The sequence below is a fragment of the Allobosea sp. CRIB-10 genome (assembly GCF_900112185.1).
In the GTDB taxonomy this organism is placed as follows: domain Bacteria; phylum Pseudomonadota; class Alphaproteobacteria; order Rhizobiales; family Beijerinckiaceae; genus Allobosea.
Genome location: NZ_FOKP01000003.1, coordinates 1 through 221,594 on the forward strand (window position 1 = coordinate 1; position 221,594 = coordinate 221,594).

A 221,594-nucleotide genomic window follows, 5' to 3' on the forward strand; every position below is an offset into this window, starting at 1 on the left:
GGCGCCGGCTACGCCACGGTCGAGACCGCCGATGTCGTCCAGGACACGGTCCGCGGCGACATCACCGAGCGCGTCTGCACCTTCAACCTCGCCGCCTCGGTCTCCTCCTACAAGCGGCGGATCGAAGGCTCGGCGACGACGGCCAGCAACCTGTTCGTCGACATCAACGCCACCGACGTCGCGGAGTAAGCGCCCATGGCAGCCAAGACCCCCAAGGCTCCGGCTTTCGAGCCGGACACCCTCTACGCCGTGCAGCTCCTGCGCGTCGTCACCCTGTCGACCGGGGAGAAGCTCTCGCCGGGCAAGCGCACCTTTCTCAAGGGCAAGGTGCTGAACGAGCTCGCGCCGGACGATTTCAGCGATGCCGAGCCGGTTTGATCAGCTCTATCGCTGGGGCAAGCGCGATATCGTCAACGACGACGCGCTGAACCTGCGGTTCCGCGACCTCGACAACCGGATCACGCCGATCGAGGCGCTGAAGATCTCGTATGAGGCGGCGCTGCTCACCCTGCAGGATCGCGTGCTGGAGCGGTCCGAGGCGGTGATCGAGGGGCTGCGCGACCGCCTCATCGAGATCACCGAACTCGCCTGGCTCGTCGGCTCGTCCTCGACCGGCCTCACGCTCGTCGAGGAGGCCGAGCAGGCGCTGATCATCGCGCCCGATCGCCGCGCTCTCTTCACGCCTGGCCCGTTCGCCATCGTCGCGACCGGGTCCGACCCCGACGCCTATGCGGTGGTGCAGCATCTCGATTTCGACCGCGCGACCGGCCAGTGGAACTTCCGGACCAAGGTGGTCTCGGCTGCGCTGACGGGCGCACACGCCGACTGGTCGATCGGCGCGCTCGCGGGCTCGACCCTGGCGCAGATGGCGCTGCTGGAGGAGGGCCAGGCGGCGCGCACCGAGACCCTCGCGGCGCGCGACGAGGCCGTGCCGGCGGCGACTGTCGCCACTGAAGCAGCCGGCGTCGCTGTCGGCGCGGCCGGAACGGCGACCGGCGCCGCCGGCATCGCATCCACCAAGGCCGGCGAAGCCTCGGACGCGGCCACGGCTGCTGCAATCTCGGCCGCGAGTGTCGACGGCCCGGCGATAGCCGCATCGCTCGCTGCGCTCGCTGCGGCCGACACCGCTCTCGACACACGCCTCGACGCTGTCGAACCGGTGGTTTCGGCGCTCCAGGCCAACGCCCTCGTCGACGAGGAAGCCATCGCTCTCGCCATTGCATACGGAGGCTGATCAGCCATGGCCAAGACCTATAAGGCGCCCTTCACTCAGGCAGCCAAGCTCTCGTCCTGCATCTGCACGGCGGCGAAGACGACCTACAATGATGCCGCGAACGCCGTGCTGCTGTTCACGGCCGGCGCGGATGGTGCGCGCGTCTCGCGCGTCTGGGCTATCCCCCGCGCCACAGTGACGGCGACGCAGCTGCAGCTTTATGTCTCCTACGATGCCGGCGTGACGCTGCATCTGATCGAGACCGCGCTGATGGCGGCATATACCATGGCGCAGACGACGCAGGCGCCGGCGACGGACTTCGTGCGGGCGACGGCTGCCAACCCGCTGCGCCTGCCTGCGAATGCCCGGCTCTACGCCGCGATCGGCGTGGCACTGGCGGGCGGCATCGTCTTCTCCGCCGACGCCGAGGACTTCTGATGCGTAGCGCGCCGGTCACCTATGACGCGGGGATGAACCCCGGCCGCACACGGGCGCCGGCTGTTTCGCCTTGGATGCGCGCCCCCGGTAACTGGACCTTCGTCGCGCCAGAAGACGGCACCTACACACTCCGACTTCGTGGGCCGGGGGGCGCAGGTGAGCACGCTAGCTCTACAGAGACCGTCAATGGCGGCTCCGGAGGAGCGTTCTGCCGAAAAACAGCGGTCCTTTCGAAGGGGCAAGCCGTCCCTATTACGGTCGGTCTAGGCGGGCGCGGCAACGGATTCGGCAACTCACCAGTCAACCCAAGCGGCCCGACGACCGCAACCCTGCCTTCAGGCCTGGTCACGGCAGGTGCTGGCGCCAACGGCAACAGCGCCGGTGTCGCTCCAGGTGGTATTGCAGTCGGGGGTGACGTCAATCTCGATGGTGGGGCTGGCGGGTTGGGGAGTACCAGTGGCGCGGGTGGGTCCGTGGCGGGTGCGGCAGGAGGTGCAGGCGCTTCACTTGTTGGCGGTGGCGGCGCATCGCCTGGAGACGAAGTTCTTCTACCAACCGTTGGAACGGCCGGCAGAGTGGGCGACCGAGGGGTCGACGGTATCTGGGGCGCCGGGACCGGCGGCAACCGCCACGGATCGTCGACTAATTATCCGCCCACGGGCAACGGTGGAGATGGGATAGCCTTGATTACCTATGACGGCCCTTAACGAGGCAACCCACCATAATGGTCAAGCTGATCACGAAAACGTCCCGTGACGGCCTGTCTGCCGACATGCGTTATTCGCTGATCGACATTCGCCCAGATGTCGCCGCCCGTCTCGCGCCAGCGCTGGCAAAACGACAGGTCTTCGCTCAGCCACCGACCGTCTTGGCCGCGCAGAGGAGCGAACGCGTCAAGGATTGGTTGCGCCGGCCCTGCCAACCGATGACGCCGGTCAGGTGCCGTCCGAAGTTCGGGAAAATGCCGGCCGATCGCGTCGAAAACGGAGCGATGAATGAGCATGATGCCCGTGCCGATCGCCGACACCTCAACGAACCCCGAGGGGGTAGGATCGAATGTCCCGTTACGGTGGACGATCCGATCCGCAGCGACGTACCGTGCGGCGATTGCCATCGCTTGTTCAGGCTGAACACCGGAGATCGCTGCCTCGGCTACTTTGCTGGCCTGCAGGTTCTTCGACGGGCAGAACGCCGCAACAAGCGGGCGATTTTCGTCGATAAGACTATCAAAGAGACTGGGTTCAAAGCCCATGTCGGCATCAACGAAGAACAGGTGCGTCGCCGAGGCATCTGACAAGAATTTCGCGACAAGGGCGTTTCGGGCGGCATCAACCGTGAGGCCGCTGATCCAGCTTAGCGATATCTGAATGTTTCGGCGGGTGCGAAGAATGTGGTCCTGGAGACGAAAGATGCTCTCAAGACACTCTGCTTCGACCGACCCGCTGTACGTCGGGATCGCCACAACCACATGCATTCGAAAGACCTCTTTCGCCAGTTGAGGATCATCCGACCATGTATCAGCGCGTGAACCTTGCCGCCACGGCCGTCGACGGTCCCACCGGGCCGCTGCCGCCGGAACTCGCCGGCCTCGATGACGCGAGCCTTGCTGACCTCTCATGGGTCGGGGCGCCTCTAGACGCGCTCTACGGCGGCTATGGCTACTGGCCCCTGGAGATCAGCGATCCGGATTTCGACCCGGCGACAGAGACGCTGACCGACGATCTCACGGACGTCACGCCTGTCGCGGGCCGCAAGGTGGCGACGGCAAAGCGATCGAAGCGTGCCTTGACTGCCGAGGAGATCGCGGCGCGGCAGCCGCGCCCGCACGTCCTGAGCAAGATGCAGTTCATCCGCTTGGTCCAGACGGCCGGCGGCGTGACCGATGCCTTGCTGGTCCAGGCCGACGCCGAGCCTTTGCTGAAGCCTTTCTGGGTCAAGTTCACCATGACGACCGAGATGCAGCGCGACGATGTCGACACCCAGGCGGGCCTTGGCGCGCTCGCCGCGTTGGGGCTGCTGCCGAACGGCACTCAAGCCATACTCGACGCCTGGCCTACCGGCTGATCTCGCCGCAGCTAGGCAAAGGGTGACACGCGTCACCCTCTTTAGCTCTCTCCCGCGCCCGTAGGGTCCCGGCTCGCATGACGCCTGTCAAGCGTCTCTCCCGAGCGTCCGGAGCCCCGCACAATGGCCGTAACCGAGTATTTTCATGGCGTTCGCGTCTTCGAGGTCGGCTCGACCCCGCGGCCCATCTCGGTCAACGAATACAATACGGTCGGCGCGATGGTCGTGGCGCCCGCCGCCGATCCCGAGGTTTTCCCCGAAGACGTCGTCGTCGAGGGCTTCACCAACGACACGGCGTTCCGGCAAGCGCTCGGCACGGGCGGCAATGTCGATGCGGTCTTCGACGCGATCGACGATCAGGGCGTCATCGCCGAGATCCAGGTGGTCCGCGTCGCCGAGGGCACCGGCGCCACCGATCAGGCCAAGCTCGAAGCCACGATCGCCAACATGGTCGGCAGCGGCGCCGACAATTCGGGCGTGCACGCCTTCAAACTGGCTTCAAAGCCGCCCAAACTGCTGATCGCGCCCGGCTATGACAGCCAGCGCATCAGCGGCGTCAAGAACCCGGTCGCGGGCGAGCTCGACGGCATCGCCAAGCGCGCGCGGGCGATCAAGATCCTCAACACGCCGATGACCAGCCGGGCCGCGGCCGAGCAGTACCGCGACGATTTCCCCGACGACAAGCGCGCATTCTTGTTCCACCCGGCGGTCCGGGTGATGCGCGGCACCAGCATCGTCAACGAGCCCGCCTCGGGCCGCATCGCAGGGCTTTTCATCGCGCGTGACCGTCAGGTCGGCGGCCCCTGGGAGAGCCCGTCCAACCAGGCGATCGGCGGCGCTCTCGCGCCCAGCCGGCCCATCAGCTACTTCACCGGCGAGCCGGACAGCGAGGCCAACGCGCTCAACGAAAACCGGATCGCGACCGTGCGCAACGGGACCCTGCTTTGGGGTAACGAGACCTGCGCGATGGACCCTCTCGACCGGTTCGTGAACGTCGTCCGCACCAACGACATGATCGACGATGCGGTCGTCAACGCCTTCTATTGGGCAATGGACCGCACCTTGTCGGTCCCGCACGCGACGTCGATCATCCAGTCGCTCGACATGTTCGGCGACGAGCTCGTCGCCGCCGGCGCGGTGCTGGGCTTCAGGGTCTGGTTCGACCGGACCCTCAACAGCAACGGCCAGCTGGCCTCCGGCATCCTGCGGATCGAATACGACCGCGAGCCGGCCGCGCCGCTGCAGGACCTGCAGTTCGGGGCGCGCCGCAACCTCGAATATTATGCGGTGCTGGCCAACGGCATCCTGCAGTCGCTCGACCGGCGCGAAGCCGCCTGAACCGGAGAGATCATCATGGCCAGCCTGTCGCTGCTCCTCGTCCAGGGGCGCAACTGCCATATTCAATACGCCGGCGACACCTCGCTCAACTGCCAGCTGGCGCTCGGCAAGGTCAAGCTGCCGACCAACAAGGAGACCTATGAGGATTTCCAGCCGGGCGCGACCAACGGCTCGATGGAGATCGCGACCGGCGCCGAGGCCTGCGTGCTCGGTTTCGATCTCAAGGGCCTCTCGCCCGAGGTGTTGGCCCTGACGCAGATCCCGCGCGGCGACCGCGTCAAGATCACCGTCTTTGCCGCGCTCGTGAACGAGTATGCCGAGACGGGGGGCAACCGGGAGATCCCGGTCACGGCCACGGCCTATGGCCGGATCAACGCCGAGACGGGCGAGCTGGAGCCGAACATGGGCACCGACTATGAGCTCAAGAGCATCTCGAAATACTCGCTGATCATCGGCAACCGCGAGATCTGTCGATGGAACGTCCAGCTCGGCGGCTGGCAGGCCATCGGCGGCCAGACCACGCGCATCAACCACATGATCGGGGTCGTCTGATGAGCGCGCCGGGCGAAGCGATCCTCTCCGGATTCGAGCGCGACCCGGAGCTCGACCCGATCGTCGCGCCGCCGGCGTCGGCCGCCGCACCCGCGCCGTCTCGTCAGGGCCCGCGGGTCGAGCCAGCCGAGCCCCGGCTCTGGGAGGTCAGCCAGGACCTGCTCTTTCCCCTAAGAGTCGACGGCGAGCGGATCGAGCGGCTGACGATCCGGCGTCTCACCGGCCAGCAGGTCGCCGAGCTCGTCCTGGAAGACGACGACGGCGTCTCGCTCAACGCACGGGCCCGCGCCCGCATGGCCGGGGTGCATCCCGCCGTGATCGCGGCGATGGCGGCCGACGACGCGCTGATCTTCGCGGAACTCTGCCGCCCTTTATTGCCGGCCGCGCTCGCCCGCCTCGAAGAGGCGGTCATGGCGGACGCGGCGGGCGCGATCTGAGGCGCGGCCTGGCGCGGCTGCCGCGGCTCGCGGCGGAGGTCGCCCAGGCGCTGCACACGCCGCTGCCGACGATCCTGGCGATGCCGGTCGACGAGATCCTGTTCTGGCACGAAGAGGCCTGCCTGATCGCGGCCGAGCGGCTCGGAAGGTAAACCCATGGCCGGCGACATGCGCGTCAAGCTGTTCCTCGATCTCGTCAACCGGCTCTCGCCCGGCGCGAAGGTCGCTGCAAAAGACCTGAAAGCGATCAAGCAGGCGGCGGCCGACATCCGCAAGGAACGGGCCGGCGACGGGCTGGCGAAGGGGCTCGACCGCAGCGGCCGGGCGGCGCGTTCGGCCGAACGCGATCTCAAGGGCGTCAAGCGGGCGGCCGCCGAGCTCCGCAACGAGCGCGCCGGCGACCAGCTGGCGGCGGGGCTGGACCGGGCCTCCGCCTCGGCCCGGCGCGCCCGCTCCGAGATCGCCGGCGTCAAGCGCGCCCAGGAGGATCTGGCGCGGACCGCGGCGGGCGCCAATCTGCCAGCGCCGCGCGGCGGCCGTGGTCGCCCGGCCGGGGCGCCCGCAGGCCTCGATGCCGCTGCCGGAGCCGCCGCTGCCGGAGGCCGCGGCGGTTTGATGCCGCTCGTCGGCGCTTATGGCGGCTATCGCGCCGCCAGCGCCGGCGTGCGCGGCACGGTCGGCCAATCCATCTCCTTCGAAAAGGCGATGGCGGAGGTGAAGAAGAAGGTCGACGGGATGGATGACCCCGCCGCCCTCGCCAAGATGGAGCAGGACATCTCCAGATGGGCGATCACCTATGGCCGCGCTCGCGAGGAGGTCGCCAAGCTGGTCGCCGAGGCCGGCGCCGGCGGCGTCTCGAAAGCCGACATGCCGGATTTCGCTCGCATCAACCTGGCGGCCTCGACCGCCTGGGACGTCTCGGCCGACAAGGCCGGCAACGCGTTGGCGAAGATCCGCGCGGCGACGCAGTGGAACAATGCGGAGCTCGAAAACTTCACCGACAAGGTCAACGCTTTGTCCGACGCCGGCGCGGCGAAGGAAATGGACGTCGTCGAGATGTTCCAGCGCTCGGGCGCCGCGGCCAAGGCGGCCGGCGTCGATTTCGATGCGTCGCTGGCCTTCCTGACGGCCATGAATAACGTCGCGATCGCGCCCGAGGTCGCCTCGCGCGGCTTCAATGCGTTCGCCTCGACGCTGCGGACCGCGACCGAGCAGCAGGCCCGCGTCGATGAGGGGCTGAAGATGATCGGTCTCTCAGCCGAGCAGGTCGAGAAGGGCATGAAGACCGAGTCGACCGCCACGATGATCGATGTATTGCAGCGCCTGGAGAAGAGCACCGACAAGGCGAAAGCGGCGATCAAGATTTTCGGAAAGGAGTGGTGGGACGAGATCGCCCGCGCCGGTCAGGCCCTGCCGGAGATCACCAAGAACCTCGGGATCGTCGGCAACGAGGACAAATGGAAGGGCTCGGCGCAGAAGAGCCTGAACATCGAGCTCGCCACCACCGACAACCACCTCAAGCGGCTGTCCGCTCTCGCCTCGGAGGTCGGCGACCGCTTCGGCCGCTGGGCGCTGCCGGCGATCAACGAAGGAATCGAGCGGGTCATCGCCGGCCTGGACGCGATCGACAAGCGCGCCGAGCAGAAGAAGGAAGTCGAGAGCCTGGCGCAGTCCCAGGCCAAGGGCGAGGCGCTGACGCCCGAGCAGCGCGAAAAGCTCGCCGGCGATGCCCAGATGGCTCTGGCCGTGAAGCGCCGTTCAAATCAGATCTCGGCGCAGTCCGATTATGAGGAGACCACCGCCCGTACCGCCCAGGCCGAGCCTGCCGACGTGCTCGACGAGCGTCGCCAGCTCCTGCGGCGCCAGCTGCAGCGCCAGATCGACACGGCGGAATCGGAGCAGCGGCTTTCTCCCGGCGAGTTCGGTCTCGGCAAACAGAAAAAGCTCCAGGCGCTGCGCAACCAGCTCGCCGAGATCCCGGCGCAGGCGCAGGAGCGGCGCGTCGCGGCGCCCGATCCGCGCCGCCCGGCCGACCAGGCCGAGCGCGGCCAGGCCGATCGCGGCGAGGCGGAGGCCCAGCGCGAGCGCGTCCGCCAGATCACCAGCCGCGTCCAGACGCTGGACGATCTCGGGGCGATGGCGAGCAACCCGGCCGATAAGCAGGGTTTTGCCAGCGACGCCGCGGCGCAGCGCGCCCGGCTCGCGGTCGCGGCGCGCGAGCTCGCCGCCCTCGAAAACCCTGCGGCGGGCGACGCGATGGCGGCCCGCCAGGCCGCGCCCAATGCGGCGGCGGCCGGCGCCTTCGGCTTCAACAAGCTCGGCGGGGCTCCGGACAGCGCCGCTCCCAAGGGGCCGGGGCCTGGCCTGCTCTCCTTCGGCATGTCCGGCGCCGGGGGCGGCGACAGCGGCGCGGCCTGGGCCTCGGCCGTCAAGAGCGCGACCGATATCGATCTCGGCCCCGCCGGGATGACCATGATGGAGCGGCTCAATGCCGGGCTGAAATCGGGCGCGGCCGGGGCCGAGAGCACGGCCGCCGGCGTCAAGACCGGTATCGAGGCGGCGCTGCAGGGCGGCGATCTCAGCGGCGCCGGCGCCTCGCTGATGTCGACCTTCGCGGCCGGAATCACCGCCGGCGGCGCCCAGGCCGTCGCCGCGGCGCAAGGGGTCGCCGGGCAGGTCAAGGCCGCGCTCGCCGCTGGCGGTGGTGGCGGCGGCTCACGCGGCCTCTCCGGCTCGCTGCATGACGGGGTGGATTGATGGTTATCCCGATCCTGGCCATCGGCCCGCACATCTTCGCGGCGCTGCCCCTCTCGATCCAGACGATCAAGGAGACGACGAAAGCGAATTGGCCCTCGGTCAACCGCTTCGGCGTGGGCCCCGCCCGCCAGTTCGTCGGCCGCGGCGAGGACAGCTTCGAGGTCGAGGGGCTCTACTTTCATGCCGAATTCGGCGGGCACGCGCAGTATCTGATGCTCAAGGCGACGCAATCGGCCGGCGAGCCGGTCGAGCTGATCGGCTGGAGCGCCGCCGGCGCGGCGGCCGAGGTCTTCGGCACCGTTGTCATCCTCACCGTCAGCGCGACCCACAAAAAGATCACCCGCGCGGGTATCGGCGCGATCACCGAATTCTCGATCGAGCTCGCGCCCTTCGGCGGTGACGGCAGCTTCGGCGGTCTGTTCTGATGGCGCGCGTCACGGTCACGCGCGAGGGCATGACGGTCGACCTGATCGTCTTCCGCCATTTCGGCAACCCCGACACGCGCCTCGTCGAGCTCACCTATGAGCTCAATCGCGGGCTCGCCGATCTGGGGACGATCGTGCCGGTCGGGACGGAAATCGACCTGCCGGAGGCGCCGCCCTCGTCGCCGCCGCGCCGCGAGACCGTGAGGCTCTGGGACTGATGGCCTACGTCCTCGACGATCTCAGCAAGGGCGGCTTCACGCCGATGATCGAGATCAAGATCGACGGCGAGGAGGTCGCGGGTGAATTCTACAGCGTCCTGATCAAGGCGACCGTGCGCGACGAGGCCGGCCAGAAATCCGATCAGCTCACGCTGGAGCTCGACGATCGCCATAATCAGATCGCGCGGCCGCGCGACAAGGCCAAGATCGAGGTCTGGCTCGGCTACAAGGAGACCGGGATCGCCGAAATCGGCACCTATGAGATGCAGACCTTCTCCCGAAAGTGGGACGATGGCGGCGAGACCGTCACGATCCAGGCCAATGCCGCCGACCTGAAGACCGGCTTGAAGGGCGGCGGGCGCGAGCATTTCGAGGATACCAATGTCGGCGACGTCATCAGCCGCATCGCCAAGCGCAACAAGCTGACGCCCGAGATCCATGCCAAGCTCAAATCGATCCCGGTCGAGTATCTCGCCCATGTCGATTCCAGCGACATCGACTTCCTGACCAATTTGGCGGACGCGCTCGACGCGGTGATCAAGCCGATGGGCGACAAGCTCGTCGCCACCCCGCGCGGCGAGGCGAGCTCAGCGAGCGGGAAAAAGCTGATCACGATCGAGATCGCCAAGTCGGACACTGTCGATGGCGAGATCACGCCCAACAGCCGGGCGCAATACGGCAAGGTCGAGACCAGCTATATCGACCAAAAAACCGGCAAGCGCGTGGTCGAGAAATCCGATACGGGCCTCGACGGGCCGACCTTCACGGTGCGCGAGCCACTGCCGAGCAGCGATCTGGCGAAGAAGAAGGGCCAGGCCGAGGCGAAGCGCCTGACCCGCAATACGGCGCAGGGCCATGTCACGCTCGCCCAGGGCCGCCCCGAGGCCAAGGCCGAAGCCGATGTCGTGCTGGGCGACGGCTTCGTCGACGACGTGGCCGGCGAGTACCGGGCGGATTCGGTCGAGCACACCTTCGACAACAACGGGTTCAGGACCAAGATCGAGCTCAAGGCCAAGGAGGATGGATCGACGACGAAGAAGATGGCCAAAGAGAGCAAAAAGAAAGGAGGCAAGCCCGCCTCGAAGCCGTCGACGACCACCAAGAACAACTCTGCGGTCAACAGCTCCGGCGGAGGCGGCGGCTCGGCGGTCGGCTAGCGCCGGCGGGTCGCCCAGGCGCTGCTAGACGGTGGCGTCAGATTTTCAATCTGTTGCCATTTGATCGTTCGCTCATTGCCATTTGAAAGTTCGCGCTACAACGAGCCTGATCAGCGGATTGCTCTACGGGTCCGAGCGTTTCCGCTCCTAACTCCCGCAAACAGCCAGGCGATCTGCTGTGCTGGAGCACCGTCATGGACCACGACAGAATTCTGCAGGCTCAGGTCTTGCGCGTGAAGGCGTTGAAGTGCCGCCGCTGGGCCGACATCGCCTGCGACAGCGAGAGCGCCGCCCGCCTGGCAGCGATGGCGCGCGATTATGACGGGCAGGCGGACGCCCTGGAACGGGATGTCGCCGCGCTCGACCGCGTACAGCTGGGACGATAGGCACAGGCTTCCAAGCGCCTCGCCGCCTCAGCCTATTCGCCGTAGAGCGCCGAGTGCCGCGCCGCAGCGAGCCCGTCGACCTCGCTCTTGCCGACCTTCGCGGGATCGTAGAGCCAGCAGATCTCCTCGCCCCCGTTCAGCATCCGGCCCTGGACGAGCTCGGCGCCGGCATAGCCGGCCTCGCGCAGGTCGCGCCTGAGCCGGCGGGCATCCCATCTGATCGCGGCATAGCCGAAAGCGTCATTGTCGAGGACGAACCCGTCCTCCTTGATCCGCAGGAGGGCGTTGGTGATGTCTTGCGCTGAATATGTCATGGCCTGTTCTGGGCGTTGATCACACTCCCTTAGGCCGCGGCCCATTTGCCGACCGATACGGATTTGGCTCGCATTTTACCAATCGGGGCGATTTTCGATACGGACCGGCCATTGTCGAGCCGAAGCCGGATTTGTCGCGAACAATTCCGCCGCCGTTGCGTTGTTTCAGTACACCGTTCACGAACAGGAGGAGCGTCCGATGGACTGGAACCGCGTCGAAGGGAACTGGAAGCAGCTCAAGGGCAAGGTCAAGGAGCAATGGGGCAAGCTGACCGATGACGATCTCGACGTCATCGCCGGCAAGCGCGACCAGCTCGAGGGCAAGATCCAGGAGCGTTACGGCATCGAGAAGGACAAGGTCCGCAGCGATGTCGACGACTGGTACGGCCGTCAGACCTGGCAGTGACCATTCACGGTCATCGCACGCTGCAAAGCGGCCCTGACCGTTGAAGGAAGGCCCCGCCGGCTCGCACCGGCGGGGCCTTTCGTTTGCCGAACCAGCGTCATCGCAACGTCACCGCCCCGCCCTAGCGTCAACCCGTTGATCTTGGCCCTTGCGGGCGCGACAGGGTGGGTGGACGCATGAAGCTCCTGGTCAAGCTGGCTGTCGCCGGCGCTCTTCTCGGCTCTTTCGCAGCACCTGCCCATGCCGAGCCGATCACCGGCGCCGGATCGAGCTTCGCCTTCCCGATCATCGGCAAATGGGCGCAGAACTACCGCATCGCCAAGTCGGACGGCGCCGAGATGACGCCGCTCGACATCGGCGTCGATTATGAGCCGATCGGTTCGCTCGGCGGCGAGGTCCGGGTCACCCAGCGCGCCGCCGAGTTCGGCGCCTCCGACCGGCCGCTCTCCTCCGAAGAGTTGCAGCGCTCGGCCCTGATCCAGTTCCCGATCGTGATGGGCGGCATCGTCCCGGTGGTGAACATCGACGGCGTCGGGCCCGGCCAGATCCGCTTGACCGGCCCCCTCCTCGCCGACATCTATCTCGGCAAGGTCAAGCTCTGGTCCGATCCGGCGATCAAGGCGGCCAATCCCGAGCTGAAGCTGCCCGACGCCCCGATCAGCGTGATCTACCGCTCCGACGGCTCGGGCACGACCTTCAACTGGACCGACTATCTCGCCAAGGCGAGCCCGGAATGGCGCGACAAGGTCGGCGTCAACACGCAGGTTCCCTGGCCGGTCGGCGCCGGCGCCGAGCGCACGCAGGGCGTCACCGAGGCGGTGAAGCGGACCAAGAACGCGATCGGCTATGTCGAGTTCGGCCAGGTCGTGCGCGCCGGCCTCGCCTACGCCCAGGTGCAGAACAAGGCCGGAAACTTCGTCAAGCCGGATCCGGCGAGCTTCAGCGCCGCGGCTGCCAGCGCCGAATGGGCCAAGGCCAAGGATTTCTCGCTGATGCTGACCGATGCGCCGGGCGCCGAGGCCTATCCGATCGTCGCCACCACCTTCGCTCTGGTGCCGAAGCCGCGCACGCGCCGCACCCAGGAGGTCCTCGACTTCTTCCGGCTGTCCTTCGAGGCCGGCGCCGCCGACGCGACGACGCTCGGCTATGTGCCGCTGCCGGAGACTCTGGTGAAGCAGGTCAAGGACTACTGGGCCGCCAGCATGAAGGCCGGCAGCTGAGCTTGTCGCAAGCATAGCGCCGACCCGCTCATTCTCTTGGCGCTGTGACGCGGTTCCTTCGCTTCGCAGCCAGTCCGGATGTCGCTCAGGCACCGTTCATAGACCGGCCCTTATTCTGGCCTCCAATGGATTCGCACCCGGCCGCGGCCGGGAGACCAGGAGGACAGACATGATCAGGACGCTCGCCCTTGCCGCTCTCGTCGGCGTGGCCATCTCGTCCGCGACCGGCGCGAGCGCCCAGTATTACGATCCCTATCGGCAGGCGCCGCGCTATGACTATGACGACGATCGGCCGCCGCCGCGCTACGATTACGACCGGCCGCGCTATCGCGATGGCGGCCCACGCTATGGCTATGACCGGCCCTCTCGCCAGCGCTACAGCAATATCTGCGTGACCTCGCGCGGCTCGTGCGCCGCCCCGCCGGCGCCGCCGATCTCAGCCTGCCGCTGCTATATCGAAGGCTTCGGCATGAAGCGGGGCGTGACCCAGTGAGGCACGCCGGATGGCCGCGCCCTGCACCGAGCCAGGGCCGGCTATCCCCTTGGCCGCGATCCCGGCCAGCCGGAAACGACGCTGAATACCTGACGATCCACACGACGTGTCGGTAGCGGAAGGACAGCATCCGGCAGAGCCGAACTGGTTAATTTTACCTTGTTTTGCAGTTAACCTTGTCTTCATAGATCAGTTCGGGCTTCCTTACCCCAACGACGCAGCGGCAGCGTTGCGCAACGCAGGGTTGGGGTCAGCTATGACGTTCAGGCTTCTTTCGCTTTCGGCACTCGCCACCACGGCCCTTGTCGGCCTCGCCGCTCCGGCCATGGCCGGCGGCTGCTATGCCTCGTCCTGCTACAAGGCACCCGTCAGCACTTGCGGCGGCGGCTCCTGCTACAAGCTGGTCTCGAAGCCGCCGGTCTACGGCACCGTCGACGAGAGCTATGTCGTGCGCCCCGAGCGCACCTTCTCGCGAGTCGTCCCGGCGCAGTACGACACCGTCACCGAGCAGGTGGTGATCCAGCCGGAGCGCCGCGTCGCCCGCCACATCCCGGCCCAGTACAAGACCGTCTCCGAGAAGGTGCTGATCTCGCCGGCGACCAAGCGCTGGGAAGTCACCCGCGACGCCTACGGCCAGACCACCGGCTGCTGGGTGCATGTCCCGGCGCAATACGGGTATCAGCAGCGCACCGTCGAGGTCTCGCCGGCCTCGGTCGACTACGACGTCATTCCGGCCGTCTATGGCCAGCGCAGCCGCCGCGTCATGGTCAGCGCCTCGCGGGTCGTGCACGAGACCGTGCCGGCGGAATATGCGACGCGTCAGCGCCAGGTCCTGGTCAGCCCCGGCTCGCAGTATTGGGCCAAGAGCGGCTACTGAGTTTTTCAAGTTTTCTTCGTAGTACCTGTCACCACGGACAAACACCTCACGCCCCGGCTCCGGCCGGGGCTTTTTTCTTGTTTGAGGCCAACGCTGAAGAAGCGTGCAGGCTGTCCTCATCGTCATGGTCGGGCTTGTCCCGACCATCCACCTCGTCCTTCGGACGGCGCAGTGTTCAAGACGTGGATGCTCGCCACAAGGGCGAGCATGACGCGAATGGACGATGTCGAGCTTGAAACGTCGCTGCCAGCTCAGGCCAAGCCGCCGGTCAGCAGGATCAGCACGCCGACGCCGAGCGCGAAGGCGAGGATGCGGGCCGGCATGGAGAACAGAGTGCCCGGCGGCTGCTTCGTCGCGAAGCCGGCGACGACCTCGACCACAGCGAGTGCCAGCAGCACGTAGACGAAGGGCGGGAAGGTCCCGCCTCTGGCGATCCAGCCGGTGTTGACCGCGAGCGAGGCGAGCGCGCCGAGCCCGGCGCCAGCCGCGATGAAGAATTGCTCGGGCCGGCTGAAGCGCACCGCTGGGCTCAGCGCCGACGGAAATTCTGCGGCCGCGGCGGCATCGGGCCGGGGCTGGCGGTCTTCTGGCGGAAATTGATGCGGCCGCGATCGAGATCGTAAGGCGACATCTCCACGACCACGCGGTCGCCGGCGATGGTGCGGATGCGGTTCTTCTTCATCTTGCCGGCCGCATAGGCCAGGATGACGTGGTCATTGTCGAGCTTCACCCGGTAATTGCCGTCCGGGAGCACCTCGACCACGGTGCCGTCGAATTCGAGCAGTTCTTCTTTCGCCATTCGCTGATCCTTCGTCTTGTCTGCGGCGCGGGGCCGAGCCTTCCAGGCTCAGCCCCAGCGGTTACGGCGCCTGTCAGTTCGGGCGCCGCCCGCCGCCGCCGGTGCGTCGTTGTCCCGTTCTTTGCTGCAAGAACGCGACGCCGCCAAGCCCTTCCTTGCCGGAAGCTGCGTCTTTTCGTGCACCACCCGCCTCATGGCGCTGGGCCGGGCGCTCATGGCGCTGCTGCTCCGGACGGGCCTGCTGCTGACGCGGCTGGTTCGGGCGGGACTGCTCGCGATGCGGCTGGCCCTGGCGTTCACCCTGCTCCTGACGCTGGCCGCCACGGCCATGGGACGGAGCGCCGCGACCGTCGCGACGCTGCCCCTGCCCGGGCTGCTGCCCGTTCTGCGGGCGACCCTGGCCACGGCCGCCACGGTTCTGCGGCGGCTTCTTCGGCGTGCGGCCATCCCAATACGGCACGTCGCCGATCGGGGTGAGCGCGACCTTGGTCAGCTTCTCGATCGCGGCGAGATCGCCGCGCTCTTCCGGCGTGCAGAAGGCGATGGCGAGGCCCGACGCGCCGGCGCGCGCGGTGCGGCCGATCCGGTGAACATAAGTTTCCGGCACGTTCGGCAGGTCGAAATTGACGACATGGCTGATGCCGTCGACATCGATTCCGCGCGCGGCGATATCGGTCGCCACCAGGATGCGCAATTCGCCGTCACGGAAGGCACCAAGCGCGCGCTCGCGCTGGCTCTGGCTCTTGTTGCCATGGATCGCGGCGGACTTGATGCCGGCCTGCTCGAGCTGGCGCACGACCTTGTCGGCACCGTGCTTGGTGCGGGTGAAGACGATGGCGCGCTCCATCTCGGAAACGCCGAGCGTCTTCGCCAGCAGAGCCGGCTTCTGGCCGGCTTCGGTGAAGATGACGCGCTGGTCGACCTTCTCGGCCGTGGTCGCGACAGGCGCGACCGCGACCTCGACCGGGTCGGTCAGATAGGCCTGGGCGATCTCGCGGATCGCCTTCGGCATGGTCGCCGAGAACAGCAGCGTCTGGCGCTGCTTCGGGATCAGCGTCGCGATCTTGCGCAGCGCATGGATGAAGCCGAGGTCGAGCATCTGGTCGGCTTCGTCGAGCACCAGGAACTCGATCTCGCGCAGCGAGACGGCGCGCTGGTCGACCAGGTCGAGCAGGCGGCCGGGCGTGGCGACGAGGATGTCGACATGCTGGCCGAGCGCGCGGATCTGCTTGCCGACCGGAACGCCGCCGAAGATCACCGTCGACTTCAGCGAGGTGAACTGGGCGTAGGTGCGGATGCTGGCCTCGATCTGGGCCGAGAGCTCGCGCGTCGGCGACAGGATCAGGGCGCGCACCGAACGCGGCTGCATGCGCCGCGGCTGGTTCAGCAGCCGGTGCAGCATGGGCAGCGAGAACGCAGCCGTCTTGCCGGTGCCGGTCTGGGCGGCGCCGAGCAGGTCACGACCGTCGCGAATGGAAGGGATCGCCTGCGCCTGGATCGGCGTCGGCGTCTCATAACCTTCGGCGGCGAGCGCTTTGAGAAGCGGCTCGGCCAGGCCGAGGTCGGTAAATTTGGTCAAATCAGGTCTTTCTGAGCCGGACGACATGGGGCGCACGTGGTGAACGGAAGCGCCTCGGCATGCAGTCTCGGTCTACGCATGGTCTCTTTCCGCCCGGCGAACCGCTAGCCACTGCGCCGGGGGATGTCGTGTATCGCAGGCTCCGGGCCTGCGTCTTGAAACGGGCGGACACGAATGGTCCGCCCGAATTAGCTTCAGCCGGCGACGAGGTTGCCAGCCGAGGACTTGCCGGTCTTGCGATCGGCGATCAGCTCGTAGGAGACGACCTGGCCTTCGCGCAGCTCGCGCAGGCCGGCGCGCTCGACGGCGCTGATGTGGACGAAAACGTCGGGGCCGCCGGCCTCAGGGGTGATGAAGCCGTAGCCCTTGGTGGCGTTGAACCACTTGACGGTGCCCTTGTTCATAGTGGGACTAATCCTTGCACTTCAGATCCGCGTATTCGTGGAACCCATGACCGGACGCGCGGACGCCTCGCCATGGTCTTGTATCGACGTGTGGTGGATCTGAAGTGGCCCGCCGGTCGGAATACCCGCGCGGAGGATTGGCCAGAACCGGCCGCATCTCGTCTTACATCGGTGGACCTAGCATAAATTGCAAGGCGGGTCCAGTTTGCCGGCCGAAGCGCCTGCCTTCAGCCGATCTCGCGCACCAGATCGACCAGCCCACCGAGATCTGGCAGCTTTCGGAAGCGCGCCTCTGCGATCGGCTCCTCGGCGTGCTCCAGCGCCCAGGTCAGCTCATGCGGCACATGCGCGGCCCAGGACCCGGCGGCGAGCGCCGGGACGATGTCGGACTTCAACGAGTTGCCGACCATCAGCGCCCGCCCCGGCCCGTCGCCATGGCGGGCGAAGAGCTTCTCATAGGTCGCAGCGCTCTTGTCGCTGACGATCTCGACCGCGTCGAAGAAGTCGCCGAGGCCGGACTGCGCGAGCTTGCGCTCCTGGTCGAAGAGATCGCCCTTGGTGATCAGCACCAGCCGGTAGCGGCCGGCGAGCGCGCCGAGCGTGTCCTGCGCATGTGGCAGGGTCTCGACCGGATGGGTCAGCATCTCGCGCCCGGCGGCGAGGATCTCGCCGATCACCGCGGGCGGGACCTCCCCGCGCGTGATCTCGAGCGCGGTCTCGATCATCGAAAGCGTGAAGCCCTTGATGCCGAAGCCGTAGAAGGCAAGGTTGCGCTTCTCGGCCTCGAGCAGCTTGCCGGAGATCTCGGCCGCCTCGCCATGCTCGCCGAGCAGCGCGACGAAGCGGTCCTCCGTCAGCCGGAAGAACTGCTCGTTCTGCCAGAGCGTGTCGTCGGCATCGAAGCCGATGGTAGTCAGCGCCTTCACGACTATTCTCCGTCATTGCGAGCGAAGCGAAGCAATCCAGCAGACGTAGAGCTCTGCCGCCCTGGATTGCTTCGTCGCTCTGCTCCTCGCAATGACGAGGAGCGTCTCACGCGTCCTTGGCCTTGATCGCCCCCAAAGCCGCCTGCGCCGCGGCAAGGCGCGCGATCGGCACGCGGAAGGGCGAGCAGGAGACGTAATCCAGCCCAACGCTCTCGCAGAAGCCGATCGAAGCGGGATCGCCGCCATGCTCGCCGCAGATGCCGAGTTTGATGTTCGGCCGCGCCTTGCGGCCACGCTCGACGGCGATCCGGACCAGCTCGCCGACGCCCTCCTGATCGATCGTCACGAAGGGATCGGATTCGAGCAGGCCGCGGGCCGTGTAGGAGCCGAGGAAGGAACCGGCATCGTCGCGGCTGATGCCGAGCGCCGTCTGGGTCAGGTCGTTGGTGCCGAAGGAGAAGAATTCGGCGCTCTGCGCGATCTCCTCTGCCCGCAACGCGGCGCGCGGCAATTCAATCATGGTGCCGACCTGATAGGTCAGCTCGCTGCCGCTCTCCTTGCGGACCGCCTCGGCCATCGCATCGATCCGGCCCTTGACCAGGTCGAGCTCGGGCGCGCCCATGACGAGCGGGACCATGACCTCCGGGATGACCGGGTGCCCGGTCTCCTTGGCGGCAATCACTGCAGCCTCGAAGATGGCCCTGGCCTGCATCTCGGCGATCTCGGGATAGGCGACGGCGAGACGCACGCCGCGGAAACCGAGCATCGGGTTGACCTCATGCAGCTCGGCGGCGCGGCGCTTCAGCTTGTCGGAGGTCGTGCCCATGGCCGCGGCGACCTCGGCGATCTCGTCGTCGGTCTGCGGCAGGAACTCGTGCAGCGGCGGATCGAGCAGGCGGATCGTCACCGGCAGGCCCTGCATGATGGTGAAGAGCTCGACGAAGTCCTGACGCTGCATCGGCAGGAGCTTGGCGAGCGCGGTGCGCCTGCCCTTCTCGTCCTCGGCCAGGATCATCTCGCGCACGGAGAGGATGCGGCCGGCATCGAAGAACATGTGCTCGGTGCGGCTGAGGCCGATGCCCTCCGCGCCGAACTCGCGCGCCATCTTGGCGTCGCGGGGTGTCTCGGCATTGGCGCGGATCTTGAGGCGCCGCACCTTGTCGGCCCAGCCCATCAGCGTGCGGAAGTCGCCGGAGAGCTCGGGCTGCTGCATCTTGACCTCGCCGAGCAGCACCTGGCCGTTGCTGCCGTCGATGGTGACGAAGTCGCCGGCCTTCAGCGTGGTCGGCCCGACGGTCATCGTGCCCTTGGCGTAATCGACGCGGATCTGGCCGGCGCCCGAAACGCAGGGCTTGCCCATGCCGCGCGCCACCACCGCCGCATGCGAGGTCATGCCGCCGCGCGTGGTCAGGATGCCCTCAGCGGCGTGCATGCCGTGAATGTCTTCAGGCGAGGTCTCGACGCGGACGAGAATGACCTTCTTGCCGGCCTTCTTGCCGGCCTCGGCCGCCTCCGAGGTGAAGACGATCTCGCCGGCGGCGGCGCCGGGCGACGCCGGCAGGCCGGCCGTCAGCACGCGCCGCTCGGCCTTGTTGTCGATCGTCGGATGCAGCAGCTGGTCGAGCGCGCCGGGCTCGACGCGGCCGACCGCTTCGTTCTCTGTGATCAGGCCTTCACGCGCGAGCTCGACCGCGATCCTGAGCGCCGCCTTGGCTGTGCGCTTGCCGGACCGGGTCTGCAGCATCCAGAGCTTGCCCTCCTGGATGGTGAATTCCATGTCCTGCATGTCGCGATAGTGCTTCTCGAGGATGCCGTAGATGCGGCAGAGCTCGGCATAGGCCTCCGGCATCGCCTTCTCCATCGAAGGCTTGTCGGATTTGGCGGCGAGCTTGGCCGCCTCGGTGATATCCTGCGGGGTCCGGATGCCGGCGACGACGTCCTCGCCCTGGGCATTGATCAGGAACTCGCCATAGAGCGCGTTCTCGCCGGTCGAGGGATTGCGGGTGAAGGCGACGCCGGTCGCCGAGGTCTCGCCCATATTGCCGAAGACCATCGACTGGACGTTGACCGCCGTGCCCCAGGAGGCCGGGATGCTATTGAGCTCGCGATACTTGATGGCGCGGGCATTCATCCAGGACGAGAAGACGGCGCCGACAGCGCCCCAGAGCTGCTCGTTCGGGTTCTGCGGGAAGTCGGAGCCGAGCTCCTTCTTCACGATCTCCTTGTACTTGCCGACGAGAAGCTTCCAATCGTCGGCCGAGAGGTCGGTGTCGAGGTTGAGGCCCTTGCGCTCCTTGTAGTCCTCGAGCGCCTCTTCGAAATGGCCATGGTCGATGTCGAGCACGACGTTCGAGTACATGGTGATGAAGCGGCGATAGCTGTCATAGGCGAAGCGGGCATCGCCCGAGGCCTTGGCCACCGCCTCGACGGTGACGTCGTTGAGGCCGAGATTGAGGACGGTGTCCATCATGCCCGGCATCGAGGCGCGCGCGCCGGAGCGGACGGAGACCAGCAGCGGATTGGCGGGATCGCCGAAGGTCTTGCCCGTCAGCTTGGCCATGCCGGCCAGCGCGTCCTTGACTTGAGCGTCGAGTTCGGCCGGGAAATTCTTGCCGTTGTCGTAGTACCAGGTGCAGACCTGCGTGGTGATGGTGAAGCCCGGAGGCACCGGAAGTCCCAGATTGCTCATCTCGGCCAGGTTCGCGCCCTTGCCGCCGAGCAGGTTCTTCATGCCTGCCTCGCCTTCGGCCTTGCCGTCGCCGAAGGTGTAGACCCACTTCTGCCCTGCCATAGCCTGCCTTTCCCAAGGTTGTCGCCGGCATCATCAACGCCGGCGCGCCCACATGGTTCGCATTTGCGGTGCCCGCTGCTGCAGCGCACCCGGTGCGGCGTGGTCATGCCGAAAACCGGATGAACAATCAATGATCATGCACAGCGCCGCCGCGCCCCACCAACCCCGGCTGCGCAATGCCGGGCGGCGCAATATGGCCAAGGCCGGAGCTGCGCGATAGGGTGCCGCCCCCGCCTTTCAGCGCGGCATCGCCACCAACCCGATGGTTGCCAGCGTCGCCCGCTTTCAAGAACGACGCCGAAGCCAACGATGCGCCTGAACGACTGCCACAATTTCCACGATTTCCGCACGCTCGCCAGGAAGCGGCTGCCGGGCCCGATCTTCAACTACATCGACGGCGGCGCCGATGACGAGGCCACCCTTCGGCGGAATTCCGAAAGCTTCGACCGGTGCGATCTCGTTCCGAGCGTGCTGCGCGGCGTGAGCAGCGTCGACACCTCCGTCACCGTGATGTGCCAGAGGCTCGCCGTGCCGTTCTATTGCTCGCCGACGGCGCTGCAGCGGCTCTTCCATCATCGGGGCGAGCGGGCGGTCGCGGCCGCTGCGGCGCGCTGCGGCACGATGTTCGGCGTCTCCTCGCTCGGCACCGTCAGCCTCGAGGAGCTCCGCAAGGCCCATAGCGGCCCGCAGGTCTACCAGTTCTACTTCCACAAGGATCGCGGCCTGAACCGGGCGATGATGGAGCGCGCCAAGGGCGCCGGCGTCAACGTGATGATGCTGACCGTCGACAGCATCACCGGCGGCAACCGCGAGCGCGACCTGCGCACCGGCTTCTCGATCCCGTTCCGGCTCAACCTTTCCGGCATCACCCAGTTCGCGATCAGGCCGCAATGGGCGCTGAACTACCTCACCCATGAGAAGTTCAGCCTGCCGCAGCTCGACAGCCATGTCGACATGGGCGGCGGCGCGATGTCGATCAGCCGCTACTTCACCGAGATGCTCGACCCGGCGATGACCTGGGAAGACGTCGCCGAGATGGTGAAGCTGTGGTCAGGACAGTTCTGCCTCAAGGGGATCATGTCGGTCGCCGACGCCAGGCGCGCCGTCGAGATCGGCTGCACCGGCATCATCCTGTCCAATCATGGCGGCCGGCAGCTCGACGGCTCGCGCGCCGCCTTCGACCAGCTCGCCGAGATCGTCGATGCGGTCGGCGACAAGATCGACGTGATCATGGACGGCGGCATCCAGCGCGGCACGCATGTGCTGAAGGCGCTGTCGCTCGGCGCCAAGGCGGTCGGCATCGGGCGCTACTACCTCTACCCGCTCGCGGCCGCCGGGCAGCCGGGCGTCGAGCGCGCCCTCGATCGGCTCAAGACCGAGGTGGAGCGCGGCATGAAGCTGATGGGCGTGACCAAGCTCGACCAGCTGTCGCGGGAGAATCTGCGGTTCCGGTAGCAGCGCGGCTCGCTCTCAGACCGGCCTCTTGCCGCGCGCCGCCTTCGGCCAGCGCAGCGGCCAGGCGACGATGCGCTCGACGATCTCCTCCTCGGCGACCTCGTCCTCATTGGCGTGGACCTTGCCGCGAACGGAGACGCCTGCCGCGATCACCGTCTGAGGGTCGCCCGAGACGAGCGGGTGCCACCAGGGCAGGTCCTTGCCCTCCCCCAGCAGCCGATAGGCGCAGGTCGGCGGCAGCCAGGGCAGCGTGCGCACCGCCTCCGGGGTGAGCGTGACGCAATCCGGGACCGTCTTCGAGCGATTGGCGTAGTCATGACAGCGGCAGGTCGCCGCATCGAACAGGCGGCAGCCGATATCGGTGGCGTGGATCCTGCCGGTGTCGTCATCCTCGAGCTTGACCAGGCAGCAGCGGCCGCAGCCGTCGCAGAGCGATTCCCACTCCGCCTCGGTCATCTCCTCGAGCGTCTTGCTGCGCCAGAAGGGCGTGCTGTCGATCATTGCGTTGGCCATAGCCGCTTATGCCCCGGCTAAGCCGTAGAGGGAAGCGCGCGAGCGGCACAGCGCAGCATCGCGCGACATCATATCTTACATTCGTTCTAATCTTTGTTTAGAGAGATTATAATCTATGAAAATTGACCGAATACTCGGATCGGCCTAACGGGAGGAAGAATTCCCTCGTTCACGAGCCATCCCGATGCTGACCCGCCGACATCTGCTGTGCGCCTTTACCGTCACCGCGGGCCTTGCGATGACCGCCCTCCCCGCGCTGGCCGACAAGGTCACGGTCACCGATATCGTCGGGCGCAAGGTCGAGGTCGAGGCCCCGGTCAAGCGGATCATCCTCGGCGAAGGCCGGCAGATGTATTTCGTCGGCGCGCTCGACAAGGACGAGCCGTTCAAGCGCGTCGTCGGCTGGCGCGACGATCTCGGCAAGGCCGATCCCGAGACCTTCCGCGCTTATGCGAAGCGCTACCCTGAAATCGCCAAGCTGCCGACCTTCGGCGGCATGAAGGAAGGCGCCTTCGACGTCGAGCAGGCGATCTCGCTGAAGCCCGACGTGCTCTTCCTCAACATCGAGGCCAAGATCGCCAGCGACGAGGCCAGGCTGGTCGAGAAGCTCGCCTCGGTCGGCATCCCCGTCGTCTATGTCGACTTCCGCGAGAAGCCGTTCGAGCACACAGAGCCGTCGATGCGCCTGATCGGCAAGCTCTTCGGCAAGGAGCAGGTCGCCGAGAACTTCATCACGTTCCGCGCCGAGCAGATCAAGGTCGTGACCGACCGGCTGGCCAAGGCACCCGATCTCAAGCGCCCGCTGGTCATGATCGAGCGCGCCGGCGGCTATTCCGACGATTGCTGCATGTCCTTCGGCAACGAGAATTTCGGCAAGATGGTCGAGTTCGCCGGCGGCCGGAACCTGGCGGCGTCGCTGATCCCCGGCACCTTCGGCACCGTCAACGCCGAGCAGATCGTCGCTTCCAATCCCGATGTTGTGATCGTCACCGGCAGCAACTGGGACGGCTATGTGCCAGGCGGCAACTGGGTCGGGCTCGGCTATGGCGCCGACATGACCGAGGCGCGCCGCAAGCTGACCAATCTGATGAAGCGCCCGGCCTTCACCCAGACCGCGGCGGTCAAGAACGGCCGCGTCCACGGCATCTGGCACCAGTTCTACAACAGCCCCTACCAGTTCGTGGCGATCCAGGAGATCGCCAAGTGGCTGCATCCCGAGCTGTTCAAGGACGTCGATCCCGGCGCGACCATGAAGGTGCTGCACGAGCGCTTCCTGCCGCTGCCTTACGAGCCAGGGCTTTGGGTCTCGCTCGAGGCCGGCAAGTGAGCCTTGCCCCCGCCAGCGCGGACGAGATCGTGACCCAGCAAGCGGAGGCACTGCGTAGCGCTCAGGGTCGCGACGCCTATCGGGCGCTGGCTCTGCGCCGTAAGCTGATCCTCGCCGGCTTCGCCGCCGTGCTGCTGGCCTGCCTGATCGTCGACCTGATGCTCGGCCCGGCCCGCTACAGCGTGACAGAAGTGGTCAACGCGCTGATCTCGCCCTCGACGGCGCCGGCCGCGGTCCGGGTGGTGATCTGGGACATCCGCCTGCCGGTCGCGCTGATGGCGGTCGTCACCGGCGCCTCGCTCGCCATCGCCGGCGCGCAGATGCAGACGGTGCTGAACAACCCGCTCGCCAGCCCGTTCACGCTCGGCATCTCGGCCGCGGCGAGCTTCGGTGCGGCGCTGGCGCTGGTCTTCGGCGTCGCCATCGTGCCGCTCGCCATCGACTATGTCGTGCCGCTCAACGCCTTCGTGATGGCGATGGGCGCCTCCCTGCTGATCCATCTGCTGAGCCAGCGCCGCGGCGTCACCACCGAGACGGTGGTGCTGCTCGGCATCGCGCTGGTCTTCACCTTCAACGCTTTGCTCTCCCTGCTGCAGTTCTTCGCCTCCGAGCAGGCGCTGGGGGCCGTCGTCTTCTGGATGATGGGCTCGCTGACCAAGGCGAACTGGCACAAGCTCGCCATCACCACGACCATCCTGCTGCTCTGCATCCCGCTATTCGCGCGCCGGGCCTGGGCCCTGACGACCCTGCGGCTCGGCGACGAGAAGGCGGCGAGCTTCGGCATCGACGTCAAGCGTCTGCGGCTCGAGACCATGCTGCTCGTCGCGCTGCTCGCAGCGGTGCCGGTCTCCTTCGTCGGCACGATCGGCTTCATCGGTCTGGTCGGCCCGCATATCGCCCGGATGGTGATCGGCGAGGACCAGCGCTTCTTCCTGCCGGCCTCGGCGCTGGCGGGGGCTGCGATCCTGTCGGCCTCGTCGGTGGTCAGCAAGTCGCTGATCCCCGGCCTGATCTTCCCGATCAGCATCGTCACGGCGCTGGTCGGCGTACCCTTCTTCTTCAGCCTGATCCTGACCAGCCGGAAACGCTCATGGTGAAGCGCCTGACACTGACCGATGTCGGCGTCGCCTATGGCAAGCGCCGGATCCTCGACGGGATCACCACGCCGACCATGGCCGGCGGCGAGGTCGTCGCCGTGATCGGCCCCAACGCCGCCGGCAAGTCGAGCCTGTTCCGCCGCATCGCCGGGCTGCTGGGAGGCTCCGGCACGGTTCAGGTCGAGAGCTCGGCCGGCAAGTCGCCCTGCTATCTGCCGCAGGACACGGCGGTGAACGCGGTGCTGACCGTCTACGAATCGATCCTGCTCGCCCGCAAGCAGGGCGGCTCCTGGGGCGTCGGCGACGACGAGCTCGCTGCGATCGACGAAGCCCTGCACGCCCTCGATATCGCCGATCTCGCCTTCCGCGGCCTCGGCGAGCTCTCGGGCGGCCAGCGCCAGCTCGTCTCGATCGCCCAGACATTGGTGCGCCGGCCCGAGATCATGCTGCTCGACGAGCCGACCAGCGCGCTCGACCTGCACCGCCAGTTCGAGGTGCTCAGCCTCGTCGGCCGGCTGGCGCGCGAGCGGCAGATCTGCGTGCTGATCGCGATCCACGACCTCAACCAGGCATTGCGCATCGCCGACAAGGTGATGGTGCTGTCGCAAGGGCGGCTCGCCGCCTTCGGCGATCCGCGCGAGATCATCACGCCGGCGCTGCTGGAAGAGGTCTACGGCGTGGTCGCCAGGGTCGAAGCGGCAGAGGGCGAGACGCCCTTCGTCGTCGTGCATGGCTCCGCCCGGCGGCGCGGCCAAGGCGAGGTGCAGTTTGCGCCTGCCCGGGCAGCGGAATAATACCCTCGCAAGTCGAGCTTGGCGAACGCCGATGTCAGACAGCAGCATCTCCAACGGTCTTTCAGAACCTGGCGCCAACTACTCCCTCAAGGAGGAGATCCGGACCTATTGGTCCGCTCGAGCGGCCAGCTTCGACGAGCAGGTCGGCCATGCCATCAAGTCGGATGCCGAGCTCGCGGCCTTCCAGTCTCTGCTGCGGCAATCCTTCGGCTCGGCGCCGCGCGAGGTGCTCGACCTCGCCTGCGGCACCGGCGAGATCACGCGCGCCCTGCTGTCGCTCGGCCACAACGTCACGGCACTCGACTTCTCCGAGGAGATGCTGGCCCGCGCCCGCGCCAAGCATGGCGACCGGGCCCGTATCCTCGCCGGCGACGCCGAGCGGCTGCTCGACGACGACGGGACCTATGACGCGCTGGTGACGCGCCATCTGGTCTGGACATTGACCGATCCGGAAGCGGCCTTCGCCGAATGGTTCCGGGTGCTGAAGCCCGGCGGCAGACTGCTCGTCATCGATGGCGACTGGATCAACCGCTCCTGGCTGCAGGGCCTCATCAACCGCGCCGCGACCTTCCTGCGCGAGCGCGCCGGCGCTGCTCCGCACGCAGCCGATCGCGCCGCCTTCGATTCGATCACCAAGCGCTTCTTCTTTCGCGACGGGCTGAGCTTCGAGCGGCTGGGCACGATGCTGCGCCAGGCCGGCTTCGCCCGCATCGAAGCTGCCGACTACGCACAGGTGGTCAGGGCGCAGCAGCGCAACGCCGCCCTGCACGACGCACTCCGGCTGGCCTCCTCGACCCGTTTCGCGGTGCTGGCGACCAAAAGCTGACCCGTCGGCAACACCGCCTTTTTTGTCGGGCAACCACACCTTCGCATACTTCCGTTACAAGCCTGGAGCCCTTACCTTCTGAGATCGGGCTTGGCCTTCGTCGGCCGGTCCGGGACACCGCGGACGCGCGCCCGCGGCAGGCTCAGGATGCCGCACGAACGTGATCGAGTTCCGGAAAGCGAGCTGGACGACCCGTCTCAAGCGCCTCGCGCTGAGCGCCGACTCGTGGATCGACGCCTCGCTCTATGCTGCCGGCCACCGCGCCGGCGAGATCTATGAACGCATCCGCAGCATCACCGACCGTCTGACCGTCAGCGGCCCGAAGCGCCTCGCTGCCGAGTTCGCCAGCGAGGGTCTCAATGTCGGCATCGCTGGCGCGATCGTGATGCTGATGCTCGCGATCCCCGCCTTCCATGAAGGACGCGAAGAGGCGCTGAAGAACCAGGTCTTCGCCGTCACCTTCCTCGACCGCTACGGCTCCGAGATCGGCCATCGCGGCGCCCGCCACGACGATTCGCTGAAGCTCGAGGAATTCCCCGACCACCTGCTCAAGGCCGTTCTGGCGACCGAGGACCGGCGCTTCTACGACCATTTCGGCATCGACGTGATCGGCACCTTCCGGGCGCTCACCGTCAACGCCCGCGCCTCGGGCGTGGTCCAGGGCGGTTCCTCGATCACCCAGCAATTGGCGAAGAACCTCTTCCTCAGCAATGAGCGCTCGCTCGACCGCAAGATCAAGGAAGCCTTCCTCTCGCTCTGGCTGGAATACCGGCTGACCAAGAACGAGATCCTCAAGCTCTATCTCGACCGCGCCTATATGGGCGGCGGCACCTTCGGCGTCGCGGCGGCGGCCGAGTACTATTTCGGCAAGTCGGTGAAGAACGTGACGCTGGCGGAGGCGGCGATGCTCGCCGGCCTGTTCAAGGCGCCGACCAAGTTCGCCCCGCATGTCAACCTGCCGGCGGCGCGAGCGCGCGCCAACGACGTCCTCGGCGCCATGGTCGATGCCGGCTTCATGACCGCCGGCCAGGTCGACTCCGCCCGGCGCAATCCGGCAACACCGATCGACCGCCGGCGCGATTCCAGCCCGGACTACTATCTCGACTGGGCCTTCGACGAGGTCCGCAAGCTCGCCGAGGACGGCAAGCTTGGGCCCGAACGGGTGCTGACGGTCAAGACTCCGCACGATCCGGCGATCCAGAAGCGCGCCGACGAGGCGGTCGAGTCGATCCTGCGCCAGCACGGCCCCGCCTATCGCGCCCGGCAGGCGGCGGCGGTGATCATGGACCCGGACGGGGCGGTGCGTGCCATCGTCGGCGGGCGCGACTACGGCGCGAGCCAGTTCAACCGCGCCACGGCCAGCCTGCGCCAGCCCGGCTCGTCCTTCAAGCCTTACGTCTACGCGGCGGCGATGAGCGCCGGGCTCTACAAGCCCACAACGATCGTCACCGACCGGCCGGTCTGCATCGGCAACTGGTGCCCGAACAATTACGGACGCTCCTATGCCGGCTCTATGCCGCTGACGGTGGCGCTGGCGAAGTCGATCAACACGATCCCGGTGCAGATGTCGATCGCGATCGGCAAAGCGACCGGTGAGACGCACGAGGCCCGCGCCGCCCGTATCGGCCGAATGAAGATCGTCGAGACCTGCCGGGCGATGGGCATGACCACGCCACTGACCGACACCGTCTCGCTGCCGATCGGCGCAGCCGAGGTCACAGTCATCGAGCAGGCCGCCGGCTATGCCGTGTTCGCGAACGGCGGCAAGCGGGCCAAGCCCTATGCCGCCTTCGACATCCGCAATTCGCTCGGTGAAGAGATCTATCGCCACGACCGCGACGAGCGTGCGCCTTCCCAGGTGCTGAGCACGCAGGTCGCCTTCGAGATGAACCAGATGCTCTCGACCGTCCCGACCGCCGGCACCGGCCGGCGCGCGGCGCTCGACGGCGTTGTCAGCGCCGGCAAGACCGGCACGACCAATGGCTACAAGGACGCCTGGTATGTCGGCTACACCGGCAACCTCGTCGGCGCGGTCTGGTTCGGCAACGACGATTCCTCCGAGACCAACAACATGACCGGCGGCTCGCTGCCGGCGATGACCTGGAAGGAGATCATGGCCTTCGCCCATCAGGGCATCGAGATCAAACCGATCCCGGGCGTGGCACCGCAGCCGGGCGACGCCAAGGCAGCAGTGGCGAAGGCTGCGGAGCCCTCGGGCGCGGCCGGCGTCAATGCCGGTCATATGCCGCGCAAATCCTTCGAGGTGCTCTCCGCGGTCGGCGCGATGTTCAAGGCCGTCGAGGTGCCACGGACAGCCCGAGCTTCCGTACAGGCCGGCATCCGGGATGTTCCCGCCGGCCGCGGCGTCATTCGCTGAGCCCCGGCCGATGCGAACCGAAATCCCCCCATGCGCGTCCTCCCGCTGGCTTATGTGATCGCGCTCGGCGCCGGCCTCGGCCTGGCCTCCGCCCGCTACGCGGTGGCGGAGCGGCCCTGGTTCGGCCGTGTCCAGGTCGGCGCCTGGACGAGCTGGCCGAACAGCGGCGCGCGCGACATCGACCCCTATATGCGGGCCTATCTGGCGCGCGGCGTGCACCTGCCGCTCGGCGCCGGCGAAGGGCTGGAGCTGATCGCCAAAGAGGACGACACCGGACAGGCGCTCGATGCGCGCTGCCGCTATCTCGTCACCGGTGTGACGCCGCAGGCGCGCGGCTGGTCGCTCGGTGTCTCCGATCCCCGAGGGCGTTCCCTGCAGTTGCCGATCGCGCGCGAGAGCTTCACCGATACCGAGATCGTCCGCGGCGAGCGCGGCGGCATGCGCATCGTCCTGGCGGCGACGCCCGAATCCGGCAATTGGCTGCCTCTGCCCGCCGGGGGGCGCTTCCAGCTGCGCCTGCGCCTCTACGACACGCCGATATCGAGCCATGCCGGCGAGCTCAGGCCGGATGCGCTGCCCCGTATCGCCAGGATCGACTGCCGGTGAGCGCGACCGAAGACACGCGGCCGGTGGTGGCCATGGGACAACCCGCCTCGGATGCCCGAGGTTTCCCGCGCCGCTTTCTGTCGCGATTGGGGAACGGCCTGCTGCAGCTCGCCTTACTGACCTTGGCAGGATTGCTGCTCGCAGGCATCGTCCACATCGTCACCGTGCTGCGCATCCCAGTGCTGGCCACGCATGACGCGGCCACCGTCTACGCCGCGCTGGGGGCGAACGGCCATGCCGAGCTGGTGACGCCGCCGCCGGCGGGCCTGCCCGCCATCCTCGATGGCGCCCCCAACAGCGTCGCGGCGGTCTGCAGCTACGACCTTACGGCCGGGCCGCTGCGCGTGGTGGCCCGCACCGGCTCCTTGCCGCTCGGCCTCACCGTCCACCGGCGCGGCGGCGGCGTCGCCTATGCGATCACCGACCGGGCCGCGATCCGCGGCGTGCTCGAATTCGTGGTGATGACGCAGGAACAGCTCGACGAGCGGCTGGCCAACGACGAAGAGGGCGAGACCTCGCGGGAGTTGCGCGTGGTCTCACCGTCGCTGCAGGGGCTGGTCGTCGCCAGGGTCGTGGTCCGCCGCGCCTTCGACCGCGGCGAGGCGGAGGCGATGGCGACCGGCGTCGCCTGCGGATTGGCGGACTGAACCAGATCTTTGTTTTATCGCATTTCCTTCGCGCGAACCGATGTCCACTTCGCTCGATAATGCTCTAGAGCCAGCCATTGCGCTTGAAGCGCCAGAACAGCGTCAGGCAGGCGCTGATGATGAAGGCCAGGACGACGTAGTAGCCGTAATACGTCTTGAGCTCCGGCATGTTCTCGAAGTTCATGCCGTAGATGCCGGCGACCGCGGTCGGCACGGCGAGGATGGCCGCCCAGGAGGCCAGCCGCTTGGTGATGGCGTTCTCCTGGCTCTGGCCGACGAGCAGGCTCGCCTCGAAGGCGAAGGCGAGCACCTCGCGCAGGCTGTCGATCTTCTCCTGCACGGTGCGGATATGGTCGGTCACGTCGCGGAACATCGCAGCCAGCGTCGGGCGTACCTGCGGCACGCTGCCATTGGTCAGGCGCTGGCAGACCTCGACCAGCGGTCCGACCGCATTGCGGAGGCGTAAGAGGTCGCGCCTGAGCATGTAGAGCCGCTCGATGTCGGAGCGCGCCATCGGCTTGGCCAGAACCTTGTCCTCGATCTCCTCGACCTCGTCATGGATCGCTTCGAGCACCGGCATGTAGTTGTCGACGATGAAATCGAGGATGGCATAGAGGATGAAGTCCTCGCCCTTGGCCAGCGAGGTCGGGCAGGTCTCCCAATGCTGCCGGACCGAGGTATACGAGGTCGAGGCGCCGTGACGGACGCTGACGATGTAGCCGTGCCCGACGAAGATGTGGGTCTCGCCGAAGGCGATGCGCTTGTCGATCATCTGCGCGGTGCGGGCGACGACGAAGAGAGCGTCGCCATATTGTTCGAGCTTGGGCCGCTGGTGAGCGTTGGTCGCGTCCTCGACCGCCAGGGGATGCAGGTTGAACTGCTCCTGCACGCATTTCAGCAAGGCCGGCTGGGGCTCGAGCAGCCCGATCCAGACGACATGGCCGTCCTTGCGGGACCACTCGCCCGCTTCCTCGATCGGGATGTCGGCGATGCGCACGCCATGGGCGTAGACGCTCGAGGCGACGATGCCGGCCTCATGACGGTGCCCCTGATCGACGTTAAGGTCGGAGGGCGCCTCCGTTGCCGCAGAGGCAGCGAACCTGACGTGCGCGACTGACATGGGTCACTCCACCGTTCGTCAGCTCATCATCGGCAGGCTAGACCTTACAGCTGGGCGATGGAACCCTTTTCCGCAGTAAGCGCAGGCGCTTGGAGGAAGGCCGGCTACCCCTTGTAGACCACTGGGCCGCGCCCTGCCGGCGCGCCTTCGCCCTTGCCGCGGAAGACGCCGATCAGCGGCAGATTGCAGGCGGGGCCGAGCTCGCTCTCCAGCGCCATGATGGCGCGCTCGGCCCGCACCGCCTCCCGCGAGGGCATCTCGACCATCAGATTGTCGAGCGAAAAGCGATAGCTTTTCAGCCGGAAACGGGCCCTCTCGCAGACCCAAAGCATCAGCCCCTCATTCTCGACGACGCGCTGCCAGGCCGGATCGCGCTGCTCCGGCGGCACCTCTTGCGAGGCGTCGAGGGTGCGCAGGCGCGCCCGGTCGGCGTTGATGACCCGCAAGGCATTGGCGCGGAACTGGCCGAGCAACAGCCGGTCGCCATTGGCGTCCTCGCTCAGCCGGTTGTAGCGCGAGGCCTGAGAGGCAAAGGACCCCGAGGTCAGGGCGCGGTGATAGGCGGAGACATCGTTCGACTGGGCTTCGACCGGCAGGATGCGGGCATGGGCGAGCTTGGAGACCTCGCGGTCGAAATCGCTGCGCTCATGCGCGGGCAGGACGAGCCGCCAGGCGCGATCGCGCAGGCGTTCCTCGTCATCGGTCAGATGGAACCAGGACGAGGCCTCGCCGCGAAAGCGGGCGCTCCACTCGCCGATCGTCGGTGCGATCTGGTCGGCGAAGATGTTGGGACGGGGCCGGCCGAGATCGCCGGTGGTCGAGCAGCCGGCGAGCAGAAGGCAGGACAGCGCCGCCATCGCGACCGAGTGGGATGCGAAACAGTGGGAACCGGTTTTTCGCATGAATCCCACTCGAACTCTGAAAGAACGGATCGTGATGTTTCTGGACGGGTCCGGATCATCGCGATCTGGCAGCTCTCACCCTGGACGCCTGCGCCGTGTCTCGCGCTCGCCGCGACCGGCGGGCCGCGGCCGGCGCGGCGGCTTGCTCGCGGCCGGCTCGTGCTGGCGCTCGTAGCGCACGCCGGTGAAGAACAGGATTTGGCCGAACGGCCCCTCGGCCAGAGGAGCCTGGCTGGCGAAGCGCCTGCGCGGCGCGAAAGGAATGACGTCTGCCATGATGCGCCTCCCTTGCTGGCGCCTGCGCCCAATTCGCAAACAACACGGAAGCCCGGACGGCAGCTTGCACAGGTCGCGCCAGCCATCCTCAAGATCATCAAGGCCCATCATGGTTAACGCCGTGCTAACGCATCGCGGATAAGTTTCGCGAAAGTGAAATTCGCCCGACGAGAATCGCCCATGCCGTCCCGCACCGCCACAGACCTCGCCGAGCTCGCCAGGCTGGCCAGCGATGGCGGGCTCGACCTGCGCCAGGTCGCCCTGCGGGTGAAGACCGACCTCATGCTGGCGACGCCCAGCCCGTCGGCCGAGGACATGGAGGCTTTCCGGGCCATGGCCGAGGCTTTGGTCCCGGTCATCGACGAGCCGACGGCAACGATCATCGCCCGCAAGATCGCGAGCTGGCCGCATGCGCCGCGCGAGGTGCTCGCCAGCCTTCGCGCTCGCGGGGGCGAGGTTCTGGCCGCATTGATCAGCCACGGCATGCCACTGACCACGAGCGAGATCGAGGAGATCGCGGCCGATGGAGACGGCGAGGCACGGCTCGCTCTGGCGAGCCGGCCCGACCTCACCGGCAACGCCAGCATCGCGCTCGCCGGCTGGAACAGCGCCGAGATCGATGCGGCGCTGGTGGCGAACGGCGCAGCGAACCTGCCGCATGCAGCCCTCGATCTGCTGCTCCCGCGCGCGGTCGCGACGCCAGCTCTCGGTGCGAGCCTGTTGGCACGGGGCGATCTGCCGATATCGGACCTGACACCGCTCTTCCTGCAGGCGAGCCTGGAAAAGCGCCTCGCCATGATCGATGCCGCGACGGCCCGTGAAGCGCTGTCGCCTTCGCCACGTATGGCGACGCTCGCCGCCGAGCAGATCTCCCGCCTGATCGCGACGGCGCTCTCCGACAGGCGCGGCGCCTTCACGGCGCTCGCGGACGCTTTCGGTGGCGATGCGCGCTTCGCGACGATGCTGGCCAACGATCCGTCGCGCCAGCTCGCAGCGTTGGCGCTGATCGGCTGCGGAGCGAGTCCGGAGGATGCCACGCGCTTCCTGATCGGGCTCGGCGACGACGCGGCCCGCTCGGTCGAGCGCATCTTCGCGCTGGTCGAGCTGATGCGGTCGCTGCAGCCGGCGGTGGCGCGGCGGCTGGCTCAGCAGATCGGCGGGATCGCACCACGCGGCACGAGGCCGGGAGCGCTGCAGCCGGCGATGGATCCGAGCGGAACACCTGCACGCGCCGGGGCCGAGCGGACGCCGTCCCGCAGCATCGTTCAGGAGGTCCGGCGCAGGCTCGGCGGTGGCGAGTAAGGTTCAGCTCTCGACGATGTCGAGACGCGCATCGCCGGCGCGGTTCTCGATCTCGACCAGCCAGAGATCACTATCGAAGCGGAGCTCGCGTTCGACCCTGTCCTCGACGCCAAGCGGATCGGCGTCGAGCAGGAGCTGGAAGCGCCGCTCGCCGGCCTCGTCCGCGAGCGCCTGGGGCGCCGGCCCGTAGAGCGCGGCCGTGCCGTCGAGCCGGTCGAGCTTGACGAAGATCGCGCCGGCTTCGCGCGCGCCGCGCCGACGCAGCACTGCGACGAGACCATCAAAGGCCGCCTGGCGCAAATAGGCCGAGACCCAGAAATCGCTGGTCAGGCGCGGCAAGGCCAGCGCTCCCGCGGCCTGCGCGAAACGGCCGTCAGCGCCGGTGTCCCCGGATATCCGCGGGCGGGCGGATGTCGGCGCCGTTGATCAGATCGGCGATCGGATCACGCGCCGCCGGCTGGGCGGCCGGAGCGGGCCGCGCGGGGGCTGGCGCCGCTTGAGCCTGGCGCGGCTGCGGCGCGGCCGCGACCGGGGCTGGCGGGCGCGGAGCGGCATCACGAGCGGCCGGCGCCAGGGTGCCGGGCCGTGCCGGCGGCATCACCGCCTGCGGGGCCGCTGCCGGGCTCACCGGCTCGGCGACGGCCGGAGCTTCGACCCGGCGCTGCTCGGCCGGCCGGGCCGCCGATTGCGGTGGCGACAGCATCGGCGCGGGGTGGCGCCCCTTCTGGAACAGCACCGCGTTCAGGATGATCAACACCGACACCGCCGCGAAGAGGAGCACGAGAAGGCCACGGCCCGGCCGGCGGCCGAACCAGCGTAGCAGCCGCCCCGGCATGGACGGCGCCGCACGTCGGCCGGCTGGGCGACGGACGGGCATCGACAGCGTCGCATCGGAACGGGCACGGGCGGCGAGCGTGGCAGACATGGGTCTCGAACTCTCGTGTCAGGCGGTCAGGCGAACAGGTTGCTTGGTTTCGAGGCCGCGGCGGGGTGCGCGGGCGAAGGTCGCGATACGGGCCGGCTCGCTCGCTGCGGCGACGCCGCCGATCGGCAAGCGGACGCCGACGCGAGTGCCGACGCCCGGCGCGCTCTCGATTGTGAGGGTGCCGCCATGCAGGCCGACCAGGCCGCGCACCACCGAGAGGCCGAGCCCGGTCCCGTCATGGGCGCGCTCGTAAGAGGACTTGGCCTGGAAGAACGGGTCGCCCAGCCGCGGCAGGTCGGCGGCGGCGATGCCGATGCCTGTATCGGAGACCGAGAGGTCGATCATCCCGCCATCGCGCACCAGAGCGAGCGTGACGCGGCCGCCCGGCGGCGTGAACTTGATCGCATTCGAGAGCAGGTTGAGCATGACCTGCTTCAGGGCACGCCGGTCGCCGAGCAGCTGCGGCAGGTCCGGGCCGACGACGCGTTCGAGCGCGACGCTGCCGCTGCCGGCCTTGAGCGCGACGACGTTGCAGCAGTCCTCGGCGACCTCCGCGATGTCGAGCGCGTCCTGCTCGATCGTCATCGCGCCGCTCTCGATCTTGGAAACGTTGAGCAGCGTGTTGACCACGTCGAGCAGATGCTGTCCGGAATCGTGGATGATCCGGGCATATTCCTGGCGCTGCGCCGGGCTGAAGGAGGCGCCGAGCTCGCCGCTCAGCATCTCCGAGAAGCCGATGATCGCGTTGAGCGGCGTGCGCAGCTCATGGCTGACCGTCGCCAGGAACCGGTCCTTGACATCGCTGGCCTTGAGCGCCTCGGCGCGATCACGCTCGCGCTTCTCGTCGATCGCATGCCGGTCGGTGACGTCGCGGCTGACGCAGACCACGGCCGCCGCACCATGCGCGCCGGATTGCTCGATGCGCCGGGCGCTGAGATCGAGCCAGCGCACGACCGGACTCGCCGAGGCCTGTCCATCGGCGCAGGCCGGGACGAAGAGAACACGAAAGCTGGCGCCGGCCCGGCCGCTGCCATGCGCGGCATCACTCAACGCCTTGAGGAAGAGAGGCCTGTCGGCGATGTGGACGCGCTCGAACAGGCCGCGCCCGAAAAGCTGGGCCGGCTCCGCCCCGGTCAGGCCACGTGCGGCCTCGTTGGCGAAGACGACGGAGCCGGCCGCGTCGTGCCAGGTGACGAGATCGCCGACATGCTCGAGCATCAGCTGTGCCCGCGCATCGGAGGCGCGATGCTCGCGCAGCTCGTCGTCGCGACGATAGAGGAAACCGACCGTGATCAGCGCTGCGTGCAGGATCGCGACGGCGGCGAAGACGGGCATCGCCTGCCAGGTCCAGGACGCCGGCTCCGCGATCGCACCTGCCCCCTGCAGAGCGACGACGGTCCCGAGACCAATCACGGCAAGCGCACTGGCGCGTGCCACATAGGGTCGGGAGCCGAAGAACATCGCTTCGGCCGGAACCGCGGCGAGCCAGAGCAGCAGCGGCGAAGCCGCCCCACCGGTCAGGCAGGCGAGCGTGGTGATCAACAAGGTGAGAGCTGCGCCGGACAAGCAATGCGCCAGGTCGAGCCGCCCCGTCCGCGAGAGCAGGAAGACCGCCACGAGCGGCAGCGCCAGCGCGACCAGCACGACCATTTCGAGGGCGCCGATACGGCCGCGCCAGGCGATGTAGGCCGGCATCAGGCTGAGCGCCGCGATCGACGCGACGAGCCTGCTCAGCATGAAGCGCTCATGACGCATGCGCTCGAGCGAATCGGCCAGCGCCGATGGATGGACCATCGCCGCGACCTGCGCCCTCACCGCCGTCATCAAACTGGAAAACCGCAAACGCGCACCTCTGCCGGCCTCGGCGCTTTCGCCTCGCCTTGTTGCTGCGATCCTCGCGGCCGCCGTTTAAGCGGGGCTTAAAGCGGCCGTGGCCAAAACCGGGAAGCAATTCGATACCGGTCGAAATAGCTCTTGTTTTTCAATAAATTGCTCATGTCGCCGCATGCTGCGCCAGACCAAGCGGTTGTTGGCGGCAAGGTGAACGGAAGCTGAAGACGACGTGCCGTCTTTGATTCAAATCGATGCTGTCGGCGACACCTGATCTTTCGACCCGCTTGCTAAGGTTCACCCATCCGCGGGCTGGGGAGCCTGAAACCGGACGGGGACGACAGATGGCCTATCTTCTGCGCAGCCTGGCGATCGTCGGCGTGATCGCGCTGAACTCGCCCGTGCACGGCACGAAGAGCGAACCCGATACGCTGATGGTCGATGCCAAGGCGGCGATCGCGATCCTCGCCAAGATCGATCCGAAGGCAGCGTTGCAGGGCGCGGCGAGCGTGCGCGAGGCGGCTGAGGTCCTGGCGGGGCTGGAGCCCGAGACCCGCGCCCGGGTCCTCGCCTTGGCGGCGAGCGCCGCGACCCGCGCCAGCGAGGCACAGCCGCGACAGCGCTGAGGCTTGACGTCTCCGCAGGAGAGGCCGAAGACGCTGGCCATCGCCGCCTTCCGTTGACGGCGGATGAGCCGGAGGCCGGGTGCGGAGTCCATGAGCGAGAGCCTCGACGAGATCGTCGCCAATTTCGAGCTACTCGACGAGTGGGACGATCGCTATCGCTACCTGATCGAGCTCGGGCGCACGCTCGCGCCCTTGCCCGAGGAGGCCCATAGCGACGCCAACAAGGTGCGCGGCTGCGCCAGCCAGGTCTGGCTCGAGACCCACAGCGAGGGCGGGCCCGGCGAAACCACGCGCCTTACGTTCCGCGGCGACAGCGACGCGCACATCGTGCGCGGGCTGGTCGCGCTCGCCATCGCCATCCATTCCGGCCGCACGGCGCAGGAGATCCTGGCGACCGACGCCTTTGCGATCTATGAGCGCCTCGGTCTGGCCGCCCATCTGACGCCGCAGCGCTCGAATGGCGTGCGCGCGATGATGGAGCGGATCAAGAACGACGCCCGGGCAGCGCTGGCCTAGAGCAATTCCGCAATTCCTCGAAGCGCGGAAAATGTTCTAGGTCCTTGTTTGATCGCATTTTCTTCACGCGAACCGGTGTCCACTTCGCTCGAAAATGCTCTAGGTCCTGCCGATCGGCGGAACCGGGATCGACGGGCGCGCATCGGGCGCACGCCAGGCATGATTGCCCGAACGCCCCTGCTTTCCACTCAGGCCGTAATGCTCGACCAGCGCCGACAACGCCAGCCGGAGCACGACCTTGGCCGAACGCGCCGGCCATTTGCGCTCGCGTTCGACCTGATCGAGGCCCTTGAGAAAGCCGCAGACGTCGATCGCCAAGCCTGATAATTCGGGCCCGAGGCGCTTGCAGGCAAGGCGTATCCGCTGGCGTGCCGCCAGGCTGGAATCGGAGGCTTCGGCCGGCCCGTGTGCCGGCGCATGGGTGCCGGCGGCCAAGCCCGCATCCCAGTTGACCGTCGTGCGCGGCAACATCTGCGCCAGTGTCAGATCAGCGCGGAAGCGCTCGCCGGCCGCGAACTCGACAGCAGAAATCTGCGGCTGCCCGTCCTTGCCGGGGCGGCGATGAAGCCAGAGCAACGGGCTCTCGCGCTCGTCCAGCACGACCTGCTGCGCCTGGCCAGCGACCATGACGGTCGTCGTCGCGCGCGGCCTTTCCGCCTGCGCATCGACAAGACGCAGGCGGCGCTTCTTCCCGCCATGCGCGGACCAGGCGGCAAAACCGGCTGCGACGAGCGCTTCGGCCTCGGCCGCCGCGACATAGCCGGCTCCCAGCGTGGCTCCGCCGGCGCCGCGGCGATAGAGCGCGATCCGCCCGCAACCCAGCGGCGAGTCGACGGCATAGGCGCCGGCCTCGCTCAGGTGCCGCAGCAGGCGAGACGGCGAAAGGGAGAGGTCGTCGCGGGCGCTCATCGTACGACCTCCGCATAGGAACCGAGTTGCAAACCGAAAGCGAGATGCGCGAGGCCGGCCTCCAGCGCCGAGATGGACAGATCGAACGCCTGTTGATCGCGCCGGTCCTCGACCAGGGCGCAGGCGTGCCGCACTGTCGTCCGGTCGCGCTCGAAGCAGACGCCGACCTCGGTCAGCGTCAACCCAAAAACGACATGGGTCAGATACATCGCAAGCTGCCGCGCGAAGGCGACCCTGCGCGGCCCGCGCCCGGTGCGCAGCGCCCCCGCCGGCAAGCGCATCGCGCCGCAGACGGCGACCTCGACCAGCCGTGCCGGAGCTGCCCACCGAACGGTTTCCAGCCGCTTGGCAATCAGTTTGTTCATGATATGTTCCATTACGGGCATCACCTCCGCGACTTCAATCGCAACGAGATGAAGGTATATATTCCTATATCATCCGACGGCAAGCACGCGGATGGCCATCCCGACAGGCTCCTGACAGTTTTGGGCCTGAGGGCCATCAGCGCCCGGATTGGCGATCCTGGAGCACTCCCGCGCCTCTCCGTCACGGAGGCGCTCTGAGCCTTTGTCTTAGCAAGCCTTCTTCATGCAAACCGGTATTCAATTCGCGCGAAGACGCTCCAGGCCGAGCCATCCTGTGGACTTTCTTCGACCTTCCTCGTTCGACAGCCCTCGCGAGAAGGAAAAGCCCAAAGAAAAAGCCGCCGGACGAACCGGCGGCTTCACTTCATGAGCAATGATCCAATCCGGCCGAGGACCGGATCAGCGGCGCTTGCGGCGCTGCTGGCCGAGACCCATCTTCTTGGCGAGCTGGGAGCGCGCCTCGGCATAGTTCGGCGCGACCATCGGATAGTCGGGCGGCAGGCCCCACTTCTCGCGGTATTGCTCGGGCGACATGTTGTACTGCGTGCGCAGATGACGCTTCAGCGACTTGAACTTCTTTCCGTCCTCCAGGCAGATCAGATAATCGGCCGTAATCGACTTCTTCACCGCGACGGCAGGCTTGGGCGCTTCGACCGGAACAACCGGCGCAACACCGCCGACGACGCGATTGAGAGCGGCGTGAACATCGCTGATCAGCGCGGGCAGGTCGGAAGCCGGAACAGAATTGTTCGACACGTAGGCGGAAACGATATCTGCCGTGAGCTCGATGAAATCGGAACCGTCTTGGTCAGCCATGATGGCGTTGCTCCATTGTTATCTTGACCGGTCGTAGCGTTGACTGCGCCCAGCTCTGTTTCCAGGCGCGAGCGCCCTCCCAGACCTCAGCCGGCGGACGGTCGAATTTCCACCGGAATAGAATCATGCAAAACGGACCAGTCGGCACTCGTCTAAGCCATGCGCTTCAATATCGCAAGTGGCTTGGCAAGGATTCGAATACATTCATCGAGACATATTATTGCTGGTTTTATGGGCGCAGATCGTAACCTGAGCGCTTTGCGCTGCAGCATTTGCGCCAACAGGTTGTCCTTGTCAGTGTCGGCGACGGGCTCTACCTGTCTCATCGGCAAAGATGAAACGCTCCTGATATCGATCGCATGTTTGAAAGCGGTCAAACCCAGCCTGGAGAGCAAGCATGACTAACCCGCGCAGCGCCGCCTCGCCGCCGGTTCCGGCTGTCCGCCGGCAAAGCCGTACTGTCCACGGCGTCGAGTTGACCGATGACTATGCTTGGCTCCGCGCCGAGAACTGGCGCGATGTCCTGCGCGATCCGGATGTCCTGCCGACCGAGATCAAAGCGCATATCGAAGCCGAAAACGCTTGGTGCGACACGCTGATGGCGCCGACGAAGGCGCTGCAGCGCGACCTGATCAAGGAGATGCGCGGGCGGATCAAGGAGGATGACAGCGAGCCGCCGCAGCCGGACGGGCCGTTCCTCTATTACAGCCGTTATCGGCGCGGCGGCGAGCACCCGCTGATCTGCCGCAAGCCGCGGCCGGATCAAGGCGACAGGGCCGGGCGCGAACAGGTCATGCTCGATTGCGATGCCCTCGCCGAGGGCAAGGAGTTCTTCGATCTCGGCGATGCCGAGCACAGCCCCGACCATCGCCTGCTCGCCTGGAGTGCCGACGAGGCCGGCTCGGAGCTGTTCCTGATCCGGATCCGCGACCTCACCACCGGCAAGGACCTGCCGGACGCGATCGCCGACACCTCCGGCGAGATGATCTGGGCCGCCGATTCCAGCGCCTTCGTCTATGTCGCGCTCGACGACGATCATCGCCCGACGCGCGTGCTGCGCCACCGCCTCGGCACGCCGCAGAGCGAGGACGAGCTGCTCTATGAAGAGACCGATCCCGGCCTGTTCGCCGATATCGACCAGACCCAGTCGCGACGCTTCCTGCTGATATCGAGCAGCGATCACGAGACCTCGGAGGTGAGCCTGGTCGACCTTTCCGACGAGGCCGGCAAGCCCAGGCTGATCGCGCCCCGGCTGGCCGGGCGCCAGTATAGCGTCGAGCATCACGGCGACGAATTGTTGATCCTGACCAATGCTGATGGAGCCGAAGACTTCAAGGTCGTGCGCGCCCCGCTCAGCGATCCTTCGCCGTCGAACTGGGTCGATCTCGTGCCGCACAAGCGCGGCCGGCTGATCCTCAGCCATATCTGCCTCGCCGGCCGGCTGATCCGCCTGGAGCGCGAGGAGGGTCTGCCGCGTATCGTCGTCCGCGATATCGAGAGCGGAACGGAGAGCAGCATTGCCTTCGACGAGGAGGCCTATGGGCTCGGCGTCGATGCCGGCTACGAATTCGACACCGACACCTTGCGCTTCATCTACGCCTCGATGGCGCGGCCGGCCGAAACCTATGATTACGACCTCGCCACCGGCGAACGCACCTTGGTGAAGCGCCAGGAGGTGCCCTCCGGCCATGACCCGGAGGCCTATGTCGTGCGCCGCATCTTCGCGACGGCCAAGGATGGCGCCAGAATACCGGTCTCGCTGCTGCACCGGCGCGATTTGACGCTCGACGGTTCGGCGCCCTGCCTGCTCTACGGCTACGGCTCCTATGGCGCGGCGATGTCGGCCTCGTTCCGGACGCGGCCGCTCAGCCTGGTCGACCGCGGTTTCGTCTACGCCATCGCCCATATCCGCGGCGGCACCGACAAGGGCTGGGGCTGGTATCTCGACGGCAAGCGGCAGAACAAGCCCAACAGCTTCACCGACTTCATCGCGGCCGGCGAGATGCTCGCAGCGGAGGGCTTCACCAGCCGCGGCCGCATCGTCGCCGAGGGCGGCAGCGCCGGCGGCATGCTGATGGGCGCGGTCGCCAACCTGGCGCCGGAGCTGTTCGCCGGGATCATCGCCGAGGTGCCGTTCGTCGACGTGCTCAACACCATCCTCGACGACAGCCTGCCGCTGACGCCGATGGAATGGCCGGAATGGGGCGACCCGATCCGCGACGAGGCGGCCTTCCGGACGATCCTGGGCTACTCACCCTATGACAACGTCAAGGCGCAGGCCTATCCGCCGATCCTGGCGACTGGCGGTCTCGCCGATCCCCGCGTGACCTATTGGGAGCCGGCGAAATGGGTGGCGCGTCTGCGCGCGACCATGACCGGCGGCGGGCCGATCATGCTGCACACCAACATGGACGCTGGGCACGCCGGCGCTGCCGGGCGCTTCGATTCACTGAAGGAAACCGCCCTCGCCTACGCCTTCGCCATCACGGCGGCACGCGGAGGCTGGAATACGGAGGGTGAGCCGGTCAGCTCGAGCTAGTCTCGAGCTTGTCCTTCTCACTGGCGAGATAGGCCTTCAGCTCGTCCATCGAGGCGAAGACATAATCGCCGTCCGGCGTGCGGGCATGGATCGAGCCGTCGGCGAACATGGTGAACTGGGTCTCGCCGACCTGATAGGCGCCGATCACGCCCTCGTCGGAGGCTGCGGGCTCGTCGTCCGGCTTGGCCTCGGCCGGCTCAGCTTCGTTCGACTTGGCTTCGTTCGAATTGGCTTCGTTCGAATTGGCCTGGGCCGCTGACGGCTCGGCCTTCTCGGCAGGCGACGCGTCTTCCGCTGCGAGAGCAGGCTCGGCGGCCGGCTCCGGCTCAGACGGCGAAGGCTCGTCCGCCAGAGGAGCGGGCTCGGTCTTCGCCTCCTCCGGCAGCGCCTTATCGGCGGCGCCGGCCTCGACCTCACTCAGAGCGCCGGGATCGCGCGGCTGCGTCACCGGCGGCCAGGGCCGCGGCGCCATCCAGCTCTCCGCTGAACCGAGGACATCGTGATCGCGCCGCGGCGGCTCGACTTCCGGCGCATTGACGACACCGCTGAGCTGGTCGCGCAGCGCGTTGAACTCATCGTCGATCGAGGCCGGCTCCTCCCGGGTCGGGCGGTCGATGCGCGGCCACCATAGCCGATCCTCGGAACTCGTCGCCGGCGCAACGTCCGGCTTCACGGCCTCGTCGCGCTCCTCCTGCGCCTGTTTCGTCTCGGGTTCATCCGCAACGATGGCAGCGGGCTTGGCGATCTCCGGAATTTCCGGATCTGCAGGCTCGTCGGCGTCCGTCGACGCCGGGCCTTCGGATAATTCCCGGGTGTCCTCGGCCTCCTCGGCAACCTCGCCCTCACCGTCCGGCTCATCCGAGCGCACATCCGAGGGGGCGACGTCGAGCACCGGCGAAACCGGAGGCAGCAGCCAGTCATCGATGTCGCCTGTCGCAGCCGGCGGTGCGTGCGACGGCTCTGCGGCGACGGTCTCGACGCGGTCGGAGCGAGTACCGTCGCCCTCCTCCGCCTTGCCAGTTTCATTCGCCCTGTCGGTCGCCTTTGCGTCCGGAGCGTCCTCGCTCTTCGCCAGGCCAGTGAGCGCGCCGGCCACCACGGCAGCGCCTGCACCGGCGGCCAGCGTGGTCGCCATGCCGACATGCCCTGCCGTGGGCTCCGGCGCCTTGTCGAACGCGGGCTCCGGGCGCGCCGGCGCCTCGTTCGGCATCTGGCGCTCGCCGGAGCGCGGTTCGGACAAGGCGACCGCCGCCATGGCGCCGCTGACGAGCCCCTTGAGCCGGCGGAGTTCGGCAAGCACCGCCGCGAGCGCGAGCAGGATCAAGCCGGCGACCACCGACAGTCCTCCCAGGATGACTTCGGTGAAGCCACGTTCCAGAACGCGATATGGCCAGCCATCGACGATGGCATAGGCGCCGCCCGCCAGCAGGGCGAACCCGAGAACCACGAAAAGCCTGACCAACGCTTGCTCCTTTGGGGCGGGACGAGCTGCGACAGCTTGCCGCCTCGGCGGTTAACCTATCGATACCGTCCAGTATTGCCAATCAAACGGCCCGCCAACCCTCTCCCGCAGGAAACGCGGAGCGAGCGTGCCGGATTTCTCGGGCTTCGGCGGTTGCCGCTGCCGGCCGGGGGGCTTAACTAACAGGCGAATGGCGGGGTGTTCCGCCGGGCAATCATTGCCCAAGCGTTGCGTCGTTGCAGCCATTCTCACGTCGCGATTTCGACAGCCCAAGGAGAGGCCCCATGTCCTTTACCCTGCCCGATCTTCCCTATGCGCATGACGCCCTCCAGCCCTACATGTCGAAGGAGACGCTGGAGTACCACCACGACAAGCACCATCTCGCCTACGTCAACAACGGCAACAACGCGATCAAGGGCACGGAATTCGAGGGCAAGTCGCTCGAGGAGATCGTCAAGGGCTCCTACGGCAAGAACCCCGCCGTGTTCAACAATGCCGGCCAGCACTACAACCACCTCCACTTCTGGAAGTGGATGAAGCCGAATGGCGGCGGCAAGCTGCCGGGCGCGCTGGAGAAGGCGATCACCGAATCCTTCGGCTCGGTCGACAAGTTCAAGGAAGACTTCGTCGCCGCCGGCGTCGGCCAGTTCGGCTCGGGCTGGGCCTGGCTCGAGGTCAAGGGCGGCAAGCTCGCCGTCAGCAAGACCCCGAACGGCGAGAGCCCGCTCGTCCATGGCGGCACGCCGATCCTCGGCGTCGACGTCTGGGAGCACTCCTACTACATCGACTACCGCAATCGCCGCCCAGACTATCTCAAGGCCTTCCTGGAGAGCATGGTCAACTGGGAGTACGTCGCCGAGCTCTATGACGGCGCCAAGGCCTGATCCCGCATTCGATCGATGAATACGAACGGGGCCCTGCGGGGCCCCGTTTCATTTTGACTAAGGCTCAGGCCGCGACGCGCTTGAGGAACTGGTCGACGGTCGAGTCGAGCCGCATCGCCTGGGCCGAAACCTCGCCGGCGGCATGGCGGACCTGCTCGGCCGAACGGCCGGTCTCCTCGACGCTGTCGGCGAGCACGCTGAGATCGCTGGAAACCGAGAGCGCCGAGGTGCTCGCCATGGCGACGCCGCTGGCGATCTCGCCGGTGGCGATCGCCTGCTGCTCGATCGAGGTCGCGACCGAGTTGGCGAAGCTCTCGATCGCCCCCATGCGCGTGGCGATGTTCTGGATGGCGCCGACGACCTCGCTCGTCGCGCCCTGAATGGCGCCGACCTGGCTGACGATCCGATCGGTGGCGTCGGCAGTCTGCGAAGCCAGGCTCTTCACCTCGGCCGCGACCACGGCAAAGCCTCGGCCTGCCTCTCCGGCGCGCGCCGCCTCAATGGTGGCGTTGAGCGCGAGCAGGTTGGTCTGCGCCGCGATGTCACGAATGAGGTTCACTACCTCGCCGATCGCGCGTGCGGTCTCGTCCAGCGCCTGGACCGATCCAGCAGTGTGGCGCGAGGCTGAGGCGGCTTCGACGATCTCGGTGCGGACGCGGCGCACCTGGAACTCGACCTCGCGGATCGCCGCCCCCATCTCCTCCGCCGCCTGGGCGGCGTTCTCGACATTCACCGAAGCGCCTTGTGAATTCTCGGCAGCGCGGGCGGCCCGTTCCGACGATTCGGCCGCGACACGCGCCAGACCATCGGAGGCCTCGCCCATGCGATCGGCATTGCTCTTGAAGGCCTCGAGGGCGACGCCGACCTCGCCTCGGAACAGCGCGATCGCCTCCTCGACGTGCTTCTGGTGCCGATGGCGGTCCGCTTCGGTCGTCAGCTGCTGCTGCTGCAGGCTCGCCCGCTCGGCAAGGCGCAGCTTGAGCACGCCTAGCGCCCTGGCAATGGCTCCGATCTCGTCCTGGCGCGCGACCGCGTCGATCGGCGTGTCGAGCTTTCCGTCGGAGATGTTGACAATGGCGCGGGTCATGCTCTTCAGCGGCCGCATGGTCCGTGACAGCGAGATCCACAGCAAAGGTCCGAGGATCACGAGCAAGGCGATGCCGACCCCGATCGTCAGGAATTGTTCCCAGGTCGAGCGCGCGACCAATCGCGTCTTGTCGAAGCGCAGCGCGACATAGCCGATCTGCTTCTTGAAACTACCGACCCTCACCGAGAGCAGTTGCGTCACATAGGTCTTGTCCTCGAGCCGCAGCGTGTCCTGCTCGCCGAGCAGATCCCAGGCCTCCCGCCCGAGCAGGCGGGCGAGCTTGTTCGGAGTAAACGACAACCGTGCTTCGTCATTGCGTCCGGCCGAAGCGAGCGCGACCAAATCGTCGGCGACGAAGCCGGCGTCGAAATCGGGATCGCGCTTCAGCGATTCCAGGATGTAGCTCAAGGTGACGGTGTCGCGCGCCAGGATCAGGGGCGGCGATGCATGGGCGATCATCGCGGTCAGCGACACCATCTTCTGTTCGAGATCGCCGCGCGTCTTGGCCTCGTTGTAGCGGGCGGCCGCGATCACGACGAAAACGATCGCGACGGCGACGATGGCGACTGCAGCTCCCGCGATCCGGCTGCTGAGCGAGTGCGTCACCCGCTCGACCGGCCCGATATGCGGCACAGCCACTTGCGATTGCTGCGCCCGCGACTGAAACCAGGCCATCACGCTCATCTTCCGCGGACTCCAGACACCGACATCCCAAGCTGTCGGGACTGCCACACCGCAGGGTGAACGAACGGAGTAAATTTTCGATTGCGTCCGCGCGATCCTGCACGCAAACCGACGGGTCAGGGCTGGCTGGAGCTGGAAAACCGGCAGATCCGCAGCCCGGGCGGCGCGAAGGCCATCAACGCCACATGTTCGAGTGGGCGCGTCGCGACGACCGGATCGAGCCCGACGAGCTCGTCGTCGACATGGCCGGGATGGCACATCACCAGGTGTGCGGCCCCCGGCTGGATGAGGAATGCCTCGAGATCAGCGGCGAAATCGCGCTGCGGATCGAAAGCCGAGAAACCGGAGAAGCCGCGATTGGTCGGGATGCCGCGCCGGGCGGCGGCGCGGTGCAAGCCGGTCGCAAGCCCGGCCACGGTCAGCGCCTTGCCGACGGCGATGCCGCGCGCCCGGATCGCCGCGATGGAATCGGAGGGATCGCGCAGATAGACCGAGCCAGCCGGGTAACGGGCCGTCAGCGCATCGAGCAGCGCCCGGCGAATACCGGGCAGGACATGGGCATGCTGGTGGCCGTCGACGAAATCGGGCGCCCGGCCGAGATGCTGCTCGAAAGCGTCGAGCTGGCGGCTGATCTCGCCAGCGATCTCAGCGCGCGCGGCGCCCGAGCGCAGCGCCAGCAGCGCGAGCTTGCCGAGCTTCGGCAAGGTGCCGGACGGTGCGACGGTCGGCATGGCTGACAGCGGTGCGGCGCAGGTGAGATTGAGGTGGAGGCCGAGATCGGCGCGGCCAGCAAAGGTTGCGAGCTCGCCTGCGAGCCCCGGCCAGTGCGGCCGGTTGGTCATCGCGCCCGTGGCCGAGAGCCTGCCGGCGGCGAGCAGCTCTAGGATCGAGCGGCTGACGCCCTCGGTCATGGCGAAATCATCGGCGCAAAGCACGAAACTGCGGGTCATTCCGGCCGTTACCCCCTATTCATCAGCGCTGATATATGCAGCCTGCGGCTGGTTCGATGCGTTCAGCCCTAACCGAGCAACGAAGGTCCTGAAAGCCTTGTCCGCGATCGCGCCCAGTTCCGCCCCTGCCACGATACCGGTCGCTGCCCCGCGGCCGCAGCTCTCGATCGTGGTGCCGGTCTACAACGAGGCCGACAATCTCGCGCCGCTGGTCGCCCGGCTCGAGCCGATCCTCGACGGCCATGTCGCCTCCTGGGAGATCATCTGCGTCGACGACGGCAGCCGCGACGGGACGCTGGCGGTGCTACGCGCCCTCAATGCGCAGGACGGCCGGATCCATGCCATCTCCTTCAGCCGCAATTTCGGCAAGGAGGTCGCGATCGCCGCCGGGCTCGACCACGCCAATGGCGACGCCGTGGTGATCATGGATGCCGACCTGCAGCATCCGCCGGAGGTGATCCCCGCCTTCCTTGAAAAATGGCGCGAAGGCTTCCTCAACGTCTACGGCCAGCGCACCGATCGCGAAGGCGAGAGCCCGCTGAAGCGCAATTTCGCCAAGGCGTTCTACAAGCTCTTCGCCAGCTTCGGCGAGACCGAGCTGCCGGAAGGCGCCGGCGATTTCCGCCTGCTCGACCGGCGCGTGGTCGAGGCGCTGCGAGCCCTGCCCGAGCGGGCCCGCTTTTCGAAGGGCCTCTACGCCTGGGTCGGCTTCCCGGCAACGGGCGTGCCCTTCGCGGTCGGCGAGCGCGCCCATGGCGAGAGCAAGTTCCGCTTCCGCAAGCTCTTCAGCTTCGCCTTCGACGGCATCTCCTCGTTCTCGACCGTGCCGCTGAAGATCGCGACCTGGCTCGGCGTCGCGATCGCGATCGTGGCGACTCTGACTGGCCTGTACTTCATGGTCAGGACGCTGCTGTTCGGCACCGACCTGCCCGGCTTCCCCTCGCTGATCGTCTCGATCATGTTCTTTTCCGGCATCCAGCTGATATCGCTCGGCATGATCGGCGAATATGTCGGGCGGATCTTCGCCGAGGTGAAGCGCCGGCCGCTCTATCTGGTCGGCGAACGGGTCGGCTTCGACAGGCAGGACAGCGCCCCGCCACGTAGCGACGTGCTGCCTCACTGATCGGGGTAATTCGGGGACTGCGCGGGCCCCGCGCTGGACCATCTTCCGCGACGCAGCTATGCGGCTAAGTGCAAGCGGCCTGCCGATCGTGGCGGACCAGAGTGGCGCGATGCTGAGAAAGATCCTTTCCGTCAGCGGTTTCACGCTGCTCTCGCGATTGTCCGGCTTCCTCCGCGACATCGTGCTGGCGGCGACGCTCGGCGTGAGCGGGTTGATGGACGCCTTTTCGGTGGCGCTGCGGCTGCCCAATCATTTCCGCGCCATCTTCGGCGAAGGTGCCTTCAACCAGGCCTATATCCCGGCCTATAGCCGCATTCGCGAGCAGTCGGGCGAAGCCGCTGCGGCACAGTTCTCGAACCGCGTCTTCTCGCTCAATCTCGCCGTCCAGCTCGTGCTGCTCGGGCTCGCCATCCCGTTCATGCCGGAGCTGGTACGGCTGCTGGCACCCGGCTTCGTCAATGATCCCGTCCGCTTCGACCTCGCGGTGACGCTGACACGGATCACCTTCCCCTACCTCCTCTTCATCACGCTGGTGACGCTGCTCTCGGCCAATCTCAACGCCGTCGATCGCTTCGCGGCGGCGGCGGCGGCGCCGATCCTTTTGAACATCTGCCTGATCGGCGCGCTCTTCGTCGCCTTCCTGTTCCCAAGCGCCGCCCATGCCGCCGCCTGGGGCGTCGCTGTCGCCGGCGTGCTCGAATGGCTGCTGCTCTGGATCTCGGCACGTCGCGTCGGCGTCTCGGCCGCGATCACGCGGCCGCGCCTCGACGGCGAGGTCAAGAGCTTCTTCAAGGCCTTCGGCCCAGCGGTGATCGGCTCGGCCGGCGTGCAGATCGCCCTCTTCGCCGACACGATCATCGCCTCGCTGCTGCCGGCTGGCGCCTATTCGGCACTGTATTATGCCGAGCGCCTGTATCAGCTGCCGCTCGGCGTGATCGCAATCGGCGTCGGCACGGTGCTGCTGCCGACAATGAGCCGGTCGATCGCCGCCGGCAACGAGGCCAAAGCGGAAGCGGCGCAGAACCGCGCGATCGCGCTGACGCTGGTCGCCGCCGCTCCCTTTGCCGCCGCCTTCCTCGCCATTCCCGAATTGATCGTTTCGGCGCTGTTCGAACGCGGCCGCTTCGACGATGCGGCGACGCAGGCCGCCGGCGCGGTGCTGTTCGCCTATGCGATCGGACTGCCGGCGATTGTGTTGATCCGGGCCCAGGTTTCGAGCTTCCAGGCGCGCGGCGACACGACGACGCCGATGCTGATCTCGCTCGCCGCCATCGCCGCCAATGTCGGGCTGAAGCTGCTGCTCTGGCGCAGCCATGGCGCGCCTGGCCTCGCCTTCGCCACCGCCTGCGGCGCCTGGATCAATCTCGGCGCGCTCTATGTCCTCGCGCTGAAGCGTGGCTGGACGAACCCGGATCGCGGCCTGCCGCTGCTGATCCTGATCGTTGGCGTCGCCGCTGGCTTCGCCGCGCTGGCCGCCCGCCTGCTGGCGGAGCCGCTCTACGGGCTGCTGATCCGGTTCCCTTACGAGCCGCGCTTGATCGCGCTCGCCATCCTCAGCCTCGTCGCAGCCGGCATCTATGGCGTGGTCGCGCTGGGGGGGCTCAGATCGGCCGGGCTCTGGCGGTTGCTGCGTTAGCTTAGCCGGCGATCAGCCTGGCGCCGGCTTTCAGGTGACCGACCGCCTCATCCACCATATGCGCCACGATCTCGCCGGCTGACGGGATACCAGAGATCAGACCTACCGCCTCGCCGAAGACCACCGCCGCCCTGTCGGGATCGCCGGCCATGAAGGCCTCGCGATAGGCCGGCGCTTCGTCCTCGATCGCAGCGCGCAGTTCGGCCTCGCGGCCGCGCCATCTGGCGATGAAGGCATTATCCGCAACGCGGATGTCGAAGGCCTTCGGCCAGTCGAGCCGACGGGCGATATCGGGCAGCGTCGAGCGCACCGTCTGGTCGCCAGTCGCCGCCACCGCCGCGGCATGATGGTTGGGGTGGACCAGTGCCTCGCGACTCGCCCAGAAACGGGTGCCGACCAGGACGCCGTCGGCACCGAGCATCAGCGCCGCTGCGAGGCCGCGCCCATCGGCGACGCCGCCGGCGGCGAGCAGAAGCGTGTCCGGACCTTCGCGCGCCAGCAGATCGGCGACCTCGGGCACAAGCGGAAGGGTGCCGCGGCGCTGGCCATGGCCGCCGGCCTCAGCGCCCTGCGCGACGATGATCGCGGCGCCCGCTTCCAGCGCGGTGCGGACATGGCCGAGGTTCTGGCACTGACAGATCAGTGGGATACCGGCCGCGGCGATCTCGCTGGCGAAGGGCTTGGGATCGCCGAAGGAGAGCATCAGCGCCGCCGGTTGGCGCGCCAGCACTTCGCCGAGCAGATGCGGCTGCTTCGCCAGCGACCAGGTGATGAAGCCGCAGCCAGTCCGGGTGTTGCCGGCGGCAGCGTATTGCGTGGCGAGCCAGCCACTATCGCCATAGCCGCCGCCGACCAGGCCGAGGCCGCCGGCGCGCGTCACGGCGGCGGCGAGCGCTCCGCCGCCCGCCAGGGCCATCGGCGCCGAGAGGATCGGATGCTCGATCCCGAGGCGCTCGGTCAGGCGGGTGGCCAGGCGAACCATCTGGCCTCAGGCGCCCTTGCTGTGGGCGAAGTCCATGTAGAGCTCGCGGGCCTTGCGGAACATCGGGCCGGGCTGGAGTTCGCGATCGTCGATCTTGTAGATCGGGATCACCTTCGAATAGTTGCCGGTCGAGAAGATCTCGTCGGACTGCTCGAAATCCTCATAGCGCAGCGTCGTCTCCTCGACCGTGACGCCGGCCTGGCGGAGCAGGCCGATCGTGCGCTGGCGGGTGATTCCGTTGAGGAAGGTGCCGTTCGGGGCCGGCGTCTTCACCACGCCGTCCTTGGCCAGGAAGATGTTGGAGGTGCCGGTCTCGGCGACATTGCCGAGCATGTCGAGCACCAGCGCGTTGTCGAAGCCCCTGCCCTTGGCTTCGCGCAGGACGCGGGCATTGTTGGGATAGAGGCAGCCGGCCTTGGCGTCGGTCGGCGCGTTCTCCAGGGTCGGGCGGCGATAGGCGCCCTTGGTCACCGAGAAGCCCTTGCCGGGATCGCCCATCGCCGCCTCGAACAGACAGAGCGCGAACTGGGTCGACTCGGGATCACCGATGATGGTCGACGGGCCGTCGGCCTCGGCCCAGTACATCGGCTTGATGTAAAGCGCGGCGCCGCCGCTGAACTTCTTCACGCCTTCGGCCGTCTTGGCGACGATCTCCTCGGCCGACATGGTCGGCTTCAGGCCGAGCGCCAAAGCGGAGCGGTTGACGCGTGCGGCATGGCGGTCGAGGTCCGGCGACACGCCGTCGAAATGACGGGCGCCGTCGAAGACCTGGGAGGCCTGCCAGGCGGCGTGGGTGCGCGGGCCCATGATGCCGGGGTTGCCCTCGCGCCACTCGCCGTCGAACCAGGTCCATGTCTGCGAATACCAGGCCATCATGCGCTCCGATCGATCAGGGTTGCTGGCCGGCACCGTCTGCCGCAGGCAAGGCGGCGTCAACAGGCCGGCCGCATGCCGGCGAACGATTGCTGTGATGGGTGCGATCGTAGCCGGTGATGGATCGCGGCGGCATGCCTGAAATGCGCGACGCGACCTGCGTGATCGCGCCCGCCCTCAGAAGCCGGCCGCTCGCATCAGGGAGACGACCACCATGCCGGTCACAAGCGCCAGCAATTCGCTACGCCGGATCGCCATGCTGGCAACCGCCGCCAGCAGCGCCAGCCCGGCGGCGAGGCCGAGCCGCTCGATCAGTGGCAGGACGGTCGCGACAACGATCGAGCCCGGCAGGGCGGCAAGCCCGCGCCGGACCCGCGGCGTCAGCGGGATGAAGCTCATCAGCACGACGCCGGAGATGCGGCAGAGATAGGTCGCCAGCGCCATGCCGAGAATGGCGAGATAGGGGCCCCAGCTTCCGGGTTCAGGAGGGGTCATCGAGCAAGGCTCCCGCCACGGCACCGGAGAGCGCGCCGACGATGATGAAGGCATAGCCGTCGACCAGCCGGGCGGTGACCAGCGCGACAATGCCGGCGATGATCCAGGGCAGCGCCGCGCGCTTGCCGCGCCAGAGCGGCACGATCATCGCCGCGAAGAAGATCGGCATGACCATGTCGATGCCGTATGTGCGCGGGTCGGCGACGAGCGTGCCGAGCAGATGGCCAGGGATGGTCATGAGCACCCAGACGACCCAGAGCGCGAGACCGGCGCCGAGCACGACGCCGAGATCGCGGCCGCCCTCGCCGTGATAGCGCGTGCCGACCAGCCAGTTGGCGTCGGTGAAGAAGGCGAGCTGGAAGGCTGTCACGAACCAGGGATAGCGCGCGAACCAGGGCTGCAGCGACGCGGCCTGCAGAATGGTGCGCGCGTTGACCGTCGCCGTCACGAAGGCGAGCGCGACGATCGCCCCCCAGGTCCATTCCGGCCGCCAGAGCTCCATGGCGACGAGCTGCGAGACGCCGGCATAAACCAGCGCACTCATCAGCACCGCCTCGAATAGGCTGAGCCCCTTGGCGGAGGCGGCGGCGCCGAAGGCGACGGCGAAGACGATCACGCCCGGCATCAGCACGGAGACGCGGCGCAGGCCGAGCCGCATGCCGGCAAGGGTGAGCTGGGCCGCGGCCGGCGGCTCGGATTTCGCTTCGGAAGCCATGCGTCCTCGAACCGGTTTCCTGATGTTGCGTCAACGCCTTGCAAGCTCCGGGCCTGCATGAGCGTGGCGCAGGGCAGGCTTGGCCGTCTGCTTTCGCCCCGCCCTGCGGTGCACTAGAACGGCGGCATGCTCTGGCTCTCCTCGATCGATCAGACCGCCCCTGCCCTGCCTGCGGCCTGGCTGATCGCGACGCAGGCGCAACCCGCGACTCTGCCTGAGCGTTCGGAGTTGCGACGCTCCCTCGCCCGCAAGCTGCTGGCACGCCAGTTCGGTCTAGCGGACGCTGCTGTCGAAATCGGGCATGAGCCGGCCGGACGCCCGCTGATCCTGCGCCCGCGCGGCTCCGGTCTGCATCTGTCGCTGGCGACCAGGGCCGGCCTCGTCGCGATCGCTTTGGCGCATCGGCCGGTCGGCATCGATGTCGAGCGGGTTGCACTCGCAAGCGAGCCGCCCCTTGCCGTTCTGCATCCCGGCGAACGCCACTGGCTGGAAAACCTGCCCGCCCCGGCCCGCCCGCTCGCCTTCGCCCAGCTCTGGAGCGCCAAGGAAGCCTATGTGAAGGCGCTCGGCACCGGATTTTCCCGCGCGCCCGAGAGCTTTTCGGTACAACTCGACGGCGCAGAGCGTTTCACCGTCAACGATGAGGAGAATGGCCGCCGAGCCGCTGGCGTCATCCGGCTCACGAAAAACGGCGGCCATGAGACCATGGCCGCCGCGTTCATCGTTCTCGATCGAGCCTGATTTTTCAGCCGGGCTGATCGACCGGCTTCTTCTTCAGGAGGTAGCCGGCGACGACGACGACCAGCGCACCGAGAGTCGCCGCCGTATAGAACGGCACCTTGGCGGGCAGGAGACCGATCGGGTTGGTATCGGAGACCGGCACGCTCACGACCCAGTTCGGCATGTTCGCCTGCAGCCACTGCAGCACCGCCAGGTCACCGAGCAGCATCTCGCCGGCGATCCAGCCGAGCAGCGCCGCGCCGAGCCAGATCAGGATCGGGAAGCGCTCGAGCACGGAGGAGAGCAGGCGGGCGCCGTAGACGATCAGCGGGATGGTCAGCAGCAGGCCGAAGATGAAGAGCTCGAAATGGCCCCGGGCGGCCGCGGCGATGGCGAGCACGTTGTCGAGGCTCATCACCGCATCGGCGATGGCGATGGTGCGCACCGCCTTCCACAGGTTGTCGCTGGCCTCGATGTCGCCGTGCGCCTCCTCCTCGCCCTTGGCGAGCTTGATCGCGATCCAGAACAGCAGGAGCGCGCCGACCACCTTCAGGAAGGGAACGGCGAGCAGATAGGTGACGACCACCGCGAAGAGGATGCGCAGGCCGACTGCCGCGCCGGCGCCGAGCAGAATGCCGACCTTGCGCTGCTTCTCCGGCAGCGAGCGCACCGCGAGCGCGATGACGACAGCGTTGTCGCCGGAAAGCAGGAGGTCGATCCAGATGATCTGGAGCAGCGACGTCCAGAAGACGGACGATGAGAAATCCATACCTTGGTCATCCCCTCAAAAGCCCGGGCCGATAGCCCGGTTTGGCCCGATCGGGCGGTTTAAGCAAGCAGCCGGCACGGAGAATGCGTCGGCCGCACGAAGAATCCTGCGGAGTTTCAACCCAGCGCCTGTTCCACCGCCTTGCCGGCGGCTTCGGTGCCGAGCGTGCCGCCGAGATCGCGCGTGCGGGTGCGGGCATCGCCGAGCGTGCGCTCGATCGCGGCCTCGATCGCCTTGGCCGCTTCATGCTCGCCCAGATGATCCAGCATCATCGCCCCCGACCAGATCTGGCCGACCGGATTGGCGATGCCCTGGCCGAAGATGTCCGGCGCAGAGCCGTGCACCGGCTCGAACAGGGACGGGAATTCACCGGTCGGATTGATGTTCCCCGAGGGAGCGATGCCGATCGTGCCGGTGCAGGCCGGGCCGAGGTCGGAGAGGATGTCACCGAACAGGTTGGAGGCGACGACCACGTCGAAACGATCCGGATTGAGCACGAAATGCGCGGTCAGGATGTCGATATGGTACTGGTCGACCGCGACATCGGGATAGTTCTTCGCCATCTCCTTCACCCGCTCGTCCCAATACGGCATGGTGATCGAGATGCCGTTCGACTTGGTCGCCGAGGTCAGCTTCTTGCGCGGCCGGCGCTGCGCCAGCTCGAAGGCGTATTTGAGCACGCGGTCGACGCCGACGCGGCTCATCACCGTCTCCTGGATGACGATCTCGCGTTCGGTGCCGCCATACATGCGCCCGCCGACCGAGGAGTACTCGCCCTCGGTGTTCTCGCGCACGACGAAGAAGTCGATATCGCCGGGCTTGCGGCCGACCAGCGGGCCGGGAACACCCGGCATCAGCCGCACCGGACGCAGATTGACGTACTGATCGAACTCGCGCCGGAACAGCAGCAGCGAGCCCCAGAGCGAGATATGATCGGGCACCTGGGCGGGCATGCCGACGGCGCCGAAATAGATCGCGTCATGGCCGCCGATCTTTTCCTTCCAGTCGTCCGGCAGCATCTTGCCGTGCTTGGCGTAGTAGTCGCAGGAGGAGAAATCGAACTCGTCGAGCTGGAGCTCGAAACCGTATTTCTTCGCGGCCGCCTCGAGCACGCGCAGGCCTTCGGGCATGACCTCCTTGCCGATGCCGTCGCCGGCGATGGCAGCGATGCGATAGACGCGGTTGGTGCGGCTCATGTGTTCTCTCCGAAGAAGGCCGAGAATTGGGCGACGACGAGATCGGGAATCTCCTCCGCCAGATAATGCCCGCCCGGCAGGGCCCGGCCTTGGACGTTTTCCGCGCGCTCGCGCCAGAGCGCCAGCACGTCGAAGCACTTTCCGACCGCGCCGCGATCGCCCCACAGCGCCAGCAGCGGGCAAGCGACCTTCCTGCCACCATCGGCATCGTCATGGGCGATATCGATCGTCGCCGCGGCGCGATAGTCCTCGCAGCTGGCATGGATCATCGCAGGATCGCGGAAGCAGCGCAGATATTCGGCGAGCGCCGCCGGCTCGAACAGCTTCATGTCGGAGGCGCGCCGGCTGGTCCAATAGAATTCCGGATCGGCCTCGATCATGCGTTCGGGCATCGGCGCCGGCTGAATCAGGAAGAACCAGTGCCAATACGCGCGTGCGAAAGCGTCGGTCGTGTCGCGGTACATCTCGCGCGTCGGCGCGATGTCGAGGGTCGCCAGCTTCAGCACCCGGTCGGCGTGGTCGAGCGCCAGCCGGTGCCCGACACGGGCACCGCGATCATGCGAGCCGACGAAGAAGCGCTCGTGCCCGAGCGCGCTCATCACTTCGGCCATGTCCTGCGCCATGGCGCGCTTCGCATAGGGTGCGTGATCGGCGGCGCTCGGCGGCTTTTCGGAATCGCCGTAGCCGCGCAGGTCAGGGCAGATCAGAGTGAAACGCTGTGCCAGTTGCGGAGCGACCCGCCGCCACATGATGTGGGTCTGGGGATAGCCGTGGAGCAGGAGCAGCGGCGGCCCCTCCCCGCCGGTGCGGACGCGGATGCGCGCCCCTGACGTGGTGACGTCGAGCAACCGGAAACCGGGAAAGAGATCGTCCGCGACAGGGAGCTCGGTCAGCGACATCAGGCCTCTCGGATTGCAACAATCAGAGCCGATACCCGGATTTTCAACCGATTTCCTGCGTCGATTATTTCATAATTCTGGTCAATAACGGGAGCGCCGCAGATGGCCCTCAACCGTCATTCTCGGGCGAAGCGAAGCGCAGACCCGAGAATCTCATGGCGGAAGAGCGCTGGAAGGCACCTTTTTCGGGCAGAGATGGTCGGCTCAAGGCCGACCATGACGCAAATTTTTACCCGCGCAGCACCGCGCCGTAGCGCTTGGCCATCTCCGCGACGATCCTGGCCGCCACGGCCTCGATCTCGGCGTCGGTCAGCGTCTTCTGCGTCGGCTGCAGCGTCACCGCCAGCGCCACCGACTTCTTGCCCGGCTCGACGCCCGTGCCCTCGTAGATATCGAAGACGCTCGTCTCCGCGACCAGCGCCCGATCGGCATTCTGGGCGCTCTTGGCCATCTCGCCAGCCGCCACCGCCTTGTCGACAATGAAGGCGAAGTCGCGCGTCACCGGCTGGAAGTCGGAGAGCGCCAGCTTCGGCTTGACCTTGGTCGGCTTGTATTTCGGCAGCGGCAGCGCATCGAGATGGATCTCGAAGGCGACCAGCGGGCCCTTGACGTCGAGCGCTTTCAGCACGCGCGGATGGACCTCGCCGAAGGCGCCGATCACGCCCTTGGGGCCGAACTGCAGCGTGGCCGAGCGGCCGGGATGGGCCCAGGCCGGGCCACCGGCGACGATCTGCAGGCCACCGACCGGCACGCCGAGCCCGGAGAGCAGACCGAGCACATCGGCCTTGGCGTCGAAGGCGTCGACGGTCTTGGCGGCGCCGTCCCAGTGACGGCCGGCACCTTCAAGCTTTGCCGTGCCGCGGCGCAGGCCGGCGGCGGCGATGAGCTGGCCTTCCGGCTCGTCGCTCTGGAAGACCTGGCCGACCTCGAACAGGGCGACATCGCCGAAGCCGCGATCGGCATTGGCCTGCGCCGAACGGATCAGCCCGGGCAGCAGGGACGGCCGCATGTCGGAGAGATCGGCTGCGATCGGGTTGGCGAGCACCAGCTTGCGCGAGCCGCCACCGAAGAGCTTGGCGGCGGCGTGGGAGATGAAGGACCAGGTCACCGCCTCGACCAGGCCGCGGCTGGCGAGCAGGCGCTTGGCCGCGCGGGTGCGCTTCTGCAGCACGGTCAGCACCGGCTTGATCACCTCGCCCTTGATGCGCGGCAGCGGGGCGGGCGCGACGCGGTCGATGCCAGCGATGCGCAGGATCTCCTCGACCAGATCGGCCTTGCCCTCGACATCGGCGCGCCAGGACGGCGGCGCGACCTTGACGCGGTCGCCGGCGCCGGAGACGTGGAAGCCGAGCGAGGTCAGCGCCAGCTTCATCTCGACCTGGGGCAGGTCGAGCCCGGTCAGGCGCTTGACCTCCGACCAGGGGAAGTCGATGGCGCCGGGGCTGTCGGGCAGTTCACCAGCGAAGACGACCTCCGAGGGCTCGCCGCCGCAGAGCGAGATGACCATCTGCGTCGCCATGTCTAGGCCGGGCCGGGTGAAATCCGGATCGATGCCGCGCTCGTTGCGATAGCGCGCATCGGAATTGATGCCCAGCGCACGACCGGTACGGGCGATGTTGAGCGTGTTCCAGACCGCGCTCTCGATCAGCACGTCGGTGGTGCTCTCGTCGCAGCCGGAATGCTCGCCGCCCATCACGCCGGCGATCGATTCGACGCCGTTGTCGTCGCAGATCGCCACCATCTCGGAGGTCAGCGCGTAGGTCCGGCCGTCGAGCGCCAGCACCTCCTCGCCATCCCGGGCGCGGCGGACGACGAGGTCGCCCTTGACCTTGGCGGCGTCGAAGACGTGCAGCGGCCGGTTGCGGTCGAAGGTCATGAAATTGGTGATGTCGACCAGCGCATTGATCGGGCGCAGGCCGATGGCGCGCAGACGTGCCTGGAGCCATTCCGGCGACGGACCGTTCTTGACGCCGCGCACCAGCCGCAGCGCAAAGGCCTGGCAGAGATTGCGGTCTTCCTCGGCGAAATCGAGCTTGAGGCCGACCGGGCATGGGAAGGCGCCGCGCACCGGCTGGACCGGCGGGGTCTTGACCGTGCCGAGGCCTGCGGCGGCAAGGTCGCGGGCGATGCCGGAAACGCCGAGCGCATCGGCGCGATTCGGCGTCACCGCGATCTCGATCACCGCGTCGTCGAGGCCGGCATAGGTCGCGTAGGGCTGCCCGACGGGGGCATCCTCGGGCAGGTCGAGGATGCCGTCATGATCCTCGGAGATCTGCAGTTCCGCGGCCGAGCAGAGCATGCCGTTCGACTCGACGCCGCGGATCACGCCCTTGCCGAGGGTGATGTCCTTGCCGGGGATATAGGTGCCGGGCGGCGAGAACACGCTCTTCATGCCGGTGCGGGCATTGGGCGCGCCGCAGACGACCTGGACCGGCTCGCCCGAGCCGGTGTCGACCATGCAGACGCGCAGGCGATCGGCGTTCGGGTGCTGCTTCGCCTCGATGACATAGGCGATGGTGAAGGCGCCGAGCGCCTTGGCCTTGTCTTCGACGCCTTCGACCTCGAGACCGACGCGGGTCAGCGTCTCGGTGATGGTGTCGAGCGAATCGGTGGTGTCGAGATGCTCTTTGAGCCAGGAGAGGGTGAATTTCATGCTGTTGCGTCCATCGAAGCGAACACTTCCACCAAACGGAAGCGTTCGCAAAGCAAGGTCATGTCGGGGCTGAAGACGCCGAGGCGCCGGAAATAAGCTTCATGGGCCTCGCGCCAGAAGGCGAGGCTACGGTCGCCCTCGCCCTCCTCGAAGGCGAATTGCGCATCGACCTCGTCGAAGCGCCGGGGCGTGAGTTCAAGCGTCTCGATCACGCAGACCGGACGTTTCTGGCCGTCGAGCACGATCCAGAGCTCGCCAAGCTTCGGGCAGTCGGGTGCATCCTGCGCGTTCACCGTCGCGGTCTTGCGGCCGCTGACGACCAGTGCCGCCAGCTCCGTCGCGAGCTCGGGGCTGTCGCCGAACGAAAAGCTCGGACAGTCGCGATAGCGCTCGGGGATCGTGCTCATGTCCGAGGTCACGCCGCCCCGTCCCGCCGCGCGGCCACGGTCGACAATTCCGGCGCGCTGTCGTTCAGCCGGTCGTCACCATCCGTCCTGATCTTCATGGCATTGCCGCGCCAGCTGACCTCGCGCGCGACGAAGGCATAGGCCCAGATGCCGGGGAAAGCGAGATCGCGCGCCAGATAGGCGAGCGGGGTCCGCCAGTTCACGAACCAGCCGACGCTCCTGGCCAGCACGATCTCGCCAGCATACCAGAGCGCCAGCACGGCGAGCACGCCAAGCCAGGCGGGAAAGCCGAAAGCCGGCGCCCCGAAGGCGGCGAGCACGGCCGGCACCAGCGGCCCGACCAGGATCTCCGGCGCGAAGAAGGGCAGGAAGGTGACGCGGCGCAGACGCGCCCAGCGGAACTGGCGCTGCACGACATCGCGCAGATTGCGCGGCCCCAGCGGCTGCTCGAAGGGCTGGCCGACGAGATGAACATGCTTGCCGGCCTTGCGCACCAGCTTGGTCGCCGCGGCATCCTCGGCGATCTCGGCGGCGAGCGCGGCGATGCCACCATTGGCGTCGAGAAAGGGCTTGTTCCAGAGCATCGACTTACCCTGGGCGAAGCCGAAGCCGAGCGCCTCACCGGCATATTGCCAGCGCGCCTGGAAAGTATTGAGGAAGGCGCACTCGACCTCGGCGCCGAAGCAGCCGGGCCGCGAGCCGGCCGGGGTCGAGCAGACCAGGCCGGTATCCTCGCGCCAGGAGGCCATCAGCCGCTGGACATAGTCCTTCGGCATCAGGACGTTCGAGTCGGCGAGGATGACCCAGTCGTGGCGCGCCGCTTCCCAACCCTTGACGCAGTTGTTGAGCTTGGGATTGGCGCTGACGGCGACGTCGCCGACGATCAGGCGGACGCGGTCGGCGCCATGGGTCGCAATCAGTTCCTCGACCAGCGGCACGATCGGATCATGGCCGTCGGCGACGCAGAAGATCGTCTCGTAGGTGGGATAGTCGAGCTCGAGGCCGGAGGTCAGCGTCTCCCGGCTGAAGGTCTCGATGCCGCGCACCGGACGCACGATCGTCACTGGCGGCGCCAGCTTCTGCAGGCGCGACGGTGCCGGCTTGCGGCGCAGGCGCACGAAGGCGACGGCCAAGCACAGCAGATTGGCGGCGACCATCAGCGCCGCGATCAGCCCAGCCCATTGCGCGCCGTTCATGCGTCTCCCCTCAGCGTAAGGTTTAAGAGGTCAGCCCGCCGGTCAGGGTCGGCAAGTCGAGCGGACGGAAGCCGTAATGCGACAGCCAGCGGATATCGGCCTCGAAGAAGGGCCGCAGGTCCGGCATGCCGTATTTCAGCATGGCGATACGGTCGATGCCCATGCCCCAGGCGAAGCCCTGGTAGACGTCGGGATCGAGCCCGCAATTGCGAAGCACGTTCGGGTGGACCATGCCGCAGCCGAGGATCTCGAGCCAGTCGTCGCCCTCGCCGAAGCGGATCTCGCCATCCTTGCGCGAGCACTGGATGTCGACCTCGGCCGACGGCTCGGTGAAGGGGAAGAAGGACGGACGGAAGCGCATCTTGACGCCCTCGACCTCGAAGAACGCCTTGCAGAACTCCTCCAGCACCCATTTCATGTGGCCGAAATGGGTCTTCTTGTCGATGACGAGGCCCTCGACCTGATGGAACATCGGCGTGTGGGTCTGGTCGGAATCCATCCGGTAAGTCCGGCCCGGGCAGATCACCCGGATCGGCGGCTCCTGCGACATCATCGTGCGCACCTGGACCGGCGAGGTATGGGTGCGCAAGAGCTTGCGCTCGCCATTGGCGTCGGGCGCGAAGAAGAAGGTGTCGTGCATCTCGCGGGCGGGATGGCCGACCGGGAAGTTGAGCTTGGTGAAGTTGAGGTCGTCGGTCTCGACATCCGGGCCTTCAGCGACGGCAAAGCCCATATCGCCGAAGATCGCGGTGATCTCGTCGATGACCTGGCTGATCGGATGGATGCGTCCGCGGGCCTCCGGTCCCTCGCGCACCGGCAGCGAGATGTCGAGCCGCTCGCTCGCGAGCCTGGCTTCCAGCGCCGCCTCGCCGAGCGCGTCCTTGCGGGCGGTGATCGCCTGCTGGACGGTGTCACGCAGGCCGTTGATGCGCGGCCCCTGCTCCTTGCGCTCCTCCGGCGTCATCGTGCCGAGCGTCTTCAGCAGGCCCGAGACCGAGCCGGACTTGCCGAGCGCCGCGATGCGCAGCTGCTCCAGCGCCGCCTCGTCGCCGGCCGCCTCGATCTCACCGACAAGTGAATCGCGAAGGGTGTCGATGTCGTTCATGCCTGCTCTGGTCCGTTTGCGAGGCATCTTCTATGGTGTCGGCGTCGGAGAGGCTAGGGGCAATCGTGCTGGCAAAGCATCGCGCGAGCGCGGAAATGCCAGCCGAATTCCGGGATCGCGTGCGAAGATGACAATCTTGTCTCAAGCTCGGCATCGCATACTCCTTTCCACTGCCTTTGCGGGCCTGCTCGCAGCCATATTGCCGGCATCCGCCCAGCAAAGCGGCCAGCGCGTCACCATCACCGGCGAGATCAGCGACAGCTGGTGCACGATCAGCGGGCTGATGTTCGCCAAGGGCACGGCCCATCATCAATGCGCGGTCTGGTGCGCGCTCGGCGGCATCCCGGTCGCGATCCGCGACGCCGGCGGCAATCTCTATCTGATCCTGAAGATCGGCGACGACGAGGACAGCGCCGGCAATCCGCGCGTGGCGAAACTGGCGACGCACGACGTCACGGTCGACGGCGAATTGCTGGAACGCGATGGCGTGAAGTACCTGCTGGTCGACCGCATCGCCGACGACAAGGGCGTCATCACGATGACGCATGAGGAACACGGCATCCAGCCGTTCGGGAACTGAAGCCATGCGAGGCGGCGTCAACGCACTGATCGTCGCGGCCGGTCTGGCGGCAGGACCTGCCGTCTCCGCCGAGCCCTGGAACATCCCGCACGAGAAGCAGGCCATACTGAAGGGCCGCGTCGTCGATGCACTCTGTCAGCTGAAGGGAAGCTGCAAGCCCGATTGCGGTGGCGGCAAGCGACAGCTCGGGCTCGTGCTCGCCGACGGAACCTTCAGGCTGGTCGCCAAGTCCAACATCGACTTCGCAGGGGCGGCCAGCGATCTTGCCGGCTATTGCGGCCGCGAGATCGAAGCCGACGGCCTGCTGATCGAGAACCCGGCGGTGACCCTGTTCTTCGTGCAGCGCATTCGCCAGAATCCCGGCCAGGACTGGATCGCGGCCGAGCGCTTCAAGACCGATTGGGAGACGAGGAACGGCAAGGCCGAGGAGTGGTGGCGGGCGGACCCGGAGGCCAACCGCATCATCGCCGAGGACGGCCCCTTCGGCATCAAGGGGCTTCAGCCCAAGCCGAAGCCATGACCGGCGGCGTCGCGCGCCGGAGCCTGCTCGCCGGCATCGTCGCGACACTGGCGACGCGAGCCTTCGGCCATGACCACAAGGCGGCCCCCGCCTCCCCTCCTGCGCATGACCCGCTGGCGACGCAGTTCGGCGGCGCGTTCTCGCTGCTCGACCACACCGGCAAGCGCGTGACTGACGTCGATTTCCGCGGCCGCTTCATGCTGGTCTATTTCGGGTTCAGCCGCTGCGCCGACACCTGCCCGGTCGATCTGCCGGTGATCGCGCAAGCGCTCGACGCGCTCGGGCCGGCCGCAGACAGGATCGCGCCGCTGTTCATCAGCGTCGACCCGGCGAACGACACGCCGGCCGTGATGGCGACCTATGTCGCGAACGTTCATCCGCGCCTGATCGGGCTGTCCGGCAGCGAGGCCGAGATCGCAGCCACGGCAAAAGCTTACAAGGTCCACCGTCGCAAGCTGACGCAGGCCCATCACGGTCACGGTGAATACACGATCGACCATGGCTCCCTGACCTATCTGATGGGTCCCGACGGCCGCTTCCTGACCCTGCTGCCGCACAAGACGTCGCCGGAGCGCATGGCGGCCGTGCTGCGCAAGTATCTGTCGTGATCGTGCCGAGTTGGGCCAGATAGAGCCGATTGAGTCGGCGCGAGCCCGATCCGTTCGACCAGAGCCGGTCCAACCGACGACGCGCCAGCCGGGAGGCCACCATGCCCGACAATACCGCCCAGAAGAATTCGCCCTCCTACCGGATCGCCGCGCTCGACCAGGATTTCATCCTCGGCGATTCGACGCGCGGGGCGCGCTTCATGCTCGAATACCAGAAGGCCGAGGATGCCCTGCGCGCCCGCGGAATCGTCTCGACCATCGTCGTCTTCGGCTCGGCGCGGGTGCGCGAGGGTAATCCCTGGTACGAGGCGGCGCGGCAGTTCGGCCGGATCGCCTCGGAACGCGGCGGCGCGCTCGACGGCAAGGACAGCGGCAAGCACCATGTCATCGCCACCGGCGGCGGGCCCGGCATCATGGAGGCGGCCAATCGCGGGGCGACCGAAGCCGGCGCGGTCTCCATAGGCTTCAACATCACCCTGCCGCACGAGCAGGAGCCGAATGCCTGGTCGACGCCCGACCTGACCTTCCGCTTCCATTATTTCGCGATGCGCAAGATGCACCTTGCGATGCGGGCGGCGGCGCTGGTGGTCTTCCCCGGCGGCTTCGGCACGCTCGACGAATTGTTCGAGATCATGACGCTGGTGCAAACCGGCAAAATGCCGCCGGTGCCGATCGTGCTCTATGACAGCGCCTACTGGCAGGGGCTGATCAATCTCGAGCGGATGCGCGAAACCGGCTTCATCAGGCCGGAGGACCTGAAGCTGTTCTGCTACGCCGACAGCCCGGAAGAGGGCTACCGGCGCATCGTCGAGGGCGCCGGCGAGAGCTGGACGCCGAAGGCGGTGGACAAGGTGCAGACGTAAGCGGCCCGCCTCAACAGAGCGGAATTCGTCGTCGAAGGCCGCCACAACACGCTTGAGGACTAACTCAATACTCTCGGGCGCAGCCTGAGAGTCTCCGACAAGCGCTGCGGCAAAAGGCGCCTTCACTGATCGCTTCGGCTAAATTCGACTACGCGGCCAATATTGACAACCATCAATGTATCGGAATTCCGTGGAATCGGACTGCTAAAAATGCCTTAACTATCAATAGCCTAGCCAACTCAATGCGAACAAAATAGCTAAGGCCTTGATTTTTTTGACCGAATCTACTATATTGGCGGTAATCCGATGCTTCGGCGGTCGGTAGCACAGATGGTACATTAACCCATCGGGCGGGGCGCGAGTCCCGCCCTTGTGTTACTGAGGCAAGTGCTTCACGCCATAACCTCGGATTTTCCTTGCAATTCCATTGTCTTGCTTCCGATCGTATTTTTTCTCAATGAGGCAATCTACAATTTCGTTAGCGAATGGCCCAAGCTCAACAGCATGTGCCATCAGTACACGAGTATATATGTGGCTAGGATGAGCAAGCAAATCACAAAATTGAAGCCCTGCAACATTGTTCTTTTTAGTTCTAAATTTCAAATTTAGTGCTGGAATGCGTTGCTGTATTCTAGTTTTTGAAACGAAATCAGTCCCTTCATTCCGAACTTCTGCAAAAGCCAACTGAAGTAACTCATCTTTTTTACCTAGGCGAGCCTCTGGCATAATATCCCCGATCGCCTGCGAACGCTCCAGGAAAAGGGTGTATCGCTCGATCAAAAGCTCCATTAGATAATGATATGGATGATTTTTCTTCCAATGCTTCTGCTTTAACATCCATTGCTTATCAATAAGAACTGTAAACAATTTATATTCCGCGTCCCAAATAATTGTTTTAAGCATACTGTTGAATTTATTTCTTAGATTTTGATTTCTAAGTACCCCAAACGGCCCCTTAAGCCCCATTATCTCCTTTCTATGAAATATGATCGGTGAATCCGGGTCATGCTGAAAAACTTCAGCCTTAATTTTGTTAAGCTCGGGTTCAAGATAATCTCTTGCGTGCTCTACTCGCATGGCGACGCCAGACAGGCTCAAAAAACGATGTTTGTCCTTGTCAAGATGAACAAGGTCGTCGCTTCCGACTTCATCGACATACAGGCGAAACATGATTTTTAAAGTGCCAGATCCCGCGCCGAAAGGAGAGCCCCTAATAGAACATTCTAGGGTGGCCGCCAGATGCTAAAGAATGATCCTAGGGGTTGTGCTTAGCGAGCCAATCGGCACCCGCCTTCTGAACCCTGACGTATGCCCAATCAGATCCCTTCGCTAATTCTAAAACAGCAATGCCGTCATCACCATCAACGAGCGGCTTCAGTAGCTCGCGGATTGTCTCGGCCGGCCCTCTAAGCTCGCCCAACCACATCGATTCCAATAAGCGAGCGCAGCCCCAGTCTCGCAACTGCTTAAGCAGAGGCTCGTAACTACGAGCTTTCCGCAGATCATAGCTAATGACGTAGAGCGGCATCTCATTCCCCTATCGCCACCAGCGATAGGGTATTCTCTTACGTCATTCAATCAGGAGTCGAGCCCCTGCTCCATTCAGCCAATCAGGATGGCGCACCAAGCACATAAGTCCGAAACAAAAAGGCCGGCGTTTCCGCCGGCCTTTGGTATTCCGATCGGCTAAGTCCGCTCAGGCGGCCTTGGCCTCGGCGCCGAGCGCGCCCTTGACCGTCTCGACCACCGCGGCGAAGGCAGCGGCGTCGTCGATGGCGAGGGCCGACAGGGTCTTGCGGTCGAGCTCGAGGCCCGCCTTGGCGAGGCCGCCGATGAACAGCGAGTAGGTCAGGCCATGCTCGCGCACCGCAGCGTTCAGACGCTGGATCCAGAGCGCGCGGAAGGTGCGCTTCTTGTTCTTGCGGTCGCGATAGGCGTACTGCATCGACCGATCGACGGCCGCCTTGGCGGCGCGGATCGTGTTCTTGCGGCGGCCATAGAAGCCCTTGGCGGCCTTGAATGTCTTCTTGTGCTTGGCGTGGGACGTAACGCCCCGTTTCACGCGAGCCATGTTTGATCTCCGGAAAAGTGAGGGGACGTCAGCCGTTGGGGAGGAAGTACTTCTTCACGTTGGCGGCATCGCCTTCGAAAAGAACGTTCGTCCCACGGTGATTGCGGAGCTGCTTGTTGGTCCGCTTGATCATCCCGTGACGCTTGCCGGCCTGGGCGTAGAGCACCTTGCCGGTTCCGGTGACCTTGAACCGCTTCTTGGCGGCCGATTTAGTCTTCATCTTGGGCATTTCAGCTCCTCATAGGTCGCGAGCGCGAACAATGCGCCGCTTCAATTTTGCTTTGGGAAGCAAAGTACGATCGCCACGGCAGCCCTTATCAGCCGGGCGATCGAAGGTGGCGCCTATGACAGAAAAGCCGCGCCCTTGCAAGCGCGGCCTTCCTTTTCGGCTCAGGCGAGTGCCGGTTCGGGCTCGCGCCTGGGCTCGGCGATCAGGCAGAACCCGACGGCGACGATCGCCAGCGCCGAGAACCCGCCGGCCACCGACATATAGAAGCCGGTGCTGGCGCCGTAGAGATCGATCAGCCAGCCCGAGGCGGCCGAGCCCGCCGCCATGCCGATGCCCATGCCGGTCATCACCCAGGTGATGCCCTCGGTCAGCTTCGCAGCCGGCGCATGCCGCTCGACCAGCGCCATGGCGACGATGACGGTCGGCGAGATCGAGGCGCCGGCAATGAAGAGCACGGTGCCGAGCATCCAGAGCGAGGACACGAACAGCAGCGGCAAGGTCGTCGCCGCGGCCAGGCTGATCGACAGCAGCAATTGCGTGGCGAGGGGCAGGCGCAGTCGCAGCGCGCCGAAGACGAGGCCGGTGATGAAGGAACCGGCGGCATAGGCCGCGAGCGCCAGGCTCGCCGCCGCCTTGTTGCCCTGTGCTTCGGCAAAGGCGACCGCGGTGACCTCGGCGGTGCCGAAGACCACACCGAGCGCGACCATCAGCAGCGCGATGATCTGCACCGGCACCAGCCGGATCGCCGAGCCGCCCTCGCTGACGCCCTGCGGATGCACTGGCGGCTCGGTCGCGCGCTGGGCCACGAACAGGGCCATGCCGACGGCGAGCAGGATCGTCGCCGCGAGCGGGCCGGCCTCGGGGAACCAGATGACGCTGAGCCCGATCGAGATGACGGGGCCGAGCATGAAGATGACCTCGTCGACGACCGATTCGAAGGCGAAGGCGGTGCGCAGATGCGGCGTATCCCGATAGATCTCGGTCCAGCGCGCGCGCACCATCGCCATCATGCTCGGCTCCAGCCCGGCGAGGCCGGCGAAGAGGAAGAGCACCCAGATCGGCGCCTCGAGGCGGGTGGCCAGCATCAGCCCGATCAGCGCGACGATGGTCGCGAGCGTCGCCGGGATCAGCACCTTGCTCTGGCCATGGCGATCGACCAACCGCGAGATTTGCGGCGCGATCAGGGCATTGGCGAGCGCGAAGGTCGCGGCGACGCCGCCGGCGAGCCAGTACTCGCCGCGGGCCTGCGAAAGCATGGTGACGATGCCGATGGTGAGCATCGAGAATGGCATGCGGGCGAGGAAGCCGGCAGCCGAGAAGCCGACCGAGCCGGGAGCCCGGAAAATCTCGCGATAGGGGTTAGGCATGGACGTCTCCGTCGCATCGACGCGTTATTGACATACGTGGCGTATGTGACATGAGTAATTACATACGAGACGTATGTCAATTCACATACGCGCCGTATGCGAAAGGAACATGGACGATGCGCAAGCCGCGCGCCCAGATGATCGCAGAGACGCGGGCCAAGCTGATAGCCGCGGCGCGGACGGCGTTCGGGACTATCGGCTATGCCGAGACCTCGATGGATGATCTCACCGCCTCGGCCGGGCTGACGCGCGGGGCGCTCTACCATCACTTCGGCGACAAGAAGGGGCTGCTGGTCGCGGTTATCGCCGAGATCGATGGCGAGATGAACGCGCATATGCGGGCCGTGACGGCGAAGGCGTCCGATCCCTGGACCGGCTTCCGCGACGAGTGCACCGCCTATATCGAGCTGGCGCTCGATCCGGAGATCCAGCGCATCATGCTGCGCGACGGCCCGGCCGTACGCGGCGATCCCTGGGACTGGCCGACGCTGAGCGAGTGCATACGCTCGATGACGGAGAGCCTGACCAAGCTGGCCGAAAGCGGCATCGTTGCTCCGATCGATCCCGAAGCCGCCGCCCGGCTGATCGCCGGGGCGACGCAATATGCGGCACAATGGATCGCAAACGCGCCCGATCCGAAAGCGACCTCGCGCAAGGCGATCGACGCCTTCAACCTGATGCTCGACGGGCTGCTCGTGCGGCGTTGAACGAAGCTCCGAGTGACGTAGCAACTGGCGCTCAGATCAGAAACAAGTGTTTCATGTGATCTGAATTAGAGATTTTGTTTCATGTTCCAATTTGCCCTGCTAAGGTCCGGCGCATGGATAAGCCCGGCCTGACGGCGAGCCTCAGCGAGAGCTTCGAGCAGTTGCCGCAGCAATTGCAGGCGGCGGCACGCTGGGTGCTCGACCATCCGGCCGATGTCGCCCTGCTGACGACACGCGAGCAGGCTAAGCGGGCCGGCCTGGCGCCGGCCACCCTCACCCGGCTGGCGCAGCGCTTCGGCCTCAAGGGCTATGACGAGCTCCGCGCCGTCCATGCGGCGGCGCTCCGGCGGCGGCCGGAAGGCTTTGCCGGCCGTGCCGGCGAATTGATGCAGCGCCATGGCGAGGAAGGCCCGGGCGCGATCGCGCAGGACATGTTCGCGGCGCTGGCCGAACATCTCAAGGCGCTGCGCGAGCCGCAGACGCTCGCCCGCCTCGAGCAGGCCGCCGACCTGCTGAGCGAAGCACAGACCGTGTTCTGCTTCGGCCTGCGCTCGGCCTTCCCGGCCGCCTTCATGCTCGACTATATCCGCGACCTGATCGGCGCGGGCTCTGTCCTCGCCGACGGCGCCGGCGGGCGCGGCATCGATGCGCTGCGCCGGATCGGCCCGGGCGATGCGCTCTTCGCCGTCTCGGTCGCGCCCTATACCCGCCAGACCGTGCTGGCGGCCGATATCGCCAGGGAGAGCGGCGCAAAGGTCGTGGCGCTGACCGACAGCGCGCTCTCCCCGCTCGCCGCCAGTGCCGACGCGGCGCTGCTGGTCAGGACCGAGACGCCGTCCTTCTTCCACACGATGACGCCGGCTTTCGCCGCGGTCGAATGCCTGGCAGCGCTGATGACGGCACGCAAGGGCAAAGCCGCGCTCGACGCGATCGCCCGTCATGAGGCTGGGCTCGGCGCGGCCGGCACCTTTCTCACGTCCCGATCATCCAGGCGAGGCCATCGATGAGCCACATCCTGCATCGCATGCTGAGCAAGACTTATCCGACCGCCGCCGGCGGCGAGGGCATGGTGCTGCGCGACCGCGACGGGCGCGAGCATATCGACGCCTCGGGCGGCGCCGCCGTTTCCTGCCTCGGCCATGGCCATCCCGACGTGCTGGCGGCGATGCATGCGCAGATCGACAAGCTCGCCTATGCCCATACCAGCTTCTTCACCACCGACGCGGCCGAGGAGCTTGCCGACCATCTGATCGCGCGGGCGCCGGCCGGCATGGAGTCGGTCTATTTCTGCAGCTCGGGCTCGGAGGCGATCGAGGCCTGCCTGAAGATGGCGCGGCATTATTTCGTCGAGAAGGGTGAGAAGACCCGGGTCAACTTCATCTCGCGCCGGCAGAGCTATCACGGCATTACGCTCGGCGCGCTCTCGGTCGGCGGGCGGATGAAGGATCGTGCGCCCTTCGAGCAGATGCTGATGCAGGGCCATCATATCTCGCCCTGCTACGAATACCGTGGCCGCCGCGCCGACGAGACCAGCGAGGAATACGGACTTCGCGTCGCCGATGAGCTCGAGACGAAGATCCTGGAGCTCGGGCCGGAGACGGTCTGCGCCTTCGTCGCCGAGACGGTGGTCGGCGCGACGCTCGGTGCCGTCCCGGCCGCTCCGGGCTATTTCAAGCGCATCCGCGAGATCTGCGACCGGCATGGCGTGCTCCTGATCCTCGACGAGGTGATGAGCGGCATGGGCCGCACCGGCACGCTCCACGCCTGCGAGCAGGAAGGGATCGCGCCCGATCTGATGGCGATCGCCAAGGGGCTCGGCGGGGGCTATGCGCCGATCGGCGCGATGCTGGCCTCGAAGAAGGTGGTCGAGGCGGTCAGGCAGGGCTCGGGCGTCTTCCCGCACAGCCAAACTTATGTGGGCCATCCCCTCGCCTGCGCCACCGCGCTCGCAGTGCAAAAGGTGATCGAGCGCGACGATCTCCTCGCCAATGTCCGCAAGCAAGGCGCGCGATTGGAGCAGCGCCTGCGGGAGCGCTTCGGCAATCACCACCATGTCGGCGACATCCGCGGGCGCGGCCATTTCTGGGGCGTCGAGATCGTCGCCGACCGCTCGACCAAGACGCCCTTCGATCCAGCGCTGAAACTCAACGCCAGGATCAAGCAGGCGGCGCAGGAGCGCGGTTTGCTGATCTACCCGATGGGCGGCACCGCCGACGGCACCGCCGGCGACCATGTCCTGCTGGCGCCACCCTTCATCATCGACGCCGCGACCGTCGACACCATCGTCGAGCGGCTTGGCGATGCGCTCGATGCGACCTTGGCCTCGGCCCGGCCGGCCTGAGGCTCATCACGATCCGGGCCGGCAAGAGCCCGGTGCTTCCACGACAGGGGAACCAGCATGAAACAACTGAAACATTTCGTCCTCGCCGGGCTCGCCACGCTCGGCTTCGCCGGTGCAGCGACAGCCCAGACCGGCACGCTCGAGCGCGTCAAGGCGCGCGGCGAACTCATCTGCGGCAACCACATCGCTTTGCCCGGCTTCGGCCTCCAGGGGCCGGACGGGCGCTGGGACGGGCTCGACATCGACCTCTGCCGTGCCGTCGCCTCGGCGATCTTCAACGACCCGAACAAGGTCAAGTTCGTACCGACGACGCCGCAGATGCGCTTCGTCGTAGTGCAGTCGGGCGAGGTCGACATGCTCGCCCGCAACGCCACCTATACGATGTCGCGCGACACCTCGGCCGGCATGTCCTGGCCGATCATCAACTATTTCGACGGCCAGGGCTTCATGGTGCGCAAGTCGCTGGGAGTGACCGAGGCGAAGGGGCTCGACGGCGCCTCGATCTGCGTGACGCAGGGAACGACGACCGAGCTCAACCTCGCCGACTTCTTCCGCGCCAACAAACTGAAATACGAGATCATCGGCTTCGCCACCAACGAGGAAGGCGTGAAGGCTCTCGAAGCCGGGCGCTGCGACGCCTTCACCACCGACACCTCGGGCCTCGCCGCCGAGCGGCTGAAGTTCTCGAAGCCCGACGATTTTGTCATCCTGCCGACGCTGATCTCGCGCGAGCCGCTCGGCCCGGCGGTGAAGCGTGGCGACGAGAGCTGGCTCGCGCTGGTGAAATGGGTGCACTACGCCATGCTCAACGCCGAGGAGCTCGGCGTGACCAAGGCCAATGTCGACGAGCAGCTGAAATCCGGGAATCCCGAGATCAAGCGGCTGCTCGGCGTCGAGGGCAAGTTCGGCGAAGGCCTCGGCCTGACCAATGACTGGGCCTATCGCGTGATCAAGCATATCGGCAATTACGGCGAGAGCTTCGAGCGCAATGTCGGCGGCGGCTCGAAGCTTCAGCTGAAGCGCGGGCTGAACGACCTCGCCTCGAAGGGCGGCCTGCAATATCCGCACCCGATCCGCTGATGCGGATCGCGCTGATCCATGCGCTGCGTCACTCGCCGCCTCCGATCGAGGCGGCGTTCGCACGGCTGTGGCCTGAGGCCACGCTGATGAACCTGCTCGACGACAGCCTCTCGGCCGACCTTTCCCGCGACGGGCGGATCACCGAGGCGATGACCGGGCGTTTCCTCAGCCTCGCCAGCTATGCGCGGGCCACCGGCGCCGACGGCATCCTCTTCACCTGCTCGGCCTTCGGTCCTTGCATCGAGGCGGTGCAGCACGCGCTGTCTCCGCTCCCCGTGCTGAAGCCGAACGAGGCAATGATCGAGGAAGCCATGGCGATCGGCGGCAGGATCGGCCTTCTCGCGAGCTTCGGGCCGACGCTGCAATCGATGCCGCCGGAATTTCCGGGATCGTTGACCGTCACGCCGAAGCTCGCCGAAGGCGCGCTCGCCGCGCTCGATCACGGCGACGGAGCCGAGCACGACCGGCTGGCGGCGTCGGCGGCGCGCGACCTGGCCGAGTGCGACGCGATCGCGCTGGCGCAGTTCAGCCTGGCGCGGGCGGCCCCAGCGGTCGCAGCCGCAACGGGTAAGCCGCTGCTGACGACGCCGGATAGCGCGGTGCGCAAGCTGAAGCGCCTGCTCGGCCGTTAGGCCCTGCCTGACACTGTCCCGTCATGCTAGATTGGCGGGACAGGCCCGGCGGATGGTTCAACGGCCATCCGGAACCGCGCGGCGACAAGCGGGCCGCCGTAGGCAGCTTCCGACGAAAGGCCGGGCCTTTCGGGGAGAGGCGCGATGACGACCTACATCATGCTGCTCAACTGGACCGACCAGGGCGCACGCAACCTCAAGGATTCGCCCGCCCGTCTCGATGCGGCCAAGCAGGCGCTGAAAGAGATGGGCGGCGAGTTCAGAGCCTTCTTCATGACCATGGGCAAATACGACATGGTCGTGATCGGGGAGGCGCCGGATGATGCCGTGCAGGCGCGCTTCTGCCTGCAGCTGGCCATGCTCGGCAATGTCCGTACGGAAACGCTCAAGGCCTTCCCGGAAGCGGCCTATCGCGAGATCATCCGATCCGTCAGCTAGGGCGTCACCGACATGACAAAGCCCGGCCGAGATGGCCGGGCTTAGTGAAAGGCAGATCCGAATGCGACGCCACTAAGCGTGGCGCGCAGGCCTCGCGCCTTACCTCGGCGCGAGCACCATCACCATCTGGCGGCCTTCGAGCTGCCAGTCGCTCTCGACCTTGGCGACCTCGACCGTATCGGCCTTGACGCGTTCCAGCACCTTCACGCCGAGGTCCTGGTGCGCCATCTCGCGGCCGCGGAAGCGCAGGGTGACCTTCACCTTGTCGCCTTCCTCGAAGAAGCCGTGCATCGCCTTCATCTTCACGTCGTAGTCGTGCTTGTCGATGCCGGGACGAAGCTTGATTTCCTTGATCTCGATGGTGCGCTGCTTCTTGCGCGCCTCGGACGCCTTCTTCTGCTCGAGAAAGCGGAAGCGGCCATAATCGAGAATTTTGCAGACAGGCGGCACAGAATTGGGGGCGATCTCGACCAGGTCGAGTCCGGCATCCTCGGCAATCTTGAGCGCCTCGAAGAACGACACCACGCCACGGTTGGCGCCGGTATCGTCGATGAGCTGGACGTCGCGGACGCCACGAATGTCACGGTTGGCGCGAGGACCGTCCTTGACGGGGGCTGGTGCGGCACGGAAGGGACGACGAATGGCTTTATTCTCCTGTGAATGGCGCGCATCGCGCCGTTGGTGAGACACATTGCACAACGTGAAGCGTTGTCAATGGATCAGACGATTTCAGCGCCCCAGCAGGGCGCAATAGACATCGAGTGTGTCGTTGACCATCGAGGCCAGCGAGAAATGGCGCTCGACATGCAGGCGGGCCCGTCGCGCCAGCGCGTCGCGGGCGGAGGGCCGCAGCGCGAGCGCCTCGCGCAGGGCCTCGGCAAGCGCCGCCGCATCGTCGGGCGGCACATGCCAGCCGGAGCGTTCCTGCGGCGCGACCTGGGGCGGTGCCAGCACCGTTTCCGGTACGGCGCCGAGATTGGACACGACGACCGGCGTGCCCATGGCCTGCGCCTCCACCGCGACGCGGCCGAAGGCCTCAGGCTCGGTCGAGGGCACGGCGACGACCGCAGCCGCCAGGAAGGCAGCCGGCATGTCCGAGCAATGGCCGACGCGGCGGACCCGGCCTTCGAGCGTGCCCCTGGCGATGGCCTCATCCAGCTCGCGCACATAGCCGTCGCGGCCTTGGGCGTCGCCGGCAAGGATGAAGGCGGTGTCCTCATCGCCGGCATCGCGCAATTGGCGCGCCGCCTCGATCAGCACCTTCTGGCCCTTCCAGCCGGTGAGCCGGCCGGGCAGCAGCACGATGCGCTGATGCGGCTCGACGCCCCAGGCGCTGCGCAGGGCGCTGATCCGTTCCGGGTTCACAGCCGCCGGCGCGAAGGCCGAAAAATCCGTGCCGCGATGGACGACGCGGATGCGCTCGCGGGCGAAGGGATGGCGGGCCCGGATCAGGTCGGCGGTGTAGCCGGAATTGGCGATGACGACGTCGCTGCGCGCCATCACCGAATTGTAGAGGTTCTTCACCGTCGAGCGGGCGTTGTAGGAGCCGTGATAGGTGGTGACGAAGGGCAGCTTCAGCGCCCGCGTCGCCGCCAGCGCGACCCAGGCCGGCGCCCGCGAGCGGGCATGGACGAGATCGACCCGCTCGCGCTTGCACAGCAGCGCGAAGGTGCGCACGTTGAGCAGCATCGAGACCGGGTTTTTGGCCGCGGCCGGGAACGGCAGCCAGATGCCGCCCTTGGCCTGCAGCTCGGCGACGAGCCGCCCGCCCTCGGTCGCGACCAGCGCCCGCGCGCCGACCTCGGTCAGCCCGGCGGCGATGTCGACCGCAGTGCGTTCCGCGCCACCGGCCTCCAGTTCCGGGATGATCTGCAGCACGGTGCGCCCAGCCAGCGGATGCGTCTCGGTCGACGGCAGGGAGAGTTGCGCGCCGGAACGCAAGGAGGTGTTCACTGCTCGAAAGGGCCTTCTGCTTGGCGACTCGCCGATGCTATCGGGTTCGTGATGATCACTAAATCGGGCGGGATTGCAGCACGCGATCCCTGCTTTCGCCCGGTTCACCACAGGAGAGAATAGGGTGATGAGGCCGCAGCCGCAATTTCTGAGCGTCGGCACCGGTAGCGAACGCCGCGAGATCGCGGTGCTGGCGCAGGCCGGCAAGGGCCCGCCGGTGGTCTGGCTCGGCGGCCTGCGCTCGGACATGCGCGCCACCAAGGCGGAGGCACTCGCCGCCTGGGCCGAGCGCACCGGGCGCGCCTTCATCCGCTTCGACTATGCCGGCCATGGCGAATCGAGCGGCCAGTTCGCGCAGTGGACGATGTCGCATTGGATCGAGGATGCCCAGGCTGTCCTCGCCGCCCACACCCAAGGTCCCGCCGTCCTAGTGGGTTCCTCCATGGGCGGTTGGGTTGCGTTGCTGACGACGCTGAAGCTGCGCAAGACGGCGCCACACTTGCAGCCGGCCGGCCTCGTGCTGATCGCGCCGGCCATCGACTTCACAGAAGAGTTGATGTGGGCGCAGATGCCGGAAGCGATCCGCGAGACGATCACCCGGGAGGGGGTCTGGCAGCGGCCGTCGGAATACTCGCCGGAGCCGATGCCGATCACGCGGGCGCTGATCGAGGACGGCAGACGCCATCTCCTGTTCGGGCATCCGATCGAGACCGGCTGCCCCGTCCATATCCTGCAGGGAATGAAGGATCCCGACGTGCCCTATGGCCAGGCGCTGAAGCTGGTCGAGCATCTGCCGCACGATCCGGTCGTGCTGACCCTGATCAAGGACGGCGACCATCGCCTGTCGACGCCGGAGGACATCGCGCGCCTCGTTGCCGCCGTCGAGGGCATCGCGCCCACGACGACATAGACAATTCGGGTCAGTGCAGGCTGACCATCCGGAGATCGTGCTCCCAGGCGTTGGCCGTCGCGGCCTCGCGGGAATCGGTCACCAGGATCGGAGCGCCGTCGGCCGCCAGCAGCGCGAAGAGCTGCAGGCCGGGCTCGATCTCGGGCGCCTGCGGAAAAATGCGGGCCAGCTCATCCGACATGATCGGCTTGAGATAGGCGACCTGGCCGTTGCCGAGCGCGGCGAATTCGGCGGTGGTCAGAGGGTTGTTTCTGGTCTCGGTCATCGCGCCCTCCTTCAGAGCAGTGCGAGGCGGTTTGATTGTGCATCCTTGATCATGAACGGAAGGCAAACCGCATGCCCCCTCGTACCGACCTTCTGTAGCCCTCAGGGGCCTAGTCGCGGCTCATGATATCGATACGCCGGACGAGCCGTTCCGGTTCCGGACGGGCCAGATCGATCGCGAGCAGCCCGTTCGAGAGATCAGCCCCCAGGACCTGCATGCCGTCGGCGAGCAGGAAGGAGCGCTGGAACTGCCGCGCGGCGATGCCGCGATGCAGAAAGTGACGCGTCTTGTCGTCGATCTGCCGGCCGCGAATGGTGAGCTGGTTCTCTTCCAGCGTGATCTCGAGCTGCTCGCGCGAGAACCCCGCCACCGCGAGCGTGATCCTGAGCTTGTCGGGCTCGTCCTCCGTGCGCGGCATGCGCTCGATATTGTAGGGCGGATAGCCATCGCCGGCGCCTTTGGCGACCCGGTCGAGGGCCCGCTCGATATCGTCGAAACCGAGCAGGAAGGGATGCGACAGGCTAGGCGGACGCGTCATCACGAAGCCCTTTGAAAGGCGCCTCTGGAACTACCGGAGCCCGCTTGTGCAGCACCCCGAACGCGAAAGGCGAACCCAACCGCGTGAGTGGGATATGGCGAGTGGCGCAGCCTGCCGCAAGTCCCTGCGGTGAGGCGCGGAGCCCTCCCCCCTTGTGGGGAAGAGGACAGGTCGCGACACGTCAATCGAGAGCCGCGATCGCCTCGATCTCGATCAGCAGGCGCGGATCGACGAGTGCGGTGACGCCGACCATGGTGCTCGCCGGGGAAGGGCCGTCGCCGAGATATTTCATCCGCACTTTGCGGACGGCGACCGCCTTCTCGGTCGAGAGGTCGACGACATAGGTCACCAGCTTGAACACCTTGGTGAAATCGGTCCCGGCGGCGGCCAATGCCGCGGCGAGATTGGTGTAGACCTGCTCGGCCTGGGCGGCGATGTCGCCCTCCCCGACCACCTTGCCCATCGGGTCATAGGCGACCTGGCCGGAGACATGGATCTGCTTGCCGGCCGTGACGATGGCGACATGCGAATAGCCGGTCGGCGGCGAGAGCGAGGCAGGGTTGATGAGGTCGATCTTGCTGGGCATGGCGGGCTCCCTAGGCACGCGGCGCGGCGCCGCGCGGCAAGCTAGGCCAGCGCGGGGCACACGCGCAATCTCGGGAAGGACCGGAATGGAAGAGAAAGATGGTACAGCCACCCCGGCTTGAACGGGGGACCTCTAGATCCACAATCTAGCGCTCTAACCAACTGAGCTATGGCTGCACGGCTTGCGCCTGATGTCGCGGCGCCTGGAAGCGGTCCGGCGACGGCGCGGAACCTAGTGCCACGCCCCGCCGAATGCAACGGCAAATACGGGCCGGCGCGTGGAAAACCGCGCCGGCTTGCAAAATCAGCGGCGCGGCAGCTCCTGGCGGGCCGTCGCGGCGAGATCGCCGAGATGGGCGGCGAAGGATTCGTAGCTGCGACGGAAGGCCTTGGCCTGGAGCGCGACGGCGTCGGCGGCGCTCTGCGTGCGCGCCAGCGTCTCGACCTCGCTGAGCGTCGCCTTCAGCTCGGCGCAGGCATGGTCGAGCACCTTGGCCTGGACGGCGCCAAAGGCACGCGTCAGCGCCAGGGTCGGCTCGAGCCAGGTGGAGGCCGAGAAGGTGGGAACGGCAAACGGCTTCGGCGCCTCGACCGGCTTGGCGGCAACGGGCGCAGCAGCGACAGGCGTCACGACCGGCTTGGGAGCCTCGACAAGCTTGACCGGAGCGGGAGCAGGCTTGGCCGCAGCAGGAGCTACCGACTTCACCGCAACCGGCTCGACCTTGGCAGCAACGGTCTTGGCCTCGACCGGCGCGGCAGCGGGCTTCGCAGCCGCGGCCTTGGCGGTTTCGATCTTCGCGACAGGAGCTGCGACCTTGGCGGCCGGCTTGGCGATCTTCGTCTTCTGCGGAGCGACGCGCTTGGCCGGTTCGACAGCGATCGTCGCGGCGGGCTTTGCTGCCGGCGCGGCGACAACGGCAGGCTTCACCACCACCGGCTGCGCGACAAGCTGCGGGGCGGCGGCCGGCACGGAAACGGCGGGCTTGGGGGCAGCAGCCACGACGGCAGCGGGCTTGGCCTCGACCTTGGCGACAGGCGCAGCCGCGATCGGGGCGGCAACAGGCTTCACGTCGGCGACGGGCTTGGCGTCCAAAGGCTTGGCGTCCACGGGCTTGGACTCGAGAGCCTTGGCGGGCATGGCGGCTGCGGCCGGCTGCGGCTCGCTCAGCGCCTTGACCGGTGCGAGGCTGATCGGCGCCTTGCCGGGGATAGTCTGCTTAGCCATCGGATTTCTCCTTCACGGTTCCGGCAGGCGAACCTGCGCGATCGACGAAACCGGGCGCGAGCACGATCCGACGGGGCATCTTCACCCAGTCACGGAGCCATGCAGCAGCCCGGCCTCTTGGTCGTGAAAGCCCGCTCGGCGCCCGCGGGCGCTCAAGGCCTCACTTCAGCTTGGTCGCCTTGGCGGCGGTCTCGGCGGCCTTCTTGGCGGCGTCCTGCACGCTGGTGCCGACATCCTTGAGCTGCGTCTGCAGCGCGGCCATCTGGGCCTTGAGGAACTCGGACTGGTGCTGGAGCACCTCGTTCATGTCCTTCGACTTGACCAGCTTGTCGGCGAGATCGAACGCGGCGGCGATGTTGTTCTCGGCGTAGGACATCGCCTTCTTGGTCATGTCCTGGACGTTGACGCGGGCCGACTCGGCCGAGCCGTGGGCGCTGTCGACAGCCTTCTGGGCGGCACCGATGAAACCGTCGAAAGCCTTGCGGGCCTGATCAACGCTCTTCTCGGCGAATTCGCGCATTTCGGTGGGAACTTCGTAGGGAAGCTTGCCGTCCATGGTGGTCCTCCTGCGACCGGGTCCAGCGCCTTCGCCGTCTCCGACGTCACGCCGCTATTGTGCACTGCAATATCATTATTGCAGTGCAATGACAACGCCACTCCGGCGAAGGAGGGCGCAGGCCATATTAACGCTGTTTGGAAACGTCAGGGGAGAGGCCGGGTTCCCACATGGATTCACGCTCCTCGCGCGGTTATTAAAGATTTGTTAGGCATATTCGCGCGGGCTGGAGTCGCCAGCAGATGAGCGGAGCGGGATGAGCGAATCCGGACAGGATTGGGACGGCCTTGCCGGCGCGCTGGCGCAGGATCCTGCACTCGCGGGCTTCGCCGGCGAAGGCGCGCTGCTGCTCTGGCCCGCTGGCGGCGATGCGCCGGCCTTCGCCAATGCCGGCGGCCGGGCCCTGCTCGACGCCTTCGGCGGCGCGGCGAAGCTGCCGACGGCGACGCGCGAACGCTTGCGTCTGCTCGCCGGCGGACTTGCCTCGCCGACCGCGCTGAGGCTCGAAAGATTGCGGCTCGGCGCATCCCTGACCGGGCTCGTGACCTGCGGCTGCAAGCGCGTCGAGACAGGCTCCGGCCCGGCGCTGGCCATCGGCGTCACCGCTTCGGAGCTGCGGCGTCTTGGCATCACCGTGCCGAAGGAACAGGCGCGCACGCCCGCCGGATCAGCCACCGCCCTTTCGAATGTGGTCGCGCCGGCCCCGGCGGAAGCGGCGAACGCGGCCGAATCGCTTGGGCAGCTACGCCGCGCCAATCTGCGCTTCCTGTGGGAAAGCGATCTCGACGGAACGCTGGTCAGCCTGTCGCAGGACTTTGCCGCGCTGGTCGGCGAAACCGCGGCGAACGCAACGCAAGGCCGCAGCTGGTCCGCCTTGCTGGCCAGCGACGTCGTCGACCTCGACGGCGACCTGGCGACGCGCCTCGCGACCTCTTCGACCTGGAGCAACCGCGCCGTGCTGTGGCGGGTCCGCCCCGGTGAAGGCGCCCGCGTCGAACTTTCGGGCTTTCCGCTGTTCGATGGCGAGCGCAATCCCGCCGGCTTCCGCGGCTTCGGCCTGGCCCGCTCGCCCCTCGACGAGGCGTTTCCAGAGCGGGAGCCTCCGAAGGAGGACGCTGCCCCGGTCGCTCCGGAGGTCGCGACTCAAGACGCCGCAATCGCAAGCTCCATCATCACGGATGAGCCTTCGGCGGAGCGCGCCGAAGCCGATGTCGTCGAAGCCGAACCTGCCGAGCCCGTCGAAGCCGCGACTCGTGGCGACGAGGGCGAAGAGCCGGCCGAGCCCGCTGCGCCGGCCGAAGCAGGCGACGCCGAAATCGAGCCCGCGACCTCGAACGAGGCGACCCCGGCGGCAGGCACCGAAACGGACGACGAGACCCCCGTGGCCAGCGAGCCACCGCCCGCTGCCGAAGCTCCGCCGGCCAATGTCGTACCGCTGCGCAACGGCCATCTGGCAGCCGTGCGGCCGGTGCTCGAACCGTCCAAGACCCTGCTCTCCTCGGCCGAGCGCAGCGCCTTCCGCGAGATCGCCAAGGCGCTCGGCGCCCGCATCGCCGGCGAAGAGGACGAGCCCGGCGAACCACGCCTGCCCGCGGCGACGCCGCTGCGCGTCCGTGACAAGGACAAGGGCGACACGAAAACGGAGCCGGCCGTCTCAGCTACCGCGACAACCGCTCCGCCGGCGCCCGCTGCCACGCCCGAGCCGCGCCTGCGCGTCGCCAACGCCCATGCCGAGATCCTGGACCGGCTGCCGATCGCCGTTCTCGTCAACCGCGACGAGACGGCGCTCTATGCCAACCGCACTTTGCTCGACCTGCTGGACTATGCCGATCTCGATGACCTCTCGGCGGCCGGCGGCGTCAGCAGGTTGATCAAGGGCGTGAGCCGCAGCAGCGAAGGGGCGATGATCCTGGTCGACCGCAAGGGCGGGCTGATCAGCGTCGACGGCCGGCTCTCCAGCGTGAGCTGGCAGGGCGAGCCCGCGACGCTGATGGCCTTCCGTAACAGCGTGCCGGGCGGCGACCTCAAGATGCTGACGCCCGAAGAAGCCGAGGAGCAGGAGCTCGCAGCCGAATTCGCGGCGGAAGAGGAAGAGGCTGCTGCCCGCGTCGAGCAGCTGCGACTGGAGGGGCAGGCCAACGAATCGCGCGTTTCCGAGCTCGCCGCCATGCTCGACACCGCGACCGACGGCGTCGTCACCGTCGATGGGCGCGGGCGCATCCTCGCGCTCAACAAGAGCGCCGAGGCGCTGTTCGGCTACGACCAGCGCGAGGTCGCCGGCGAGCTCTTCACCCTGCTCTTCGCGCCGGAAAGCCATTCGCCAGCGCTCGACTATTTGGATGGGCTGATCGGCGGCGGCGTCGCCTCGCTGATGAACGATGGCCGCGAGGTCGTCGGCCGCGTGCGCCAGGGCGGGCGCATCCCGCTGTTCATGACCATGGGCCGCATCGCCGAGGGGCCGGACAGCAAGTTCTGTGCGGTGCTGCGCGACATCACCGCCTGGAAGAAGACCGAGGGCGAGCTGGTCGAGGCGCGCAAGGCGGCGGAGAAAGCGAGCGCCCAGAAATCCGACGTGCTCGCCAAGATCAGCCACGAGATCCGGACGCCGCTCAACGCCATCATCGGCTTCGCCGAGGTGATGGCGGAGGAGCGCTTCGGCCCGATCGAGAACGAGCGCTACAAGGAATATCTGCGCGACATCCACCAGTCCGGCGGCTACGTCATCAGCCTGGTCAACGACCTGCTCGACCTCGCCAAGATCGAGGCCGGCAAGCTCGACCTCGACTTCGGCAGCGTCAACCTCAACGACATCGCGCTCTCAGCCGTGAACCTGTTGCAGCCGGAAGCGCAGCGCGGCCGCGTCGTGCTGCGCTCGGGGCTCGCGCCGAAGCTGCCGCCGGTCGTCGCCGATGAGCGCTCACTGCGCCAGATCGTGATCAACCTGCTCTCCAATGCGGTGAAGTTCACCGATGCCGGCGGACAGGTGATCGTCTCGACCGCGCTCGGCGACCAGGGCGAGGCAATCCTGCGGGTCCGCGACACCGGCATCGGCATGGACGACGACGAGATCAAGCTGGCGCTGGAGCCCTTCCGCCAGGTGCCGACGACGCGCCGGTCCGGCGGCACCGGCCTCGGTCTGCCGCTGACCAAGGCGCTGGTCGAAGCCAACCGGGCGGCGCTGACCATCACCAGCGTCAAGAAGGAAGGCACGCTGGTAGAGGTCACCTTCCCACCGCAGCGGGTGCTGGCGAGCTGAGCGGCCTCCGCCGTCATTGCGAGCGTAAGCGAAGCAATCCAGGAGGACGTAAGGCGCTGCCGCTGCTGGATTGCTTCGCCGCTTCGCTCCTCGCAATGACGGGAATTGCTCAGACTTGTCTGGCGAGTGCGTGCCGATAGAGGTGACGCTCCAACTCCGGCACATAGCGCTGGCGGATGAAGCCGGCCTTCTCGAGAACACGGCAAGAGCCGAGGTTCTCGGGGCGGGCGAAGGCCCTCAACTCTGGTAGACGGAGCCGGTCGCTCGCTTCGGCGACGCTCGCCGCCGCCAGCTCGCTCGCATAGCCCCTGCCCCAGGCCGAGGGCGCGAACCAGTAGCCGAGCTCGACGCCCCAGCCCGGATCGAACGGATCTTCGAAAAGACCTCCCCAACCCAGGATCGTTCCGTCCGCAAGGCTTCTGATCGTCCAAGGCGCATAGCCTAGCCGGCGGCGCTGCCATTCATGCCCGGCGACGTGGCGGCGGCAGGCGCGCAACGTCTCGAAATGAGCCGTGTGCCGCATCGCCTGTTTATCGCCGAGAACAGCGAAGAGCGCCGGGACGTCGGAGGGCCTCGTAGGGCGCAGCGAGAGCCGATCGGTCAGGATTTCCATTCGCATTGCCTAGCAAAAATTATGCTGGCCGGATGCAACGAGCGCGGCCCCTCGACGAGAGCAAGCCTCCGGCATGGCATAGCCGGGATCGAAGCCATATTGCGCCGGAACAGTCTGGCTGAAGCGGATTCTAAAGGAAAAGTATTGCACGTCTTCCGAGATGCCGCGCGCAGCAGCGCCTCCCGGGCGACCAGGTGCATTGTCTGGGCAGCTCCGCGACGCCGGCGCGCTTCCGCACATGGCCGGCGAGCGTCGATCTCGTGCCGGTAACGCTCATGTCGACCCGACAGCAAACCCGGGCCTGATCGCCGAGCGCCTGCGCAACGCCCTCCTCGTCTCGCCTTTGACGCTCGACACCGGCGCCGCGCTGAACGTGACTGCGAGCTTCGGCGTCGCCGCGATGGCATCGGCTGGCGGGAATCGGCTTGATCTGGTCGAGGAGGCGGAGCAGGCGCATTATGAGGCCAAAGCGACCGGCCGCGCCCGCGTCGTCGCGCGCACCGCCGCCTGAGCGGCAGCCGCAGCGGACCGCCAGGACAGCCCGCCTACGCACCGCGCGACGAGCGAAGCCGCGCATTGGCGGCCAGCGGCGCAGGCTCTAGAGTTCGCCTTCCTGTCCCAGTGTGAGCCGGCCGCCATGCATTTTGCCCTGACCGAGGAGGAAGAGCTCATCCGCGAGAGCGCACGCAAGCTCGCCGGCGAGCGGCTGGCGCCGCTGGCAGAACGGCTCGACCGCGGCGAGGGACGCAGCGAGTTCCTCGCCAATCTGAAGCTGCTCGCCGAAAACGGCTTCATGGCGCTCAACATCCAGGCCGGCTTCGGCGGCACGGAAGCCGGCACCGTCGCCTTCGCGCTGGCGCTGGAGGAACTCGCGGCCGCCTGCGCCTCGACCGCGGTCACCACCTCGGTCACCAACATGGTCGGCGAGGTGATCCAGGCGGTCGGCACCTCGCGGCAGCAGGCGGACCATCTGCCCAAGCTCGCCGACGGCACCTACCCGGCCGGCGCCTTCTGCCTGACCGAGGCCGGAGCGGGCTCCGACCCAGCCGGCATGAAGCTGCGCGCCCGGCGCGATGGCGACGACTATGTGCTCAACGGCGAGAAGATCTACATCACCTCCGGCGAATACGCCGGGCTCTTCGTGGTCTGGGGCGTGACCAATCCCGACCTGCCCAAGGGCAAGGGCATCTCGGTCTTCCTGGTGCCTGCCAATACGCCAGGCGTCAGCGTCGGCAAGGCAGAGAAGAAGATGGGCCAGACCGGCTCGGCGACCAACACCATCCATTTCGACGGCGCGCGCGTGCCGGCAGCCAATCTGATGGGCAAGGAGAATGACGGCTTCCGGGTCGCGGTCGGCGAGCTCGCCGGCGGGCGCATCGGCGTCGCCTCGGTCTCGCTCGGCATCGCCCGGGCCGCGATGGATGCCGCAAAATCCTATGCGCGCGAGCGCAAGCAGTTCGGCCAGGCGATCTCGGAGTTCCAGGGCCTGCAGTGGCTGATTGCCGATCGCGAGCTCGACCTGCACGCGGCGCGGCTGCTCATCCTCGACGCCGCCGCGAAGAAGGATCGCGGCGAGCCCTTCGCCAAGGAGGCCTCGATGGCCAAGCTCTTCGCCTCGGAAGCAGCGCATCGCTGCACCGACGCGGCAATCCAGATCCATGGCGGCGCCGGCTATTGCCGCGACTTCCCGGTCGAGCGCTATGCGCGCGATGCCCGCATCACCCGGATCTACGAGGGCACCTCCGAGATCCAGCGCCTGATCATCGCCCGCGAGACCTTGCGCCAGCTCGGCTGAGCTTCCTAGATCATCGCGCGTCTGAACGGACGCGGTAACGATGATCTAGCACGTTGTTATCGCATCGGATTTGTCCGAAAAGTGGATTCCACTTTTCGGCCCGATGCTATAGAATTTTCTTCTCCGCATCCGCCGGATTCGGAGCCCCTTCCCGCTCGCCGGAATCCTGCCCATGTCCCTGACCATCTATGGCTGCTATCGCTCGCGCGCGACGCGCAATGTCTGGCTTGCCAACGAGCTCGGCCTCACCTTCAAGCATGTGCCGGTGCTCCAGGTCTATCGCGTGCCTGACCCGAAGGCGGCCGATGCGCCGATGCATACGCGCAGCGCCGAGTTCCTCGAGGTCAATCCGAACGGCCATATCCCCTCGATCGACGACGACGGCTTCGTCCTGCACGAGTCGCTGGCGATCAACCTTTATCTCGCCCGCAAGCATGGCGGACCGGTCGCGCCGAAGGACGTGCAGGAGGAAGGGCTCGCGGCGATGTGGGCACTCTGGGCCGCGACCGAATGCGAGACGCATGCGCTCAACCTGACCTACCACCTCGCCGCCTATCCGCCGGAGAAGCGCGATCCGGCCCTCGTCAGCGCGGCGCTGGCAGCACTCGCCACGCCGTTCGCCGTGCTCGACAAGACGCTGGCAGAGGGCGGCGGCTATGTCATGGGCGGGCGCTTCACTGTCGCCGACATCAACACCGCCGAGGTCATCCGCTACGCCAAGCCGGCGACGCAGCTCTTCGACGCCGCCCCGAACGTCAAGGCCTGGCTCGACAAGCTGCATCAGCGCCCGGCCTTCAAGGCGATGTGGGCGGCGCGCGAGGCCGAGCCCGCCTGAGGCAGGCCTCACGGAAATCGGGTGGCCGGGCCTGCCCCGGCCGCCTACTGACGCAGGATGACCCGCGCCAGAGCATGTTCCGATCGCAAAAGTGGAAGCCACTTTTGCGATCGGAACATGCTCAGTTTTTTGGTGAGCGCGAATTCTCGTCGTTCGATCACTGCGATCGAACGGAAAGCGTGCTCGGAGGACAAGTCCTGCCATGACACAGCCGACCTCCGCCCCTTCGCTGCGCATGGGCCCGACCGAGTGGCTTCTGCTCGTCATCCTCTCGATCCTGTGGGGCGGCTCGTTCTTCTTCAACAAGCTCACCGTGGCGGAGTGGCCGCCCTTCGCGGTGGTGCAGGTGCGCGTCGGGCTGGCGGCGCTGTCGCTGCTCCTGGTGGTGCGGATCACCGGACAATCCATGGCGGTGGGGCGGAGTATCTGGCTCGCCTTCTTCGGCATGGGGATCCTCAACAATCTGATCCCGTTCAGCCTGTTCCTCTGGGGCCAGCAGCAGATCGCCAGCGGCCTCGCCTCGATCCTGAACGCGACGACACCGATCTTCGCCGTTCTGGTCATGCATTGCTTCGGCAATGAGAAGGCGACGGGGCTGAAGCTCGGCGGCGTGCTGGCCGGCCTCATCGGCGTCGGCATCCTGATGGGTCCCGATGCGCTGAGCGGTCTCGGCTCAAATCTCGCGGCGCAGCTCGCCTGCGTCCTCGCGGCGGTCTCCTATGCCTTCTCCGGCCTGTTCGGCCGCCGCTTCCGCGGCCTGCCGCCGCTCGTCGCCGCCACCGGCCAGCTCAGCGCCTCGACGGTGATGATCGTTCCGATCGTCTTCTTTCTGCATCCGCCGTGGACGCTGCCGGTGCCCTCGCAGCAGGCGATCCTCGCGGCGATCGGCCTGGCGCTGATCTCGACGGCGCTGGCCTACATCATCTTCTTCCGGATCATGCGCACTGCGGGGCCGAGCAATGTCATGCTCGTAACCTTCCTGATCCCGGTCAGCGCCATCCTGCTCGGCTCCGGCCTGCTCGGCGAAGAGCTGCTGCCGCGCCATTTCGCCGGCATGGCGGCGATCTTCGTCGGGCTCGCCCTGATCGACGGCCGGGTCGCCGGATTGTGGAGTACGAAGCGAGCCGACGCTCCGACGGCTTGACCGGGCCCGGCCCGGCGCTCACAACCTTCTGAAGAATCAATTCATTACGGCTCTGCTCTTCCGCTTGAGCGACATTCACCCTGTGGATGCCGCCCTGCGGCGACGAGCTTTGTTGCCAATAAATTATGAATTGCTCTAGGGTCGCAAAACTGGCGTGAGGCGCTAAAGGGCATAACCGAAACAACTGGCAGATATCACAAAAAGCGATACGCCAGAGGGGAGCGCGACAACCATGGATTTGCGGCAACTGCGATGTTTCATCGCGGTGGCGGAAGAGCTGCACTTCGGCCGGGCGGCCGAACGGCTCGGCCTCGCACCACCAGCCCTTTCACGCCAGATCAGCGCGCTCGAGGACGAGCTCGGCGTCAGCCTGTTGACCCGCACCACGCGGCAGGTCGCATTGACGCGTGCCGGATTGATCATGCTGGAAGAAGCCAAGGCCATCCTGGTTCGGATGGAGCGGGCTTCCCGTTCGGTACGCGAAGCCTCTCTCGCGTCCAGCAAGGTGCTGCGCGTCGGCGCGATCGACGCGGCCTCGTCGAGCTTCGTGCCGGAAGCGCTGGTCACCTTCCGCTCGCGCCATCCCGGCATCGAGATCAAGTTCGTCGAGGCGATGACGGCGCCGCTGGTGCAGATGCTGGAGGCCGGCAAGCTCGACCTCGCTTTGCTGCGCCCGCCGCGCAAGCCGACCGACTGCGCCTTCGAGATCCTGCGCGTCGAGCGGCCGATCGTGGTGCTGAGCGAGAGCCACCCCCTCGCCGCGCGCGAGCACCTGACCATGCAGGACCTCGTCGGCGAGCCCTTCGTGGTGCCCTCGAAGCGCATCCGCCCCTTCGCCTATGACCTGGTCATGGCCTATTTCGAGAGCGTCGGCGCGGTGCCCAACGTCACCATCGAGGCCACCGAGAAGCCGGCGATGATGTCGGCGGTGGCGGCCGGGCTCGGGATGGCGCTGGCGCCGGACTGGGTCTCGCGATTGAGCTTCCCGGGCGTCACCATGCGGCGCCTGCGCGGGGCGCTGCTCGATCCGCCGCCGCCCGGCGCCCTCGTCGGCGTCGCCTGGCGCCCGCACCAGAAGCTCGCGGCGCGAGATGATTTCCTCGCCATCCTGCGCGAGAGCGTCACCCTGATCGACGACGGCAACGTCCTGCCGTTCAGCGTAATCGGGCGTGGCAGGAAACCTGCCCCGCGCACAGCAACCATCCGAGCCGGAGGACATTGATGAGTCTGAACAAGATCGAGGCCGCGCGAGGTTGGCGCGTCCGCTCGACGCAGGACCTGGCCGCCGGCCTGTTCATGATCGCGCTGGCCGGGCTGGCGCTGTTCCTGTCTCGCGACCTCGCGACCGGGACGCTGCGTCAGATCGGCCCGGGCATGCTGCCCAAGGCCTTCGCCTGGATCTGTGCCGGGCTCGGTGCGCTGCTCGCCGTCAACTCGCTGCGCTATAATGGCGAGAAGCTCTCCGGCTGGTCCTGGCGCGGGGTGCTCTTCGTCCTCGGCGCTGCGGTCGTCTTTGGGCTGACCATTCGTGGCTTCGAGATCGGCCCGCTGAAGGTGCCGCAGCTCGGCATGCTCGTTTCCGGCCCGCTCGTGGTGCTCATCTCCGGCCTCGCGGCCGAGGATGTGAGGCTCAAGGAGCTGGTGATCTTCGCCATTGCGATGACGACCGGCTGCGCCCTCCTGTTCAAATACGCGCTGGGTCTGCCGATCCCGCTGGCGCCCTGGCTGCTGGGGATCTGAGCCATGACCGAGATGTTCGCGAATCTCTCGCTCGGCTTCGGCGTCGCGTTGACGCTGAAGAATATCGCGCTCTGCTTCACCGGCTGCCTGGTCGGCACGCTGATCGGCGTGCTGCCCGGCGTCGGCCCGATCGCCACCATCGCCATGCTGCTGCCGATCACCTTCGGGCTCGATCCCGTCGGCGCGCTGATCATGCTGGCGGGCATCTATTACGGTGCCCAATATGGCGGCTCGACCACCGCGATCCTGGTCAACATCCCCGGCGAGGCGACCGCCGTCGTCACCACGCTCGACGGCCACCAAATGGCCAAGCAGGGCCGCGCCGGCGTGGCGCTCGGCACCGCTGCGATCGGCTCCTTCGTCGCCGGCTGCTTCGCGACCCTGATCATCGCCGCGCTCGGCGCGCCGCTGACCAAGCTGGCGCTGCTGTTCGGTCCGGCCGAGTACTTCTCGCTGATGGTGATGGGCCTGTGCTTTGCCGTCGTGCTGGCGCGTGGCTCGATCCTCAAGGCCTTCTGCATGATCATGCTCGGCCTCCTGCTCTCGACCGTCGGCACCGACCTCGAGACCGGCCAGGAGCGCATGACCTTCGGCTTCCCGCCGCTCTCCGACGGCATCGACTTCGCCGTGCTGGCGATGGGCGTGTTCGGCTTCGCCGAGGTGCTGCGCAATCTGGAGAACCCGGAGACGCGCGATGTCGTTCGTACCAAGATCGGCCGCCTGCTGCCGAGTTGGGAGGACATCAAGCAGTCCATAGCGCCGTGCCTGCGCGGCACCTTCATCGGCGGCACGCTCGGCATCCTGCCCGGCAACGGCGCCGTGCTCGGCCCCTTCGCCAGCTATACGATCGAGAAGAAGCTCGCCAAGGACCCCTCGCGCTTCGGCAGGGGCGCGATCGAGGGCGTGGCGGGTCCGGAATCGGCCAACAACGCCGGCGCGCAGACCGCCTTCATCCCGCTGCTCACCCTCGGCATCCCGCCGAATGCAGTGATGGCGCTGATGGTCGGCGCGATGACGATCCACGGCATCATCCCCGGCCCGCAGGTCATGACCAAGAACCCCGACCTGTTCTGGGGCATGATCGCGTCGATGTGGATAGGCAACCTGATGCTGCTGATCATCAACCTGCCGCTGGTCGGCGTCTGGGTGAAGCTGCTGCAGGTGCCTTACCGCCTGATGTTCCCGGCGATTCTGATCTTCTGCTCGATCGGCATCTACTCGGTGAACAACCAGCCGGTCGACGTCGCCTTCACCGCGCTGTTCGGCCTGTTCGGCTACCTCTTGATCAAGCTCGGCTTCGAGCCGGCCCCGATGCTGCTGGGCTTCGTGCTCGGCAAGCTGATGGAGGAGAAGCTGCGTCAGGCGCTGATCATCTCGCGCGGCTCGTTCATGACCTTCATCGAGCGGCCGATCTCGGCCGGGCTGCTGCTGGTCGCCGTCGCCATCCTCGTCATCGCGCTGCTGCCGTCGATGTCGAAGAAACGCGACGAGGTCTTCACCGAATGACGGGGTTGCCTGCCGACCCCGTTTCCCCATCTTCAATGTATTGCGTCAGGGAGGATTACTCATGAAGACACTCGCCCTTGGTCTCGCCGCAGCGCTCGCCTTGGCGCTGCCGGCACAGGCCCAGTCCAAATATCCTGAGCGGCCGATCACCATGATCGTCCCCTTCGCGGCCGGCGGCCCGACCGACATCATCGCCCGCATCGTCAGCGAGAACATGTCGAAGACGCTCGGCCAGCAGATCGTGGTCGAGAACGTCGCCGGCGCCGGCGGCACCACCGGCATCACCCGCGCAGTAACGGCTGCGCCGGATGGGTACACCATCGCGATGGGGCATCTGGGTACTTTCTCGGCTGCCCCGGCCACCTATCCCGGCCTGAAATACGATCCGATCAACGGCATGCAGACGATCGGCCTCGCCGGCGGCACGCCGATCCTGATCGTCGCCAAGAAGGCCTTCGCGCCGAAGGACCTCAAGGAGTTCGTCACCTTCGTGAAGGCGAACGCCGACAAGGTGAACGAGGCCCATGCCGGCGTCGGCTCGGTGTCGTGGACGACCTGCACCCTGCTCAAGGGCCAGCTTGGCGTGCCGAAGCTGAACTCGGTCGCCTATCGCGGCACGGGCCCGGCGCTGAACGACCTCGTCTCCGGCCAGGTCGACTTCATGTGCGACCAGATCGTCAGCGTCGCCGAGCAGATCAAGGCCGGCACGATCAAGGCCTACGCCGTCGCCTCGGCGGCGCGCTCGCCGGCCCTGCCCGATGTCCCGACGACCAAGGAAGCCGGGCTGCCCGAGTACCAGATCGAGGCCTGGAATGGCATCGCCGCGCCGAAGGGCCTGCCGAAGGAGGCCGTCGACAAGCTGGTCGACGCGCTCGACAAGGCGCTGAACGACGAGACCGTCAAGAAGCGCCTGCTCGACCTCGGCACCGTGCTGCCGACCAAGGAAGAGCGCACGCCAGCCGGCTTCGCCGCGCTGATCAAGCGCGACGCCGACAAGCTCTCGCCGGTTCTGTCGGCTGCGCCGAAGCAGTGAGCGCCAGACGCATGCACCCATGGACGGCGGGCCTCGTGCCCGCCGTTTTCTTTTGCGCCGCCCACTCTACGATGCAGCATGCATCGCATCACCCTGCCTGTCTCCTCGCTCACCGCCGAAGCCTTCGCTCCCTATGGCCGCGTCCTGTCTCCCTCGGGAGCGCGCGACACCGGCCGCGAGGGCTACGACATCTGGATCCAGCCCTTCGCCGCCGAGAGCCGGCCGCGGCTGCAGATCGTGCGCTATCATGCGCGCCCCTTCGTCGTCGCTCTGATCGAGCGGCATCTCCACGTCTCCGAAGCCCGCCAGCCACTGGGCGGGCCGCCAGCGATCATCGTCGTCGCCGAAGCGTCCGAGTTGCCGCCGCGGCCGGAGACGCTACGGGCCTTCCGGCTCGATGGCGAAGGTGTGCTGTTCCATCGCGGCACCTGGCACGCAATCGATGCCTATCCCGAGCACGGCAGCCATGCCGACTTCCTGTTCATGTCGGAGGAGGCGACCGTGAATGAACTGTTCGACAATCCCGGGCGCACGCCCCAACGCACTCAGGTTCACGATTTTCGAGCTGCCGGAATCGAGCTCGTGATCGATACCAACGCCTTGTTCGAAAAGGTGAATCCCTAACCGGTTGTCATGATCGTTCACAGCTCGTGACCGCCCTTGCGGAACCGTGCCGGAGCTTTGCCGTTCCTTTTGCCGAGGTTTCCACTCTGGAAGGAGAACGGACATGTTCAAGAAGCTTGCTCTCGTGACTGCCCTCGCCATCGTTCCGGCGGCGGCCTTCGCTCAGAATCCGGACGGCGCCCAGGGCGGCGCGGCCAGCGGTATCGTCGGCGGCGCGACCGCGGGTGCTGTCGGCGGCGCCGTGGTCGGCGGCCCGGTCGGCGCAGTCGCCGGTGCTGTCGGTGGCGCGGTGGTCGGCGGGTTCACCGGCGCAGTGATCGGCGACAACGCCCCGCGTTTCCGCACCTATGTCGTCGAGCAGCGCGTGCCGTCTTACACCTATGCCGAGCCTGTGGTGGTCGGCACCGTGCTGCCGCAGCAGGGCGTGGTCTATCGCGAGGTGCCGGCCGAGTTCGGCGAGCGCGCCAGCGGCTATCGCTACACCGTGGTGAACAACCGCGCCGTGCTGGTCGAGCCGCAGACCCGTCGCGTGGTCCAGATCATCGAGTGATTTCGGTTGATCCGCTTGCCGCTCGCGTCATCACGGCCTGAGTGACCATCCGGATCGTCGAGCCCGCCCCGGCAACGGGGCGGGCTTTTATGATGTCAGTTGGACAGCGGCAGCCATAGCCGCCGGTCGAAGGCGAAGGGTTGCGTCGAGACGATACGGATCGCGGCTGCGGCGGGGTGAGCGGGATTGACCAGGTAATTGAAGCTTTGCGGCGCGATGAAGGACGGCACCTTCAGGACCGGCTCCCCGGCACGGACGAGCCAGATATCGCCGAAAGCTGTGGGATCGTCGGGCGCAAGTTCGAGCGCAGCAGCCGACACGTCGCCCAGTTCCATCTCGATCAGCACATAATCATGCGGAAGGAGATCGGGCTCGAGATCGAGATGGACGCGGACTTCGAGGATGGCGAGCGCCGGATTCTCGGCCGTGTAGAGCATCGCCCGGCCCGGCGAATTCCAGCGCCCGCCATAAAGACGCGCTCCTTCACCAGTCAGATCGGCAAAGGGCGCGCGGCTGACGCGCCAGACTCGCATCAGACCGCGATGCCGTGCGCGATCCGGCCCAGCAGCACTTCGACCGCATTCGCGCCCTCGCCGGTGTCGAGCAGCGCCAGCGGCTTCTCGCCGTCGAGCGCGCTGGTCGGACGACGCAGCCAGCGGCCGGCCTTTTCCTGCGATCCGAAGGTGTCCTCAGCCTCGGCGATGACACGGGCGGCGCGCACCAGACGATCGGACTGCTCGCTGGTCAGCGTCCCGATCTTGCGGCGATGGCTCAGGGTCTTGCGCGGCAGCACGACCTCGTCGATCTCGGCCAGGGTCATCCGGCCTGTCGCAATGACATGCTCGACCGTCCCGACCGGGAAACCGCGACGCACGGCCGCGATCAGTTCGAGGCTGGTGTCGACGGGCGCGCCGATCACCTTGGGACCGCCGACGACCTCGATGGCGCGCAGCGCAGTCATGAAACCCTCCTGGCGATATGCCCCCAAGATAGGCGCATATCGCCAAAATTTCAATGGAGCGCGTCAGCGCGTCCCGAACATCCGGTCGCCGGCATCGCCGAGGCCGGGAACGATATAGCCGTGATCGTTGAGGCGCTCGTCGATCGCCGCCGTCCAGATGCGGACATCCGGGTGGGCGTCGCGCATGCGGGCGATGCCTTCGGGCGCCGCCAGCAGGCAGACGAAGCGCAGATCCTTGGCGCCGCGCTCCTTCAGCCGGTCGACCGCCGCGACCGCCGAGTTCGCCGTCGCCAGCATCGGGTCCATCACCACGATCATGCGGTCGGCGATGTCGGAGGGCGCCTTGAAATAGTACTCGACCGCCTGCAGCGTCTGCGGGTCGCGATAGAGGCCGATATGGGCGACGCGGGCGGCGGGGACGAGCTCGAGCATGCCGTCGAGGAAGCCGACGCCGGCGCGCAGGATCGGCGCGAAGACCAGCTTCTTGCCGGAGATCACCGGCTGCATCGATTTTTGCAGCGGCGTCTCGATCTCGATCATCTCGGTCGGCAGGTCGCGCGTGACCTCGTAGCAGAGCAGCATGCCGATCTCGTTCAGCAGCTGGCGGAAGCTCTTGGTCGAGCGGTCCTTCTCGCGCATCAGCGTCAGCTTGTGCTGCACCAGCGGGTGGTCGACGACGGTGACGCCGTTAGCGCTCGTGGCCATGCAATCCTGATCCCCTTCGTCTTCTTGTCTTTGTCTAGAATACCGTGCCGTCGCTGACGATGGTCAAGGGCGGTCCGCCACCTTCGCGCTTCTCGCGGGCGATGCGGCGGCCGGCCGCCCAGGTCCCGCCCTCCAGCACCTTGGCGAGCGGCAGTTGCTCGGCGGTCATTCCAAGCTCAGCGCGAACCAGGTCGCCGATCCGGTCGAGCAGTGCAACCGTCAGAGCCCGCCACTCCACGACGAGCTGCGAGCCGACCTCATGGCCGCGCACCGCGTCGGCGGGGTCCTTCAGCTCAAGCACGCCGAGATCGAGCAGCAAGCCACCATTGCGATATTCCGGCAGTCCGGTGAGATCATCGATGCCGACGACCTGGATGCCGGCCCATTGCAGCGGCTCGATCAGCGAATAGCTCAGCCATTGCGAGAGCTTGTGGAAGGGCACGATGCCCGCCGTGACTTCAGCCGGGGCGATCAGCGGGTGCTTCCAGCTGTCGCCGAGCGCGATGCCGGCATAACTCAGGCGTGAGGGCCAGATGCCGCCCAGCACCTCCAGCACCTGCGAGAGAATGTAGGCGGCGCGGATCGAGCGGCCCTCGGCGGCTTCGACCAGCTGGTCGAACAAGTCGCCCGGACGGGTGAGTCCGTGCCTCTCCAGCTCCTCGCCAAGGCGATTGAGCAGCGCCGCGCGGCCTTCGAGACCGACGAGCGGGTTTGTATCGGAGACCTGGAAGCCTGCCGCCAATGCCTCAACGTCGAGATGTTCAAGCGCAGCAACATCGACCCGCAGCGGATCGGCGGGATCACTGGAGAAGGCGCCGGCGGCGAACATGTCAAGCGAGGCCAGCGCCAGCCCTTCCGAGCGGCCGATGCTCTGGCCAGTGACCGCGTCGCGATAGCGCCAGTCGGCGCCGGCGCCGGCATCGAGCAGGACACTGACGACGCCGAGATCATAGGCGGCGCGGCCCCGCGCCCGGGCATCGACGAACTGCGCCTTGGCGTCGAGCACCTGCCAGCGATCCATGCCGGCGATGACGAAATGGCGCCAGCGGGCATGGAACGGGATGTCGAGCGTCGGATAGTTCTGGCGGATCGTCTCCAGCACATAGGCGGCACAGGCGGCCAATCGCTCGGGATGGACGCTGAAATGCGTCAGCTTGCCGGCAAGGCCGAGCCGCAGCATCTCATGGGCGCGTTCGCGGACGGCAGCCGGCTTCAGCAGCAAGCGGACGGCTTCGGGGTTGGAGTCAGGCATATCGGACCAGTCGGCAAGATGGGGAGCGCACCCCTCCCCCTTGCGGGGAGGGGTAGGGATGGGGGGCGTAAAGTCCGAACGGAATGCCAATCGAGGTGCTTGCATCGCTTCTACAAGTACAAGCCGCGTTGCACCCAGTCGGACGCCCCCCATCCCCATGCCCTTCCCCACAAGGGGGCAGGGAGGAGCGAAACCTGCGCCGCCGCAACGTTGATATCTCGAAAGCAGCCGCCACCATTCAGAACTTCTCGAGGTCGCGGCCGACAGTGGCCTTGAGGGCGTTGTCGCCGGGGGTGCCGTCCGGCGAATAGTAGCCCGCCGCCTTCTTGGCCTCGATCTCGACCGAAGCATCGGGCGGGATCAGCTCGGGCGGGATCGCGACGCGCTCGCCGATCTCGATGCCGCTCTCGACCATGGCGTCGTATTTCATGTTCGACATCGACATCAGCCGGTCGATCTTCTTGACGCCGAGCCAGTGCAGCACATCCGGCATCAATTGCTGGAAGCGGGCATCCTGGACGCCGGCGACGCATTCGGTGCGCTCGAAATAGGTCGCGGCGGAATCGCCGCCCTCCTGGCGCTTGCGGGCGTTGTAGACGAGGAACTTGGTGACTTCGCCGAGCGCCCTGCCCTCCTTGCGGTTGTAGACGATCAGGCCGACGCCGCCTCCTTGCGCCTCCTTCACGGCTTCCTCGATGCCATGCACCAGATAGGGCCGGCAGGTGCAGATGTCGGAGCCGAACACGTCGGAGCCGTTGCACTCGTCATGGACGCGGCAGGCCAGCGTTTTCCTGGGGTCGGCGATCGCCGAGACCTCGCCGATGACATAGGCGGTGATCGAGCCGATCGGCGGCAGGAAGACCTTGAGGTCGGGCCGCGTCACCAGTTCCGGATACATGCCACCGGTCTGCTCGAACAGCGTGCGGCGCAGTTCGTTCTCGGTGGTGCCGAAGCGGTCGGCGATACCCGGCAGGTGCCAGACCGGGTCGACCGCTATCTTGGTGACGCTGATGTCGCCGGAGCCGTGCAGGATGGCCCCATCGGCCTGGAGGCGATGGCCGGCCATGGCGGCGAGGATCTCGGGCAGGTTGAGCCGCGCCTTGGTGACCGCGATGGTCGGGCGGATGTCGATGCCCTCGCCGATCCATTTGCCGAAGTCCTGGGCGACGCGGTGGCCGAACGGATCGAGCGAGACGATCCGGCCGGGATCGAACCATTGCGGCTGCGGCAGGATGTCGGAGGTCGGGTGGGTGTTGGTCAGGTCCGGGCGCTGCGCCGGGTTCATGGCGCGGGCGGAGATGGCGAGGGCGCGATAGACCGAATAGGAGCCGCCATGGGCGCCGATGACGTTGCGGTCGGCCGGGTTGGTGGTCGAGGCGATGACCGGGCCACGCTCCTCCGGCGTTGCGGCGCCCCATTGGATCGGGAAGCGGGCGGCGGCGCTGCCAGGCTCGGGATGCGAGGTCAGGCGGATATGGCTGGTGCGGTTTTGCGACGTCATCGCGATGATCGCTTGATCTCGAACGGGAAAGGGCCCCGGGACGGGTCGCGTCCGGGGCCCTCTGGACCAATGGGAGTCTGGATCAGCGCGGGATTTTCGTCAATTGCTCCAATCATCGCGCCCGCCCCCCGGCATCGTGGCCGGTCCTGGTCCGGCCACCCGCACCGGCCGCGATCGAGCGCCGGCTCAGTACGGCTGCCCACCGTTCGGCGGACAGGACGCGGGCCCCTTCCCTAGAAGACCGCGAGATAGCGCAGCAGCGAGAGAATACCGATGAGAATGACGATGATCTGGATGATGTTCTTGATATTGCCGTCCACCGGCAGCATCCGCACCAGGTAAAGCACGAGGGCAATCACCAGGATGGTGATCAAAAGCGAAATCAGAATGCTCATGGCTCAAATCCTCTTATCGCGGCCGAAAGCCGGCCCCCCGAGGCGCTCATTGCGACGCGTTCGCAAAGAGCGATCTCGGGCAAGAGAACGTCGAGCCCTGGGAAAAAGTTCCGGAAGGGTAGCTGGCTGAGGGGTTGGGAGTAGCCGCCAATATCGTCATGGTCGGGCTTGTCCCGACCATCCACGTCTTCGCCTGGCTGATCGAGTGACGTGTTCAAGACGTGGATGCTCGCCGCAAGGGCGAGCATGACGGAGGTCACGCGTCATTCTCGGGCGGAGCGAAGCGCGGACCCGAGAATCTCAGGACGAGCATGCGCCGACCAGAGCCCCCTCCAGCCCGAGATGCTCGGGTCAAGCCCGAGCATGACGCGAGCTTACCCCGCGATCCGCGAGAAGTCCGCGACGGCGCGCGTCGCCTCGCGCAACTGGTTCAGGAGCTTGAGGCGGTTGGCGCGCAGGGCCGGATCGGGATCGTTGACCGTGACCTTGTCGAAGAAGGCATCCACCGCTGGCCGGAGCTCGGCGAGCGCCGCCATGGCGCCCTCATAGTCCTCGGCCGCGATGGCGGCTTCCGCCTTCGGCGTCGCCTGCGCGAGCGCGACCGCGAGCGCCTTCTCCTCGATCAGCCCGGCAGCGGCGATGAGCTGGAGATCGGCCTTGGCCGCAAAAGCGCCCTCGCCGTCCTTCTTCTCCTCAGCCTTGAGGATGTTGGCAGCGCGCTTGTAGCCGGCGAGCAGGCTCTTGCCGTCCTCGGTCTCGAGGAAGCGGCCGAGCGCCGCGACGCGGCGAGTGATGAGCAGGAGGTCGTCATTGGCCGACGCGCCCTCGCCCAGCACCGCATCGACGAGATCATGCCGTGCGCCCTGGTCGCGCAGCATCACCTTCAGGCGGTCGTGGAAGAAGGAGAGGAGGTCGATGCTTTCCTTGTTGACCAGACGCCCACACCAGTTCGTCATAGCGTGCGCGGAAGAACCGGCACTGTCTTGGGCGAGCCTGACGAAGTGCTTGTCCAACAGCGGCACCAAGCTACGCTTGAGATTGTTCTCCACAACCAACCGAATGACACCCAGCGCCGCTCTCCGCAGCGCATAGGGGTCCTTGCTGCCGGTCGGCTTCTCGTCGATCGCCCAGAAGCCGACGAGCGTGTCGAGCTTGTCGGCGAGCGCCACCGCCACCGAAACCGGATCGGTCGGGATACGATCGGAGGGGCCGAGCGGTTTGTAGTGCTCCTCGATCGCGGCGGCGACCGACGCATTCTCGCCCTGCAGTTCCGCGTATTTGCGGCCCATCAGCCCCTGCAGTTCCGGGAACTCGCCGACCATCTCGGTCGGCAGGTCGGCCTTGGCCAGCTTGGCGGCGCGCTCGGCCAGCGCCGGATCGGCGCCGACGATCGGCGCCAGCTCCTTCGCCAGCGCGGCGATGCGCTGGACGCGCTCGCCCTGCGTGCCGAGCTTGGCGTGGAAGACGACGCCGAGCTTGTCGAGCTTGGCCATGCGCTGGTCGAGCGGCTTCGACAGATCGAGGCCGAGCTTGTCGGCGCTCTCCTTCAACGTATCGAGATCGGGCAGCGGGCCGCGATCGGTCTGCCAGAAATAGGCGGCGTCGGAGAGGCGCGCCCGGACGACGCGGCCATTGCCGGCGGTGATCGCCTGGCCGCCATCGCTGGCCATCAGGTTCGAGACCGGGATGAAGCGGTTGGCGAGCTCGCCCGTCGCGGGATCGCGCAGCACGAAGCATTTCTGGTTGGCGCGGATGGTGGCGCGGATCGCCTCGCCGGGAATCTCGAGGAAGCGTTCCTCGAAATCGCCCATCAGCACGACCGGCCATTCGACCAGGCCGGCGACCTCCTCCAGCAGTCCCTCGTCCTCGACCAGTTCGAGACCGGCGGCGAAGGCGAGGTTCCTGGCGTCGGCCAGGATGATCTCCTTGCGGCGATCGGCATCGAGCACGACCTTGGCCCGCTCCAGGCTCGGGACATAGTCGTCGAAGCGCTTGACCGTGATCGGGCCGGGCGCATGGAAGCGGTGGCCATAGGTGACGTTGCCCGACTTGATGCCGTCGACCTCGAAGGGCACGACCTCCGGCTCCTCGGTCTCGGCGCCGAAGGTGCAGAGGATCGAATGCAGCGGGCGGACCCAGCGCAGCGAACCACTCTCGGCCGAGGCCTTGCCCCAGCGCATCGACTTCGGCCAGGGGAACGACCGGATCACCGCAGGCACGATCTCGGCGATGGCCTGCACCGTCTCCTGGCCGGGCTTCTCGATCACGGCGACGTAAGAGTCGCCCTTCTTGGGATCGCTGACGATGGTCGCCTGGTCGAGCGAGGCAAGCCCCGCCGCCTTGAGGAAGCCCTGCACGGCGGCCTCGGGCGCGCCGACGCGCGGGCCTTTCCGCTCCTCGCGGACATCGCGGCCGCGAACGGGGAGGCCGGCAATGGTGAGCGCCAGCCGGCGCGGCGTCGCGAAGGCCTTGGCGCCCTCATAGGTCAGACCGCGCTCGACCAGCGCATCGGTGACGAGCTTCTTCAGGTCCTCAGCCGCCTTGCGCTGCATGCGGGCGGGGATCTCTTCCGAGAAGAGTTCGAGCAGGAGATCAGGCATCAGTGGGCTCCCCCGCCGGCGGTCTTCAGCCAGGCGGCGCCGCAGGCCTTGGCGAGTTCGCGCACGCGCAGGATGTAGCTCTGGCGCTCGGTGACCGAGATCACGCCGCGCGCATCGAGCAGGTTGAAGACATGGCTCGCCTTGATGCACTGATCATAGGCCGGCAGAGCGAGCTTGTGGCTCTGGTCGTTACTGGCGGCATCGGCCTCACCGGCGGCGAGCAGCGCCTTGCACTCGGCTTCGGCATCGCTGAAGTGCCGGAACAGCACCTCGGTATTGGCGTACTCGAAATTGTGTCGGGAAAACTCCTGCTCGGCCTGCAGGAAGACGTCGCCATAGCTGATGCGATCCTCGCCTTCGAGACCGTTGAAGTTGAGGTCGTAGACGTTCTCGACACCCTGGACATACATGGCGAGGCGTTCGAGCCCATAGGTCAATTCACCCGCCACGGGGGCGCATTCGACGCCGGCGACCTGCTGGAAGTAAGTGAACTGGCTGACCTCCATGCCGTCGCACCAGCATTCCCAGCCGAGGCCCCAGGCGCCGAGCGTCGGGCTCTCCCAGTCGTCCTCGACGAAGCGGACATCGTGCAAAGCGAGATCGACGCCGATCGCCTTGAGCGAGTCGAGATAGAGCTGCTGCAGGTCCGGCGGCGACGGCTTCAGGATCACCTGGAACTGGTAGTAGTGCTGCAGCCGGTTAGGGTTCTCGCCATAGCGGCCGTCCTTCGGCCGGCGAGAAGGCTGGACATAGGCCGCCTTCCAGGGCTTCGGGCCAAGCGCACGCAGCGTCGTCGCCGGGTGGAAGGTGCCGGCGCCGACCTCCATGTCATAGGGCTGGAGGACGACGCAGCCACGCTCGGCCCAGAAGCGCTGCAAGGTCAGCAGCAGGCCCTGGAAAGAGCGGGTCGGGTTCATGGGGTCGGAGGACGCGGCCAAGGGCATCAGCCTTTTAAACTGTCAAAAACATGCGGCGTGATTAGGGGCTGGCGGCGCCAACGGTCAAGCGCCGGGCCCTATTTCAGGCCATGAACGGCGCATGAACCCTTCGGCAAGGATCGCATTCATATACCCGCGGCTATTGTCGCCTCATCGAACGGTCCGCGGCATTCGGGGCGAGTGCTTGAGACGGGCCGATGCGACAAGCAGGAGTATGCACATGCTGTCGAACCGTATCGCCGCCGCCCTGTTCGGTGCCGGCGCCCTCCTTGTCACCGGCCTCTCTGTCGCCCCGGCCAGTGCCGCGCCGATCGCGGCCGGCGCGCCCGCCGCCTCGACGGGCGCCGGGCTGGTCGAGCAGGTCCAGTATTATGGCCGGCCCTATTACGGCCCGCGCCGTTATTATGGCCGCCCGGTCTATCGTCCGCGCTGCTATTTCGTCGATCGCCGGGTCTGGAACGGCTATCGCTGGGTGATCCGCCCGGTACGCGTCTGCCGCTGAGCCGGGCCCCTAGGCGAGCAATGCCTCGCCCCGGTGGAGCGCTTCGCTGAAGGCGGTGAAGCGCCCATCCGCGCCATTGAGAACGAGAGCCGGCAGCAGCGCTGCCGGCTTTTTGCTGCCGAGGCGGGCGGAGACGATCACCCGGATCGCCGCGCGCTCGGCCTGGCTGTGGACCGGGCGAATCTCGACCGCGCCGAACCCGGTCTCCAGTCCTGTGAGAATCGCTGCCAAGGCCTCGGCGCGATGGATGATGCTGACGCCGCCGCCCGGTTTCAGCAGATGGCGCACAGTCTTCAGCCAATCTCCTAGCGATTGCCCCGCGACATGCGCCACGCGCCGATTGGCGACAGGAGAGGCACGCACCTCGCCTGATTCGAAAAAGGGCGGATTCATCGCGACCCAGGCAACCGATGCCGCCGACAGCCCTGCGCGTGCGAGATCGCCGTTCCGCTCGCCGATCGTTCCCACAACAGCCCGGGCACGCCCGTCCAGCCCGTTCAGCCCGGCATTGCGGGCCGCCAGCGCGGCCAGCTCCGGATCGCGCTCGACCAGAACCACATCGAGCGCCGGCTGGCGCAGCGCGACGCTGAGCCCGACCGTGCCGACGCCGGCGCCGAAATCGGCGAGCGGCCCCTCGCCCAGTTCCGGTATCGCCGCGGCGAGCAGGATCGCATCCGACCCGGCCCGATGCCCCTTCACCGGCTGCAGCAGCCGCAGCCGGCCGCCGAGCAGGCGGTCTTCGGCGATCTCCCCAAGAGCGACTGGCTCAGCCGCGGACGATTCCGTCATGACGAAGCGGCAGGGCGCAGCTCGCCGCCATAGCCGGCCTCGATCAACAATGCGCGAGCGCGTTTGCTGTCTTGCTCGCGCACCAGCAGGCGGCGCGGAAAGGCGCCGATCATGCCTTCGAGCGCGCTCATGTGCTGATCGGCGATCAGGCAATCGAGATTGGCCGAGGCCAGGAGAGCCTCGATGGCGCCGAGCAGGACGATGTCGTTGGAGCGGACGAGTTCGTGCATGCCGCCATGGAGCCCGGCGGGCCGGTTCGGCGCAAGCGCAAAGATCGTCACTGCGGGCAGCGACGCCGCAACGCAGCGTCAAACTGCTGCGCCGCGAAAGGATTGCCGGGGCTGGCCACGCATGCGACCTTTGTGGCAAGGGCAAGGACGCGCGGATGCGCGAGGGCAAGGCCGGAGTTTGCGCGTGGGCGTCGTCGTAGCTTTCGAAGACAAGGATACCAGCCAGGGCGGCATCGAGCCGCTGGTCGGGTTGACGCGCGCCGACATGGAGCGAGTCAACGCGATGATCCTGTCGCGCACCGGCTCCGAGGTCACGATGATCCCGGAGGTCGCGAACCATCTGATCTCTTCCGGCGGCAAGCGCCTGCGGCCGATGCTGACGCTGGCGACGGCAGCGCTGTGCGGCTATCGCGGCGAGGGCCATGTCAAGCTCGCGGCCAGCGTCGAGTTCATGCACACGGCGACGTTGCTGCACGACGACGTCGTCGACGAGAGCGATATGCGCCGCGGCAAGGCCGCCGCCCGCATGCTCTGGGGCAATGAAGCGAGCGTGCTGGTCGGCGACTTCCTGCTCGGCCAGGCCTTCAAGATGATGGTCGAAGTCGGCTCGCTGCGCGCGCTCGACATCCTCTCCACCGCCGCGGCCGTGATCGCCGAGGGCGAGGTGATGCAGCTCGCCGCAGCCAAGAACACCGAGACCACCGAGGACGAATACCTCGCCGTGATCCGCGGCAAGACCGCCGAGCTCTTCGCTGCCGCCTGCGAGGTCGGGCCGGTGATTGCCGGCTCGTCAAAGGGCGAGGCCGCCGCCTGCCGCAGCTACGGGCTCAATCTCGGCATCGCCTTCCAGCTCGTCGACGACGCGCTCGACTATGGCGGCTCCTCGGGCCAGCTCGGCAAGAATGTCGGCGACGACTTCCGCGAGGGCAAGATCACCCTGCCGGTGGTGCTCTCCTTCCGCCGCGGCAACGAGGAAGAGCGCGCCTTCTGGCGCCGCACCTTGCAGCAGGGCGAGGTCCGCGACGGCGACCTCGAGGAGGCGCAAGCGCTGATGCGCAAGCATGGGGCGCTGGCCGACACGATCGAGCGCGCCCGCCACTACGCCAAGATGGCGAAGGACGCGCTCGGCCTGTTCCCGTCATCGCCGATGAAGCAGGCGCTCAACGACGCAGTCGATTTCTGCGTGGCGCGGGCGCACTAAGGCGGGGGCATCATCTCAACACTGTCGGCTTCATCCACCAGCCGGGCTGCTGCTTAGCCAAGAGCTTCCCCGCCTCAGCGCTGGCGCGGCAATCGTCGAACAGCGCAAAGCAGGTCGCGCCCGAGCCCGACATCCGAGCCAGGCGACAGCCGGGCGTGGCCGACAGCGCCGACAGCACCTCTCCGATAACAGGCGCCACCGCGCGCGCCGGCGCTTGGAGATCGTTACCGGAAGCGGCCAGAGCGACGATCAACGACGCTGGGGTCGCAGGTGAGGACCCATCTGCATCGAACGCCGCGACACCACCCGCGTATTCCTGCCCTGCCTGAAGACCGAGCGTGCGGAACACCGGTGCCGTCTCGACCGCCATTCCGGGATTGACCAGCAGCGCGAACAGCCGCGGCAAGCGCAGCGGCGGACCGAGCCTTTCGCCGATGCCGCGCATCATGCGGGCGCGCGCCTCCAGGCAGACCGGGACATCGGCGCCGATCCGGCCGGCGGCGGCGAGCAGCGCCGGATGCGACGGCGGCAGATCGTTGAGCCGCGCCAGCAAGCGTAAGGCAGCGGCGGCATCCGCCGAGCCGCCGCCTATCCCCGAGGCGACAGGGAGGCGCTTGACGAGATGGAAGCGGCCGGAGCGCAGGCCGGCGATCTCTTCGCGCAGGACGCGTTCGGCCTTGAGGACGAGGTTGTCGTCGCCGCTCGACAGCCCGGCGGCGAAGGGGCCGGAAACTTGCACCCCGGCAGGCTCGCCCGGCGTCAGGCTCAGCTCGTCGCCGACACCGGCGAAGGCGACGAGGCTGTCGAGCTCATGATAGCCGTCAGCCCGGCGGCCGAGGACACGTAAGGTGAGATTGACCTTAGCCGGGGCGCGGGTCGTCAATGGGAGCAGCATGTCGTTACGCCATGATTCCGAGGGCGTGAGCCCGGACGCTTGGAACCACCACGCTGGTCCAATTCGTCATGCTCGCCCTTGTGGCGAGCATCCACGTCTCGAGCACCCCCCGTGCCTGAAGGAAGACGTGGATGGGTCGGGACAAGCCCGACCATGACGAGAAAGCGCGGAGCGATGAAAGCTCAGCCGCCATCCTTCTTCGGCTCGGCCGCATTGGCCGAGGGCGCCGGATCTTCCAGACCCTTCTCAATCTTGCGCTGGATGCGAGCCAGGTCTTCCGGCTCAGGCCCGAGATCGCGGGCATAGTTCCACTGGTAGCGTGCCTCGAGATAGCGACCGGTCTTCCAGTAGACATCGCCGAGATGGTCGTTGATCACCGGATCGGAGGGGCGCAGCTCCATCGCCTTCTCAAGTTCCGTCACCGCCTCGTCGTAGCGGCCGAGCCGGTAATGCGCCCAGCCGAGCGAGTCGATGATGTAGCCGTCGCGGGGCCGCAGCTCGACGGCGCGGCGCAACATGCCGAGCGCCTCTTCGAGCTTGAGGTTCTGGTCGACCAGCGAATAGCCGAGATAGTTGAGCACCAGCGCGCGCTCGCGGCCGAGAGCCTCGGGCATCAGCTCCAGCGCCTTGCGCAGGTCGGCCTCGGCCTGGGGCCATTTCTTGATGCGCTCATAGGCGATGCCGCGCGAGTAGAAGAGGTCCCAATTGGAGCGGCCGGGCGTGCCAAGCTTGGCGACCGCCTTGTCATAGGTCGCAGCCGCCTCCTCGAAGCGCTTGCGCGAGCGATAGATGTTGCCCAGGGCCGAGGTCGCGTCGATGTCGTCGGGCCGCGCCGCGATGATCCCCTCGAGGTGTTTGACCGCCTCCTCGGTCTTGCCGAGCTGTTCGAGGCCGAGGCCGATCTGGATGTCGGCGACCGGCCGCAGCGGCGAATTCTCCGGCATGCGGCGGTAGACCTGGACGGCGTCCTCGGTCTGCTTGGCGCGCTCCAGGATGTCGGCCAATGTCAGCACAGCGAGGTCGTGGCCGGGGTCGAGATAGACGGCGAAACGCAGATAGAGCAGCGCGGTCGCCTCGTCGCCCTGCAATATCCCGGCGCTGGCGAGGCCGTAGAGCACCTCGGCCGCGCCCTGCTGGGTGTTGCCGACGATGCGCTGCAGCGGCTCCTTGCTGCTGACCTTGGCGATGGCGTCGCGCACCACCGGGTGGTTCGGGCGCACGCGCTGCTCGAAATCGTTCAGCGTCGCCAGGGCCGCCTCGCTGTCCCCCGAGCGTGCCTGCTGGCGCGCCCAGAGATCGACGAGGCGCAGATTGGTCTTCTCGGCGTCATAAGCCGCCTTGAGCCGGCGATTCGCGTCGTTGCGGCGGCCGGCGATGTCGAGGATCAGCCCGGCATGGAAATCGCGGAAACGATCGAAGGTCGCTTCGCCCTTGAGGCGCTCCAGCGTGTCGATGGCGCGATTGGTCTCGCCAGAGCCGGAATAGGCCCAGGCGGCGAGCAGGGTCGCGGTGATGTCGGCGGAACGGCCGCGACCGCCGCGCTGCAGCTGATTGCGGGCGGCGGCATAGTTCTTCTGCTTCAGTGCGCGCACGCCGAGGGCGAGCTGGGCGAGGCCGTTGGTGGCGTCGCGCTGGATCAGCTTCTCGGCGGCACGGAAGGTTTCGTTCATCGCGCCGTCGGCGAGGAAGGCGACGAAGCCGCGTTCGAGCAGTTCGCTGTTCTGCGGATCGTTCTTGATCGCCTCGCGCAGATAGATCGAGGCGGCGCCGAGATCGCGGGCCGAGCCGGCGACCACCGCGGCCAGGTAATTGCCTTCGAGGCTTTCGGCCGGCTCGAACTTCTCGACCGGGCGCGCCTGCGCGAATGCCGGCATGCCGACATGCAAGCCCGCGATAAACGCCAGCACCAAAGCGGCGCTACGGCCATCAATCTGAAACGTCACGTTCGACTTTCTCCCTCGGTCCGCCCCGGCGCCGGGGACTGGTCCGTGGACGGGACCGTGACCTGAACGATTAGGCCGCCAACATGGCCGTTTCCAGGCCTGCCGACAAGTCCGACGTCGGGCTGCGCGAGCGACGTCACGCTGACGTGAAAGCGCCATCGACGGCCTTGAGCGGCAGTTGGAACGATAGATTTCCGTAAAGCAAATCGGCATAGAATTCGTCGTCGCGGATATTCGCGACGATTCGTTTAGGACACTTCAAATGAAGAAGGTCTCGCTCGCTCTCGCTGCGGTCCTGACGCTCGCCGGCATCGCTGGCGGCTGCGCCACCAAGGAGCCCGAGAAGCCCGCTCCGATCGTCCGCAAGGGCTGATTCGTCGCCATATCCGGCACCAAGACAAAGGCCGCGCCGAACAGATTCGGCGCGGCCTTTATTATTGAGCATTTCTGCCGAACACTGTCACATGTTCGAGTAGTTCGGCCCACCCGCGCCTTCCGGCACCGTCCAGGTGATGTTCTGGGCGGGGTCCTTGATGTCGCAGGTCTTACAGTGCACGCAGTTCTGCGCGTTGATCACGAAGCGCGGCAGAGACTGCTTCTCCGGATCGGCATAGACGACCTCGTAGACGCCGGCCGGGCAATAGAGCCGCGCCGGCTCGCCATAGATCGGCAGGTTCTGCAGCACCGGCACGTTCGGGTCGGTCAGCTTGAGATGGGCCGGCTGATCCTCCTCGTGATTCGTCGCCGAGAGGAAGACCGAGGAGAGCTTGTCGAAGGAGATCTTGCCGTCGGGCTTGGGGTAGACGATCGGCGTGACCATGCCGATCGGCTTCAGCGTGGCATGGTCGGGCTTGCCGTGCTTCAGCGTGCCGAAGGGCGACCAGCCGAAGAGCTGGTTCAGCCACATGTCGACGCCGCCGAGCATGACGCCGCCGATCGTGCCGAGCTTCGACCAGAGCGGCTTGACGTTGCGCACGAGCTTGAGGTCGCGGCCGATCTCGGAGGCGCGCCAGCTCTCCTCGATCCCGTCGACCACGTCATGGGATCTGCCCGCCGCCAGCGCCGGCACGAGATGCTCGGCCGCGAGCATGCCCGACAGGATGGCGTTGTGGCTGCCCTTGATGCGCGGCACGTTGACGAAGCCGGCCGAGCAACCGATCAGCGCACCGCCCGGGAAGACCAGCTTCGGCACCGACTGCCAGCCGCCCTCGGTGATGGCGCGCGAGCCATAGGAGAGGCGCTTGGCGCCCTCGAAGACGTCGCGGATCATCGGATGGGTCTTGAAGCGCTGGAACTCGTCGAAAGGCGACAGCGTCGGGTTGGAATAGTTCAGGTGGACAACGAAGCCGACCGAGACGAGGTTGTCGTCGAAATGGTAGAGGAAGGAGCCGCCGCCGGTCGACATGTCGAGCGGCCAGCCGAAGGAGTGCTGGACCAGCCCCTTCTTGAACTTCTCCGGCTTGACCTGCCAGATCTCCTTGAGACCGATGCCGTATTTCTGCGGTTCGCGGCCCTCGTCCAGGGCAAAGCGCCTGATTGCGATCTTGGAGAGCGAGCCGCGGGCGCCCTCGCCGAGCAGGGTGTAGCGGCCGCGCAGCTCCATGCCGCGGGTGAAGCGGTCGGAGACCGTGCCGTCCTTGGCGATGCCCATGTCGCCGGTGGCGATGCCGGCGACCGAGCCATCCTCATTGTAGAGCAACTCGGCGGCGGCAAAGCCCGGATAGATCTCGACGCCGAGCGCCTCGGCCTGCGCCGCGAGATAGCGGGCGACAAGGCCGAGCGAGCCGACGAAGTTGCCGTGGTTGTTCATCAGCTTCGGCATGGCGAAGTTCGGCAGGCGCGCCCCGCCGGCCGGGCCGAGGAAATAGAAGACGTCCTCGGTCACCTGCGTATGCAGCGGGCGAGCCTCGTCCTCGCGCCAATCCGGCAGCAGCTTGTCGAGGCCGATCGGATCGATGACCGCGCCGGAGAGGATATGCGCGCCGACCTCGGAGCCCTTCTCGACCACGACGACCGAGATGCTCTCGTCGAGCTGCTTCAGCCGGATCGCGGCGGCGAGCCCGGCCGGGCCGGCACCGACGATGACGACGTCATAATCCATGCTCTCGCGCGGCGTGCTCTGTGCTTCCTTCAGATCCATGCTGCCCTCCACCCCGCGCCGTCTTCGCATCATTAGATAGTTTATATATGAACTATCTTGATCAACCCGCCAAGCGCTGCCCCGGGGCTGATTGGAATTCCTCTATCCGGGGCTCCCGCTCATTTTGCAACAGCGAACGGGCTCGCTTCGTTCCAAGCGGCGCGGTATTCTGCCGTTCATGTCCCTCGATGCCGTCTCCGCCGCCGAACTGATCGCCTGGTACGCCGAAATGGGCGTCACCGAAGCGCTCGACGAGACGCCGCACGACCATTTCGCAGCTGCGCCAGAGCCGGCGCGACAGCCTGTCGCACGCCTCGTCTCGGCACCGCAGCAGGCTGCGCGCCGCCCCGTGGACGCGGCTGCCGCGACAGCACCCGACGAGGCGGCGCTGTCGGCGCGGGCGCTGGCGCGCGAGGCGACGACCCTGGACGAGCTCAAGACGGCGCTCGCGAGCTTCGAAGGCTGCCCGCTCAAGGCCACCGCCAAGAACCTGGTCTTTTCCGACGGCAATCCAGCCGGGAAGATCATGGTGGTCGGCGAGGCGCCCGGCGCCGACGAAGACCGCACCGGCCTGCCCTTCGTCGGCCGCTCCGGCCAATTGCTCGACCGGATGCTGGCCGCGATCGGGCTCACCCGGCAGGAGCATGTCTATATCGCCAATCTCCTGCCCTGGCGCCCACCCGGCAACCGGACACCGACGCCGCAGGAGGTCGCGATCTGCCTGCCCTTCATCCAGCGCCAGATCGAGCTTGCCGATCCGGACATCCTCATCTGCATCGGCGGGCCATCGGCCCAGGGCCTGCTTGGGGTCTCCGGCATCCTGGCCTCGCGCGGGCGCTGGATGGAATACGACACCGGCAGGCGCATGATCCGGGCGATCGCGACGCTGCACCCGGCCTATCTCTTGCGCCAGCCGCTCCAGAAGCGCCTGGCCTGGCGCGATCTGCGCGCGATCAAGGCCGCTCTCGACGCGCTTTGACGCAGCGGCGCGATGCCACTGCGTCACCACCGACGGCTGCTCTGTCACGTCGGCTTGATTATTCCGAGTGCAAAGTAGACCCTGCAACCAGCAGGGTCATTCGGCCATGACATTCGTGGCCGGCACGCCGGAGCGATGCGATGGAAATCGACGCCTTTCTGCTGTCACGCATCCAGTTCGCCTTCACGGTTTCCTTCCACATCGTCTTCCCGGCCTTCACGATCGGGCTCTCGGCCTATATCGCGACGCTGCTCGGCCTCTGGCTGAAGACCGGTGACCAGAAGTTCCATCTGCTCGCCCGGTTCTGGACCAAGATCTTCGCGGTGTCCTTCGCCATGGGCGTGGTCTCCGGGATCGTGCTGTCCTATCAGTTCGGCACTAATTGGAGCCGATTCTCGGTCGCGGTCGGCAACGTCATCGGGCCGCTGATCGGCTACGAGGTGCTGACCGCGTTCTTCCTCGAGGCCTCCTTCCTTGGCGTGATGCTGTTCGGCTGGAAGCGCGTGCCGCCCTGGCTGCATTTCCTCTCGGCCGTGATAGTCGCCGGCGGCACCGCCCTCTCCGGTTTCTGGATCCTCTCCGCCAACAGCTGGATGCAGTATCCCGCCGGGCACGAGGTCCGCGACGGCATCGCCTATCCGGTCGACTGGCTGAAGATCGTGTTCAACCCGACCTTCCCCTTGCGCTTCGCGCACATGATGACGGCGGCCTATCTCACCACCGCCTTCGTCGTGCTGGCGACCGGCGCGCGCCATCTGCTCGCCGGGCACCGCACCGAATCGGCCAGGACGATGGTCCGCATGGCGATCCTGATGATCGCGCTGACCGCACCCTTGCAGGCCCTGATCGGCGACTTCCACGGCAAGCAGACCGCGATCTACCAGCCGGCCAAGCTCGCCGCGATCGAGGCGCATTGGGATTCGTCCAAGCCCGGCGCGCTCGTGCTCTTCGCCTGGCCCGACGAGAAGGCCGAGCTGAACCGCTTCGAGATCGCGATCCCCGGCGTCGCCAGCCTGCTGACACATGGCAGCATGGACGCGCTGTTCCCGAGTCTGAAGGACTTCAAGGTCGAGGACCGGCCGCCGGTGCTGATCCCGTTCTTCGCCTTCCGCATCATGGTCGGGATCGGCACGCTGATGATCGTCTTCGGCTGGGTCGGCGCCTTTCTGTGGAAGCGCGGCACGGTGTTCGAGGCGCGCCGCTGGCTCTGGCTCGCCCAGTACAGCTGGCCGGCCGGCTTCATCGCCATCCTCTCCGGCTGGTTCGTCACCGAGGTCGGCCGCCAGCCCTGGCTCGCCACCGGCATCCTGCGCTCCAAGGACGCGGTCTCGCCGATCACCACCGCCGAGGTCGCGATCTCGCTGGCGCTGTTCGTCTTCGTCTACTGCGTCGTCTTCGCCGCCGGCATCGCTCTGATCAACCGCCTGATCGACAAGGGGCCGGACGAGATCAGCCATGAGGACCCGCCCGAGCAGCCGTCGAAGCGGCCGCTCAAGGCAGCACAGGCGCCGGCCTCGGCGATCTTCGGCGACGGCCATCCCGGCGACGACAAGATCCAGCCGGCAAGCTGAGGAGAACCTGAGATGGAATGGTATCTCCCCGTGATCTGGGCCGGACTGATCGGCACCGCCGTCATGCTCTATGTCGTGCTCGACGGTTTCGACCTCGGCATCGCCATCCTGTTCCCGACGACCAGGGACGAAAGCGAGCGCGACCAGATGATGAACTCGGTCGCGCCGTTCTGGGACGGCAACGAGACCTGGCTGGTGCTCGGCGGCGGCGGCCTCTGGGTCGCCTTTCCCTATGCCTACGCCATCATCATGCCGGCCTTCTACATCCCGGTGATCCTGATGCTGCTGGCGCTGATCTTCCGCGGCGTCGCCTTCGAGTTCCGCTGGGTGGCGAAGCCCCGTCACAAGGTCTGGGACTTCGCCTTCTGGGCGGGCTCGACGGTAGCCGCCTTCGCGCAAGGGCTGATCCTCGGCGGGCTGCTGCAGGGCGTGAAGGTCGTCGACAAGCAGTTCGCCGGCGGCCCATTCGACTGGCTGACCCCGTTCACGCTGATGTGCGGCGCCGGCGTCGTCATCGGCTACGCCACATTGGGCGCGACCTGGCTGGTCTACAAGACGGAAGGGGCGGTAGCGGAGCGGGCACGCCGGCAGGCCAGGACGCTGCTCCTCGGCCTGCTCGCCTTCGCCGTGCTGGTCTCAGCTTGGACGCCGTATGCCCATCCGCGCATCGCCGAGCGCTGGTTCACGCCGTCGAACCTCGTGCTGCTCTGGCCCTTCCCGGTGCTGACCGCGGTCTGCGGCTATATGGCCTGGAAGCGGCTGCATGGCGCGCATGAGTTCACGCCCTTCGCCTTCACCATCGCCATCTTCCTGCTCTGCTTCCTCGGCCTGGCGATCTCGAACTATCCCTATCTCGTGCCGCCCGACCTGACGATCTGGGACACGGCGGCGGCGCCGGCCTCGCATGTCTTCGTGCTGATCGGCGTAACCTTCCTGCTGCCGATGATCCTGTTTTACACGGCCTTCGTGTACTGGACCTTCCGCGGCAAGGTGAAAGCCGATGCCGGCTACCATTGAGCACCTCCGCCGCAGGGCTTGAGTTCCGCCCCCGGCTCGCCGACATTGGCGTCGCTGCAACAAGGGCCTCGCCATGCGTTGGGAAGATTATCGCCAGTCCGAGAATCTTGAGGACCGGCGCGGCGGTGGCGGCGAATTCGCCGGACTTCCGGGCGGTCGCGGCGGCATCGGCATCGGCACCATGGTCGTGCTCGGCCTGCTCGGCTGGGCGCTCGGCATCGATCCGCGCCTGCTGATCGGCGGCGCCGAGCTGATCGGCGGCATCGGCGGCCGCAGCGCGCCGACGCAGGAACAGCGCAAATCGGCCGGCCCGCCGCAGGACGAGATGGGCCGCTTCGTCTCGGCCGTGCTGGCGCAGAACGAGGACATCTGGAGCAAGGTGCTGCCGCAGCAGGCCAACCGCAAATACGTACCGCCGAAGCTGGTGCTGTTCAGCGGCGTCGACCGCTCCGGCTGCGGCACGGCGCAGGCGGCAATGGGGCCGTTCTACTGCCCCAACGACCAGCGGGTCTATCTCGACCTCTCCTTCTTCCAGGAGATGCAGCGCAAGCTCGGCGGCGGCGGCGACTTCGCCTATGCCTATGTCGTCGGCCACGAAGTCGGCCATCACATCCAGAACCTGCTCGGCATCCTGCCCAAGGTGAACGAGCTGCGTCAGCGCGTCTCGGAGCGCGAATCGAACCAGCTCTCAGTGCGGACCGAATTGCAGGCCGACTGCTTCGCCGGCGTCTGGGCCTACAACATCCAGGCGATGGACCGGATCGAGCCCGGCGACATCGACGAAGCCTTGCGCTCCGCCTCGGCGATCGGCGACGACAAGCTGCAGCAGCAGGGCCGCGGCGTCGTCGTGCCTGATTCCTTCACGCACGGCTCGTCGGCGCAGCGCACGCGCTGGTTCAACACCGGCTTCAAGTCCGGCAACATGCAGAGCTGCGACACCTTCCGGACCAACCAGCTCTGAGTCTCAGAGCGCGGCGCGCTCGCGGCGGACGGTGAGCCGGCGCGGCGCCCGCGCCAGCTTGCCGGAGAGGATCTGCTTCTTCGGGGCCAGCAGCCCTGCCCTGACGCCACGCGAACGCAGCGAGACCGCGCCCCACTCCCGCAGCGCTGCGACGCCGCGCAGCGGCATCAGCGCCGGCCGCGTCGCCGCGGTCAACAGATGCCGCTCGATGCTCGGCGTCCAGGCCGGCTCGGGCAGGTCGCCGGCCTCGAGCAGGATCACCCAGTCGCCACGCGCCTCAGCGACGCCTCTGGACCAGGCCTCACCATTCTTCGCCCTGACATAGCTGGCGCCGGTCTCGTCGGCGAGGCGCGCGATCGCGGCATCGTCGCCGTCGTCGATCACCACGGCATGGCCGATCACGCCCTTCGCCACCGCCGGAATCAGGACGGACAAGGTCGCGGCGAGCGCCTCGGCGTCACGATTGGCCCGGATGACGGCGGTGATCATGGGCGCTCAGCTTATGACGCAGTGCAACATGTCGCAATCCTGTCACTTGCCTTTTGTTCTCTATATGTTCACATTCATTGGTCTGGGAGCCACCGATTCCGCCGGGAGACCAAGCCATGCTGCAGGCCAGGCCCTCAGCCAGGACGCAACCGCTCAAACGCCGCGATGCCGAGCCAGGCTCGCTCTCGGCGCCGGTGCGGCTCGCTCCAGTCGATCCCCTCGCCCATGTCGGCAGCCAGATCGACCCGGAGCGGCGGCGCGGGCGCGGCGCGACGATCAATCCCGGCGGCCGCTACGAGGCCGAGCAGCGCATCAGCGAGGATGACGGCTGGGGCTCGCTCGGCGAATTGCCGGCGTTCAAGACCGAAGTCTCGGTCGAGAAGCCGCGCACGATCATTACACGTAACGACTCCCCGGATATTTCCTTCGACCGCTCGATCAACCCCTATCGCGGCTGCGAGCATGGCTGCGTCTACTGCTTCGCGCGGCCAAGCCATGCCTATCTCGGCCTCTCGCCCGGTCTCGACTTCGAGAGCAAGCTGACAGCCAAACCCGATGCGGCGCTGCTGCTGGAGAAGGAACTGTCCTCACCGAGCTACCAGCCGCGCACCATCGCGATCGGCACCAATACCGACGCCTACCAGCCGATCGAGAAGAAGCTCAGGATCATGCGCGGAATCCTGGAGGTGCTCGCGAAGTTCAATCACCCGGTCGGCATCGTCACCAAATCGGCGCTTGTACAGCGCGACATCGACATCCTCGCGCCGATGGCGGCGAAGGGGCTGGTCAAGGTCGCACTCTCGGTGACGACGCTCGACCCCAAGCTCGCCCGCAATATGGAGCCGCGCGCCGCCGCCCCCGCCAAGCGCATCGAGACGATCCGCAAGCTCTCGGAGGCCGGCATCCCGGTAACGGTGCTGGTCGCGCCGATCGTACCGGCGATCAACGAGCACGAGATCGAGCGCATACTCGACGCGGCGAAAGCGGCGGGAGCGCGCGAGGCCGGCTATGTGCTGCTGCGCCTGCCGCTCGAGGTGAAGGACATCGTCCAGGACTGGCTGGTGACGCATCATCCCGACAAGATGCGCCATGTCGTCTCGCTGATCCGCTCGACCCGCGGCGGCAAGGACTATGACGCCGCCTGGGGCCAGCGCCAGGTCGGCTCCGGCCCCTATGCCTGGATGATCGGCCGGCGCTTCGAGATGGCGGCGGAGCGGCTCGGCTTCAACAGCGCGCGGCTGCGCCTGCGCACCGACCTCTTCGTCAAGCCGGAGAAGGAGAAGGCGCAGCTCAGCCTGTTCTGAGAGGCATCCGCCTCATTCACAACCCTCATCCTGAGGAGGGCTATGAATGCGAAAAGCCCGACACCGGGGTGCACAGCGACTTGTGGATGCGACCAAGCGATCCGCAGACCTTCACGCCGTCATCTGGCATATCCGGGCCATGACCGCCGATTTCAGCCGCGAGCAGGCCGCGATGATTGCCGGGCGCGCCCGCGTCGCCGGCGTGGATGAGGTCGGACGCGGCCCGCTCGCCGGCCCGGTCGTCGCGGCCGCGGTCATCCTCGATCCCGCCGCGATCCCGGACGGGCTCGCCGATTCGAAGGAACTCACCGCCCAGCGCCGCGAGGAGCTCTGCGTGCTGATCCTCGCCAGCGCACTGGCGGTCGGAGTCGGCAGCGCCTCCGCCACCGAGATCGATACGATCAACATCCGGCAGGCGACGCTGCTTTCGATGCGGCGAGCGGTCGGAGCGCTGCCGCTTTCGCCCGATCTCGTCCTGGTCGATGGCAACGACCCACCGGCGCTGGCCTGCGGCTGTGAGGCGATCATCGGCGGCGACGGGCTGATCGCCTCGATCGCCGCGGCCTCGATCGTCGCCAAGGTGATGCGCGACCGGATGATGGCGCGGCTCGGGCTGCTCTATCCGGCCTATGGTTTCGCCGGCCATGCCGGCTACGGGACGGCAAAGCACCGCGCTGCGCTGAAGACGCATGGCCCCTGCCCTGCGCATCGCTATTCCTTCGCTCCGATCAAAGGTGTCTGGTCGCGCTCGCCTGTCTGAGACCGCCGGAGCCGCCATGCCTACCTTGACCATGCATCAGGTCGACGCGTTCACCGAGACGGTGTTCGCCGGCAACCCGGCGGCCGTCCTCATCCTCGACGATTGGCTGCCCGAGCCGACAATGCAGGCCATCGCCAACGAGAACAATCTCGCCGAGACCGCCTTCGCCCGGCCGAATGGCAGTGCTTGGGACCTGCGCTGGTTCACGCCGCTGCACGAGGTCAATTTCTGCGGCCATGCCACGCTCGCGACCGCGCATGTACTCGCCGGCACCCATGGCATCTCCGGCGACATGGAATTCCTGACCCGCGTCGGCCCCATCCGAGTCTCGCGGCAGGACAATGCCTATCGGCTCGACCTGCCGGCCTTCGCCCCGGAGCCGGCCGAGGCGCTGCCTCCGGTCATCGCCGCGCTTTTCCCGGTTCCGCCACGGGCGCTCTTCCGCAATTTCGAGAACGTCTTCGCCGTGCTGGCGGATGAGCAGGCGGTGCGCGCCTTCGTGCCCGATGCCGCTGCGATCGCGACCTTGGCCCCACTTTGCTTCGGTATCACCGCTCGCGGCGAGAGCCATGATTTCGTCTCGCGCTATTTCGCGCCGAGCGCGGGTATCCCGGAGGATCCCGTCACCGGCTCGATCCACGCCACCCTTGTCCCCTACTGGGCCCGCGAACTCGGCAAGGCCCGGCTCGAAGCCTTCCAGGCTTCGGCGCGCGGCGGGCATCTGAGCTGCGAGATGGCCGGCGACCGTGTGCTGATCACCGGAAAGGCCGTGACCTTCATGAAGGCCGAAATCCACCTGCCCGATTGACGCTCAGCAGATCGGCGGAGCGGGCTCTAACCTGCCCCAACGTCAGCTCCAACCCGCTTACCCTTCGTTAATGTCCGTTACGAATTTCCAAACATATTCAATAGGCTAGGCAAAATCTGCAGCCCCAGAATGGGACGCATTTTTTTCAAGCCGGAAACCCGACCTTTACCCTGACCGGCCAGGATCGCGAGCGTTGAAGTTGCGTAACGGTCTTGGCGTCATGAGTACCTCGCGTACCGGGACCGCCAGCGCTCCCGTCCGGATTCAGGTTTCGCGTACCGGACGGCCCGCGCTGGGGGCCCGGATGAAGGCCAAGAGCCTTCTTCCCTCTCAGATCCTCCCTGCCCGCGAGCTTCCGCTCGACCAGGTGATCGTCGGCGATTGCGTCGCCGCGATCGAGGCCCTGCCGCCGGGCAGCGTCGACCTCGTCTTCGCCGATCCGCCCTATAATCTGCAGCTCGGCGGCGATCTGCGCCGGCCCGACGACAGCCTCGTCGACGCCGTCGACGACGACTGGGACAAGTTCGCCTCCTTCGCCGAATACGACGCCTTCACCCGCGCCTGGCTCTCGGCCTGCCGCCGGGCGCTGAAGCCGGACGGCGCGCTCTGGGTGATCGGCTCCTATCACAACATCTTCCGGGTCGGCTCGATCCTGCAGGATCTCGGCTTCTGGATGCTGAACGACATCGTCTGGCGCAAGGCCAACCCGATGCCGAACTTCCGCGGCCGGCGCTTCACCAATGCGCATGAGACGCTGATCTGGGCGGCCCGCGGCGAAGCTTCCAAGTACACCTTCCATTACGAGGCCCTGAAGGGCGGCAATGACGACCTGCAGATGCGCTCGGACTGGTATCTGCCGCTCTGCACCGGCGATGAGCGCCTGAAGGACGACAAGGGCGCCAAGGTCCACCCGACCCAGAAGCCCGAATCGCTGCTCGCCCGCGTGCTGCTCTCGGCCAGCAATCCCGGCGACGTGGTGCTCGATCCCTTCTTCGGCACCGGCACGACCGGCGCCGTCGCCAAGGCGCTCGGCCGCCATTTCATCGGCATCGAGCGCGAGCCGGTTTATGCCAAGGCGGCGCGCGAGCGCATCGCCGCGGTGCAGCCGCTGCCGCCGGAAGCCTTCGCAACCGCGCCCTCGAAGCGCAGCGAGCCACGCGTGCCCTTCCTCAGCCTGATCGAAGCCGGGCTGGTCAAGGCTGGCGAGCGCGTCTTCGACGAGAAGCGCCGCCACAGCGCCACGATCCGCGCCGATGGCACGCTGGTGCTCGGACCTGCTGTCGGCTCGATCCACAAGGTCGGCGCGCTGGCGCAGGGCCTGCCGGCCTGCAATGGCTGGACCTTCTGGCATGTCGAGCGCAACGGGAAAGCGCTGCTGCTCGACGCCCTGCGCGGCGAGATCCGGGCGCAGCTGGCGGCGGCCTAAGGCCGCCCCAGCTCCTCCAGCCCCGCTTCCAGCGCCTTCAGGAAGACGTTCGGGAACGCCTCCTCCTTCAGCCGGTTGAACGGCGTGAAGCGCATGCCTTCGGGCGCAGCCGTCTCCAGCGGCACGCGCCCGGCGAAGACCGTCAGCTCAAGCGGGAAATGGGTGAAGACGTGGCGGACCGGCAGCATCAGCCGGCGCCAGCGCGCCGACACCGGCTGATCGCGCAAGGCATCGGCCAGCTCGTAATCAGACCGCCAGTCGCTGCCGGGCACCTCGACCATGCCCCCGAGCAAGCCATTGGCCGGCCGAGTGCGGACCAGCACGGCGCCGTCCTCGCGCATCGCGACAAAGGCCGCGCCATAGCGGGTCTTGCCGGTCTTCTTCGCCGCCTTGCGCGGAAAGCTCTCCTGCGTGCCTTCGATCCGCGCCCGGCAGGGCTCGCGCCAGGGGCAGAGCCCGCAGGCCGGCGAGCGCGGCGTGCAGATCGTCGCGCCGAGGTCCATTAGCGCCTGCGCGAAATCGCCGGGCCGGCCGTGCGGCAGCAGCGCCAGCACCCGCTCGCGGATCAGCGGCTTGGCGGCAGGCATCTCGTCCTCGGTCGCGAAGAGCCGGGAGACCACCCGCTCGACATTGCCGTCGACTGCGACGGCGGGCCGGTCGAAGGCGATCGCTGCAACGGCACCTGAGGTATACGCGCCGATCCCCGGCAAGGCGCGTAAGGCCTCCTCGGTGTCGGGAAAGCGGCCGCCATGCTGCTCCGCGACAGCCTTGGCGCAGGCGTGGAGATTGCGGGCGCGCGAGTAATAGCCGAGCCCGGCCCAGGCCTGCATCACGCTTTCGGAGGGCGCGGCCGCCAGCGCCTCGACGGTCGGGAACCGCGCCATGAAGCGCTCGAAATAGGGTTTCACCGCCGCGATCGTGGTCTGCTGCAGCATGATCTCGGAGACCCAGACACGGTAGGGGTCGGCCCGCTCGCCAGGCAACGCCCGCCAGGGCAGGACGCGGCGGTGGCGGTCATACCAGGCGAGGAGATCGGCGGCGCGGGGCTGGGGAGCGGAAGCGTCCATGAGATCCGGTTTAGCGCGTGCGGCCGGCGCGGCAAGAGGGCGCGAGCCTAGGCGGGTATCGTGCTGCCGTCCCAGGCAAGGACCCGGCCGGATTGCTGCGGCGTCGCGGACGCCATGACGCCGAGGAGATGGTCAACGCTTTCATCAGGCGTGAAGACGCCGGCGCCTGCTTCCCCGCCGCGAAAGGGCCGCGACAGCTCGGTGCGAACGGTGCCTGGATGCAATCCCAGTATTATGGCCTCCGGCTTCGTACGCGCGACCTCGATCGCCAGCGTTCGCAGGAGCTGGTTCAGCGCTGCCTTCGACGCACGGTAGCCGTACCAGCCGCCGAGTCGGTTATCCTCGATCGACCCGACGCGCGCCGAGAGCGCCGCGAAGATCGACCGGCCGCGTCGGGGCATGAGCGGCACGAAATGCTTCGCGACGAGCGCGGGACCGGTCGTGTTCACCGCAAAAAGCCGCGCTAGCGCTACCGGATCGAGTGCCTTGAAGCTCTTCTCCGGGGCGATATCCCGCTCGTGCAGGATGCCGCTGGCGACGAAGACGAGATCGACCGGCCCATCCGCCGCGATGGCGGCTGCGGCCCGCGCTATCGAAGCCTCGTCTATGATGTCGACCTGATGAGCCCCGACACCGGCGACGGGCGTGCGACCCGTCCGTGACAACGCATGCACGGTATCGTGCCTGCCCTCGGCGACCAGCGCGCGCACGAGCGCATCGCCGATCCCACCCGATGCACCGATGACTACAGCGCTTCCTGTCATTGCTCGGATCTGGGGAGTGTCGAGGGCGAGGACAATGCCCACGGCCTCTTGCCATTCTTGCGATCGCGCGCGCACTGTCACGCCATGCCCGCAAAACCCCTCGCCGAACTGATCGACGACTGCCTCGCGCCCGCGCTCGCCGCGCAGGGCTTCGCGGGGCGCTCGGTGGTCGCCTTCTGGCCGGAGATCGTCGGCGAGCGGCTGGCGCAGCGCACGCGGCCGCTCAAGATCGACTGGCCGCGGCGGCGCGGCGCCCCGGGGGAGGTCTCGGACCCTGCAACGCTGGTGGTACGGGTCGAGGGCGCTTTCGCACTGGAAATGCAGCAGCTCGGCCCGCTGGTGCTGGAGCGGGTCAACAGCCATCTCGGCTGGCGCGCCGTCGGCAAATTGGTGCTGAAGCAGGGGCCGGTCGCGCCGCCTGCCGTGCCGAAACCAGCGCCACCGCCGGACCCGGCCATATTGGCACGGATCGAGGCACAGGTCGCAGGTGTCGAGAGTCCCGAATTGCGCGAGGCGCTGGCGCGGCTCGGGCGCGGCATCGCGCAGCGGCGCCAGGTCGCGGGCGACGACACGGCTTCGTGAGCGGGAAGCAGCGAACCGATCTTGCCACAATCCTGATGGCGACTATGGTCCGCGCAACTACTTCGCCATCAGGGATCGTCTCATGACCAGCCGCCGCCAGGTGTTGATCGGCTCCGCCGCCTTGGCCCTCTCGCCGCTTCTCGCCAGCCAGGGCGCCTCGGCCCAGACCCTTCCCGGCGTCGCCAACCCGCTCGGCGATGTCTGGCTCGGCAATGCCGACGCCAAGGTCTCGATCATCGAATACGCCTCGCTGACCTGCAGCCACTGCGCCACCTTCCACAAGGACACCTGGCCGGCGCTGAAGGCGAAGTACATCGACACCGGCAAGGTGCGCTTCGTGCTGCGCGAGTTCCCGCTCGATCCGCTCGCCACGGCCGGCTTCATGCTGGCGCGCTGCAACGGCAACGACAAATACTACCCGCTGACCGACCTGCTGTTCGCGCAGCAGCGCAACTGGGCCTTCACCGAGAAGCCGGTCGATGCGCTCTCGAACATGGTCAAGCAGGCCGGTTTCACACAGGAATCTTTCGAGGCCTGCCTGAAACGTCAGGACATTTACGACGCTGTCACGCAGGTTAAGGAAGGTGGGGCCAAGGCTGGCGTGGACTCCACCCCGACCTTCTTCATCAACGGGCAGAAGCGCTCCGGTGCACTCAGCCTCGCCGAATTCGACAAGATCCTCGAGCCGCTGCTCGGCAGCTGAGCGGCGCGACAGCCTGATGGCGCGTCGATGCATCTGACGCGCCTCAAGCTCGCCGGCTTCAAGACCTTCGTCGAGCCGACCGAGTTCCAGATCGAGCCGGGGCTGACCGGCGTCGTCGGTCCCAATGGCTGCGGCAAGTCCAATCTCGTCGAAGCCCTGCGCTGGGTGATGGGCGAAAGCTCGTTCAAGAACATGCGCGGCTCGGGCATGGACGACGTCATCTTCGGTGGCTCGTCCGAGCGCCCGGCCCGCAACATGGCCGAGGTCGCCCTCACCCTCGACAACAGCGACCGCAAGGCGCCCGCCGCCTTCAACGAGGCGGAGGTGCTGGAGGTCACGCGCCGGATCGAGCGCGAGGAAGGCTCGACCTACCGGATCAACGGGAAGGAGGTGCGCGCTCGCGACGTGCAGCTCCTCTTCGCAGACGCCGCCACCGGCGCGCGCTCGCCGGCGCTGGTGCGCCAGGGCCAGATCAGCGAGATCATCTCGGCCAAGCCGCAATCGCGCCGGCGCATCCTGGAGGACGCCGCGGGCATCGCCGGCCTGCACAGCCGCCGGCACGAGGCGGAGCTGCGCCTCAAGGGCGCCGAGGACAATCTCAACCGGCTGGAAGACGTGCTCGCCGAGATCGACGGGCAGGTCGAGGCCCTGCAGCGCCAGGCGCGCCAGGCGACGCGCTATCGCAACCTCGCCTCGGACATCCGCAAGGCCGAGGCGGTGCTGGCGCTGATCGCCCATCACGAGGCGCGCACGCAGGAAGCAGTGGCCGAGCGCGCCCTCGAAGCGGCGGTTCGCGAGGTCGCCGACAGGACCGGCGTGCAGGCCGAGGCGGCACGGCTGCAGGCGATCGCGGCACATGCTTTGCCGGAGCTGCGCGAGAGCGAAGCGGCCGCAGCCGCTGCCCTCGTCAGGCTGAAGCGCGGCCTCGACGAGATCGAGGCCGAGAACCGGCGCACCAGGCAGCGCACCGAGGAACTGGCCAAGCGGCTCGCCGAATTGCAGGGCGACCTCGCCCGGCAGGACAGCCTCGGCAAGGATGCGAGCGAGAACCTGTCGCGATTGACAGCCGAGGATGAGAGCCTGCGGCTGGAGGCCGAGGCCGCAGCAGGCGGCAGCCAGGCCGCGGCAACCGAGCTCGCAGAGGCTGAGAAGGCGCTTGCGGCGGCGGAAGCCGAGCATGCCGCGGTGCAGGCAAGGCTATCCGAGCTGGCCGCCCGGCGCGGCGCACTCGAACGGGCGCTGCGCGAGGCCAGGGAGCGCGAGGCTCGCCACGCGGCGGAGCGCGAGCGGCTGCAGCGCGACCAGGCAACGCTTGATGCCGACGGCACCGCCGCCTCGCTCGACGGACTGCGCAGCACGGTCGCGACGGCGGAAGCGGCGATGCAGAGCGCGGATGCCGCCACCGGCACAGCGCGCAGCTCCCTAGCCGCAGCCCGCGACGCGGAATCGCAACTGCGCGGGCCGGTCGCGGAAGCCGACCGCAAGGCGCAGCGCCTCGAAACCGAAGTCCGCACCTTGCAGAAGCTGCTCGCTCCGGCATCGGGTGGGCGCTGGCCGGCGATCCTCGACTCGATCGCTGCCGCCAAGGGCTACGAGACCGCGCTGGGCGCGGCGCTCGGCGACGATCTCGACGCCTCCGCCGATCCGGCCGCACCGGCGCATTGGTCCGAGAGCGGCAGCGGCGAGAGCGACCCTGCCCTTCCGGACGGTGTCGAGCCGCTTGCCAGACATGTACGCGGGCCGGCGGCGCTCGGGCGGCGCCTGCGCCAGATCGGCGTCGTCGCGCGAGGGGATGGCCCGGCTTTGCGGCCAAAGCTGCTGCCGGGCCAGCGGCTGGTCTCCCGCGAGGGCGATATCTGGCGCTGGGACGGCTTTACCAGTGCGGCCGAGGCGCCCTCGCCCGCTGCCCGCCGGCTCGCCGAGAAGAACAGGCTGGGCGATCTCGAACGCGAGGCGCAAGCCGCGCGCGAAGCATCCGAGGCGGCACGTGACAGGCTCGACCAGGCGAGCGAGCGCACAAAAACCGCCGCGCAGGCTGAGACGAAGGCGCTGGAGACGGCCCGCGAGGCTAGGCGCAATCTCGACCAAGCGCGCGAGCGATTGGCCCAGGCCGAGCGCAAGGCCGGCGAGACCGCGGCCCGCCGCTCGGCCCTGACCGAGGCGATCGGCCGGCTCGGCCAGAACATCGCCGATGCGCAGGCGCAGGCCGAGACCGCGAATCGGGATGTCGCCGGTCTCGCGCCGGCGCCCGAGCTGGAGAGTGCCCTGCTCGCCGCCCGGGCCGAACTGGGCGAGCAGCGTGCGGCGGCCTCCGAAGCGCGGGCGCGAGTGCAGACGCAAGGGCGTGAGGCCGAACTGCGCGGCCGCAGGCGCGAGGCGATCGCCCAGGAGCTGCGCGCCTGGCGCGAGCGGTCGGCGGCAAGCGAGCAGAGCGCTGCCGATACGCGCAAGCGAATTGAGACGACAGCGGCCGAGCACAAGGCGCTGCTGGAGGCGCCCGACACTTTCCTGGTCGAGCGTCGCCGGCTCCTGGCCGAGATCGAGGCCGCCGAGGGCGCCCGCCGCACCGCCGCCGACAAGCTCGCTGCCGGCGAAGTCGCCCAGGCGGAGGCCGATCGGCAGGCCCGCGCGGCGCTGGAAGCGCTGTCGGCGACCCGCGAGGCCCGTGCGAGCGCGGAAGCCAGGCTGGAGGCGGCACGCCAGCGCCTCGCCGATGTCGTGCGACAGATCGTCGACGGGCTGGAAACCGAGGTCGCCGGCCTGCATCAGCTCGCCGGGCTGAAGGTTGGGGATACGCCGCCGGATGCCGAGGATGTCGAGCGTCGGCTCGGCGGGCTCAAGGCCGAGCGCGAGCGGCTCGGTGCGGTCAACCTGCGCGCCGATGACGAACTGACAGAGGTGCAGGGCAAGCGCAGCGGCCTCGCGACCGAGCGCGACGACCTGACCGAGGCGATTCGGCGCCTGCGCCAGGCGATCGGCGCGCTCAATCGCGAAGGCCGGGAGCGGCTTCTTGCCGCATTCGAGATCGTGAACGGTCATTTCCAGCATTTGTTCGGGGTGCTGTTCGGCGGCGGCACGGCCGATCTCACGCTGGTCGATTCGGACGACCCGCTCGAAGCCGGGCTCGAGATCATCGCGCGCCCCCCGGGCAAAAAGCCGCAGGTGATGACGCTGCTCTCCGGCGGCGAGCAGGCGCTGACCGCGACCGCCCTGATCTTCGCGGTGTTCCTGACCAACCCCTCGCCGATCTGCGTGCTCGACGAGGTCGACGCACCGCTCGACGACGCCAATGTCGAGCGCTACTGCGACCTCCTGGAGGAGATGGCGCGCAACACCTCGACGCGCTTCATCCTGATCACCCACAACCCGATCACCATGGCGCGCATGGATCGCCTCTTCGGCGTCACCATGGCCGAGCGCGGTGTCAGCCAGATGGTCTCGGTCGACCTGGCGACCGCCGAGCGCATCCGAGAGGCGGTCTGACATTATTGCCGCGGCGCACAAGAATCGTCCCCAGCGCGCCGCGACACTCTAAAATCATTTTATTTTTCAAGGTATTAATCGCAGCCAGCTCGGCTTGACACCATATGACCCCGCCAATATGGTGCGCCCGATTTTTCCGGGCGGTGGGGCTTTTTCACGGCACGGGACGATCGGCACTCCGATGAGCGCCCGCCACGGTGATCCGGTTTCGGATCGACCAATCCAGGCGGCGCAAATCAGCGACAATTCCGGTATTGTCCGGTTCTTCAGCGGGCCGAGCACGGAGGGGTCGTGTCATGACGGCGGTCGAGCGGCGATGACGGGCCAGGACGGAAAAAGTTCGGGCCAGGAGCGGCCTGCGGACAAGGATGCGAGCCTGGAAGGCCGGCTCAAATCCCTCGATGCGGGCCTGAAGCGTGCGACCAACCAGACGGAAGCCGAGATCCGGTGCGAAGCCAAGCCCTCCGATTCCAGCGGAATTGGCCAGGCGATGCGGCTTTCCACGGAATTCGTTGCCGGCATCATCGTCGGCGGCGGGCTCGGCTGGGCCGTCGACAAGTGGCTCGGGACGGCGCCCTTCGGGATGATCGTCCTGCTGATGCTCGGCTTCGGCGCTGGCGTGATGAACGTCGTGCGCGCAGCGGGCTTGATGAAATCGCGCACTGACGATAAGTCGGGCGCGCAGAACTGAGGCTCGGTCCCGAAAGGGGCCGTCTTATGGCAGGAACAAGGGCGAGAGATGGCTGGTCCGATCGAACAATTCGAGATCAAACCGATCGTGTCGCTCGGCAAGATCGGCGGAAGCGAAATCGCTTTCACCAATTCCGCGCTGTTCATGGTCGCCGCCGTCGCCATCATCGTGCTGCTCTTCGTCTATGGCACGCGCAATCGCTCGCTGGTTCCGGGACGGCTGCAATCGCTGGCGGAGATGGGCTACGAGTTCGTAGCCAACACAGTGAAGGACTCGGCCGGCCATGACGGCATGAAGTTCATGCCGCTGGTGTTCTCGCTCTTCATGTTCGTGCTGGTCTGCAACATGCTCGGCATGATCCCGGGCGCGTTCACCGTCACCAGCCATCTGATCGTCACTGCCGCGCTCGCCGCGCTCGTGATCCTCACCGTCATCATCTATGGCATCGCCAAGCACGGCGCCCATTTCTTCGGCCTGTTCGTGCCCAAGGGCGTGCATCCGCTGATGCTGATCATCCTGGTGCCGATCGAGGTGATCTCCTTCGTCTCGCGCCCGATCAGCCTGTCGGTCCGTCTCTTCGCCAACATGCTCGCCGGCCACATCGCGCTGAAGATCTTCGCCGGCTTCGTGGCGACGCTGCTCTTCGCCGGCGGCTGGGCCATCCTCTCGCCGCTGCCGCTCGTGCTGACCATCGCGCTGATCGCGCTGGAGTTCCTGGTCGCCGGCCTGCAGGCCTATGTCTTCGCCGTGCTGACCTGCATCTACCTGCACGACGCCCTGCATCCGGGCCACTGACCGGCCCTGATCCCCAAGTTCACCCCTCGACTGTCACAACTTTCCCCCTAAGGAGCATTTCCATGGATCCCGTCGCAGCCAAGTACATCGGCGCTGGTCTCGCTTGCCTCGGCATGGCCGGCGCGGGCATCGGCCTCGGCAACCTCTTCGGTCAGTTCCTCTCGGGCGCCCTGCGCAACCCGTCGGCGGCCGACGGCCAGCGCGGCACCCTGCTGCTCGGCTTCGCGCTGACCGAAGCGCTCGGCATCTTCTCGCTGCTGATCGCGCTGCTGCTGCTCTTCGCGGTCTGATCGCGAACGCTACCCGAGCCTGCCGTCGGCGAGGTCCTTGAGGACGTCGCGCGGCGGGCTCCCGCCTCCCTTCCCTATCGCCGTGCGAACCATGCGGGCTCGCGCGGCCGGATGAGGTTCAGTGATGGCAGCGCCAGCCACGACCACCGGAACGACCGCCCATGGCGGCGCGGCTCCCGCCCATGGCGGCGGCTTCCCGCCGTTCCAGGGCGAAACCTTCGCCTCGCAGCTGCTCTGGCTCGCGATCACCTTCGGCTTCCTCTACTGGCTCGCCGCCAAGGTCATCGTGCCGCGCCTCGGCACCATCCTCGAGGACCGCGCCAACAAGATCGGCAACGATCTCGATGAGGCGGCCGCGATGAAGGCCAAGGCCGAAGAGGCCGGCCAGGCCTATGAGAAGTCCCTTGCCGAGGCCCGCGCCAAGTCGCAGGCGATCGCGCAGGAGACGCGCGAGAAGGTCAACGCTGACAGCGCCGCGCGGCGCAAGACGGTCGAGGCCGATCTTGCCGCCAAGCTCGCCGAGGCCGAGACCAAGATCGTCGCGACCAAGACCGAGGCGATGAGTCATGTCGAGGCGATCGCCGCCGACGCGGCCGGCGCCATCGTCAGTCATCTGACCGGCACCGCTCCGGCTCCGGCCGACGCCGCCAAGGCGGTCAAGACCGCGCTGGGAGGCTGAGCATCATGTTGGCCAATCCAACCTTCTGGGTTCTCGTCGCAACCGTGATCTTCCTCGCCATGGCGGTGAAGATGGGCGCGCTCAAGGGCCTTACCGGCGCGCTCGACGCGCGCGGCGAGCTCGTAGCCCGGGAACTCGCCGAAGCCCGCCGCCTGCGTCACGAGGCCGAGCTGCTGCTCGCCGAGTACGAGGGCAAGCGCAAAGCCGCCGAGGCCGAGGCCGAAGCGATCGTCGCCAACGCCAAGGATGAGGCCCAGCGCCTCGCCAAGGACGCCGAGGAGAAGCTGGCCGAGTTCGTCACCCGGCGGACCAAGTCGGCCGAGGACAAGATCGCCCAGGCCGAAACGCAGGCGACCGCCGAGGTCCGCGCCGCTGCCGCCGAGGCTGCGACCCGCGCCGCCGAGGTCATCCTGCGCGGCCAGGTCGCCGGCAAGGCCGGCGCCGACCTGATCGCCGCCGGTCTCAAGGACGTCCGCGCCAAGCTCAACTGAGCCGTTCGCGCCCTTAAGCAGAAACAAGAACGCCGCGGTCTTCGGACCGCGGCGTTTTTTCGCTTGTGGCTGGAGCGAGCCGGGAGCCCTGCCCTACTGGATGGCGACCGCCGTTCCTGGAGGAGAGAGCGGCGTCGTCGCGGGCGCCGTCGCGGCCTTCGGAGCAACGGGGCGGACGACAGGCTGAGGCAGCTTCGCGGCGGCCGGGGCGGGCGCCGGCGTAACGGCGAGTTTCGGCTTCGGCCGGCGCGGCTGGATCGTGGAGGTCATGATGCCCTGCGGCGTATCGAGCCCGTAGATGTCGTCGCGGAACTGCACCAGCCCTTCGGCGTCCTGCCAGCCGGTCATGTAGACCCAGGCGACCGGCACGGACTTCTTGAGCGTGATGTTCTTGCGCTCGCCCTTGGCGATCTCGGCCTCGATCGCCGGCTGGGTCCACTCCGTCCCTTCCAACAACCAGGCCGCGAGGTCGCGCACGCCCTCGATGCGGGCGCAGCCGGAGGAGTTGAAACGGACATCATTGCGGAACAGCGACTTCTTCGGCGTGTCGTGCATGTAGACCGCCTCGCCATTCGGCATGTCGATCTTGAGCTGTCCGAGCGAATTGGTCGGGCCCGGCTCCTGCCGCACGTAGAAATAGGGGTTGGTCAGGTTGGCCCAGTTGACGCTGGCCGGATCGATCTCGCGGTTCTCGGCGCCGAGCAGCTTCATGTTGGACTTGGCGATGAAGTCCGGCTCCTTGCGCATCTTCGGGATGATGTCGGCCTTCACGATCGACATCGGCACCGTCCAATATGGATTGAGGTTGACCGAGGTGATGTTGGCCTGGAGCACTGGCGAGGGCCGGTCGGGCCGGCCGACCACGGCGAGATGGCGGCGCTGGACCACACCCTTCTCCACCGCCTCGGCACTGGCGCCGGGGATGTTCACGACGACATAGCGGTCGGTGAAGCTGAAGCCGTTGCCCTTGAGCCGCTCCAGCGTCGCGGTGAGCTGGTTGAGGCGTACTTCGACCGGCACGTTCAGCGCCTTCAAAGTGAGGCGACCGACCGTGCCGAGCTCGGACAGGCCATGACGGCGCTGGAAACGCTTCACCGCGGCGACGACAGCCTCATCGTAGAGATCACCCGGCAGCGCATCGGGCGGCAGGTCGCCGCTGAGCATCAGCCGCTGCTTCAGCAGCGCCACATCCGGCCCTTGCGAATCGGGTTTCAGAGCCGTCGCTGAATTAGGGATCTTCGGCCAGCCGCCGCGGCCGGCGATGTCCTCATGCGTGATCAGGGCCTCGAGCGTGCGGTCATAGGTCTTCGGGCCATAGCCCGGCTCCTCGGCGCGGGAGGCCGACAGCATCGCCGCGAAGGAGATCGCGGCGGTGAGCACATGGCGAAGGCGAACGCGATACATCGGCAAGCTTCCAAGGCGCGAGGATACACGCCGTCGGAAGCTTCCCTCGCATATGGTCAAGGAAGACTTAAGGCAGCCGGCTCAAGTGACGAAGGGGCAGCGGCCGCCTTGCTGCAGCCAAGCTCTGACCTATATGGTCATGATAGTCATTCTATGTGGAGGCCAGCATGACCACGCTACCCAAGGAAACCTGGACCGTGGCCAACGCCAAGGCGCGCTTCTCCGAGCTCATCGACAAGGCGAAATCCGAAGGACCGCAAACGGTGACCCGCAACGGCAAGCCGGCGGCGGTGCTGGTGTCGGTGGAGGAGTGGGAAAAGAAGACGGCGCCGAAGGGCAATTTGTTGGAGTTTCTGCAGAACTCGCCACTGCGCGGGGCTGATCTCGACCTCAGGCGCCTCACCGATCAGCCGCGCGACATCGAGCTGTGAGAATCCTGCTCGACACCAACGTCATTTCCGAGCCGCAGAAGCCGCAACCATCCACGGCGGTCGAGCGCTTCATCCGGGATACACCGGAGGAAAGCCTTTATCTCAGCACCATCACGATCGCCGAGCTGTATCGCGGCGTAGCCTTGATGGCGGAAGGCCGCCGACGCATCCGTCTGAGCGAATGGGTTGCAGTCGAGCTTCCGGAGCGGTTCGGAGACCGGCTTCTGCCGATTTCGACATCGGTCGCTGCACTCTGGGGCGACGTGATGGCGCAATCTCGTCGCAGCGGCCTGAACATGTCCATCATGGACGGATTTCTCGCGGCGACAGCGGCCGCGCACAGCCTCGCCATCGCCACGCGCAACGTCAGGCATTTCACCGGCCTCGGGCTGACGATCATCGATCCTTGGGACGAGGCCTGAGAAAGCGTGATCCGATCGGGTCGATCAACCCGATCGGATTCAATTTGAAACGCTCCCTTACTCCGCCGCTTCCTTCACGGGCGCGGGCTTTTCCCATTTCAGCACCGGCTGGCGCGCGGCCCTCGTCTCGTCGAGGCGGCGTAGCGGGGCGTGATGGGGAGCTGCGGTGAAGCGGCTCTTGTCATTGCGCTTGGCGGCGATGGCGAGGTCGCGCAGCGTCGCGATGAACAGGTCGAGCGAGGCCTTCGATTCGGACTCGGTCGGCTCGATCAGCATGGCGCCGTGGACGACGAGCGGGAAATACACCGTCATCGGGTGATAGCCCTCGTCGATCATCGCCTTGGCGAAGTCGAGCGTGGTGACGCCGGTGCCCTTCAGCCACTCGTCGTCGAACAGCGCCTCGTGCATCGAGGGATGGTCCGGGAAGGGCAGCGACATCAGGTCGGCGAGGCCGGCGCGGATATAGTTGGCGTTGAGCACCGCGTCTTCCGAAGCCTGCTTCATGCCGTCGGCGCCATGGCTGAGCATATAGGCGAGCGCCCGGACATACATGCCCATCTGGCCGTGGAACGCCGTCATGCGGCCGAAGGGGTCGTTCCCCTCCGGCGCATCGGCCTTGTGCTCGACGAGGCGCGACTTGCCGCCATCGACATGGATGAACGGCACCGGCGCGTAGGGCGCCAGCCGCTCCGACAGCACGACCGGACCGGCGCCCGGGCCGCCGCCGCCATGCGGGGTCGAGAAGGTCTTGTGCAGGTTGATGTGCATGGCATCGACGCCGAGATCGCCCGGACGCGCCTTGCCGACGATCGCATTGAAGTTGGCGCCGTCGCAGTAGAAATAGGCGCCCGCCTCGTGCATGGCCGCGGCGATCTCGACGATCTGCGGCTCGAAGATGCCGCAGGTGTTCGGGTTGGTCAGCATGATCGCCGCGACCTCGGGGCCGAGCAGGGCCTTGACGTCCTCGACCGCGACGGTGCCGTCCGGACGGGCCGGAACGGCCTTCACCGAGAAGCCGATCAGCGCTGCGGTCGCCGGGTTGGTGCCGTGAGCGGATTCGGGGACCAGCACGACAGTGCGGGTCGCGCCCTCGCCTTTGGCGGCGATCGCGGCCTTGATCGCCATCATGCCGCAGGCTTCGCCATGGGCGCCGGCCTTGGGCGACAGCGCCACCGCCGGCATGCCGGTCAGCGTCATCAGGTAGCGGGCGAGCTCGAGCATGACGTCGAGCGCGCCGGGCACGGTCGAGACCGGCTGCAGGGGATGCACGTCGGAGAAGCCCGGCAGGCGCGCCACCTTCTCGTTGAGGCGGGCATTGTGCTTCATCGTGCAGGAGCCGAGCGGGAAGAGCCCGGTGTCGATGCCGTAATTCTTCTGGCTGAGGCGCACATAATGGCGCATCGCCTCCGGCTCGGAGAGGCCGGGCAGGCCGATCTCGCCCTGGCGGGCATGCTTGCCGAGGCGGCTCTTGAACGGCGCCGGCTTGTCGATGTCGACGCCGGTCGTCTCATGATGGCCGATCTCGAAGATCAGCGGCTCGATCTGCTGGAGCGCGCGGTTGCCGGTGAAGGTCTCATGGACCTCGGCGGCGGCCTCGCCGGCCTGGGTGGGACGTCCCTGACGGTTCAGCATCACAGCACCTCCGCGAGCGCCGCCACGAAGGCCGCCCGATCCTCATCTGTGTTCACTTCGGTATTGGCGACGATCAGGAGATCGTCGAGGCCGGCACCCGGGAGCAGGCGCGAGACCGGCACCCCGGCCAAGATGCCCTTGGCGGCAAGTGCCTCGGCCACCTCGGCCGCCGGCTTGGCGAGCTTCACGGTGAACTCGTTGAAGAAGCTCTCGTTCAGCACCTCGGCACCCTTCACGCCGGCGAGCGCATCGGCGAGCTTGACCGCATTGGCGTGGTTGACCTCGGCGAGCCGGGTCAGGCCGGCCTGGCCGAGCAACGTCATGTGGATGGTGAAGGCTAGCACGCAGAGGCCGGAGTTGGTGCAGATGTTCGAGGTCGCCTTGTCCCTGCGGATGTGCTGCTCGCGGGTCGAGAGCGTCAGGACGAAGCCGCGGCGGCCATCGGCATCGACGGTCTCGCCGCAGAGCCGGCCCGGCATCTGGCGGATATATTTCGACTTGGCGGCGAAGAGGCCGACATAGGGGCCGCCGAAGTTCAGGGCATTGCCGATCGACTGGCCTTCGCCGACGACGATGTCGGCATCCTGCGCGCCGGGCGGAACGACCGCGCCGAGCGAGACGACCTCGGTGAAGACCGCAATCAGCAGCGCGCCATGGGCGTGCGCCTTCTCGGCGATCGGCTTGAGATCGCGGAGGTTTCCAAAGACGTCGGGCGACTGCACGACGACGCAGGAGACGCTGTCGTCGATCGCAGCGAGGATATCCTCGGTGGCGCGCACATCGGGCTTCAGCGCCACGACCTCGTCATTCGCCATCTCGGAGAGCGTCTCGACGACCTGGGTGTAGTGCGGGTGCAGGCCGCCGGAGAGCACCGCCTTGCGCCGCTTGGTGACGCGATGCGCCATCAGCACCGCCTCGGCCGTGCCGGTCGAGCCGTCATACATCGAGGCGTTGGCGACCTCCATGCCGGTCAGCGCCGCGACCTGGGTCTGGAACTCGAACAGGTATTGCAGCGTGCCCTGGGCGATCTCGGGCTGGTAGGGCGTGTAGCTGGTCAGGAATTCCGAGCGCTGGATCAGATGATCGACCGTCGCGGGAACATGGTGCTTGTAGGCCCCTGCCCCGACGAAGAACGGCACCGAGCCGGCCGCCGTGTTCTTCGCCGACATCCTGCCGAGGATACGCTCGACCTCGAGCTCGCCCTTGGCGCGGGGCAGGTCGAGCGGCTCCTTCAGGAGCTTGCCGTTCGGCACGTCGGAGAAGAGCGCGTCGACGTCGGATACGCCGATGCGCGCGAGCATGTCCTCGCGGTCGGTCTCGGTCAGGGGGAGATAGCGCATGGAGGTTCCGTTCTCTGATACGGTCGGGACCGTTCAAAACTGCGAGGTCGTCCCGGGCGACCGTAGGGAGACCCGGGATCCATGCCGGAACGATTCAGGCATGGATCCCGGATCAGCGCCGCTACGCGGCTTGTCCGGGACGACTCGGTGAGGGTCAGAGCGTCTTGACGTAGTCCTGGTACTCGGCCTCGCTCAGCAGGCCGTCGAGCTCGCCCGTATTGGTGAGCTTGATCTTGACGAACCAGCCCTTGCCGGCCGGGTCCTCGTTAACCGTGCCGGGCGCAGCCTCGAGCTCGCTGTTGACGGCAACGACCTCGCCGGAGACCGGCGCATAGACCTCTGAGGCGGCCTTGACGCTCTCGACGACAGCGGCTTCGCCGCCCTTGGCGAGCGCCTTGCCGACGGTGGGAAGCTCGACGAAGACGACGTCGCCGAGCTGGCCCTGGGCGTAGTCGGTGATCCCGACGGTGCCGGTGTCACCCTCGATGCGGATATATTCGTGGTCCTTGGTGTAACGGGTCTCGGCCATGGTTTCCTCCGACGAAACAGGTGGGTTCAGCGCTTGTAGCGGTTGGGGACGAAAGGCATCGCGGCAATGGTCGCCGGCAGCGGCTTGCCGCGCACGATCAGGTCGAGCTTGGTGCCGGGAGCGGAATGCTCCCGCAAGACATAGCCCATGGCGCAGGGGCCGTTCAGGGTCGGGCCGAAGCCGCCCGAGGTGACCTTGCCGACGATGGTACCGTCGGAGGCCGCGATATCCGCGCCCTCGCGCGCCGGCGCCCGGCCTTCCGGCAGCAGGCCGACGCGGATGCGAGCCGGCTTCTCGGCGAATTCGCGCTGGATGCGGGCGGCGCCCGGGAAACCGCCCTCCTCGCGCCGGCGCTTCTGGATCGACCAGTTGAGCGCCGCCTCGACCGGCGAGGTCGTGGTGTCTATGTCATGGCCGTAGAGGCAAAGACCGGCTTCGAGACGCAGCGAATCGCGGGCGCCGAGGCCGATCGGCTTGACGCGGGCGTCAAGCAACAGCGCATCCCAGATCTCGCCGATGCGGTCGGCGGCGGCGGAGATCTCGTAGCCGTCCTCGCCGGTATAGCCGGAGCGGCTGACATTGGCCTTGACGCCGCCGAGCTTCAGCGTGCGCAAGGTCATGAAGCCCATCTCGGCGGCTTCGGGATTGAGCGCGGCAAGCGCCGCTTCCGCCTGCGGACCCTGCAGGGCGATCAGGCCGCGGTGCTCGGCCTTGACCAGCTTCACATCGGCCGGCAGCCGCGCCTCGATATGGGCGTAGTCTTCGGTCTTGCAGGCGGCGTTGACGACGAGGAGCAGCGCGCCGTCCTCGTCCGGATCGGCCGAGCGCGTCACCATCAGGTCGTCGAGGATGCCGCCCTCTTCGTTGAGCAGCTGCGAATAGCGCTGCTTGCCGGGCGGCAGGTTGACGATGTCGGCCGGGATCAGCGCCTCGAGCGCCCGCGCCGTGGTCTCGTGGTCGGGACCGACGAGGAAGGCCTGGCCCATATGCGAGACGTCGAACAGGCCGGCGCTCTCGCGCGTCCAGTTGTGTTCGGCCATGATGCCGGCCGGGTACTGCACCGGCATGTCGTAGCCGGCGAATGGCACCATGCGCGCGCCGAGCGTGACATGGCGGGCGTGCAGCGGCGTCCTCAGCAGCGGCTCGGTGCTTGCAGTCTCGGCTTCGGCAGCCATGGCATCCCCTCAACAGAATCGAGCGCGAACCCCGGACGGAATCGTCCGGAGCGCGCCCCCTCTGTCTCGGGACCTGAGAGATTTCCCCACTGGGCCGAAGCCTCAGCGGGTTACCCCCGTCGGTGGGCGGGCTTCAAAAGCCCGCCGCTTTCCAGAGCGCCAATTCCCACGCGGTCCGTTTGCCTGAGCGTTTCCGGGGCGGTTGCGCCTTCGGCGCCGGGTCCGGACAAGTCCGGCCCCGGTCTCTCCCGCGGGGATGATGCGGCTGAGCCAGCAATAGACGAGCGAGGGGCCGAGTCAATCGGCCCACCCGCGTGAATTTACGGCAGTATGCCGCTTACCTGCGTCGACGCCGCGCCGGCTCGCCGCCGCCCGGGCTCAGGCCGACGATGATCTCGACCTCGCCGGAGCCGGCCGGAACCGAGATGTTGCTCTCGACATGCGAGAAATCGGCGCCGGTCTGGCCGCTGGGAATCGTGCCTCCCACGCGGGAGCTGCGGCGCGCGATGACCTGGTTGTTGCGCATGACCTGGGTGATCAGCGTCGCACCATAGCTGCCGGGGCCGCCGGCCGGGCCGACCAGGATGCGTCCCTCGGCACCAACCTTCAGTGTGAAGGCGCCGTCCTTTCCGACCGGCGTGCACTCGCGCGCGACCGTGGTGATCGAGACCTGGCTGCGCAGGCTGCCGCTGTCCGGCCCCGACTGGGCGCGGATCGCGGCGCCGCCGTCGGCGATGATCACCTGCGGACAGATGAAGTTGACGTCGTCATCGGTCGGCAGCTGGTTCACCGGCGGCGGCGTCGTCGACTGGAACATCAGGATATTGCCGAGCTTCTGTGCGGAGCTGGGCTCGCCGGTGCTGGACGAACCCGAGGAACCACAACCGGCTAGCGTCAGCGCCAGGGCGGCAGGCAGGGCAAACCGGCCGACGCGGCCAGACAGGCGATCAATCACGGCAAAGCCTCCACACCGGGGCCGAATCCGTTGAGCGAAACCGGAATTCCGACCCCTTCCTCCGGCGTCTGAAACACGATGAATGTGGCGCTCTTACCGCTCTTGAGCTGGCCGAGCAGCGTATCGTCCATCACCACCTCGGCGACGCAGCCGGTGGTCAGGCAGCGCACGAAGCCGGCGCGGCCGATATCCTTGTCGTCGATCTTGAGGCCGAGGCCGGACGGCAGCAGTACGCCGAGCGGGGCGACGACGCGCAGCAGGCGGCTCTTCTGGTCGGCCGTCTTCAGCACGATGACGAGCAGCGTCAGATTCGGGCGATCCTCGGCGGCGACGTTCTGCACGAGCGCGCATTGCTCGGCCTTGGCGCCGGGCGGCGTCTCGCAGCGCATCTGCCAGTCGCCATGGGTCGAGCGCACCGCGCCTTGCGCAAGGGCCGGCGCGACCGAGAGCCAGCCGCAGCCGAGGACGGCAAGCGCCGCGGCCGCGGGACCGATGATTGAGCGCATCCCTGTCCTCCTCTTCCAGGCATGGGAATGCGCGCATGCCCATGCCGAACGGCGCCCCCGCCATACGAGAGTGCGTTCCGACCATGCGTCCCGATTCCTGTCAAGGCGAAGGATCACATGCGCTTGCGCAACGAACTCGCCGCGGACTCGCGGAGAGCGGCGACGACCGGCTGCCCGGCACCCATGCACTTGTCGCGTACTTATGCCGCACGGGCTGCGCCACAGCCTGTCATTGCCCCACTGGCGCAAGCGTGATCTTTGATTTATCGCAATGCCGAAGAACCGGGGTGGCCAGACGTGGCCGTTCCGGCGCGCGCCTGTCTTAAGCTGACGAAGGCGGATCGCGCGGCATCAAAGGAGCTATGTCGGACCGATGCGATTTGTGACCACTCCTCTCAGGAACGCGCTGGCGGCCCTCGCGGCGGCTCTCGTAGCGTTTTCGCCGGCCGTCGCATCGGCCCAGAACGGCATGCCGCAGCCTTGGGAGATCAATCTCCAGCCGGCCAATTCCGAAGTGATGACCTTCATCCACTGGTTCCACGACTGGGTGAACGTGCTGATCTTCATCATCACGATCTTTGTGCTGGCGCTGCTGGTCTATGTCGCCTGGCGCTTCAACGAGAAGGCCAACCCGGTCCCCTCGAAGACGACCCACCACGCCCTGCTCGAGGTGGCCTGGACGATCATCCCCGTCCTGATCCTCGTCGTGATCGCGATCCCCTCCTTCCGCCTGCTCAAGCTGCAGCTCGAGATCCCGCAAGCCGACATGACCGTGAAGGTCACCGGCAAGCAGTGGTACTGGTCCTATGAATATCCGCAGGATGGCGGCAGCTTCGGCTTCGATTCGCTGATGCTCGACGAGAAGCAGCGCGCCGAGGCGATCTCATCGAAGAAGATCGCCGAATCCGAGGCGCCGCGCCTGCTTGCCGTCGACAACGAGGCGGTCGTGCCGGTCGGCAAGATCGTGCGGGTGCAGGTCACCGGCGCCGATGTCATCCACAAATTCGCGCTGCCGGCTTTCGGCCTGAAGATCGACGCCATCCCCGGCCGCCTGAACGAGACCTGGTTCAAGGCCGATCGCGAAGGCATCTTCTACGGCCAGTGCTCGTTCATCTGCGGCCAGAACCACGCCTTCATGCCGATCGCCATTCGCGTCGTCAGCCAGGAGCGCTACACGGCCTGGCTCGCGGAAGCGAAGCAGAAGTTCGCCAATGCGGCCGACGCCACCAGCAAGGTCGCCGAAGCGACCCGCTGAACCCGACATCTTGAAAGAACTCACGCGAACGGCATTCGCAGGAGGAGACGAATTCCATGGCTACCGCGGCTCCCCACGCCCACGGGCATGATGACGCCCACGCCCACGAGCACCACACCCCGACGGGTTGGCGCCGCTGGCTGCTGTCGACCAACCACAAGGACATCGGCACGCTCTATCTGATCTTCTCGATCGTCGCCGGCCTGATCGGCGGCTTCCTGTCGATCATGATGCGCATCGAGCTGCAGCAGCCGGGCCTGCAGATCTTCGCCAACGGCCAGAGCTATAACGTCTTCGTCACCGGCCACGGCCTGATCATGATCTTCTTCATGGTCATGCCCGCCGTCATCGGCGGCTTCGGCAACTGGTTCGTGCCGCTGATGATCGGCGCGCCGGACATGGCCTTCCCGCGCATGAACAACATCTCGTTCTGGCTGACGGTCGCGGCGCTGATCCTGCTGCTCATCTCGATGTTCGTCGAGGGTGCTCCGGGCGCCAAGGGCGTCGGCACGGGCTGGACGGTCTATCCGCCATTCTCCTCGACCGGCCACCCCGGCCCGTCGGTCGATTTCGGCATCCTGTCGCTGCACCTTGCCGGCGCGGCCTCGATCCTGGGCGCCATCAACTTCATCACCACCATCCTGAACATGCGCGCGCCTGGCATGACCATGCACAAGATGCCGCTGTTCGCCTGGGGCGTGCTGGTCACCGCCTTCCTGCTGCTGCTGGCGCTGCCGGTGCTGGCCGGCGCGATCACCATGCTGCTGACCGACCGCAATTTCGGCACCACCTTCTATGACCCGGCCGGCGGCGGCGACCCGGTGCTCTATCAGCACCTGTTCTGGTTCTTCGGCCACCCCGAAGTGTACATCATGATCCTGCCGGCGTTCGGCATCGTCAGCCACATCATCTCGACCTTCTCGAGGAAGCCGATCTTCGGCTATCTCGGCATGGCCTACGCCATGGTCGCGATCGGCGTGGTCGGCTTCATCGTCTGGGCCCACCACATGTACACGGTCGGCCTGTCGCTCAACACGCAGCGCTACTTCGTCTTCGCGACGATGGTGATCGCGGTGCCGACGGGCGTGAAGATCTTCTCCTGGATCGCGACGATGTGGGGCGGCTCGCTCCGCTTCACCGCGCCGATGGTCTGGGCGATCGGCTTCATCTTCCTGTTCACCGTCGGCGGCGTCACCGGCGTGGTGCTGGCCAATGCCGGCCTCGACCGCTCGCTGCATGCGACCTACTACGTCGTGGCCCACTTCCACTACGTGCTGTCGCTCGGCGCGGTCTTCGGCATCTTCGCGGGCTTCTACTACTGGTTCCCGAAGATGAGCGGCTACATCATCCCGGACTGGATCGGCCGCCTGCACTTCTGGGTCGCCTTCATCGGCGCGAACCTGCTGTTCTTCCCGCAGCACTTCCTCGGGCTGTCCGGCATGCCGCGGCACTATGTCGACTACCCCGACGCGTTCGCCGGCTGGCATTTCTGGTCGTCGATCGGCTCCTACATCTTCGCGGCCGGCCTGCTGATCTGGCTCTACGGCATCGTCGTCGCCTTCACCAAGAAGGAGCTCGCCGGCAACAATCCGTGGGGCGAAGGCGCGACCACGCTGGAGTGGACCCTGTCCTCGCCGCCGCCCTTCCACCAGTTCGAGACCCTGCCGCGCATCACCGGCTCGGACCACTGATCGAACCGGCGGCGGGCCAAAAGCCCGCCGCCGCCCCTCCCCCGAGCGCCTGATCCAGGGCGTTCCGGAGACGGGCGGATCCCGCAAACAGCGCCTCTCGGGCGCCATGAGAGTTGAAGCGAACGTATTTCGATGTCTGCTGCCTTCGATCAGATCACCCAGGCTGACGATGGGGTCGCGCTGAGTTCCACCGGCGAGGCGCGCGACTTCTTCGCGCTGCTCAAGCCGCGGGTGATGTTCCTGGTGATCGTGACCGCGCTCGGCGGCATGGTCGCGGCGCCCGGCACGGTCAATCCGGTGATCGGCTTTGCCGCCCTGCTGGCGATCTCGGTCGGCGCCGGCGCTTCCGGCTGCCTCAACATGTGGTGGGATGCCGACATCGACGCGGTGATGGCGCGCACCGCCGGCCGCCCGATCCCCGCCGGGCGCATCCTGCCCTCAGAGGCGCTCGCCTTCGGCCTGACGCTCTCGATCGGCTCGGTTCTGGTGCTCGGCCTCGTCGCCAACCTGCTCTCGGCGGCGATGCTGGCCTTCACCATCTTCTTCTACGCCGTCGTCTATTCGATGTGGCTGAAGCGGGCGACGCCGCAGAATATCGTCATCGGCGGCGCCGCCGGCGCCTTCCCGCCGATGATCGGCGAGGCCGTGGTCACCGGCGATTTCGGCCTGACCTCGATCGTCCTGTTCGCCATCATCTTCCTGTGGACGCCGCCGCATTTCTGGGCGCTCGCTCTGGTGAAGTCCGGCGACTACGCGAGAGCCGGCATCCCGATGCTGCCGAACGTCGCCGGCCCCGCCGCGACGCGCCGCCAGATCGTCGCCTATACGCTGGTGCTCACCCCGGTCGCGGTGCTGCCGGCGCTGATGGGCTTCGGCGGACTGATCTATCTCGTCGTCTCGGTGGTGACCGGACTCGCGATGATCGGCCTGTCGCTGCGCGTGCTGAAGGTCACCGAAGGAGAGCCGGCCAACAAGGCGGCCTATGCCCTGTTCGGCTTCTCGATCCTCTATCTCTTCCTGCTCTTCGCCGTGCTGCTGGCCGAGAACGGCCTCGGCCTGATGTGGGCTCTGCCCAAGGTGCAGGGATGAGCCAGGACCCGCAGGACAGGAAGCAGCCGCCGGCAGCCTTCTCGCCGGAGGACATGGCCAGGCGCAATCGTCGCTCGGTCGCGCTCGCGCTCGTGCTCGGCGGGCTCGTGCTGTTCTTCTTCATCGTGACGCTGGCCAAGACCGGGCCGGCGATCCTCAACCGGCCGCTGTGACGCGATGAGCACCGCTTCCCGCAACCGCCGCACCGTCCTCGCCTGCAGCGCCGCCGTGCTCGCCATGACCGGTCTCTCCTTCGCCGCGGTGCCGCTCTATAACCTGTTCTGCAAGGTCACCGGCTTCGCCGGCACGCCGATGGTCGGCACCGCCGCCACGGGCAAGACCAGCGACCGTATCGTCCAGGTCGCCTTCGACGCCAATGTCGCGCCCGCGCTGGGCTGGCGCTTCGAGGCGGAGAGGACGCAGATCGCGGCGCAGGTCGGCGTGACGCAGACGGTGTTCTACAAGATCACCAACACATCCTCGCGGCCGATGACCGGGATCGCGACCTACAATGTCCAGCCCAACCAGTCGGGCGCCTATTTCGTCAAGATCCAGTGCTTCTGCTTCACCGAGACGACGCTGCAGCCGGGCGAGACGCTGGAAGCGCCGGTGGTGTTCTACATCGATCCCGAGATCGAGTTGAACCGCGAGCTCGCCAGCCTGAAATCGATCACCCTGTCCTACACCTACTTCCCGTCGAAGAACGGGCAGCCGGTGGCGGAAAGCAAGGGTGACGGCAACCAATCGAAACTATAAAGCTGCACGACAAGCGCTGCACTTCTACGGACGCGGAGACTTGAGCACGATGGCCGGGGCCCATACCAAGAACCACGACTACCACCTCGTCGACCCGAGCCCGTGGCCGATCGTCGGCGCCGCCAGCGCGACCATCATGGCGATCGGCGCGGTGATGTGGATGAAGGCCATGCCGCTGCTCGGCATGAACCTCGGCCCGCTGGTCTTCGGCATCGGTCTCCTCGGCGTGCTCTACACCATGCTCGCCTGGTGGATGGACGTGACCCGCGAGGCCGAGCGCGAGGGGCACCATACCCGCGTGGTGCAGCTGCATCACCGCTACGGCATGCTGATGTTCATCGCCTCCGAGGTGATGTTCTTCGTCGCCTGGTTCTGGGCCTATTTCGACGCCAGCCTGTTCACCGGCGAGGCGATCCAGTACACCCGCGCCGAGTTCACCGGCGGGCACTGGCCGCCGAAGGGCATCGAGACCTTCGATCCCTGGCATCTGCCGCTGCTCAACACCCTGATCCTGCTGACCTCCGGCACCACCGTGACCTGGGCGCATTACGCCCTGATCCAGGGCGACCGGAAGGGCCTGAAGCAGGGCCTGTGGCTGACCGTGATCCTCGGCATCCTGTTCACCGCCTGCCAGGCTTACGAGTACGCGCACGCCGCCTTCGCCTTCAAGGGCAACATCTACGGCGCGACCTTCTTCATGGCGACCGGTTTCCACGGCTTCCATGTCATTATCGGCACGATCTTCCTGGCGATCTGCCTGTGGCGCGTCTATCTCGGCCATTTCAAGCCCGACCAGCATCTCGGCTTCGAGTTCGCCGCCTGGTACTGGCACTTCGTCGACGTCGTCTGGCTGTTCCTGTTCGCCTCGATCTATGTCTGGGGCGCCGGCACGCCTGCGGCGCACTGATAGTCGGGCCGGAAGCGGCCGCGAACCTGACAAGGGGCGGCCGCGAGGCCGCCCTTTCCATTTGAGGAGGCAGTCATGGTGCAGCCGCAGATCACCCCGCCCCCACCGTTCTCGACGGGGCTGACCGGCCGCTGCCCGCGCTGCGGCGAGGGCAAGCTCTTCGACGGCTACCTCAAGCTGAAGCCGCGCTGCGCCGCCTGCGGGCTCGATTTCGCCTTTGCCGATTCGGCCGACGGGCCGGCTGTGTTCATCATGCTGATCGCCGGATTCTTCGTGCTCGGCCTCGCGCTCTATGTCGAGATCGCCTACACGCCGCCGATGTGGGTTCACCTCGTGCTCTGGCTGCCGCTGGCGCTCGTCACCTGCCTCGGGCTGCTGCGGCCGATGAAGGGCCTCGCGGTCGCCTTGCAATACGCCCACAAGGCCGAGGAAGGCAGGTTGAAGAAGTGAGCGTCACCGCCTCCCCCGCTTCCCGGCCGAAGCTGCTGCTGCCGGCCCTGCTGACCGTCGTCGGCGTCGGTGTGCTCGTCACCCTCGGCACCTGGCAATGGCTGCGCATGGGCGAGAAGCGCGCCTTCATCACGCGGCTGGAGACGCAGGCGAGCGGCCCGGCCGCGCCTCTGCCGCCGGCCGGCGAATGGCAACGGCTCGATCCGGCCGCGCTCGACCTCACCCGCTCGACGGCCACGGGAACCTATCTCGACGGCATCGCGGGCGTGCGCACCACCATCGCCGCCGGCCCGCCCGGCTCGCGCCAGCTCTCCGGCTTCGGCCGCTGGATCTTCCAGGGCTTCCGGCTGGAGGACGGCACGACGATCCTGATCAATCGCGGCTTCGTGCCGGAAAGCCGGTTCGCGGCGATCACCCCGGCCAGCGGCCAAGCTACTGTCACCGGCTTCCTGCGCGCGCCGGAGGCCCGCAACAGCTTCACCCCGGCCGATCTGCCGCAGCAGCGCGAATTTTACACGCGCGATCCGGCGGGGATCGCCGCGGCACTGGGCATCGGGCCGGCCGCGCCCTTCTATCTCGAAGCCGAACGCCAGGGCGACGGGTTGACACCGCCGGCCGGCGTCGATGTGAAAGAGCTGATCGCCCGCATCCCGGACAACCATCTGCAATACGCGCTGACCTGGTGGGGGCTCGCGCTTACGCTGATCGGCGTGTTCACGGCATACGCCTGGCAGGCGCTGAGGCGGCCGGCCGAGACGCCTTGAGGCTGTGCACCCCCCTACGGCCCTCATCCTGAGGAGCGCTCTGCAGGAGCGCGTCTCGAAGGATGCCCCAGGAGAGTTCCGGAGATAACTGGACCATCCTTCGAGACGCAAGCAAAGCTTGCTCCTCAGGATGAGGGCTCGGGGCGATTGGCCGCTCTGCGCCCCGGGGCTTTGCCCTCCCCAGCCAACGGGCCTATAGGATCAGCACGACATCAGAGATCATCACCGTGCTGCATATTTCGACCCGCGGCGAAGGGCCGTCGCTCTCTTTCGCCGATGCGCTGCTCGCCGGACTTGCCCGTGACGGCGGCCTCTATCTGCCGCAAGCCCTGCCGCGCTTCAGTGCGCAGGAGATCACCGGTTTCGCCGGCAAACCCTATGCGGAGGTTGCGGAACGCGTCGTCGGCGCATTGGCCGATGGCGACATCGCGCCGGACGCGCTGAAGGCGATGATCGGCGAGGCTTATGGCACGTTCCGCCATCCGGCCGTCTGCCCGCTGGTCCAGCTCGGCGACAACCTGTTCTCGCTCGAGCTCTTCCACGGCCCGACGCTCGCCTTCAAGGACGTGGCGATGCAGCTCCTCGGCCGGCTGATGGACCATGTGCTGGCGCAGCGCGGCGAGCGCGCCACCATCGTCGGGGCGACCTCGGGCGACACGGGTGGTGCCGCCATCGACGCCTTCAAGGGGCTGGAACGCGTCGACGTCTTCATCCTCTACCCGCATGGCCGCGTCTCCGACGTGCAGCGCCGGCAGATGACCACGGTCGACGCCGGCAACGTTCACGCCATCGCGGTCGAGGGCACCTTCGACGACTGCCAGAACCTGGTGAAGGCGCTGTTCAACCACCACGCCTTCCGCGACGAACTCCGGCTCTCCGGCGTCAACTCGATCAACTGGGCAAGGATCGCGGCGCAGGTCGTCTACTACTTCACCGCTGCCGTCGCGCTCGGCGCTCCGCACCGTCCGGTCTCCTTTGCGGTGCCGACCGGCAATTTCGGCGACATCCTCGCCGGCTGGATCGCCAAGCAGATGGGGCTGCCGATCGGCCGCCTGATGGTCGGCACCAACAGCAACGACATCCTGGCCCGCACGCTGGAGACCGGCGTCTATGAGATGCGCGGCGTCGCGGCGACGACCTCGCCCTCGATGGACATCCAGATCTCCTCGAATTTCGAGCGACTGCTGTTCGAGGCCCATGGCCGCGACGGCGCCGCCGTGCGCCGGCTGATGCAGTCGCTGGCGCAGTCCGGCCGTTTCGAGATCGCGGCCGAGCCGCTCGCCCGCATCCGCGCCGATTTCGACGCGGTCGCGCAGGACGAGGCCTCGATCGCCAACGAGATCGGCACGGTCTGGCGCGAGGCCGGCTATCTGCTCGACCCGCACAGCGCGATCGGCGTCGCAGCCGCGCGCAAGGCGCTGCAGGCCGATCCGGCGACGCCGGTGGTCGCGCTCGGCACCGCCCACCCCGCCAAGTTCCCGGCGGCAGTCGCGGCCGCGAGCGGCGTCACCCCCGCCCTCCCCGCGCATCTTTCCGACCTGATGGAGCGCAAGGAGCGTTTCAGCCTGCTGCCGAACGACCAGAGCAAGCTCGAACGCTTCATTGCCGAGCGGGCGCGGGCCGTCAGGAGTGCCGCGGCATGACGGCGGGCAAGACGCTCAAGGCCAAGACCGAGAAGCCGGTGAAACCGGGCGAAGCCGGCCATGACCCGGCCGTCAGCCTGACGACGCTGCCATCCGGCCTGCGCATCGTCTCCGAGCGCATGGCCCATGCCTCGACCGTCTCGCTCGGCATCTGGATCGGCGCCGGGGCACGGGACGAGCTGCCGCATGAGCACGGCCTCGCCCATCTGCTCGAGCACATGGCCTTCAAGGGCACGGCCCGGCGCACCGCGCTTGAGATCGCCGAGGAGATCGAGAGCGTCGGCGGCGACCTCAACGCCGCGACCTCGGTCGAATACACCTGCTATACCGCCCGCGTGCTCGGCCAGGACCTGCCACTGGCGGTCGACATTCTCGCCGACATACTGACCCAGCCCGCCCTCAGCGAGGACGAACTGGCGCGCGAGAAGGGCGTGATCCTCCAGGAGATCGGCGCCGTCCAGGATACGCCGGACGATCTGGTCTATGACCGCTTCCTGCAGGCGGCCTTCCCGGAGCAGCCGCTCGGCCGACCGATCCTCGGCACGGCGGAGACGGTGAAGAGCTTCACGCCCGAAGCGATCCGCGCCTATCTCGGCCGGCACTACCACGCCGGCAACATGGTGCTGGCCGCCGCCGGCGCGGTCGACCATGACGAGCTGGTCGCTCTGGCGGAACAGGCGCTCGCGGCGCTGCCGGCCCGGCCTGCTCTCGCTGCCGAGGCGCGCTCGCCGGCGGCCTATCAGGGCGGCGAAGCCCGCATCGACGGCGACGAGGAGCAGGTCCACATCGTTCTCGGCTTCCCCGGAAAACCGTTCGCCAACGGCGTGCACTACCCGCTGCAGATCTTCTCGGCCGTGCTCGGCGGCGGCCTGTCCTCGCGCCTGTTCCAGGAGGTGCGCGAGCGCCGCGGCCTCGCCTATGCGGTCGACGCCTTCCACTGGCCCTTCTCCGACTGCGGCGTCTTCGGCATCAGCGCAGGCACCGCGCCGGAGGATGTCGGCGAGCTGGTCGCGGTCGCGCTCGATTGCCTCGCCCAGGCGGCCCGCGACGTCAGCGAGGCCGAGGTCGCCCGCGCCCGGGCCCAGATGAAGGTCGGCCTGCTCGCCTCGCTGGAGAGCCCCGGCGGCAAGCTCGAGCAGATGGCGCGGCAAGTACTCGTCTTCGGCCGGGCGATCCCGCGCGAGGAGCTGGCGCGCCGGCTCGACGCAGTCAGCCTCGCCGATGTGCGTGCGGCCGGAGAGGCCCTGCTCGATGGCGTGGTCACCGTCGCCGCGGTCGGCCCGCTCGACGGCCTCGCCCCGGCAACCGCCCTGCGCGCCATGCTGGCGCGAGCCGCCTGACGGCGATGGCCCTCTTCCGCTTCGCAACCGACCCGCCGGCGCGGCCGCTGATCAGGACGCAGAACCTGATCCTGCGCGCCCCGCTCGCCGGCGACTACTCGGCTTGGGCGAATCTGCGGATGGAGAGCCGCGACTTCCTCACCCCCTGGGAACCGGTCTGGACCGAGGACGACCTGACCCGCGCCTCGTTCCGCCTGCGGGTCAAGCGCGCCGCGCGCGAGATCGCGACCGACGAAGCCTATTCCCTGTTCATCCTCGATTCCCGCTCGGAGGCCCTGCTCGGCGGGCTGACACTCGGCCTCGTCAGGCGCGGCGTGGCCCAGGCCTGCACGCTCGGTTACTGGATGGGCCAGCGCCATGCCGGCAAGGGCCACATGACCGAGGCGGTGCGCGGCGCGCTCGACTTCGCCTTCTCCGAGCTCGCCTTGCACCGCGTCGAGGCCGCCTGCCTGCCGCATAACGAGCCCTCGCGCCGGCTGCTGGAGCGCGTCGGCTTCAAGCATGAGGGCGAGGCGCGCGGCTATCTGCGCATCAACGGCGTCTGGGCCGACCATCTGCTCTACGGCATGCTCGCCTCGGAGCTGCGCCGGTCCGCCGAACCCGATCGCAAGCTGTGAACAGCTTGCCTTGCCCTCGCCACGTCGCCCCGATACCACTGACCGTCACGCCTGAAGAGTTCCCCGCAGAGTCCATCTTGCCATCGACGCTCCGCTTCCTCCGGTCCGGCATCGCCGTTTTCGGCCTCCTGATGCTGGCGCTGCTCTCGCTGCTGCGGCCGGCGCTGGCGGTCGAGGCCCAGCGCGTGCCGCTCGACGTGCCGGTGCTCGACCTGACCGACGTGGTCGAGCGCAACAAGTCCGATGGCGACGTCATCCAGATCTCGACCGCGCCGGGCCCCGACGGCATCGTCCGGCGCATCGCCGTCAGGGCCCGCGAATCGGGTGCGCGGCCGGACTGGATCGTCTTCGCGCTGACCAATGATTCCGACGAGCAGATCGACCGGCTTCTGGTCGCGCCGTTCCACCGCCTGATCGGCTCGGGCGTGGTCTGGCCCGATCTCGGCGACCGCCGCATCGAGGCGATCACCGCCAGCCAGGGCCTGCGTCCCGAGCGCGAGGAAGCGCCCGACGCCGACATCTTCCAGATCACGCTCGACCCCGGCACCACCGTCACCTTCGTCGCCGAGCTGAAATCGCCGAACCTGCCGCAGCTCTATCTGTTCGAGCCGGAAGCCTATCGCCAGAAGACCAACGGGCTGACGCTCTACAAGGGCATCATCATCGGCATCGCCGGCCTGCTGGCGCTGTTCCTGACCATCATCTTCGTGGTCAAGGGCGCGGTGATCTTCCCGGCCGCGGCCGCCCTGGCCTGGGCAGTGCTGGCCTATGCCGGTCTCGACTTCGGCTTCTTCCAGCGCATCTTCCCGCTAACCCCGGCGATCGAGCGCATCTACCGCGCCGGCGCCGAGGTGGTGCTGGCGGCGACGCTGCTCGTCTTCCTCTTCGCCTATCTCAACCTGTCGCGCTGGCATGTGCGCTACAGCCACATCACCATCATCTGGATCCTCGGCCTCGCCGGCCTGGTCGGCCTCGCCGTGTTCGACGCCCCGATGGCGGCCGGCATCGCCCGCATCTCGATCGCCGCCGTCGCCACGGTCGGCTTCGTGCTGATCCTGCATCTCGCCACCCATGGCTATGAGCGGGCGGTGATGCTGATCCCGACCTGGTTCCTGCTGCTGGTCTGGGTCACCGCGGCTGGCTTCACCGTGGTCGGGCAGGTCACGCGCGATCTCGTGCCGCCCTCCCTGATCGGCGGCCTCGTCCTGATCGTGCTGCTGATCGGCTTCACCGTGGTGCAGCACGCCTTCGCCGGCGGCGCGCTGGCGCAGGGCCTGGTCTCGGACACCGAGCGGCGGGCGCTCGCCCTCTCCGGCTCGGGCGACCTCGTCTTCGACTGGGACGTCTCGGCCGACAAGATCTTCGTCTCGCCGCAGGCCGAGACGTTGCTCGGCTTGTCTAAGGGCGCCCTCGAAGGCTCGGCCGCGCGCTGGCTGGAACACATGCACGTCGCCGACCGGGACCGCTACCGCGTCTCGCTCGACGCGGTGATCGAGCAGCGCCGCGGCAAGCTGCAGCTCGATTTCCGCCTGCGCGCTGCCAGCGGCGCCTATCACTGGTTCAGCCTGAAGGCCCGGCCGGTGATCGGCTCGGACGGCGAGGTCATCCGCGTCATCGGCACGCTCGCCGACGTGACCGAGCAGCGCACCGCGCAGGAGCGCATGCTGCACGACGCCGTGCACGACAACCTGACGGGCCTGCCCAACCGCGAATTGTTCCAGGACCGGCTCACCGCCGTGTTCGGCTTCAGCCGCGCCGACGACGCCATCCGTCCGACCGTGATCGTCATCGACATCGACCGCTTCAAGCAGGTCAACGAATCGGTCGGCTTCTCGGCCGGCGATTCGATCCTCCTGACGCTGGCGCGCCGCCTTGGCCGTTTGCTGCGGACACAGGACACGCTGGCCCGCATCGGCGGCGACATCTTCGCGATGATCATCGTCTCGGAGAGCGATCCCGAGCGCATCCTGGCGCTGGCCGAACTGATCCGCCGCGCCGTCTCGACGCCGATCACCTTCGCCGAGCGCGAGATCGTGCTGACGCCGTCGATCGGGCTCACCCTCTTCGACGGCACCCCGACCGCGCGCAAGGACGATGCGCTGAAGAACGCCGAGCTCGCCATGGCGCATGCCAAGAATCAGGGCGGCAACCTGGTCGAGGTCTTCGTCCCGGCGATGCGCAGCGACCGCAACGACCGGCTCGCGCTCGAGAGCGACCTGCGCCGGGCGATCGAGCGCGGCGAGATCCAGGTGATGTACCAGCCGATCGTCAGGCTTGAGGATCGCACCATCGCCGGCTTCGAGGCTCTGATGCGCTGGGACCATCCGCGCGAAGGCCGGCTCTTGCCGCAGGACTTCCTCGCCATCGCCGAGGAGAGCGGGCTGATCGTCGATCTCGGCGTTTATGTGATGGACCGGACCGCGCGCGAGCTGGCCGCCTGGCAGGCTGCGCTCGAGGTCGAGCCGCCGATCTTCGCCAGCGTCAACGTCTCCAGCCGGCAATTGCTGCGCCACGACCTGCTGAAGGACGTCAAGGCGGTGCTGGCGCGCCGGCGCGTGCTGCCCGGCACGCTCAAACTCGAGATCACCGAGAGCCTGGTGATGGAGAACCCGGAATATGCGGCGCAGATGCTGAGCCGCATCCGCGATCTCGGCGCCGGGCTGTCGCTCGACGATTTCGGCACGGGATATTCCTCGCTGTCCTATCTGCAGCGCTTCCCCTTCGACACGATCAAGATCGACCAGAGCTTCGTGCGCCAGATGGGCAACGGCAAGCCGCCGGTGATCCTGCGCTCGATCGTCCAGCTCGCCGCCGACCTGCAGATGGACGTGGTCGCAGAGGGCGCCGAAACCGAATCGGATGCGATCGAGCTCTACCAGCTCGGCTGCCAGTACGCGCAGGGCTACACCTTCGGCCAGCCGATGACGGCGGCGGAAGCGCGGCGGCTGGTGGGAGCGTCGAGCTCGTCCTTCGAGGCGGCGTGACAAACGACGAGTTGCGTGCGGCCGATTTGCGCTTCATCGGCGGCGTCCTGTCGGCACCAATCGGTCTCGTTCTGCTCGGCCGACTGATCAGCGGCGGGCTACCGTCACTGCTCGCGCATACGGTCGTTTTAGCGAGTGCGATTGCGGCTTCGGCTCTGCTTGCAAGAGCCAAGCCCGAGCTGCTGCCCAAATCCTTCCGAATGGGATGGGCGCTGGGGTTGGCGCTTTCCATGCCGCTCGCAGTATGGGCTTCCCACTTCGTGGCTGACGCAGCACACCGCAGGGCAGCAGGGCGACCATATTGCGTAATGGTCAGCGATGGAGTGACGCACTATCGCACCCCTCAAAACCTGCTGGATTTTTCACCTATCCGGATGTGGGGCAAGGATGGCGGAAGAAGCGCGATCCAGTTCCACGCGGCTCTTTGGGTCTTCGGCAACGGCGAACCAAAGCCTTACAACTGGTCTTACTTTGGAAGAGAGTTCCGGCCGGTAAGATCGAGTTCAGGCTTGGGCAGGCTATGCGCGACCGACTGCTTACCAGCCACCGATTTTACGACGCAGTTATCGTGGTTTTGAAAAGACCAGTCGCTTCGAACTCACCTCAAGCGTGCCCGGCATCCTTCGACAGGAAGGCCTGGTCGATGCCGAGCTTGCTGAGCGCGCGGGCGTATTTGGTGTCGAGCGCGTCGTCGAAGAGCAGCGCCTGATCGGCGGCGCAATGCAGCCAGCCATTGGACTGGATCTCGGATTCGAGCTGCCCCGCGCCCCAGCCGGCATAGCCGAGCGCCAGCACCGCATTCTCCGGCCCTGTGCCGACGGCGATGGCGCGCAGGATGTCGAGCGTCGCGGTCAGGCAGATGCCCTCGTCGATCGGCAGCGTCGCCGATTCCAGGAAGAAATCGGCACTGTGCAGGACGAAGCCGCGCTTGGTCTCGACCGGCCCGCCGCGGAGCACCTTCATCCTCTCGGCCTGGCTCGGCAGGCGGATCGCCTGATCGGATGGGATGACGTCGAGCTGGACGAGCAGCTCCGGAAAACGCGTGTCGGCGGCCGGCTTGTTGACGATGATGCCCATCGCGCCGTCTTCGGAATGAGCGCAGAGATAGACCACGCTGCGGGCAAAGCGCGGATCGCTCATGCCCGGCATGGCGATCAGGCATTGCCCGTCGAGATAGCTGCGGCCGCTGATGCGCTGGTTCGATCCGAGATTCATGGCTGCCATGCTAAGCCATGTTCGGCTGGCGTGGGAACAATTTTGGCTCGCTCGCGAGCAAGGATATTCGGGCGTAGACTGACGAGCCTCCGCGATGCCGGCCATCTTCGCCGCAATGCCGGCGCAAAGCTGGCGATGCTTGATTGCGTGCCGATGCCGGATCACAGCTCCGGTATCCTGCTCGCAAATCTCGGCTGGATCGCCTAAATCAGACCACGTGAAAACGATCACGGCCCTTTCCCTCCTCGCCGCGCTGGCGCTCGGCGCACCGGCATCCGCCCAGGACGCCGCGGTTTCGCCATGGTCGAAGGCCGCCTATTCGTCGATGCGCCTGATCGCGGGAGCGACCGCGCCGTCGGGCAAGCAGCGCGTCGGTGTCGAGATCACGATGTCGCCAGGCTTCAAGACCTATTGGCGCAGCCCGGGCGACGCCGGAGTGCCGCCGGTCTTCGACTGGAGCGGCTCGGAGAATGTCGGCGGGCTCGACGTGCGCTGGCCGGCGCCCGAGCGCTTCGAGGACGGCGCCGGCTCCGGCATCGGCTATGTCGGTGAGGTGGTGGTGCCGGTCTCGGTCCAGCCGGTCGATCCGACACGGCCGGTCACCGTGGTGCTGAAGCTCGACTATGCCGTCTGCGACAAGATCTGCGTGCCGGCCAAGGGCGAGGCGCGGCTCTGGCTGGAGCCGGGCGTCACCTCGGTAACCTCGCCGCGGCTGGAGCAGTTCGAGGCTCGGATTCCGCACGCGGTCAAGCTGGGGGCGGCCAGCGACCGCCTGTCGATCCTCGAGGTCACCCATAGCGACGCCGCCGTGAAGCTCTCGCTGAAGGCGCCCGAGGGCGGCTCGATCGACGATGTCTTCGTCGAGGGCGCCGGGATGTGGTCATTCGGCCGGCCGATGCTGATGCCGCAGCCCGACGGGACCGTGGCCGCGAAGCTCAAGATCGTCGAACGTCCGAAAGGCGCGACCGGCCCCACCCCCCTGATCATCACCGTACGCGGAAAGCCACAAGCGGTGGAGACGCGACTCGAACTCGACATCGGCAACGCGAAGCCGTAACCCTGCGCTCGAAGCGGCACGACGCCGCGAACATGTTCAACAGAGATGGTGGCGCGAATTCTGATCGTTCGACCATTCTGGTCGAACGGAAAGCGCGCAGCAGGAGACATGGCGATGGCGATCAAGGTCGGTGACAAGCTTCCGCAGGCGACGTTTCGCGTGATGACGGCCGACGGGCCGGCAGCCAAGACCTCGGACGAGCTGTTCAAGGGCCGCAAGATCGTGCTCTTCGCCGTGCCGGGCGCCTTCACGCCGACCTGCCACAAGAACCATCTGCCGGGCTATGTGAACAAGGCCGCCGAGATCAAGGCCAAGGGTGTCGAGGAGATCTTCGTCACCGGCGTCAACGACGTCTTCGTCATGGACGCCTGGTCGAAGGCGACCGGGGGCGCCGGCGTGATCACCTTCCTCTCCGATGGCAATGCCGACTTCGCCAAGGAGATCGGCCTGTCGATGGACGGTTCGGGCTTCGGCCTCGGCACCCGCTCGCAGCGCTATTCGATGGTCGTCGAGGACGGCGTCGTGACCGCGCTCAACGTCGAGGACGCGCCCGGCAAAGCCGACGTCTCCGGCGCCGAGGCGATGCTGAACCAGCTCTGAGGCTCAGCGTCGGCCCCATCGTTTTGAGCCCGCGCCGCCTCGGCGCGGGCTTTTTCTTTTCAGCACCAAATCCGATCGATCCGATCTGCGCTTGTCATGAGACAGCGTCCGCAGCCACCGCTAGCCTCCCGGCAAAATCGAGGAGACGCCACACCATGCCAGAGATCAGCATCCGCCCGCTCACGGCCAATGATCGCGCCGCCTGGGAGCCGCTCTGGCAGGGCTATCTCACCTTCTACAAATCGTCGCTGACGCCGGAGACGACCGACACCACCTTCGGGTGGCTGACGGGCGGCGAGGAGCCGATGGGCGGCTTCATCGCCGAGCGCGACGGCAAGGCGATCGGCATCGTCAACTACGTGCTGCACCGCACGACCTGGAGCCAGAAGCAGATCTGCTATCTGCAGGACCTCTTCACCAGCGAGGAGGCGCGCGGCCACGGCGTCGGCCGCAAGCTGATCGAGGCCGTCAGGCAGATGGCGGAGCAGCAGGGCCTTTTCCGCGTCTACTGGCAGACGCATGAGAGCAACCTGCAGGCGCAGGAGCTCTACGACAAGGTCGCGCAGAAATCGGGCTTCATCGTCTACCGCCAGCCGCTGGGCTGACCGGCAGGCCGCCCCGCTCACGCCGGGATTGCATCGGGACACTGGCGTTCGTGCAAGAATGCCAAAGCAAGGCGGCGGATCGCGCCTATATGACGCTCAAGGACGCCCGACGGCACCGGCCGCTCGGGCGTTCTGCTTTGGCGGACAAGCTCCGCACTCTCGGTCGTTCACAGGCGTCACGCGATGAAAAAGATCGGCTTCCTGTCCTTCGGGCACTGGACCCCCTCGCCGCAATCCCAGACCCGCTCGGCGGGCGACACGCTGCTCCAGTCGATCGATCTTGCCGTCGCGGCCGAGGAGCTGGGCGCGGACGGCGCCTATTTCCGGGTGCACCATTTCGCCCGCCAGCTGGCCTCGCCCTTCCCGCTCCTGGCCGCGGTCGGCGCCAGGACCAGCCGCATCGAGATCGGCACCGCCGTGATCGACATGCGCTACGAAAACCCGCTCTACATGGCCGAGGACGCGGGCTCGGCCGACCTGATCGCCGGCGGGCGACTGCAGCTCGGCATCAGCCGCGGTTCGCCCGAGCAGGTCATCGATGGCTGGCGTCATTTCGGCTATCAGCCGGCGGACGGGCAGAGCGATGCCGACATGGCGCGCCGCCATGCCGAGGTCTTCCTCGACGTGCTGCGCGGCGAGGGCTTTGCGCGCCCGAATCCGCGGCCGATGTTCCCCAACCCGCCCGGGCTGCTGCGGCTGGAGCCCTATTCCGAAGGCTTGCGCGAGCGCATCTGGTGGGGCGCTTCCTCCGACGCCACCGCCGTCTGGGCGGCAAAAGCTGGCATGAACCTGCAGAGCTCGACGCTGAAGACCGACGAGAGCGGCGAGCCCTTCCACATCCAGCAGGCCAAGCAGATCCGTGGTTATCGGCAGGCCTGGAAGGAGGCCGGCCATCAGCGTGAGCCGCGCGTCTCGGTGAGCCGCAGCATCTTCGCTTTGGTCGACGACCGCGACCGCGCCTATTTCGGCCGCGGCAATGAGAGCGACGATTCGATCGGCTATATCGACGCCAGCACGCGCGCCATCTTCGGGCGCAGCTATGCGGCCGAGCCCGACAAGCTGATCGACGAATTGAAGCGGGACGAGGCGATCGCCGAGGCGGATACGCTGCTGCTGACAGTGCCGAACCAGCTCGGCGTCGACTACAACGCCCATGTCATCGACGCGATCCTGAAGCATGTCGCGCCAGGGCTGGGGTGGCGCTGAGGGGCGGAGCTATCGCACTGGAGAGAACAGGATACCGGTCTCATCCCGCCAACGACCGATTGGAGACGTTGCGTCTCACTGATCGAGGGGCGGCGCATCTCGGTTATCGCGCTGGCTGACCGCTTTCATCCCGCCGACGCAGCGATGAGCTACGCTTCGCTCATTATCTGAAGCCGGGTCGACGGCGTGTCTTCATGCTTGCTTGAGCGCCCAACGCCGCCTGCCTATCTGTAGCTTCCTTCGCCAAGCGCAGTCCCCTCAGTTTGATCATGTTGTCTGCGCGCTGCTGAGCCAGCCGCTCCGTTTCCGACAGGATTCTAGCGTGCGACAGCACTTTTGTTTGAATCTTCAAGAACTGGTTGTCGGCCGTACGACGTTGCTTCGAAAGTTCAACCATCCTGATTCCTTCCATTGTTAATTGAAGCAAAAAGGCCGAGCTGAAGCCCGGCCTTTCGAGTGGCAGTTATCGCTGGTGCCAGTACATCCGTGGTCAACGGCGAAGATTGCCAAAATCACGCAGCCTGAAGCTGCTCCGCGGCCATTTTGCCGGATTTGTTGTCGCGTGCGACCTCAAATCCGATCTTCTGCCCTTCGCGAAGATCACGCATCCCAGCGCGCTCGACGGCAGAGATGTGGACGAAAACGTCCTGGCTGCCATCATCCGGCTGGATGAAGCCGAAGCCCTTGGTGGAATTGAACCATTTCACGGTGCCGGTGGTCATAAGAGCCCTCCTTCAGGGAAAATCTGTCGCCCACCCACGGAATGCCTGGTGAGTTCAGAACGATTTCGAAAGGGGGAATTATCAGACCCGCGCCGAGCGCGAAAATAACAACGGCCGTCCAAACAATATCGATGAAAACTCTGATAGAGAAATCTGCGAGGTAAAGCAAGAGTTATTTTTTTAGAATGCAGATTTTATCCGATTTCTGCTTCAATAAATCTGTTATTTCAGAGACAGATTACAAAAAAACGCTCTCTGCAATGAGAGGAACCACAGATTCAATCCATTTCGCGCGAGCGCTCTTTTGGGCGGCATATGGGCGCGGTACTTCAGCTCAGGTCACTTCCTGGCCGGCAGCTGGTTGAGCATATTCGTGATCGGGTTGTGGGCGTTTCGGGGTCTAGACGGTGAGGCTGACCTGCCCGGCACAATGACCTGGCCTTCGCCTATGACGCGTTCACGGTCATCACCCCCTTTGATGCGATACTGGGGTTCGCCATTCGCGCGTGTCGGCAAAAGCCGAGTTACGACATAGGTGCCGGCAGCATTCTGGTCATAGAAGCCGAATGCCAAGCTCACTCGGTCTCCGACCTTGAAAAAATGCGACATGTCACACTCCTTGATTTAGGTGCCACTGGAGCCGAGAGCGAGCTTAAAATCTCTCGGACACGCCAATGCGGGATCTCAGCCCTTCAATGGGTCGTCGGAAAGTAGAGGCGTTCCAGCCAGCAGGCGACGCAAGCCAGTCTTTGCGATCTGAGCGGTAAACTCGGCCAAAGCCGCTTCATCACTCGCAAATTCAGCGAGCGATATGGTCGCCCCGCCATTGGGGTGAGCAAGCTCAAGGGTCCACCCGTGCGACCCGGCTAGCCGATCAATCTCGACCTGGACCGCGACGCCGACTGGATAGACGCTCGGCGAAGCTGAGACCGGTTCGTTTCATGATCGTCGAACTGCATAACCGCTCGTTTCCCTTCAGCTTGGCGTAGCATGCGCTAGATGGCGCACGGATCGATCAAGCCGCCCTGTCGAGCGCAGGCAACGGGCGCCCTACCACCGCCATGTGCCGGTCAGTCCAGTCAGTCACCGCGAGCTCGACCGCTGTACCCTCGTCGCAATGGAGCAGGATCTTGTCGGCAAACTCGCTCGGGTCGATATGCGCTGTTTCGACGATCAGATATCCGATCCAGTGATGCTCCTGATGATCGCCGAACTGATATTCGACAGTCAGCGCCCGACCGCTTCTGAGCACGACTGCGCCAATCCCGTTGAGCATGGCATGTCTCGCTGTTTGGAGGCTGGGCCTCGGTCAGTCCCTATCCGTGAGCCAAGGTACTCGAGCCCTATCGGCTCGCAGCGATCGGCCGATAATTGCCCCTGATACCGACATCGGCTCGCGAGCTGAGTTGACTGTTATTGGTGACGAACCTGATGTGACGCTCGGAGTGGCTGATGACATGCGCCACGAAAGCATGTCCGTCAGCCAAGGCAATCTGGATTGGCTTGAGAAATGCGTTGCGATCGATCGAGCGGATATTGCCGATAAGAATGCCGCGGCAGTCTCCTGCTATTGGCGACGGCAAGAGACAATAGCCCACAGGAAGGTCCGTACCGTCGCGCAGGATTAACCTGCCGTGGCCGGGTTGCATGATGTTCTCGATTATGGTTGGCGGCCGAAAAAATGATCGGTCGGGAGGGCGGCGCGGAGAGGCAGCGCACCAAATACTAGGCGCCTCAATAGCAAAAATAGCAAGGAGCAACTGCATTGATTGGTGGTCCGCCCGAAAAGCGACCTCAATCTGTCAATGTCTGCTTCCGACGATACCGTTGGGAAAGTCCGCTGCAATACCTGGCGCGAGCTCAGTCGGGCAGAATGAAGAAATTCCATCTTTCTATGACCGGTATCATCGGTCATGGAGACATTTTTCTGAGACGCGAAGAACATTCTTCCCCGCCAAGCGCCAGCATCGCCTAAATTTCACGCTAGAGCATTTCCGCAATTCTTCGAATCGCGAAATCGCTCTAGATCCTTGTTTTATCGCATTTTCTTCTCGCGGACCGGTGTCCACTTCGCTCGAAAAATGCTCTCGCCGGACTTTTTCAGCGGTATCGACCCACAGCCGCCGTCGAGATAGCGGCCCCCCGCCCCTCACCGCCCCGGCTTGAACGGCGCCATGCCGGCGCGCGCCAGCGCGTCGGCGCGCTCGTTCATCTCGTCGCCGGCATGGCCCTTGACCCATTTCCATTCGATCTTGTGCTGCTTCAGCGCCGCGTCGAGGCGCTTCCAGAGCTCCTCGTTCTTGACCGGCTTCCTGTCGGCGGTCTTCCAGCCGTTCTTCTTCCAGCCATGGATCCAGCTGGTGATGCCCTGGCGCAGATACTGGCTGTCGGTGTGGAGCGCGACGGTGCAGGGCCGGGTCAGCGTCTCCAGCGCGGAGATCGCGCCCATCAGCTCCATTCGGTTGTTGGTGGTCAGCGCCTCGCCGCCGGAAAGCTCGCGCTCCTTGCCCTTGTAGCTGAGGATTGCGCCCCAGCCGCCAGGGCCCGGATTGCCAGAGCAGGCGCCGTCCGTCCAGATCTCGACCGGCTCGCTCATCGCCTCAATCCGTATTCTCTGCTGTCGGTCACCCGCTGATGGAAGGCGAGCTTGCGGTCGTATTCGAGCGGATCGAGCGGCTTGACGAAGGCGCCCGGCGGCACGTTGAGCCAGTCGACCAGCCGGGTCAGCAGGAAGCGCAGGGCCGAGCCACGGCAGAGCGCGGGCAGCGCCGCGACTTCGGCCTCCTCGAGCCGGCGCACGCTTTCATAGCCCGCCAGCATCGCCTGGCCCTTGGTCAGGTTGAACGAGGCGTCGGCCTCGAAGCACCAGGAATTCAAGCAGATGGCGAGGTCGTAGGCGAAGGCGTCGGTGCAGGCGAAATAGAAATCGATCAGCCCCGAGAGCCTGTCCTTGATGAAGAAGACATTGTTGGGGAAGAGATCGGCGTGGATCACGCCGCGCGGCAGATCCTGCGGCCAAGACCGTTCATGGGTCTCGATCTCGGCCATGATCCGGTTGGCGAGGCCGGGCGAGACGGTGTCGGCGGCGGCCCCTGCCCGCTCCGCCAGCGGCCGCCAATCGGGCACGGACAGGGAATTGGCCCGCTCCATCGGAAAATCGGCACCCGCCTGGTGCAGCAACGCCAGGCCGCGGCCGAGCTCGGCGCAATGCGTCACGTTGGGACGCCGCACCGAGAGCCCGTCCAGGAAAGTCACGATTGCGGCGGGACGACCGGCTAGGCGGCCGACGGCCGAGCCATTCAGCGCCTTGACTGGCTGCGGGCAGATCAGCCCGCGCGCCGCCAGATGCTCCATCAGGCCGATGAAGAAAGGCAGATCGGCGATGTCGACGCGTTCTTCGTAGAGCGTCAGGATGTAGAAGGCCTTGCTGGTGTGGAGCAGGAAATTGGAGTTCGAGACGCCCTCGGCGATGCCCTTCACGGAGAGCAGGTCGCCGATGCCATAGCTCGCCACAAAAGCGGCCATCTCGTCATCGGGCACTTCGGTATAGACGGCCACGCGGGAACTACTCTGCTGCGGTCGGGGTCGGCTCCCGCAGCTCGCGCGGCAGCGGGAAGAAGACGCTCTCATCGGCGGTCGAGACGGTCTCGACCGTCACCTCGTAGCGCTCGGCGAAGGCGTCGATGATCTCCTCGACCAGCACTTCGGGCGCGCTGGCGCCGGCGGTGATGCCGAGCCGGCGGATAGCGCCGAACAGCGACCAGTCGATCTCGTCGGTGCGCAGCACGAGGCGGGAGACCGGGCAGCCGGCGCGCTCGGCAACCTCGCGCAGCCGCTGCGAGTTCGAGGAGTTGGGCGAGCCGACCACGATCAGCCCGTCGACCAGCGGCGCGACGCGCTTGACCGCCTCCTGGCGGTTGGTGGTGGCGTAGCAGATGTCTTCCTTGTGCGGGGCGATCAGCGCCGGAAAGCGCGCCTGCAGCGCCTGCACGATCTCGCGGGTGTCGTCGACCGAGAGCGTGGTCTGCGTGACATAGGCGAGGTCCCGACCTTCCGGAGGTGTCAGCATGGCGACGTCGTCGAGGGTCTCGATCAGCGTGATCGCGCCATCCGGCAACTGTCCCATCGTGCCGATCACCTCGGGGTGCCCGGCATGGCCGACCAGGAGGATGTGGCGGCCGCGCTTGTGGTGGACCTCGGCCTCGCGATGCACCTTGGTGACCAGCGGGCAGGTCGCGTCGATATGGAAGAGGTTGCGGGCCTGCGCCTGCGCCGGCACCGATTTCGGCACGCCATGGGCCGAGAAGATCACCGGCCGGCTCGCATCCGGCACCTCGGAGAGCTCGGCGACGAAGACCGCGCCCTTCCGCTTCAGCGACTCGACCACGTATTTGTTGTGGACGATCTCGTGGCGCACGAAGACCGGCGCGCCGTGCAGGGCCAGCGCCTTCTCGACGGCGTCGATCGCCCTGACCACGCCGGCGCAGAAGCCGCGCGGGGCGCAGAGCAGGATGTCGAGCGGCGGCTTGGCGGTCACTGGAGTTGGTTCCGAGACGATCGGGCCTTCTTTCGGTCTGGCGGCTTCGATGTCAAGGAAGCCCGGCGCCGCAGCGCATCCCTACCTAGACGACAGCCCACTCGCAGGATGCGACGGCAGGCCTTACATTACACGCCACCGGCCATCGCCTTCGCGCGGCCCATCTTCGCTCCAGCACGAGTTCCCGCATGGCTGATGCCGCCTCGCATGCCAGCTATCTGCCGCCGATCCTGACCTTCTGCGCCGGCGCTGTCATAGCGGTACCGCTGTTTCGGCGCTTCGGCCTGTCGGCAGTGCTTGGCTATCTCGCCGCCGGCATCGTGATCGGGCCGTCGGCGCTGGCGGTGATCAAGGACCCGGATACGATACGCAGCACGGCCGAGATCGGCGTCGTGCTGCTGCTTTTCCTGGTCGGCCTCGAATTGCAGCCGGAGCGGCTCTATTCGATGCGCAAGGACATTCTCGGCGCCGGTTTCGCGCAGATGCTGCTAAGCGCGGCGGTGATCGGCATCGTCGGCTGGAAGCTCGGGCTCAGCCCCGCGGGCGCGCTGGCGGTCGGGCTGGCGCTCGCCCTCTCAGCCACCTCGATCGCGCTGCAATTGCTCGACGAGCGCGGCGACGGCGCCGAGCCCTATGGCAGGCGCTGCTTTTCGATCCTGCTGTTCCAGGACATCTCGATCGCGCCGATGCTGGCCCTGCTGCCACTGCTGGCGACGACCGAGGCCGCCCATAGCGGCGGCTCGACCAAGGCGCTGACAGCCCTGGCACTTGCGCTGCTCGCCATCGCGGTCGTTGTGCTCGCCGGCCGCTACGCGCTGAACCCGTTCTTCCGGCTGCTGGCCAAGACGGGCGCCAAGGAGGTGATGACGGCGGCAGCCCTGCTGGTCGTACTCGGCGCCGCGCTGCTGATGGAGCAGGTCGGCCTCTCCATGGCGATGGGTGCCTTTCTCGCCGGCGTGCTGCTGGCGGATTCGCATTTCCGGCATGAGCTGGAGGCCGATATCGAGCCCTTCCGCGGCGTGCTGCTCGGCCTGTTCTTCATGGCGGTCGGCATGTCGATCGACCTCAAGCTCGTCGCCGAGAACGCGTTGCTGCTGGCATTGGCGGCGCCGCTCCTGGTGCTGTTCAAGATCGCGGCGGCGGCGGCGATCCTGCGCGCCTCATGCTCCTCGACGACCGAGGCGATCCGGGCCGGCGCCCTGCTCTCGCCCGCCGGCGAGTTCGCCTTCGTGCTGCTGCCGCTCGCCGCCTCGCTCGGCCTGCTCGACGAGAAGCAGGGCGCGCTCGCGACGGCGATCGCGGCGCTCAGCATGCTGATCGGCCCGATCGCCGCCAAGCTGATCGACCTCTGGCTCGCCGCCCATGCGCCGCCGCCCGAGGAGATCGAGGAGACCTTCGATGGCGTCACGCCTTCGGTCCTGGTGATCGGCTTCGGCCGCTTCGGCCAGGTGGTGACCCAGGCGCTGCTGCTGCAGCATCTCGACGTCACAATCATCGATTCCGACATCGAGCGGATCCGCTCGGCCAACAAGTTCGGCTTCAAGATCTATTATGGCGATGGCACCAGACTCGACGTGCTGCGCGCCGCCGGAGCCGGCAAGGCCCAGGTCATCTGCGTCTGCATCGACGACCGGCAAGCGGCGCTGCGCATCGTCGAGATGGCCAAGGCCGAGTTCCCGGCGGCGCGCATCCATGCCCGCGCCTATGACCGCGTCCATGCGATGGATCTGATGCGCGCCGATGTCGACTACCAGATGCGCGAGACCTTCGAATCGGCGCTCGGCTTCGGCCGGGTGACGCTGGAAGCGCTCGGCCTCAGCTATGAGGAAGCGAGCTTCGTGATCGAGCATGTCCGTGACCGCGATGCGCAGCGCATGGAAATCCAGTTCAGCGAGGGCATCGCCGCCGGCCTCGACAAGGTGCCGCGCGTCACACCCGAGCCGATCGTGGCACCAAAGAGCAAGTCGAAGGCGCTGACCAAAGAGACCCAGGAGGTCATCGAGGATGGCGGCGCCGAGGTCGCGGTCGGCGGCGTCGGGGAGCCGGCCGAGTGAACGCACCGCCAAAGCTCCAGCAGGCCGTCTTCGTCAGCGGCTCGACGCTGCGCCATGTCGCGGTGATGACCGGGACAGCCTCGGTCGGCCTGATCGCGATCTTCGTCGTCGACTTCCTGTCGCTGCTCTACGTGTCGCGCCTCGGCCGGCCCGAGGCGACGGCGGGCGTCGGCTACGCGACGATCGTTCTTTATTTGATGGTCTCCTTCAATGTGGGGCTGATGATCGCCGTGACCGCGCTGACGGCGCGGGCGCTCGGCGCCGGCGACCGTGAAGGCGCGCGCCGCATCGCCGGTTCGACGCTCGCGGCGACGACGATCTGTGGCCTGGTCTTGAGCCTGATCATGCTGCCGCTCCTGCCCTGGCTGTTGCCGAAGCTCGGCGCGCACGGAGAATCCCTTTCAGTCGCGACGTCCTTTCTTTGGATCACCTTGCCCTCGAATGCGCTGATGGCGCTCGGCATGGGGCTGTCCGGCGTCCTGCGCGCCGTCGGCGACGCCAAGCGGGCGATGTATGTCACTCTGGCCGGCGGCATCGTCACGGCCGGACTCGATCCGCTGCTGATCTTCGGCCTGGGCCTCGGCCCCGACGGCGCCGCCTGGGCCACCGTGTTCTCGCGCATCGTCTTCCTCGCTGTTGGTTTCCAGGGCGCGCTTCGCGTGCACAGGATGATCGCCCGTCCGAGTTGGTCGGCCTTGCGCCGCGATGTCAGGCCAACCTTCGCGATCGCGACGCCGGCCATCCTGACCAATCTCGCCAATCCGGTCGCGAATGCCTGCTTCTTCGGCATCATCGCCCGCTTCGGCGACCAGGCGATCGCGGCGAGCGCGATCATCGACCGGCTGGTGCCGGTGGCCTTCGGCGTGCTGTTCGCCTTGTCCGGCGCGGTCGGGCCGATCCTGGCGCAGAACTGGGGCGCGCAACGCTATGACCGAATGCGCCGGGCGCTGACCGATGCCGTCGGCTTCGCCGCAGCCTACGTCGCGATTGCCGGCCTGCTACTAGCCTTGCTGCGTCACCAGATCGCCGCGCTGTTCGGCACCGGCGGCGAGACCGCCGAGCTCGTCGCCTTCTTCTGCCTGATCGCCGGGCCGATGTGGCTCTTCGTCGGCGCGCTCTTCGTCGCCAACGCCGCCTTCAACAATCTCGGCATGCCGTTCTACTCGACCCTGTTCAGCTGGGGCCGCGCCACGCTCGGCACCGTGCCGCTCGCCTGGCTCGGCGCGCAGTACGCCGGACCCAAGGGCGCGCTCGCCGGATCGGCTCTCGGCGCAGTGCTGTTCGGCATTGCGGCGCTCATCACCGCCTATCGCAGCATCAGCCGGCTCGAGGGCGCGGCACAGGCGGTCGCCAGACCATCGCTTGCCTGACGGCATGCGGCTGCTATCGTTTCCCGCGGATGAGCGGGCTGGTCCCGTTATAGCGTCGGACCGAAAAGTGGAATCCACTTTTCGGAATAATCCGATGCGATCACAATGTGATAGATCATCGTAACCGCGTCCGGTCGGACGCGCGATGATCTGGGGAGCGCGCCATGATGAACCTGTTCGAGATGATGCAATCGGCCCAGAACGGCCAGGCCATGCAGAACCTGGCGCGGCAGTACGGGCTCTCGATGCAGCAGACGCAGGCGGCGCTCGACGCGCTGCTGCCGGCCTTCACCATGGGGCTGCAGCGCCAGACCCAGAACCCTTACGCCTTCGGCAACCTGGCGCAGATGATGACGGCAACGCCGTTCGGCCAGATGTACGACAGTGACGGCGACGGCATTCCCGACCGGGCGATGCCGCTCGGCCAGGACGTGATGAGCCAACTCTTCGGCTCGAAGGAGGTCGCCAACGCCGTCGCGGCGCAGGCGGCTGCGACGAGCGGTGTCGGCCAGGCGATCCTGAAGCAGATGCTGCCGGTGATCGCCTCGATCGTGATGGGCGGGCTGTTCAAGTCGGTGAACAATCAGGGGCTGGGCGGCATTCTCGGCCAGTTCGCCGAGATGATGCGCGGCCAGATGCCGGGCATGCAGCCCCAGGCGCAACAGCCGAACGCGGCCAATCCCTGGGAGCAGATTCTCGGCGGCATGTTCGGCGGGCAGAGGCCGCCGGCCGGCCAGGCCCAGGGCGGCGGTCCCTTCGGCGGGGGGACGGCGGGCATGCCGGATATGGGCAACATCTTCGGCCAGATCCTCGGCGGCATGTTCGGCGGCGCGCAGGGGCAGGCCCCGCAGAGCAGCCCGCAGCCGGCACCGAAATCGCGCCGGCCTGCGCCCGAACCCGAGCCGGAGGCGCAGCCCGCCGGTCCGGCCAGCCCCGGCTCGATCGGGCTCGATGCGCTGAACCAGATGTTCGAGCACGGCCGCCAGGTCCAGTCGAGCCAGCAGGACGCGCTGCGCTCGATCTTCGAGACCATGCTCGGCGGCGGCCAGCGCAAGGCCTGACCGGCAAGCGAACGGCGGCCTCAAGGCCGCCGTTCATCAATCCCGGTGATGTGATCCAGCTCAGGCGCGCAGGCGCTCGTCCCATTTATAAACGTCTTCTGCCACCGGGGCGCTCGCCCGCGAAAGCCCATCGCTGCCGGTGCGGAAGCTGGCGACCAGCTGGTTGAGCCGCCCGATCTGACTGCTGAGCGAGGTCGCGGAAGCGGCGCTTTCCTCTGCCAGCGCCGCATTCTGCTGCGTCATCTCGTCCATATGGGCGACGGTCTGGCTCATCTCGTCGATGCCGTTGGCTTGCTCGGCTGCGGCAGCTGAGATGTCCGAGACAGTGGCCGAAACCTTTTTCGAGGCCTCGACGATCCGGTTGAGCGCCTCGCCGGCGGCCCGGACCAGTCCCACACCCTGCTCGACCTCGGCGCCCGATTCGCCGATCAGCCCCTTGATGTCTTTGGCGGCGTCAGCCGAGCGCTGCGCCAGCGTCCTGACTTCGGATGCGACGACGGCGAAACCCTTGCCGGCATCGCCGGCGCGGGCCGCCTCGACGGCGGCGTTCAGAGCCAGCAGATTGGTCTGGAAGGCGATCTCGTCGATCACCGAGGTGATGTCGGAGATCTTGCGCGAGGTATGTTCGATCCGCGCCATGGCATCGACCGCCTGGCTGGCCACCGCCCCGCCATTGACCGCGACGTCGGTCGCCTCGTTGGCGAGTTGCACGGCCTGACGCGAGGCTTGCGCCGAGGCCTTGACCGAGGCGGCGAGCTGCTCGGTGGTAGCGGCGGTCTCCTCCAGCGAGGAGGCCTGCTCCTCGGTCCGCTTCGAGAGATCGTCGGCGCCGGAATTGATCTCGCGGGCGGCGTTGCCGACGTCGATCGAGGTCGCCTGGATGGTCGCGATTGTCTGCGCCAGATGGCTGACGGCGGCGTTGAAGTCCTGCTTCAGCGCGACATAGTCGGCGGCGACCTCCTCCTCGACGCGGGCGCCGAGATCGCCCTGCGAGAGTCGGGTCAGACCTTCGGCCAGCGCCCTGACCACGATCGCCTGCTCGGCGGCGAGGCGCTGCTGCACCGCTGCCGCGCCGGCGCGTTCCGCGTCACTCTCCAGACGCTGGCGCTCGGCAGCGGCGCGGCCGGCTTCCGTCTCGCTTTCGAGGCGCTGGACGGCCAGGCCGTTCTCCCGGAACACCTGGACAGCACGGGCCATCTCGCCGACCTCGTCCTTGCGATCCTGGCCCTCGACCTCGGCGGCATAGTCACCGTTGGCGATCTGGCCCATACGCGCTTTCAGCCGCTCCAGTGGACGCGTGATCGCGCCGGTGGTCAAAAGCGCACCGCCGAGCAGGCCGAGCAAGGTCCCGGCGACGCTGAGGCCGATCACGACCATGGTGACGCGGCGTGCATCAGCAGCCAGTACGTCCGAGGTCGCCTCGGTATCCTTCCTGATCTCGTCGTTGACCTTGGCCGCGGCGCCGGCGATCTCGCTGATCGTCTTGTCGAGCTGCGACATGATCGATAGCGCCGGCAGGTCCTCGTCGCGAGCGGCCTGGGCGATGATCTGGTCGATATCGGACTTGGTCGCCTGCAGGCGACGGCTGAGTTCGTCGAAGCTCTCGGCCCGCTGCGGGAAGCTGATCTTGGCCTCGACCAGCGCCTGGAGCGAGGCCGCATAGGCGGTCTTGACCTTCTCGATGCTGGTCGTGTTCTGCTTCATGAACTCGGGATAGGCAATCGCCTGGTAGAGATTGCCGACGATCTCGGTCATGCCGCTGGCAGCGCGAGCCGAATCGAGGATGGCGGCGGCACGCTGCGAAACCAGATCGGAATAGGTCTTCTCGATCTTGCCGAACTCGAAGGCGCCATAGACGGCCGAGCCGATGCCGATCGCTCCCATCACCAGCATCGGGATGGCGATCTTGGTCCGGAATCTCAGGTCATGCAGGCGGAAGCGAAAGCGTCGCATGGAAAACCCCGGGGCGAGGGATCGGTGCGCCGTGCTCGGCGCAATGCGGCGCAAATGTGTCTGAACTTGCTGAATGAAGCGTTACGCCATCCGTATGGCGATTAACGATCGCCGCGCGGCTGCGGTCGCGGCACGAAAAAGGGCGGCAGCCGAAGCCACCGCCCGCAGGGACGCGTCACGCCAAGGGGTCAGGCGTTGCACGCGATCTTGATCTCCTTCGCGCTCGGACGAGCCGCGGCCTGGATCACCACGGGACGTCGAACCCCGGCCTCTCGCCGGTGCGCAGCCGCCGACTGCTGCTGGTTGGAGCGGGCCTGCAGCACGCTCGACGGATCGCTCAGCCATGAGACCGCGAGCGCGCCATCGATGTCGGAGCGGACGAGGCCGATATCCTTCAGTCCACGCTCGTCGAGCTCGCTGAGGCGCATCACCTCGCGGCGGTGCACGAAAGCGCGCACCAGATTCTTCGTGCCCGTGACCATCAGGACGGCGGCACGCGCCGCGCCGCCGGCAACGGCAGACAAGGTCTTCGTGACGAAGGTCATGACCAGCATGACAGCCTCCTCGGGGTTGGACGGTTCATGCTCCACCCGGATCGCGACATCGGCCGGCAGGAGCGGGACAGTGACCAAACGATAACTCCACGCTGGTCATCAGCCAAACGAATGGTTATGATGTTTAGCACAACCGATCTTGATGAACCTCTGGGAGGAGGCCGGCATGGCCCATGTGCTCGACGCCGATCAGCTCAAGACCTTCGTCGCCATCGCCGACACCGGCTCCTTCACCCGCGCCGCCGAGATCGTGTTCAAGACGCAATCGGCCGTTTCAATGCAGATGAAGCGGCTTGAGGAACGCGTCGGCCGGCCGCTCTTCGGCCGCGACGGACGCCACGCCAAGCTGACCGAGGATGGCGAGCGCCTGCTCGACTATGCTCGCCGCATCGTCCGGCTCAACCTCGAATGCGTCGCGAGCTTCACCGAGGCCGATCTCAAGGGCCGCATCCGGCTCGGCGTGCCCGACGACTATGCCGATCGCTACCTGCCGGAGATCCTGGCGCGCTTCGCGCACTCCAATCCGCGCACCGAGGTCACCGTGGTCTGCGAGCCGACGCCGATGCTGGCGGAGCGTATCGGGTCGGGCGACATCGACCTTGCCATCATCACCCATGTCGAGGGTCGCGGCCAGGGCGAGATCATCCGGATCGAGCCGCTGCTCTGGGTGACCTCGGCGCGCCATTGCGTCCACGAGGAGGACCCGCTGCCCCTGGCGCTGGGACGGCCGACCTGCAATTGGCGCCAGGCGGCGGTCGAGGCGCTGGAAAGCAAGGGACGGCGCTTCCGCGTGCTCTATGCCAGTTGGAACTCGACCGCGGTCGGCGCGGCGGTTGTGGCGGGGCTCGCCGTCTCGGTGCTGCCGGAAAGCGCTGTCAGGCCGGGCATGCGCATCCTTGGGCCGGCGGAAGGCTTCTCCACCCTGCCCTCCTGCAAGATCGGCCTGCTGCGCACGCGGCACGACCCATCGATTCTGTCGAACCCACTCGCCGAGCACATCATCCAGAGCCTGGACAACCTGCAGAGCTTCAAGGTGGCGGCGGAGTAGGCGAGCAGGCGCTTATGGCGCTGGGGGGCGATAGCTGAGAACGACTTTGAACGAGCGGAAATCCTTGGTCGTGAACCCCCAGTCGTTGGCCAAGCCGAGAATGATGGGCTGATGGGTGTAGGTCGCGACAACCGCCACGCCTTTGTCTTTATTCTCCAATCTCCCCATGGCGTCGGCATTCACGTCCGTTGGCAGATACGTCATGTATCCGCCGATCTCTTCGACACGGTTGTTGTCCTTGGTGAAGTAGGCCATCACGATTTGAACCGTCCCAAGTTTTGGGGCGATGTTCGCGCGCCTTGCGAGAATCGAGTCCATTACGGGAATAGCGCATCCTGGAGCGCCTTTGCAGGCTGCCAAGACTTGCGCAACCTCAGCCGTCACCCGATTCAAGTCGCGCCGAATCGTGATCGCCTGAGTCACGTCGACGGCCCCCGAGAGCATGGTGAACATACCCATGCCGATCAGGGCGAACTCGACGGCCGCGACACCGCTCTGATCGCTGACCAGATTGCGCCGCTTTGCGCGTCGGAACATGCTGGAGAACAGCTTCATCACGGCCTCGTATATAAGGCGGCCGCGGCAACATGGAGCGTTGGCAGGCCTGGGACGAAGGTCAAGACTCGAGCTCTTGCCCGGATCAGCATCACGGTTCCCGAAGCTCCCGCGACAAAGACCGCTCCCGCGACCGGTTGCGCACTCGTTGAGTAACTCGCCAGGGGCTGGGTCTCCAGCAGCAGATTGGCTGCACAGTCGTCGAGCGCGATCATTCGCCCGCAAATCTGCGCAGCGACCTGGGTACGATTGCCAGCATAAGTGCCGGCGGTCCGGCCGGTCGCTGCTTCCGACACGGCGTCATGGAGATACATCTGCGCCGTGAAAGCGAGTGCGAACTGGATGATGCCGAGCATCGAGGCGATGAAGATCAGGCCGATGAAGGCAAACTCGACCGCGGTCGAGCCCGCAACGTCGCGGCCAAATCGCCCAAGCCGCGCCGCCAATCGCTTCGCATCGATCCGTGGAAACGTGCTTCTGACCATGCGGCGCTCCGTCACGGACAAGTGCCGCTGCAAAAGCGGATATAGTCAATCAGGCCGCCATAGGTGTCCTCACGGCCAGCGGCCTGGAAGAAGATGCGATAGGTCCCCGCCGTTGTGACTTTCAACGGTATCTTCCGCTCGGTCCACTTGTCGGTGTGCACGCAAACATCGACCTGATCGGTGGCCTTGTCCACGTCTTTGGAAGGCGTCGAATAGCTACCCGATTTCTTCTGGAAGAAGACTTCGATGCGGTTGGTCTTCTCTCGCCAATCCGCCGCCTTGAGCTTGTCCCATACCGTTTGCGCATCGGTCTTGTAGGCGCACAACGTCTGGCTGCCATAGGCTGGATTGCGCTCTCGCGCGATATACCAGTAGCTCAGCTCGTAGTCGCCCTTCGCAAGGTTCGTGAACTCGCGCCACATGCTCGAATTGGTCTTGCAGCCCGATGTGTAGCAGTGCGAATCCAGCTCGGCGAAGAAGTTACCGAAGCGGATCGTGTTGGCCGCGAGCTCAGGGATACCGTTGATCTCGATACCGCCCTGGTTGCTCTGCGTCGTCCAGCCATTCCAGTTCTTCAAAACGGTCCAGCTGTTCGAAGCAACGTTATGGCCGGTCTCCCAGGATTCCATGAACAGGACCGTGCCCGGCCCAACGGGTTCACCAGACCCACCAGGCGTACCCAGCACGTAACCGCAGCGACGCTCCACCCGAAGCGCTATGGTGTCATAGCCCAGTATGCCGCCGAATGAGTTTGTGCTTGTCGCGGTCGCAACGGCGGTGATGACATTGTTCGCGAGCGTACTTGTCACGGTGATGCCACTGACGCCAGACAGGGAAATGCCGGCGACCCGGCCCCTGATTTCAGTATTGGCGAGCGGAGTATAATCCTTTTTTGGATCAGCCCCTGTCTTGTACGACTGAGAATTGATCTTGAGCGCCGCTTCCCGGCAGCCGATCTCGACCTCGTTGGCGATATGCTGGCGGCGGGACGCTGCCTGGCTGAAATCGATGCCGCCACCGACCGCGAGCGCAATCACCGGCACAGACATGCCGAACATCAGCGCGCTGACACCGCGTGTATCTTTCAGGAAGGATCGGAACAGGCCGGACATCGGAGGGCCTCGCAAACGCTACAGGCAAGCAACGGGACGATTGCCGGAACGCTAGGCGCAACGCGATTGAGAAAACCTTTCCAGGACCTGTGAATGTCTCTGGTATCGCTGGGAAATCCGCCTGATCGCATGATCTTCGGGCGGTATGGTAAAATGCAGTTAAAACTGAATGGAGAGTCGACACAGGCTCAGGCGCCGCCCGGCCGCAGTGATCAAGCAGGGGCTCTCAACTGGGGCGTCGAGCCGGATGCCGGCCAGTTCGGCGCCAACAGCGCTGAAGCGCGGCAATCGCCGTGGCCGGAACTAAAACCATAGTCGGGCACGGCCGCAGCCGGACGCGCCCCGCTCTGACCATTGCGCGGAAGCCGAAGGCGAGCGTTCCGCACGTTTGTCAAGCCGCGGCTACAAAGCCAGTTCCGAAAACACCGGCTCGACCTTGCCGCCCCAAGCGCCCTGCTCGCGCACGGCCAGGCGCTCGGCGAGCGTACGGCCGCTCTCCGCGATGACGGCGACCGGTTCGAGATAGACCGTCTCGTCGCGCCCTTGCCCGTCGAGCCTAGCCCGGCGGGCGAGGCCGGCGCGCGACAACTCGACCACCTCGCGGGCGAGGTCCCGCAGCGGGCGGTTCCCGATCCGGGCGTTCAGCCCCGCCTTCGGCACCGTGTCGCGCAGGTGCTGGCGCTCCTCGGTGCTCCAGCCCTTGACCAGGTCCCAGGCCGCAGCGAGCGCGCCGTCGTCATAGAGCAGGCCGACCCAAAAGGCCGGCAGCGCATTCAGCATCTCCACCGGGCCGGCATCGGCGCCGCGCATCTCGATATAGCGCTTCAGCCGCACTTCCGGGAACAAGGTCCCGAGATGGTTGACCCAGTCCGACATGGTGGCGCGCTCGCCCGGCAATTGCGGGAGCCTGCCGGCGAGCAGGTCGCGGAAGGAGGAGCCGGCGACGTCGTGATAGGTGTCGCCGCGCTTGACGAAATACATGGGCACGTCGAGCGCCCAATCGACATAGGCCTCATAGGACATGCCTGCGTCGAAGGCGAAGGGCAGCATGCCGGAGCGGGCATTGTCGGTGTCGCGCCAGATCTCGGAGCGCATCGACTGGAAACCGTTGAGCTTGCCTTCGCTCAAGGGCGAGGCGGCGAAGAGCGCCGCCGCCAGCGGCTGCAGGGCGAGCGAGACCCGCAATTTGCGCACCATGTCGGTCTCGCTGGCGAAGTCGAGATTCACCTGCACCGTGCAGGTGCGGAACATCATGTCGAGGCCGCGCGTGCCGACCTTCGGCATGTAATTCTTCATGATCTGATAGCGCCGCTTCGGCATCATCGGCGTCTGCTCGCGGGTCCAGAGCGGCGAGTGCCCGAGCGGCAGGAAGCCGATGCCATGCGGCTGCGCCACCGCCTTCAGATCCATGAGGTGCTGGTCGAGTTCGCTGGCCGTCTCATGCACATTTGCAAGCGGCGCGCCGGAGAGCTCGAACTGGCCGCCGGGCTCCAGCGAGATCGCGCCGCCGCCGTCCGGACCCGCGAGGCCGATGACATGGCCGGCATCGAGGATCGGCTCCCAGCCGAGGCGCGTCTGCATGCCCTCGAGCAGCTGCCTGATGCCGCCACTGCGGCCGGCGGCAGCGCCCTCATAGGGAACCGGGCTGAGATCGTCGCGATAGAACGGGAATTTCTCGTGCTCGGTACCGAGCCTGAATTCGGAAGCCGGCTTTTCACCCTGCGCGATCCAGCCGACGAGTTCGGCCTTCGAGCTGATCGGAGTCGAATCGGATACGTCGCGGGCCATTTGCGCTCCGGCATGCGTGCACCGGCGCGCCGCCTGCCGATTGGGGCAGCCGGCCGCGCGCCTGATCGAGTGCGACAGGAGCAGCAGGAGCGAACGCCCCGCCACGCCACGCGCTGAGGAGCGCCAGCAATAGGCGAGCGGCGACCATCCGACAACGACCGCAAACGCGTGCGGATACGCGCCGACCTTGCATCAATGCATGATCGTAAAGCTGTCAGGCCGCACCGCGCAGCAGATTTGCACCTTTCGGCACGAGGCCGTCATCGTCCACGCGCGTCTGCGCGGCGATCCAGTCGGTGACGGCGACAAGGCCGGCACTTTGCCCGCCGGAGCCGGCGCGCGCCTCCTCGAAGATCGCGAGTTGCATGTCGGCACTGGTGCCGCCGGCGATGATCGTGCGGCAATGGGCGAGATCGAGCCCGCAGCCAAGCACGGCGGCATCCTCGTCGAGGACCTCCAGCAGCTCGTCCAGCACCTGCCCGACCGGCAGCATGGCGCGGCGCTTCTCACAGACGAAGCCGCCATGCAGGCCATAGCGCTGCGCGCGCCAGATGTTCTCGCCAGCGAGGGCGCGCGAGGCGGCGGTCAAATCGGCGTTGAGTCCGGGGTTGCGGGCGAGATGGCGCACCAGGCAGCGATAGAGCGCGGTGATGGCGAGCGTGTCGTCGAGCCGGGTGCAGCTGTCGGCGACGCGCAGCTCTAGCGTCGGGTGCTGGTGCGAGGGCCGGATCGCCCACCAGATGAAGCTGGAATCGCGCATGGCCCCCGAGGCCACCATGGTATCGACATAGGTCCGGTAGTCGGCGGCGTCGGTGAAGAGCTCCGGCAGACCGGTGCGCGGCAATTCGGCATAGGCGCAGAGCCGGTAGCCCATCAACCCGGTGCGCCGCCCCTGCCAGAAGGGCGAGGAGGTCGAGAGCGCGAGCAGCAGCGGCAGATAAGGCAGCATCCTGACCATGATCGAGATGCGCTGGTCCTCGTCGGGCACCTCGACATGGACATGCAGGCCGCAGAGCTGGTTGCGGCTGCCGAGCATCTGCAGATCGCGCATGATGCCGTCATAGCGCTTGGCTTCGGTGGCGCGCTGGCGCACCCAGACGGCGCTCGGATGGGTGCCGCTGGCGAGCAGGAGCATGCTGTGCTCGCGCGCGAGTGCGGCGAGCCCCGAGCGCAGCCGGTGCAGGCAATGGCGGGCCTGGGTCATGCTTTCGCAGACAGGCGTCGCCACCTCGATCTGCGATTGCAGCATCTCGCGTTGCAGTTCTTCCGGGAAGGCGGCCTGCGCCGCCTCGATGAAACGCGGTGCGATCTTGCGCACGGCGCCGCGGCTTTCAGCGTCGGACAGGAAATATTCTTCCTCGACGCCGAAGCGGTAGGCGCTGCTCACCATGATGTCTCTCCCCCGTGGCGGGCCGCTCCGAAGCGAAGCAGCGGCGCCAGACTGCCAGTCAATGAGTCGGAACTGCGACCAGCGGCGCAGTTTCCACGCCTAAACGCGGAAGCAGCCGTGGCGTTCCAAGCGGCAGCGAAGAGGCCGAAGCCTTGTAAGTCACGGAGCTATCTGGTGGACCAATCGCCGAGCGTCGCCTGGACGACGGCGAGCGCCGCGACCGCAGCGGTATCGGCCCGCAGGACGCGCGGGCCGAGCGAGAGGCGCAGCACCCGCTGGCGCTGGAGAATCAGCTTGCGCTCCGATTCGTCGAAGCCGCCCTCCGGACCGATCAGCACCGCGAGCGGCCCGCGCGGCGCCGCTTGCAGGGCGGCGATGGGGCTCTCCGGTTCCTGTGCCTCGTCGCAGAAGATCAGCAGCCGTTCGGGCTCGAGCGCAGCCAGCGCCGCGGCGAGCGGCTGCTCCGGCCTGATCTGCGGCAAGGCGAGGATGCCGCATTGCTCGGCCGCCTCGATCGCATTGGCGGCGAGTCGGTCGAGATTGAGCCGGGAGACCTGGGTGAAGCGGGTCAGCACCGGCTGGAGCACGCCCGCACCCATCTCGACCGCCTTCTGCGCCATATAGTCGAGCCGCGCATGCTTCAGCGGCGCGAAGAGATAGATGAGATCGGGCGCCGGCGGCTGCGGTCGTGCCAGCTGCAGCGCCTCGAGGCTGGCCTGCTTGCGTCCCTCCGCCCTGATCGCGCAGAGCCACTCGCCATCGCGGCCGTTGAAGGCGAGGATCGTGTCGCCGCTGCGCAATCTCAGCACGTTGAGCAGATAATTGGCCTGATCGCGCGCGAGTTCCAGCACGGCGCCTGCCATCAGCGGCGCCTCGCAATACAGCCGGTGCTTGGTGAAATCCCGCATGCGCTTCGAATCCGATCCCGTCTGAACGGCGCGAAAGTCGCCACAATCCCACGCTATCGGCAAGCGGATCGAGGCGAAATGCGAGCCGGCGCTTGTTGGCGCACGGCTCTGGCTGTTATGGAAAGGCCCGCAGCGCCGGGACGGGCGTGGGTGACGGGACAAGAGCGGAGCGGATGATGCGGCGATACGCGACCCTGAAGCTGGCGGCGATGCTGGCTGGGCTGGGCCTGGCCGAGCCGGCATTGGCGCAGGTGCCCTCGGGCTGCGAGAACATCCAGAAGCTGATGCAGGAGCGCCAGTCGATCGTCGGGCAGCTCAATGCGAACGCCAAGGCCAAGCGCAAGATGACGCCGCAGCAGGCCTGCAGCATCCTGGGCCGGCTGGTCGGCAACGGCAACACCTTGATCAAGTTCGCCACGGCCAATCAGGACTGGTGCCAGATTCCGCCGACCTTCGTCGAGGGCATGAAGGCCGACAACGAGAAGGCTGGCGCGGTTCGCGGCCAGGCCTGCAATGCGGTGAAGCAGCAGGCGCAGATGCAGCGCCGCGCCCAGCAGCAGGCACAGCAGCAGAGCGCCAACCCGTTCGGCGGCGCCGATTCCATCACCGGCGGCCCGATGCGCGTGCCGCAGGGCGCGCTCTAAATCGGCCGGCGCCGCCATGGCGTCGTCCCCAAACGTCACCGACACGCCGCTTCCCGACGCGCTCAAGGGCCATTGGGTCGATACGCGCGCGCCGAAACGCCTGCGCCCCTATCTCAAGCTCGCCAGGATCGAGCGCCCGATCGGCTGGCAGCTCTTGCTGCTGCCGTGCTGGTGGGCCGCCGGGCTCGCGGCGATCTCGGCCGGGCTGCCTTTCCCCAATCTCTGGCACTGCCTCTTTTTCCTGATCGGCGCGATCGTGATGCGCGGCGCCGGCTCGACCTTCAACGACATCGTCGACCGCAAGCTCGACGCGCAAGTGGCGCGCACCCGCGGCCGGCCCTTGCCCTCCGGTCAGGTCAGCCCGAAGCAGGCCGCCCTCTTCATGGTCGGCCTGTCGCTGGTCGGCTTCGTCGTGCTGCTGCAGTTCAATCGCTTCACGGTGATCGCCGGCATCGCCTCGCTGGCGATCGTCGCGATCTACCCGTTCATGAAGCGGATCACCAACATGCCGCAATTCGTGCTCGGCCTCGCCTTCTCCTGGGGCGGGCTCGTCGGCTGGAGCGCGGTGTTCGGCCAACTGGATGCCCCGGCCTATCTGATCTATGCCGCCGCGGTGTTCTGGACGATCGGCTACGACACGATCTACGCGATGCAGGACATCGAGGACGACGTGATCGCCGGGATCAAGTCGAGCGCCCGCTATTTCGGCGCCTTCACCCAGCAGGCGGTCGGGCTCTGCTATGGCGCGACGATCGCGCTCGCCGGCGTCGCTGCCTGGCTCGCGGGCGCGGGGCCCGTCGCCTTCATCGGTCTCGGGCTGTTCGCGCTGCACCTGGGCTGGCAGGTCCACAGCATTGCCGGGGCCGACGGGCCCACGGCGTTGAAGCTGTTCCGGTCGAACTGGCATGCCGGCCTGCTGCTCGCAGCCGGCTTTGCGCTCGACGCGCTGGTGAAGTTCGCGTTCTAGAGCATTTTTTAGGCGAAGTGGACACCGGTTCGCGTGAAGAAAATGCGATAAAACAAGGATCTAGAACATTTCCGCGATTCGAAGAATTGCGGAATTGCTCTAGGATAGAACCTCACCCTTGATCACCACCGGGCGCTCGGCCAAGCGGCTGGTCTTGCGCCGGGTCAGGAAGCGCGGCCGGCGGCCGGCGAGCAAGGCATGCCGACGGCGGATGCGGATCGCACCCAGCGCGACCCGGCCGACCTGCGGATAAGGCTCGGTGATCGCGCCGTCGCTGGTTTCGAGCAGAAGCGGCAGGCCGCTGACCCGGCCGGCATCGCGCCAGACGGCGATGGCATCGTCCTGGTCGAGAACGGCGACGACGACCGAGCGGCCATCGCCAGCGGTCAGAGCGAGCTGGAAACGGTCATCGTCGGCGATCGCGGCGCCGGCGAGGCGCAGCGCGATGCCGCGCCAACCAGAGCCGCCGCGCAGGATGCGTACCGGCCCGACGCGCTCGATGCGGGGTCCGTCGGACTGCTGCGGCGCAGGCGCCGGCTGTGAGGGCTGTCCGCTCTGGTTATGTGCGCTGCCGGGGAAGATCGGCGCGCAGCCGACATCCCCGGCAGCCGGCGTGACGCTGGCCATCGGTTTTAACGCCTCTCTTCAAATCCCTGCTGCCCGGAACCCTCTGGCGATGCGGGGTTCTCGGACTTTGCAGGCACGAGATTGGCCGCAAGGGTTGTCCGAGCGCTTAAGCTTGAGGGTTAAACAAAGGTGATGAAGCGGTTTTCGGCCCTCTTCCGGTCGGTTTCCCGGTTGATGCTTGACGGAATCTTTCTGGCGATGGTGGCTTTTTCATTGTTCATCCGCCTCGCAAAGCCGTAACGAAGCCCGATGACATCGACACCACTGCCAATCGCCCGTGAACTTCTGCCCGCCGTCGAAGCCGCTTGCCGCGAAGCCGGTGGGCTCGCGCTCGACCTGTTCCGCCCCGGCGCGAAGACCGCGGCGAAAACCTGGTCCAAGGCCGGCGGCTCGCCGGTGACGGAAGCCGATATCGGCGTCGACACCTTCCTGAACATGCGCCTCTCGGCCCTGCTGCCGGAGGCGGCCTGGCTCTCGGAGGAGACGGCCGACGATACGATCCGCCTGTCGCGCCGCTTCGTCTGGGTGGTCGACCCGATCGACGGCACCCGCGCCTTCATGTCGGGCTCGCCCGATTGGGCGGTCTGCGTCGCCCTGCTCGACGAAGGCAGGCCCGTCCTCGGCGTCGTGCATGCGCCCGCGGCAGCGACGACCTATACGGCGACCGGCGGCGGCGGTGCGCTGAGCAATGGCAGACCGATCCGGACGACCGGTCTCGCGACGCTCACCGGCGCCCGCATCGCCGGCCCCAAGCCGATGCTCGAGGCGCTGGCACGACATGAGAGCTTCATCGCCGCCGACAAGATTCCGTCGCTGGCGCTGCGCCTGACCCGCATCGCCGACGGCAGCATCGATGCCGGGCTGGTTTCGCCCGATGCGCGCGACTGGGACCTCGCCGCCGCCGACCTCATCCTCGCCGAAGCCGACGGGCGGGTCGTGACCGCGGAAGGCGCTTCCTTGAGCTATAACCGCGAGGTGCCGGTCCATGGCATGCTGATGGCATCCGGGAGCGGCCTCGCCGCGCCGCTCGCCGAGGCGCTGCGTCGCTTGCGCGAAAGCCAGCCGCAGCATGGGTGAGCGCGGCGCAACGCCGCTGCCGCGACGTCAGGGCATAAACTGCCGGAAATAACCGCAATTTGTTGGCGATCGGCCCTCGCGTGCGCGCAGCTGATGGCTTATCTGATCGCACGGCGAAAATGCGGGCGAGCACGGTCGGGGCAGGTCCGGCCATGCGTCGGCTCGCTGTCGGCAGAGATTTTCAGGACACCGATCGGAGACGGACGATGAGCACGAGCCAGGACACCAAGCAGCTGCTGCACCTCGTGATCGGCGGCGAACTGAGCTCGCTCGACGGAGTCGAGTTCAAGGACCTCTCCAAGCTCGACATTGTCGGCGTCTACCCCAATTACGCCGCCGCCCATGCCGCTTGGAAGGCGAAGGCGCAACAGACCGTCGATCAGGCCCAGACCCGCTATTTCGTCGTCCACCTGCATCGCCTGCTCGATCCCTCGACAGCCCAGAGCTGATCTGAAAGACGCTACAGTCCGGTTCGATGGGATTTTCGCTGCTCAAGACGAAGTTCGCGCAGGAGGCGCTCGGGCGCAGCCTCGCCTATTATCTGCGCCTGGTCCGGCGCACGAACCGCTTCGTCGTCGAGCCGGCCGATGTCTATGAGCAGGTCCGCGGCGAGCTGCCGCTGATCATCGCGATGTGGCACGGCCAGCACGTCATGATCCCGTTCGCCCGGCCGGACTGGATGCCATCCTGCTCGCTGGTCTCGCGCCATGGCGATGGCGGCTTCAACGCAGTGGCGCTGCGCGAGCTCGGCATCGGCGCGATCCGCGGATCGGGCGCCTCGGGCAAGAAGGTCCGCGAGAAGGGCGGCGCGCCCGCCTTCCTCGCCATGGTCCGGCGGCTCGCCGCCGGCGACACCATGGTGCTGACCGCCGACATCCCCAAGCGCGCCCGCATCTGCGGCCCGGGCATCGTCCAATTGGCGCGCGCCTCGGGGCGGCCAATCCACCCGATAGCGGTGGTGACCAGCCGGCGGATCGACTTCAACAGCTGGGATCGCGCCTCGATCGGCCTGCCCTTCGGCCGCGGCGCCATCGTCGTCGGCGATCCCGTGCGGGTCGCGCGCGAGGCGGATGAGGCGACCTGCGAGGCGGCGCGCCTCGCCGTCCAGGCGGGGCTGGATGCCGTGCACGAGCGCGCTTATGCGCTGATCGGCGCGCGCGACCCCGGCGCCGGCCTGCGCGAGGCCCAGGCCGCAAAGGCTCTTGCCAGAGCCGACGCCGCATGATCGGCCGCAGCTTCATCATCCAGGTCTATCGGACGCTGACCGCCCTGCTTGAGCCGGCCGCCGCCGGCCTGCTGCTCTGGCGACGCCGGCGCGGCAAGGAGGATCCGGCCCGGCTCTCGGAGCGGCGCGGGCATCCGAGCGTCGAGCGGCCGGCGAAGACGCTGGTCTGGCTGCACGGCGCCAGCGTCGGCGAGACGGTGACGCTGCTGCCGCTGATCGAACGCCTGCAGCGGCGCGGGCTCGCGGTGCTGGTGACCTCGGGCACCGTGACCTCGGCGCGGCTTTTGTCGCAGCGGCTGCCGGCCGGGACGATCCACCAGTTCCTGCCGCTGGACGTGCCGCGCTATATGCGCCGCTTCCTCGACCATTGGCAGCCCGATCTCGGCCTGATCTGCGAATCCGAGATCTGGCCGAACCTGATGATCGAATCCGGCAAGCGCGGCGTGCCGCTCGTCCTGGTCAATGCGCGCATGTCGGAGCGCTCCTTCCGGCGCTGGTACAAACTCCCCAAGACCTCGCGCTATCTGCTCTCCGGCTTCGACCGCTGCCTGGCGCAGTCGCAGGAGGACGGGCAGCGCCTCGCCCAGCTCGGCGCGCCACGCGTCAGCATCGCCGGCAATCTCAAATTCGACGTTCCCGCGCTGCCGGCCGATCCCAATACGCTCGCTTTGCTCGATGGCCTTGTCGCCGGCCGGCCGGTCTGGGTCGCCGCCTCGACCCATCCGGGCGAGGAGGAGGACGTGCTCGCCGCCCATCTCGGTGTCAGCGCGCATCTGCCCAAGCTCCTCACCATCGTCGTGCCGCGCCATCCCGATCGTGGCGGCGAGGTCGCGGCGTTGGCGCAGGCCAACGGCGTCGCCAGCGCCCGCCGTTCGCTCGGCCACCTGCCCGAGCGCGACATCGACTTCTACATCGCCGACACGCTCGGCGATCTCGGCCTGTTCTACCGGCTGGCGCCGGTCGCCTTCATCGGTGGCTCGCTCGCCCCGATCGGCGGCCACAACCCGATCGAGCCGGCCAAGCTCGGCTGCGCCCTGCTGCATGGCCCGCTCATCCACAAATCCGCCGATCTCTTCGCCGCTTTCGACGCCGGCGGCGGCGCCATCCAGGTCGCCGACCGGCAGGAGCTCGCCCAGGCCGTGCATCGCTGGCTCAGCGATCCGGCCGCAGCCCGCCAGGCCGCACGAGCCGCGGCCCGCACCAGCACCGAGCTCAGCGGCGCGCTCGACCGCACGGTCCAGGCGATCGAGCCACTGCTGCTGCGCGCCACGATCGGTCAACGGGAGAGCGTGGAGTGATGCGCGCGCCGGGCTTCTGGTGGCGCTCGCCGCCATCCGCCCTCGCCTGGCTGCTGCAACCCTTCGGAGCGCTCTACGGCGCGATCACGCTGCAGCGAATGCGTCGCCCCGGCGCCGAGACCGGCATCCCGGTGATCTGCGTCGGGAATTTCGTCGCGGGCGGCGCCGGCAAGACGCCGACCACTCTGGCGCTCGCCTCCAGGCTCTCTGCGCTGGGCGAGACGCCCTTCGCTCTGACCCGTGGCTATGGCGGCAGGCTGCCCGGCCCTTTGCGTGTCGACCCGGCCCAGCACGGTCCCGGGGATGTCGGCGATGAACCACTGCTGCTGGCCTCCCGCCTGCCGACGATCGTGGCCCGCGAACGGCCTGCGGGCGCTTTGCTCGCGCGCGAGGCCGGCGCCAGCCTCGTCCTGATGGATGACGGGCTGCAGAACCCCTCGCTGCACAAGGATCTGCGGCTGGCGGTGGTCGACGGCGCGGTCGGCGTCGGCAACGGCCTGTGCCTGCCGGCCGGACCGCTCCGTGCGCCGCTCGCCGGCCAGCTCGGGCAGATCGATGCGATCGTCCTGATCGGCGAAGGCGCGGCAGGCGAGCATGTCGCTGCCGCGGCAGCCGCTGCCGGCAAAGGCGTGCTGCGAGCGAGGCTCGTACCGCCAGCCGATATCCAGGCGCAGCTCGCCGGCCTGCCGGTTCTGGCGGTATCGGGAATCGGCCGGCCCGGGAAGTTCGCGGCGACATTGCGCGCCGCCAGAGTCCGGCTCATCGGCGAGCACGCCTATGGCGACCATCACGCCTATACGGCGGGCGAGGTCACGGCGCTGATCACCGAGGCGAAAGCGAAAGCCTGCCGCATCGCCGTCACCGAGAAGGACATGGTCAAGCTGGCGCCGCTCTGGCCCGCGGCGGAGCGCTCGCTGCTGCTATGCGTGCCGGTTGCGCTAGCCTTCGAGGACGAAGCGGCCCTCGATGCGCTGTTGCGCGAATGCCTTGCAAAAACCCGGTCAGGCGCGCCCGGCACGGCGCAAGCGCAATAGCACGGCCTCGGGCGAGACATAGGCCTCCTGCCAGTCCACAGACCAGTAGCGCAGATCCTCGAGCCGGATCGGCGCGCCGGTGACGGCGCAGCGGACGAAGGCGCCGGGACGCACGACACGGAACTCGCCATGGCCGTAATCGACCAGCGCTTCCGATCCGGAGGGAGGCAGGCGTTCGTTGATGTTCATCACGGAGCCGGGCGATCGAGCGGCGGAAAGCTAACGTACAGGTTGCAGTACGGCGCAACCATCTCTGAATCAACGCATTGTTCCAGCATGGTCTTTCTGTGATAGCGTCAGTTGCGATGATGTCCAGCCTGACCCGCGCCAAGACCCTGGCGATTGGTCTACTCTCCCTGCTCGCGGCGCCCGCGATCGCGGGCGGCTACGAACGCGTCCGTATCCCACACGACGACTACCAGCTCGATGCGGTGATGTTCCGCCCGGCGGGGCCGGGCCCTTTCCCCGCGGTCGTCGCCCTGCATGGTTGCGGGGGCCTCTGGCGCGAGCCGAACAAGCTCTCGACACGGCACAGCGATTGGGGTGAGCGCCTGGCCGCGACCGGACTGATCGTGCTGATGCCCGACAGCTACGGCTCGCGCGGACTCGGTTCGCAATGCGGCGTCAAGGACGTCACCATTCGCGCCAGCCGCGAGCGCGTCGGCGACGCGATGGCGGCCCGCCGCTGGCTGCAGGACCGCCCCGATGTGCGCCGCGACGCGATCGCGTTGCTGGGCTGGTCCGGCGGCGGCTCGACCCTGCTCGCCGCGATCCGCAAGGACCGCAGGCCGGCCGACCGCCAGCCCGATTTCACCCGCGCCGTGGCGTTCTATCCGGGCTGCCGCACCCAGTCGGAGTCGGGCAGCTTCGAGGCGCGCCTGCCGACCCTGATCCTGATGGGCGATGCCGACGACTGGACGCCGCCCGGCCCTTGCGACTTCCTCGCCAAATCCGCCCGCGCTCGCGGCGAGCCGGTCGAGCTCGTGCTCTATCCCGGCGCGGTGCATGATTTCGATCACCCCCGCCTGGACAAGCGCGAGAAGGAAGGCGTCGCCTATTCGGCCTCCGGGACCGGCAAGGTCACGATCGGCACCGACCCCGCAGCACGCGACGACGCGATCAAGCGGGTCAAGGCCTTCCTGATGGGCAAATAAGCCGGCGGAGGCCTCGGGTGGCTATCGCACCGAGGCTGCGAGCGCCACAGCGGGCTTGTCGCCGAGAAGCGAACGCGCAATGTCCTGCGCCAGGCAGGCATAGCCGGCATCGCTCATATGGAAGCGGTCGCCGGCGAGCGCGGCCATGAAACCATCAGCATCGCGCTGGTACCAGCCCAGCATCGCCTGATAGCGGGAGAGCACCGGGACAGCCTGCGCCCGGGCGATTTCGGCGATGGCGTCGACATAGGCGCGATAGCGCGCCGTCTCCTTGATGCCGGGATAGAACTGCGGGTCGAGGATGACGAGCCGGGTTTTGGCCCGCTTGGCAGCCGCGATCCCGTCGGCGACGAGATTGCGGAAGGTGCCGAGATCGCCGCCGGTCACGGCGTCGTTGGTCCCGACCTGCCAGATCACCAGATCGTAGCGGCCGTCCGCCAAGGCGCCCTTGAGACGCGAGAGCGTCTGCGGCGCGGTCTCGCCGCCGATGCCGGCATTGACCATCTCGATGGATCGGCCAGAGAGCCCCTCGCGCAGCAATGAGCTGAGCCGAGCCGGATAGGTCTTGTCCTTGCCGCTGGCGCCGATCCCTTCGGTCGAGGACGAGCCGATGGCGAGGATGCGCAAGGAGGAGCTGCCCTTGCTCCAGGCCGAAGCGAGATCGGCGGCATCGCGCGTCAGAGTCGTCGGCTTGCAGATGAATTCGGATGCGCTCGCCTGCTGCGGCGGCAGGCCGATGAAGGCAAGCATCGCAAAGGCGCAAGCAAGGCCTGTCCGGAAACCGGCGAGCATCAAGGAGCATTCCCCCAACCGCTATCAGCCAGCGATTATCCAGAGCTAGCTGAACGCTGTCTGAACGGGAGCCGGCTCACCCAAATTGGTGGTGAATGAGCGGTTTTCGGAATGTCAGAACAGATCGCCCTGCCCGCTCCCGCCGGCCGGCTTGCGGGAGGCCTGTCGAGGCGCGCCCCCGCCCGGCACGATCGCACCGAAACTGCCATCGGCCAGCGTGACCTGCAGGGCCAATCCCGGCCGCGCCGCCGCAGCGCTGCGCAGCAGATTGCCGTCCTCGTCGCGCACCAGCGCATAGCCGCGCGCCAGCACCGCCTGCGGCCCGAGCGAGGCGGCGAGCGCCCAGACGCCGTCGAGCCGGTCGCGGCGGCGCTGGATCTGACGGCTGAAGGCCGCGACCGCGCGCGCAGTGATCGCGTCAAGCCGGTCGCCGGCACGGGCGATGCGGTCGCGCTCGGCGCGAAGCAGTGCACCCCGCGCCGCCGCGAGGCGCTTGCCGAGTCCGTCGAGCCGAGCCGCATGGGTCGCGAGCCGCGCCGCCGGCGATTGCGCATGCAGGCGCCGGTCGAGTTGGGCGAGGCGCTGCTCATAGGCGCGGGCGTTACGGGCCAGGGCCGGGCCAAGCTTGGCCGCTGCGAGATCGAGCCGCTGGCGCGGCGCCGCCAGCAAGGTTTCGGGCGTCGGCAAAGCGCGGGCGAGCGCGCGCAGATCGCTCCGGCGCCGCTCTGACAGGCGCAGGGTCGCTCCCGACAGCCGGCGCGACAGGTCGGTCACCTGCGCCAGCAATTCGGCCCGAACCGGCACGACCTTTTCGGCTGCGCCGGTCGGCGTGGGGCTGCGCAGATCGGCGGCATGGTCGATCAGGGTGACATCGGTCTCGTGGCCGACGGCCGAGACCAGCGGGATCAGCGAGGCGGCGGCGGCGCGCACCACCACCTCCTCATTGAAGCCCATCAGGTCTTCGAGCGAGCCGCCGCCACGCGCGACGATGATCACATCGGGGCGCGGGATCCGGCCGTTCTCGGGAAGCGCATTGAATCCGGTGATCGCATTGGCGACCTCGGCCGCACTGGTCTCGCCCTGGACGCGCACCGGCCAAACCAGGACATGGCGCGGAAAGCGCTCCTCCAGCCGGTGCAGGATGTCGCGGATGACGGCGCCGGTCGGTGACGTCACGACGCCGACGACGCGCGGCAGGAACGGGATGAGCTGCTTGCGGCCCGGATCGAACAGTCCCTCGGCCGCGAGCTTCTTCCTGCGTTCCTCCAGCAGCGCCATCAGCGCGCCGATGCCGGCCGGCTCCAGCGAATCGATGATGATCTGGTAGCTCGACTTGCCGGCGAAGGTGGTGATCTTGCCGGTGGCGATCACCTCGAGCCCTTCCTGGGGCTTGGTCTTCAGCCGGCCGAACACGCCCTTCCAGATCACGGCGTCGATCTTGGCGTTGGCGTCCTTCAGCGAGAAATAGACATGGCCGGAGCCGACCGGCCCGCGATAGCCGGAGATTTCGCCGCGGACGCGCACGAAACCGAAGGCGTCCTCCAGCGTGCGCTTGAGCGCGCCGGAGAGGTCGGAGACCGACCATTCGGGGGCGTTGCCGGCGGGTTGAGGCGATTCGCTGTCCATGGATCGTATTTAACGACACGAGGACGCGAGCAGAAGCGTTGCTCCGTCAGCGCGCGGCAGCTATTGCGCCTTCGAGCAAGCGGAGAGATGCGATGAACATTCTTCTGATCGGGTCCGGCGGGCGTGAGCATGCCCTGGCCTGGGCGATCTCGGCCTCCCCGCTCTGCGACAAGCTCTTCATCGCGCCCGGCAATCCCGGCACTGCGCAATGCGGCGAGAATGTCGTGCTCGATATCGCCGACCACCGCGCCGTCGCCGATTTCTGCAAGCTGATGGGCGTCGGCCTCGTCGTCGTCGGGCCGGAAGGCCCGCTGGTCGAGGGGATCGTCGACGACCTCGAAGCTGCGGGCATCAAGAGCTTCGGCCCTTCCAGGGCGGCGGCGCAGCTCGAAGGCTCGAAGGCCTTCACCAAGGAACTCTGCGCCGAGTTCGGCATCCCGACCGCCGCCTTCGCCCGCTTCACCGACGAGGCCGCGGCGAAGGCATATGTCGCGAAAACCGGTGCGCCGCTGGTGATCAAGGCCGACGGTCTCGCGGCCGGCAAAGGCGTGATCATGGCCGAGACCATCGAGCAGGCCAATGACGCGCTGGCGATGATGTTCTCGGGCGGGCTCGGTGCCGCCGGCGCCGAGGTGGTGATCGAGGAATGGATGGTCGGCGAGGAAGCCAGCTTCTTCGCGCTCTGCGACGGCACCCATGCCCTGCCCCTCGCCTCGGCCCAGGACCACAAGCGCGCCTTCGACGGCGACACCGGCCCGAACACCGGCGGCATGGGCGCCTATTCGCCGGCTCCAGTCATGACCAAGGCAATGGAAGAGCAGGTCATGGCTGAGATCGTCCGGCCGACCCTGGCCGGCATGAACCAGCGCGGCACGCCGTTCAAGGGCGTGCTCTTCGCCGGGCTGATGATCACGGCGGATGGTCCCAAGCTGATCGAATACAACACCCGCTTCGGCGATCCCGAATGCGAGGTGCTGATGCCGCGGCTGAAGAGCGACCTGGTGCCGGCGCTGCTCGCCGCCCGCGACGGCGTGCTCAATGCCGTCGACCTGCGCTGGTCCGACGAGGTCGCGCTGACGGTTGTGATGGCGGCGAAGGGCTATCCCGGCACGCCGGAGAAGGGCAGCGTCATCAAGGGCATCGACAAGGCTGCGGCCGCCAAGGACGTGCTCGTCTTCCACGCCGGCACGCAGGCAAACGGCGAAGAGATCGTCGCCAATGGCGGACGCGTACTCAATGTGGTGGCTCTCGGCAGGAGCGTCAGCGAGGCGCAGGCCAAGGCCTATGCCGCGGTCGACCTGATCGACTGGCCGGGCGGCTTCTGCCGGCGCGACATCGGCTGGCAGGCGGTGAAGCGCGAGCGCGAAGGCTGACAGGGCGAGCGAGACGTCATATATATCGAGAAGCAAGCGATATATACGCGAGGATGCCATGGTCATCCTGATCAAGGATCCCGAGACCGACCGTATCGTCCGCGAACTGGCCGCACGCACGGGCAAGACGATCACCGATGCGGTCAAGTCAGCGGCGGAGCGCGAGCTCGCTGAGCTGCCCCCACGCAAGGGACGGATCGACATGGAGAAGCTGGAGCGAACGCTCGCTGAAATCCGCTCCTATCCCAGGATCAACGAGCATCTGACCGATGACGAAATCATTGGCTACGATGAGAACGGCCTTCCCTCGTGATCAGCTCGCCGATCGTCGTCGACAGCTCGGCGATCATCGCCATCCTTCGCAACGAGCCTGAACGAGACAGGCTGCTCGCCGCGCTCAACGCCAGTGCCGCCAACTTCTGCTCGATGGTGACCTTCGTTGAGAGCTTCATGGTTTCCACGAACCGCAACGCCGATGCTCCAGTCGCCTTGCATCTAAGATTGCTCGAAGATCTTGGCATCGAAGCCGCCCCGCTGGACCAGAAGCAAGCCGTCCTCGCAGCCGAAGCTTTCGCTCGCTTCGGCAAGGGCCGCCACCCCGCAAAGCTCAACCTCGGCGACTGCTTCTCCTATGCTCTTGCCAAATCCTTGAACGCGCCTCTGCTCTACAAGGGCGAGGATTTCGGCCGGACCGACCTCGTCGCGGCCGTAGCATCACAGGAGTTGCGGCCATGACCAATATCGACAGCCTCTTCCTCGGCTTCGAGGCGCGCTGGATCGACGGGCCGATCGGCAAGATCTTCGCCCGCGTCGGCGGCGAGGGGCCACCGGTGGTGCTGATCCACGGCTTCCCGCAGACCCATGCCGAATGGCACGAGATGGCAGGCGAACTGGCCAAGACCCATACCGTCGTCTGCCCGGATCTGCGCGGCTATGGCTGGTCGGCGGCACCGCATGGCGATGGCGGCAAGGCGCTCTACAGCAAGCGCGGCATGGGCGAGGACATCATCGCCGCGATGAGCGCGCTCGGCTTCAACCGCTTCGCCGTGATCGGTCATGACCGCGGCGCCCGCGTCGCCTATCGCCTCGCGCTCGACCATCCCGGCCGGGTCGAGCGGCTCGTCCTGCTCGACATCCTGCCGACCGTCTCGATGTGGGACGGCATGAACGCGGCGCGCGCCATGCAGGTCTATCACTGGACCTTCCTGGCCCAGCCCGAGCCGGTGCCGGAAAAGCTGATCCAGGCCGACCCCGCCGGCTGGCTCGACCACACGATCGCGAGCTGGACGCGGGCCAAGAAGATCGAGGCCTTCCACCCGCTCGCAATGGCCGCCTACGCCGAATCCTTCAACGACCCCTCGCGCATCCATGCCGCCTGCGAGGATTATCGCGCCGGCGCCACCACCGATCTCGAGCACGACAAGGCCGATCTCGGGGCGGGAAAAAAGATCCTCTGCCCGGTGCTGGTGCTCTGGGGCGAGGCCGGCATCCCGGCCAAGGGCGCAAGCCCGCTCGCAATCTGGCGCGAGACCTTCGCGCCGCAGGCGGAGGGACAGGCGATCGCCAGCGGCCATTTCCTGCCTGAGGAGAATCCGCAGGGCACGCTCGCGGCGGTGAAACCTTTCCTTGCAAGAGAGGTTGCCTGAACGGTTCCCGCACCGCAACATCAGGGCATGACCAGCATCTCCAGCCCCCTTGCCCGCCTGCCCGATCCGTCCGGGCCCGAGCTCGTCCTCGTGCTCGGCTCGGGCGGGGCGCGCGGGCTCAGCCATATCCCGGTGCTGGAGGCCCTCGATGAGCTCGGGCTGAAGCCTGCGCTGATCGCCGGCTCGTCGATGGGCGCGATCGTCGGCGCCGCCTATGCCGCGGGGCTCTCCGGCCGCGATCTGCGCGCCCATGTCGAGGCGAGCTTCCGCGACCGCGCCCGGGTGATCGCCAGGCTGCTCGAAGCCCGCATCGGCAAGATCGCCGATCTCTGGCGCGGCGGGCTCGGCAATCCCGTGCTGATCGACGGCGAACGCCTGCTCGACCTGTTCTGGCCGCAGGCCGTGCCTGATCGCTTCGAGGAGCTCGGGATCCCTTTCCTCAGCGTCGCGACCGACTATCATCTGCATGACGAGGTCATCCTCGGCAGCGGCCCGCTGACGCCGGCCGTCGCCGCCTCGCTGGCGATCCCCGGCCTGGTCAAGCCGGTGACGATCGGCGGGCGGGTGCTGATCGATGGGGGCGCGATCAACCCCCTGCCCTATGATCGCCTGCTCGGACCGGGACGCCTCGTGCTCGCGGTCGACACCAGCGCGCCGGCGACCGTCAGCGACAGCCGCGTGCCGGAGCCGCTGGAAGCCATGGTCGGCGTCTCGCAGATCCTGACGCGGGCGCTGGTCCAACGCATGATCGAGCGCCAGCCGCCGGATATCCTGATCCGCGCCGGTGGCGAGGGCTTCGGCGGGCTCGACTTCTTCCGCTGGCAGGCGATCCTCGAGGCCGCCGAGCCGGCGAAGGACGAGGTCAAGCGGAGGCTGTCAGAGGCTCTCGACCGGGCGGCGTGACGGCCTCTGGCTCGTCACAGCGGAAGCCCGGCAGGCCGGCCTCCAGCGCTGCGCGCCCCTCATCCGTCAGGAGGACGGCACGGCTGTCCCTGACCCGCATCACCCAACCGGCCTCGAAGCAGCGGCAGGCCAAAGCCGCCGCGAGCGAGCCGGCGAGATGCGGCCGGCGCTCGCTCCAGTCGAGGCAAGGGCGGAGCGCCGCCCGCCTGCCTTTGCTCGCCGCTGCCGGATCGATCCCGAGCCCGGCGAAGAGTGCGACGCCGGAGCGCGTCAGGCCATAGCCGCCGTCGGCGACAGTCAGATGCCCACCGGCGACGAGCGCATCATGAATAGCGATGCCGAGGCGGCCGGCGAAATGATCGTAGCAGGTGCGGGCGCGGGCGAGATCGGCGCCGACGCGCGAGGGCAAGCGTCGCCCGTTCGCCTGCCCGCCCGACAGGACCATCAGCCCTTCCAGCGCGGCAGCCACCTCCGGTCCCGCCAGCCGGTAATAGCGATGGCGGCCCTGCACGGCGACGTCGAGCAGGCCGCCCTGCATCAGCTTGGCAAGGTGGCCGCTCGCCGTCTGCGGCGCGACGCCGGCCAGGAAGGCGAGTTCCTTTGCCGTCAGCGCGCGCCCGTCCATCAGCGCGTGCAGCATGTTGGCGCGGGCGGGGTCGCCCATCAGATGCGCGATCTCGGCGAGATAGGGTCCGTGCATGGCCATGGCTCGACGCCTCCATTGTGGCTGCCATGATGACGCCCATGCCGGTCCAGGCAAGCAGGGACGCTACGGCCGGGACCGTAGTATCCGCTCGCGACAGCACCGGGCAGCACTGCCACAAGCGATCCGACGCAATCGACCGACAGGGCTGGCAGGACCATGGACCAGACGACGCTCCTCACCTTCATCGCCGCGACCTTCGTGCTCGCCGGCTTCGTCAAGGGCGTGATCGGGCTCGGCCTGCCGACGATCGCAGTCGGCGTGCTCGGCGTGGTGATGGCGCCGGCACAGGCCGCCGCGCTGCTGGTCATCCCCAACCTCGTCACCAATAGCTGGCAGCTGACCGGGCCGAAGCTCAAGGCAATCGCCATCCGGCTCTGGCCGATGCTGGCCGGGACCTGCGTCGGCACCTGGGCCGGTGCCGGTCTCTTGGAGAAGGCCAAGGACGGTTCTGCGACGCTCTGGCTCGGCATCGCGCTGGTGCTCTATGCGCTGGTCGGTTTGAGGGCCGCCAAGCTGCGCGTGCCTGCGAGCGCCGAGATCTGGCTCGGCCCGCTGGTCGGCGTCATCACCGGCGCCGCCACCGCCGCGACCGGCGTTTTCGTGCTGCCGGCCGTGCCCTATCTGCAGGCCCTCGGCTTCGACAAGGACGAACTGGTGCAGGCGCTCGGCCTCTCCTTCATCGTCTCGACGATCGCGCTGTCCTTCGGGCTTGTCGGCGCCGGAGCGCTCGACCTGAAGGTCGCTGGCGCCTCGCTGCTGGCGCTGCTGCCGGCACTGGCCGGGATGTGGTTCGGCCAGGCGATCCGCCAGCGGATCTCGGCTGCGACCTTCAAGCTCTGCTTCTTCGCCGGGCTATTGGCGCTGGGCGGCTATCTGGTCGTCCGGACCTTGCTCTGAGCTGAACTCAACGCCCGCGCCCAGCATAGGCCAGGCGGCGGCTGCGCTTCTTGCCATACCAGGCGATCTCGCGGTCACCGACATCGACATGGACGAGGCCGTTCGAATAGGAACCGACACCGCCGACAGCTTCGATCGTCTTGGCGGCGGCCGCGGCGTTCCGCGGCGAGGTGGCGAGCGGGCGGAAATCGATGGCGTTGCCGCGATAGTGCTGGGAGTTGCGGGCGTGGCGGCCGCCGCAGGTCGAGGTGATCTGGATCGGGCCGATCTTCGCGGTGAGCTCCTTGATCATGCCGAGGGTTTCCGGCTTCAGGCAGCTCAGCCCCTTCACCTGCGGCTGGAACGAGATCTTCGCGAGATGGGTATCGGCGGCGAAGGAGGGGGACGCTGACCAACAGGCCGCGGACAGCGCAGCCAACGCAACTTTACGCATAATGGAGATTTACCGATTTAGGGGAATGGAATGCTCAAGCCACCATTCCATGGTCTGGCCGAGCAGTGCAGCGGCGACCTACGGGCGATACGAGGCAAAAACATGGCAACGGATGCCAGCAACGCCCTGAGCGATCAACTTTCTGCTCCTCTACTCCATCGGAATTAGGTCGATCGAACTAGGCGATTGAAAAGCAAATACTAGGAAATATACATTACATAAATTGTGAAAATTGCTGAAGAACAGCTCGAATACTATTTCTTGAAGTGCCATCATCGCTTCTTCAAGCATTCGCACGGCAGCTCGGCCGCCAGGCGGACGGATCGATCGACTACAGCCCGAACGCGGAGGGGTAGCTGACCGAGCCACGCTGCCCCGCCAGGGCTCCCGGCACGAGCTCCAGCGCCATGAAGGCGTCGCCGGAGAAGGGTGAGGCCAGGTTTTGTGCCAGCGCTGCCGAGAAGCCGAAGCGCGGATAATAGCCGGGATGGCCGAGCACGATGACGGCCTGTGCGCCTGCAGCCCTCGCCTGGTCGAGCGCCGCCGCGATCAGCCGGCCGCCGATGCCCTGCTTCTGCAGCCCCGGCCGAACCGCCATGGGAGCGAGCGCCAGAGCCTTCACGCTGCGGCCGTCAATCACCGTCGGCAGCCAGCTCAACAGGATGTGGCCGATGATCGCGCCACCCTGCTCCGCGACCAACTCGACTGCGACGAGGCCGTCACCGCGCAGGCGCTCGACGATTCCGACTTCCTCCTCGCCGCCGAAGGCTGCACGGTTGAGCGCAGCAATCGCTTCCGCATCAGCCGGGGTCGCGGTTCGGATCATCTCCGCCATCAGCGCTTCCCTCGGAAGAAGTCGCGCAGCAGATCGGCCGCCTCGCGCTCGCTCAGACCGCCATAGACCTCGGGCGCGTGATGGCAGGTGGGGCTGGAATAGAGCCGGACGCCGTTCTCCACTGCCCCACCCTTCGGATCGGATGCTCCGAAATAGAGCCGCCTGATCCGGGCGAAGGAGATTGCCGCGGCGCACATCGGACAAGGTTCGAGCGTGACATAGAGGTCGCAATCGATCAGCCGCTCCGACTGGATGGCTTCGCAGGCGATCCGGATCGCCAGCGTCTCGGCATGGGCCGTCGGGTCCTTCAGCTCGAGCGTGCGGTTGCCGGCGCTGGCCAGCACCTGCCCGCCACGGACGATCACAGCCCCGACCGGCACCTCGCCACGCTCCGCCGCAGCGCGCGCTTCGGCGAGCGCCAACGCCATCGGCGCGACCTCGACCTGCTTTGCGTCGATCGATCCCATCGAACCCCATCATTGCCGCTCGCAGCGGGCGAAATCGCCTGCTACAAGCGCCGGCTAATACCAGATTCAAGAGCCGCTGCCGTCCCGGATCGCTTCGCAACCCGGTCCGCGATGATCCGGCTTCAGGAGCCACCATGAGCGACGACAACAACCAGAAAAGCCGCGGCCCGCGCAAGGGCGGCGGAACCGGCGGCCGCGGCGGCGGACGCGATGGCGGCCCCGGCCGCGGTGGTCCCGGCGGCCGTCCACCCAGCCGTGGCGGCAAGCCGCCCTTCCGCTCGCGCGACGGCGAGGAACGCCCCCGGCGCGCACCGGCTGAAGGCGCCGAGCGTCGCCGCAGCGAGGGCGAGCGCCCGGCACAGCGTTTCGAGAAGAAGCCATTCCGCGAGCGCCCGAGCGGCGAGCGGCCGCCGCGCGAGGGTGGTGAGCGGCCATTCCGCGACCGTGGCAGTGACGAACGCCGGACCAGCCGCCCGCCGCGCGACGGCGACAGGCCACGCGGAGACAGGCCCGGCGGCGGTTTCGGGCGCCCTTCCCGTGACGGCGCAGCATCGCGCCCAGCGCGCGATGGAGACCGTCCCTTCCGCGGGCGCGGTGACGATGAGCGTCGCGCGGCTCGCCCCGCCCGTGAAGGCGGCGAACGCTCGTTCCGTCCGCGCGACGGCGAGGAGCGCCGGCCGCCGCGGGAGCGCGGCGATCAACCTGGCCGCAGCGAGCGCCCTGCCCGGCCGCCGCGCCGCGAGGAGCGCGGCGAAGGCCGCGGCTTCGGCGGCGGCAAGCGTTTCGACACCCCGCGCGGCAGCAATCCGACGCGCACGCGCCCCGATCGGGCGCATCGCAACGCCGCCGAGATCGCCGAGGCCGTCTCGGCTCCGGCCGCGCCGCAGGAGCCGGAGCGCATCGCCAAGGTGATGGCCCGCGCCGGTGTCGCCTCGCGCCGCGACAGCGAGGCGCTGATCGCGGAAGGCCGCGTCAGCGTGAACGGCAAGGTGATCGAGAGCCCGGCGCTCGATGTCGGCCCGAACGATGTCGTGCTGGTCGATGGCGAGCCCTTGCCGGCGCGCGAGCGCACAAGGCTCTGGTTCTACCACAAGCCGCGCGGGCTGGTGACGACCAACCATGACCCTGAGGGGCGCCCGACCGTGTTCGACGCGCTGCCGGAGGACCTGCCACGGGTGCTCTCGGTCGGCCGGCTCGACATCAACACCGAAGGCCTGCTGCTGCTGACCAATGATGGCGGGCTGGCGCGCATGCTGGAGCTGCCCGAGACCGGCTGGCTGCGGCGCTATCGCGTGCGCGCCTTCGGCCAGGTCAACCAGGCGCAGCTTGATACGCTCCGGGGCGGCGTCACCATCGACGGCGTGCAGTATGGTCCGGTCATCGCCCAGTTCGAGCGCGAGCAGGGCTCCAACACCTGGCTCACCGTCGACCTGCGCGAAGGCAAGAACCGCGAGGTCAAGACGGTGCTGGAGCATCTCGGCCTGCAGGTGAACCGGCTGATCCGGGTCTCCTTCGGTCCGTTCCAACTCGGCGACCTGCCGGAGGGCGAGGCCGAGGAGGTTCGCTCCAAGGTGCTCAAGGACCAGCTCGGGACCGAGCTGATGGCCAAGGCCGGCGTCGATTTCGACTCGCCGCGGCGCGACGAGGCCAGATCAGACGACAGGCCCGCGCGCGGCAGACAGGCCCCCGCCGGCGACGACCGGCCGCGCCGGCGCCCGCGCGAGGAGCAGGCCGAGGAGGCGCGCCCGCTGCGCGGCGACAAGCCATGGACGCGCGGCGTCTGGCGCGATGTCGAGGCCGAGCCGCAGCGCGAGCGCAAGGCACCGCCGCGCCGCGGCGCCGATCCCAAGGAAGAGCGCCAGGCGCGCGAGGCCACCGGCGCCGTCACGCGCGTGCGCGACAAGGCGATCGCCGATCCCAAGGGCCGGCGCGTCAAGGTCGAGCGCATCAGCGCCAAGCCGACCGACGAGCCGCGCGAGGAGCGGCCAGCGCGTGCTCCGCGCAGCGAGCGCCCGAGCCGGGCGCCGCGCGAGGAGAGCTTCGGCCGCGATCGCGGCGGCGAGGCGCCCTGGCGCGGCAGCGGCGACTGGGCCGACAAGCCGCCGCGCGGCAAGCGCCCGCCCAGCGGCGGCGGCACAGATGACCGCCCGGCCCGTCCGTTCCGCGGCAAGCCGACCGGCGACCGGCCAGGTGGCGATCGGCCCGGCGGGCGCGGGCCGCGCCCCGGCGGCGGCCGCCCGCCGCGCTCAGGTCCGCCGCGTTCGGGCGGCGGGCGTGATCGCCGCGGCTGAGGCCTGAGCCATGCGCATCGTCGGAGGGCGCTTCGGCGGCCGGTCTCTCGCCAGCCCGAAGCCGGGCATCGGCGCGATCCGGCCGACCTCGGATCGCCTGCGGGAATCGCTGTTCAACGTGCTGGCGCATGGCCATGGGGATGCGGCCGACGGGGCGCGCGTGCTCGACCTCTTCGCCGGCACCGGCGCGATGGCGTTCGAGGCGCTGTCGCGCGGCGCAGCCTTCGCGCTCCTGGTCGATGACGGGGCCGAGGCGCGCGGGCTGATCCGCGAGAACCAGATGGCGCTCGGGCTCGCCGGCTATAGCCGCATCTTCCGCCGCGACGCGACGAAGCTCGGCCCGATCACCGGCATGGCGCCGTTCGACCTCGTCTTCTGCGACCCGCCCTATCGCAAGGGGCTGGGCGAGAAGGCGCTCGCCTCGGCCCGGGAGGGCGGCTGGCTGGCGAGCGCTGCGCTGATCTTGCTGGAGGAAGCCGCGGACGTGGAGATCACGCTGCCGGAGGGGTTCGAGGAGCTCGACCGGCGCGATTATGGCGAGACGCAGGTGCGGTTTCTGCGGGCGGTGTGAGCGCACATCAATTTGGATGTCCGCTATTTGGATTAGTTTCTCGTTCGTCAAATTTGCTGCATGCTGACCGCTATTGCCCCGCCATGTGTTAAGAGCAAACTTGATGATGCATTTTGAGTGATTGCGAAGCGATCGTTCTGCAATTACATGCGTCGTTGAATCGCTACGAACGGCATCATAATCGCCTTGCAGTTGCGTTCAGATAGGAACATGCTCCCGTTCGGACGCGTTCCCAAAAATGTTAAGCGGCGGTTAATCCATCGCTGAGAACAATGAACAGGGCAGAATCAGGAGGCGGGAATGTCAGCAGCGGTCGCATCGCCGGCACTGTCGCTGTCGGAGCTTATTGCTCGCGCTCGCGAGCATCGTATGACACCCTCGGAGCGCCGCGCGCAGCGCGTGAGCCTTATCATGGGATTGAAGGATAAGACTTCATCTCTAACCCGCGAGGAGGTCGAGTCGGCACTCGATCAGATCGAGGGACACGAGACGGTTGTGACACGCAAGGATTGATTCCTTCACTTTTAAAGTGTTACCCACGAAGGGCTTAGCCGGCGCTAAGCCCTTTTTGTTGTGGGGCACCGATGTTCGATGGCAACTGGGAGTTGATCAACGGCCCCGATGCCCACCACATCGAGATTCTGAACTACTCAAATCAAGTCAATGTAATCGAGGGTCTGTTTCGCCTTTTGTCTGGGAAGTTCGGCATTGAGGCGTCAGCAGGATGCCCTGTATGCCCCAATGTCACAGCGTTGAAGGCTCTACACCACACCGGCACTCTTTTTTTGCTTGAAAAGCCAGGCGAGTTTCGCGAGAGCGAAGTTCATATTAGTAAATCTGATGGTACGATTGTATACAATCCACCCACATGGACCGAAGTTCCAAAACATATGGCTGAATTCGAGGCCGAACTAGGCTCGATGTGGGCGAAAGTAGACGTTCTTACCGTTGCAGCATTCACGCTCTGGAAAATAAACTGGATTCATCCCTTTAAGAACGGAAATGGCCGCGCTGCCCGTGCTTTTGCCTACTCCTGTATGTGTCTCAAGGTCGGCTTTATGCTGCCCGGGCAAGTGACGGTCATTGATCTCATAATGACGAACAAGCCCGATTTCGAAGCGGCGCTGGGAGTTGCTGATAAGACGTTTGCCGAGACAGGGGTGGTTGATCTTGAACCAATGAAGGCCTTCGTTGAACGCTTACTGGTGGAGCAATTCCAATCTGTTCCCAAGCCTGACGCGGCGCCGGAACCAAGCGAGCCAAGTCAATCTTAAGCTTGGCTGCTATTCGGCGCAATGCGGGAGTGCTCTTTCTCACCTTCGCCCGAACAGTTTCTCGATATCGCTGAGCTTCAATTCGACATAGGTCGGCCGGCCGTGATTGCACTGGCCGGAATTCGGCGTCGCCTCCATCTCGCGCAGGAGCGCGTCCATCTCCTCCGGCCGGAGGCGGCGGCCGGCGCGGACCGAGTTGTGGCAGGCCATGGTCGCCAGCACATGGTCGAGCCGGCGTTCCAGCGAGCCGGCATCGCCATGCTCCGCGAGCGCGTCGGCGACGTCGCGGACGATGCCCTGGAGATCGCCGCCGGCGACCGCGGCCGGCGCCTCGCGGACCAGCACGGCGCCGGGCCCGAAGCTCTCGATGACCAAACCGAGCGAGGCGAGATCGCTCGCGGCTGCGTTGAGCCGGTCGGCATCGACTGGGTCGAGCTCGACCACCTCGGGCAGCAGCATGGGCTGGCGGGCGATGCCGACCTTGGCGCGCTCAGCCTTGAGCCGCTCATAGACCAGGCGCTCATGCGCGGCGTGCTGGTCGACGATGACCATGCCGTCGCGGGTCTGGGCGACGATATAGGTGCCGTGGACCTGGGCGCGGGCCGCGCCGAGCGGCCGGTCGAGCGCGTCCTGCGGCGGCTCGGCGAGATGAGCCCTCGCATCGGCCGAGGGCATGGCGAGATCGGCGAAGCCGGCCTGCAGCGGCTGGCCGGGCGCACCCGGCTCGGGGCTACGCCAATCGGTGACGCTGCCGAAATTCGGACGCTGGATCGCGGCCGGGCCACGATTGCCGAAGCCGCCGCCCGAGAAGACCGCGCGGAAGGCGTCGAGCGTGCGGGCGCCGCCGGTGGTGGTGGCGCGGTGGCCGGCGCCGGCGAGCGCCGCCTTGAGGCTCGATACGACGAGGCCGCGCACCAGCGCCGGATCGCGGAAGCGAACCTCGCTCTTGGCCGGGTGGACGTTGACGTCGACGGCCGAGGGGTCGCAGAGCACATCGAGATAAAGCACCGGGTGCCGGTCGGAGGGCACGACGTCGGCATAGGCGCCGCGCACCGCCGAGAGCAGCAGCTTGTCGCGCACCGGCCGGCCATTCACCGCCATGTGGACGCCGGCCGAGGTGCCGCGATGGAAGGTCGGCAGGCCGGCGAAGCCGGAGAGCCTGATGCCCTCGCGCTCGGTCTCGACCGGCAAGGCGTTGTCAGGGAAGTCGCGCCCAAGCGCCCGGCCGAGGCGGCGCAGATGGCCGTCACTGCCGATCGGCTCGGCCGGCCAGTCGAAAGCGCCGGCATGCTCGCCCTCGAGCGAGAAGCGGATCTCGGGATGGGCGATGGCGAGCCGCCGCAGCATGTCGGAGACGGCCTGCGCCTCTGCGCGGTCGCTCTTCAGGAATTTCAGGCGGGCCGGGGTGAAGATGAAGAGGTCGCTGACCTCGATGCGGGTACCGGGCGCCGCTGCCGCCGGCCTGACCGCGCCCTTGGCGCCGGCCTCGACCACGAGGGCGCAGCCCTGCGCCGCATCGCGCTGGCGCGTGGTGATCGACAGCCGCGCGACCGAGCCGATCGAGGGCAGCGCCTCGCCGCGAAAGCCGAGCGAGCGGATGGCGAAGAGGTCGCCGTCCGGAAGCTTCGAGGTGGCGTGGCGCTCGACGCAGAGGGCGAGATCGTCAGGGCTCATGCCGATGCCGTCATCGACGACGCGGATCAATTCGCGCCCGCCGGCCCGGATGGTGACGGCGATCGAGGTGGCGCCGGCGTCGATCGCGTTCTCGACCAGCTCCTTCACCGCCGCGGCCGGCCGCTCGATCACCTCGCCGGCGGCGATGCGATCGACCAGGACGGGATCGAGGCGGCGAATGCTCACCGTGTCACTGCCGGAGCGTCAGACCAGCCCGACCGGCCGACCGACGGCCTGGACCAGCAGCTTGCCCTCGCCGAACAGGCGCTGGGCGACGCGGCGGACATCGGCGAGCGTCACCGCGGCGAAGCGCTGGTTGCGCGTCTCGACGAACTCGGGCTGCTCGCCGCGGATCGCAAGGCCGAGCAGTTCGCCGGCGATCTTCGGCGAGGTGTCGAAGCGCAGCGAATAGGAGCCGATCAGATAGCGCTTGGCCTCCTCGACCTCGTGCTCGCTCGGGCCTTCCGTCACGAGCTTGGCGATCTCCTCGCGGATCACCGCCATCGATTCGGCGACGCGGTCGTTGCGGGTCGAGGTGCCGCCGACGAGGAAGCCGGTCTGGCGCAGCGGCATCAGGCTGGAGGAGACGCCATAGGCGAGGCCGCGCTTCTCGCGCACTTCCATGAACAGGCGCGAGGTGAAGGCCGAGCCGCCGAGGATATGGTTCAGCACGGTCGCAGCGATGAAATCGGGATCGTGCCACATCAAGCCTGGGCCAATGAAGCGCAGCACGGTCTGCGGCACGTCGAGATCGACGATATGGGTCTGGCCGAGATCGGCGATGGGCAGCGGCGCGGCCGGCTCGATGCGCGGCGACCCCGCCGGTAGCGCCCCGAACAGCGCATCGAGCCGCGACGCCAGCTCGCTCGCGGTGATGTCGCCGACAGCAACGACCTTGAGGCCGCCGCGCGTGAAGAGCTCGCGCGTCAGCGCCTTCAAGCCCTCTGCCTGAAGCCCGCCGACGCTGGCGACGTCGCCGCGCTCGGGACGGCCATAAGGATGACCCGGGAAAGCCGCGGCGAAGAGCGCGTTGCGGCAGATGACGTCCGGGTTCTGCGCCTGACGCTGCAGCCCCGCGATCACCTGCGCCTTGACCCGCGCCACCGCGTCGGCGTCGAAGCGCGGCGCGTTGAGGGCGAGGCCGAGCAGCTCGAAGGCGACCTCGCGATGCTGCGACAGGGTCTGGAGCTGACCGTGGAAATCGTCGCGGCGGGCGTCAAAGGAGAGGTTGATGGCGTGATCGGCCAACCGGCCCTGGAAGGCCTCGGCGTCGAGATCCCCGGCGCCCTCGTCGAGCAGGCCGGAGATGAGATTGGCACTGCCGGCGGCATCGGCCGGGTCGCGATTGGCGCCGCCGTCGAAGGCGAAGTCGAGCGCGAGCAGCGGCAGGCTGTGCTCCTCGACCAGCCAGGCCTCGACGCCGCAGGCAGCTTTGACGCGCTGGACAGCGAGCGAGGGGCCTGGGGCGGCGGTGGCGGGAGCGAGAGAATGGGTCATCGGCAATCCTCGATGGCGAACCGGAGTCCGCCTGTCATCACTTCAGCGCGATATCAGGCAGCGGCCGGCAGGAGCAGGCCGGTGACCGAGCGATCGGGCTTGAGATAGCGCCGCACCGCCTGGATGACCTGCTCGCGCGTCACCGCCTCGACCCGCTGCGGCCAGAGCAGCACGTCCTCGACGCTTTCACCGACCGCGAGTGCCGAGCCGAAGATGCGGGCGAGCGAGGACTGGCTGTCGCGGGCGAAGACCGTCTCGGCGACGAGGCGGGTGCGGGCGCGGGCGAGCTCGAGCTCGGTCGGCCCCTCCGCGATGAAGTCGGCGAGCGCGGCATCGAGCCCGGCTTCGAGCGCCGCCATCTCGACGCCCGGGCGCGGGCTGACCGAGAGCTGGAACGCGGAACGGTCGACCATCGAGCCCATGAAATAGGCGCCGGCGCCGGCAGCGAGTTCCTCTTCGACGCAGAGCTTGCGATAGAGCCGCGAGGTCGTGCCGCCGCCGAGGATCTCGGCGGCAAGCTCCAGCGCGAAGGCTTCGTCACGCTGCGGCGAGACATAGGTCGGCGCCAGCCAGGCGCGGCGCAACGAGGGCTGCTGCACGCGCGGATCGGAGAGCGCGACGCGGCGGGCGGCGCGCGTGTCGGGCTCGGCCGGGCGCTTTCGAACCGGGGCGTCGCCGCGGGCGGGGATGAGGCCATAGGTTTCTTGCGCCAGGCGCAGCACCTCGGCCGGCTCGACATCGCCGGCGACGACCAGGATGGCGTTCTCCGGCGTGTAGAAGCGCTGGTAATAGGCGAAGGCGTCGTCGCGCGAGAGCTCCTCGATCTCGTGCTCCCAGCCGATGATCGGGGTGCCATAGGGATGGTGAGCGTAGAGCGCGCTGGAGAACTCCTCGCCGAGCTGGGCGGCCGGGTCGGCGTCGACGCGCATGCGCCGCTCCTCCAGCACCACGTCGCGCTCGGGCGCGACCACGGTCTCGTCGAAGGCGAGGCCGGTCATCCGGTCGGCTTCATAGTCCATCATCGCGCGCAGATGCTCCTTCGGCACGCGCTGGAAATAGGCGGTGTAGTCGTAGGAGGTGAAGGCGTTCTCCTGGCCGCCATAGCTGGCGACGATCTTCGAGAATTCGCCGGCCGGCCATTTCGCCGTGCCCTTGAACATCAGGTGCTCGAGGAAATGGGCGATGCCCGACTTGCCGGCCGGATCATCGCCGGAGCCGTTGCGATACCAGACCATATGGGTGACGACGGGCGCGCGGTGGTCGGGCGCGACCACGATCTGGAGCCCGTTGGCGAGCTTGTAGGATTCGACCTGATTGGCTGCGGTGGCGGGAGCGGCGTGAACCGTCATGGTCGGGGAAAGCTCCTGCAGGGATCGCGACGTCTAGAAACGAACCGGCCCGGGCCCGCCTGGACCCGAGCCGGAAAAAGGCTCCTGCTCTAGATAGTCCGGCCGCGGTGGAAAACCAACGCGCGCCGGAGGATCGCTTGCAGCCTATTGGTTCTCGTAGACCTTCTTGCCGACGAGGAACTCGCGCTGGCCGACCGCCTGCTTGTCCTCGCGCGGACCGGTCTGGCCCGGACCGAGCGCCGCCGTCGCCGCCGGGCGGCGGTAGCCGGTCGGCGGCTCGTGCAGATAACGACGGGCCGGCTCGGTGCCATATTGGAGATTGGAGGTATCGGTCTGGGCCTGGCGAGCCGCCATCTCGCGGCCGACGCGGATCGGCTGGATCTGGTTGTTGTAGTTGCTGTGGTCGGGAACGATGCCGTCCGGACCGTTGGCAGTCCCGGCGACGCGGCCGCGGCGCAGCTCGTCCTGCGTCAGCAACGGCCTGGTGTTGGCGCGGTAGGACTCGCTGTTCTGGAACAGAATGTTGGAACTGTCGCGGTCGGCCCGGCGGCGGGCGACGTCCGGATCATCGGGCCAGGCGGCGCTGCGATTGGCGCCGGCTTCCTGCGGCCTGGGCAGGCTCGAAGACGGCGGCACGACGAGCGGGGCGCGCTGCTTGTACTCGATGTCCGCCTTGTCGGTGCCGAACAGGCCGAAGCCCTTCACCAAATTCTGGAAGAGCATGCCTTCCTGGGCGAAAGCAGGGCTCGCCGCCAGCAGCAGGCCGCCGGTGAGCAGCATGTGCGAAGCGCGGATCCGATAAGCCATTTCACCTCTCCATACGGACATCTGCCGGCGTCATGCCCGATCGACGCGGCAAAAGCATGGCGGGCCTTTTAACCCATATCCGGCAAAACGGGGAGCCCTTTTGCCAGATTGCCGTAAATGGCCTGTGGCTGGCCGGTTTCAGACCGCCCTGGAACGATCGGCGCCGGGCCGCAGCGACTCATAGAGCAGGCCGAGCACGCCGAAGACGATCGCCGCGTCGGCGATGTTGAAGATGTACCAGCTGAAGCTGCCGACATGGACATGCACGAAGTCGACGACGGCGCCGTAGACCATGCGGTCGAGCCCATTGCCGAGCGCGCCGCCGATGATGAGAGCAAGACTCACCACGGTGAGCCTGTCGTCGGAGCGCCACATCCAGCGCCAGAGCCAGATCGCCGCAGCGATCGAGAGCACGACCAGCGCCCAGCGGCCGATATCGGTCGATTGCTGGAACAGGCCGTAGGAGATGCCGCGATTCCAGGCGAGCACGATCTCCAGGAAGGAGGCAAGCTGGAACGGCCCCTCTTCGGCGAGCTTCAGGCCGAAGAGCAGCCAGAGCTTCAGCGCCTGGTCGAGCACGAAGGTCAGCGCGACGATCAGGGCGCCGAGGCGGCGCACCGGGGTCATGCTGCGCGCCCGAGCTCGCGCAGCGCCTGGGCGTCGCGCGGCGTCACCTCGGGGAAGCCGGGCTCGGCCGTCGCCGGGTCGAAGTACTTCCACGAGCGGGCGCATTTGATGCCGGAGGCGCGCGCCGGCACCACCGAGACGCCGGGGACGTCCGGCAGGCGGAAAGCATCGGCGGCCCCCTCCCCGTCGACGATCGTCGCACCGGAGGTGATGCAGATCTCGGCGAGGTCGAGCCCGCTCAGCGCAGCGCGCAGATCGGGGTCGGCGATATGAACAACCGGAGCCGCCTCCAGCGAGGAGCCGATGCGCTTGGCGGCGCGCTCCAGTTCGAGCGCGCCGGTGACGACGCGGCGCACGCGCCGGACCTTGGCCCAGCGCTCGGCCAGCTCGGGATCGAGCCAGGCCGCGTCGGCCTTGGCGAAGAGTTCAAGATGAACGGAGCCGTCGTCCGCCCTTACGTTAGGATAGCGGTCGAGCCAGGCCTCCTCAGCGGTGAAGACCAGGATCGGCGCGAGCCAGGTCGTCAGGCAGCGGAAGAGCTGGTCGACGACGGTGAGCGCGCTCTTGCGGACATGGCTGGAGCGCGGGTCGCAATAGAGCGCGTCCTTGCGCACGTCGAAATAAAAGGCCGAGAGCTCGGTGTTCATGAACTGCGAGAGTAGATTCACCACCTTCTTGTAGTCATAGGTGCGGTAGGCCTCCTCGACCTGCGGGCCGAGCTCGGCGAGACGGTGCAGCATCAGCCGCTCCAGCTCCGGCATCGAGGCTGGATCGGAAACGCGGATCGCCTCGTCGAAGTGGGCGAGCGTGCCGAGCATCCAGCGCATGGTGTTGCGCAGCTTGCGATAGGTCTCGACGAAGGTCTTGAGGATCTCCTTGCCGATGCGCAGATCGTCGGAATAGTCGGCCGCCGCGACCCAGAGACGCAGGATGTCGGCGCCGCTGTCCTTGATCACGTCCTGCGGGGCGGTGACGTTGCCCTTCGACTTCGACATCTTCTCGCCCTTCTCGTCGAGACAGAAGCCGTGGGTCAGCACCACGTCGAAAGGCGCGCGGCCGCGGGTGCCGCAGCTTTCGAGCAGGCTGGAATGGAACCAGCCGCGATGCTGGTCCGAGCCTTCGAGATACATCACCTTGTCGCGGCCGCCATCGACGACGCGATGGGTTTTCAGGTCGGCGCGCTTCTCCAGGGTGAAGGCATGGGTCGAGCCTGAATCGAACCAGACGTCGAGCACGTCTACGACGCGCTCGTATTTGGCCGGGTCATAGCCATAGGGCTTGAGGAAGCGGGCGCCGTCGGTGTCGGTGAACCAGGCGTCGGCGCCCTCCTGCTCGAAGGCCTCGGCGATCGCGGCGTTGACCTTGTCGTCGACCAGGATCTCCTTGCTCTCCTTGTCGACGAAGACGGTGATCGGCACGCCCCAGGCGCGCTGGCGCGAGACCACCCAGTCCGGCCGGTTGGCGATCATGCCGTTGATGCGGTTCTCACCGGCGGCGGGAACCCATTCGGTCTGCTTGATCGCCTTGAGCGCACGGTTGCGCAGCGTGTCGGCATTGCCGCCGGCGGTCGGCGCGGGAGCTTCTAGGTCAGGCGCGCCCTCGTCGCCATAGGGCTTGTCCATGGCGATGAACCATTGCGGCGTGTTGCGGAAGATCACCGGCTTCTTCGAGCGCCAGGAATGCGGATATTGGTGTTTGAGCCGGCCGCGCGAGACGAGATTGCCGGTGGCGGCGAGCGCCTTGATCACGACCTCGTTGGCGTTGCCCTTCTCGCCCTTATCGGTGATGACCTGCGCGCCCTCGAAGCCTGGGGCCTCCTCGGTGAAGCGGCCATCGGCATCGACGGTATAGGGGATGCGGGTCTCGATGCCGCGCTCGGCCAGCATGCGGCCATTGGCCATCCAGACGTCGAAGTCCTCGCGGCCATGGCCCGGCGCGGTGTGGACGAAGCCGGTGCCGGCATCGTCGGTGACATGGTCGCCGTCGAGCAGCGGCACATCGAACTCGTAGCCCTGGCCGCGCAGCGGATGGGCGGTCTTAAGACCGGCGAGATCGGCGGTCGTGACGTCGCGCTCCAGCTCATAGGCCTCGACCTTGGCGGTCTTGAACAGCGCTTCGGCGAGGTTCTTGGCCAGCACATAGCGTGCCCCGACCTTGGCCCAGTTGCCTTCCGGGGCGGCCGTGACGCGGTAGAGGCCATAGGCGATCTTGTTGTGGAAGGAGATCGCACGGTTGCCCGGGATGGTCCAGGGCGTGGTCGTCCAGATCAGCACCGACGCGCCGGCGAGCGGGCCGGAGCCGAGCACCGGGAACGCCGCGAAGATCGTATCGCTGGTGTGCTCCTCGTACTCGACCTCGGCCTCGGCCAGCGCGGTCTTCTCGACCACCGACCACATCACCGGCTTGGAGCCGCGATAGAGCTGGCCGTTCTGCGCGAACTTCATGATCTCGCGGGCGATCTGCGCCTCGGCGCCGAAGGCCATGGTCAGGTAGGGATCGTCCCAGTCGCCCTCGACGCCGAGCCGCTTGAACTCGGTGCGCTGGATGTCGACCCATTTCTCGGCGAAGGCGCGGCATTCCTTGCGGAACTCGACGACATCGACGTCGTCCTTGTTCAGGCCCTTGGCGCGGTACTGCTCCTCGATCTTCCACTCGATCGGCAGGCCGTGGCAGTCCCAGCCCGGCACATAGTTCGAGTCGTAGCCGAGCATCTGCTGCGAGCGCGTCACCAGGTCCTTCAGCACCTTGTTGAGCGCATGGCCGATATGGATGTTGCCGTTCGCATAGGGCGGGCCGTCATGCAGGACGAAGCGGTCGCGGCCTTGGCCGGCTTCGCGCAGCTTCCGGTAGAGATCCATCTTCGCCCAGCGGGCGAGCAGTTCGGGCTCGCGCTGCGGCAGGCCGGCGCGCATCGGGAATTCCGTCTGCGGCAGGAACAGGGTCTGCGAATAGTCGGTGGTCTCGGGTTTCTCGGCGGTCTTGTCGGTCATGATCCGGCTCGGCGGTGCGGATGGCGGCTCGGCATGCGGTGCAGCGCCCATCCTGGAGATGTCACGGGGAAGCGATCGTCGTCCCGGCCTGCGCAAGCGCCCGCGCTATCAGCGCAGGGCGGCAGCCGGGCCGGTAATTCGCAGGGGCGTAACGAAGTGCAGAGCGGACATGAGCGGCTTCTAGCAAAGCGTCGTCACAGAAGGAAGGCCGGCGTCGCCGCCAGGATGCCGCGCGCCCGTGCGCTGTCGACATCCATCTGGACGATCAGCGCATCGAGCGTATCGAACTTCGCCTCGCCGCGCAGGAAGGCGACGAAGGCGACGTCGACGGTCCTGCCATAGAGATCGCCGGAGAAGTCGAAGACGAAGGTCTCGAGCCTGGGCGCGCCGTCGTCGAAGGTCGGCCGGCTGCCGAAGCTGGCGACGCCGTCGCGCCAGACGCCATCTATCTTCATGCGGACCGCGTAAATGCCGAAGCGCAGGCGGCAATCACGGGCGAGATGCATGTTGGCGGTGGGATAGCCGAGATCGCGGCCGCGCTTGTCGCCATGGGCGATCTCGCCGCGGACGAACCAGGGACGACCGAGCAGGGCCGCGGCATGGCCGACATCGCCGGCTTCGAGCGCCGTGCGCACCAAAGTCGAGGAGACCGGCTCGCCCTGGAAGGTGAAGGGCGGAACCACGGCGACAGGGATGCCGGCATGGCCGGCGCGGGCCTGAAGCATCTCAGGCGAACCGGTGCGGCCCTTGCCGAAATGGAAGTCGTAGCCGCAGACGAGGCCGGCAGCGCCGAGCTGGCCAAGCAGCAGATCGTCGACGAAAGCCTCGGCCGGAATGCCGGCGACCGCACGATCGAAAGGGATGATGAAACTGGGCGAAAGGCCCAGCTCGGCCAGCAGCGCGACCTTGATCGGCTCCGGCGTCAGCCGGAACACCGGCTGCTCCGGCCGGAAGACGGTCCGCGGATGCGGCTCGAAGGTCAGCGCCGCGGCGCTGGTCCCCCGCTCCGCCGCCATCGCGCCGGCGACGCGCGCCAGCTCGGCATGGCCGCGATGAACGCCGTCGAAATTGCCGAGCGCCAGCACCCGGCCGCGCAGATCGGCCGGCACCGGCTGGTTGGGTTCGAGGACGAAGGCGGGCGGCGCATCAGGTCGCGCGGCCTCGGACGATGAGGTCATGGAACGCTAGGTCGCGCCGGGAAGCCCCGGCCAGCGCCGTGTTTGGCCCCAAGCGGCCGGGAGCGTCAAGGCAGTTCAGCCTTGCGCTGCGCGCGGCAGCGCGACCCAGGCCTCGCCTTCGAGCACCGCCTTGCCGTCGACCAGGCATTCGCAGAACAGCCGGGCCCGGCGCCGCTCCGGCACGAGCTCGACCACCTCGACGCGGGCGGTGACGACATCGCCGATCTTCACCGGAGCGAGGAAGTTCAGCGTCTGCGAGAGATAGACCGCGCCCGGCCCGGGCAGGCGCGTGCCGAGCAGAGCCGAGACCAGGCTCGCCGTCAGCATGCCATGGGCGATGCGCTGGCCGAACTTGGTGTTGGCGGCATAACGATCGCAGAGATGGATCGGATTGGCGTCGCCCGAGAGGTCGGCGAAGAGCGAGATGTCGCGCTCCATCACCGTGCGCATCAGGCTTTCGCACTGGCCGACGACCAGATCCTCGAAAGCGTGAACATGATAGAGCGTGCTGGTCATCATTGGTCGCTCTTCGCAATTGCAGCACGGCCACGGGACCGCACGCATTCGGAATCGAGACGGAAGCGTCCCATAGTTCGCTGCGTTGCACCATTAAACTTTGGTGCCTGTTGCCCTGGTTGCACCTCCCCCAAAGGTCGTATGCCGCTAGGTCACTCGCCAACCGGATTAACGGCTTTGAAACGCCGACCCGCTATCACAATTGACCCAAGGTCGCTGCTCTGCGAGAGCGGCGCGCGTCGGTGTCGCTGGGCACCGCGGACTACTGGCTTGGAGCGCCGTCATGGCTGTCGACCCGTCAATGCCGATCCTGGTGGTGGACGACTATCAGACGATGGTCCGGATCATCCGTAATCTCCTGAAGCAGCTCGGCTTCGAGAATGTCGACGACGCCTCCGACGGCAATGCCGCGATCGCCAAGATGCGTGACAAGAAATACGGGCTGGTGATCTCGGACTGGAACATGGAGCCGATGACCGGCTACGAACTGCTCCGCCAGGTCCGCAACGAGGATGCCATCGCCGAGACACCGTTCATCATGGTAACGGCGGAATCGAAGACCGAGAACGTCATCGCCGCCAAGAAGGCCGGCGTGAACAACTACATCGTCAAGCCGTTCACCGCGCAGACGCTGAAATCGAAGATCGAGTCGGCCTGCGCGGCGTGAGCTTTCGGCCGCGCCGGGGGCCTCACCAGGCCAGGTGCGGCATGGCGTAGTTCGGCCGATGACTCTGCCGGGCGAACCAGCCCTGCAGCGCTTCGTCCGATAATCCCGCCATCTCCTCGGCATGGATGCCGGCGACGCACATCAGCGAAGCCAGGCCATATTGCGCCGCGCCGGCGATATCGGTGCGGATCGCGTCGCCGATCGCCAGGATGCGCGCCTTCTCGACGGTCTCCCCGCGCAGCTCCTGCCCCAGACGAATGGCGAGATCGTAGATCGGCGCATGCGGCTTGCCGGCATAGATCGCTTGTCCGCCGAGCTTCTCATAGGCGACGGCGAGCGAGCCGGCGCAGGGCACGATGCGCCCGCCGCGGTCGACGACCAAATCGGGATTGGCGCAGATCAGCGTCAGGCCGCGGCGGGCGAAATCGGCGAGCTGCCCGGCATAGCTCTCGGCCGTCTCGGTCTCGTCGTCGAACAGGCCGGTGCAGAGAACGTAATGGGCCTCGGCCGGGTCGACGCGCGGCGCATCGAGCCCGGCCATCAACGGCAGGTCGCGCGCGGGACCGAGATGATAGAGCTGCTCGCCAGCTCGGTGGGCGATCAGGTCGCGGGCGACGTCGCCGGAGGTGACGATCGCGTCGAAGGCGTCGCCGGGCACGCCTAGCTTGCCGAGCTGGACCGCGATCTCCGAGCGTGGACGCGGCGCATTCGAGACCAGCACGACGGTGACGCCGCCGGCGCGCATCTTGGCCAGGGCATCGCAGGCCGCGGCGAAGGGCGCAACGCCGTTGTGGACCACGCCCCAGATATCGCAGAGGCACAGCTCGTACTGGTCGATGACGGCGGAAACGCCGGACAGCAGGCGGGTCGAGAACGGCACGGGCGAACTCCTGTCGGACAAGCGCCGCCTGTCTACGCGGCTTCGCCGGCGCAGGCCAGCGCTTCGGTCTCGCGGACATTCCTCTTAGACCGTTTGGAACTCCAGCCCTCGTCCTGAGGAGCGGCCTTCAGGCTGCGTCTCGAAGGTTGCTCCAGCGATTCCGCGACCTCCTGGACCATCCTTCGAGACGCCGCTAACGCGGTTCCTCAGGATGAGGGCCCCATGAATATTCGGTCAGGCTCTCAGGCGGTGGCGCGGCGCAGGATGTCGCGGAAGGGAACGCGCTTGACCTCTGGCGGCGACGCCATGGCGGGGTGCTCGACCACCTCGGCGGAGACAGGCGGCGCCATGGCGACAGCAGGCCTCGGAGCAGGAGCGGCCTCCGGCTCGGCGAAGACCTCGGGCCGCACAGGTCGCGGCGGCGAGAAGACGACGCCCTGGCCGAACGCGATGCCGAGATCGAGCATGTCGGCGACCATCGGATCGTCCTCGACCTCCTCGGCGACGAGCTGGATCGAGCCACGGGCGAGCTGGACGGCGATGTCGCCCGCCGCGATGTCGGCGAGCTTGCCGCCACGCGCCTCGGCGAGCAGCAGCGCCGCCGAGACCTTGACGAAGCGCACGCCGCGGTCATGCAGCGACACCGGATCGAAGCGCAGGTCGGCGACATGGTCGAGCGCGAAGCGCACGCCATTGGCCGACATGGCGCCGAGCAGGCCGAGGCTCGACGGCTCCAGCGCCCGGAAGACGCGCTGCGGCACCTCGATGACGAGATTGCCGATGTGGTCGTGGTATTTTTCCAGGATGCGCGACAGCGCCGCCAGTGCGCGCGACGAGCCCCAGGTCGCCGCGCTGAAATTGCAGGAGACGAAGAGTTCGCCCGGCTTGCTGCCGAGATGGCGGGCGATGGCGAGCGCACGTGTGAGCACGAGCGCATCGAGTGTCGGGCCGAAGCCACGCTCCTCGACCGTGGTCAGGAATTCGGAGGGCAGCAGCAGCGTCTTCTCGTCGAGCCTCAGCCTGACGAGCGCTTCATAGCCGCGCGTGCGGCGCTGCGGCAGGCTGACGATCGGCTGAAGATGGACCTCGACCTGGCCCTTCGCCAAAGCTTCGCTGATCAGGGCGGCGCGCTCCTCGGCGGCACGCCGCTGAGCCGCTTCGGCCGGGTCGTGCCGGGTCGCGATCAGAGGCTCCGGAGCACGTGGCTCGATGCGTTCGGGGACCAGTGCGGCGATCCGCGCGGGCTGCTGCGGCGGTGGATTGGCGAGCCGGCCCTCGATCCGGCTGAGCTGGTCGTCATGCTCGCCCAAGGTCGTTGCGACCTGCTGCAGGAGATCGCCAAGCAGGCCAACCTCAGCGGTGAGCTCGTGAAGCATCGCCTTGGCCGGGGCGGCATCGGCTTCGCCCATCGGCATTTGGTCGAGGCGCTTGGCCATCGAATCGACGCGGATGGCATTGGTCGCCAGCCGGACCTTGACCTCGCCAATCGCGGCAAGCAGCTGCTCGCGCTCGCGCGCGCCGTTCCGGCGCGCCAAAGCCGCCGCCCCGGCGAGGCCGAGCCCGGCGCTCAGCAGGCCGAGCGCATTGGCGAGGTTTCCCGGCAGGAGCAGGATGGCGGCGGCGCCCAGCGAAAAGCCGGCGACGCCGCTGGCGGCCGGAGAGAGTGCGCTGAGGCGGATGCGAGCCAAGGGCTGAAATCGCGCAAGAGGTTGAAAGGGAACGCGACGCTACGAATCAGCTGCGATCAGCACAGAATAGCGGCCTGATTCAGCGACTGCGAGCGCTATCGAACGATCGCGCGCGAACGCGTCCCGAAGGACGACCGGCTTCAGCCTAGCGCGGCTGCAGCCCGGCCTCGCCGATCGCGGCCAGAATGCGGTCGACGACCACCGGGGAGAAGCCCTTGCGGGTCAGATAAAGCCGCCCATCGAGGGCAAAGAGCGGCTCGGCCTTGCCGAGCAGCCGCTGGGTTTCCTCGAGCTCGAGGCGATCTCCGGCGGCGGCGCTCGCGACCGCGCGAGCAACGAGGGCAAGCGGCGTCTCTTCCCGCTTGAGCAGGGCAGCCTGATTGTCGGCAAGCTTCGTCGCGCCGCTCAGATAGGCCGCAAAGTAGAGAAAGACATCGTACCAGGACGGGCGGCCATTGCTCAGCGCAGCGGCGCGCTCAAGCAGAGGCAACCCTTCCGACGCCCGGCCGAGCTGGACGTAGCGCGCCCCGAGATCGGCCATGATGTCGGGATCGTAGGGATTGCGCGTCAGTGCCTCCCGGCCGGATTTGAGCGCCTCCTCCGTCATGCCGCGCAGGAATTGCGCCTCCATCAGCGCCTGGTGTGCTCGCGCGCTCGCCGGCGCCAGCCTCACGGCATTGACCGCTGCGGCGAGGGCCCGGTCGAGCGCCGAACCCGGGCGCGGATTCAGGCCCGAGGCGTACTCATCCGCCGTGAGCAGCGCCAGGTGCGACCAAGCCGGGTGGAATTCGGGATCGCGCGCGACCAGCGCGTCGAGGCAATTGCGCGCCGCGAGATGCTCGTCCTCCTTCATGTGCCGACGGAAATTGAGCGCCTGATAGATGCAGGCGATCCCGGGCGGCAGCGTCGCCAGCCGGAAGTCGGCGTGCAGGATGCCATAGGGCTGGGCGAGCCGGATCGCGACCCGCTGCGCCAGCTCGCGCAGCTCGATGCCGTCGCTCACGGCCGCGAGACTCCGCTCGCCGGATGTGGTCCAGACGACGCGCCCTTCCTTGGCGGTGCTGAGCCGGACGAAGCCCTCAACCTTGTCTCCGGCCCTCGCGGTGTTGAGCGTCAGGACATAGTCGGCCCCCTCCTCTGGCCGCAGCGCCGTGCCGGGAGTCTTGACCACGAGCAGGTCGTCGAAACGGGCCATGGTGTCGACGAGATGGCGCATGAACAGCCGCGCCGCATCCTCGACCGCGGGATCGATGATATCGCCGGCGATCACCACGGCGATCACGGGCAGGCTCGCGGGCGCCGTGACCGGTTCGGCGGGCTGGGCCGAAGCGAGCTGGTCGGGCGCAGCGGGGGTCGCGGCGGGCCGCGGCGCGTGTACTTCCGCGCTCGGCATCCCTGCGCCTGGCTCCGGCCTGGGGCCGGCAAGGCGCCAGACGGCGAGGGCGATCAAGGCAGGCAGCGCGAGCAGCAAGACCGTGTAAGCCCAAAACCGCGGGCGCCCTGCCGCCGGTGGAAGCGGTGTCGCCGGCTCGGCAGCCGGCGACACCGCGTCAGGTTCGGGCAAGCCGGACCGCGTGAAGCTCGGCACATAAGCGCCGACCGGAATCGTGATCCGGACGGGATCGCGAACGCCGTCGGCCGCGAAATAAAGATTGAGAGCCTTGCGCAGGCGGCCGGCCTCGACGCGCACGATCGGATCCGATTGCGGGTCGAACTCGGCGGGGCGCCCGAACGCCTCGACCGCGATGGTGTAGCCCTTCAGCTCGCCGGAGCGACCGGCCAGCGCCTGCTCGACGACATAGCTCAGGAAGGCGGTCAATTGCGGCGCGCTGCGGAAGATGTCGGAGGCGAGCACGCGATCGAGCTGCGCGCGGATGTCCTCCGGCGCGATCGACTCGCTCCCATCCCGACCGGCGACGCCTTCAGTCATTGGGGCGTAGTCCAGTGTTACCCCCTTGTTGAGACTACGCCGGAAACGACGTTACGTCACCTGCTCCGAGCGACGGCCGCCGTTCGCCGGACGCAGGCATGCCCCGAGCCGATGCGGATTTACAGCCCCGACCGCGCTGCTAGGTTGAGGAAGCTTTAAAAAACTAAATGGGACCGGATCATGACCTCTGCGCCGCGCGCCATCAGCTCGCCGAACGACCTCGAAGCCTACTGGATGCCGTTCACGGCGAACCGGTCGTTCAAGCAGAATCCGCGCATGGTCGCCCGCGCCGAGGGCATGTTCTACTACACCCCCGAGGGCAAGCCGGTTATGGACGGCACCGCCGGCCTGTGGTGCTGCAATGCCGGTCACGCCCGCGAGCCGATCATCCAGGCGATCCAGGCGCAGGCGCGCGAGCTCGACTACGCCCCGTCCTTCCAGTACGGCCACCCCAAGGTCTTCGCCGCGGCCGCCCGCATCGCGGCGCTGGCGCCGGGCGATCTCGACCACGTCTTCTTCGCCGGCTCGGGCTCGGAAGCGGCCGACTCCGCGCTGAAGATCGCCCTCGCCTACTGGAACGTCTCGGGCAAAGGCTCGAAGACCCGGCTGATCGGCCGCGAGCGCGGCTATCACGGCGTCGGCTTCGGCGGCATCTCCGTCGGCGGCATGGTCAACAACCGCAAGTTCTTCGGCGGTCTCCTGACCGGTACCGACCACATCTCCCACACCTATGACCGCGAGAAGCAGGCCTTCAGCAAGGGCGAGCCGGACTATGGCGCGCATTTCGCCGATGATCTCGAGCGCGTCGTCGCCCTGCACGACGCCTCGACCATCGCCGCCGTGATCGTCGAACCGATGGCGGGCTCGACCGGCGCGCTGCCGCCGCCGAAGGGCTATCTCAAGCGGCTGCGCGAGCTCTGCGACAAGCACGGCATCCTCCTGATCTTCGACGAGGTCATCACCGGCTTCGGCCGCCTCGGCTTCGCCTTCGCCGCCGAGCGCTACGGCGTGATCCCCGACATGATCACCTTCGCCAAGGGCGTCACCTCAGGCACGGTGCCGATGGGCGGCGTGATCGTGCGCAAGCACATCTACGACGCCTTCATGAACGGCCCGGACAACGTCATCGAGCTGTTCCACGGCTACACCTATTCCGGCCACCCGCTGGCGGCGGCGGCCTCGCTGGCGGCGCTCGACATCTATCGCGAGGAGGGCCTGTTCGAGCGGGCGCGGGCGATGGAGGAGAGCTGGGCCGATGCGGTGATGAGCCTGAAGGGCGAGCCGAACGTGGTCGATATCCGCACGCTGGGCCTGGTCGGCGCCGTCGACCTCGCCCCCCGCGCCGACGGTGTCGGCAAACGCGCCTTCGAGGCGATGGATCGCCTCTTCCGCGATGAAGGCCTGATGGTCCGCACCGCCGCCGACACGATCGCCTTCTCGCCGCCGCTGATTATCAGCGAATCCCAGGTCGAGGAGCTGATCGGCAAGCTGCGCCGGGTGATCCGGGCGGTGGCGAACTGAGACTCGTTGCCGCTGCCCCGGCGTCATGATCGGGCTTGTCCCGACCATGGCGCCATTGGCTGCTAGAGCCCCCAAATTCGCATTCTACTTCTAACGTCAATTTCAAAAAATGTTTTAAAATCTATTACATTAGTATGATGCTGATATTCAGATATTTTTGACTTCTTTAAAAGCTCAGGAACTACGAGATTTATACCCATCCCCGCCATCTCTTCGATAGCGTTCGATGCAATGTTTTCGTCAACCGTGGCCAAGAACAACTCGCTACCATGCATCTCTCTCTCTACCTGCTTCCACCGTTCTCTGAGCGTGGTCTTTGCGCTCAAGATCAGGCCCGCGGCTTGCCCGGTTGAAGGTTTTTGCAACCTGCTTAGAGACGGCAGTATAAAATCAGGACGTTTTTTGGATTGAATTACTACCTGTTTTTCAAACGGGATTTGACCACCAACAAGCATCGCTTCAATGTGATGCTCAAACGAGTATCCCGCGCGTGACTTACGTTGCTGGCTCGCAGATAGCAAAAGCGCGTCGATTTCAGGCAGTTTATCAACCAAACTCCGAATGAGCTGCCCAGTCGAAACTGATGAGGGCTGATCTCCCAATACGATGCGGACCAGAGCAACTGCGCATTCGCGCCGTTGATATTCACGAAACATATCCCACTCGATACCGCGGCTGACTTCTCGCAGAACATCACCTGGATTATCCAGAAGCCGGGAGTCAAGATTAGCAATACCTTGCTTTTGCAGGTATGCATTTCGAGCCAGCGTAGCCAGTGCGAGTGTTGTAGGCATAGCGGCGCTATCTCTGGCAAATTTTTCAATCAGGCCAGCTTTCCATGCAGCGATAACCTGTTCTGCGAAATCTAATATTTTTCTATTCTCCTCCCGCCTCTTAAGCGCGGGATCGAAGATCTCGATCCTAAAATCCGGCTGAATTGCTAGAAAATTGGTCAGATACAGAGCATCTTCTGAGCTCGAATCGATTGTTAAGCACCGATAGCTCAATCCGTTTTGGTCTTGAACTCTGCCCATCACTAAAAAAGAGGCCGGAGACAAATCTACGAAGGCCGCCTTCGGCAACCGCGTCAAGTGTGTCTCCGGTCCTTTGCTGGTATAATGGACCAAACGGGTGTCTGCTCGTGTCTCGTTTACTTCCGGCCAGTTCGTTTGAAAAAAAACTTCGCGAATCGGATCGCCACCATCGCTTCCTCGATTCTTCTCACTCAGGGGCGGAAAAAAACCTCCGTCTCGCTGCAGCGGAGGTATGTAAACCCCGGCTTGATGCTTATTTGTGAATCGCGCCCAGTCGCGGTCATTGTTAGAAAGTTTTTTGACCAAAACAGACGACGAGATTGCTAGCAATTCGACGAGAAGTGCCGCCTCAATAGTTGGTTCTTGAGGTATATAATTTTTTTTACTCACACACGCCTCCCCTTATCTCCAAGGAAGCAGCATCCGACCGCAACCAGTTTTCACATAACTCAATTACCTCAATTAGGGGTATTCGTGTTTTTCCTTTCAATGCGCACTCCCAAACTACTCCTCGTCGCCATCCCGCCGTCGACAGAGCACTGGCCGTATCTCGATCTACAAATTTGTTTCGATTGATTTTGTCATGCCAGAATTTTTCGCGCGATTTTGGCCAACGGAACAGATGACAATCGTGACCATGCCAGAAACAACCGTGAGCAAATATGACGGCTCGATAAACCGGAAACACAATGTCAGGTTTTCCAGGCAACGCGGAATCATGCAGTCGAAATCTAAATCCTCGCGCGTGCAGTCCTTTGCGCAATAAGAGTTCTGGTTTCGTGTTTTTGCCGCGAATGCCAGACATCATCCGGCTACGAACATGGGGTGCAACAATATCAGGCATGCGCCTGACTATTGGCAGCCGCAGTATACTTCGCGCCATCGAGTGCAGCTTCAATAAACGGCTTCATTGCGCCAGCCACAAACTCCACTACGGGCACAACAACCGAGTTCCCGAATTGCCGATAGGCCTGCGTGTCGGAAACAGGGATTTTGAAGCTCCGATCCTTGGTCTCGAATCCCATCAACCGTGCGCATTCCCTCGGCGTCAACCGACGCGGCCGCTTGCCCGGCTGGTCGATAAGAATTTCAGAGCCATCCTTGTAATAGCGCGCCGAAAGGGTTCTTGCGACATCGTTGGGCCCAAACAGGCTGTAGCCGAATCCGTTTCCAGCTGCCTGATGCTTCTCCTTGTATCCCTTCAGATAACCCCAGAGATGCTCAGTCAGCGTGTACTTGGGGTCGACCTCATCAGACGGATCGAGGATTGTGCCCAGCTTGGGCCCGTTGCCTGATTTTGGTACTTTCAGACTTGCGAAGTCGAATGCTGTCTGCTCGCGAAACCCGACAATGAAAATGCGTTCCCGCTTCTGCGGCACCCAAGGCTCAGAACTGATCACGCGATACTGCACGTGATAACCAAGTTCGTTCCTGAGAACATTCAGGATCGTCGCAAAAGTGCGACCCTGATCGTGATTTTCAAGATTCTTGACGTTCTCAAGCAGGAATGCCGCTGGTCTGTGACGAGCGATGATCTGGGCGGTATCAAAGAAAAGCGTGCCCTGCGTATCGCATAGAAAGCCATGAGGTCTACCCAAAGCGTTCTTTTTGGAAACGCCGGCGATAGAGAACGGCTGACAGGGAAAGCCCGCAAGCAGCACATCGTGCTCGGGCACAAGCTCAGGATTCTCCGAATATTGCCTGATGTCGCCCGCGATTTCGTGGTTATCCCTGAAATTCAGCGCATATGTTTTCTGGCTGAACGGGTCCCACTCCGACGTAAAGGCGCAATGACCACCAATGCTCTCGAATCCGAGCCTTAGCCCACCGATCCCGGCAAAGAGATCGATAAACCGAAATGATGGTCTTGCAGGTGGGAGGCCTTCATCGCCAGCCTTGTCGAGCAGTCGCCAGACCGGTGGAGGTGGCTGGCATTCTCCGTTCTCGTATCGATAGACCTGCCTTAGCGAGGTGCCTAAAGCCTTGGCTGCTTCCTCGATCGTGAGCCCGGACTGCTCGCGAAACAGGGCAAATGTGGTCTTGGGCCGGGTAAGCATCGAAATCTCGAATCACTGCTGGGTCGATTTTTGTCAGACTGACACTATTCGACACGGCGAGCAATTAATGTTCTATGTATGTTCCCAGTTGATGCTACTGAGAAAGTCACTGCCAGGCATCTAGCCCCGCCGCAGCTTGTTGTAGCGGGCCACCAGCCTGTCGCGCTTGAGCCGCGACAGGCGGTCGATCCAGAAGATGCCGTCGAGCTGGTCGATCTCGTGCTGATGGCAGACCGCGAGCAGGCCGTCGGCATCCTCGCTCCGCTCGCTGCCCTCCAGATCCTGATAGCGCACGCGGATGCGGGCATGGCGCTCCAACTCGTCGGTGACGCCGGGCATCGAGACGCTGCCCTCGGTGTGGCTGATGGTTTCGCGCGAGACCTGATCCAGCACCGGATTGGCATAGATGCGGACCTCGCCGGGCGTCAGCTCCAGCACGACGAGGCGCGAGAGCACGCCGATATGCGGCGCGGTGATGCCGATGCCGGGCGCTGCCCGCATCGTGTCGAGCAGGTCTTCGGCGAGCGCGCGCAGATCGGCATCGAAGCGTGTGACCGGCGCTGCGGGCAAACGCAGACGCGGGTCGGGAAAGCTCAGGATCGGGCGAATGGGCATGATGTCGTGCTTGTCCTCGCAGCTCAGTATTCCGCCGAAGCGAGCCCGCCCGTCAGCGCGCGACGCGCCAGGCGACGAGAACCGCGAGCGCGGCCGGCACCAGGAAGACCACGGCAAGGATCGGCAGTTCCTCGCGCACCGAATAACCGGCCCTGGTGACGCCGACCCACATATTGACCAGCGCGATCGCCAGCCAGGCCGGCACGAACAGCTTCGCCGCCGTCGCGAAGGCCGGCTCGGCCCCGCCCCAGAGCTTGCCGAAGAGGAGGAACAGGCCGAGCAGGATGATCCCGCCGCCGATCACCATTGCCATATGCATGGGCCGCCCCCACTCGGAACCCCGTTCCGCACCGTCTTGATAGCTTTGCCAGGATAGACGGGAGCTGAATGAACGCTTCAGCTCCCGGCAAGGAAAGCTGCCGGCCACCCTCAACCAGAATAGCCGGGGCCTTGGCATTCACTTCGTCGTATAGCCGCCATTGACCAGGATGGTCTGGCCGGTCATCCACCAGCCGTCCGAGACAAGGAAGCGGATGAAGGGAACGACGTCCTCGATATCGGTGAGGCCGGTCTTCGAGAACTTCGAGAGCGCGGCCGCGGTCTTGTGATAGGCGACCGCATCCCTACCCTCGGCAGGATAGAAGAACGGCGTATCCATCGGGCCGGGCCCGATCGCGGTGACCGAGATGCCGCGCTCGCCGAATTCCTTGGAAGCGGCGCGGGTGAAATGCTCCACCGGGGCCTTCATGCCGGCATAGGCGGCATAGAACGGCGTGAAGGCGCCGAGCAGGGAGGTAACCACCGTGGTGATCTTACCGTTGTCGTTCAGCGCCTTGCCGGCCTCCTTGAGGAAGAAGAAGGCCGATTTCGAATTCACCGCGGCCATCTCGTCGTATTCGGCCTCGCTGATCTCGGCCATCGGCTTCTTCAGCACCTTGCCGACGGTGTTGATCGCGATGTCCGGCCGGCCTACCGCGACAATGGTGTCGGCGAAGAGCTTCTCGACGGCGCCGGCCGTGGTGAGGTCGGCCCGGAAGGCAACGGCCTCTGCACCCGCGGCCTTCACCACGGCGACGGTCGCATCGGCATCCGCCTTGGCCGCGGCACTGTTGTAGTGGATCGCCACTGCCTTGGCGCCGTGGGCAGCGAGATCGCGGGCGAGCAAGCCGCCGAGATTCTTGGCGCCGCCGGCGATGATGACGGTCTTGTCCTTGATGCTGTGGTCGGCCATGGCCTCGTCTCCTGCTGTCGCTGCGAGCCCTGCTCGCCTCGTCAGCAAGGTAGCCAGACGATTGTTCCGATAAAGCCGGATAAGCTGACATGACTTGTCAGCGACGACGAACAATCACATCGTGCCGGCCATGGACCGGTTCGAGCTCTTTTCCACCTTCGCCCGCGTCGTCGAATGCGCCAGCTTCACCCGCGCCGCGGCGACGCTCGGCCAGCCGCGCTCCTCGGTCTCGGCGGCGATCCGGCTGCTGGAGGATCGGCTCGGGACGCGCCTGCTGCATCGCACGACCCGGCATGTCGCGCCGACGCAGGACGGGCTCGCCTTCTATGAGCGCTGCCTCAGATTGATCGCCGAGGTCGAGGAGGCCGAGACGCTGTTCCGCAGCGCCGGAGACGGGCCGGCGGGCAAGCTCCGGATCGACGTGCCCGGCCGGATCGGCCGCCTGATCATCGCGCCGGCACTGCCCGATTTCCTGGCGCGCTATCCCGACATCTCGGTTACGCTCGGCGTCACCGACCGGGCGGTCAACCTGATCGAGGACAGCGTCGACTGCGTGCTGCGCGTCGGTCCGCTCAGCGATTCCAGCCTGATCGCGCGCAATCTCGGCGAACTCAGGCTGATCAATGTCGCGAGCCCGGCCTATCTCGCGCGGTTTGGGGTGCCGGAAAACCCGGAGGACCTCTCGGCGCATGAAGCGGTGCACTATGCCTCGCCCTCGACCGGCGCGGTCGAGGACTGGCAATGGTTGGACAGCGGGCGATTGCACAGCCGGACGATGGCCGGCCGCGTCACCGTCAACAGCGCCGAGGCCTATATCGCCTGCTGCCTTTCCGGACTCGGGCTGATCCAGATTCCGGCCTATGACGTCGCCGCGCATCTCGAGGCAGGCGAGCTGGTCGATGTTATGCCGGAGCACAGGGCGGAACCGATGCCGGTCGCCCTGCTCTATCCACACCGGCAGCACCTCTCGCGCCGCCTCAAGGTCTTCGCCGACTGGCTGGAGCCGCTCCTGAAGGAGCGGCTCTTCGCCTGATCAGGCGGCGGCCTTCTTCTCGGCCGAGCCGTAGAAGCTCTCACCGGTCTTGGCCATGCGCTTCAGCAGCCGGTTCGGCTTGAAGCGCTCGCCATGCTTCTTGGCCAGGCTCTCGCAGAGCTTCACGAAGGCGGCCGCGCCCATATTGTCGATATAGGACAGCGTGCCCCCGCTATAAGGCGCGAAGCCGAAGCCGATGATCGAGCCGACATCGGCCTCGCGCGGGTCGGTGACGACGCCTTCCTCATAGGTCTTGGCTGCTTCAAGCGCCTGGGTGACGAGCAGGCGGTGCTTCAGCTCCTCCATATCGACCAGCTCGGGCTCGAGCTTGTTCCTGGTGAGCTCGGCAAGGCCGGGCCAGAGCCGCTTCGGGCCGGCTTCCGGATAGTCGTAGAAGCCCTTCCTGTTCTTGCGGCCGAGGCGGCCATGCTTCTCGACCATCTCGTTGAGCAGCTTCTCCTGCGCCGGATCGATGGAGGCGTCGCCGAGCTGGGCCTTGGTCGCCTTCAGCACCTTGTAGGCGAGATCGACCGCGACCTCGTCATTGAGCGAGAGCGGGCCGACCGGCATGCCAGCCTGCTTGCCGGCCGCCTCGATCATCGCCGGCGGCACGCCTTCCATCAGCATGAGGTGCCCCTCGCGGATGTAGTTGCCGACGCAGCGATTGGCGTAGAAGCCTCTGACGTCGTTGACGACGATCGGCGTCTTCTTGATGGCGCGGACGAAGTCGAGCGCCATGGCGAGCGCCTTCTTGCCGGTCTTCCTGGCCATGATGATCTCGACCAGCAGCATCTTCTCGACCGGCGAGAAGAAATGGATGCCGATGAAATTCTTCGGGCGCTCGCTGTGCTCGGCGAGGCCGGTGATCGGCAGCGTCGAGGTGTTGGAGCCGAAGATGGTCTTGGGGCCGACCACGGCCTCGACCTTGGCGATGACCTCGGCCTTGACCTTGGGGTCCTCGAACACCGCCTCGACGATGAGGTCGCAGCCCTTGAGGTCGGCATAGTCAGCCGAGGCCTTGATCCGCCCGAGCAGCGCGTCACGATCGGCGGTCTTGGCTCTGCCCTTGGTGATCTGGTCGGTGACCAGCTTGTGCGAATAGGCCTTGCCGTTCTCGGCCGCCTCAACATCCCTGTCGACTAGTACCACCTCGATACCCGCATTGGCGGTGACATAGGCGATGCCGGCGCCCATGAAGCCGGCGCCGACGACGCCGACCTTCTTCAGCTTCGAGGCCGGGACATCGGCCGGGCGGCGGGCGCCCTTGTTCAGCTCCTGCATCGAGACGAAGAGCGAGCGGATCATCGAGGCCGCCTCCTTCGTCCGCAGGATTTTTGCGAAATAGCGGCTCTCGACCTTGAGGGCGAGGTCCATCGGCAGCTGCAGGCCTTCATAGACCGCGCTCAGGATGGCGCGGGCGGCCGGATAATTGTCGTTGGTCTCGCGGCGATAGATCGCGTTGGCCGGCGGCCAGATCTGCATGCCGGCCGGCGAATGCACCTTGTTCGAGGGGAGCTTGAACTTCGGGTCTTCCCAGGGCTGCTTCGCCTGCGGGTTGGCCTTCAGCCATTCCTTGGCCGCGGCGACGATCTGGTCGCGCGGCAGGACCGCATGGACGAGGCCCATATTGCGGGCCGGCAGCGCCTTGATCTGGTCGCCCTTGAACATCATCTGCAGCGCGTCGCCGGTCTGCATCAGGCGCGAGACGCGCTGGGTGCCGCCAGCGCCGGGGAACAGCCCGACCTTGATCTCGGGCAGGCCGACGCGGGTCGAGGCATCGTCCGAGACGACGCGTAGCTGGCAGGAGAGCGCGAGCTCGAAGGCGCCGCCGAGGCAGACGCCATGGATCGCCGCCGCGAACGGCTTCCCGCAGGTCTCGAGCTTACGATAGAGCAGCGAAAGCTTGCGGCTCTCGTCGAAGAAGCGCTGCATCGCGATCTGCTCGCCCTGCTCCTTGGCGAGCTTGACATAGAGGTCGCGCAGGCCCTGCAGCATGGTGAGGTCGGCGCCGCCGGAGAAGGCTTCCTTGCCGGAGACGATGACGCAGCCCTTGATGGCTTCGTCACCCGCGACCTTGTCGACGACCTGGTTCAGCTCTTCCATCACCTGCGGGGTGATGACGTTCATCGAGCGCTCGGGCATGTCCCAGGTCAGGGTGGCGATGCCGTCGGCGTCGGTCTCGAAGCGGAAATTGGTGAGGTTCATAGTGTCTCTCCTCAAACCCGTTCGATGATGGTGGCGACGCCCATGCCGACGGCGACGCAGAGCGTGACCAGCGCGGTCTGCTTGTTCGTCCGCTCCAGCTCGTCGAGCACGGTGCCCAAAATCATCGCGCCGGTGGCGCCGAGCGGGTGGCCCATGGCGATGGCGCCGCCATTGACGTTGAGCACGGCGTCGTCGATGTCGAAGGCCTGCTGGTAGCGCAGCACCACCGAGGAGAAGGCCTCGTTCAGCTCGAACAGGTCGATGTCCTTTG

The 221,594-nt window shown here is 66.9% G+C and carries 229 protein-coding genes, 1 tRNA gene and 1 riboswitch (1 of these 231 running past the window's edge); of the genes, 118 read left to right on the forward strand and 112 right to left on the reverse strand.

Annotated features, from left to right (window positions below):
* From BMZ69_RS31490 to BMZ69_RS05030, 4 genes are all read left to right on the forward strand, one after another.
* Positions 1-189, forward strand: a 189-nt coding sequence (locus tag BMZ69_RS31490; protein WP_175506669.1) for a hypothetical protein, incomplete at its 5' end; no start/stop codon positions are given.
* A gap of 6 nt (positions 190-195) precedes the next feature.
* Positions 196-378 carry a hypothetical protein gene (locus BMZ69_RS05020; protein WP_092155480.1) on the forward strand — a complete coding sequence of 61 codons (183 nt, stop codon included), beginning with the start codon at positions 196-198 and terminating at the stop codon, positions 376-378.
* Positions 362-1,234 carry a hypothetical protein gene (locus BMZ69_RS05025; protein WP_092155481.1) on the forward strand — a complete coding sequence of 291 codons (873 nt, stop codon included), beginning with the start codon at positions 362-364 and terminating at the stop codon, positions 1,232-1,234. The genes BMZ69_RS05020 and BMZ69_RS05025 overlap by 17 nt, the downstream gene beginning before the upstream one ends.
* Before the next feature lie 6 nt (positions 1,235-1,240).
* Complete coding sequence (locus BMZ69_RS05030; RefSeq protein ID WP_092155482.1) at positions 1,241-1,651, forward strand: hypothetical protein; 411 nt, start codon at positions 1,241-1,243, stop codon at positions 1,649-1,651.
* 703 nt (positions 1,652-2,354) lie between these two features.
* Here the strand turns inward: BMZ69_RS05030 and BMZ69_RS05040 are convergent.
* Positions 2,355-3,125 (reverse strand): hypothetical protein, encoded by a 771-nt coding sequence (locus BMZ69_RS05040; protein ID WP_092155484.1) that lies wholly within the window; start codon positions 3,123-3,125, stop codon positions 2,355-2,357.
* Positions 3,126-3,163: 38 nt separating this feature from the next.
* On the opposite strand from BMZ69_RS05040, the gene BMZ69_RS05045 reads away from it, so the two are divergent.
* From BMZ69_RS05045 to BMZ69_RS05085, 9 genes are all read left to right on the forward strand, one after another.
* Positions 3,164-3,715: a hypothetical protein gene (locus tag BMZ69_RS05045; protein WP_092155485.1), complete on the forward strand. Its 552-nt coding sequence runs from the start codon at positions 3,164-3,166 to the stop codon at positions 3,713-3,715.
* Positions 3,716-3,838: 123 nt separating this feature from the next.
* Entirely contained in the window at positions 3,839-5,053 is a 1,215-nt protein-coding gene (locus BMZ69_RS05050) for a phage tail sheath C-terminal domain-containing protein (RefSeq protein WP_092155486.1), read from the forward strand.
* 15 nt (positions 5,054-5,068) lie between these two features.
* Positions 5,069-5,605, forward strand: coding sequence for a phage major tail tube protein (locus BMZ69_RS05055; RefSeq protein WP_092155487.1), 537 nt, complete (start codon positions 5,069-5,071; stop codon positions 5,603-5,605).
* Complete coding sequence (locus BMZ69_RS05060) at positions 5,605-6,042, forward strand: phage tail assembly protein (RefSeq protein ID WP_092155488.1); 438 nt, start codon at positions 5,605-5,607, stop codon at positions 6,040-6,042. Before BMZ69_RS05055 ends, BMZ69_RS05060 begins: the two co-directional genes overlap by 1 nt.
* Positions 6,043-6,198: 156 nt before the next feature.
* Positions 6,199-8,799: a phage tail tape measure protein gene (locus tag BMZ69_RS05065; RefSeq protein WP_092155489.1), complete on the forward strand. Its 2,601-nt coding sequence runs from the start codon at positions 6,199-6,201 to the stop codon at positions 8,797-8,799.
* A complete protein-coding gene (locus BMZ69_RS05070; protein ID WP_092155490.1) occupies positions 8,799-9,224 on the forward strand; it encodes a phage tail protein in 426 nt (141 codons plus the stop codon). Before BMZ69_RS05065 ends, BMZ69_RS05070 begins: the two co-directional genes overlap by 1 nt.
* Positions 9,224-9,442 (forward strand): tail protein X, encoded by a 219-nt coding sequence (locus BMZ69_RS05075; RefSeq protein ID WP_092155491.1) that lies wholly within the window; start codon positions 9,224-9,226, stop codon positions 9,440-9,442. The genes BMZ69_RS05070 and BMZ69_RS05075 overlap by 1 nt, the downstream gene beginning before the upstream one ends.
* The gene (locus BMZ69_RS05080) at positions 9,442-10,599 is read left to right on the forward strand and encodes a phage late control D family protein (RefSeq protein WP_092155492.1); all 1,158 of its coding nucleotides are present in this window, start codon (positions 9,442-9,444) and stop codon (positions 10,597-10,599) included. Before BMZ69_RS05075 ends, BMZ69_RS05080 begins: the two co-directional genes overlap by 1 nt.
* A gap of 194 nt (positions 10,600-10,793) precedes the next feature.
* On the forward strand, positions 10,794-10,985 hold the full coding sequence (locus BMZ69_RS05085; RefSeq protein WP_092155493.1) for a hypothetical protein: 192 nt from the start codon (positions 10,794-10,796) through the stop codon (positions 10,983-10,985).
* A 32-nt stretch (positions 10,986-11,017) separates the two neighbouring features.
* Here the strand turns inward: BMZ69_RS05085 and BMZ69_RS05090 are convergent, their stop codons facing one another.
* Positions 11,018-11,299: a hypothetical protein gene (locus BMZ69_RS05090; RefSeq protein ID WP_092155494.1), complete on the reverse strand. Its 282-nt coding sequence runs from the start codon at positions 11,297-11,299 to the stop codon at positions 11,018-11,020.
* 199 nt (positions 11,300-11,498) lie between these two features.
* Between BMZ69_RS05090 and BMZ69_RS05095 the strand changes: the two genes are divergently transcribed.
* From BMZ69_RS05095 to BMZ69_RS05110, 4 genes are all read left to right on the forward strand, one after another.
* Entirely contained in the window at positions 11,499-11,705 is a 207-nt protein-coding gene (locus BMZ69_RS05095; RefSeq protein ID WP_092155495.1) for a CsbD family protein, read from the forward strand.
* A gap of 176 nt (positions 11,706-11,881) precedes the next feature.
* Positions 11,882-12,925: a phosphate ABC transporter substrate-binding protein PstS gene (pstS, locus tag BMZ69_RS05100; RefSeq protein ID WP_092155496.1), complete on the forward strand. Its 1,044-nt coding sequence runs from the start codon at positions 11,882-11,884 to the stop codon at positions 12,923-12,925.
* Positions 12,926-13,094: 169 nt separating this feature from the next.
* Entirely contained in the window at positions 13,095-13,418 is a 324-nt protein-coding gene (locus BMZ69_RS05105; protein ID WP_092155497.1) for a hypothetical protein, read from the forward strand.
* Positions 13,419-13,674: 256 nt separating this feature from the next.
* On the forward strand, positions 13,675-14,295 hold the full coding sequence (locus BMZ69_RS05110) for a hypothetical protein (protein ID WP_092155498.1): 621 nt from the start codon (positions 13,675-13,677) through the stop codon (positions 14,293-14,295).
* Between the two features lie 251 nt (positions 14,296-14,546).
* Here the strand turns inward: BMZ69_RS05110 and BMZ69_RS05115 are convergent, their stop codons facing one another.
* The 6 genes from BMZ69_RS05115 to ppdK form a co-directional block, all read right to left on the reverse strand.
* Entirely contained in the window at positions 14,547-14,816 is a 270-nt protein-coding gene (locus tag BMZ69_RS05115) for a hypothetical protein (RefSeq protein ID WP_092155499.1), read from the reverse strand.
* A gap of 8 nt (positions 14,817-14,824) precedes the next feature.
* The gene (gene infA / locus BMZ69_RS05120; RefSeq protein ID WP_057187732.1) at positions 14,825-15,094 is read right to left on the reverse strand and encodes a translation initiation factor IF-1; all 270 of its coding nucleotides are present in this window, start codon (positions 15,092-15,094) and stop codon (positions 14,825-14,827) included.
* 73 nt (positions 15,095-15,167) lie between these two features.
* Positions 15,168-16,673, reverse strand: coding sequence for a DEAD/DEAH box helicase (locus BMZ69_RS05125; protein WP_092155500.1), 1,506 nt, complete (start codon positions 16,671-16,673; stop codon positions 15,168-15,170).
* 194 nt (positions 16,674-16,867) lie between these two features.
* Positions 16,868-17,077, reverse strand: coding sequence for a cold-shock protein (locus tag BMZ69_RS05130; RefSeq protein WP_092155501.1), 210 nt, complete (start codon positions 17,075-17,077; stop codon positions 16,868-16,870).
* Between the two features lie 227 nt (positions 17,078-17,304).
* Positions 17,305-18,003: an HAD family hydrolase gene (locus BMZ69_RS05135; RefSeq protein WP_175506670.1), complete on the reverse strand. Its 699-nt coding sequence runs from the start codon at positions 18,001-18,003 to the stop codon at positions 17,305-17,307.
* A gap of 106 nt (positions 18,004-18,109) precedes the next feature.
* Complete coding sequence (ppdK, locus tag BMZ69_RS05140) at positions 18,110-20,794, reverse strand: pyruvate, phosphate dikinase (protein ID WP_092155503.1); 2,685 nt, start codon at positions 20,792-20,794, stop codon at positions 18,110-18,112.
* 309 nt (positions 20,795-21,103) lie between these two features.
* Between ppdK and BMZ69_RS05145 the strand changes: the two genes are divergently transcribed.
* Positions 21,104-22,249 carry an alpha-hydroxy acid oxidase gene (locus BMZ69_RS05145; RefSeq protein ID WP_092155504.1) on the forward strand — a complete coding sequence of 382 codons (1,146 nt, stop codon included), beginning with the start codon at positions 21,104-21,106 and terminating at the stop codon, positions 22,247-22,249.
* Positions 22,250-22,264: 15 nt separating this feature from the next.
* Here the strand turns inward: BMZ69_RS05145 and BMZ69_RS05150 are convergent, their stop codons facing one another.
* Positions 22,265-22,762 (reverse strand): YcgN family cysteine cluster protein, encoded by a 498-nt coding sequence (locus tag BMZ69_RS05150; RefSeq protein ID WP_244543220.1) that lies wholly within the window; start codon positions 22,760-22,762, stop codon positions 22,265-22,267.
* A 238-nt stretch (positions 22,763-23,000) separates the two neighbouring features.
* On the opposite strand from BMZ69_RS05150, the gene BMZ69_RS05155 reads away from it, so the two are divergent.
* From BMZ69_RS05155 to BMZ69_RS05185, 7 genes are all read left to right on the forward strand, one after another.
* On the forward strand, positions 23,001-24,089 hold the full coding sequence (locus BMZ69_RS05155; RefSeq protein WP_244543244.1) for an ABC transporter substrate-binding protein: 1,089 nt from the start codon (positions 23,001-23,003) through the stop codon (positions 24,087-24,089).
* Positions 24,090-24,118: 29 nt separating this feature from the next.
* Complete coding sequence (locus tag BMZ69_RS05160; protein WP_175506692.1) at positions 24,119-25,186, forward strand: FecCD family ABC transporter permease; 1,068 nt, start codon at positions 24,119-24,121, stop codon at positions 25,184-25,186.
* A complete protein-coding gene (locus BMZ69_RS05165) occupies positions 25,180-25,980 on the forward strand; it encodes an ABC transporter ATP-binding protein (protein ID WP_092155506.1) in 801 nt (266 codons plus the stop codon). Before BMZ69_RS05160 ends, BMZ69_RS05165 begins: the two co-directional genes overlap by 7 nt.
* A 31-nt stretch (positions 25,981-26,011) precedes the next feature.
* Positions 26,012-26,806 (forward strand): class I SAM-dependent methyltransferase, encoded by a 795-nt coding sequence (locus tag BMZ69_RS05170; protein ID WP_092155507.1) that lies wholly within the window; start codon positions 26,012-26,014, stop codon positions 26,804-26,806.
* A 160-nt stretch (positions 26,807-26,966) separates the two neighbouring features.
* Positions 26,967-29,183 (forward strand): transglycosylase domain-containing protein, encoded by a 2,217-nt coding sequence (locus tag BMZ69_RS05175; RefSeq protein ID WP_092155508.1) that lies wholly within the window; start codon positions 26,967-26,969, stop codon positions 29,181-29,183.
* A 30-nt stretch (positions 29,184-29,213) separates the two neighbouring features.
* Entirely contained in the window at positions 29,214-29,789 is a 576-nt protein-coding gene (locus BMZ69_RS05180; protein ID WP_092155509.1) for a DUF1214 domain-containing protein, read from the forward strand.
* Complete coding sequence (locus BMZ69_RS05185; protein ID WP_139218972.1) at positions 29,786-30,436, forward strand: hypothetical protein; 651 nt, start codon at positions 29,786-29,788, stop codon at positions 30,434-30,436. Before BMZ69_RS05180 ends, BMZ69_RS05185 begins: the two co-directional genes overlap by 4 nt.
* Positions 30,437-30,500: 64 nt before the next feature.
* On the opposite strand, the gene corA is transcribed toward BMZ69_RS05185, so the two are convergent.
* From corA to BMZ69_RS05200, 3 genes are all read right to left on the reverse strand, one after another.
* Positions 30,501-31,556 carry a magnesium/cobalt transporter CorA gene (corA, locus tag BMZ69_RS05190; protein ID WP_092155511.1) on the reverse strand — a complete coding sequence of 352 codons (1,056 nt, stop codon included), beginning with the start codon at positions 31,554-31,556 and terminating at the stop codon, positions 30,501-30,503.
* A 104-nt stretch (positions 31,557-31,660) separates the two neighbouring features.
* The gene (locus BMZ69_RS05195; protein ID WP_139218973.1) at positions 31,661-32,458 is read right to left on the reverse strand and encodes a hypothetical protein; all 798 of its coding nucleotides are present in this window, start codon (positions 32,456-32,458) and stop codon (positions 31,661-31,663) included.
* A gap of 75 nt (positions 32,459-32,533) precedes the next feature.
* A complete protein-coding gene (locus BMZ69_RS05200) occupies positions 32,534-32,734 on the reverse strand; it encodes a hypothetical protein (RefSeq protein ID WP_057187747.1) in 201 nt (66 codons plus the stop codon).
* A gap of 180 nt (positions 32,735-32,914) precedes the next feature.
* On the opposite strand from BMZ69_RS05200, the gene BMZ69_RS05205 reads away from it, so the two are divergent.
* Positions 32,915-34,036, forward strand: a complete 1,122-nt coding sequence (locus BMZ69_RS05205; protein ID WP_092155513.1) for a DUF2336 domain-containing protein — start codon at positions 32,915-32,917, stop codon at positions 34,034-34,036.
* A 3-nt stretch (positions 34,037-34,039) separates the two neighbouring features.
* Here the strand turns inward: BMZ69_RS05205 and BMZ69_RS05210 are convergent, their stop codons facing one another.
* Genes BMZ69_RS05210 through BMZ69_RS05220 form a run of 3 tightly spaced genes read right to left on the reverse strand, consistent with a single transcriptional unit; the run spans position 34,040 to position 36,785 of the window.
* Entirely contained in the window at positions 34,040-34,375 is a 336-nt protein-coding gene (locus BMZ69_RS05210) for a DUF1491 family protein (protein ID WP_092155514.1), read from the reverse strand.
* Positions 34,376-34,409: 34 nt separating this feature from the next.
* A complete protein-coding gene (locus tag BMZ69_RS05215; protein WP_092155515.1) occupies positions 34,410-34,961 on the reverse strand; it encodes a hypothetical protein in 552 nt (183 codons plus the stop codon).
* Between the two features lie 18 nt (positions 34,962-34,979).
* Positions 34,980-36,785 (reverse strand): sensor histidine kinase, encoded by a 1,806-nt coding sequence (locus BMZ69_RS05220; protein ID WP_092155516.1) that lies wholly within the window; start codon positions 36,783-36,785, stop codon positions 34,980-34,982.
* Positions 36,786-37,135: 350 nt separating this feature from the next.
* On the opposite strand from BMZ69_RS05220, the gene BMZ69_RS05225 reads away from it, so the two are divergent.
* Both BMZ69_RS05225 and BMZ69_RS05230 read left to right on the forward strand, forming a co-directional pair.
* Positions 37,136-37,417, forward strand: coding sequence for a hypothetical protein (locus BMZ69_RS05225; RefSeq protein ID WP_092155517.1), 282 nt, complete (start codon positions 37,136-37,138; stop codon positions 37,415-37,417).
* Positions 37,418-37,507: 90 nt separating this feature from the next.
* A complete protein-coding gene (locus BMZ69_RS05230; protein ID WP_092155518.1) occupies positions 37,508-37,933 on the forward strand; it encodes a SufE family protein in 426 nt (141 codons plus the stop codon).
* 99 nt (positions 37,934-38,032) lie between these two features.
* Here the strand turns inward: BMZ69_RS05230 and BMZ69_RS05235 are convergent, their stop codons facing one another.
* The 3 genes from BMZ69_RS05235 to BMZ69_RS05245 form a co-directional block, all read right to left on the reverse strand.
* Positions 38,033-38,842, reverse strand: a complete 810-nt coding sequence (locus tag BMZ69_RS05235; protein WP_092155519.1) for a DUF6456 domain-containing protein — start codon at positions 38,840-38,842, stop codon at positions 38,033-38,035.
* Positions 38,839-39,207, reverse strand: coding sequence for a helix-turn-helix domain-containing protein (locus BMZ69_RS05240; protein ID WP_244543221.1), 369 nt, complete (start codon positions 39,205-39,207; stop codon positions 38,839-38,841). Before BMZ69_RS05240 ends, BMZ69_RS05235 begins: the two co-directional genes overlap by 4 nt.
* Positions 39,208-39,606: 399 nt before the next feature.
* Positions 39,607-40,023, reverse strand: coding sequence for a Ros/MucR family transcriptional regulator (locus BMZ69_RS05245; RefSeq protein WP_092155521.1), 417 nt, complete (start codon positions 40,021-40,023; stop codon positions 39,607-39,609).
* 397 nt (positions 40,024-40,420) lie between these two features.
* Between BMZ69_RS05245 and BMZ69_RS05250 the strand changes: the two genes are divergently transcribed.
* A complete protein-coding gene (locus BMZ69_RS05250; protein WP_092155522.1) occupies positions 40,421-42,562 on the forward strand; it encodes a S9 family peptidase in 2,142 nt (713 codons plus the stop codon).
* Here BMZ69_RS05250 and BMZ69_RS05255 read toward each other — a convergent pair.
* Complete coding sequence (locus BMZ69_RS05255; RefSeq protein ID WP_092155523.1) at positions 42,549-44,024, reverse strand: hypothetical protein; 1,476 nt, start codon at positions 44,022-44,024, stop codon at positions 42,549-42,551. The genes BMZ69_RS05250 and BMZ69_RS05255 overlap by 14 nt on opposite strands.
* Before the next feature lie 284 nt (positions 44,025-44,308).
* Between BMZ69_RS05255 and BMZ69_RS05260 the strand changes: the two genes are divergently transcribed.
* Positions 44,309-44,908 (forward strand): superoxide dismutase, encoded by a 600-nt coding sequence (locus tag BMZ69_RS05260; protein ID WP_092155524.1) that lies wholly within the window; start codon positions 44,309-44,311, stop codon positions 44,906-44,908.
* Between the two features lie 64 nt (positions 44,909-44,972).
* On the opposite strand, the gene BMZ69_RS31495 is transcribed toward BMZ69_RS05260, so the two are convergent.
* Entirely contained in the window at positions 44,973-46,670 is a 1,698-nt protein-coding gene (locus BMZ69_RS31495; RefSeq protein WP_175506671.1) for a methyl-accepting chemotaxis protein, read from the reverse strand.
* Between the two features lie 125 nt (positions 46,671-46,795).
* Positions 46,796-47,629 (reverse strand): ChbG/HpnK family deacetylase, encoded by an 834-nt coding sequence (locus BMZ69_RS05270; RefSeq protein ID WP_092155526.1) that lies wholly within the window; start codon positions 47,627-47,629, stop codon positions 46,796-46,798.
* 106 nt (positions 47,630-47,735) lie between these two features.
* Here BMZ69_RS05270 and BMZ69_RS05275 point away from each other — a divergent pair, with 106 nt between their 5' ends.
* Together BMZ69_RS05275 and murJ are read left to right on the forward strand one after the other, a co-directional pair.
* Positions 47,736-48,752, forward strand: coding sequence for a glycosyltransferase family 2 protein (locus BMZ69_RS05275; protein ID WP_244543245.1), 1,017 nt, complete (start codon positions 47,736-47,738; stop codon positions 48,750-48,752).
* A gap of 109 nt (positions 48,753-48,861) precedes the next feature.
* Positions 48,862-50,388 (forward strand): murein biosynthesis integral membrane protein MurJ, encoded by a 1,527-nt coding sequence (gene murJ, locus BMZ69_RS05280; RefSeq protein ID WP_092155528.1) that lies wholly within the window; start codon positions 48,862-48,864, stop codon positions 50,386-50,388.
* 1 nt (position 50,389) lies between these two features.
* Here murJ and BMZ69_RS05285 read toward each other — a convergent pair whose 3' ends face one another.
* The 4 genes from BMZ69_RS05285 to BMZ69_RS05300 all read right to left on the reverse strand — a co-directional run bounded on the left by BMZ69_RS05285 (position 50,390) and on the right by BMZ69_RS05300 (position 53,453).
* Positions 50,390-51,370 (reverse strand): NAD(P)H-dependent flavin oxidoreductase, encoded by a 981-nt coding sequence (locus tag BMZ69_RS05285; protein ID WP_092155529.1) that lies wholly within the window; start codon positions 51,368-51,370, stop codon positions 50,390-50,392.
* A 6-nt stretch (positions 51,371-51,376) separates the two neighbouring features.
* Positions 51,377-52,243, reverse strand: a complete 867-nt coding sequence (locus BMZ69_RS05290) for a branched-chain amino acid aminotransferase (protein WP_092155530.1) — start codon at positions 52,241-52,243, stop codon at positions 51,377-51,379.
* Between the two features lie 177 nt (positions 52,244-52,420).
* Entirely contained in the window at positions 52,421-52,738 is a 318-nt protein-coding gene (locus BMZ69_RS05295; protein WP_092155531.1) for an AzlD family protein, read from the reverse strand.
* On the reverse strand, positions 52,725-53,453 hold the full coding sequence (locus tag BMZ69_RS05300; RefSeq protein ID WP_092155532.1) for an AzlC family ABC transporter permease: 729 nt from the start codon (positions 53,451-53,453) through the stop codon (positions 52,725-52,727). The genes BMZ69_RS05295 and BMZ69_RS05300 overlap by 14 nt, the downstream gene beginning before the upstream one ends.
* 126 nt (positions 53,454-53,579) lie before the next feature.
* On the opposite strand from BMZ69_RS05300, the gene BMZ69_RS05305 reads away from it, so the two are divergent.
* Complete coding sequence (locus tag BMZ69_RS05305) at positions 53,580-54,194, forward strand: 4'-phosphopantetheinyl transferase family protein (protein WP_092155533.1); 615 nt, start codon at positions 53,580-53,582, stop codon at positions 54,192-54,194.
* A 4-nt stretch (positions 54,195-54,198) separates the two neighbouring features.
* Here BMZ69_RS05305 and BMZ69_RS05310 read toward each other — a convergent pair whose 3' ends face one another.
* From BMZ69_RS05310 to pheS, 7 genes are all read right to left on the reverse strand, one after another.
* Positions 54,199-54,942 (reverse strand): TerC family protein, encoded by a 744-nt coding sequence (locus BMZ69_RS05310; protein ID WP_092155534.1) that lies wholly within the window; start codon positions 54,940-54,942, stop codon positions 54,199-54,201.
* Positions 54,943-55,058: 116 nt separating this feature from the next.
* Complete coding sequence (locus tag BMZ69_RS05315) at positions 55,059-56,138, reverse strand: tartrate dehydrogenase (RefSeq protein WP_092155535.1); 1,080 nt, start codon at positions 56,136-56,138, stop codon at positions 55,059-55,061.
* Positions 56,135-57,037 (reverse strand): alpha/beta fold hydrolase, encoded by a 903-nt coding sequence (locus tag BMZ69_RS05320; protein ID WP_092155536.1) that lies wholly within the window; start codon positions 57,035-57,037, stop codon positions 56,135-56,137. The genes BMZ69_RS05315 and BMZ69_RS05320 overlap by 4 nt, the downstream gene beginning before the upstream one ends.
* A 229-nt stretch (positions 57,038-57,266) precedes the next feature.
* On the reverse strand, positions 57,267-59,690 hold the full coding sequence (gene pheT / locus BMZ69_RS05325; protein WP_092155537.1) for a phenylalanine--tRNA ligase subunit beta: 2,424 nt from the start codon (positions 59,688-59,690) through the stop codon (positions 57,267-57,269).
* Positions 59,687-60,097, reverse strand: a complete 411-nt coding sequence (locus BMZ69_RS05330) for an ASCH domain-containing protein (RefSeq protein WP_092155825.1) — start codon at positions 60,095-60,097, stop codon at positions 59,687-59,689. The genes pheT and BMZ69_RS05330 overlap by 4 nt, the downstream gene beginning before the upstream one ends.
* Before the next feature lie 8 nt (positions 60,098-60,105).
* A complete protein-coding gene (locus tag BMZ69_RS05335) occupies positions 60,106-61,293 on the reverse strand; it encodes a glycosyltransferase (RefSeq protein WP_092155538.1) in 1,188 nt (395 codons plus the stop codon).
* A 22-nt stretch (positions 61,294-61,315) separates the two neighbouring features.
* Positions 61,316-62,398 (reverse strand): phenylalanine--tRNA ligase subunit alpha, encoded by a 1,083-nt coding sequence (gene pheS, locus BMZ69_RS05340; RefSeq protein ID WP_092155539.1) that lies wholly within the window; start codon positions 62,396-62,398, stop codon positions 61,316-61,318.
* Positions 62,399-62,597: 199 nt separating this feature from the next.
* Between pheS and BMZ69_RS05345 the strand changes: the two genes are divergently transcribed.
* The 4 genes from BMZ69_RS05345 (at position 62,598) to BMZ69_RS05360 (ending at position 64,969) form a co-directional block, all read left to right on the forward strand.
* Positions 62,598-62,978, forward strand: coding sequence for a hypothetical protein (locus BMZ69_RS05345; RefSeq protein WP_092155540.1), 381 nt, complete (start codon positions 62,598-62,600; stop codon positions 62,976-62,978).
* A 4-nt stretch (positions 62,979-62,982) separates the two neighbouring features.
* The gene (locus BMZ69_RS05350; protein WP_092155541.1) at positions 62,983-63,498 is read left to right on the forward strand and encodes a hypothetical protein; all 516 of its coding nucleotides are present in this window, start codon (positions 62,983-62,985) and stop codon (positions 63,496-63,498) included.
* The gene (locus BMZ69_RS05355) at positions 63,495-64,106 is read left to right on the forward strand and encodes an SCO family protein (protein ID WP_092155542.1); all 612 of its coding nucleotides are present in this window, start codon (positions 63,495-63,497) and stop codon (positions 64,104-64,106) included. The genes BMZ69_RS05350 and BMZ69_RS05355 overlap by 4 nt, the downstream gene beginning before the upstream one ends.
* Before the next feature lie 101 nt (positions 64,107-64,207).
* Positions 64,208-64,969 carry an LOG family protein gene (locus BMZ69_RS05360; RefSeq protein WP_092155543.1) on the forward strand — a complete coding sequence of 254 codons (762 nt, stop codon included), beginning with the start codon at positions 64,208-64,210 and terminating at the stop codon, positions 64,967-64,969.
* A 375-nt stretch (positions 64,970-65,344) separates the two neighbouring features.
* Here the strand turns inward: BMZ69_RS05360 and BMZ69_RS05365 are convergent, their stop codons facing one another.
* From BMZ69_RS05365 to BMZ69_RS05385, 5 genes are all read right to left on the reverse strand, one after another.
* Positions 65,345-66,139: a DUF3800 domain-containing protein gene (locus BMZ69_RS05365; RefSeq protein ID WP_092155544.1), complete on the reverse strand. Its 795-nt coding sequence runs from the start codon at positions 66,137-66,139 to the stop codon at positions 65,345-65,347.
* A gap of 85 nt (positions 66,140-66,224) precedes the next feature.
* Positions 66,225-66,497 (reverse strand): hypothetical protein, encoded by a 273-nt coding sequence (locus BMZ69_RS05370; protein WP_092155545.1) that lies wholly within the window; start codon positions 66,495-66,497, stop codon positions 66,225-66,227.
* A 168-nt stretch (positions 66,498-66,665) separates the two neighbouring features.
* On the reverse strand, positions 66,666-67,040 hold the full coding sequence (gene rplT, locus BMZ69_RS05375; RefSeq protein ID WP_057187775.1) for a 50S ribosomal protein L20: 375 nt from the start codon (positions 67,038-67,040) through the stop codon (positions 66,666-66,668).
* Between the two features lie 28 nt (positions 67,041-67,068).
* Positions 67,069-67,269, reverse strand: coding sequence for a 50S ribosomal protein L35 (gene rpmI / locus BMZ69_RS05380; protein WP_091831700.1), 201 nt, complete (start codon positions 67,267-67,269; stop codon positions 67,069-67,071).
* A 161-nt stretch (positions 67,270-67,430) separates the two neighbouring features.
* Positions 67,431-68,636 (reverse strand): MFS transporter, encoded by a 1,206-nt coding sequence (locus tag BMZ69_RS05385; protein WP_092155546.1) that lies wholly within the window; start codon positions 68,634-68,636, stop codon positions 67,431-67,433.
* Positions 68,637-68,752: 116 nt separating this feature from the next.
* Here BMZ69_RS05385 and BMZ69_RS05390 point away from each other — a divergent pair, with 116 nt between their 5' ends.
* The 6 genes from BMZ69_RS05390 to BMZ69_RS05415 all read left to right on the forward strand — a co-directional run bounded on the left by BMZ69_RS05390 (position 68,753) and on the right by BMZ69_RS05415 (position 73,834).
* A complete protein-coding gene (locus BMZ69_RS05390) occupies positions 68,753-69,343 on the forward strand; it encodes a TetR/AcrR family transcriptional regulator (RefSeq protein ID WP_092155547.1) in 591 nt (196 codons plus the stop codon).
* A 113-nt stretch (positions 69,344-69,456) separates the two neighbouring features.
* The gene (locus BMZ69_RS05395; RefSeq protein WP_092155548.1) at positions 69,457-70,350 is read left to right on the forward strand and encodes a MurR/RpiR family transcriptional regulator; all 894 of its coding nucleotides are present in this window, start codon (positions 69,457-69,459) and stop codon (positions 70,348-70,350) included.
* Positions 70,347-71,684 carry an aspartate aminotransferase family protein gene (locus BMZ69_RS05400; protein WP_092155549.1) on the forward strand — a complete coding sequence of 446 codons (1,338 nt, stop codon included), beginning with the start codon at positions 70,347-70,349 and terminating at the stop codon, positions 71,682-71,684. The genes BMZ69_RS05395 and BMZ69_RS05400 overlap by 4 nt, the downstream gene beginning before the upstream one ends.
* Positions 71,685-71,741: 57 nt before the next feature.
* Entirely contained in the window at positions 71,742-72,764 is a 1,023-nt protein-coding gene (locus BMZ69_RS05405; protein WP_092155550.1) for an amino acid ABC transporter substrate-binding protein, read from the forward strand.
* Complete coding sequence (locus BMZ69_RS05410; protein ID WP_092155551.1) at positions 72,764-73,396, forward strand: aspartate/glutamate racemase family protein; 633 nt, start codon at positions 72,764-72,766, stop codon at positions 73,394-73,396. The genes BMZ69_RS05405 and BMZ69_RS05410 overlap by 1 nt, the downstream gene beginning before the upstream one ends.
* 144 nt (positions 73,397-73,540) lie before the next feature.
* Complete coding sequence (locus BMZ69_RS05415; RefSeq protein WP_092155552.1) at positions 73,541-73,834, forward strand: GYD domain-containing protein; 294 nt, start codon at positions 73,541-73,543, stop codon at positions 73,832-73,834.
* A 99-nt stretch (positions 73,835-73,933) separates the two neighbouring features.
* Here BMZ69_RS05415 and infC read toward each other — a convergent pair whose 3' ends face one another.
* Positions 73,934-74,476 carry a translation initiation factor IF-3 gene (infC, locus tag BMZ69_RS05420; RefSeq protein WP_092155826.1) on the reverse strand — a complete coding sequence of 181 codons (543 nt, stop codon included), beginning with the start codon at positions 74,474-74,476 and terminating at the stop codon, positions 73,934-73,936.
* 87 nt (positions 74,477-74,563) lie between these two features.
* Positions 74,564-75,787: a glycosyltransferase family 4 protein gene (locus tag BMZ69_RS05425; RefSeq protein ID WP_175506667.1), complete on the reverse strand. Its 1,224-nt coding sequence runs from the start codon at positions 75,785-75,787 to the stop codon at positions 74,564-74,566.
* 127 nt (positions 75,788-75,914) lie between these two features.
* Here BMZ69_RS05425 and BMZ69_RS05430 point away from each other — a divergent pair, with 127 nt between their 5' ends.
* On the forward strand, positions 75,915-76,697 hold the full coding sequence (locus tag BMZ69_RS05430) for an alpha/beta hydrolase (protein WP_092155828.1): 783 nt from the start codon (positions 75,915-75,917) through the stop codon (positions 76,695-76,697).
* 10 nt (positions 76,698-76,707) lie between these two features.
* On the opposite strand, the gene BMZ69_RS05435 is transcribed toward BMZ69_RS05430, so the two are convergent.
* The 6 genes from BMZ69_RS05435 to BMZ69_RS05460 all read right to left on the reverse strand — a co-directional run bounded on the left by BMZ69_RS05435 (position 76,708) and on the right by BMZ69_RS05460 (position 79,866).
* A complete protein-coding gene (locus BMZ69_RS05435; RefSeq protein ID WP_092155553.1) occupies positions 76,708-76,962 on the reverse strand; it encodes a BQ00720 family protein in 255 nt (84 codons plus the stop codon).
* A gap of 109 nt (positions 76,963-77,071) precedes the next feature.
* Positions 77,072-77,500 carry an Hsp20 family protein gene (locus BMZ69_RS05440; protein WP_092155554.1) on the reverse strand — a complete coding sequence of 143 codons (429 nt, stop codon included), beginning with the start codon at positions 77,498-77,500 and terminating at the stop codon, positions 77,072-77,074.
* Between the two features lie 181 nt (positions 77,501-77,681).
* Positions 77,682-78,086, reverse strand: coding sequence for a RidA family protein (locus tag BMZ69_RS05445; protein WP_092155555.1), 405 nt, complete (start codon positions 78,084-78,086; stop codon positions 77,682-77,684).
* Positions 78,087-78,185: 99 nt separating this feature from the next.
* Positions 78,186-78,262 (reverse strand) — tRNA-His (locus BMZ69_RS05450).
* Positions 78,263-78,389: 127 nt separating this feature from the next.
* On the reverse strand, positions 78,390-79,310 hold the full coding sequence (locus tag BMZ69_RS32345; RefSeq protein ID WP_092155556.1) for a hypothetical protein: 921 nt from the start codon (positions 79,308-79,310) through the stop codon (positions 78,390-78,392).
* 160 nt (positions 79,311-79,470) lie between these two features.
* A complete protein-coding gene (locus BMZ69_RS05460; RefSeq protein ID WP_092155557.1) occupies positions 79,471-79,866 on the reverse strand; it encodes a phasin in 396 nt (131 codons plus the stop codon).
* A 256-nt stretch (positions 79,867-80,122) separates the two neighbouring features.
* Here BMZ69_RS05460 and BMZ69_RS05465 point away from each other — a divergent pair, with 256 nt between their 5' ends.
* Positions 80,123-83,122 (forward strand): PAS domain-containing sensor histidine kinase, encoded by a 3,000-nt coding sequence (locus BMZ69_RS05465; protein WP_092155558.1) that lies wholly within the window; start codon positions 80,123-80,125, stop codon positions 83,120-83,122.
* 109 nt (positions 83,123-83,231) lie between these two features.
* On the opposite strand, the gene BMZ69_RS05470 is transcribed toward BMZ69_RS05465, so the two are convergent.
* A complete protein-coding gene (locus BMZ69_RS05470; protein ID WP_092155559.1) occupies positions 83,232-83,735 on the reverse strand; it encodes a GNAT family N-acetyltransferase in 504 nt (167 codons plus the stop codon).
* A gap of 199 nt (positions 83,736-83,934) precedes the next feature.
* Between BMZ69_RS05470 and BMZ69_RS05475 the strand changes: the two genes are divergently transcribed.
* The 10 genes from BMZ69_RS05475 to BMZ69_RS05520 all read left to right on the forward strand — a co-directional run bounded on the left by BMZ69_RS05475 (position 83,935) and on the right by BMZ69_RS05520 (position 92,962).
* Complete coding sequence (locus tag BMZ69_RS05475; protein ID WP_175506673.1) at positions 83,935-84,246, forward strand: diguanylate cyclase domain-containing protein; 312 nt, start codon at positions 83,935-83,937, stop codon at positions 84,244-84,246.
* A gap of 126 nt (positions 84,247-84,372) precedes the next feature.
* On the forward strand, positions 84,373-85,530 hold the full coding sequence (locus tag BMZ69_RS05480; protein ID WP_092155561.1) for an acyl-CoA dehydrogenase family protein: 1,158 nt from the start codon (positions 84,373-84,375) through the stop codon (positions 85,528-85,530).
* A gap of 172 nt (positions 85,531-85,702) precedes the next feature.
* Positions 85,703-86,365: a glutathione S-transferase family protein gene (locus tag BMZ69_RS05485; protein WP_092155562.1), complete on the forward strand. Its 663-nt coding sequence runs from the start codon at positions 85,703-85,705 to the stop codon at positions 86,363-86,365.
* Positions 86,366-86,567: 202 nt separating this feature from the next.
* Complete coding sequence (locus BMZ69_RS05490) at positions 86,568-87,509, forward strand: DMT family transporter (RefSeq protein ID WP_244543222.1); 942 nt, start codon at positions 86,568-86,570, stop codon at positions 87,507-87,509.
* Between the two features lie 232 nt (positions 87,510-87,741).
* A complete protein-coding gene (locus BMZ69_RS05495; RefSeq protein ID WP_092155563.1) occupies positions 87,742-88,731 on the forward strand; it encodes a LysR family transcriptional regulator in 990 nt (329 codons plus the stop codon).
* Complete coding sequence (locus BMZ69_RS05500; protein WP_092155564.1) at positions 88,731-89,249, forward strand: tripartite tricarboxylate transporter TctB family protein; 519 nt, start codon at positions 88,731-88,733, stop codon at positions 89,247-89,249. Before BMZ69_RS05495 ends, BMZ69_RS05500 begins: the two co-directional genes overlap by 1 nt.
* A gap of 3 nt (positions 89,250-89,252) precedes the next feature.
* The gene (locus BMZ69_RS05505; RefSeq protein ID WP_092155565.1) at positions 89,253-90,755 is read left to right on the forward strand and encodes a tripartite tricarboxylate transporter permease; all 1,503 of its coding nucleotides are present in this window, start codon (positions 89,253-89,255) and stop codon (positions 90,753-90,755) included.
* Positions 90,756-90,816: 61 nt separating this feature from the next.
* Complete coding sequence (locus BMZ69_RS05510) at positions 90,817-91,788, forward strand: tripartite tricarboxylate transporter substrate-binding protein (protein ID WP_092155566.1); 972 nt, start codon at positions 90,817-90,819, stop codon at positions 91,786-91,788.
* Positions 91,789-91,866: 78 nt separating this feature from the next.
* Positions 91,867-92,412, forward strand: a complete 546-nt coding sequence (locus BMZ69_RS05515) for an ureidoglycolate lyase (protein ID WP_092155567.1) — start codon at positions 91,867-91,869, stop codon at positions 92,410-92,412.
* Positions 92,413-92,515: 103 nt separating this feature from the next.
* Entirely contained in the window at positions 92,516-92,962 is a 447-nt protein-coding gene (locus tag BMZ69_RS05520) for a DUF1236 domain-containing protein (protein ID WP_092155568.1), read from the forward strand.
* Between the two features lie 95 nt (positions 92,963-93,057).
* On the opposite strand, the gene BMZ69_RS05525 is transcribed toward BMZ69_RS05520, so the two are convergent.
* From BMZ69_RS05525 to BMZ69_RS05565, 8 genes are all read right to left on the reverse strand, one after another.
* On the reverse strand, positions 93,058-93,495 hold the full coding sequence (locus BMZ69_RS05525) for an RES family NAD+ phosphorylase (RefSeq protein ID WP_092155569.1): 438 nt from the start codon (positions 93,493-93,495) through the stop codon (positions 93,058-93,060).
* Positions 93,495-93,923 carry a type II RES/Xre toxin-antitoxin system antitoxin gene (locus tag BMZ69_RS05530; RefSeq protein ID WP_092155570.1) on the reverse strand — a complete coding sequence of 143 codons (429 nt, stop codon included), beginning with the start codon at positions 93,921-93,923 and terminating at the stop codon, positions 93,495-93,497. Before BMZ69_RS05530 ends, BMZ69_RS05525 begins: the two co-directional genes overlap by 1 nt.
* A gap of 63 nt (positions 93,924-93,986) precedes the next feature.
* Entirely contained in the window at positions 93,987-94,628 is a 642-nt protein-coding gene (gene upp, locus BMZ69_RS05535; RefSeq protein ID WP_092155571.1) for a uracil phosphoribosyltransferase, read from the reverse strand.
* Positions 94,629-94,662: 34 nt separating this feature from the next.
* Complete coding sequence (locus tag BMZ69_RS05540) at positions 94,663-95,880, reverse strand: URC4/urg3 family protein (RefSeq protein WP_092155572.1); 1,218 nt, start codon at positions 95,878-95,880, stop codon at positions 94,663-94,665.
* A 238-nt stretch (positions 95,881-96,118) separates the two neighbouring features.
* Positions 96,119-97,381: a GTP cyclohydrolase II gene (locus BMZ69_RS05545; RefSeq protein ID WP_092155573.1), complete on the reverse strand. Its 1,263-nt coding sequence runs from the start codon at positions 97,379-97,381 to the stop codon at positions 96,119-96,121.
* A 233-nt stretch (positions 97,382-97,614) separates the two neighbouring features.
* The gene (locus tag BMZ69_RS31500; RefSeq protein WP_092155574.1) at positions 97,615-97,776 is read right to left on the reverse strand and encodes a Thivi_2564 family membrane protein; all 162 of its coding nucleotides are present in this window, start codon (positions 97,774-97,776) and stop codon (positions 97,615-97,617) included.
* Between the two features lie 374 nt (positions 97,777-98,150).
* Complete coding sequence (glyS, locus tag BMZ69_RS05560) at positions 98,151-100,376, reverse strand: glycine--tRNA ligase subunit beta (protein ID WP_092155576.1); 2,226 nt, start codon at positions 100,374-100,376, stop codon at positions 98,151-98,153.
* Entirely contained in the window at positions 100,376-101,293 is a 918-nt protein-coding gene (locus tag BMZ69_RS05565) for a glycine--tRNA ligase subunit alpha (RefSeq protein ID WP_092155577.1), read from the reverse strand. The genes glyS and BMZ69_RS05565 overlap by 1 nt, the downstream gene beginning before the upstream one ends.
* A gap of 241 nt (positions 101,294-101,534) precedes the next feature.
* Between BMZ69_RS05565 and BMZ69_RS05570 the strand changes: the two genes are divergently transcribed.
* Positions 101,535-101,816, forward strand: a complete 282-nt coding sequence (locus BMZ69_RS05570; RefSeq protein ID WP_092155578.1) for a hypothetical protein — start codon at positions 101,535-101,537, stop codon at positions 101,814-101,816.
* Between the two features lie 9 nt (positions 101,817-101,825).
* Here the strand turns inward: BMZ69_RS05570 and BMZ69_RS05575 are convergent, their stop codons facing one another.
* A complete protein-coding gene (locus BMZ69_RS05575; RefSeq protein WP_092155579.1) occupies positions 101,826-102,605 on the reverse strand; it encodes a tRNA1(Val) (adenine(37)-N6)-methyltransferase in 780 nt (259 codons plus the stop codon).
* Positions 102,602-102,835 (reverse strand): putative signal transducing protein, encoded by a 234-nt coding sequence (locus BMZ69_RS05580; protein ID WP_092155830.1) that lies wholly within the window; start codon positions 102,833-102,835, stop codon positions 102,602-102,604. The genes BMZ69_RS05575 and BMZ69_RS05580 overlap by 4 nt, the downstream gene beginning before the upstream one ends.
* A 184-nt stretch (positions 102,836-103,019) precedes the next feature.
* Between BMZ69_RS05580 and BMZ69_RS05585 the strand changes: the two genes are divergently transcribed.
* A complete protein-coding gene (locus tag BMZ69_RS05585) occupies positions 103,020-104,036 on the forward strand; it encodes a polyprenyl synthetase family protein (protein ID WP_244543223.1) in 1,017 nt (338 codons plus the stop codon).
* 10 nt (positions 104,037-104,046) lie between these two features.
* Here BMZ69_RS05585 and BMZ69_RS05590 read toward each other — a convergent pair whose 3' ends face one another.
* The 3 genes from BMZ69_RS05590 to BMZ69_RS05605 form a co-directional block, all read right to left on the reverse strand.
* Positions 104,047-104,931 (reverse strand): 4-(cytidine 5'-diphospho)-2-C-methyl-D-erythritol kinase, encoded by an 885-nt coding sequence (locus tag BMZ69_RS05590; RefSeq protein ID WP_092155581.1) that lies wholly within the window; start codon positions 104,929-104,931, stop codon positions 104,047-104,049.
* Between the two features lie 182 nt (positions 104,932-105,113).
* Positions 105,114-106,874: a tetratricopeptide repeat protein gene (locus BMZ69_RS05600; RefSeq protein ID WP_244543224.1), complete on the reverse strand. Its 1,761-nt coding sequence runs from the start codon at positions 106,872-106,874 to the stop codon at positions 105,114-105,116.
* A gap of 460 nt (positions 106,875-107,334) precedes the next feature.
* Positions 107,335-109,014, reverse strand: a complete 1,680-nt coding sequence (locus BMZ69_RS05605) for an electron transfer flavoprotein-ubiquinone oxidoreductase (RefSeq protein WP_244543225.1) — start codon at positions 109,012-109,014, stop codon at positions 107,335-107,337.
* Positions 109,015-109,192: 178 nt separating this feature from the next.
* Here BMZ69_RS05605 and BMZ69_RS05610 point away from each other — a divergent pair, with 178 nt between their 5' ends.
* From BMZ69_RS05610 to BMZ69_RS05625, 4 genes are all read left to right on the forward strand, one after another.
* Entirely contained in the window at positions 109,193-109,993 is an 801-nt protein-coding gene (locus BMZ69_RS05610; protein WP_092155583.1) for a uracil-DNA glycosylase, read from the forward strand.
* Between the two features lie 140 nt (positions 109,994-110,133).
* Positions 110,134-111,564, forward strand: coding sequence for a cytochrome ubiquinol oxidase subunit I (locus tag BMZ69_RS05615; protein WP_092155584.1), 1,431 nt, complete (start codon positions 110,134-110,136; stop codon positions 111,562-111,564).
* 12 nt (positions 111,565-111,576) lie between these two features.
* Positions 111,577-112,581: a cytochrome d ubiquinol oxidase subunit II gene (gene cydB, locus BMZ69_RS05620; RefSeq protein WP_092155585.1), complete on the forward strand. Its 1,005-nt coding sequence runs from the start codon at positions 111,577-111,579 to the stop codon at positions 112,579-112,581.
* Between the two features lie 73 nt (positions 112,582-112,654).
* Positions 112,655-113,542 (forward strand): KPN_02809 family neutral zinc metallopeptidase, encoded by an 888-nt coding sequence (locus BMZ69_RS05625; RefSeq protein WP_092155586.1) that lies wholly within the window; start codon positions 112,655-112,657, stop codon positions 113,540-113,542.
* Positions 113,543-113,545: 3 nt separating this feature from the next.
* Here the strand turns inward: BMZ69_RS05625 and BMZ69_RS05630 are convergent, their stop codons facing one another.
* On the reverse strand, positions 113,546-114,031 hold the full coding sequence (locus BMZ69_RS05630; protein ID WP_092155587.1) for a glycosyltransferase family 2 protein: 486 nt from the start codon (positions 114,029-114,031) through the stop codon (positions 113,546-113,548).
* A gap of 116 nt (positions 114,032-114,147) precedes the next feature.
* Here BMZ69_RS05630 and BMZ69_RS05635 point away from each other — a divergent pair, with 116 nt between their 5' ends.
* The 4 genes from BMZ69_RS05635 to BMZ69_RS05650 all read left to right on the forward strand — a co-directional run bounded on the left by BMZ69_RS05635 (position 114,148) and on the right by BMZ69_RS05650 (position 118,329).
* Positions 114,148-115,335, forward strand: coding sequence for a PA0069 family radical SAM protein (locus BMZ69_RS05635; RefSeq protein ID WP_092155588.1), 1,188 nt, complete (start codon positions 114,148-114,150; stop codon positions 115,333-115,335).
* A 139-nt stretch (positions 115,336-115,474) separates the two neighbouring features.
* Positions 115,475-116,095, forward strand: a complete 621-nt coding sequence (locus BMZ69_RS05640; RefSeq protein ID WP_139218975.1) for a ribonuclease HII — start codon at positions 115,475-115,477, stop codon at positions 116,093-116,095.
* Positions 116,096-116,111: 16 nt separating this feature from the next.
* Positions 116,112-116,903: a PhzF family phenazine biosynthesis protein gene (locus BMZ69_RS05645; RefSeq protein ID WP_092155590.1), complete on the forward strand. Its 792-nt coding sequence runs from the start codon at positions 116,112-116,114 to the stop codon at positions 116,901-116,903.
* A 220-nt stretch (positions 116,904-117,123) separates the two neighbouring features.
* Entirely contained in the window at positions 117,124-118,329 is a 1,206-nt protein-coding gene (locus BMZ69_RS05650; RefSeq protein WP_092155591.1) for a site-specific DNA-methyltransferase, read from the forward strand.
* On the opposite strand, the gene mutY is transcribed toward BMZ69_RS05650, so the two are convergent.
* Together mutY and BMZ69_RS05660 are read right to left on the reverse strand one after the other, a co-directional pair.
* Positions 118,326-119,396, reverse strand: a complete 1,071-nt coding sequence (mutY, locus tag BMZ69_RS05655) for an A/G-specific adenine glycosylase (protein WP_092155592.1) — start codon at positions 119,394-119,396, stop codon at positions 118,326-118,328. The genes BMZ69_RS05650 and mutY overlap by 4 nt on opposite strands.
* 47 nt (positions 119,397-119,443) lie before the next feature.
* Complete coding sequence (locus tag BMZ69_RS05660) at positions 119,444-120,202, reverse strand: SDR family NAD(P)-dependent oxidoreductase (protein WP_244543227.1); 759 nt, start codon at positions 120,200-120,202, stop codon at positions 119,444-119,446.
* A 42-nt stretch (positions 120,203-120,244) separates the two neighbouring features.
* On the opposite strand from BMZ69_RS05660, the gene BMZ69_RS05665 reads away from it, so the two are divergent.
* From BMZ69_RS05665 to BMZ69_RS05700, 8 genes are all read left to right on the forward strand, one after another.
* Positions 120,245-120,742 (forward strand): DUF721 domain-containing protein, encoded by a 498-nt coding sequence (locus BMZ69_RS05665; protein WP_092155594.1) that lies wholly within the window; start codon positions 120,245-120,247, stop codon positions 120,740-120,742.
* Positions 120,743-120,824: 82 nt separating this feature from the next.
* Positions 120,825-121,445: a DsbA family protein gene (locus BMZ69_RS05670; RefSeq protein ID WP_092155595.1), complete on the forward strand. Its 621-nt coding sequence runs from the start codon at positions 120,825-120,827 to the stop codon at positions 121,443-121,445.
* Between the two features lie 27 nt (positions 121,446-121,472).
* A complete protein-coding gene (locus BMZ69_RS05675; RefSeq protein WP_092155596.1) occupies positions 121,473-124,928 on the forward strand; it encodes a chromosome segregation SMC family protein in 3,456 nt (1,151 codons plus the stop codon).
* A 181-nt stretch (positions 124,929-125,109) separates the two neighbouring features.
* On the forward strand, positions 125,110-125,619 hold the full coding sequence (locus BMZ69_RS05680) for an AtpZ/AtpI family protein (RefSeq protein WP_244543228.1): 510 nt from the start codon (positions 125,110-125,112) through the stop codon (positions 125,617-125,619).
* A 48-nt stretch (positions 125,620-125,667) separates the two neighbouring features.
* Entirely contained in the window at positions 125,668-126,414 is a 747-nt protein-coding gene (locus BMZ69_RS05685; RefSeq protein ID WP_092155598.1) for a F0F1 ATP synthase subunit A, read from the forward strand.
* Between the two features lie 62 nt (positions 126,415-126,476).
* Positions 126,477-126,704, forward strand: a complete 228-nt coding sequence (locus BMZ69_RS05690) for a F0F1 ATP synthase subunit C (RefSeq protein ID WP_091831801.1) — start codon at positions 126,477-126,479, stop codon at positions 126,702-126,704.
* A gap of 124 nt (positions 126,705-126,828) precedes the next feature.
* The gene (locus BMZ69_RS05695) at positions 126,829-127,383 is read left to right on the forward strand and encodes a F0F1 ATP synthase subunit B (RefSeq protein ID WP_092155599.1); all 555 of its coding nucleotides are present in this window, start codon (positions 126,829-126,831) and stop codon (positions 127,381-127,383) included.
* 5 nt (positions 127,384-127,388) lie between these two features.
* The gene (locus tag BMZ69_RS05700; RefSeq protein WP_092155600.1) at positions 127,389-127,874 is read left to right on the forward strand and encodes a F0F1 ATP synthase subunit B family protein; all 486 of its coding nucleotides are present in this window, start codon (positions 127,389-127,391) and stop codon (positions 127,872-127,874) included.
* Between the two features lie 93 nt (positions 127,875-127,967).
* On the opposite strand, the gene BMZ69_RS05705 is transcribed toward BMZ69_RS05700, so the two are convergent.
* The gene (locus tag BMZ69_RS05705; RefSeq protein WP_092155601.1) at positions 127,968-129,278 is read right to left on the reverse strand and encodes a L,D-transpeptidase family protein; all 1,311 of its coding nucleotides are present in this window, start codon (positions 129,276-129,278) and stop codon (positions 127,968-127,970) included.
* A 167-nt stretch (positions 129,279-129,445) separates the two neighbouring features.
* On the opposite strand from BMZ69_RS05705, the gene BMZ69_RS05710 reads away from it, so the two are divergent.
* A complete protein-coding gene (locus BMZ69_RS05710) occupies positions 129,446-129,709 on the forward strand; it encodes a type II toxin-antitoxin system Phd/YefM family antitoxin (protein ID WP_092155602.1) in 264 nt (87 codons plus the stop codon).
* Positions 129,706-130,131, forward strand: coding sequence for a type II toxin-antitoxin system VapC family toxin (locus BMZ69_RS05715; protein WP_092155603.1), 426 nt, complete (start codon positions 129,706-129,708; stop codon positions 130,129-130,131). Before BMZ69_RS05710 ends, BMZ69_RS05715 begins: the two co-directional genes overlap by 4 nt.
* Before the next feature lie 57 nt (positions 130,132-130,188).
* Here BMZ69_RS05715 and gcvPB read toward each other — a convergent pair whose 3' ends face one another.
* From gcvPB to BMZ69_RS05745, 6 genes are all read right to left on the reverse strand, one after another.
* A complete protein-coding gene (gene gcvPB / locus BMZ69_RS05720; protein WP_092155604.1) occupies positions 130,189-131,763 on the reverse strand; it encodes an aminomethyl-transferring glycine dehydrogenase subunit GcvPB in 1,575 nt (524 codons plus the stop codon).
* Positions 131,763-133,103, reverse strand: coding sequence for an aminomethyl-transferring glycine dehydrogenase subunit GcvPA (gene gcvPA, locus BMZ69_RS05725; RefSeq protein WP_092155605.1), 1,341 nt, complete (start codon positions 133,101-133,103; stop codon positions 131,763-131,765). The genes gcvPB and gcvPA overlap by 1 nt, the downstream gene beginning before the upstream one ends.
* A 154-nt stretch (positions 133,104-133,257) precedes the next feature.
* Positions 133,258-133,632 carry a glycine cleavage system protein GcvH gene (gcvH, locus tag BMZ69_RS05730; RefSeq protein WP_092155606.1) on the reverse strand — a complete coding sequence of 125 codons (375 nt, stop codon included), beginning with the start codon at positions 133,630-133,632 and terminating at the stop codon, positions 133,258-133,260.
* 26 nt (positions 133,633-133,658) lie between these two features.
* Positions 133,659-134,807, reverse strand: coding sequence for a glycine cleavage system aminomethyltransferase GcvT (gene gcvT, locus BMZ69_RS05735; protein WP_092155607.1), 1,149 nt, complete (start codon positions 134,805-134,807; stop codon positions 133,659-133,661).
* Positions 134,808-134,968: 161 nt separating this feature from the next.
* A riboswitch (glycine riboswitch) is annotated at positions 134,969-135,068 on the reverse strand.
* Between the two features lie 76 nt (positions 135,069-135,144).
* A complete protein-coding gene (locus BMZ69_RS05740) occupies positions 135,145-135,762 on the reverse strand; it encodes a hypothetical protein (RefSeq protein WP_092155608.1) in 618 nt (205 codons plus the stop codon).
* The gene (locus BMZ69_RS05745; protein WP_092155609.1) at positions 135,759-136,268 is read right to left on the reverse strand and encodes an invasion associated locus B family protein; all 510 of its coding nucleotides are present in this window, start codon (positions 136,266-136,268) and stop codon (positions 135,759-135,761) included. The genes BMZ69_RS05740 and BMZ69_RS05745 overlap by 4 nt, the downstream gene beginning before the upstream one ends.
* A gap of 469 nt (positions 136,269-136,737) precedes the next feature.
* Here BMZ69_RS05745 and coxB point away from each other — a divergent pair, with 469 nt between their 5' ends.
* From coxB to BMZ69_RS30995, 13 genes are all read left to right on the forward strand, one after another.
* Positions 136,738-137,523 carry a cytochrome c oxidase subunit II gene (coxB, locus tag BMZ69_RS05750; RefSeq protein ID WP_244543248.1) on the forward strand — a complete coding sequence of 262 codons (786 nt, stop codon included), beginning with the start codon at positions 136,738-136,740 and terminating at the stop codon, positions 137,521-137,523.
* A 56-nt stretch (positions 137,524-137,579) separates the two neighbouring features.
* Positions 137,580-139,214 carry a cytochrome c oxidase subunit I gene (ctaD, locus tag BMZ69_RS05755; RefSeq protein WP_092155611.1) on the forward strand — a complete coding sequence of 545 codons (1,635 nt, stop codon included), beginning with the start codon at positions 137,580-137,582 and terminating at the stop codon, positions 139,212-139,214.
* A 132-nt stretch (positions 139,215-139,346) separates the two neighbouring features.
* The gene (locus BMZ69_RS05760; protein WP_092155612.1) at positions 139,347-140,303 is read left to right on the forward strand and encodes a heme o synthase; all 957 of its coding nucleotides are present in this window, start codon (positions 139,347-139,349) and stop codon (positions 140,301-140,303) included.
* Positions 140,300-140,476 carry a hypothetical protein gene (locus BMZ69_RS31505; RefSeq protein ID WP_175506668.1) on the forward strand — a complete coding sequence of 59 codons (177 nt, stop codon included), beginning with the start codon at positions 140,300-140,302 and terminating at the stop codon, positions 140,474-140,476. Before BMZ69_RS05760 ends, BMZ69_RS31505 begins: the two co-directional genes overlap by 4 nt.
* A gap of 4 nt (positions 140,477-140,480) precedes the next feature.
* Positions 140,481-141,059 (forward strand): cytochrome c oxidase assembly protein, encoded by a 579-nt coding sequence (locus BMZ69_RS05765; RefSeq protein ID WP_092155613.1) that lies wholly within the window; start codon positions 140,481-140,483, stop codon positions 141,057-141,059.
* Between the two features lie 49 nt (positions 141,060-141,108).
* Complete coding sequence (locus BMZ69_RS05770; RefSeq protein ID WP_092155614.1) at positions 141,109-141,966, forward strand: cytochrome c oxidase subunit 3; 858 nt, start codon at positions 141,109-141,111, stop codon at positions 141,964-141,966.
* A gap of 75 nt (positions 141,967-142,041) precedes the next feature.
* Positions 142,042-142,416: a DUF983 domain-containing protein gene (locus BMZ69_RS05775; protein ID WP_092155615.1), complete on the forward strand. Its 375-nt coding sequence runs from the start codon at positions 142,042-142,044 to the stop codon at positions 142,414-142,416.
* Complete coding sequence (locus BMZ69_RS05780) at positions 142,413-143,180, forward strand: SURF1 family protein (RefSeq protein ID WP_092155616.1); 768 nt, start codon at positions 142,413-142,415, stop codon at positions 143,178-143,180. The genes BMZ69_RS05775 and BMZ69_RS05780 overlap by 4 nt, the downstream gene beginning before the upstream one ends.
* 227 nt (positions 143,181-143,407) lie before the next feature.
* Positions 143,408-144,823, forward strand: coding sequence for a threonine synthase (gene thrC, locus BMZ69_RS05785; RefSeq protein ID WP_092155617.1), 1,416 nt, complete (start codon positions 143,408-143,410; stop codon positions 144,821-144,823).
* Positions 144,820-146,163, forward strand: a complete 1,344-nt coding sequence (locus tag BMZ69_RS05790) for a M16 family metallopeptidase (RefSeq protein ID WP_092155618.1) — start codon at positions 144,820-144,822, stop codon at positions 146,161-146,163. Before thrC ends, BMZ69_RS05790 begins: the two co-directional genes overlap by 4 nt.
* A 5-nt stretch (positions 146,164-146,168) precedes the next feature.
* Complete coding sequence (locus BMZ69_RS05795) at positions 146,169-146,780, forward strand: GNAT family N-acetyltransferase (RefSeq protein WP_092155619.1); 612 nt, start codon at positions 146,169-146,171, stop codon at positions 146,778-146,780.
* A gap of 131 nt (positions 146,781-146,911) precedes the next feature.
* A complete protein-coding gene (locus tag BMZ69_RS05800; protein WP_092155833.1) occupies positions 146,912-149,764 on the forward strand; it encodes an EAL domain-containing protein in 2,853 nt (950 codons plus the stop codon).
* Positions 149,761-150,342, forward strand: coding sequence for a hypothetical protein (locus tag BMZ69_RS30995; RefSeq protein WP_139218976.1), 582 nt, complete (start codon positions 149,761-149,763; stop codon positions 150,340-150,342). Before BMZ69_RS05800 ends, BMZ69_RS30995 begins: the two co-directional genes overlap by 4 nt.
* Before the next feature lie 25 nt (positions 150,343-150,367).
* Here the strand turns inward: BMZ69_RS30995 and BMZ69_RS05805 are convergent, their stop codons facing one another.
* Complete coding sequence (locus tag BMZ69_RS05805) at positions 150,368-150,988, reverse strand: YqgE/AlgH family protein (RefSeq protein ID WP_092155620.1); 621 nt, start codon at positions 150,986-150,988, stop codon at positions 150,368-150,370.
* Between the two features lie 208 nt (positions 150,989-151,196).
* Between BMZ69_RS05805 and BMZ69_RS05810 the strand changes: the two genes are divergently transcribed.
* The 4 genes from BMZ69_RS05810 to BMZ69_RS05825 all read left to right on the forward strand — a co-directional run bounded on the left by BMZ69_RS05810 (position 151,197) and on the right by BMZ69_RS05825 (position 154,447).
* Positions 151,197-152,036 carry a protein-disulfide reductase DsbD domain-containing protein gene (locus BMZ69_RS05810; RefSeq protein WP_175506675.1) on the forward strand — a complete coding sequence of 280 codons (840 nt, stop codon included), beginning with the start codon at positions 151,197-151,199 and terminating at the stop codon, positions 152,034-152,036.
* A gap of 114 nt (positions 152,037-152,150) precedes the next feature.
* Entirely contained in the window at positions 152,151-152,636 is a 486-nt protein-coding gene (locus BMZ69_RS05815) for a peroxiredoxin (RefSeq protein ID WP_092155834.1), read from the forward strand.
* Between the two features lie 155 nt (positions 152,637-152,791).
* Positions 152,792-153,241, forward strand: coding sequence for a GNAT family N-acetyltransferase (locus tag BMZ69_RS05820; RefSeq protein WP_092155622.1), 450 nt, complete (start codon positions 152,792-152,794; stop codon positions 153,239-153,241).
* 183 nt (positions 153,242-153,424) lie between these two features.
* Complete coding sequence (locus BMZ69_RS05825) at positions 153,425-154,447, forward strand: LLM class flavin-dependent oxidoreductase (RefSeq protein ID WP_092155623.1); 1,023 nt, start codon at positions 153,425-153,427, stop codon at positions 154,445-154,447.
* A gap of 512 nt (positions 154,448-154,959) precedes the next feature.
* Here BMZ69_RS05825 and BMZ69_RS05835 read toward each other — a convergent pair.
* From BMZ69_RS05835 to ispH, 7 genes are all read right to left on the reverse strand, one after another.
* Positions 154,960-155,169 (reverse strand): cold-shock protein, encoded by a 210-nt coding sequence (locus BMZ69_RS05835; protein WP_092155625.1) that lies wholly within the window; start codon positions 155,167-155,169, stop codon positions 154,960-154,962.
* 339 nt (positions 155,170-155,508) lie between these two features.
* Complete coding sequence (locus BMZ69_RS31000) at positions 155,509-155,778, reverse strand: hypothetical protein (protein WP_139218977.1); 270 nt, start codon at positions 155,776-155,778, stop codon at positions 155,509-155,511.
* Between the two features lie 406 nt (positions 155,779-156,184).
* Positions 156,185-156,445, reverse strand: a complete 261-nt coding sequence (locus BMZ69_RS05840) for a hypothetical protein (RefSeq protein ID WP_092155626.1) — start codon at positions 156,443-156,445, stop codon at positions 156,185-156,187.
* Between the two features lie 67 nt (positions 156,446-156,512).
* Complete coding sequence (locus tag BMZ69_RS31005) at positions 156,513-156,818, reverse strand: hypothetical protein (protein ID WP_139218978.1); 306 nt, start codon at positions 156,816-156,818, stop codon at positions 156,513-156,515.
* 500 nt (positions 156,819-157,318) lie between these two features.
* Complete coding sequence (gene rnhA / locus BMZ69_RS05845) at positions 157,319-157,765, reverse strand: ribonuclease HI (protein WP_092155627.1); 447 nt, start codon at positions 157,763-157,765, stop codon at positions 157,319-157,321.
* The gene (locus BMZ69_RS05850; protein WP_092155628.1) at positions 157,762-158,727 is read right to left on the reverse strand and encodes a homoserine kinase; all 966 of its coding nucleotides are present in this window, start codon (positions 158,725-158,727) and stop codon (positions 157,762-157,764) included. The genes rnhA and BMZ69_RS05850 overlap by 4 nt, the downstream gene beginning before the upstream one ends.
* A 7-nt stretch (positions 158,728-158,734) precedes the next feature.
* Entirely contained in the window at positions 158,735-159,706 is a 972-nt protein-coding gene (gene ispH, locus BMZ69_RS05855; protein ID WP_175506676.1) for a 4-hydroxy-3-methylbut-2-enyl diphosphate reductase, read from the reverse strand.
* 188 nt (positions 159,707-159,894) lie between these two features.
* On the opposite strand from ispH, the gene BMZ69_RS05860 reads away from it, so the two are divergent.
* The 3 genes from BMZ69_RS05860 (at position 159,895) to BMZ69_RS05870 (ending at position 164,191) form a co-directional block, all read left to right on the forward strand.
* Positions 159,895-161,760 carry a monovalent cation:proton antiporter-2 (CPA2) family protein gene (locus BMZ69_RS05860; RefSeq protein WP_092155630.1) on the forward strand — a complete coding sequence of 622 codons (1,866 nt, stop codon included), beginning with the start codon at positions 159,895-159,897 and terminating at the stop codon, positions 161,758-161,760.
* On the forward strand, positions 161,757-163,130 hold the full coding sequence (locus tag BMZ69_RS05865) for an MATE family efflux transporter (protein WP_244543229.1): 1,374 nt from the start codon (positions 161,757-161,759) through the stop codon (positions 163,128-163,130). The genes BMZ69_RS05860 and BMZ69_RS05865 overlap by 4 nt, the downstream gene beginning before the upstream one ends.
* A gap of 164 nt (positions 163,131-163,294) precedes the next feature.
* Positions 163,295-164,191, forward strand: a complete 897-nt coding sequence (locus BMZ69_RS05870; protein ID WP_092155631.1) for a DUF937 domain-containing protein — start codon at positions 163,295-163,297, stop codon at positions 164,189-164,191.
* A 60-nt stretch (positions 164,192-164,251) separates the two neighbouring features.
* Here the strand turns inward: BMZ69_RS05870 and BMZ69_RS05875 are convergent, their stop codons facing one another.
* On the reverse strand, positions 164,252-166,144 hold the full coding sequence (locus tag BMZ69_RS05875; protein ID WP_092155632.1) for a methyl-accepting chemotaxis protein: 1,893 nt from the start codon (positions 166,142-166,144) through the stop codon (positions 164,252-164,254).
* A 188-nt stretch (positions 166,145-166,332) separates the two neighbouring features.
* A complete protein-coding gene (locus tag BMZ69_RS05880) occupies positions 166,333-166,698 on the reverse strand; it encodes a DUF1127 domain-containing protein (protein ID WP_139218979.1) in 366 nt (121 codons plus the stop codon).
* 166 nt (positions 166,699-166,864) lie between these two features.
* Here BMZ69_RS05880 and BMZ69_RS05885 point away from each other — a divergent pair, with 166 nt between their 5' ends.
* Positions 166,865-167,746, forward strand: a complete 882-nt coding sequence (locus BMZ69_RS05885) for a LysR substrate-binding domain-containing protein (RefSeq protein ID WP_092155836.1) — start codon at positions 166,865-166,867, stop codon at positions 167,744-167,746.
* 12 nt (positions 167,747-167,758) lie between these two features.
* Here the strand turns inward: BMZ69_RS05885 and BMZ69_RS05890 are convergent, their stop codons facing one another.
* The 3 genes from BMZ69_RS05890 to BMZ69_RS05900 are packed head-to-tail and all read right to left on the reverse strand — an operon-like array spanning position 167,759 to position 169,898.
* Positions 167,759-168,301, reverse strand: coding sequence for a TadE/TadG family type IV pilus assembly protein (locus tag BMZ69_RS05890; protein ID WP_092155634.1), 543 nt, complete (start codon positions 168,299-168,301; stop codon positions 167,759-167,761).
* Positions 168,301-168,801, reverse strand: a complete 501-nt coding sequence (locus BMZ69_RS05895) for a TadE/TadG family type IV pilus assembly protein (protein WP_139218980.1) — start codon at positions 168,799-168,801, stop codon at positions 168,301-168,303. The genes BMZ69_RS05890 and BMZ69_RS05895 overlap by 1 nt, the downstream gene beginning before the upstream one ends.
* Positions 168,798-169,898 (reverse strand): TadE/TadG family type IV pilus assembly protein, encoded by a 1,101-nt coding sequence (locus BMZ69_RS05900; protein WP_092155636.1) that lies wholly within the window; start codon positions 169,896-169,898, stop codon positions 168,798-168,800. Before BMZ69_RS05900 ends, BMZ69_RS05895 begins: the two co-directional genes overlap by 4 nt.
* A 93-nt stretch (positions 169,899-169,991) precedes the next feature.
* Here BMZ69_RS05900 and BMZ69_RS31010 point away from each other — a divergent pair, with 93 nt between their 5' ends.
* Entirely contained in the window at positions 169,992-170,213 is a 222-nt protein-coding gene (locus tag BMZ69_RS31010; protein ID WP_139218981.1) for a hypothetical protein, read from the forward strand.
* A gap of 87 nt (positions 170,214-170,300) precedes the next feature.
* On the opposite strand, the gene BMZ69_RS05905 is transcribed toward BMZ69_RS31010, so the two are convergent.
* From BMZ69_RS05905 to BMZ69_RS05915, 3 genes are all read right to left on the reverse strand, one after another.
* Positions 170,301-171,686 (reverse strand): glutamate--cysteine ligase, encoded by a 1,386-nt coding sequence (locus tag BMZ69_RS05905; RefSeq protein ID WP_092155637.1) that lies wholly within the window; start codon positions 171,684-171,686, stop codon positions 170,301-170,303.
* A gap of 214 nt (positions 171,687-171,900) precedes the next feature.
* Positions 171,901-173,076, reverse strand: coding sequence for a carboxylate-amine ligase (locus BMZ69_RS05910; RefSeq protein WP_092155638.1), 1,176 nt, complete (start codon positions 173,074-173,076; stop codon positions 171,901-171,903).
* Positions 173,077-173,243: 167 nt separating this feature from the next.
* A complete protein-coding gene (locus tag BMZ69_RS05915; RefSeq protein WP_092155639.1) occupies positions 173,244-173,984 on the reverse strand; it encodes a 16S rRNA (uracil(1498)-N(3))-methyltransferase in 741 nt (246 codons plus the stop codon).
* A gap of 176 nt (positions 173,985-174,160) precedes the next feature.
* On the opposite strand from BMZ69_RS05915, the gene BMZ69_RS05920 reads away from it, so the two are divergent.
* Positions 174,161-174,628: a hypothetical protein gene (locus tag BMZ69_RS05920; RefSeq protein WP_139218982.1), complete on the forward strand. Its 468-nt coding sequence runs from the start codon at positions 174,161-174,163 to the stop codon at positions 174,626-174,628.
* A gap of 16 nt (positions 174,629-174,644) precedes the next feature.
* On the forward strand, positions 174,645-175,595 hold the full coding sequence (ubiA, locus tag BMZ69_RS05925; protein WP_092155641.1) for a 4-hydroxybenzoate octaprenyltransferase: 951 nt from the start codon (positions 174,645-174,647) through the stop codon (positions 175,593-175,595).
* Positions 175,596-175,694: 99 nt separating this feature from the next.
* Here the strand turns inward: ubiA and BMZ69_RS05930 are convergent, their stop codons facing one another.
* Positions 175,695-176,222, reverse strand: coding sequence for a DUF6101 family protein (locus BMZ69_RS05930; protein ID WP_092155642.1), 528 nt, complete (start codon positions 176,220-176,222; stop codon positions 175,695-175,697).
* Between the two features lie 249 nt (positions 176,223-176,471).
* Here BMZ69_RS05930 and BMZ69_RS05935 point away from each other — a divergent pair, with 249 nt between their 5' ends.
* The 5 genes from BMZ69_RS05935 to lpxK all read left to right on the forward strand — a co-directional run bounded on the left by BMZ69_RS05935 (position 176,472) and on the right by lpxK (position 180,856).
* Positions 176,472-177,299: a 3'(2'),5'-bisphosphate nucleotidase CysQ gene (locus tag BMZ69_RS05935; RefSeq protein WP_092155643.1), complete on the forward strand. Its 828-nt coding sequence runs from the start codon at positions 176,472-176,474 to the stop codon at positions 177,297-177,299.
* 206 nt (positions 177,300-177,505) lie between these two features.
* On the forward strand, positions 177,506-177,748 hold the full coding sequence (locus BMZ69_RS05940) for a DUF4170 domain-containing protein (protein ID WP_092155644.1): 243 nt from the start codon (positions 177,506-177,508) through the stop codon (positions 177,746-177,748).
* A gap of 26 nt (positions 177,749-177,774) precedes the next feature.
* Positions 177,775-178,524 carry a lysophospholipid acyltransferase family protein gene (locus BMZ69_RS05945; protein ID WP_092155645.1) on the forward strand — a complete coding sequence of 250 codons (750 nt, stop codon included), beginning with the start codon at positions 177,775-177,777 and terminating at the stop codon, positions 178,522-178,524.
* Positions 178,521-179,822 (forward strand): 3-deoxy-D-manno-octulosonic acid transferase, encoded by a 1,302-nt coding sequence (locus BMZ69_RS05950; protein ID WP_092155646.1) that lies wholly within the window; start codon positions 178,521-178,523, stop codon positions 179,820-179,822. Before BMZ69_RS05945 ends, BMZ69_RS05950 begins: the two co-directional genes overlap by 4 nt.
* Positions 179,822-180,856, forward strand: coding sequence for a tetraacyldisaccharide 4'-kinase (lpxK, locus tag BMZ69_RS05955; RefSeq protein ID WP_092155647.1), 1,035 nt, complete (start codon positions 179,822-179,824; stop codon positions 180,854-180,856). The genes BMZ69_RS05950 and lpxK overlap by 1 nt, the downstream gene beginning before the upstream one ends.
* Here the strand turns inward: lpxK and BMZ69_RS05960 are convergent.
* Positions 180,824-181,045 (reverse strand): DUF2093 domain-containing protein, encoded by a 222-nt coding sequence (locus tag BMZ69_RS05960; protein WP_092155648.1) that lies wholly within the window; start codon positions 181,043-181,045, stop codon positions 180,824-180,826. The two genes, lpxK and BMZ69_RS05960, sit on opposite strands and share 33 nt — an antisense overlap.
* Before the next feature lie 119 nt (positions 181,046-181,164).
* Between BMZ69_RS05960 and BMZ69_RS05965 the strand changes: the two genes are divergently transcribed.
* A complete protein-coding gene (locus tag BMZ69_RS05965; protein ID WP_092155837.1) occupies positions 181,165-182,010 on the forward strand; it encodes a dienelactone hydrolase family protein in 846 nt (281 codons plus the stop codon).
* Positions 182,011-182,031: 21 nt separating this feature from the next.
* Here BMZ69_RS05965 and BMZ69_RS05970 read toward each other — a convergent pair whose 3' ends face one another.
* A complete protein-coding gene (locus BMZ69_RS05970; protein WP_092155649.1) occupies positions 182,032-182,802 on the reverse strand; it encodes an SGNH/GDSL hydrolase family protein in 771 nt (256 codons plus the stop codon).
* Between the two features lie 114 nt (positions 182,803-182,916).
* Positions 182,917-184,428, reverse strand: coding sequence for an exodeoxyribonuclease VII large subunit (gene xseA, locus BMZ69_RS05975; RefSeq protein ID WP_092155650.1), 1,512 nt, complete (start codon positions 184,426-184,428; stop codon positions 182,917-182,919).
* A gap of 92 nt (positions 184,429-184,520) precedes the next feature.
* Between xseA and purD the strand changes: the two genes are divergently transcribed.
* Genes purD through BMZ69_RS06000 form a run of 5 tightly spaced genes read left to right on the forward strand, consistent with a single transcriptional unit; the run spans position 184,521 to position 188,350 of the window.
* Positions 184,521-185,801: a phosphoribosylamine--glycine ligase gene (purD, locus tag BMZ69_RS05980; RefSeq protein ID WP_092155651.1), complete on the forward strand. Its 1,281-nt coding sequence runs from the start codon at positions 184,521-184,523 to the stop codon at positions 185,799-185,801.
* 58 nt (positions 185,802-185,859) lie between these two features.
* The gene (locus tag BMZ69_RS05985; protein WP_092155652.1) at positions 185,860-186,114 is read left to right on the forward strand and encodes a type II toxin-antitoxin system VapB family antitoxin; all 255 of its coding nucleotides are present in this window, start codon (positions 185,860-185,862) and stop codon (positions 186,112-186,114) included.
* Complete coding sequence (locus tag BMZ69_RS05990) at positions 186,111-186,536, forward strand: type II toxin-antitoxin system VapC family toxin (protein ID WP_210187994.1); 426 nt, start codon at positions 186,111-186,113, stop codon at positions 186,534-186,536. Before BMZ69_RS05985 ends, BMZ69_RS05990 begins: the two co-directional genes overlap by 4 nt.
* Complete coding sequence (locus tag BMZ69_RS05995) at positions 186,533-187,447, forward strand: alpha/beta fold hydrolase (RefSeq protein ID WP_092155653.1); 915 nt, start codon at positions 186,533-186,535, stop codon at positions 187,445-187,447. Before BMZ69_RS05990 ends, BMZ69_RS05995 begins: the two co-directional genes overlap by 4 nt.
* 27 nt (positions 187,448-187,474) lie before the next feature.
* Positions 187,475-188,350: a patatin-like phospholipase family protein gene (locus BMZ69_RS06000; RefSeq protein WP_092155654.1), complete on the forward strand. Its 876-nt coding sequence runs from the start codon at positions 187,475-187,477 to the stop codon at positions 188,348-188,350.
* Here the strand turns inward: BMZ69_RS06000 and BMZ69_RS06005 are convergent.
* Entirely contained in the window at positions 188,310-189,056 is a 747-nt protein-coding gene (locus BMZ69_RS06005) for an ArsR/SmtB family transcription factor (protein ID WP_092155655.1), read from the reverse strand. The genes BMZ69_RS06000 and BMZ69_RS06005 overlap by 41 nt on opposite strands.
* Positions 189,057-189,212: 156 nt before the next feature.
* Here BMZ69_RS06005 and BMZ69_RS06010 point away from each other — a divergent pair, with 156 nt between their 5' ends.
* Positions 189,213-189,953, forward strand: a complete 741-nt coding sequence (locus tag BMZ69_RS06010; protein ID WP_092155656.1) for a sulfite exporter TauE/SafE family protein — start codon at positions 189,213-189,215, stop codon at positions 189,951-189,953.
* A 7-nt stretch (positions 189,954-189,960) separates the two neighbouring features.
* Here the strand turns inward: BMZ69_RS06010 and BMZ69_RS06015 are convergent, their stop codons facing one another.
* From BMZ69_RS06015 to BMZ69_RS06025, 3 genes are all read right to left on the reverse strand, one after another.
* Positions 189,961-190,371 carry a D-Ala-D-Ala carboxypeptidase family metallohydrolase gene (locus BMZ69_RS06015; RefSeq protein WP_092155657.1) on the reverse strand — a complete coding sequence of 137 codons (411 nt, stop codon included), beginning with the start codon at positions 190,369-190,371 and terminating at the stop codon, positions 189,961-189,963.
* A 346-nt stretch (positions 190,372-190,717) separates the two neighbouring features.
* On the reverse strand, positions 190,718-191,221 hold the full coding sequence (locus BMZ69_RS06020) for a GNAT family N-acetyltransferase (RefSeq protein ID WP_210187995.1): 504 nt from the start codon (positions 191,219-191,221) through the stop codon (positions 190,718-190,720).
* Complete coding sequence (locus BMZ69_RS06025) at positions 191,221-191,649, reverse strand: nucleoside deaminase (protein ID WP_092155840.1); 429 nt, start codon at positions 191,647-191,649, stop codon at positions 191,221-191,223. The genes BMZ69_RS06020 and BMZ69_RS06025 overlap by 1 nt, the downstream gene beginning before the upstream one ends.
* Before the next feature lie 173 nt (positions 191,650-191,822).
* On the opposite strand from BMZ69_RS06025, the gene BMZ69_RS06030 reads away from it, so the two are divergent.
* The 4 genes from BMZ69_RS06030 to BMZ69_RS06040 all read left to right on the forward strand — a co-directional run bounded on the left by BMZ69_RS06030 (position 191,823) and on the right by BMZ69_RS06040 (position 195,824).
* A complete protein-coding gene (locus BMZ69_RS06030) occupies positions 191,823-193,979 on the forward strand; it encodes a pseudouridine synthase (protein WP_092155658.1) in 2,157 nt (718 codons plus the stop codon).
* A gap of 10 nt (positions 193,980-193,989) precedes the next feature.
* On the forward strand, positions 193,990-194,550 hold the full coding sequence (gene rsmD / locus BMZ69_RS06035) for a 16S rRNA (guanine(966)-N(2))-methyltransferase RsmD (RefSeq protein WP_092155659.1): 561 nt from the start codon (positions 193,990-193,992) through the stop codon (positions 194,548-194,550).
* Between the two features lie 300 nt (positions 194,551-194,850).
* Positions 194,851-195,063 carry a hypothetical protein gene (locus BMZ69_RS31015; protein ID WP_139218984.1) on the forward strand — a complete coding sequence of 71 codons (213 nt, stop codon included), beginning with the start codon at positions 194,851-194,853 and terminating at the stop codon, positions 195,061-195,063.
* A 71-nt stretch (positions 195,064-195,134) separates the two neighbouring features.
* Positions 195,135-195,824: a Fic family protein gene (locus BMZ69_RS06040; protein ID WP_092155660.1), complete on the forward strand. Its 690-nt coding sequence runs from the start codon at positions 195,135-195,137 to the stop codon at positions 195,822-195,824.
* Positions 195,825-195,863: 39 nt separating this feature from the next.
* Here the strand turns inward: BMZ69_RS06040 and mutL are convergent, their stop codons facing one another.
* The 8 genes from mutL to BMZ69_RS06080 form a co-directional block, all read right to left on the reverse strand.
* Positions 195,864-197,684 (reverse strand): DNA mismatch repair endonuclease MutL, encoded by a 1,821-nt coding sequence (mutL, locus tag BMZ69_RS06045; protein WP_092155661.1) that lies wholly within the window; start codon positions 197,682-197,684, stop codon positions 195,864-195,866.
* Between the two features lie 18 nt (positions 197,685-197,702).
* Complete coding sequence (locus BMZ69_RS06050) at positions 197,703-198,995, reverse strand: M16 family metallopeptidase (RefSeq protein WP_092155662.1); 1,293 nt, start codon at positions 198,993-198,995, stop codon at positions 197,703-197,705.
* A 53-nt stretch (positions 198,996-199,048) separates the two neighbouring features.
* Entirely contained in the window at positions 199,049-200,344 is a 1,296-nt protein-coding gene (locus BMZ69_RS06055; protein WP_092155663.1) for a M16 family metallopeptidase, read from the reverse strand.
* 144 nt (positions 200,345-200,488) lie between these two features.
* Positions 200,489-201,151 carry a hypothetical protein gene (locus tag BMZ69_RS06060; protein ID WP_092155664.1) on the reverse strand — a complete coding sequence of 221 codons (663 nt, stop codon included), beginning with the start codon at positions 201,149-201,151 and terminating at the stop codon, positions 200,489-200,491.
* A gap of 138 nt (positions 201,152-201,289) precedes the next feature.
* Positions 201,290-201,778: a signal peptidase II gene (gene lspA / locus BMZ69_RS06065; protein ID WP_092155665.1), complete on the reverse strand. Its 489-nt coding sequence runs from the start codon at positions 201,776-201,778 to the stop codon at positions 201,290-201,292.
* Positions 201,775-204,768 carry an isoleucine--tRNA ligase gene (gene ileS / locus BMZ69_RS06070; RefSeq protein WP_092155666.1) on the reverse strand — a complete coding sequence of 998 codons (2,994 nt, stop codon included), beginning with the start codon at positions 204,766-204,768 and terminating at the stop codon, positions 201,775-201,777. The genes lspA and ileS overlap by 4 nt, the downstream gene beginning before the upstream one ends.
* Positions 204,769-204,962: 194 nt before the next feature.
* Positions 204,963-205,946: a bifunctional riboflavin kinase/FAD synthetase gene (locus BMZ69_RS06075; RefSeq protein WP_092155667.1), complete on the reverse strand. Its 984-nt coding sequence runs from the start codon at positions 205,944-205,946 to the stop codon at positions 204,963-204,965.
* Between the two features lie 75 nt (positions 205,947-206,021).
* Positions 206,022-206,462: a MaoC family dehydratase gene (locus BMZ69_RS06080; protein WP_092155841.1), complete on the reverse strand. Its 441-nt coding sequence runs from the start codon at positions 206,460-206,462 to the stop codon at positions 206,022-206,024.
* 283 nt (positions 206,463-206,745) lie between these two features.
* Here BMZ69_RS06080 and BMZ69_RS06085 point away from each other — a divergent pair, with 283 nt between their 5' ends.
* Complete coding sequence (locus BMZ69_RS06085; protein WP_092155668.1) at positions 206,746-207,129, forward strand: response regulator; 384 nt, start codon at positions 206,746-206,748, stop codon at positions 207,127-207,129.
* Positions 207,130-207,151: 22 nt separating this feature from the next.
* Here BMZ69_RS06085 and BMZ69_RS06090 read toward each other — a convergent pair whose 3' ends face one another.
* The 3 genes from BMZ69_RS06090 to BMZ69_RS06100 all read right to left on the reverse strand — a co-directional run bounded on the left by BMZ69_RS06090 (position 207,152) and on the right by BMZ69_RS06100 (position 211,627).
* Entirely contained in the window at positions 207,152-208,009 is an 858-nt protein-coding gene (locus tag BMZ69_RS06090) for a TIGR01459 family HAD-type hydrolase (RefSeq protein ID WP_092155669.1), read from the reverse strand.
* Positions 208,010-208,251: 242 nt separating this feature from the next.
* Positions 208,252-209,697, reverse strand: a complete 1,446-nt coding sequence (locus tag BMZ69_RS06095) for an EAL domain-containing protein (protein ID WP_092155670.1) — start codon at positions 209,695-209,697, stop codon at positions 208,252-208,254.
* 145 nt (positions 209,698-209,842) lie between these two features.
* The gene (locus BMZ69_RS06100) at positions 209,843-211,627 is read right to left on the reverse strand and encodes a hypothetical protein (protein ID WP_092155671.1); all 1,785 of its coding nucleotides are present in this window, start codon (positions 211,625-211,627) and stop codon (positions 209,843-209,845) included.
* Between the two features lie 180 nt (positions 211,628-211,807).
* Between BMZ69_RS06100 and BMZ69_RS06105 the strand changes: the two genes are divergently transcribed.
* A complete protein-coding gene (locus tag BMZ69_RS06105) occupies positions 211,808-213,148 on the forward strand; it encodes an omega-aminotransferase AptA (protein WP_092155672.1) in 1,341 nt (446 codons plus the stop codon).
* Positions 213,149-213,210: 62 nt separating this feature from the next.
* Here BMZ69_RS06105 and BMZ69_RS06110 read toward each other — a convergent pair whose 3' ends face one another.
* The 6 genes from BMZ69_RS06110 to BMZ69_RS06135 all read right to left on the reverse strand — a co-directional run bounded on the left by BMZ69_RS06110 (position 213,211) and on the right by BMZ69_RS06135 (position 218,085).
* On the reverse strand, positions 213,211-214,572 hold the full coding sequence (locus BMZ69_RS06110; RefSeq protein ID WP_092155673.1) for a type II restriction endonuclease: 1,362 nt from the start codon (positions 214,570-214,572) through the stop codon (positions 213,211-213,213).
* Complete coding sequence (locus BMZ69_RS06115; RefSeq protein WP_348272455.1) at positions 214,565-215,065, reverse strand: very short patch repair endonuclease; 501 nt, start codon at positions 215,063-215,065, stop codon at positions 214,565-214,567. The genes BMZ69_RS06110 and BMZ69_RS06115 overlap by 8 nt, the downstream gene beginning before the upstream one ends.
* Positions 215,019-216,239: a DNA (cytosine-5-)-methyltransferase gene (gene dcm, locus BMZ69_RS06120; protein WP_092155675.1), complete on the reverse strand. Its 1,221-nt coding sequence runs from the start codon at positions 216,237-216,239 to the stop codon at positions 215,019-215,021. Before dcm ends, BMZ69_RS06115 begins: the two co-directional genes overlap by 47 nt.
* Before the next feature lie 120 nt (positions 216,240-216,359).
* Positions 216,360-216,854: a peptide deformylase gene (locus tag BMZ69_RS06125; protein ID WP_092155676.1), complete on the reverse strand. Its 495-nt coding sequence runs from the start codon at positions 216,852-216,854 to the stop codon at positions 216,360-216,362.
* Positions 216,855-216,906: 52 nt separating this feature from the next.
* Positions 216,907-217,173 (reverse strand): hypothetical protein, encoded by a 267-nt coding sequence (locus tag BMZ69_RS06130; protein WP_092155677.1) that lies wholly within the window; start codon positions 217,171-217,173, stop codon positions 216,907-216,909.
* Between the two features lie 138 nt (positions 217,174-217,311).
* Complete coding sequence (locus BMZ69_RS06135) at positions 217,312-218,085, reverse strand: SDR family oxidoreductase (RefSeq protein WP_092155678.1); 774 nt, start codon at positions 218,083-218,085, stop codon at positions 217,312-217,314.
* A gap of 130 nt (positions 218,086-218,215) precedes the next feature.
* Here BMZ69_RS06135 and BMZ69_RS06140 point away from each other — a divergent pair, with 130 nt between their 5' ends.
* Positions 218,216-219,118: a LysR family transcriptional regulator gene (locus BMZ69_RS06140; protein WP_092155842.1), complete on the forward strand. Its 903-nt coding sequence runs from the start codon at positions 218,216-218,218 to the stop codon at positions 219,116-219,118.
* Here the strand turns inward: BMZ69_RS06140 and BMZ69_RS06145 are convergent, their stop codons facing one another.
* Both BMZ69_RS06145 and BMZ69_RS06150 read right to left on the reverse strand, forming a co-directional pair.
* A complete protein-coding gene (locus BMZ69_RS06145; protein WP_092155679.1) occupies positions 219,119-221,323 on the reverse strand; it encodes a 3-hydroxyacyl-CoA dehydrogenase NAD-binding domain-containing protein in 2,205 nt (734 codons plus the stop codon).
* An 11-nt stretch (positions 221,324-221,334) separates the two neighbouring features.
* Positions 221,335-221,594, reverse strand: the 3' portion of a protein-coding gene (locus BMZ69_RS06150; RefSeq protein ID WP_092155680.1) for an acetyl-CoA C-acetyltransferase. 949 nt of this gene lie beyond the right edge of the window; only the last 260 of its 1,209 coding nucleotides appear in the window; its start codon lies off the right edge, out of view; it ends in the stop codon at positions 221,335-221,337.

Bases quoted from the DNA above. Each gene is read 5' to 3' on its own strand.
- BMZ69_RS31010 (WP_139218981.1), top strand. From the start codon at position 169,992: ATGTCTCTGGTATCGCTGGGAAATCCGCCTGATCGCATGATCTTCGGG.
- BMZ69_RS05575 (WP_092155579.1), bottom strand. From the start codon at position 102,605: ATGACGGAATCGTCCGCGGCTGAGCCAGTCGCTCTTGGGGAGATCGCC.
- ppdK (WP_092155503.1), bottom strand. From the start codon at position 20,794: ATGGCAGGGCAGAAGTGGGTCTACACCTTCGGCGACGGCAAGGCCGAA.
- BMZ69_RS05300 (WP_092155532.1), bottom strand. From the start codon at position 53,453: ATGGCTTCCGAAGCGAAATCCGAGCCGCCGGCCGCGGCCCAGCTCACC.
- BMZ69_RS05095 (WP_092155495.1), top strand. From the start codon at position 11,499: ATGGACTGGAACCGCGTCGAAGGGAACTGGAAGCAGCTCAAGGGCAAG.
- BMZ69_RS05060 (WP_092155488.1), top strand. From the start codon at position 5,605: ATGAGCGCGCCGGGCGAAGCGATCCTCTCCGGATTCGAGCGCGACCCG.
- BMZ69_RS05460 (WP_092155557.1), bottom strand. From the start codon at position 79,866: ATGGACGGCAAGCTTCCCTACGAAGTTCCCACCGAAATGCGCGAATTC.
- BMZ69_RS05685 (WP_092155598.1), top strand. From the start codon at position 125,668: ATGGCTGGTCCGATCGAACAATTCGAGATCAAACCGATCGTGTCGCTC.
- BMZ69_RS06100 (WP_092155671.1), bottom strand. From the start codon at position 211,627: ATGACTGAAGGCGTCGCCGGTCGGGATGGGAGCGAGTCGATCGCGCCG.
- corA (WP_092155511.1), bottom strand. From the start codon at position 31,556: ATGTCAGTCGCGCACGTCAGGTTCGCTGCCTCTGCGGCAACGGAGGCG.
- BMZ69_RS05675 (WP_092155596.1), top strand. From the start codon at position 121,473: ATGCATCTGACGCGCCTCAAGCTCGCCGGCTTCAAGACCTTCGTCGAG.
- BMZ69_RS06040 (WP_092155660.1), top strand. From the start codon at position 195,135: ATGTTCGATGGCAACTGGGAGTTGATCAACGGCCCCGATGCCCACCAC.
- BMZ69_RS05700 (WP_092155600.1), top strand. From the start codon at position 127,389: ATGTTGGCCAATCCAACCTTCTGGGTTCTCGTCGCAACCGTGATCTTC.
- BMZ69_RS05760 (WP_092155612.1), top strand. From the start codon at position 139,347: ATGTCTGCTGCCTTCGATCAGATCACCCAGGCTGACGATGGGGTCGCG.
- BMZ69_RS05435 (WP_092155553.1), bottom strand. From the start codon at position 76,962: ATGACCGAGACCAGAAACAACCCTCTGACCACCGCCGAATTCGCCGCG.
- BMZ69_RS05875 (WP_092155632.1), bottom strand. From the start codon at position 166,144: ATGCGACGCTTTCGCTTCCGCCTGCATGACCTGAGATTCCGGACCAAG.
- BMZ69_RS05250 (WP_092155522.1), top strand. From the start codon at position 40,421: ATGACTAACCCGCGCAGCGCCGCCTCGCCGCCGGTTCCGGCTGTCCGC.
- BMZ69_RS05025 (WP_092155481.1), top strand. From the start codon at position 362: ATGCCGAGCCGGTTTGATCAGCTCTATCGCTGGGGCAAGCGCGATATC.
- gcvH (WP_092155606.1), bottom strand. From the start codon at position 133,632: ATGGCCGAGACCCGTTACACCAAGGACCACGAATATATCCGCATCGAG.
- BMZ69_RS06145 (WP_092155679.1), bottom strand. From the start codon at position 221,323: ATGAACCTCACCAATTTCCGCTTCGAGACCGACGCCGACGGCATCGCC.
- mutY (WP_092155592.1), bottom strand. From the start codon at position 119,396: ATGGACGCTTCCGCTCCCCAGCCCCGCGCCGCCGATCTCCTCGCCTGG.
- BMZ69_RS05710 (WP_092155602.1), top strand. From the start codon at position 129,446: ATGACCACGCTACCCAAGGAAACCTGGACCGTGGCCAACGCCAAGGCG.
- xseA (WP_092155650.1), bottom strand. From the start codon at position 184,428: ATGGACAGCGAATCGCCTCAACCCGCCGGCAACGCCCCCGAATGGTCG.
- BMZ69_RS05900 (WP_092155636.1), bottom strand. From the start codon at position 169,898: ATGTCCGGCCTGTTCCGATCCTTCCTGAAAGATACACGCGGTGTCAGC.
- BMZ69_RS05330 (WP_092155825.1), bottom strand. From the start codon at position 60,097: ATGAGCACGATCCCCGAGCGCTATCGCGACTGTCCGAGCTTTTCGTTC.
- pheT (WP_092155537.1), bottom strand. From the start codon at position 59,690: ATGAAATTCACCCTCTCCTGGCTCAAAGAGCATCTCGACACCACCGAT.
- BMZ69_RS05890 (WP_092155634.1), bottom strand. From the start codon at position 168,301: ATGAAGCTGTTCTCCAGCATGTTCCGACGCGCAAAGCGGCGCAATCTG.
- BMZ69_RS05635 (WP_092155588.1), top strand. From the start codon at position 114,148: ATGCTGCAGGCCAGGCCCTCAGCCAGGACGCAACCGCTCAAACGCCGC.
- BMZ69_RS05040 (WP_092155484.1), bottom strand. From the start codon at position 3,125: ATGCATGTGGTTGTGGCGATCCCGACGTACAGCGGGTCGGTCGAAGCA.
- BMZ69_RS05745 (WP_092155609.1), bottom strand. From the start codon at position 136,268: ATGCGCTCAATCATCGGTCCCGCGGCCGCGGCGCTTGCCGTCCTCGGC.
- BMZ69_RS05240 (WP_244543221.1), bottom strand. From the start codon at position 39,207: ATGAACAAACTGATTGCCAAGCGGCTGGAAACCGTTCGGTGGGCAGCT.
- BMZ69_RS05525 (WP_092155569.1), bottom strand. From the start codon at position 93,495: ATGCGAGTCTGGCGCGTCAGCCGCGCGCCCTTTGCCGATCTGACTGGT.
- BMZ69_RS05320 (WP_092155536.1), bottom strand. From the start codon at position 57,037: ATGTCGCTGACCGAGCTCCCTGTCGCGGACGATCTCTTTCCCGGTTTC.
- BMZ69_RS05440 (WP_092155554.1), bottom strand. From the start codon at position 77,500: ATGACGCGTCCGCCTAGCCTGTCGCATCCCTTCCTGCTCGGTTTCGAC.
- BMZ69_RS05065 (WP_092155489.1), top strand. From the start codon at position 6,199: ATGGCCGGCGACATGCGCGTCAAGCTGTTCCTCGATCTCGTCAACCGG.
- BMZ69_RS05410 (WP_092155551.1), top strand. From the start codon at position 72,764: ATGCGGATCGCGCTGATCCATGCGCTGCGTCACTCGCCGCCTCCGATC.
- murJ (WP_092155528.1), top strand. From the start codon at position 48,862: ATGCTGAGAAAGATCCTTTCCGTCAGCGGTTTCACGCTGCTCTCGCGA.
- BMZ69_RS05580 (WP_092155830.1), bottom strand. From the start codon at position 102,835: ATGCACGAACTCGTCCGCTCCAACGACATCGTCCTGCTCGGCGCCATC.
- pstS (WP_092155496.1), top strand. From the start codon at position 11,882: ATGAAGCTCCTGGTCAAGCTGGCTGTCGCCGGCGCTCTTCTCGGCTCT.
- BMZ69_RS05540 (WP_092155572.1), bottom strand. From the start codon at position 95,880: ATGCCTGACTCCAACCCCGAAGCCGTCCGCTTGCTGCTGAAGCCGGCT.
- BMZ69_RS05270 (WP_092155526.1), bottom strand. From the start codon at position 47,629: ATGACCCGCAGTTTCGTGCTTTGCGCCGATGATTTCGCCATGACCGAG.
- BMZ69_RS06075 (WP_092155667.1), bottom strand. From the start codon at position 205,946: ATGACCTCATCGTCCGAGGCCGCGCGACCTGATGCGCCGCCCGCCTTC.
- BMZ69_RS05055 (WP_092155487.1), top strand. From the start codon at position 5,069: ATGGCCAGCCTGTCGCTGCTCCTCGTCCAGGGGCGCAACTGCCATATT.
- BMZ69_RS05285 (WP_092155529.1), bottom strand. From the start codon at position 51,370: ATGGTTCGCCTGGCCACCCGCCTGACCGAGCGCCTCGGGATCGAGCAT.
- gcvPB (WP_092155604.1), bottom strand. From the start codon at position 131,763: ATGCTGAACCGTCAGGGACGTCCCACCCAGGCCGGCGAGGCCGCCGCC.
- BMZ69_RS05605 (WP_244543225.1), bottom strand. From the start codon at position 109,014: ATGGATCTGAAGGAAGCACAGAGCACGCCGCGCGAGAGCATGGATTAT.
- BMZ69_RS05405 (WP_092155550.1), top strand. From the start codon at position 71,742: ATGAAACAACTGAAACATTTCGTCCTCGCCGGGCTCGCCACGCTCGGC.
- BMZ69_RS06000 (WP_092155654.1), top strand. From the start codon at position 187,475: ATGACCAGCATCTCCAGCCCCCTTGCCCGCCTGCCCGATCCGTCCGGG.
- BMZ69_RS31505 (WP_175506668.1), top strand. From the start codon at position 140,300: ATGAGCCAGGACCCGCAGGACAGGAAGCAGCCGCCGGCAGCCTTCTCG.
- BMZ69_RS05465 (WP_092155558.1), top strand. From the start codon at position 80,123: ATGAGCGAATCCGGACAGGATTGGGACGGCCTTGCCGGCGCGCTGGCG.
- BMZ69_RS05315 (WP_092155535.1), bottom strand. From the start codon at position 56,138: ATGAGCCGCACCAACCGCGTCTATCGCATCGCTGCCATCGCCGGCGAC.
- BMZ69_RS05915 (WP_092155639.1), bottom strand. From the start codon at position 173,984: ATGCGGGATTTCACCAAGCACCGGCTGTATTGCGAGGCGCCGCTGATG.
- BMZ69_RS05390 (WP_092155547.1), top strand. From the start codon at position 68,753: ATGCGCAAGCCGCGCGCCCAGATGATCGCAGAGACGCGGGCCAAGCTG.
- upp (WP_092155571.1), bottom strand. From the start codon at position 94,628: ATGGCCACGAGCGCTAACGGCGTCACCGTCGTCGACCACCCGCTGGTG.
- BMZ69_RS05260 (WP_092155524.1), top strand. From the start codon at position 44,309: ATGTCCTTTACCCTGCCCGATCTTCCCTATGCGCATGACGCCCTCCAG.
- lpxK (WP_092155647.1), top strand. From the start codon at position 179,822: ATGCGCGCGCCGGGCTTCTGGTGGCGCTCGCCGCCATCCGCCCTCGCC.
- BMZ69_RS05880 (WP_139218979.1), bottom strand. From the start codon at position 166,698: ATGCTGGTCATGACCTTCGTCACGAAGACCTTGTCTGCCGTTGCCGGC.
- BMZ69_RS05510 (WP_092155566.1), top strand. From the start codon at position 90,817: ATGAAGACACTCGCCCTTGGTCTCGCCGCAGCGCTCGCCTTGGCGCTG.
- BMZ69_RS05910 (WP_092155638.1), bottom strand. From the start codon at position 173,076: ATGGTGAGCAGCGCCTACCGCTTCGGCGTCGAGGAAGAATATTTCCTG.
- BMZ69_RS05705 (WP_092155601.1), bottom strand. From the start codon at position 129,278: ATGTATCGCGTTCGCCTTCGCCATGTGCTCACCGCCGCGATCTCCTTC.
- BMZ69_RS06115 (WP_348272455.1), bottom strand. From the start codon at position 215,065: ATGGCGCGAAGTATACTGCGGCTGCCAATAGTCAGGCGCATGCCTGAT.
- BMZ69_RS05165 (WP_092155506.1), top strand. From the start codon at position 25,180: ATGGTGAAGCGCCTGACACTGACCGATGTCGGCGTCGCCTATGGCAAG.
- BMZ69_RS05225 (WP_092155517.1), top strand. From the start codon at position 37,136: ATGGCCTATCTTCTGCGCAGCCTGGCGATCGTCGGCGTGATCGCGCTG.
- BMZ69_RS05770 (WP_092155614.1), top strand. From the start codon at position 141,109: ATGGCCGGGGCCCATACCAAGAACCACGACTACCACCTCGTCGACCCG.
- BMZ69_RS05480 (WP_092155561.1), top strand. From the start codon at position 84,373: ATGCATTTTGCCCTGACCGAGGAGGAAGAGCTCATCCGCGAGAGCGCA.
- BMZ69_RS05070 (WP_092155490.1), top strand. From the start codon at position 8,799: ATGGTTATCCCGATCCTGGCCATCGGCCCGCACATCTTCGCGGCGCTG.
- BMZ69_RS05305 (WP_092155533.1), top strand. From the start codon at position 53,580: ATGCTCTGGCTCTCCTCGATCGATCAGACCGCCCCTGCCCTGCCTGCG.
- BMZ69_RS05590 (WP_092155581.1), bottom strand. From the start codon at position 104,931: ATGCTGCTCCCATTGACGACCCGCGCCCCGGCTAAGGTCAATCTCACC.
- pheS (WP_092155539.1), bottom strand. From the start codon at position 62,398: ATGAACGACATCGACACCCTTCGCGATTCACTTGTCGGTGAGATCGAG.
- BMZ69_RS05640 (WP_139218975.1), top strand. From the start codon at position 115,475: ATGACCGCCGATTTCAGCCGCGAGCAGGCCGCGATGATTGCCGGGCGC.
- rsmD (WP_092155659.1), top strand. From the start codon at position 193,990: ATGCGCATCGTCGGAGGGCGCTTCGGCGGCCGGTCTCTCGCCAGCCCG.
- BMZ69_RS05665 (WP_092155594.1), top strand. From the start codon at position 120,245: ATGCCCGCAAAACCCCTCGCCGAACTGATCGACGACTGCCTCGCGCCC.
- BMZ69_RS05310 (WP_092155534.1), bottom strand. From the start codon at position 54,942: ATGGATTTCTCATCGTCCGTCTTCTGGACGTCGCTGCTCCAGATCATC.
- gcvPA (WP_092155605.1), bottom strand. From the start codon at position 133,103: ATGCGCTATCTCCCCCTGACCGAGACCGACCGCGAGGACATGCTCGCG.
- BMZ69_RS05445 (WP_092155555.1), bottom strand. From the start codon at position 78,086: ATGCCCAGCAAGATCGACCTCATCAACCCTGCCTCGCTCTCGCCGCCG.
- BMZ69_RS05295 (WP_092155531.1), bottom strand. From the start codon at position 52,738: ATGACCCCTCCTGAACCCGGAAGCTGGGGCCCCTATCTCGCCATTCTC.
- lspA (WP_092155665.1), bottom strand. From the start codon at position 201,778: ATGACCCCGGTGCGCCGCCTCGGCGCCCTGATCGTCGCGCTGACCTTC.
- BMZ69_RS05790 (WP_092155618.1), top strand. From the start codon at position 144,820: ATGACGGCGGGCAAGACGCTCAAGGCCAAGACCGAGAAGCCGGTGAAA.
- BMZ69_RS05970 (WP_092155649.1), bottom strand. From the start codon at position 182,802: ATGCTCGCCGGTTTCCGGACAGGCCTTGCTTGCGCCTTTGCGATGCTT.
- BMZ69_RS06005 (WP_092155655.1), bottom strand. From the start codon at position 189,056: ATGGCCATGCACGGACCCTATCTCGCCGAGATCGCGCATCTGATGGGC.
- BMZ69_RS05690 (WP_091831801.1), top strand. From the start codon at position 126,477: ATGGATCCCGTCGCAGCCAAGTACATCGGCGCTGGTCTCGCTTGCCTC.
- BMZ69_RS05765 (WP_092155613.1), top strand. From the start codon at position 140,481: ATGAGCACCGCTTCCCGCAACCGCCGCACCGTCCTCGCCTGCAGCGCC.
- BMZ69_RS06080 (WP_092155841.1), bottom strand. From the start codon at position 206,462: ATGACCAGCACGCTCTATCATGTTCACGCTTTCGAGGATCTGGTCGTC.
- BMZ69_RS05145 (WP_092155504.1), top strand. From the start codon at position 21,104: ATGCGCCTGAACGACTGCCACAATTTCCACGATTTCCGCACGCTCGCC.
- BMZ69_RS31000 (WP_139218977.1), bottom strand. From the start codon at position 155,778: ATGTCGCATTTTTTCAAGGTCGGAGACCGAGTGAGCTTGGCATTCGGC.
- ubiA (WP_092155641.1), top strand. From the start codon at position 174,645: ATGGCGTCGTCCCCAAACGTCACCGACACGCCGCTTCCCGACGCGCTC.
- BMZ69_RS05430 (WP_092155828.1), top strand. From the start codon at position 75,915: ATGAGGCCGCAGCCGCAATTTCTGAGCGTCGGCACCGGTAGCGAACGC.
- BMZ69_RS06135 (WP_092155678.1), bottom strand. From the start codon at position 218,085: ATGGCCGACCACAGCATCAAGGACAAGACCGTCATCATCGCCGGCGGC.
- BMZ69_RS05840 (WP_092155626.1), bottom strand. From the start codon at position 156,445: ATGCTCAACGGGATTGGCGCAGTCGTGCTCAGAAGCGGTCGGGCGCTG.
- BMZ69_RS05400 (WP_092155549.1), top strand. From the start codon at position 70,347: ATGAGCCACATCCTGCATCGCATGCTGAGCAAGACTTATCCGACCGCC.
- BMZ69_RS06010 (WP_092155656.1), top strand. From the start codon at position 189,213: ATGGACCAGACGACGCTCCTCACCTTCATCGCCGCGACCTTCGTGCTC.
- BMZ69_RS05215 (WP_092155515.1), bottom strand. From the start codon at position 34,961: ATGTCTGCCACGCTCGCCGCCCGTGCCCGTTCCGATGCGACGCTGTCG.
- BMZ69_RS06055 (WP_092155663.1), bottom strand. From the start codon at position 200,344: ATGACGGTTCACGCCGCTCCCGCCACCGCAGCCAATCAGGTCGAATCC.
- BMZ69_RS05935 (WP_092155643.1), top strand. From the start codon at position 176,472: ATGACATCGACACCACTGCCAATCGCCCGTGAACTTCTGCCCGCCGTC.
- BMZ69_RS05495 (WP_092155563.1), top strand. From the start codon at position 87,742: ATGGATTTGCGGCAACTGCGATGTTTCATCGCGGTGGCGGAAGAGCTG.
- BMZ69_RS05085 (WP_092155493.1), top strand. From the start codon at position 10,794: ATGGACCACGACAGAATTCTGCAGGCTCAGGTCTTGCGCGTGAAGGCG.
- BMZ69_RS05570 (WP_092155578.1), top strand. From the start codon at position 101,535: ATGCTGTCGAACCGTATCGCCGCCGCCCTGTTCGGTGCCGGCGCCCTC.
- BMZ69_RS05630 (WP_092155587.1), bottom strand. From the start codon at position 114,031: ATGATCACCGCCGTCATCCGGGCCAATCGTGACGCCGAGGCGCTCGCC.
- BMZ69_RS31495 (WP_175506671.1), bottom strand. From the start codon at position 46,670: ATGGCCTGGTTTCAGTCGCGGGCGCAGCAATCGCAAGTGGCTGTGCCG.
- BMZ69_RS31500 (WP_092155574.1), bottom strand. From the start codon at position 97,776: ATGAGCATTCTGATTTCGCTTTTGATCACCATCCTGGTGATTGCCCTC.
- BMZ69_RS05945 (WP_092155645.1), top strand. From the start codon at position 177,775: ATGGGATTTTCGCTGCTCAAGACGAAGTTCGCGCAGGAGGCGCTCGGG.
- BMZ69_RS05860 (WP_092155630.1), top strand. From the start codon at position 159,895: ATGGCTGATGCCGCCTCGCATGCCAGCTATCTGCCGCCGATCCTGACC.
- BMZ69_RS05950 (WP_092155646.1), top strand. From the start codon at position 178,521: ATGATCGGCCGCAGCTTCATCATCCAGGTCTATCGGACGCTGACCGCC.
- BMZ69_RS05885 (WP_092155836.1), top strand. From the start codon at position 166,865: ATGGCCCATGTGCTCGACGCCGATCAGCTCAAGACCTTCGTCGCCATC.
- BMZ69_RS05395 (WP_092155548.1), top strand. From the start codon at position 69,457: ATGGATAAGCCCGGCCTGACGGCGAGCCTCAGCGAGAGCTTCGAGCAG.
- coxB (WP_244543248.1), top strand. From the start codon at position 136,738: ATGCCGCAGCCTTGGGAGATCAATCTCCAGCCGGCCAATTCCGAAGTG.
- BMZ69_RS05920 (WP_139218982.1), top strand. From the start codon at position 174,161: ATGCGGCGATACGCGACCCTGAAGCTGGCGGCGATGCTGGCTGGGCTG.
- BMZ69_RS05385 (WP_092155546.1), bottom strand. From the start codon at position 68,636: ATGCCTAACCCCTATCGCGAGATTTTCCGGGCTCCCGGCTCGGTCGGC.
- purD (WP_092155651.1), top strand. From the start codon at position 184,521: ATGAACATTCTTCTGATCGGGTCCGGCGGGCGTGAGCATGCCCTGGCC.
- BMZ69_RS05515 (WP_092155567.1), top strand. From the start codon at position 91,867: ATGCATCGCATCACCCTGCCTGTCTCCTCGCTCACCGCCGAAGCCTTC.
- BMZ69_RS06105 (WP_092155672.1), top strand. From the start codon at position 211,808: ATGACCTCTGCGCCGCGCGCCATCAGCTCGCCGAACGACCTCGAAGCC.
- BMZ69_RS06125 (WP_092155676.1), bottom strand. From the start codon at position 216,854: ATGCCCATTCGCCCGATCCTGAGCTTTCCCGACCCGCGTCTGCGTTTG.
- BMZ69_RS05195 (WP_139218973.1), bottom strand. From the start codon at position 32,458: ATGCGAAAAACCGGTTCCCACTGTTTCGCATCCCACTCGGTCGCGATG.
- BMZ69_RS05870 (WP_092155631.1), top strand. From the start codon at position 163,295: ATGATGAACCTGTTCGAGATGATGCAATCGGCCCAGAACGGCCAGGCC.
- BMZ69_RS06025 (WP_092155840.1), bottom strand. From the start codon at position 191,649: ATGGCGTTGGCGCTCGCCGAAGCGCGCGCTGCGGCGGAGCGTGGCGAG.
- infA (WP_057187732.1), bottom strand. From the start codon at position 15,094: ATGGCGAAAGAAGAACTGCTCGAATTCGACGGCACCGTGGTCGAGGTG.
- gcvT (WP_092155607.1), bottom strand. From the start codon at position 134,807: ATGGCTGCCGAAGCCGAGACTGCAAGCACCGAGCCGCTGCTGAGGACG.
- BMZ69_RS05235 (WP_092155519.1), bottom strand. From the start codon at position 38,842: ATGAGCGCCCGCGACGACCTCTCCCTTTCGCCGTCTCGCCTGCTGCGG.
- BMZ69_RS05930 (WP_092155642.1), bottom strand. From the start codon at position 176,222: ATGGCCAGCGTCACGCCGGCTGCCGGGGATGTCGGCTGCGCGCCGATC.
- BMZ69_RS06140 (WP_092155842.1), top strand. From the start codon at position 218,216: ATGGACCGGTTCGAGCTCTTTTCCACCTTCGCCCGCGTCGTCGAATGC.
- rplT (WP_057187775.1), bottom strand. From the start codon at position 67,040: ATGGCTCGCGTGAAACGGGGCGTTACGTCCCACGCCAAGCACAAGAAG.
- BMZ69_RS05485 (WP_092155562.1), top strand. From the start codon at position 85,703: ATGTCCCTGACCATCTATGGCTGCTATCGCTCGCGCGCGACGCGCAAT.
- BMZ69_RS05155 (WP_244543244.1), top strand. From the start codon at position 23,001: ATGACCGCCCTCCCCGCGCTGGCCGACAAGGTCACGGTCACCGATATC.
- BMZ69_RS05110 (WP_092155498.1), top strand. From the start codon at position 13,675: ATGACGTTCAGGCTTCTTTCGCTTTCGGCACTCGCCACCACGGCCCTT.
- BMZ69_RS05960 (WP_092155648.1), bottom strand. From the start codon at position 181,045: ATGAACATCAACGAACGCCTGCCTCCCTCCGGATCGGAAGCGCTGGTC.
- BMZ69_RS05220 (WP_092155516.1), bottom strand. From the start codon at position 36,785: ATGACGGCGGTGAGGGCGCAGGTCGCGGCGATGGTCCATCCATCGGCG.
- BMZ69_RS05500 (WP_092155564.1), top strand. From the start codon at position 88,731: ATGAGTCTGAACAAGATCGAGGCCGCGCGAGGTTGGCGCGTCCGCTCG.
- BMZ69_RS05230 (WP_092155518.1), top strand. From the start codon at position 37,508: ATGAGCGAGAGCCTCGACGAGATCGTCGCCAATTTCGAGCTACTCGAC.
- BMZ69_RS05545 (WP_092155573.1), bottom strand. From the start codon at position 97,381: ATGACGTCGCAAAACCGCACCAGCCATATCCGCCTGACCTCGCATCCC.
- BMZ69_RS05905 (WP_092155637.1), bottom strand. From the start codon at position 171,686: ATGGCCCGCGACGTATCCGATTCGACTCCGATCAGCTCGAAGGCCGAA.
- BMZ69_RS05415 (WP_092155552.1), top strand. From the start codon at position 73,541: ATGACGACCTACATCATGCTGCTCAACTGGACCGACCAGGGCGCACGC.
- BMZ69_RS05820 (WP_092155622.1), top strand. From the start codon at position 152,792: ATGCCAGAGATCAGCATCCGCCCGCTCACGGCCAATGATCGCGCCGCC.
- BMZ69_RS05020 (WP_092155480.1), top strand. From the start codon at position 196: ATGGCAGCCAAGACCCCCAAGGCTCCGGCTTTCGAGCCGGACACCCTC.
- BMZ69_RS05045 (WP_092155485.1), top strand. From the start codon at position 3,164: ATGTATCAGCGCGTGAACCTTGCCGCCACGGCCGTCGACGGTCCCACC.
- BMZ69_RS05650 (WP_092155591.1), top strand. From the start codon at position 117,124: ATGAGTACCTCGCGTACCGGGACCGCCAGCGCTCCCGTCCGGATTCAG.
- BMZ69_RS05365 (WP_092155544.1), bottom strand. From the start codon at position 66,139: ATGTTTCGCCTGTATGTCGATGAAGTCGGAAGCGACGACCTTGTTCAT.
- cydB (WP_092155585.1), top strand. From the start codon at position 111,577: ATGGAATGGTATCTCCCCGTGATCTGGGCCGGACTGATCGGCACCGCC.
- BMZ69_RS05130 (WP_092155501.1), bottom strand. From the start codon at position 17,077: ATGAACAAGGGCACCGTCAAGTGGTTCAACGCCACCAAGGGCTACGGC.
- BMZ69_RS05335 (WP_092155538.1), bottom strand. From the start codon at position 61,293: ATGAACGGCGCGCAATGGGCTGGGCTGATCGCGGCGCTGATGGTCGCC.
- BMZ69_RS05245 (WP_092155521.1), bottom strand. From the start codon at position 40,023: ATGGCTGACCAAGACGGTTCCGATTTCATCGAGCTCACGGCAGATATC.
- ileS (WP_092155666.1), bottom strand. From the start codon at position 204,768: ATGACCGACAAGACCGCCGAGAAACCCGAGACCACCGACTATTCGCAG.
- BMZ69_RS05985 (WP_092155652.1), top strand. From the start codon at position 185,860: ATGGTCATCCTGATCAAGGATCCCGAGACCGACCGTATCGTCCGCGAA.
- BMZ69_RS05170 (WP_092155507.1), top strand. From the start codon at position 26,012: ATGTCAGACAGCAGCATCTCCAACGGTCTTTCAGAACCTGGCGCCAAC.
- BMZ69_RS05200 (WP_057187747.1), bottom strand. From the start codon at position 32,734: ATGGCAGACGTCATTCCTTTCGCGCCGCGCAGGCGCTTCGCCAGCCAG.
- rpmI (WP_091831700.1), bottom strand. From the start codon at position 67,269: ATGCCCAAGATGAAGACTAAATCGGCCGCCAAGAAGCGGTTCAAGGTC.
- glyS (WP_092155576.1), bottom strand. From the start codon at position 100,376: ATGCCTGATCTCCTGCTCGAACTCTTCTCGGAAGAGATCCCCGCCCGC.
- ctaD (WP_092155611.1), top strand. From the start codon at position 137,580: ATGGCTACCGCGGCTCCCCACGCCCACGGGCATGATGACGCCCACGCC.
- BMZ69_RS05205 (WP_092155513.1), top strand. From the start codon at position 32,915: ATGCCGTCCCGCACCGCCACAGACCTCGCCGAGCTCGCCAGGCTGGCC.
- BMZ69_RS05565 (WP_092155577.1), bottom strand. From the start codon at position 101,293: ATGAACCCGACCCGCTCTTTCCAGGGCCTGCTGCTGACCTTGCAGCGC.
- BMZ69_RS05370 (WP_092155545.1), bottom strand. From the start codon at position 66,497: ATGCCGCTCTACGTCATTAGCTATGATCTGCGGAAAGCTCGTAGTTAC.
- BMZ69_RS05625 (WP_092155586.1), top strand. From the start codon at position 112,655: ATGCGTTGGGAAGATTATCGCCAGTCCGAGAATCTTGAGGACCGGCGC.
- dcm (WP_092155675.1), bottom strand. From the start codon at position 216,239: ATGCTTACCCGGCCCAAGACCACATTTGCCCTGTTTCGCGAGCAGTCC.
- BMZ69_RS05835 (WP_092155625.1), bottom strand. From the start codon at position 155,169: ATGACCACCGGCACCGTGAAATGGTTCAATTCCACCAAGGGCTTCGGC.
- BMZ69_RS31015 (WP_139218984.1), top strand. From the start codon at position 194,851: ATGTCAGCAGCGGTCGCATCGCCGGCACTGTCGCTGTCGGAGCTTATT.
- BMZ69_RS06060 (WP_092155664.1), bottom strand. From the start codon at position 201,151: ATGGCTTATCGGATCCGCGCTTCGCACATGCTGCTCACCGGCGGCCTG.
- BMZ69_RS05490 (WP_244543222.1), top strand. From the start codon at position 86,568: ATGACACAGCCGACCTCCGCCCCTTCGCTGCGCATGGGCCCGACCGAG.
- BMZ69_RS05825 (WP_092155623.1), top strand. From the start codon at position 153,425: ATGAAAAAGATCGGCTTCCTGTCCTTCGGGCACTGGACCCCCTCGCCG.
- BMZ69_RS05995 (WP_092155653.1), top strand. From the start codon at position 186,533: ATGACCAATATCGACAGCCTCTTCCTCGGCTTCGAGGCGCGCTGGATC.
- rnhA (WP_092155627.1), bottom strand. From the start codon at position 157,765: ATGAGCGAGCCGGTCGAGATCTGGACGGACGGCGCCTGCTCTGGCAAT.
- BMZ69_RS05050 (WP_092155486.1), top strand. From the start codon at position 3,839: ATGGCCGTAACCGAGTATTTTCATGGCGTTCGCGTCTTCGAGGTCGGC.
- BMZ69_RS05645 (WP_092155590.1), top strand. From the start codon at position 116,112: ATGCCTACCTTGACCATGCATCAGGTCGACGCGTTCACCGAGACGGTG.
- BMZ69_RS05795 (WP_092155619.1), top strand. From the start codon at position 146,169: ATGGCCCTCTTCCGCTTCGCAACCGACCCGCCGGCGCGGCCGCTGATC.
- BMZ69_RS05355 (WP_092155542.1), top strand. From the start codon at position 63,495: ATGACCGGCGGCGTCGCGCGCCGGAGCCTGCTCGCCGGCATCGTCGCG.
- BMZ69_RS05505 (WP_092155565.1), top strand. From the start codon at position 89,253: ATGACCGAGATGTTCGCGAATCTCTCGCTCGGCTTCGGCGTCGCGTTG.
- BMZ69_RS06130 (WP_092155677.1), bottom strand. From the start codon at position 217,173: ATGCATATGGCAATGGTGATCGGCGGCGGGATCATCCTGCTCGGCCTG.
- BMZ69_RS05290 (WP_092155530.1), bottom strand. From the start codon at position 52,243: ATGGCCTGGTATTCGCAGACATGGACCTGGTTCGACGGCGAGTGGCGC.
- BMZ69_RS31005 (WP_139218978.1), bottom strand. From the start codon at position 156,818: ATGCAACCCGGCCACGGCAGGTTAATCCTGCGCGACGGTACGGACCTT.
- BMZ69_RS05775 (WP_092155615.1), top strand. From the start codon at position 142,042: ATGGTGCAGCCGCAGATCACCCCGCCCCCACCGTTCTCGACGGGGCTG.
- BMZ69_RS05530 (WP_092155570.1), bottom strand. From the start codon at position 93,923: ATGACTGCGCTGCGCGCCATCGAGGTCGTCGGCGGTCCCAAGGTGATC.
- BMZ69_RS05030 (WP_092155482.1), top strand. From the start codon at position 1,241: ATGGCCAAGACCTATAAGGCGCCCTTCACTCAGGCAGCCAAGCTCTCG.
- BMZ69_RS05670 (WP_092155595.1), top strand. From the start codon at position 120,825: ATGACCAGCCGCCGCCAGGTGTTGATCGGCTCCGCCGCCTTGGCCCTC.
- BMZ69_RS05695 (WP_092155599.1), top strand. From the start codon at position 126,829: ATGGCAGCGCCAGCCACGACCACCGGAACGACCGCCCATGGCGGCGCG.
- BMZ69_RS05805 (WP_092155620.1), bottom strand. From the start codon at position 150,988: ATGGCAGCCATGAATCTCGGATCGAACCAGCGCATCAGCGGCCGCAGC.
- BMZ69_RS05800 (WP_092155833.1), top strand. From the start codon at position 146,912: ATGCTGGCGCTGCTCTCGCTGCTGCGGCCGGCGCTGGCGGTCGAGGCC.
- BMZ69_RS05080 (WP_092155492.1), top strand. From the start codon at position 9,442: ATGGCCTACGTCCTCGACGATCTCAGCAAGGGCGGCTTCACGCCGATG.
- BMZ69_RS06050 (WP_092155662.1), bottom strand. From the start codon at position 198,995: ATGACCCATTCTCTCGCTCCCGCCACCGCCGCCCCAGGCCCCTCGCTC.
- BMZ69_RS06020 (WP_210187995.1), bottom strand. From the start codon at position 191,221: ATGGCGGAGATGATCCGAACCGCGACCCCGGCTGATGCGGAAGCGATT.
- BMZ69_RS05940 (WP_092155644.1), top strand. From the start codon at position 177,506: ATGAGCACGAGCCAGGACACCAAGCAGCTGCTGCACCTCGTGATCGGC.
- BMZ69_RS05615 (WP_092155584.1), top strand. From the start codon at position 110,134: ATGGAAATCGACGCCTTTCTGCTGTCACGCATCCAGTTCGCCTTCACG.
- BMZ69_RS05180 (WP_092155509.1), top strand. From the start codon at position 29,214: ATGCGCGTCCTCCCGCTGGCTTATGTGATCGCGCTCGGCGCCGGCCTC.
- BMZ69_RS05075 (WP_092155491.1), top strand. From the start codon at position 9,224: ATGGCGCGCGTCACGGTCACGCGCGAGGGCATGACGGTCGACCTGATC.
- BMZ69_RS05815 (WP_092155834.1), top strand. From the start codon at position 152,151: ATGGCGATCAAGGTCGGTGACAAGCTTCCGCAGGCGACGTTTCGCGTG.
- BMZ69_RS05610 (WP_092155583.1), top strand. From the start codon at position 109,193: ATGTCCCTCGATGCCGTCTCCGCCGCCGAACTGATCGCCTGGTACGCC.
- BMZ69_RS05150 (WP_244543220.1), bottom strand. From the start codon at position 22,762: ATGGCCAACGCAATGATCGACAGCACGCCCTTCTGGCGCAGCAAGACG.
- BMZ69_RS05520 (WP_092155568.1), top strand. From the start codon at position 92,516: ATGTTCAAGAAGCTTGCTCTCGTGACTGCCCTCGCCATCGTTCCGGCG.
- BMZ69_RS06030 (WP_092155658.1), top strand. From the start codon at position 191,823: ATGAGCGACGACAACAACCAGAAAAGCCGCGGCCCGCGCAAGGGCGGC.
- BMZ69_RS05360 (WP_092155543.1), top strand. From the start codon at position 64,208: ATGCCCGACAATACCGCCCAGAAGAATTCGCCCTCCTACCGGATCGCC.
- BMZ69_RS06085 (WP_092155668.1), top strand. From the start codon at position 206,746: ATGGCTGTCGACCCGTCAATGCCGATCCTGGTGGTGGACGACTATCAG.
- BMZ69_RS32345 (WP_092155556.1), bottom strand. From the start codon at position 79,310: ATGGCTAAGCAGACTATCCCCGGCAAGGCGCCGATCAGCCTCGCACCG.
- BMZ69_RS05965 (WP_092155837.1), top strand. From the start codon at position 181,165: ATGTCCAGCCTGACCCGCGCCAAGACCCTGGCGATTGGTCTACTCTCC.
- BMZ69_RS05680 (WP_244543228.1), top strand. From the start codon at position 125,110: ATGAGCGCCCGCCACGGTGATCCGGTTTCGGATCGACCAATCCAGGCG.
- BMZ69_RS05105 (WP_092155497.1), top strand. From the start codon at position 13,095: ATGATCAGGACGCTCGCCCTTGCCGCTCTCGTCGGCGTGGCCATCTCG.
- BMZ69_RS05470 (WP_092155559.1), bottom strand. From the start codon at position 83,735: ATGGAAATCCTGACCGATCGGCTCTCGCTGCGCCCTACGAGGCCCTCC.
- BMZ69_RS05350 (WP_092155541.1), top strand. From the start codon at position 62,983: ATGCGAGGCGGCGTCAACGCACTGATCGTCGCGGCCGGTCTGGCGGCA.
- BMZ69_RS05090 (WP_092155494.1), bottom strand. From the start codon at position 11,299: ATGACATATTCAGCGCAAGACATCACCAACGCCCTCCTGCGGATCAAG.